Origin of the sequence: Nonomuraea purpurea (assembly GCF_042650645.1) — a bacterium.
Taxonomy (GTDB): domain Bacteria; phylum Actinomycetota; class Actinomycetes; order Streptosporangiales; family Streptosporangiaceae; genus Nonomuraea; species Nonomuraea purpurea.
Genome location: NZ_JBHSBI010000024.1, coordinates 1 through 164,070, shown reverse-complemented (window position 1 = coordinate 164,070; position 164,070 = coordinate 1). Strand labels below are relative to the sequence as shown.

Sequence of the window (164,070 nt, the reverse complement as noted above, 5' to 3'; positions counted from 1 at the left end):
AGCCCGCTGCATTGAAAGGTGCACGGCGGGTTCGGGCCGGGGGCCACTGGAAAAGGACCTGCACCAGCAGACACCTCGCCAGTGGCCTACCGGTACTACGCCACACCGCCAGCGGACGGTTCGGGGGCCGCTTCCTGGTGAGCGTCCAAGGTCATCCAGATCGTATTTGGCTCGGCGTCCTCGACGAGGGCGGCCCGTCCTCCCCCAAGGTCTTCAAGGATTGCCCCCAGAGCGAAGGCGGCCGCGGGCTCCTTCTGGTCTCCAGCCTGGCGGTCGACTGGGGCGTCTGGGGCGATGATCGCGGCAGGACCGTGTGGGCCGCGCTCGACACCGGATCGCGGAAAGCGTCATGCAGATGACCTCCTGCCTGGCGCCTCACCTGCCGCTACCGCAGATGGCGTGCGTGCGACTTGAATGGCTGGTCCCTCGCGACGACGGTCGATGCCGAGTGATCGCCTGGACGTGCGACTGCCGCACCCTCTATTACGAACTCTGCCAGTCCGGCGGCCAGGGCTTCGTTCGGCGTGTCGTCCAGGGAGACGAGAACGTAGTTACCGAGACTCACCGTGTACGGCTCTCAGAAGCTCGCCTACAGTGGGCTGACCTGCTTACCGGGCTGGCGCGGTGAGCCCGCGGGGTGCGCCCAACCGGCGATCCGCCATTCGCGCGGTCAGCTCAAAATCCGGCGAATCACTCGAAAGCATACTGTCTAGGGGGATAGACGACATACTGTCTAGGGGCCTAGACTCGCCCTAAGTGATCAAAGGGGGATCGATGCCGCCAAGTGACGTTGAGCGCATAGCCGCGATAGAAGACCCGTTCCAACTGCTAAGGGTCGCAACCGAACGCCTCAACGCCGCCCAAGACGAAGTCACCGAGCTATCCCGGCTACGGCGGAGAGTGATCCAAGACCTGCACGCCCAAGGGCTCTCATATGCCCAGATCGCCAAGGAAGCCGGCCTGACCCGAGGGCGTATCCACCAGATCCGGCACACCGGTCCGGCTCCCGAAGGCGCGTTCCTCGGAGAGGGCTCGGTGATCGTGGTGACACCACTACGGCTCGACGTCGAGACCGGCCGGTCCGTCGTGGCGCTGGACGACATGCGCTCCGGAAAGAGACTGGAGGACTTGGCCCGCACGTACGGTCTCCAGATCTCCACCGACAACGTCACCGTTGACGGCGAGATAGATCTGAACAGGTCGGGCTTGCTCGTCATCTGTGGTCCGCGGATGTCCCCGGCCATGCGAGAGGCGTACGGTCGCGACCCGGTCATCGGCTGGGACAGGGACGAGAAAGGTTGGCTTCTCCGCGACACGCGGACGGGCAAGGTGTACCGGTCGGGCTCTCAAACTTATCCTCAGCAGGCCCACGACTCCGCCTACCTGGGGCGACTCCCCCGTCCGGACGGCAAGGGTTCGTTCCTCGCCATTGCCGGCATCCACCCCAGTGGTTCGCTTGGCGTGATCCAACTCCTCGCCAACGAGACGGCCACGCTCTGGGGACAGGTGCACGATCATCGATTCTCGACGGTCGTCGCCGTCGAGTATGACCCGGCCACCGGGGAACCGGTCAGCGTCGAGTTGGCCAGCCCTCTCTACCGGCACGAGGAGAGGTGACGATCGTGCGCCTGGCCCTCGCCACGCAAGCAGCCAGCGCCGACCGCGCCAACGAGGACTTCGCCGGTGCCATCCCTGGCGGCGTGGTCGTCCTGGACGGTGCCGGCTACCCTCCCGAACTTGAGACGGGATGCCGTCACAGCGTGGCCTGGTACGCGCGCACGCTCGGCGCTACCTTGCTCAGCACGCTCGGGACCGAGGACGGCTCGTTGAACGACGCGCTGGCCCAGAGCATCAAGGCCGTGGCGTCACTCCACTCGTCGACCTGCGACCTCGCACATCCGGGATCACCCTCGGCAACTGTGGTCGCGCTTCGCCGCACGAACACCGCTCTGGAGTGGCTGGTTCTGTCCGATTCGGTGCTCGTACTGGACATGAGCGACACCCCAGAACCGATCGTGATCACTGACGAACGCCTGGACGACGTCGCGGCGGACCTGCGGACACACATCACCTACCACCCCTCCCCTTCCATGGCGGACGGGAAGGAGCGACACCAGTTCCAAGAAGCCCTGCTCCAGCGCCGGAACAAGCAAGGCGGTTACTGGGTTGCCTCCGCCGACCCGCTGGCAGCCGAGCACGCCCTCACAGGAAGCGTGCCGATCAACTCCGTAAAGGCCGCGGCACTGCTCAGCGACGGAGCATCACGACTCGTCGACCTGTTCCAGCTCGCCACCTGGCGACAACTCATGGACATCCTGGCTACCGGCGACCCGGACGAACTGATCAACCAGATACGTGAGGCCGAACGCACCGACCCAGACGGCTCCCGGTGGCCACGAAGCAAGGCCCACGACGATGCCACCGTGCTCTACTGCCGGCTCTGAGGCTCACTCCACCCACCACCAGCCGTCCCCCAGGTCGCGGGTCGGTCTTCCGAGGTCCCCCGCAGCGGTTTGGATCAGGTAGTCATCGCTGGGCGGACGCCGAAAGTACGCGATGCCCGATCCGTTCTTCGCTCTCCAGTCCACGTAAATCGGCAGATAGAGCCCACGCTCCTGCGCCTGGACGTCTCCGTCGACCGACACGTATCTCACTCGACCAGCGAATCGCCGACGCGCTGAGCGCCCGCGTGGAAGCAGAACAACAGAAGATCGCCAAAAGCCTAATGGCACGAACGCCCCGCACCGAGATCGGTTGCGGGGCGTTTCACGAGGTGGAGCCTAGGAGATTCGAACTCCTGACTTCCTGCTTGCAAAGCAGGCGCTCTGCCAACTGAGCTAAGGCCCCTTCGACGAAGATAGCTTACCGGGCCGACGAAGCTATCTGCGTCGTCCCGAGGTCGTCGCTTAGAACCAGGCTCGGGAAGTCGGCGATCGAGTCGAGGATGTGGGTGGCGCCGCCCTTGAGGAGGCGTTCTCGGCTGTGGACGCCGGTCATTACGCCGGCCACGATCGAGGCGCCGGAGCGTTTGCCGCAGAGCATGTCGCTTTCGGAGTCTCCGATGACGGCCACCTGTCGTACGTCCTCGACTCCGAGCCGGAGTACCGCGTGGAGCACCATGTCGGGCCAGGGGCGGCCGCGGCCGCCGGCGTCCTCTGGGGAGATGGCCAGGTCGATCTTGTCGTGCCAGCCCAGGACGCTCAGGACGCGGCTCAGGGTGACGCGGCTGAAGGCGGTGATCAGGGCGAGTTTGATGCCGGTGCCGCGGAGTTTGTCGAGGACCTCGAGGACTCCGGGCACGGGGACGAGACCTGCGCGCTCCAGGGCGCCCTCGTAAGAGCGCTCGAACGTCAGGTTCGCCGCTTGTGCCTGGGCTTCGTTCCCCGGGAAGAGCCCGCGGAAGACATCGATCTTGGGGCGGCCCCGGGACCGGTGCACGTGAACCATGGCACGCGCGTACGCTCCGGTCCCGGGCACTATGCCCTGGGTCGCGATCGCCTCGGCGAAGGCGCGCTCGACCATGGCGATGTCACCGACTGTCGTGCCTGCCAGGTCCAGGCACACCAGCTTGATGGGGACGACGTCACTCATCGCCTCGCCGTCGGTTAGTTCTCGGTGCCGGTCGCCTCGGTCCAGAGATCGAGCTCTGCGCGGTCGGCCTGCACCTTGCGCCAGATCAGCAACCCCCCGAGGGCGATCAGCGCCAGAACGAGCAGCTTCTTCACGGTGTGACCCCACTTCTTCGACGGTCTCACCTGCCGGGGTGAGACCCAACGGTTGACATGCAGCCTAGCAAGGGATGGCTGCGGTCCCTGTGCTGCGCACGGACCAGATGCGTGGAATGTGCGCAGAACGAGCGAAGGACGAGTGTTCAGCCCCAGCTAGGAGTGCTATACCCGTCCGATCTTGGACAACATCCGAATGAATCCCCCTGATCTCATCTTTTGTGCAGCCTCTCCCGTGAGTGACCTCCAGGTCGACTCAGGGGTGGGCTGCTCTTGGTGCTCCTATTGCTCAACATTCCGATCATGCCAAACATCCCGTCGGTGCGCGCAATGAGGTTTTCTTCCAGGTCGAGGCTGTGCGGACGGCTCCCTCCCCGGTCGTCTTCAAGCAGGCGCGGCTCCCCTGATGGACGGGGTCATGGTGAACGTTGATCACAAGCCGGCCGTATCTGAACGTGGGAAGTGGATCTGAGGAGGCCGTCATGAGCATCGTCGATTCATCCGGCCGGTCGTGAGCACCGCCACGCAGCACCAGCAAGCACAAGGCAACACCCTCGGGGGGCTCCAAGTGTCGCAGAACGGCTACACGCTCAACCCGCTCACCGCCTCGACCCCCACCGGCCGGCCCACCGACTTCAAGTTCACCGTGACGGGCCCGGGCGGCAAGCCGGTCGTCGATTACAAGGTCGAACACGAGAAGAAGCTGCACTTCATCGTGGTCTCGCGGGATCTGACGAGTTTCCAGCATGTACATCCGGAGATGACCCGCGACGGCACCTGGTCGGCCAAGCTGACGCTCCCGAAGGCGGGCCCGTACCGCGCCTTCGCCGACTTCACTCCCAAGGGTGGCGAGAACCTGACGCTCGGCGCGGACCTGCAGGCCGCGGGCGGTGACTATCAGCCGGAGCCGTTACCCCATGTCAGCCGTACGTCCACCATCGGCGAGTACACCGTCAACCTCGCCGGCAACCTGGTGCCCGGGCACACGAGCAAGCTCACGCTGACGGTGAACAAGAGCGGTAAGCCGCTGTCCGATCTGCAGCCATATCTGGGGGATTTTGGTCATCTGGTGGCGTTACGCGCCGACGACCTGACCTACCTGCACGTGCATCCGGAGGCGAGCGAGAAGGCGGGGCCGGAGATCACGTTCCACGCCGAGGTGCCCAGTGGCGGCGACTACCGGCTGTTCTTCGACTTCCGGCACGACGACACGGTCCGGACGGCCGACTTCACCGCCACGGCCGTCCTGTCGCCGTCGGCTACCCACGATCACGGCCATTGAGCCGCGCGCCCGCCCACCGGACGGCCGGCGCCATCGCGACCCCGGCCGCCGCGAACACACCCCCGAGCAGCAGCCACCCGAGCGTGCCCCCGCCGAGCACGAGCGTGGTGAGCAGCACGGGCCGCCTGGTCCTGGGCTACGGCGCGATCACGACGGACGACCTCCCCGAGGGGCTGCGCATGCTGAGATCACGGATGTCGGCGGGTCCAGAAGCGGCGGCTCCGCGCCCCTGACATCTCCGGGTCGTCGGGCGGCGTCGGCTGCTGCACGATCACGACCGTGGTCCTGGCGTGCCGGGCGCAGTACATGCTGGTCGAGGGCAGGAAGATGCGGCTGAGCAGCCCGCGCCGCCCCCGTCCGAGCACCAGCAGGTCGCCCTCGCGGGCCAGGTCCACGAGGTGGTAGCCGGGGTCGCCCACCCTGGCGACCAGCGCTGTCGTGAGATCGTCGGGTACTCCGCCCGCCACGTCCTCGAACACGCCGGTGATCACCTCACCGCAGCGTGCCTCCTCGCTCGTTCTGACGGCGGTCTGCACGGGCAGCGCCTCGGGGAACGGGTGGACGGGCGCTCGGCTGACGTGCACGGCGACCAGGGCCATCCGGTGCAGCCTGGCCGCCCCGATGGCCCAGGCCAGAGCCCAGCGTGAGGCAGGGGATTCGTCGACCCCCACGATCAGCCTCACCCCGCCGGGCAGATCCTGTTCCACGGTGCCTCCTGTTGGAAGTACGACCATAGTGCGCCTCCGGGTCTGTTACCGGGAGGTGGCAGTTTTCGAACTCTGGAGTCGCTCGCGACAGCGGGCGTAGCATGCGGGGGTGGAACGAGGGTGGGTGCGGCCCCGTCCCGCCCTCGACCGGCGGCTCGACGGGGCGCTTACGCACAGGCTCACCTCGCTCGTGGCCATTACCGGCTATGGGAAGTCGACCGTTCTGGCCGGTTGGAGTCAGGCCGTCGGTGCGGTGCTGCACCGGCTCGGGCCCGCTGATCGTGATCTTCCCACGCTGGCGGGTGCGGTGGCGGCGGGGCTGTCCGTGGCGGTCTCCGGGTTGCCCGCCGATCTGGTCACGGCGGCCGGGGCGCCGCTCGGTCCCGACGCCGACGAGCTGACGAGGGCGGCGGCGCTGGCGGGCGCGCTGGCCGAGGCGCTGTCCAGGCGGTTGCGGCGTTCTCTTGCCCTGGTCTTCGACGGCATGGACGCGATCGCGGACGCGCAGGGCTCGGTGCGGTACGTGGAGACGCTGGTCCGCGCCGCGCCCCGGCATCTGCACCTGGTGACCGCCTCGCGGGCGCCGCTGCCGTTCCCGACGGCCCGGCTGCGGCAGGACCACGAGGTGCTCGACTTCGACGCGACCGACCTGGCGCTCACCCCCGACGAGACCTCGGCCTGGGCCCGCGACCGGCTGGGCGAGCGCGGCGCGGCCATCGCCGACTCCCTGCACCGCGCGTGCGGCGGCTGGCCGGCCGCCGTGCAGGCGGCGTTGGACGCGCTGGCCCGCGAGGACCCCGCCACCTGGCCGCGTACGGCGGCCGGGCTGGCCGCGAACTCCGCCACGCTCGAACGCCTCACGCTGGAGGCTTTCAAGGACCTGCCGGCGACCATGCGGGAGCTGCTGCGGGCCGCCACCGTCCTGCCGGTGCTGACCGGCGGCCTGGCCGCCGCGCTCGGGGCTCCGCCCGACACGCTCGACTCGCTGACCAGCCGCGGCCTGTTCCTCGAAGCCGGCCGTGACGGCCATCGTCTGACGCAGACGAGCGCGCACGTGCTGGCCAGGAATGCCCCGCTGGACCGGCACGAGGCCCATGACGTGGCTGCCGTCGCCGCCCGTTGGTATGTCGGGCACGACCAGCCCGAGCTGGCCCTGCGCGCGGCGGTCGCGACCGCCCACCCCGCACTCGCCGCCTCTCTTCTCGACGCGCACGGCCTGCGCCTGGCCGAACGCGGTGACGTGATCGCCGCGCTTGAGCTGCTACCCAAGGCGGCCAGGTTCGCACCCGCGATGCTCAAACTGGCCGGAATTTCCGAGCTCAACCGGGGTCACTGGAACCGTGCCCGCGAGCTGCTGGCCCAGGCCGCCGCGGGTCCGTCGTTCGACGCGTTCGTGGCCAGGCGGCTCGGTTTCATCGACTACATGCGCGGCGATCTCGACGCGGCCATGGCCATGTACGCACGGGGCCACGAGTTCGGCCTGCCGGGCGCCGACGCCGCCATGTGCGCGGCGTCCATGGCGTCGGTGTTGTGGATGCGGGGCGACAGGGCGGGCTGCGCCGACCTGGCTGACAAGGCGCTTGAGCAGGCCGGCGACCTCGGTGACCCGAGCGCGCTCGCGATGGCCTACACGGTGCTGGCCATGCTCGCCGCTCTCGACGGCGACCGCCGCGCCAACGACGCCCATTACCTGCGGGCTCTGGAGTACGCGGAACGGGCGGGCGACATGGTGCAGCTCATCCGCATCCGCGCCAACCGGGCCTCCCGCTACCTGGACGAGGGGGCCTACGCCGAGGCCCTGGCCGAGACGGAGATCGCGGTCCGGCTGTCCGATCTGGTGCCGTTCGCCCCCTACGCCGCCCTGAACGCCGCCAACCGCTCGACCGCCCTGATGGGGCTCGGCCGTCTGGAGGAGGCCGCCGCCGAGGCTGCCGACGCGGCCGCGCGGTGGGAGGCGATGGGCTCGCGGCTGACGGGCGCGGGGCTGAACCGGCTGGCCGCGATCCACGCTCTGCGCGGCGAACGCGGGGCCGCGGAGGCGCTGTACCGGCGGGTGATCGCCGAGGCGGCGCCGTCGGGCGAGGTGCAGTCGTCGTCCATCGCGCTCAACGGCCTCGCCGGCCTGCTCGCCGGCGAGGACCCCGCGGAGGCGACCCGTGTCGCCGCCCAGGCGCTCCAGCACGTCGACGGCATCGCGGGGGTGAGCGCGCGGGTCGTGGCGGCTCGCGTGGCCCTGGCGTCCGGGCGGTTCGACGACGCCAGGGCGCTGCTCGACCAGGCCGAACCCGTCGCGGTGGACCGCAGGAACCACGCCGCCCAGGCCGCGATCGCCGAATTGCGGGCCGAGCTGGACGGCGACGCCGGGCTGGCCGAGGAGGCGGTGCGCAGGTGGACGATGGTCGGCGACCCGATCGGCCGGGCCAGGGCCGAGCTGGTCGGAGCCGCCCTGGCCGACCCCGGGACGGGCGGGGAGCGGGCGGGCCGGGTGCGCGAGCGCATGCACGCCATCGGCTGCCGGGCGCTGGACGACCGGATCGACGCGCTGCTCGCCAGGGCCGCCCCCGCGCCGGGAGCGCACGTGGTGGTCGAGACGATGGGAACGTTCCGGGTGCTGCGCGGATCCGTGCCGGTGCCGCGTACGGCCTGGCAGTCGCGCAAGGCCCGCGACCTGCTGAAGATCCTGGTCAGCAGGAGGGGGAGCGGGATCGCCAGGGAGCGCCTGGTCGAGATCCTCTGGCCGGAGCAGGAGAACCAGGCGGTCGGGCTGCGGCGGCTGAACGTGATGGTGTCCACGCTGCGGGCGGTGCTCGATCCGGGGCACGAGCGGCCCGCCGACGACGTGGTGGTCTCGGACGAGGGGACGCTGCGGCTGGATCTGTCGAACGTCGACGTCGATGTCGAGAAATTTCTGGATCTGGTGGCGGGGGCCGTCCGGCTCGACCAAGCAGGACGGACGGCCGAGGCCCTGGAGCGGTGGGCGGCGGCCGAGAGCGCGTACGGCGGGGAGTTCTGCGAGGAGGACCCCTACGCCGACTGGACCGTGGGGCTGCGCGAGCAGGCCAGACTGGCGTACGTGCAGGCGGCGGCCAGGCTCGCCGCGGCCAGGACGGACGAGCGGCGCTACGACGAGGCCGCGCGTTACTGGCTGCGGCTGCTGGAACGTGACAGCTACGACGAACGCGCCCACCTGGGCCTGGTGCGGGTGCTCGACCTGGCGGGCCGCCGCGGCGACGCGCGCAGGCGCTACCACCTGTACGCCGAGCGCATGCGCGAACTGGAGGTCGAGCCGGCCCCCTATCCCGTGTGACGGGCCACCTGAACCAGACCTGAACCGTCCGGCGAGATGGTGAGCCGATGAGAACGGTGATCGTCCGGCTGGTCGAGCCCGAGCAGTCCGGCGGCCAGCTTCGCGGGCTGCTCGAAGAGGTGGGGGGCGAGCCGGTGCCGTTCAGCGGCGCCGAGGCGGTCGTCGATCTGCTGATGGCCGCGGCCGGGCTGGGGCACGATCCGGCCTGAACCTCCCGCGAACCTCCGTCACCACGATGGCTGGTGAAAGGAGGCACGATGGGCGAGCAGGGGAGCGGTTGGCCGTTCGTCGGGCGAGGGGGACCACTCAGGACCGTGCGCGAGGCGCTGCGGTCGCGGGCCGGCATGATGATCTCCGGGGAAGCGGGGGTGGGCAAGAGCAGGCTGGCGGCGCAGGCGCTGGCCGAGCTGGACGGGTACGCCGTCGTACGGGCGCTGGGCACGGAGACCGCGTCGACGATCCCCTTCGGCGCGTTCGCGCATGTGCTGACGGGGCCGCCCCGGGGTGGCGAGAATCTGCTGCGCTGGGCCGCCCGCCACGTGCGCGGCAGCGCGTCCGGGGGCGAGCTGCTGGTGAGCGTGGACGACGCGCACCGGCTCGACGCGGCCTCGGCGGCGCTGGTGCACTACCTGGCCGGCAGCGGGACGGCTCGGGTGCTGGTGACGGTGCGTTCGGGGAAGACGCAGCCGGCGCCGGTGGCGGCGCTGTGGAAGGACGAGCTGCTGGCCAGGATCGAGCTGCCGCCGCTGGCCGAGGACGAGGTCGGGCAGGTGCTCGCGGGGGTGCTCGGCGGCGAGGTGGCGGCGCGCACTGTCCGGCGGCTGGCGCGGGTGAGCGGCGGGAACGTGCTCTACCTGCGCGAACTCGTGCACGCGGGACGCGGTGACGGGAGCCTGGCCGAGCGGGGCGGGCGGTGGAGCTGGCAGGGCGAGCTGTCCATGACCACCCGGCTGCGTGAGCTGGTCGGCGCCAGGATCGGGCACCTGGACCAGGAGGAGCGCGAGGTGCTGGAGCTGGTGGCGTTCGGGGAGCCGCTCGGGGCCGAGCTGCTGGTGTCGCTGACCTCGGCGCGCGCGGTCGAGCGTGTCGAGGCCCGCGGCCTGGCCGTGGCCGAGAGCGAGGGCCGGCGCGAGCTCCTGAGGCTCGGCCACCCCCTCTACGGCGAGGTCGTACGGGGTGACTGCGGCACGTTGCGGGCACGCCGGATGCGGCGGGTGCTGGCTGAGGCGCTGGAGGCCAGCGGCCTGCGGCGGCGCGAGGACGTGCTGCGCGCGGCCGTGTGGCGGCTGGACAGCGGCGCCGACACCGACCCCGAGACGCTCCTGACGGCCGCGAAGCTGGCCTGGGGCAGGCAGGATCCTCGGCTGGCCGCCCGCCTGGCCGAGGCGGCGATCGACGCGGGGGCGGGCGTGGCGGCGGTCGCGCTGCTCGGCGAGGTGCTCATGGTGCTCGGGGACGCCGGTTCCGCGCTGACGACGCTGCGGCTGGCGGCGCGCGATGCCGTCACCGAGGGTGAGCGTGCGCGGCACGCCTGCAGCCTGGGCGTCAACCTGGCGTGGGCGGGCGCGGACGCGGAGGCGTGCCGGGTGCTCGACGTGGCCTCGGCGACGCTGACCGATCCCGCCTGGCGGCAGGAGACCTACCTCTACAGGTGCGTGGCCGACTGCTTGGCCGGACGGCTGACCGAGGCGCGGCGGGCGCTGGAACGGGCGCGCTCGTGCGGACCGATGACGGTGCGGGGCGCGGCGCACGCGGACTCCATGGAGGCGTGGATCGACGCCTACTCGGGACGTGCCGAACGTGCCCTGCCCGGCTTGGAGAGCTGGAAGGACGAGGCGCCGCACGCGTTCCCCGCGTTCCTGGACGCCAGGTGCGCGGCGCAGGTGTTCTCCGGGCGGCTCGACGCGGCGGCGCGGACCGCCGAGCAGGGCATGGAGCTGCCCTCGACCGAGTTGTCGGGATTCGGGGCGTACCGGGCGATGGTCAGCAGGTTACGCGGCGACGCGGCGGGGGCCGTGCGCTGGTGTGCGGACGACCTGGCGCGGTTGCCGTCCGGCGAGCCGTACCGGGGGCGGGTCCTGGCCGAGCAGGCGCACGCGCTGGCGCTGCTGGGCAGGACGGCGCCGGCCCAGGAGGCGCTGGCCGAGGCCGAGAAGTTGGCGGCTCGGTGGGCGTTCACCCGCCAGCACGTGCTGCAGGCCGCCGTGTGGGTGGCGGCGGCGGGCGGCGACGTGGCCGAGGCGGTGCGCCTGTGCCTGTCGGCGGCGGCGCACGCGGAGGAGCACGAGTTGTTCGGGCCGCTGGCGTTCGCGCTGCATGATCTGGTCCGGCTCGGGGCCCCCGCAGAGCGCCTGGCCGAGCTGGAGGGGCCGCTGGTCGCGCTGCTCGCCCGGCACGCGCGGGCCATCGGCGACCCCGACGAGTTGCGGGCGGTGGCGGGCGAGTTCGAGCGGACGGGCCTGATCCTTTACGCGGCGGAGGCCAACGCCCAGGAGTCGGCCGCCTACCGCAGCGCCGGGCGCGGCACCCTGGCCAGGGGCGCGCAGACCCGAGCGTGGGCGCTGGCCAAACGCTGCCCGGGGGTCTCCACTCCCGCGCTGGTCGAGCTGGCCACGCCCGAGCTCACGCCGCGTCAGCGGGAGATCGTCCAGCTCGCAGCGGCCGGGCTGACGAACCGGCAGATCGCCGACCGGCTGACGCTGTCCACGCGGACGGCGGCCAACCATCTTCAGGCCGCCTACGACAAGCTCGGTGTGAACGACCGCACGCAGGTGCGCCACCTGCTCGCGGCGCTCTAAACGAGTTTCAGCAGGCCGTCGTGAAGGGTCTGCCGCTCGTGCTCGGACAGGATCCGGTACGGCGTGGCGGCCCGCCGGTTGGTGTCCGCCTCGATGCGGGCGTGCAGGGGGCCGTCGCGCAGCACGACGATCTCGGCTGCCGACAGGCCCTGCGCCTGCCAGGCCGCGGCGTGCGCGTCCGCCCGGTGGTAGCGGAGGGCGGCGAGCCTGTTGAACAGCAGCAGGCCCGGTGTGGCCCATTCCGGTTCGTAGGGCGGGGCCATCAGCTCCAGGGCGCCGCCGGGGACGCGGTCGGCCGTGGCCAGCAGTTTGCCGATGGTCTCCGCCAGCCAGGGGACGTCGTTCGTCCAGATGCGGGCCGCTGCGGTGGCGTGCAGGGTGTACAGGGCGTCCACGAACTCCAGGCCCTTGCGCGTCAGCCGCAGTTCGCCGTCGTTCTCCGTCAGGGTGCCCTCGTCGAGGTGGTCCTGGATGCCGGACGGGGCGCCGTAGCGGTAGATCGTGGCCAGGTCGTGGCGGGTCAGGGGGCGTTGGGGGAGGGTGTAACGGAGGTCGATCAGGGGGCCGGGGGTGATGCCTGACGTGTCGGCCAGCTCAATGGTCGCTCTGCGGGCGGCGGCGTGCAGGTTGATGTGGGCCGCGTCGATGATGGGAGCGATCGCCGCCGCATATTCCGGAAATTTCGGCATCGGCCGTCATTATGCCGATGCCGAGTGATTGTCCGCATGGTTTCACGTGAATCATGATCGCTCCAGAATCGTGAGGGGGCGATCAGCCGTAACGGCCGGTGGTCGGGGGGTGGAGGGCGGTGGCGAGGTCGGTGGCCAGGGCCGGGAGGTCGTTCTCTCTCAGGGTGGAGATGGTGACGCGGAGGGCGGGCGGCGAGGCGATGCGGTTGCGGGCCCCCGGCGCCGCGGCCCACCCCCTGGCCAGCAGGCGGGTGACGGCGGCGGCCTCGTCGGCGACGGGGATCCAGACGTTGAGCCCGCTGCGTCCGTAAGCGGGGACGCCGCGTTCGGCCAGCGCCGCCACCAGGCCGTCGCGGCGCCGCGCGTACGCCGAGGCGACGGCTCGGGTGTCGACCGCGTCCGTACGCCACAGGTGAGCCACCGCCCGCTGCAGCAGATGGCTGACCCAGCCCGCGGAGATCCGCTGCCGCCCCCGCAGCCGGTCCATCGTGATCGGGTCGCCGGTGACCACGGCGAGCCGCAGGTCGGGCCCGTACGCCTTGGCCGTCGACCGGACCAGCACCCAGTGCTGGGTGGCCCCCGCCAGCGGGGTCAGCGGCAGGTCGACGAAGCCGTCGCCGTGATCGTCCTCGACGAGCAGCACCTCCGGGTACGCCGCCAGCAGCGCCCGCAACTCCCCCGCCCGTGCGGCCGACACGACGGCGCCGGTCGGGTTCTGGGCACGGGCGGTGATCACCACGGCCCGGACCCCTGACCGCAGGGCCCGGTCGAGGTCTCCGGGCAGCGGCCCGTCGTCGTCCACCCGCATGGGCACCGCGCGCAGGCCGAGCGCGGTGACCAGGTCGAGCAGGGACGTCCAGCCCGGGTCCTCGACGGCGATCGCGTCGCCGGGCCGCAGGCGGGCGAGAAGGACGCGTTCGACCGCGCTGAGGGTGGCCGAGGTCACCGCCAGGGGAGCTTCGGGGACGCCGTCGGCGCGCAGGCGTTCGGCGGCCAGGGCGAGCAGTTCGTCGTCGTCGCCCGTCCCGTACATGGCGGGACGTTCCTCGTGGGCGCGGGCCGCGGCGGCGAGGGCCTCGTGCAGGGGCGGCAGCAGGGCGGGGTCGGGGTTGCCCCTGGACAGGTCGCGTACGCCCGCCGGCACCTCGACGCGGATCTCCTCGCGAACGGTGCTGGCGGGTCGCGGCCTGACCCGGGTGCCCCGGCGTCCCGCGGTCTCCACGATGCCGCGCTCGCGCAGCAGCCGGTACGCGGCCGCCGCCGTCCCCGGGCTGACCCCCGCCTGGGTGGCGGCCTCGCGTACCGGGGGAAGCATCGTGCCTGGTCGCAGCCGTCCTGACGACACGGCGACCTCGATGCCGCCCGCTATCTCACTGGCCGTCCCACCAGCTATCGGATATCTTTCTGACACAAAGTCTATTATGTACTAATACAAAGAGGTTTGCGATGCTCATCCACCCATGGGACGCGGCCCGCGACGAACACGAGTGGCGAAACTGGCTGGTCACGCACGACTTCGGCCAGCTGGCGGCCAACGGCGTGAACGGCGGGCCGCCGATGGTGGTGCCGACGCATTTCGTGTTCGACGGAGATCGGGAGATCATGCTCCACCTGGCCAGGCCCAACCCGATCTGGGCCGCCCTGGAGGCCAACCCGGCCGTGGTGGTCAGCGTGCACGACGACTACGCGTTCATCCCCGGCACTTGGCGCTCCGACTCCCCCGACGAGGGCGTGCCGACCAGTTACTACGCCACGGTCCAGCTCACCTGCCGGGCGGAGATCGTGGACGACAAGGAGGCCAAGGCCGAGATCCTGCGCAGGCAACTGGCCCACCACCAGCCGGAGGGCGGGCACGGCGTGATGGCCGCCGGCGAGGGGCCCTACCACCGGATGTTGCCGGGGATCAGGGGGCTGCGGCTGGAGGTGGCGGAGGTTCGGGCGAAGTTCAAGTACGACGACAAGAAGCCGGCGGAGTTCCAGGAGCAGGTGGCCGCCCGGCTCGCCGAGCGCGGCCTGCCGGGGGACGCGGGCGCCAGGGCACAACAGCTCAGGAGACTGGGGCTCAGGTAAGACTTGCGGGTTCGTCACCGGGCTCATCTACTCGCTGGTCATGGACGATCCGTCCGTGGGCCGGGTGCTGGCGGGAGCCCTCGGGCACGTCCCCGCGGCCTGGCTTCGTCGGGGCGGTGGCCGCGTTCGCCGTCGGGGTGCTGCCCCGGGTGTCGGTGGCGGTCTCCTGAGCGGCGTGGGGCCTGGTGTTCGTGGTCGGAGACCTGCTCGGGCCGCTGATCGGGCTGTGGGGGTGGAGCCGGATCGAGCCCCCTAGCCGTACGAACGGCTCACGAAGCCGTCAGGGCGGACCAGCACCGTCCCGTACGGCCAGCCGTCCACGACGTGCACCGGAACGTCGGCCTCCACGCCGGGATCGGCCGTGAGTACGCACCACTGCGATCCGACGAGATCCAGCGTGGACACCCCGTCGGCCACCCACATGTGCGGCAGGCGGGATCCCGGCGACCCATCGAGGTCGAGGGCGACGTCCTCGGTGGAGGGGAGCTCCGCGCCGCCGTACCGGTAGCCCATGTGCACCACCGGCGCGTTGATCGCCCCCGCCGCCTTGCGCGCCTGCGCCATGTCCTTCCCCCAGTGCAGGGACGGATCGTTGAACCGCAGGCGCGCCTGCTCCATCGTCATGAGGGCCACCGGATGGCGCTCCGCGTGATAAGTCTCCAGCAGCTCGGGCCCGGCCTCACCGCGCAGCACGTGCGCGAGCTTCCACGCCAGATTGTGCGCGTCGGCGATGCCGGCGTTCAGCCCGAAGGCGCCCAGCGGGGGGATGGCGTGCGCCGCGTCGCCCACCAGGAAGACCCGCCCGACGGAGAGGCGATCGGCCACCTGGCCGCGCCCCCGGAACGTCAGCACGCTGCGGATCTCCACCTCGATCGACGGGTCGCCGAGCGCGGTGCGGATGAGCTCCGGAGTCGGCTCTGTGTCGAGGCGGGTGAGGAAGACCCACTCGCGTTCGCCGTCGACGGTCACCAGCAGACCGGTCGCGTCCGGATGCTCGATGTCGCACATCGCGAACGGCTCGCGCGGACGCAGATCAGCGCCGAACAGGACGCTGGTCGTCTCCTGACCGATCACACCGGGACCGGTGAGGCCGAGGCCGAGGATCTGCCGAACCCGGCTGCGCACACCGTCTGCCGCCACCAGATAGCGCGCCCGCACGACACGCCCGTCGGACAGGGTCGCCGTGACGCCGTCGGGATCCTGCTCGAACGAGTCAAGCGCCACGCCGAACTCCACGTCGCCCGCCTTGGTGATCAGCACGCGGTCGAACCGGTTCTGTGCGCAGGTGCCGCGGATCCGGGCCGGCGTGTAGGTGAACTCGGCCGCGCCTCTCGTCTTCCACGCCACGCCTTCGGTGAAGTCGGCCTCGGCGAGCGTGCGCCCCCTGATCTTCCCCGCCCGCAGGTCGACCGCGGCCTCGTTGACCGCTTGCTCCAGGCCGACCTCGCGCAGGATCTCCACCGACCGCAGCCCGATGCCGTTGGCCCTGGGGTGGTGCGACAGCTCCGGCTTCTCCTCGACGACGAGGGGCTTGACGCCGTGGTGGCGCAACAGCACCGCGAGCATCAGTCCGACGGATCCGCCGCCGGCGATCAGAACATCTGTGGATACAGTGTGCCCATTCATGGGAACACTGTATCCACTTCTGTAGACTCCCGTCCATGCCGATTGTCTGGGAGCGCGAGCCGTACCGGCCGAAAAGGCAGGCCCTGAGCGTGGAGCGCATCGTGGACGCGTCCGTCGCCATCGCCGACGCCGAAGGGCTCGACGCGCTGTCGATGCGCCGCGTCGCCGCCGAGCTGTCGACCGGTACGACCTCGCTCTACCGCTACGTGGACAGCCGCGACGACCTGCTCGACCTCATGGCCGACGCGGTGCAGGACGACCACGCGCCGCTGACGGGAGACTGGCGTGCCGACCTCGAGGCGTACGCCCACCACGAGCGCGAGCTGTGGCTGCGGCACACCTGGCTCGCCCCGCTGCTGGCGACCCGGCCATCGCTCGGCCCCAACTGGCTGCGCGGCCTGGAGCACGCCCTCACCGCGGCCGCCCCGCTGACCTCCGACATCGCCGACGCGGGCTCGGCCGTCGGGCTGATCAGGGACTACGTGCGCGGCGCGGTCATGCGCGAGCTCGCCGAGAAGGAGACCCGGCGGCGCACCGGTCAGACCGAGGACGAGTGGCGTGCCGACGTCGCCCCCTACATGCGCAAGGTCATCGAGAGCGGCGCATATCCCCAGGTCTCGCGCATGACCCAGTCCGCCGACCTGAGCCCGGCCGAACAGTTCTCCTACGGGTTGCGCCGCATCCTCACCGGGATCGCGGCCTCCCAGCAGACGGCAAAGTGATCACGGGCGGCTGATTCGGAATCCGTGGCGCCCGTTACAGCCAGTCGTGTTCACGCGCGTACCGGGCCGCTTCGTGCCGGGTTCTGGTCTGGGTCTTCTGCATCGCATTCGACAGGTAGTTGCGGACCGTGCCCTCCGCCAGGTGGAGTTGGGCGGCGATGTCGGCGGCCGAGTAGCCTTCGCTGGTCGCCCGCAGGACGTCGATCTCGCGGTCGGTGAGCGGGCAGTCGTCGACGACGGCGAGGGCGGAGACGTCCGGGTCGATCCAGCGTTTACCCCCGTGCAGGGTCGTGATGACCGAGACGATGTGCGCCGGCTCGGCGGACTTGCTGACGAAGCCCTGGACTCCGAGCTTCAGCGCCTTGCGCAGCACCCCGGGCCTGGCGTGGCGGGTCAGCATGAGGATCACCTGGTCCGGGCGTGTACGGCGGATCTCCGCGACGGCGCCGAGTCCGTCCACGCCGGGCATCTCCAGGTCGATGACGAGCACGTCGGGCCGGTGCCGCAGGGTGGCATGCACGGCCGACTCGCCGTCCTCCGCTTCTGCGAGCACCGTGATATCGCCCTCGAGCGGGAGCAACGACGCCAGGGCCTTGCGGAGGAGGGCCTCGTCGTCGGCGAGCACCACAGTGGTCATCGATCCCCCTTCCACGCTTCGGAACGGCCGTGCGGGAATGCCGCGGCCGTCAGGAAACGCCCGTCCTTCTGCTCCACCGTGAGCTCGCCTCCGTTGTCCGCCACGCGTTCCCTGAGGGTGGCGAGCCCTCGCAGCTCGGGGAGCGGGGTGTCTTGCGCGCCGTCGTTGACGATGGTGATGCCCGACTCCGACAGGGTGATGCGCACCTGCCGGGCCTGCGCGTGCCGCAGGATGTTGGTCGTCGTCTCCCGCAGGACCTGGCCGAGCAGCTCGCCCGCGTGGGCGTCGACGTCGGCCTCGCGGTCGACGCGCACGCGGATGCCCGCGGCCTCGAAGAGATTCTTCGCGTTCTCCAGCTCAGCGGACAGGTTCAGGCGCCGCTGCGCGGAGGCGAGCTGCTTGGTCTGGGTGATGGTGTCGCTGACCAGGGCGTGCACCTCGCGTAGTTCCTGTTCCACCCGTTCGGCGTCGGTGTGCACCAGCTTCTGGGCCAGTGCGATCTTCAGTTTCACCACGTGGAGTGTGTGGCCCTGGATGTCGTGCAGATCGCTGGCGAAACGTATACGTTCCCGGGCGACGGCCAGCTCCGCCTCGCGTTCCCTGGCCTCCTCCAGCTCCGCGACGATGCCGTAGAACCTCTGGTTGGGGAACATGAGGCCGATCAGCGTCGCGGTGACGCCCGTGGGGATGATGACGTATGCGATCACAACGCCGACGACGTCCTGCTGTGTCACCAGCAGCCTCGCCGCGCCGATCGCGGCGACGTAGACGGTCAGCCCCACGGCCGCCCAGCCTCGGTGGCGCCGGAGTTGGGGGATGGCCAGGGAGCCCACGAGCGAAAGGCCGTAGTACGCCGAGTTGCCGTCCATCACCAGCGCTCCGAGGGCCCAGACGGCCGCGGCGACGACCAGGCAGGGAAGCGCGACGCGGGAGATGTCGCGCGCCGCCCACCGCTCGAAGGCCACCAGACTCGCGACCACGCCCAGCCCCAGGACGACGACCTGCCACCAGGTCTGAGCATTGATCGCCACCAGCAGCGCTCCCACGGCGGCGAGCAGCGGGAGGAACATGACGAGATTGAGCCTGCGCAGCCGTCCCCGTGTCCGCTCGGTGCGCGCCGGCCTCACCGGCCGTCACCCGGCCGCCGGGTCGTCACGCCGAGCGTGTCCATGAGTGGCTTCTCCAGGGTCGAACAGCAGAGTCTGCCCAGTATTCTTCCGGTTCCCGTGAAGGCGCCAGTGACACCGCGTCATGCGTTCACCCCAGAAATGTCATGGCGAGGTCATGACGTGGTCACACTGCCCGGCGAGCGCCGCGGCTGCTGAGATCGGCAGCATGTCCTCGACACCGGTCATCGACGTTGAACGTCTGAACCTCACCTACGGCGACTTCCACGCCGTCAGAGACCTGTCCTTCCAGGTGGAGCGCGGGGAGCTCTACGCGCTGCTCGGCACGAACGGGGCGGGGAAGACCTCGACCCTGGAGATCATCGAGGGCCACCGCACGGCCACCTCCGGCACCGTGCGGGTCTTCGGGCAGAGCCCGCGCGACAGGCGCGCCGTGCGTCCTCGGATGGGCATCATGCTGCAGGAGAGCGGGTTCTCCCCCGACCTGACGGTCAAGGAATCGGTCCGGCTGATCGGGAAGCTCAGCCAGCGCATGGACACGGTCGAACGCGTCCTCGGCGTCGTGGATCTGGCGCGCAAGGCCGGCGTCAAGGTGTCCCAGCTCTCCGGCGGCGAGAAACGGCGTCTGGACTTCGCCACCGCCGTGTACGGGATGCCTGAGCTGATCTTCCTGGACGAGCCCACCACCGGCTTGGACATCCAGTCCAGGGACGATCTGTGGGACACCGTGGACAGGCTGCGTGAAGACGGCGCCACCGTCGTTCTCACCACGCACTACCTGGAAGAGGCGCAGCAGCGCGCCGACCGCATCGGGCTCATGCACAAGGGCGCCTTCCACCGGGAGGGCACCGTTTCCGAGCTGACGCGGACGCTGCCGTCCGCCATCCGCTTCTCCCTCGCGGCCTCCGTCCAGGGGGTGCCGCTGCAGGCCACGCGCGAAAGCGATGGAACGTACCTCGTCGAGACCTTCGCCCTGCAGAAAGACCTGCACACCCTGCTGCGGTGGGCGCAGGACCACGCGGTGGAGCTGCGGGACCTCCAAGCCGGGCCGACCCGGCTCGACGACGTCTTCCGCGCCCTCGGCACCGACTAGCCCAGCCAAGAAAGGGACCTTCGCCATGCTCTCGATCGCTCTCAGCGAGCTGATCCAGATCTTCAGGAACCGGCTGGTTCTGGTCACCAGTCTCATCATGCCCGTGGTGGTCAGCGCGTTCTTCATCTACCAGCACGAAGTCTTCGCGGCTCTGGGCAGTCTCGGATACATCGCGGCGGTGATCATGTTCACCGTCGGGGCGTTCGGGCTGTACACCACCACGGTGACCACCCTGGCCTCACGCCGGCAAAACCTCTTCCTCAAGCGGCTGCGCTCCACCGCGGCGACCGACACGAGCATTCTGTCCGGGCTGCTGCTCCCGGTCACCGTCATCTCGCTGGTCCAGGTGGCCGCGATCACGACCGTGCTGGCCGTGGTCACGGGCGAGCCGGACAACATTCCCCTTCTGGTGGCGGCCGTCCTCTCGACGACGATCATGATGCTCAGCCTGGGACTGGCCACGGCGGGAGTGACGAACTCCCCCGAGCACGCCCAGGTGACCACGCTGCCCATCAGCCTCGGCGTCATCGCCGTGGCGTCCTGGGTCGGGATCACCGGCACCGAGGAGCTCACCCTGCTCAAACGGCTGCTTCCCGGCGGCTCGGCCACCGAACTGGCCGTCAACGCCTGGAACGGCGGCGTTCCCGTCACCGACTCCCTGATTCTCCTGGCACCCACCCTGAGCTGGGTCATCGTCGCCGTCGCGCTGGCCGCCCGGATCTTCCGCTGGGAGCCGCGCCGATGACCTGTTTCGACATCGTCTCCTGAGGAGGGACCTCAATGCGGAAACTCGTCATGACCGCTCTCACCGCCGCCATGGTGGTGTCGTCGACCCCGGCGGGGGCGTCAGCGGCGGACACCTTGAGCTGGGGCAAGTGCCCGGAGGGCGTCCCCGGGGCCGGGCTCGAGTGCGCGACGCTCGACGTACCGCTGGACTACCGCAACCCCGACGGGCAGACGATCGAGATCGCGATCTCGCGCCTGGCCAGCACCAACCCCGAAAAGCGGCGCGGTGTGCTGCTGACCAACACCGGCGGGCCGGGCGGGGACGGGCTGGCCTTCCCTGCCGTGCTGCGCGGCATGGGGCTGCCGCAGAGTGTGCTGGACAGCTATGACGTGATCGGGATCGACCCGCGTGGTGTCGGCCGCAGCACCCCGGTGACCTGCGAGCTGAAGCCGGAGCAGAAGACGAGCAACATCCCGGAGTACGCGCTGAACGCGGCCGACGTCGCGGCCCGCGCCAAGATCGTGGCCGACATCGCCAAGCAGTGCGGCTCGTCGAAGACGGCGCCGATGCTGCCGTACATCACCACGGCGAACACCGCGCGCGACATGGACCGGATCCGGGAGGCGCTGGGGGAGTCGAAGGTGTCCTACTTCGGCAGGTCCTACGGCACCTATCTCGGTTCGGTGTACACGACGCTGTTCCCGCACCGCAGTGACCGGTTCATGCTCGACAGCGCGACGGGCCCCGGCGGCTGGGACGCCGCGTTCTCGCGGATGTTCGGCCGGGGCGTCGAGGACCGGTTCCCGGATTTCGCGAAGTTCGTCGCCGCACGTCCTGAATACGGCCTTGGCCGGACACCGGCACAGGTGAAGGAGAAATACTTCGACCTCGCCGCGCGACTGGACGCGACACCGAGGCCGGACGGCTTCAACGGCAAGCTCTTCCGCCACATCACGTTCGCCGAGCTCTACTACGACGCGAGGATGCCGTGGCTGGCCCAGGTCTGGCGCGCGCTCGACACCGGCGAGCCCTTCCCCGATCCGCCGACGACCGATCCCTTCGACCTGGACAACTACCTGTCTAGTCAGCTGCACGTGATCTGCAACGACTCCGACTGGCCGGAATCGATCCGGACCTACCAGCGCAACGTCGCGATCGACCGGGTCCGCCACCCGATGTTCGGCGCGGCCGGGGCCAACATCACGCCGTGCGCGTTCTGGCCGTCCGAGCCGGTCGAGCCGCCCATGAAGATCACCGACCGGGGGCCTTCGAACGTGCTCATCCTGCAGAACCTCCGCGACCCGGCGACACCCCTGGCCGGCGCCAGGAAGCTGCGCGAAGCCTTCGGCGACCGGGCCCGCATGGTGACCGCCGACCAGGGCGGGCACCTGGCGTACCTGTTCCTGGACAACCGGTGCGCCACCGATCTCACGACGAAATTCCTGGTCACCGGGCAGCGCCCACGGCATGACGTCGCCTGCGGAGCCGAACCGGCCTGACCGGCGACCACCCGGGGACCCTTGATGTCCGATCAGCACTAGTGGGGCCGGGCGCCGAATCGGGAGAGTAGGGCGCATGCTTTCCGACGATGACGCGTACGCCGTGCTGAGAAGCCGAGACGGTCGTTTCGACGGTCGTTTCTTCGTCGCCGTCGTGACCACGGGCATCTTCTGCCGCCCGAGCTGCCCGGCCGCCCTGCCCAAGCGCGAGAACGTCCGCTTCTTCCGGTCGTCCGCCGCCGCTATGGGGGCGGGCTTCCGGGCGTGCAAGCGCTGCCGCCCCGACACCGCCCCCGGCTCCCCCGAATGGAACGTCCGCGCGGACGTGACCGGCCGCGCGATGCAACTGATCGCCGACGGCCTGGTGGACCGCGAGGGCGTCACCGGCCTGGCGGCCAAGCTCGGCTACAGCGAGCGTCAACTCCGCCGCCAGCTCATCGCCGACCTGGGCGCGGGCCCCCAGGCGCTGGCCAGGGCCCAACGCGCGGCCAACGCCAGAACCCTCCTGGAAACCACGAGCCTGCCGGCCGGCGAGATCGCGTTCGCAGCCGGATTCTCCACCATCCGCCAGTTCAACGACACCCTCCGCCAGGTGTACAGCACGACGCCCACCTCCCTGCGCGGCTCCCGCCCCGCCGCCCACCGCCCGCCCGGCGTCATCCACCTCCGTCTCACCTACCGCCCGCCCTTGGACCTGCGGCACCTCTTCGAGTACCTGGCCGCACGATCGATCCCCGGCCTGGAGGAGGCGGGACCCGATTTCTACCGCCGTGCCCTGAATCTCCCGCACGGCCTCGGCCTCGCCACCCTCCGTCCTGGCCCCTCGTACGTCTCCTGTGAACTGCGACTGGCAGACCTCAAAGACCTCCCGCCAGCGGTACGCCGCTGCCGCCACCTCCTCGATCTGGACGCCGACCCCCGCGACATCACCGACCACCTCACCCGCGACCCCCTCCTGGCACCCGCGGTCGTCGCCACCCCTGGCCGGCGAGTGCCCGGCCACGTGGACCCGGCAGAAATGGCGATCCGCGCGCTCGTCAACGACGAAACGACCGCGGGCCGAGCCCTCCTCGCCCACCTGATCCACGCCTGCGGCACCCCCGTTCCGCCGGAGCCCGGACCACCACCGTTCCTGGCGGACGGCGTCACGCACGCCTTCCCCCGCATGGACGTCCTGGTGAACGCGGACGCGCCCGCCCCGGCCAACGCCCTGGCCAGGGCGTTGGCCGCCGGAGTCGTCCACCTCGGGCCAGAAGCCGACCGTGATCAGGCCGAACGCGGCCTCCTCGCCCTCCCGGGGATGTCACGGGAAGCCGTGGCGCGGATACGCCTGCGAGCTCTCGGCGACCCTGACGTCTTCCTCCCCACGGATCCCGCCGTAGAGCGGGGCCTCAGCCACCTGGGCCTGACCGCCGAGGACTCCCAACGGTGGCGACCATGGCGCTCCTACGCCATGCAGCACCTCGCCACCTGATGCATCGCCGCGCACCAGCACATCTCCCCCATGCCTCGCCTGCCGGTCCGCTCGTTCGTCTGGCCCGGCGTTCACCAACCCCCTGAGGAACCCTTCGTGTCGTCGTACCTGTCCCTGCTCACCACCAGGAGAGACTTCCGCCTTCTCTGGTCGGGTGCGTCCGTCTCCGTGATGGGCGACAGCATGACGTTCATCGCCCTGGCCCAGCTCGTCATGGCGCAGCCCGACGGCACCGCCAGGCTGGGCGTTCTGGCGGTGTGCTCCACGGCTCCCGTCCTGGTCGGCGGGCTGGTGGCCGGGCCGCTGCTCGACCGCTTCGGCAAGCGGGCCGTTCTGATCGCCGACAGCGTGCTGCGTGGCCTGGCCGTGGCCTCCATCCCGTTCATGGCGGTGGTGGCGACCGTTCCCGAATGGCTGCCCTTCCTTGTCGCGGCCGTCTATGGCCTGTTGAAGATGATCCCGATGGTTGCCGTCCCCGCGGCCATTCCGGACCTCGTCGGTCCGCGCGATCATGATGCGGCCAACGCCCTGGAGTCCGTGAGTTATTCGTTGTCGGGGATCATTGGCTTCGCCCTGGCGGCTCCTCTTTTGGGGATGTTGGGTCCGGTCAACGTGCTGGCTCTGGATGCCGCCACGTACGCGTGTTTCGCCATCACCACAGCTCTGATCCGCAATCCGCTGCTCCCGCACGAGAGGACGCCCCGTCGGCGTGCGCCGCTGCGGTCCTCCGTTCTTCGCGACAAGGCGCTCGTCGGCACGACCTTGGCGTTCATGGCCTTCAACATCGCCGAAGGCGCGTTGACCATGGTCGTCGCCCCCTGGCTGGCCAAAGAGCGGCTCCCGGGCGACGGCGCCGCGCTTTCTCTCCTGATGGCCGCCCTTTCCGTCGGTGAGCTCCTGGGTGGGCTCGCGGCGGGTGCCTGGCGGCCCAGAATCGACAGGCTGGTCGCGATCGCCGCCGTGGAGTCGGTGGCGGCGGCCGGGTTCCTGGCGGTGCTCGGGGCCCCGAACTGGATCCCGGTCGCCGCAGGCTTCCTGCTCATCGGGACGTTCAGCGCTCCCATGACGGTCTGGGCGCAGTCATTGCGCATGGAACGTATCCCTGCGTCCCAGCGGGGTCGCGTCTTCGGTGTCTTCCGTACGATGATGCAGGCCACCCCGCCCATCGGCGCCGCCCTGATCACCCCGATGCTGGTGACCGGCGACCTCACCTCGGCCGTGATCGTGATGACCGCCCTGGCCGCCCTTCCTGCCCTCGCCCTGCTCCTGCTCCGCGAGCGCACGCGTCAACCCACAGCCTGTGGATAACCGATCCGGTCTGTGGATAACGTGATGGCCACCAGACCCTCGAAAACACCTCCACAACGCCGACAGCCCGGTAATATGCGCCGTCCGGCCTCATCGACAACAGCCCGCCGATGACAACCCACAGCCTGTGGATGACGTCACACCTTTGTGGAGCGAGCTCATGGTCCAGGGGCAAGGAACGTCCCCGCTCGCCGCCGAGCGGGTCGTGGACTGACGCGTTCACCCCACCTGGTCCCACGGGATGGCCTCGATGCGCTCGATGTGCTCCTCGCCCCACTCCCCGAGCGGCGCCATCGCGGTGTTGAGTGCATGACCGAACTCGGTGAGCGAGTACTCCACCTTCGGCGGGACCTGGTGATACACCTCACGATGCAGCAGCCCGGTCGTCTCCATCTCCCGCAACTGCAGGATCAGCACCCGCTCGCTGATGCCGGGCACCGCGCGCCGCAACGCCCCGAAGCGCAGGGGACCATCCTGGAGCGCGAAAAGGATCAGTCCCTTCCACTTGCCTCCCATGACGGCGATGGCAGCGTCGAGACCGCAGGTGAACGTCCGCTTCTTCGTCTCCTTCACCGACCCATACTCACATTTATGTCAGTACCCGGCAAAAAAGTAGGTACTTGAGAGAATGTAGGTGTTCCGGCCAGCATGAATCAGGCCCGCGCGCCTCTTTGATCTCTGTGGCTGGAGTATGCATATGACTGCGAAGAACGTGACACCGGTGACCGTCGTCGGGCTGGGCTCGATGGGCACAGCACTGGCCGAGACCTTCATCAAGGCCGGACACCCGATCACTGTCTGGAACAGGACCGCCGCCAAAGCCGCGCCCCTCATCGCCATGGGAGCCAGGCATACGGAGGCTGTTGAGGACGCGGTGGCGGCAAGTCCCCTGGTCATCACCTGCCTGACCACCTTCGAGGACAGCCGGGTGGCGCTGCGGCCGGCCGGCGCGGCGCTGCGTGGGCGGGCCCTGGTCACCCTCAACAGCGGCTCCCCGGCCGGCGCCCGCGAGACGGCTGCCTGGGCCATCGGGCACGGCGCCCGGTTCCTGGCCGGGGCGGTCAAGAACGTGCCCTCGGCCGTGGGAGCGCCGGACACCCTGCTGTACTACAGCGGCGACAAGACGGTCTTCGATGAGTACGAGACGACCCTGAAGGTGCTGGGCGGCGACACCGTCCACCTCGGCGATGAGGCCGACCTGGCCGCCCTGTACGAGATGGCGGTGGGCGCCATGCTGCTGCCGGCGCTCGTCGGCTTCTTCCAGGGCGCCGCCGCGGTCCAGGCGCGCGGGCTGGAGGTGAACACGATGGTGCGCTTCGCCGGCAAGTGGCTGGACATGATCAAGTCGCTGCTGCCGATCTACGCCAAGGAGATCGACGGCGGCGACTACACCGACGCCGCCTCCTCGGTGAACCTCTTCCTGGCGGGGGCGGCCCACGACGAGGATCTGGCCAAGGAGACGAACGTCGAGGCGGCCTGGCTCGCCCCGCTCCACGACCTGGTGAGACGGGCGGCCGAGGCCGGCCACGGCGACCACAGCATCTCGGCCCTCACGGAGGTGCTCAGAAAGCCGGCACGACAGCCATAAGCCGGACGGGTCCGAGCCCGGACGAAGCGTCCATCAAAGCCGCACCGTCGAAACTGACACGCGAGTTGGTGGTGTACGTCGCCGCCACCTTGGCGCGCCTGTCGGCGATCCGGGGGCGGGCGAACGAGTGGATGGTCGAGGCGGCGTACGGGCTCGACCCCGTGCCGCGCGCGGCCTGCCGGGCGACGGCCCCGGGGGCACGTCCGACCTGGTCAAGCGGCTGGGTTACGGCGGCAACTCCCGGATGCGCATCATCGACCCGACCGCGATGTCTTCATGACACGTCAAGAATCCCACAGCGGCGCAGCAGGTTTTCTGCGGCGGCGAAGTCGGCGACCACGTCGGCGGCCGTGCGTCCTCGGCTGACCATGCCGACGGCCTGGCCCGCGTAGACGTAGGCGGTGTCGAAGTCGCCGGCGCGGCGTGCGGCCTCCAGTTCGGCGCGCGCGGTCTCGTCCCCGGCCAGTTCCTGCTCCCGGCCGGTCCACCGGTCGAAGAAGGCGTTGCGCAGGGCCCGTCCGCCGTATTCGACGGGCCACCCGAGCCGCTGTGCCACGTCGAAGACGCGGCCGTACGCCGTGTCGTCCTCGCCGGCGGCCAGGATGCGCTCCTTGGCCGGCTCGGAGACGGTCGTCTCCACGCACCCGAGGAACGCCGTCCCCACCCAGGCGCCCTGCGCTCCCGCGGCGAGCACGGCGGCCAGGCCGCGCGCGGTGGCGATGCCGCCGGCGGCCAGCACGGGGACGCTCACCGCGTCCAGCACGCTCTGCAGCAGGGGCAGGGTGGCCACGTCGTTACGGCCGTGGCCGCCGCCTTCGGCGCCGCGGGCCACGATCACGTCCACTCCGGCCTGTTCGGCGGCGCGGGCCTCGTCCGTGGTGCCCACCTGGGTCGTCACGGTGATCCCGGCCTGGCGCAGCGGCTCGACGTACTCGGCGTACGAACCGAAGCTGATCGACACCAGGTTCGGACGGGCCGCGATGACCGCGTCGAGCTGAGCGGGGTTGTCCGGCACCGCCCAGGCCATCAGCCCGACCCCGTACGGACGTCCACTCGCCGCGGCGACGACAGCCTGCTCCTCGATCCACGAGGCGGACGCCGCCGGCGGCGCCCCGAACATGCCCAGCCCGCCCGCCGCCGAGACCGCCCCCGCCAGCCGCCCATCGCTCACGCCCGCCATCGGCGCGCCCACCAGCGGCAGGTCCAGGTCGAACCGGCTGGTCAGCCAGGTGTTCAGCATCGTTCCGCCTCCCTTTCGTGCCAATTATGTCGCCCGGGGACCCTCACGTTCGCGCAGGGCCGTCCGGCCGCTCGACACGCGCCGCGCCTTGTCGGCGACGTCTCAAGGCTGGGAACGGCATCCCGGGCGCGAGCTCACCGACGACGAATGGCGAGTGCGTTTCTCCGAAATCCCGTCATGGCGCGACAACTGCGTGCCGGAGGAGTCGCATCACTCCGTGTCCGGTTCGAGCGCGTCGCGTACTCGCGTGACCTGCCAAGGAGCGTCTTCGACGGGCCAGCTCGCGCTCAGCCTTTCCAACAGGTCGCGATGCTCGTCGAATATCTCTTCGTCGCACAGCCCCCAGGCGGCGGCGGCCTGGATCTCCACCTCGGGGCACGCCGTGACGCGCACCAGCACGGGGGCCGAGCCGGGAGCCCCGTCGAGCACCCTGATGGCGCCGAGGCGGTCGCCGAGCGGGGCGTCAAGGTCGCAGGCGAGGTTCCCGAGCGCCTCCAGGAGCCGCGGGTCCACTTCCTCCACGTCCTCGAACCACGACGACACGATCTCCAGTGCGCTCTCGCGGATCCATTCGCTCGCGGCCCTCTCCAGGACGTCGGCGAGCAGCGGCGCATCACGCACGCCCGCGACCTGCAGGGCGCTCAACGCGCTCAGGTGGTTGGCCCCGAGACCGATCTCGGGGCTGAGTTCGGCCGGTGAGGGCGGCTGCCGCAGCGTCTGCCTGACGCGGTCGAGGACGAGCGGCGCCTCGGTGTTCCTGGCCTCCTTGCCGAAGCGGCGCTCGATCCCGTCCTGGTGCCACCAGTGGTCGAGGGCGATCCCGACGGCCGCCTGGTCGCCGCTGTCGAGCAGGGTGCGCAGGGCGCGGCCGCACGTCGCGGCCGAGGTGGCGGCCCGCAGTTCCCGGTGGGCGCGGTGCAGGTCGGGGTCGGCGAGCCGGTGCCCGTGCCAGTAGCGGCTGTGCAGCTTGCCGAGCACCATCGCGACGACGTCCTCGCCCCAGGGACGTGCGGGCGGGCGTTCTCCCCAGCTCTCGGCCACCTCCACCAGCAGGTCGCGGTGCCTGTCGAGGCCGTCCGAGCGGACCAGGTAGAAGACCGCGTGGGCCTGGGCCGGCGCGTCGTCGCCGCGTACCAGGCGCAGTAGCACGTCGTCGGCCTCCGTCCCGAGCGTCTCGGACAGGACGCGGATCGCGCGCTCCTTCACGTGGGTGAAGCGGGGAGTGGGGACGAACAGCAGGTCGCTCAGCGCGTCGACGAGCCGCTGGTCCTTCACCTCCGCCTCGTCGAGCACGCCGTAGGCCATCCAGATCGCCTTGTCGCGGACCAGATCCGTGGCCGCCCGCGCGAGAACGTCGACCACCAGGTCCGCGTCCGACGGCGTGGCGTGGGCTACGCTGATCATGTTCAGGGCGCTGGCGTGGTTGGCGCCCACGCCGCACTGCGGGCTCAGTTCGGCGGGCGAGGGCGGCTGCCGCAGCACCTCGCGGGCGCGGGCCAGCACCTCGGGCAGGTGGCGCTCGGCGGACGCGTCGTCGCGCAGGACCCGGCGCAGCCCCTCCCAGTATTCGCAGTGGTCGAACGCGATCCCCACGGCCACCGTGTCGTCGCTGCGCAGCAACGTCAGGAACGCCCGCATGCAGGATTCGTCGTCGGCGGGAAAACGCAGCTCCCAATGGGCGGCGCGGAGCTCCGGATCATTCAGCTCGGCGTCGGTCCAGTAAAGGCTGTGGAAGCCGTCGAGTCGCTCGCGGACAAATGTCGCGTTGCCCCCCACGTTGTCGGGCCAGGAGGCCACGAGCCGTTCGATCCGCTCGCGGTGAACCCTGATCCGGCCCGGCATGGCGAGCCGGAGCACGGCGCTGACCTGCAGGTTCAGCTCGCTCGACGCGCTCGCGCGGACGAGCGCGTCCTCGACCTCGGGGGCGTCGACATGGTCCAGGGCCGACAGGGCGTCGCACCGCTCGTCCACGTCGCGGGTCTCGTCGAAGACCATGGCGATGAGCATCGCGAGCAACCGCGGGTTCGGTTCGGGTTCGTCCATCAGCGCGCAGGCGGCGGCGGACAAACCCGCCTGCAGCACGTCCACGTCCGTGGCGCCGTCGAGGGCGTCGGCGATCAGGTCCGCGTCCTCGTACTCGGCGAGGTTCCTCATCACGTTCAGGGCGCTGGCGTGGGCGTCCGGCTCGGCGGGCCCGCGGAGCAGGTCTCGCGCGACGAAGAGCACCTCGGTGGCGAATGGTTCGAGTGGGTTGCTCCCGCCGAAGCGGGTGAGCGCCTCTTCGTGCTGGTAGTCGTCCAGGGCCGCGCACACGGCGGCGGTGTCCCCGCTGTGCAGCAGGGTGCCGAACGCGCGCAGGTACGCCTCCCGGCTGGTGGGCTTGTTCAGCTCGGCGAGCGCGTCCATGGTCATTTGCGACAGGCTTCCAGAACGCCTGGGACAGTGCCTCCTATTTAATGAAATGTCCGGCTCAGTCCACGTCGACGTCGTCCAGGAACCGCACCAGCCGCGACAACACCCGGATGCAGGCGTCGACGTCGGCCTCGCTCAGGTCGCCGCCGGCCTGGCCGAGCATCGCGCGCTCGCTGTCGATCACGGCGGTGATGACGGCCTGCCCCTCCTCGGTCAGCCGGATCAGCGAGGACCGCTTGTGCGCCGGGTTGGGCACGGACTCCACCAGACCGTGCGCGGCCGCGTCGTTGATCATCCGCTGGACGAACTGGCGGCTCAACGCCTGCGCCCGGCCCATCTGCGGGACGGTCATCGGCCCGTGCTCGCGCAGCAGGACGAGCACGGCCCGCATGCCCACCGACAGCCCCTCGCCGGGCAGGTACAGCTCCACCTTGCGCTGCGCCCGCCGGTAGAGCGGCCCCACCAGGTCGAACACCTCGGCGAGCCTGTCGGTCATCTCACGATCTGCCACCGCACCATGATGACACCTAGGTTGTCATCGTGGTGCAAAAATGACACCTTGGTTGTCATGAAGGACCTGTTCTGGCTCGACACCGGCACCGGCCGGCCCGTCGTCCTGCTGCACGGCGGCTTCCTCGACCACGGCATGTGGGACGACCAGATTCCCGCCCTCGCCACGCGCTACCGCGTCATCGCGCCCGACGCCCGCGGCCACGGCCGGTCCGCCAACGCCGCGCAGCCGTACCGGCTCACCGACGACCTCGCCGCGCTGCTACGTCACCTGGGCACCGGGCCCTCGGTCCTGGTGGGGATCTCCATGGGCGCCAGCATCGCGGTCGACACCGCCCTGGAGCACCCCGAACTGGTCAGTGCCGTGGTCGTCGGCGGCGCCGGGACCGCGGAACCGTACTTCACCGACCCATGGACCACCCGGCACCTGGCCACCTGGCACGCGGCGATGGCCGCCGGCGACCTGGACGGCTCGGTCGAGGGATTCATGGCCTTCGCCGCGGGGCCGCACCGCACCCTCGACGATCTCGACCCTGAGGTCGTGCACCGCCTGGAGCGGATGGCCAGGGCCACCATGTCCAAGCACGCCGCCGGCGAGCCCAACCTGCTCGTCCCGGTACATGACACCTGGGAGCGCATCGCCAAGATCGACGTCCCCGTGCTGGCCGTCCACGGCGCCATCGACTCGCCCGACCACATCGGCATGGCCCAGCGCCTGGCCGACACCGTCTCCGACGGCCGCGCGCTCTCGATCGACGGCACGGCCCACTACCCCAACATGGAACGCCCGGACTCCTACAACCAAATTATCGAAGAATTTCTCCACACATTCTCATAGAGGTGCGCCGATCAGTGGAATTTCAGCGCGAATTAAGCACTGAAAGTCATCCTGACGGCACATCGACACAACGGAGGAATTGATGCTCAAAAAGGTCGTCCCGTTGACCGCGGGGGCGCTGCTCGCGACCGCCGCCTGGCTGCCCGCACCCGCAGCCTCCGCTTCCACCAGTGCAAACGCGGTGATCTACTGGTCGTTCATGAATCGCGGTACCGCCAAATGCATTTCAACCTACGAAAGTGGCGCCATCCGCGCGCTACCGTGCGACACCTCGGCCAATGCGCAGGAGTGGCACTGGGTGAACAGCTCCTGGAATTCGGGTTACCGACTGTTGAAGAACAGGTGGACCGGAAAATGCCTGATCTCGTCCGTGCCGATCTCGTCCGGCACGTGCGAGGACTGGACGAGCAGGCACTGGAAGAACACCTTCATCAGCAACGACGTCTACACGCTCCTGAGCGCGGAGCATCAGGGCTACCTGTGGAGTAACGGCAGTGACGAGCTGTGGCTGCTCGCCTCACAGCTCGACCACACCGAGTGGTTCATGAGGGTCCGGGACACGGCGTAGCCCGGCCACCGCCTCCGGCAGCCCTGCCGGAGGCGGCGAGGTCGCCCTACGCGACGGCGGTTCCCTCAAGCTCGACCATCAGGCCGGGGATCGCCAGCCGTGTCACCCCGAGCATCGTGGTCGACGGTGCCACCCCGGCGGCGCCCAACCGCCCCGCCAGCACGCCGTAGTGCTCGAAGAGCCGATCGACGTCGGTGGTGTAGACGTTGAGCCGGACGAGGTTCGCGAGCGACATGCCGGCCTCGCCGAGCACGGCCTCCAGGTTGTCGAGGCTCAGCGCCAGCTGCTCCGCCATGTCGTCGGCATGCTGGGGCTTGCCCTCGCCGCTCATCGCGGTCTGCCCGGAGATGTACAGGGTCCGGGTGTGCCCGGAGACGATCTCACCCTGGTTGTACCCCATCTCCACCGACCACGGCCACGGGTTGACCGCCGTTCGCTCCACTGCCACATCTGCTCCATTCGATACGTCGACATTGCGTACTTGGTTGCGGGGATGAGCCTCCCAACAAATCACGACATCCTGTGTCGTGTATTTCGCCTAAAGTTCTCCTATGCGCGCCGACCGGTTGGTCTCGCTGGTGCTGCTGCTGCGCCAGCACGGCCGGCTGTCCGCGGCTGCGCTGGCACGGGAGCTGGAGGTGTCCACCCGCACCGTGCTGCGCGACATCGAGGCGCTGTCCGCGGCCGGCGTCCCGGTCTACGCCGAACGTGGCCGGCACGGCGGGTTCGCGTTGTTGCCCGGTTTCCGGACCGAGCTCACCGGGCTGAACCCCGACGAGGCCCTTGCCCTGCTGGTCGCCGGATCGCGGCGCGGCGCGCAGGCGTTCGGCCTCGGCTCGGCGCTCGCTTCGGCGATGCTCAAGGTGGTTGACGCGCTACCGGAAAGCTATCGGGACACCGCGGCCGGCGCGGCCGAGCGATTGCTCATCGACCCGGAGACCGACCTCCTCTCGCGTCGGCTGGTCGCCGAGGAGGTGCCTGACGCCATAGCGGCCGAGGTCCTGCGCGCGGTGTTCGCCGGGCACAAGCTGCAGATCCACTACGCGGCTGTGGACGAGACCCCGAAGTGGCGCACGGTGGACCCGATCGGCCTGGTCACCATACGCGACCGGGGCTATCTGCTGGCCACGAGGTCCGGCGAGGACCGCACCTACCGGCTGTCCCGGGTCCTGGCCGCAAAGGAACTCGCCGAACCCGCGCAGCGACCGGCCCGAGTCGATCTGGACCGGGCCTGGCGGGAACGCAGCACGCGGTTCCGGACCGGCGGCGACCAGGTCACCGTGCGGGTGCGGATGAACCCGGCGCGGCGGGAGGAGCTGCTGAGCACCGCGCTGGCCGTCCTCGCCGAAGAAGCCGGCTCGGACGGCTGGCTGCGGCTGGAGGTCACCTTCCAAGATTCGAGACACGCCGAATGGGCGCTGTGGCAGCTCAGCACGAGCGCGGAAGCCCTGGCCCCGCAGTGGTTGCGCACCTCCCTGCGCAACCGCGCCACCGCGCTCGCCACCCGCTACGGAGCCTCCGACTAGGACGGGCGTTGGGGCCGGCCGGCGGAGAGGCGGCGCAGGGTCTGCTCGGCCGCTCGGGTCATCTCGGACGGCACGCCGAGGACGTCCAGGTAGGCGCCGGTGTCGCGCATCTCCATGGCACGCCGTACGGCATGCGTGCGGGTGCCGGTCAGGAACCGGTTGATGACGGCCTGCCCGTCGCCCGCGAGCTGCTTGGCGATCTCGGCCCTGATCCACTCCTCGTCGCCGGCCGCCTGGCCGGCCGCGACGGCCTCGCAGACGACCGAGGCCAGCCCCTTCATGAACACGCTGCGCAGCAGTTTGCGGCCCATGGCGGCGCCGGGAGGCGCGTCGAGGACCTCCACGGGGCTGCCGAGAGTGCGGACGAGCTGGGCGATCGCCTCCGCGCCCGGCCCGCTGGCCAGGAGCGGCACCAGGTGCCCGTGCAACGGGACCGGGCCCAGGATGGCCACGTCGGCGAAGTCGGCGCGCTCGCCGACGGTCCGGCCGAGCCGCTCCATGACCTCGGGGGAGGCCGAGGTGAAGTCGGCGTAGCAGGCACCAGGTCGCAGGTGGGGCAGGCACTCCTCGGCCACGGCGGGAGCGGCCGCGGCCCCGGTCAGGACGAGCACGCAGGCGGCCTGCCCGACGGCCTCCGGCAGGGTCGCGACCCTCGTGACGCCTTCGGGGGTGGGGGTGTCCCCGGGGTCGTACCCGAGCACTTCATGTCCGGCGGCGGCGAGCGCGGCGGCGTACACGCCGCCCGCCTCACCAAGTCCAATGACGGCACAACGCATGATCGATCTCTTTTTATCCTCGCAGGTGAACAATGACTAAAGGGCGCGCGCCCGGCCGAGTGCGGCGGCGGCCCGGCGCAGCTCGGGCACCCACCCGAGCATCTCGTCCTCGTGATGGCGCTCGGCGGGGCCGGAGAGGCTCACCGAGGCCATGGAGTGGCCGTCAGGGGCGGGCACGGGCGCGCTCACGCCCGAGCTCCCGAGTACGCGTTCGTTGACGGAGAAGTGGAAGCCGCGTTCTCTGATCTGATCCAGCTCGGCCCGCAGGTCCACCTCGCTGACGGGCTTGCCGCCCACGGTGCCGAGGTCGGCGACGCCGGCGATCAGGGCGTCGAGCTCGTCCTCCTGCATGGCCGCCGCCAGCACCTTGCCCGCGCCCAGGTGCAGCGGCAGCCGGCGGCCGATCGGAAGCTGGTAGCGCAGCGGGTCGGCGCCGTCGACGCGGGCGATGACGATGCGCTCCAGGCCCGACCTGATGTGCAGCGTCGCGGTCAGGCCGGTGGTGGCGGCCAGCTCCTGGAGCACGGGGGTGGCCGCGCGGCTGAGGCTGTCGGTGACCAGGAACCCGTGGGCGATGGACAGGGTGGCCGGGCCGAGGTGGTAGGCCTGCTGCTCGGCGACCACGAATCCGCGCCGCTGCAGCACGCCGAGCAGGCGCAGGGTCGTGGCCGGGGACAGCCCGGCCCGCCGCGCGACCTCTGACAGGCGCAGCGGTGTGTCGCTGCGCTCCAGCACCTCGATCACGTCGAACGCGCGCTCGACCGAGCGCATGGACGTCTGAGGCTGCCCGGCGGCCATCGGCTGAACCCTCTCTCGCACGCGGATGAACCTGTCGTCACGCCGATTCAAGGATGGCAGCCCGTTTGCCCTCTTCGTTCGCGAAGACGGCCTCCGCGGCCTGCGCGACCCGCTCGGCCTCGGCGAGCGGGACGACCACCACGCCGTCGGCGTCGCCGAGAATCAGGTCTCCCGGCGCGACGGCGACGCCGCCCACCGCGATGGTGCGGCCGAGGTGACCTGGCCCGTTCTTGTACGGCCCCGCGGGCGTCACCGCGCGGGCGAAGACGGGCATGCCCATCTCGCCGAGCCCTTCCGCGTCCCTGACGGCCCCGTCGATCACGAACCCGGCCACGCCCGCGTTCTTGGCGCGCTGCCCGATCAGCTCGCCGATCAGCGCCCTGGACTCGTCGCCGCCGCCGTTGACCACGATGACGTCACCAGGCCGCACGACGTCCAGCGCCTGATGGATGAGCGCGTTGTCACCCGACCTGGTCCAGATGGTGAAGGCGCGCCCGGCCACGCGGGCGCCCGGCCACACGGCGCGGATGCGGGAGTCGAGGGCGCCGAGGCGGTCCATGGCGTCGCCGATGTTGGCGGTCGGCAGGACGGCCAGCCGCGCCAGCGCGTCCTGGGGAGATTCGCTCATCTTGGGGTGCCTTTCAGCTCTTGGTGTTGCGGACGAGGGGGAGTGCCTGCTTGACGGTGGCTTCCTGTTCCGTCCAGTACGTGGTGTATTCCTGGCCGGACTTGTAGACGGTGTTGAGCCCGAGGTCCTTCATCTTGGCGACGACCGCGGGGTCCTCGATCGCCTTCTTCAGGGCGCTTTCGAGCTTGGCGCTGACCTCGCCGGGCAGCCCGGCGGGCGCCGAGTAGCCGCGGGCGGTCGCCGCCTCGATCTGGTAGCCCTGCTCGGTGAAGGTGGGCGCGTCGGGCAGGAACGGGCTCCGCTCGGCCGACATGACGCCGAGCACCCTGACCTTGCCCTGTGCGACGAGGTCCTTGACGTCGCTGACGTTGCCGACATACCCCTGGACGTGCTTGCCCAGGAAGGCGGCGGTGGCCGACGCCGCGCCCTCGGAGAAGTGCACGGGGGCGAACTCGGCCCCGGTCTTCTGCTGGATGTCGGCCAGCGCGAAGTGCTCGCCGGTCTGCACGCCCGTCGTGGTCACGCTGACGCTCTTCGGCTTGGCCTTGACCGCCTCGATCAGGGACTTCAGATCCTTGTACGGGCTGTCGGGCGCGACCCCGATCAGCATCGGGTCGAGAACCTGCATGCCCAGCGGCAGGAAGCTCTGCCGGGTGTAGGTGGCGCCCCTGCTCGGGTCGAGGGGCGAGACCACGACGGACGGCGAGCCGGTGGCGCCGATGGTGTAGCCGTCGGGCTTGGCCTTGGTGAGCGCGGTGTAGCCGATCTGGCCTCCGGCGCCGGGCCGGTTCTGCACCTCGACGTTCGTGCCCAGCTCCCGTTCCAGGACGGGCGCGACCACGCGGGCCGCCGCGTCGACGGCCGCGCCGGGCGCGAACGAGACGATCAGGGTGACCGGCTTGCCCTTGCGCGGCCAGGCGCCCGCGGCGCCGCCGGACTGCTGGGCGCCGCACGCGGCGAGCGCCGTCGCCACGGCCACGACCGTAGCTGTGATCTTGACTTTCATGGTGACTCCTTCGGGGGGTGACGGCCTCAGGCCTCGGGGTCCTCGGCCAGTACGGCGGGTTTGCGCAGCCGCAGCAGCGGGCTCGCGGCGATGGCGAGCGCGACCACCAGCAGGACGACGCAGATGGGACGGGTCAAAAAGACGGTCAGGTCGCCCTGCGACAGCTCGAGCGACTCGCGTAGGGAACGTTCCATGAGGGGCCCGAGCACGAGGGTGAGCACCAGGGGCGCCAGGGGGATGTCCAGGCGGCGCAGCAGCAGGCCGAGCAGTCCGAAGGCGACCATCACGAACACGTCGAAGACGGAGAAGTTGATCGTGTACGCGCCCACGACCATGAACGTGAGGATCACCGCGGTCAGCACCGGGTACGGGATGCGCAGGATCGACGTCCACAGCGAGACCAGCGGCACGTTGAGCACCAGCAGGATGACGTTGCCGACGAACAGGCTGGCGATGATCCCCCAGGCGACGTCGGCGTGCTCGGCGAACAGGGTCGGGCCCGGCGTCAGCCCCTGCTGCAGGAAGGCGCCCATGAGCACGGCGATCGTCGGGGAGGCCGGGATGCCGAGGGTGAACAGGGGCACGAGCGCGCCGTTCGCGTGCGCGTTGTTGGCCGTCTCCGGCCCCGCGACGCCCTCCACGGCGCCCGACCCCAGTTCGGCGCGGTGCTTGCTGAACTTGCGTTCCGCGCCGTAGGCCAGCAGCGAGGAGACCGAGCCGGTCATCCCGGGGACGAGGCCGAGCAGGAACCCGATGCCGGTGCCCCTGGCGATCGCGGGGGCGCTGCGCCGCAGGTCGGTACGGCCGGGCATGAGCGCGCGCAACCCCGGCGCCGTCGCCTTGGCGGTGCCGCCCTTGGGCGCGACGAGGATCTCCGACAGGCCGAAGAGCCCGATGATGACGGCGACGAAGCTGATGCCGTCGAGCAGCCGGTCGCTGCCGAAGGTGAACCTGGGCGCCCCTGCCACCGGGTCGATGCCGACCATCGAGATCAGCAGGCCGAGCACGCCGGAGATGAGCGCCTTGGTCATCGAACGGCCCGCGAGCGCGACGAGCAGGGAGATGCCGAGCACCATCAGCGAGAAGAACTCCGGCGGCCCGATCCGCAGGCCCAGATCGCCGAGCGGCCTGGCGGCGACGACGAGCCCGATGGTGGCGACCGTGCCGCCGACGAACGAGCCGAGCGCCGCGATGGTCAGCGCCACGCCCGCGCGGCCCTGCTTGGTCATCGCGTAGCCGTCGATCGTGGTGATCGCCGAGGCGGACTCTCCCGGCGTGTTGAGCAGGACGCTGGTAATGGTCCCGCCGTACTGGGTGCCGTAGAAGATGGCGGCCAGCATGATGATGGCGCTGGTCGCGTCCAGGTTGAGGGTGAGCGGGATGAGCAGCGCCACCCCGGCGACGGGCCCGATGCCCGGCAGCACCCCGATCAGGGTGCCGAGCAGGCAGCCGGCGAACGCGTACAGGAGGTTCTGCGGCGACAGGGCCGTGGCGAGCCCGCCGAGCAGTTCGGCCATCACATCCATCACAGACCCCATCCGGCCAGGAACGGAATCCCCGACGGCGGGAGCTGCACCATCAGCCCCTGGTTGAAGCCGTAGTAGACGCCCACGCTGCCGACCAGGGAGATCACGAGCGACAACACCCAGCTCCGCCCGGCGCGCCACTTGAGGTGGAACATCAGGAACACGAACACGCTGATCTGGTAGCCGACCACGTCCATGACGGCCGCGAGCACGACGAGGCTGCCGAGCACGGCCGCGGCGTGGCCTGCGTCGACGCGCTCGGCGGGGGCGGCGTCGTTACCGCTTGCGCGCATCGACTGGACGGCCCAGGCCAGGACGAGCAGACCCAGCGCGATGCCCAGCACGAACGGGAAGAATCCCGGGCCGGGGCCGAACGAGGTCCACAGGCCGAGCCCCAGGGATTCGTAGGCGATGTAGAGCGAGAGCGCGACGAGGGCCGCCTGCGTGCCCGTTCTCAGCCTCGTGTTGGAAGATCGCGTGCCCGGATCGGGATCGTCGTGGGCGGGGGCATGCTCGGCGAACGCCGGTTCGTGGCTCATGGGGGTGATGCCGCCTTCCAATCTTTTCACACAGTGAAAAGCCTTTCCATTTCATGACAAGAGTGATGGGCGACATACGGACATGTCAAGGGTTAAGCGGATGTTTCCGGCTATGGCCAAACAGGTAAAGCGGCTTTGTCGGACGCGTACGGAAGAATGCTCCGATGCGAATGAGCTACGAGGTCGAAGAGTTCCTCGAGCACTCCGATCACTGCGCCGAGCCGGGCGAAGGGCTGCTCGACGAAGACTGGGACGAGCAAGTGGACATCGCGGTCCGCGTCCACCTGCTGGACCGGTGGTTGCGCGAGGACAGCCCCGACGCCCCTTCCGTGTTCGCGGACCTGCGGATCGCCGAGCTCGACCCGGATGCCCTCCTGGAAAGCGGGCTGTTCCAGGTGATCGCCCCCGGGAGCGACCTCGAACGCGAGCCGCGCGAGTACCACGCCCTCACCGCAGCGGAGGCGGCCGCCACCGTGGAACAGGCCGTGCTCGCCGCAGGCGGCCCCCCGTCACCTCGGGTCGCGTTGCTGGCCGACGACCTGCGCACGATCATCGCCGAGCAAGCGGGGGAAGCTGCGCTGGTGACGGCGGTCGACCCGGCCACGGGCGCGGTCGCCGACGGCGAGACCCACGTGGTGTTGGCGTGGGGGGCATTGTCGGCGGTGATCCGCATCAGCGTGCTCCCCCATCACCCGGACGACGCGCTCGACCCGGTCTGCGCGTTCGCGATGTGTCCTGATGGCGTCACGCTCGACCCGGTGGAGCGCAGGCGGTCCGCCGCCAGGCTGCGGGCCGTTTGCGCGGGCACCGTGCTCGCCTTCCACCTGGAGTGCGACGGGCGCGCGGCGTTCAGGGTCGGGTGGCGGCCGCACGACATCGATTCTGGCGATTTCGCCGCTGTACGGGCGTGGTGGGAGACCACCGGATGGCACGAGCAGTACGAGGAGGACTACGTCGATGTCTACTACGACTACGGCGCGGGCGACTGGGGCGGTCACCACTCGCATATGATGCCCCCTGCCACGCAGATGGCCGACGAAGACGACGACCCCTTCAAGGACAGTCTGGTTCTCGGCGACCCCGCCGCGCCGGTGGATTCGATCTGGCTGCTGGGCGGGCAGCTCAACCACCTGAGCCGCGAAGTTTTCGAGGCCGAACTCGAAGCGCTCCGCCAGGCGTGCCGCGCCCAGGCGATGGCCGGCGAGCTGGCCGACCACCTGTTGAACGAACTGCTCACCGTGCCCCTGGGCCTGGTCGCCGGCCAGGAGGATCGGCTGGCCGTGTGGGCCGACGCCGACGACGGCGGCGCCTTCTGGCGGGGCGGCGGCGACACGATCGACCTCTACGGCGAGGCCCGCAGGCTCCTGGTCGTGGGCCCGCGCGAGGCGCTCTACATTGTCTTCAAGGGCGAGATGGGCGCCTGATCAGAGCTTGGCGAGCAGCAGTCTGGCCTGTTCTGCGAAGCCGTTGTCGCCCGACTCGATCGCCCGGTTCAGGTGCTTCCTGGCCAGCTCCAGGTCGCCGTCCGCGTGGCGGATCTCGCCCAGCCGGAACGCCGCCTCGCCCACCAGCTCCGGCTCCCGCGTGCCCGTGGCCAGCGTGAGCTCGTAGTAGCGGACGGCCGAGCCGCGATCGCCGAGCCAGTACGCCAGCTCCCCCAGGTGCGCCGCCGCCAGCGGGGCGTCGTCCTCCTCCCCCGAGTCGATCACCTGCTGGAACCAGCGCAGGGCGTCGATCCAGTCGCGGCGGTCCTTGGCCAGCCAGCCCAGGCCCATCTTCGCGGCCACCGTGGCCGTCGGGTCCGGCTCGCCGAGCGACTGAAGCACCCGCAGGTACATCTCGCGGGCCCGCGACGGCTCCGTGTCGTGGTGGGTGTTGCCGATCAGGACCAGGGCCCGGCGCGCCAGCCGGTGCTCCGACTCCGCGACGCGGCCGAGCACGTCGCGGGCCTCGGTGTGCTCGCCTTCGGCCACCAGCATCCGGCCGAGCGCGAACAGGGCCGTCGGCTCGCCGCTCTCCGCCGCCGTACGCAGCGTCCGCAGCGCGGCCGCGCTGTCGCCCTGGTCGTTCTGCATCATGCCGATCGCGCTGGCCAGCATGACTTGGGCCTGCCCTGGCTCGGCCATCATGCGCTGCGCGACGTCCTCCAGCGCCTGGACGTCTCCCATCTCGCTGAGGAGCGGGATCAGCCCGTCCCAGGCGGCCAGGTGCACTGTGGTGTCGGGGTGGGAGACCAGCCGCTCGTACCGGGAGCGGGCCTCGGACTGCAGGCCCGTGGCGGCGTACAGGCCGGCCAGCTCGATCTCCAGGTGAGGGTCGGGCTCCGACAGGCAGCCGGACGCGCCCTCGACGTAGAGCAGCGCGTTCGCCTGATCGCCCGCCTCGACCAGCTCCCTGGCACGACTGATCGCCAGGTTCACGGCCTCCTCCTTCAAGCCGGCGGACGCGGCCAGCGTGAGCGCGCGCACCGCGAGCTCGTGGGCGCCCTCGGTGAAGGCCCGGTTGGCGACCGCGACCACGTTGTCGGCCGCCATCTCGACCAGTTCGGAGACGGGGTCGTCCCGGTCCACCTCCATGACGGCCACCTTGCCCAGCGCCTGCGCCGCCGCCTCCAGGTCGCCGTCCTCGAACGCCCACTTGCCCAGCAGGTTGCCCGCCTGCGCGCGTGCGCCAGGATCGTCGCACTCCGCCGCCGCCCGGCCCAGCTCCACGCGGGCCTCCAGGCCCTCGCCGCGTTCGCGCAGCGTGCGCGCCAGGTCCATGCGTGCGCGCGGCGTGGGGTATTCGTCCCCTATGCCGATGGCCTGATCGTCCAGACGTACAGCGGCGTCGGGGTCGTCCTCATGGGAAACGTGCACATCACCGAGGACGACCTCGCCGCTGTCGGCTTCCTCACCGTCGTCGACTTCCTCACCACTATCGGCTTCCTCGCGGCCGTCGGCCTCTTCGCCACCGTCGGTCTCCTCGGGGATGGCCTCTGACGGTGATTCCCGCTCCGGTTCCTGTGGCTGCGAATCCTCCATGGCTGGGGTGTCGCCGTGATCGCCCGGGGTTTGGTCGAGGTGTGGTCGGGCGCCGCCGGAAGTACGGTTGCCTGTGCCCTTGAGCAGCGGCAGGAGCCGGGTGGCGGCCACCAGCCGCAGGTGCGGGTCGGCGGAGACGGCCAGCGAGTCCAGCACCGTGCGCGCCTCGGCCCGAGCGCCGTGGCTGGTCAGGACGTCGGCCAGCTCCAGCAGCAACGACGGGTCACCGTTCGGGGGGAAGGCCGCGGCGCCCGTGTAGTACGCGCGGACCGCGTCCAGGTCCCCCTTCTGGGCGACGTCCGAGGCGTGCTCCTTGGCGAACCGTACCGCGTCGTCGTGGGCCCCGCCCGCCGCCGCCAGGTGCAGGGCGCGGACGGCCACCGCGTGGTCGTCCCGCTGGGAGGCCTGGTAGGCGACGGCGGCGAGGTTGTTCAGCGCGGTTGCGTGGAGGTCGCGGTCGTTCTCGTCCGGCGCGGGGTGGTTCAGCCCGGCGGCGGCCGCGGCGCCGAAAGCCTCGGCGGCCTCGGCGAGCCGTTCGTCCTCGGACAGCCAGATGCCCAGTTCCATGCCGGCGAGCAGCGTCCGGCCCGGGTCGTCGCAGGTCAGCACGGCCTCCATCGTGCGGTACGCGGCGTCGGTTTCGCCGAGCTGACGCAGGGTCAGGGCGAGCTCGATCCGGATCCCGGAGGCGGTGTCGGGGTCCGCGCCGTCGAGAGCGGCCCGGTAGCCGTCCACCGCGCCCTTGAGGTCGCCGCGTGCCTTGGCGACGTCGGCGAGCGTCCACACGCCCATCGTGACCGTCTCGGCGTCGCCGCTGTCGACCGCGCGCCCCGCCGCCTTCTCCATGGCCTCGTTGTCGTCCTGGAGCGCCATCACGCCGAGCAGCCGCCGCAGACACCTCAGCGCGTTCGGGTGGTCCACGGCCGCGCCCCTGGTCAGCACCTCGATGGCGGTGTCGGTCTGTCCGGCCAGGTCGTAGGCCAGGCCGAAGTTGTCGCAGACGATGGCCACCTGTTCCGGGGTGCCGAACTCCGCCACCAGTTCGTACAGATCCCGCGCCTCGTCCGCCCCCAGGGCATCCAGTTTCTCCATGGCGGCGCTGAGCACGAGGTCACCCGCCCGCTCCGACGATTCGCGTTCCAGCAGCGGACGGACCGGTTCGCCCTCGTAGAGCGCGACGTGCACCTCCGCGGCCACGGCCGAGCCGTACGCCTCGGTGAACAGCTCCAGCGCGCCCGCCCGGTCGCCCTCGCGCAGGCGCGCGATCCCGCGCTCGTTGAGGCTCGCCGTGCCCAGGCGTTCCTTGGCGGGCAGCCAGATGTCCGGGTCGTCAGAGGCCGCGGCCCGTTCGTACGCCGCCCGCGCCCCCTCCTCGTCCCCGGCGTCGGCCAGGAAGCCGCCCAGCTCGTACGAGATGAGCGCGACGCCCCTTTCGTCGGAGTCGCCGAGGCTGTCGATGCCGCGCCTGGCCAGCTCAACCGCCTGAGCAGGTTCGCCACGACGGCTCATCAGGCGGGCCAGCATGACGTGGGCGGTCACGGGGTCGTCCTGGATCGCCTGCTCGTAGTGTGCGGCGGCGGCGTCCAGGTCTCCCGTCTGTTCGAGGGTGGCGCCGATCAGGAGGTGTACGTGCGGGCCCTCGCCGGTTTCCGCCACCTGGAGGTCGTAGGCCTCGTCCACCTGGCCGGCCGCGACCAGCGCCTGCGTCAGAGAGGCCAGGCTCTCCTCGTGGTGATGGTCGCCGGGGTCGGCGGCGGCCAGCGCCTGGCGGTACGCCGCCGCCGAGCCCGTGAAGTCGCCGAGCTTGAACCGCATCTCGCCCAGGCCCTTGGCGCCCAGCATCGCGTTGCGCACGTTGTCGCCCGCCGCGGCCACGGCCAGCGCCTCGGCGGCCCCGGCGTGGTCGCCCCTGTCGTTGCGCAGCGCGCCCAGGTACAGGGCGGCCTCCTGGACGTATTCGGGATGGCCGTGCTCGATCGCCATCGACAACGCCGCGTCGGCGGACGCGATCTCCCCCGCGCGTTCCCAGGCGTGCGCGGCCTCCAGCGTGAGCCAGGTGGTCATGAAGTGCGCAGTCGGCTCGCGCAGGGCGGACAGCACGGCTGAGGCGGCGGCGTAGTCGTGGGCGAGCAGGCTGCGCGCGAACACGCCGTCCTCGGCCAGCTCCGGATGGTCCGCACCGACCTGGTCGAACGCGGCGCGGGCCGAGGGGAAGTCGTCCATGCGCACCCGGGTGGCGCCCAGCAGCCAGGCGCTGCGAGCCGCGCGGACGTGGTCGTCCCTGGCCATGATCCGTTCGTGAACCTCCGCCAGCCCCGGCAGGTCACGGCGGGCCTCCAGGATGGCGAGCAGGCGCGATTCGGCTTCCAGCACCAGGCCGGGATGCCCGGATTCGGCGACGGCCGTGTAGGCGGCCACCACCTCGTCACCGCCCTCCCCGCCGTCTTCCAGAGACTTGCCGAACGCGTGGGCGACCCAGGGCGCCAGCGCCGGATGACCGTCGGCGAACGCACGACGCAGCAGGCCGACCGCCTCACCGCCGTCCTCGGCGCGGATCATCCAGGAGAGCACGGCCGCGTGCGACAGCGCCATCGACTCACCCGCCGAGGCGGCCTCGTCGAGCATCGCGAGCACCCGCGAACGGGGCACCCCGAGCGAGATGTACACGTGCGCGAGCATGCTCTTGGCCAGCGCGGACACGGCCGGGTTCGGGCCGCGGACGCACTCCTCGAGCGCGGCGATGCCCACCTCCCTGCCCAGCCGCTGATAGGCCGCGCCGGCGTCGAGCACCGGGGCGCCCTCCTCGGTGAACAGGTACAGGGTCGCGGCGGCGGAGAAGCTCTCCGCGTAGTCGTCGCCGTCCGCCAGGAACTCCAGCAGTTCCTGCGCCTGCTCGGCGTCTCCCTCCCCGTACTCCAGCGTCGCCAGCATGGCGCAGGCGCGGGCCGACAGGCGTACGACCTGCGCGTCGATCACCCGGTGCAGCAGGATGCGGGCCTGGTCGAGGTCGTCCGCGCGGATCAGCTCCAGGGCCGCGTCGCAGTCGTCGACGGCCTGCTCCCGTTCCTCGTCGGGCCCCCGGGCGGCGCCGGCCGCGTACGAGATCGTCATCTGCGCCTGGAACGCCACGTCCGGGTCGGCCAGTTCGCTCGCCTGCCGCAACACCGCGATCACGTCGGCCCGGCGCGGGTCCTCGGCCGGCAACCCGTGCAGCAGCGTCCCCAGGCTCGACACCGCGCCGGCGTGGAACTCCGACTCCGCCCCCAGGACCGTCCGCCAGCAGTCGAGGGCGTCCTCCACCTCCCCGGCCTCCGCGTACACCTGGCCCAGGCAGGCCCGCGCCACCAGCGCGTACCGAGGATGCCCCGACTCGACCACCCGCCGCAGCAGGGCCCGAGCCTCCTCCTCGTCGCCGAGTTCATGGGTGAACTTCGACTCCTGGATCAGCGCGTCCAGCCGGATCTCGGGCCGGTGGTCCTCGGCCGCCCGCCGATAGGCGTCCCGCGCCTCCGCCTTCTCGCCCAGGTCGCCGAGGGCCGCGCCCAGCAGCTTCTCGGCCATTCCGCGCTCGGCCGGGTCGCCGACCGCGATCGCGTGCTCCATGACCCGGCGGCACTCCTCGAACTCCGGGCGGCGGGCGTGGATCGTGTACAGGCGGAAGGCGGCCCGGGAGCACAACGCGGGGATCCCTTGGGACAACATCGCGTCCAACCCGGTGAGAACGACCTCGTCCTCGCCGGCGTCGGAGTCGAGCAGTCCGACGACGGCCTCGTACGCCTGCCACGCCTGCCGCTCACGCTCACCGCCGTCGTCCGGCCATCGGGCCTCCTCCAGCCCCGCCGTCAGCTCGGCGACCTCCGGATGACCGCTCCGCCTGACCCGCCCCAGCGTCTCCGCCGCGCCGTCGAGATCGCCCAGCATGCGCAGCACCCGCACGAGCGCGATGTCGGCCATCACCGCCAGATCGGCGTCGGCGCCTCCGGCCGCCAGCCGCAACGGACGCCAGGCCAGTGCCCACCGCTTCTCATCGACCAGGATGAGGCCGAGCGAGATCGCCGACCGCTGCGCGAACACCGGATGCCCAGAGGCGATCACCGAACGGTGTGCCGCCAGCGCGCCCTGAAGATCGCCTTTGTCCTGCAGGACGTGCCCGAGCAGTTGCGAAGCCTCAGGGACGACGGCGTCCTCGCCGGAGATCACGATCTCCCGCAGCACCTCCGCCGCATCGTCCAGCTCTCCCCGCTGCCACATCCCGATCGCCGTTTCGAGCCGCTCCGGCCACGAAGACATGCCGTTACCCCAAGTGATCGCTCGCTGTCCCGCTGCAGGTGGAACGTACACGATCGAGATGTAGCTTTTTCAGGATTTCATCCGATACGCCGGAATTCACTCCACACTTCCGCCCAGAAACCGGCTGGTCAGCGGAGACTGGCGCCGTACACGTGCTCGACCGCCATCGTTATCAGGACCCGGCGATCGGACACCATCACCGACCGGTACTCCTCCCAGTCGGGATGCTCCCCCGCCGCGGCACGGTAATAATCCACCAGCGCCTCGACCTCGGGACCGAGCGGGTCGGTCCCCGGCCCGACAAGACTGACCGTGCCCTCGGCGGTGGCCCACGCCCACCCGTCCGGGCTGGTGACCTCCAGCGCAGCCCGCGGATCGCGACGCAGGTTCGCCGTCTTGGCCAGCCCTTCACGCGTCGAGACGTAGATGACGCCGGCCTCCCGGTCGTAGAAGGGCTGGACAGGGGAGAGTTGCGGACGCCCGTCGGACTTGATCGTGGCAAGGACCCCGAGCCGGCTCTCCGCGAGCAGCGTGTGCGGGTCGAACGAAGTGGCGGCGGTCATGTCCTGTCCCCCGCCGGCCTGCGGAACTGCTCGATCATCGCCGCGTACCCCTCCCCGCCGTGCCCGTCGGCCACGGCCCGATCGGTCATGGCCTTGATGAATCTCGGAAGCTCGGCATTCACGCCGAGGAACTCGCTCTCGTGAATGAGATGCTCCATCGCCGCCAGATGAGTGTCGATGGTGGAATCAAGGGCCGGGAACGCGCCCTCGTCGATCTGCCGCGCGTACCCGGCCAACCAGGCGTTCACCGTCTCGATCCCCTTACTGGCGAGCGGTGCGAACCCCGAGGCGTCCACGCCCGCCGCCCCCAGCATGGCGGCCCCCTGCAGGAAGCCGTTCATGATGTTCCACATCAGGCTCAGCATGGCCACGTCGTACAACGACGACAGACCATGATCCGCGCCAAGGTACGTCGTTCCCGCGCCGAGCACCTTCAATGCCGATTCATGCGACTCGAAAGCCGACTGGGCCCCGCTGTAGAGAATCACAGCATCCGCCCCGACATCCGAGGGAATGGCCAGGATCGCGCCATCCAGGTAGGCGGCGCCCTGCGCCTGCGCCCACTCGGCCATCTCACGGGCCCCCTGCGACGTACCGGAGGTCAGGTTCACCAGAACCCGCCCGCCGAGCCCGTCGCCCACCGGTTCGAGCAGCTCGCGCACGGCGTCGTAGTCCGAAACGCACACGACCACGAGCGAACTGGCCGCCACAGCGTCGCCGGCCGAGTCGGCGAGCTTGGCGCCCTGGCCGATGAGTTGCCCGGCCTTGTCCGCCGTACGGTTCCACACGGTCGTCGGATGCCCGGCGGCGAGGAACGTCCCTGCCAGCGCCTGCCCCATCAGCCCCAAGCCAATCACTGTCACGGAATTCCGCATCATGCTCCCCCTCCAGGTGAGTTGGTGGTCATGGCAGAATTTTCAACGTTCATACCGATATGAAGGTCAAGGGGGAGTGAGCGTGCTGATCGGGGAGCTGAGCCGCAAGACCGGAGTCAACACGCACCAACTGCGTTACTACGAAGCCCAGGGCCTGCTCGAACCCGGCCGCGGCACCAACGGCTACCGCGAGTACGGCGACGACGCCATCCTGACGGTGACCCAGATCAGAAAGCTGCTCCAAGCCGGGCTGTCGACCGAGGACATCGCGTACCTGCTGCCCTGCGCCATCGGCCCCGCCCCCGACTTCGAGTCCTGCCCCGAACTCCTGGACGCCCTTCGGGCACGCCTGGACGGCCTCGACTCCCGCATCGACACCCTCGTCCGCTCCCGAGACGCCCTCCACGACCTCATCGACGCCACCGAGCAACACGTGCCTGAGTCGATCCCGGCGTGATCACCGCAGTGAGCGGCGCAGGCCGGTCATCCGTTCCAGCAGCAGCATGATCGCGATGGAGAACAGGATGAGCAGCACCGACAGGGCGGCGACCTCGGGGCCCGCCTGGGTTTCGACGTGCTCCAGCAGGGCGACAGGCAGCGGCTTGACGTAGTAGCCGCTGAGGAACAGGGAGATGACCGCCTCGTCGAAGGAGACGAGGAACGACATGACAGCCCCTGCCACGACGCCCGGCCGGATCAGCGGGAAGGTCACTCGCCTGAACGTGGCCCAGCCGTTGGCGCCGAGCACCCGGGCGGCGTCCTCGCAGGCGGTGTCGGCCGTCGACAGGCTCACGCTGATCGTCCTGATCGCGTACGGGATGCACAACACCAGGTGGGCGAGGATCAGTCCGGTGTAGCCGTCGGTGAGCCCCAGCGGCGAGAAGAGCAGCAGCAGCGCCAGAGCGAGCACGATGTGCGGGACGAGCAGCGGCGAGACGAAGAAGCCCTGCACGATGCCAGATCCGCGGAAGCGGTGCCGGTGCAGCGCCAGGGCCGCGGCGGTGCTCACCGTGACGGCCAGCAGCGTCGAGCCCGCGGCGACGACCAGGGAGATCCACAACCCCCGGCTGAACTCCGCGGTCTGGAACACCTCGACGTAGGGGGCGAAGCTGAACTCCCTCGGCGGGAACCGCAGGAACGTGGAGGTGTCGAAGGAGACGATGAAGACGACCACGATCGGCGTCCACAGGAAGAGCAGGACGAGTCCGACGACGGTCCTGTTGGCCGCGCGGGAGGCCCAGCCGGTCATTGTCCGCTCGCCTTTCTCTCTGCCCGGCGCTGAAGCGCCTGGTATCCGGCCATGGCCACGCCGAAGATGACGATGAGCACCACCGACAGCGAGGCCGCCAGGGGCCAGTTCAGCCGGTTGGTGGCCTGGTCGTAGATCTCCGTCGCGAGCACGACGACCCGCCCGCCGCCCATCAGGCGCGGAGTGACGTACGCGCTGATGGCGAGCACGAAGACCAGCAGCGCCCCGGTCAGGACGCCCGGAAGGGTCAGCGGCAGGGTCACCCGGGTGAAGACCTGCCGCCGGGAGGCCCCCAGCGAGGCGGCGGCCTGTTCGACGTTGCGGTCCAGGCGCCCGAACCCGCTGGTCATGGCGAGCACCGCGTACGGCAGGAAGATCTGCACCAGCGCGATGACGACTCCGGTGAAGTTGTTCGACAGTTGCAGGGGCCGCTCGGAGACGCCCAGCGTGCGCAGGAACGAGTTCACCAGCCCCTGGTTGCCGAGCACGATGACCCAGCCGTACGTGCGCGCCACCGACGACACCAGCATCGGGGCGATCGCCAGCATGGTCAGCAGGCCCTTGAACCGGGACTCCGTACGCACCAGGAACATCGCCAGCGGGTAGGCCACGACGACGGTGAGAGCCGCCACGACGACGCCGAGCCACACGGTCGTCCCGGCCACCTGCAGGTAGTAGGGGTCGGTGACGATCTCGGCGAACGACTCACCGGTGATCGTCTGCTCGATTCCGCCTCCGTCGACGTACCGGTTGACCGACATGCGGCCGACCCACACCATCGGCAGCACGTACGCGAAGATCAACGCCGCGACTCCGGGCAGCAGCAGCCCGAGCGCCGCCGGTGGGCGGCGCCTCGGCCCGGCAGGGCTCGTCATCGCTCAGCCCTCCAGGACGCGGACATCCGCGGCGTCCCAGGAGACCTCGACCGGCGTGCCGGGGGCCAGGATCGTGGCGCCGGCGCTGGAACGTTCGGCGTCGACCGTCCGCCCACTGACGTCGATGCGGTAGGAGATCAGGTCTCCGGTGTAGCTGGTGGAGACGACCTCGCCGGGGAAGGCCCCGTCCCTCGGCACGCCGTCGCTTTCACGCACCTTCACCAGTTGCGGCCTGAGCATGGCCGACACCTTGCCGGGAGCGACCGTCGTCGGCGCGACGGGGATCCTGCCGAGCCCGTCGGCGTCGAGGACTCCGTCCTGGCCGAGCGTCCCGGTGAACAGGTTCGCGCGGCCGATGAAGGTCGCGGCGAACACCGTGGCCGGCGCCTGGTAGATCTCCTCGGGCGGGCCGAACTGCACGACCGCGCCCTCGTGCATCACCGCGACCTTGTCGGCCATCGACAGCGCCTCGTCCTGGTCGTGGGTGACGAAGACGGAGGTGGTGCCCGAGGCCCGCTGGATCTCGCGGATCTGGGTGCGCAGCGACTCGCGCAGCTTGGCGTCCAGGGCCGACAGGGGCTCGTCGAGCAGCAGCAGGGTGGGGTCGACGACCAGGGCGCGGGCCAGAGCGACCCGCTGCTGCTGCCCGCCGGACAGTTGTGCCACGCGGCGCCGGGCGAACGCGCTGAGCTCCACCCGTTCCAGCACCTCGGCGACGCGGCGGCGGCGTTCGGCGCTGCCGATCCTGCGCAGCCGCAGGCCGAAGGCCACGTTCTCGGCGACGTCCAGGTGGGGGAACAGGGCGAAGGACTGGAAGACCATGCCCATGCCGCGTTTGTGGACGGGCACGCGGGTCACGTCGCGTCCTGCCACCTCGATGCGGCCGGCGGTGGGCTCGATGAGCCCGGCGATCATGCGCAGGGTCGTCGTCTTGCCGCAGCCTGACGGGCCGAGCAGCGCCAGCAGTTCGCCCTTGGCGAGGCTCAGGTCGATGCCGGCCACGGCCGGCCGCCGCGTTCCCGGATAGGTCTTGTTCAGCCCGTGAATGCGCAGGTAGGAGTCGTCAGCCACCGATGACCTCGCGCTGGATCCGTTGCACCCAGTCGGCGTACTTCGGCGAGATCCACGCCCAGTCGATGGGGGCGGCGTCGGCGAGCAGGCCGTCCTTGGCCGCTACCCGCGACTTGAGGTTGTCCGGCAGGGCGACCCGCTTGTCGACGGGCCCGTAGAAGCCCCTCTCGGCCAGGCCCTTCTGCGCCTCGGTGCCGATCGCGAAGTCGATGAAGGCGTTGGCGGCCTCGGTCTTCTTCGAGCTCGCGACGCGGTTGATGGTGCTGATCTGCGCCACGCCGCCGCCCTTGGGGACGGCCACGGCCAGTTGGTCGGGCGTCTGGTCGTGCAGGGACTGGGCGCGGGCGTTCCAGCCGGCCCCGATCGCCGCGCTGCCCGAGCGGATCGCGTCGTAGATGTTCGGCTGGGGTTGGAAGGTCTGGACGTTCGGCGCCATGGCGGCGAGCTTGCCGACCTGGTCGTCGATGCCGTCCTGGTAGTTGCGGCCCATCTCCTTGGACAGGCCCGCGATCAGCGCGATGCCGCGGGTGTCGGCGATCTGCAGGACCAGTTGCCCGGCGTACTGCTTGTCGCCGAGGCCCTGCCAGGTGGTGGGAGGCGTCTTCACCAGTGACGGGTTGTAGACGATCGCGAGGCTGTCGATCGACAGCGCCGGGCCGTAGCCCTCCTGGACGACGGCCTCGTCGACCAGGTTCGCCAGGTTCGGCACCTCCTGTTCGGTGAGCTTGGCGAACAGGCCCTCCTCGTTGGCGGTGCGCTGCACGGAGGAGTCGATGATGACGATGTCGTCCGTGGCCCGCGCCTTGTTGGTGCGCAGGCCGGCCAGCATCTCGGCGGAGTTCGTCGTCGGGCGGTACTTGACCGTGATGTCGGGGTGCGCCTTCTGGAAGGGGTCGATGACCTCCGTCTTGAACTGGTCGGCGAAGGCGCCGGAGAAGCCGGTGACGCTCAGGGTGCGGGCGTCGTCACCGCCGGCGGCCGGTGACTGGCCCGCCGGGCCGGCGGTGGTGGAGCATGCGGTGGCGAAGACGAGGGAGAAGGCCGCGACGGCGGGCAGAGCGAGACGGATGCCGAACATAAGTCATCTGGTCCTATCGGGGGAATACGAGAAATCAGTTCCGCAGTTGGCTCAGCCGGATGCCGAGCGGCAGCGGGGCGCCCGCGTGCACGGTGCCGGAGCGCAGCACCCAGCGCGGCCTGCGCAGCACCTCCAGGCCCTCCTTGATCACGTCGCCGTCCGCGACGAGCACCTCGGCGGCGAGTCCTGGTTCGAGCACGCCCGTCACCCCGGCCAGGCCCGCGACCTCCGCGGCGACGCGGGTCGCCGAGGGCAGCACCTCCAGCACCGAGGCGCCGGTGGCCTCGGCGATGAGTTCGAGCTCCTCGACCACCTCGCCGTTGGTGTCGGTGCCCGTCGCGACCGGCACGCCGGCCTTCCAGGCGAGGGCGACGCCGGCCATGTGGGGGCCGACGATGTCGTCGAGGATCCGCTGGTACAGGTGCATGTCGCCGACGAGGCGGTGCTGGAAGGCGATGGCGATGACGCTGGAGAGGGTCGGGACGAACGCCGTGCCGCGTTCGAGCATCGCGGCGACCACGGTGTCGTCCATGAAGGCGCCGTGCTCGACGGTGTCGGTTCCCGCGACGACCGCGTTCATGATCGCCTCGGTGCTGTACGCGTGGGTCGCGGTGCGCTTGCGGAACTTGTGCGCCTCCGCGATGCCCGCCGCGAGCTCGTCGGGACCGAGTTCGGGGATGCCCGGGTCCTCCTCGGGGTAGGTGCCGAGCCCACCGGACCCCATGAACTTGAGCACGGCCGCGCCCGCGATGATCTGCTTGCGGACCGCGGTGACGACGCCGACGGGGCCGTCGGCCTCCATGGCGCCCCAGTTGCTGGCGTGGCCGCCGGTGATGCAGATCGGGTCGCCGCCCGCGATGAGACGCGGCCCTGGGATGATGCCCTCCGCGACCGCACGCATCGCCTGGATGCCGGTGATCCCCGGCAGGCCGAAGTCCCGGATGGTGGTGACGCCGGAGCGCAGCTGCGCCGCCAGGTTCGCGGCCGTGTGGTAGGCCAGGAAGGGCAGCGGCTGGCGCATCAGCACGTCGCCCCGTCCCCGGTAGCCGACCCCCGTCCCGTCCGGGAAGCGCAGCGTCTTGCGCGCGACGTGGTCGTGGAGATTGTGCAGGCCCGGCAGGACCGTGCAGCCGGTCGCGTCCAGGACGGTGGCTCCGCTCGGGACGGCGCCGGTGTCGGGGCCGACCTCGACGATGCGGTCGCCGTCGGCGACCACCCGCCCGTCCTCGATGACCTCTTGGTCTCGGCCGGTGATGATCGTGGCATGGCGGACGACGACCGGGGCCCGCTTGTCATGCGCGGTCACGGACACCTCCTTCGTGGTTCCTCGTCTCGACGGAGACGGAGGCGGGCTGGACGATCGGGGTGAGCGCGAGCAGGTGGCGCGCGATCAGCTCCGCTTGAATCAGGGTCCGGGCGGATTGTCCGGGTTGGGGGAGGTTGGCGATGTTCCATTCGAGGGGCTGAACCGGAAGGCCGATGGCCAGGCGGCGCGGGCTCGCCGTGCCGTCCGCCGCGATGAGCCGGCAGCCGTCGCCCGAGGGCGTCCCTGCTCCCGTACGGGTGACGTCCAGGCCGCCCGTCGTCACCCGACCGCCGTCGGCGGTTCCCAGGGTGGCGGGCCGGGCCAGGCCCGTGGCCAGCAGGTTCCGTACGAGCGGGTCGGTGGTCCTGGGGACGTCCTCCTCGGGCATGCGGGCGTCCACGAGCGCCCTGACCCGGTACGACGCGGACGGCTCGCGCGCCGTGACGGCGAAGGCGCCCGCCCGCGGGTCGGTCGTCGCCCGCGCGCCCGGCCCCAGGAAGCGGACCAGCCCGGCGTCGACGAGGGCGATCAGCTCGGCGACGCGCCGCGCGGGAGGTCCCGCGGCCAGGAACCCGCCCACGCTGCGGAACCAGCCGTGCAGGTCCGACAGCACGGACCGGCCGTCGACCACGCCCTCGGCGACGAGGTCGCGCACGACGTCCTTGAGCCTGGCGAGCGTCTCGCCGACCGCGGTGGCGGACCCGCGCGGGGTGGCCGTCGCGGAGGCCAGGTCGTCGGCCAGCAGCCCGCGCAGCCTCTCGGTCAGCGAACCGGGCTCCTCCCCGCCGGCGGCGAGGGGGTCGATCATCGCGGCCAGGTCGAAGGGGCGCCTGTCACCCTCGCGTTCCCAGGTGCGGCGCAGTTCCTCCTCGATGACCGGCCACACGTCGCGTTTGACGTCCAGGCCGTCCCGCGCGGCCAGCCAGCCGTCCCGGACCTGCGGCGTGCAGACCTCCAGCGTCACCGGGCCCGGCCGCACGGCCCGCGCGAGGTACGGCATGCCGCGCCCCGAGCCGACGAGCAGCACCGGTTCCCGTCCTGAGGGGACGTAGCGGCCGGCTTCGTGGCGTCCGCCTCGGCCGACCGTCAGCAGCGCCATGACGTCGTAGAAGTTGAGCCCGGTCCCGAGGACGGCGACCTCCTCCCCCGGCCGGATGCCGGCGAGGTCGGATGCCGTCGCCGGTCCCGGCGGGACGTACACCAGATCGTGCTCGGCGGCGAACGCGGTCAGCTCCCGCTCGCGCTCCGACGCGGCGACCGGCAGGTGGCCGAGGGCCAGCACCACGGCATCGACCACCAGTTCCCGCGTGGCGTCGAGAGTGAGCACCTGGGCGCCGTCCTCGCGCTCGGCCAGAGCGGTGGCCTGGGCCGCATGGACGCGCACGGAGTCGGCGGTCAGGCTCTCCAGCACCCAGCGGGTGTAGTGGCCGAACAGCGCGCGGGACCCGAACCCGTCGGGGGTGAGTGCCTTCGCCTCCTCCGCCGCCGTGCTCGGCAGGTCGAGGTGCGGGGCGACCTGCGCGCACCAGTCCAGAAAGGACGGCCCGCGCGGCGGCCCGGTGACGCCGGGGACGCTGTCGTCGGCGAAGAGCGTCGCCTGGCGGGTCCGCGAGTTCATCAGGAGCACGGGGTCCTGGTCGGTCCGCCAGACGCGCCCGCCGGGCATCGGATCGACGAGGTGCAGTTCCAGCGCGGGGGCCCCGAGCTCGCGGTGGACGTCCACCAGCCGCGCGGCGACGGCCAGCCCACGAGGCCCCGCGCCGACCACGGCGACGCGCAGCGTGCCGGCCGTCACCCGGTCCTCCGGCGGGCCGCCGGAGGGCGTAGGGTGACGGGGAGTGGGACGCATGGGGATCCGATCTGAAATATGGGGAAAGAGCCCTTACCAGTTCACCTAGTGTGGTCAGGCGAACCGTTAAAGGGCAAGGTGAACTTTCTTACAGTGTGCATAAGGTGAACTTATGCCTGTCCCCTCAGCGCCCTACGAAGGGATGTCGGCGAGGTCGACCTCGGCCGCCGACTCGCGCAGGGCGGCGACGGTCTGCGCGACGCCGGGCACACCCATCAGCGCGGTCGTCGACACCGCGCTGACCACACGCACCGACATGGGGTGCAGGCGGCGCAGCGCCAGCCCGGGTTCGTGACGCGCGGCGGCCCGCATGAGATCGGGCACGAGCGCCACCCCGAGCCCCGCCGCCGCCAGCCCCTGCAGCGCCACGTAGTCGTCGGTCTCGAAGGCGATGTCCGGCGTGAACCCCGACGCCGCGCACGCCTCCAGCAGGTTCCCCCGGCACCCGGCACATCCGGCGATCCAGCGCGCGTCACGCAGTTCCCGCAGGTCGACCCAGCGTTTGGCGGCGGCGGGATGCCCCTTCGGCATCGCCACGTGCACCGACTCCTCCAGCAACTGGGTGCGGATCTCCCCCGCCTCCAGCACCAGGGACGACGGGCCGTCCGAGCCGGCGGTCACGTACAGGTAGACGATCGCGATGTCGCATTCGCCGCGCCGCAGCATCTCCAGAGCCTTGGGCGGTTCCGTCTCGGCGAGCGTGAAGGACACTCCCGGATGCTCGGCGGTCATCGCGCCCAGCGCCCTCGGCAGCAACATCGCCGCGGCGCTCGGGAAGCAGGCGATCCGCACCCGCCCGGCGCGCAGCCCAGCGATCGCCTCCACCTCGGCCTGCGCCAGCGAGACCGTCGCCAGCACCGACGCGCCGTGCCGAAGCAGCAGCTCACCGGCGTCGGTGAGACGGAAGCCGGTCCGATTCCGCGTCACCAGCGGGGTGCGCAAGGTCCGTTCGAGGCTCTGGATCTGCTGGGTCACGGCCGGCTGTGTGTAGCCCAGCTCACGGGCCGCCCCGGACATCGTCCCGTGCCGGGCGATCGCGCGGAGCAGACGGAAGTGCTTGAGCTCGATCACACCGCGACTATAAGCCCATGTGATAGACAGGTGAATGATTTCGGCCTTGAACTCATAGCCGTCCTGATGCGACGGTATCCCCGCGGAGGTTTGTCCCCCCACGCTCCGTGGTCCACCGCCCCGGCGATCATCATCGGCCCCGGTTTCTCGGCCCACGACGGACAGGAACATTCATGCTCATGGACACCACACGCGCTCGGCGCGCGTGGGTCGAGGACGCCATCCGCCGGGTGGAGGCGGACGCCAACCGCAGTGCCGACACCCATCTCCAGGTCTTCCCCCTCCCGCCCTCCTGGGACATCCAGCTCTACCTCAAGGACGAGTCCGTCCATCCCACCGGCTCGCTCAAGCACCGCCTGGCCCGCTCACTGTTCCTGTTCGGCCTGGCCAACGGCGACATCCACGACAGGACGACGCTCGTGGAAGCCTCCAGCGGGTCCACCGCGGTCTCGGAGGCGTACTTCGCGCGCCTGCTCGGGCTGGAGTTCGTCGCGGTCGTGCCCGAAGGAACCTCCGGCGCCAAGCTGGAGCTGATCCGGCGGTACGGCGGGCGGTGCCACCTGGTGGCCGACGCGGGCGCCGTGTACGCCGAGGCCGAGCGGCTCGGCAGCCAGGATGACTGGTTCTACCTCGACCAGTTCACCAACGCCTCCGTCGTGACCGACTGGCGGGGCAACAACAACATCGCCTGCTCCATCTTCGACCAGATGTCCCTCGAACGGCACCCGGAGCCCACCTGGATCGTCGTCGGCGCGGGAACGGGCGGCACCAGCGCGACGATCGGCCGATACTGCCGCTACAAGCGTCTGGCGACGCAGGTCGCCGTGGTCGACCCAGAAGGGTCGGTGTTCCACCGGGCGTGGGCGACCGGGCGGCGCGACCTCGTGGCCGCCGGCTCACGCATCGAAGGCATCGGCAGGCCCCGCGTCGAGCCGTCGTTCGTGGCCACCGTCATCGACGAGATGCTCCCGATCGGCGACGCGGCCTCGATCGCCGCCATGCGGGTGCTGGCCGACATCACCGGCATCCGGGCGGGAGCCTCCACAGGAACGAACCTTGCCGGGGCCTTCGAGTTGATCGCGCGCATGCGCGCCGCCGGGCAGAGCGGCAGTATCGTCACGTTGATCTGTGACGGTGGCGAACGGTACGGCGACTCCTACTACAGCGACGACTGGGTCGCGCGGCAGGGCCTGGACCTGGAACCCGAACGACGCCGCCTGCTCACCTTCCTCGAAAACAGCCCATCACCCACGGGTTCGCCGAACACGGCGGGCTTGGCGGACACGGCGGGCTTGGCGGACACGGCGGGCTTGCCGGACACGGCGGATTTGCCGGACTTGGCGGCGCTGCGGGAGGACGTCCGTGCGTTCACCGACTCGGTCGACGTCGCGGTGCTGCGGCCCGCGGACGAATCGGCGCTCACCCGCACCGACCGCGCCCGGATCGCGCTGCGGGTCGCTCAGGTCAACCGGCATCGCGGCCTGGCCGACGAGTTCGCCGACCGCCTCGACTCCCTGGCCGGCGCAGGCGCCGCGCAGGTCGTCAGCGATCCTGAGCGCTGGGACGAACTCGGCCCCGCCACCGCCGCGCTGCTCGCGCACGCCGAGCTCATGGCCATGGACCCGGCCGACGCCGGCGCCGCCGAGATCGCGCTCCTTCGGTCGCACGGCTTCACCGCCGCCCAGATCGTCGCGGCAGCGCAGGTCGTCGCGTACACCAGCTACCGGGTACGACTGCTTCTCGGCATGAGCCTGATCGCAGCCGCCCAGCACACACCCCGTCCGCCGATCCCCCCACTCGCCCAGCCGCCGGAACCCCGGCCACTGCCGCAGCCGGCGGAGCGGTTCCCTGTCCTCACCTGGCACCCCTGGGTCGAGGCGGCCGCCCCTCCCGCCAAGGAGGCCGGCGCCGACGCCAAGACCCCGGCCAAGTGGTCGCCGTTCTATCTCACCCTGCTGCACGACCCGGCGGTCCTGGAGGAACGCACCGCGCTGTACAACGCGATCATGACGGGCACCGGCTCACTGGGCCGCGCCGACCGCGAACTCGCAGCCCTCGCCACCTCCCTCGTCACGGGCTGCGAATACTGCGCGTCGGTACACGGCCGCCGTCAGGTCCAGCTCTCGAAGGACCAGGTCACCGCGGTCGCCCTCGCGGAACACGGCGCCGGCAGCGTAACCGACCTGCGGCAACGGGCCATCGTCGACGTCGCGGCCCACGCCGCGGTGACCCCGCCGGCGCTCACCGTCGACGACATCCACCGCCTGCACGCCGCCGGCCTCGACGACGACGCCGTCCGCGACATGATCGCCGTCGCCGCGATGTTCGCCTGGGCCAACCGGCTCATGATGACCCTCGGCTCCGCTGACGCAACCACGGGAAGGAACCGATGACGACGGTACGCACGGAGTCCGGGCTTCTGCACGGCGGCCACGACCACCGGGGAGTGGCGAGCTTCCTCGGCGTCCCCTTCGCCGAGGCTCCGACGGGAGCGCGGCGCTTCGCGGCGCCCGAACCCGTACGGCCATGGCCGGGAGTGCGAACGGCCGACCGGCTCGGCCCCGTGTGCCCCCAGGTCGCCACGTACGGGCCGGTGGGCACCGCGGCCACGTCCGAGCGGGAGCAGGGGGAGAACTTCCTGACCCTCAACGTCCGCACTCCCGACGTGAACGGCAGTGCCCCGGTGCTGGTCTGGGTGCACGGCGGTGGATACGCGGTGGGTTCAGGGGCGGAGCCGGTCCTGCAGTCGGGGGCGTTCGCGCGCAGCGGCATCGTGGAGGTCACCGTCAACTACCGGCTCGGGGCTCTCGGGTTCCTCTGGCTGGGAGAGCACGCCCCCGCGAACCGTGGGCTCCTGGATCAGATCGCGGCCCTCCGCTGGGTTCACGAGAACATCGCCGCCTTCGGCGGAGATCCCTCCAACGTGACACTCGCCGGCAGGTCGGCCGGCGGTTTCTCGGTCGCGACCCTGATGGCCATGCCCTCGGCCAAGGGCCTCTTCCAGCGGGCTCTGGTGCAGAGCGGGGCGAGCCCGGCGGTCATCACCGTCGAAACAGCCGAAACCATCACGTCACTCTTCTGCCGCCAGCTCGGCGTGAAAGCCCACCAGATCCCGCACGTCCCGACCGAGGAGCTGCTCCGCGTCCAGAAGGCCCTCTGCGACGACGCCTACACCCGCCATCGCCCGGAGGTCTACGGCGACGTCGCCGTCCTGGGCCTGCCCTTCCAGCCGGTCATCGACGGCGTGACACTCCCGGAACACCCGGAGCGGGCGGTCGCCGGTGGGTTCGCCGCGGACATCGACCTGATGATCGGTACGACGACGGGCGAGGCCGTAACCCACACCTCCATCCACCCCGAGATGACCGACGCCGAGGCCGCCCGCCTCGTGCATCCCCGGGTCGTTCCGCTCGGCCTCACCGGGCACGACATCGTCGGCGCGTACAGAAAACTCCTGCCCGAGCACACGGGCAAGGGCCTGTTGACCGCGATCACCGGCGATCTCGTCTTCCAGTTGCCGACCTCGCGTTTCGCCGCGGCCCAGTCCGGTCACGCCCGCGTGTTCAAGTACCTCTACGGCGAGCACGAGCCGAACGGCGGCGGCGCGCGTCACGGCGCGGAAGTCGGCTACGTCTGGCGTAACCCGGACGGCCCGGCCCCCGACGTGCCCGAGCGATTCGTCCCCACGGACCCGGAGCTCGCCGACTCCGTCCACGCGACCTGGGCGGCGTTCGTCTCCAGCGGCTCACCGGAGACACCGCACATGCCCCACTGGCCGCTGCACTCGCCCGGCGAACCGACCCTGGTACGCATCGACGGGACCGGCTTTCACCTGGAATCCGACATCTACTGGCAGCGACTGACCGCCTGGGGACAGGGCGACTCCTGACAGCGTGCGCCCCGGCCGCCAGGCTTCACCTGCCCTACTCGACCGGGAAGGGGGGCTGACTCGGGCCCATGCGATAGACCACGAGCTGGGACTTGCCGCTGAACGACAGTCCATCCGCGGTGGGCTCCATGGTGACCGCCAGCCACTGGCCGTCGGCTGACCAGGCCATGGCCTCGACCCAGGTCGTGAGCTGCCGACCCATGATGATCTTCATGTCGGAGGTCCGCCAGACGCAGAGCTCGTGCGGCCGTTTGTCGCCGCGGATGTTCACGTAGGGCAGCTTGCGGGTGAAGCTGCCCACCGCCAAGTAGGCGCCGTCCGGACTGGCGGCGAGCTGGAAAAGACGTTTGGACGCGTCCATGACCTTGTCCGTGATCTGGCCGGTCGCCGGGTCGAGGACGTAGAGGTTCTCCTGGGCCCCGAGGAACAGGCGACTGCCGTCACCCGCGAAGGACTCGCACTGGATCGGGTCCCAGTCGCCGCCCGCGACCGAGGACGGGATGGGCGGACGGCCGGGAGCGCAGATGTCGGATCCACCGTCTTTGTTGCCGTAATTGCCGGTCCAGTAGCCGCCATCACGTGAGCGTACGCGACCGGGCTGGAACGGGGCTTCGACCTCGGCGCGGGCGTCCACGTCGTAGGCCCACTGCGTCCGGTCGTCTTCGTCCGGTTCCGAGCAGTAGTTCTTGAGGGTGATGACAGGTTCGCCGGGCACCCACGCCATCAGGGGCACGATCCAGTCCTCCCCCGTCGAGAGGTGGACGACCTGCGACCAGTCGGTGGTGTCGTACACCCAGACCAGGCCCTTGTCGCTGCACACGCCCAGGTACCGGCCGTCGTCGGAGAACTCCGCCCCGCTGACGTTGTCGTACTCGACCTCGCCCTTCGTCACGTCGAACGGGCTCACCGTGAAGACCGGCTCTGCGAGGTCCGGAATGTACGGCGCGTCCTCGGCGGTCCACACATCCGCGTTGTACGGGAACGCGGTCGTCCCCCATGCCTCGTCCTCGTCGAACGACTCGATCCAGCGCCGGTCGGTGACGTACACGTCGTAGTCGAACTGAACCAGCAGGTCCTCGTCCTTCCAGCCGCCGTCGCGGTCGTAGTAGAAGTCGTGCAGGTCCTTCCACTGCTCCGGGGTGGGCGGATGGTTGCGGGTGGCGAGTCGTTCGACGCGTGAGACGAAGCGCCGGGTGTTGGCGTCGACCCACTCGCCGTCCAGGCGGGTGTTGACGTCGATCAGCTCATATAGGGGTCCTTGCTCCCAAAGGAGAGAGAAGAAGAAACTGGGATCGTCCGGTACGGGGTCGTAGGTCTGGCCGGCGGTGTCGTAGTAGACGGCGAAGATCCGGAACCTGATCCGGAGCTCGTCGGGATGGACGGCCAGGACGCGCACGCCGTAGATATCGGTCGACATCGTCGTTCCTCGGGGAGCTTGATCAACAGAGTGCGTCAGATGATCGCACAGACCGAGGACATTTCCCGGTGATCCACTATTCGCCCAGCAGTCCTCATCGCCCCGACGAAGGTTCTCAGGCGGACGGCTCGAGATCCGGACCCTCGCCCGGGCCGCTGGGCGCGGTGGTCATTGCGGACTTCTTCGCGCGGGCGTCCTTGCGGCGCTTGCGGATCACGATGATCGCGACGACCACGAGGAGCAATCCGCCCAGGATGACGAGCATCAGGTTGTCGGCGTTCTTCAGACCTGCGGCGACTCCGACGCCGACCAGGAGGGGCAGTGCCGTCGAGCAGGCCGCGCCTGCCGCCACCGGGGGCAGGAACGTGCGGTAATTCATGTGCGTCGCGCCGACGACGGCGGGCACGACGCTTTGCACGAGCCCAACCGGTATGAGCCGGCCGACGAACAAGGCCCAGCGGCCGTGCTTTTGGAGCAGGGCGTCGGCCTTGTCCCAGCCCGCCGCTCCGTGCTTCCTGATGAGTTTGCTCTCGCGCAGCGTCGGACCGACGCGGCGGCCGAGCTCGAACCCGATCACGTTGCCCAGGAGGGCGCCGACCGTGACCACGGCCCACAGGATCAAGAACTCGGGCACCGAGTTCACGGTGGCCGAGGCGATCAGCAGGGCCGCCTGACCCGGGATGAAGAACCCGATGCCGATGATGGACTCACCGAGAGCGATGGCTCCCGTGCTGGCGATGAGCGCGGGTTCTGGCAATGACTGCAACCAGTCCAACACATTGAACAACGCCACGAGCGGCCCTCTCTGATGGATTCCCCTTGGACTCAACTGGCAGCATGATGCCATTTTTTCCCAGAGTGCATCAGGGTTCCCCCTGAGATCGCCTCTGATGTCGACCACCGCAACGGGGCGCCGCTGCCCACGAGGCAAGTCGGCCCTGACGGCCGGCGGGGCCGGTCAGGTCAGAGGGGCCACTTGCCCGTTCGCGGTTTCTGCACCACGGGCACGGCCGGGGGCTGGACGCTCGCCGTGGCGGGTGACAGGCCGTCGAGGATGAAGCCGAGGTAGCGGCGCCAGCCCTCCGTCTCGGGGTCCATGCTCCAGAGCACGCTGTGGAGCATGGCCATGATCCTGGGCAGGTCCTCGGGAACGAGGTCGGCCCGCAGGAGGCGGGCCCGCTGGGCCCGCCGCGCGAGCAGGGTCAGCACCTCGAAGAACCTGGTGGACAGGTCGGGCGTGAGGGAACCGGCGTTCCTCGCGGCGGCCAGGGTGCTCATCTCGCTGGCCACTATGGTCATGGCGGTTTCCATCAACGTGGTCAGACCGCGCAGCGGGTCCTCGTCGTCGATCGCGCGCTCGATCGCCGGCGTGAGCTCCTCGGCCACACGCTGGTCGAGGACGGCTCGGACCAGGTCACCCTTGTTGGGGAAGTGGCGATAGAGCGTCCGCGGGCCTACTCCCGCGCGGCGGGCGATCTGCTCAAGCGACACGTCCGGGCCGTCGTCGGCGAAGGCCGCACGCGCCGCACGCAGGATGCGTTCGACGTTGCGAGCGGCGTCGGCCCGCAGGTGCCGCTCGGTGTTGGTGACCATTGCTGGAGCATATCAATCTGGCATCACGCTGCCACTTGTGCTACCTTCGCGTCAGAGCGAGAAATGGCACGGAACTGTCAATTACTGAGGTGAGAGGGAGCCCGATGCAGGTGAGTGTGGCCGCCGGCCGACCGCTCAGGACATTGCGCATCACGGCCCGCACACCGTGGACCGCCGCACTCACCACCGCCGCCTGAACACAAGGGATTTCCATGACCTCCACCGATCTGCCGGTCTTCCCCGGCGAACGCGAAGCCCGCTGCCCGTTCGACCCGCCCACCGAGTACACGCGATGGCGCGAGGAGGAGGGCCTGCGACGGGTCAACTGGAACGGCCACACCGTGTGGGCGGTGAGCCGCTACGAGGACATCAAGACCGCCATGGCCCACCCGGCGATCAGCGCGGACGTCCTCGGCGTGCTGCAGGGCCGCAAAAAGCAGGAGGGTCCCGGCGCGCCGGAGACCTTCCCCCGCATGGACGACCCCGAGCACGCCCGGCTGCGTCGCATGCTCACCAAGGACTTCACGGTCAAGCGGGTCAACCTGATGCGCCCGGACATCGAGGCGATGGCCGGCGAGTTCATCGACGCCATGGTCGCCAAGGGCCGGCCGGGCGACCTCGTCCAGGACTACGCGCTGCCCGTCCCGTCAATGGTGATCTCGCTCCTGCTCGGCGTCCCCTACACCGACCACGAGTTCTTCCAGACGATCACCGGCAAGCTGATGAACATGTACACCCCGCCGGAGGAGAGGGCCAGGGCGTCCAGGGAGTTCTTCGGCTACATGCTGGAACTGGTGGCCCGCAAGGAGAAGGAGCCCGGCGACGACCTGATGAGCCGGGTGATCCGCGAACACGTCCAGACCGGCGAGCTGCGCCGCGAGACGGCGGCGATGAACGGCGTCATCCTGCTCAACGCCGGCCACGAGACCACCGCCAACATGATCGCGCTTGGCACAGTGGCGCTGCTGGAGAACCCGGACCTGGCCGCCGTGCTCCGGGACGCCGACGACCCGAACGTGATCGCCAACGCCGTCGAGGAACTCCTGCGCTACCTCACGATCGTGCACAGTCTCGTCGCCCGCATCGCCACGCAGGACGTCGAGATCGGCGGCACCCTCGTCAAGGCCGGCGAGGGGCTGATCATGAACCTGCCCGCCGGGAACTGGGACCCCGCCTTCACCGCCGACCCCGAGACGCTCGACCTCGGCCGGCCCGCTCGCGGGCACCTCGCCTTCGGTTACGGCGTGCACCAGTGCCTCGGCCAGACCCTCGCCCGCGCCGAACTGCAGATCGCCCTGCCGACCCTGCTGCGCCGACTCCCCGATCTGCGGCTCGCGGTGCCGATCGAGGACGTCAGGTTCAGGAACGACATGAGCATCTACGGCGTCCACTCGCTGCCCGTCACCTGGTGACCAATGCGCAGTGATCTGACGCCCCGGCAGGCCCCGATTCTCCCCCGGCGCGCGAATCCCACGCTCGTGTTCGGCTCTCTGGCGCTGGCCGGGGTGGTGTTCGCGATGCTGCAGTCGCTCGTCGCCCCGGCCCTGCCGGTCATCGGCAGGCAGCTGGACGCCTCGACCGCGGACATCAGCTGGCTCGTGACCGCCTACCTGCTGGCCGCCGCGATCGCCACGCCGATCGCCGGCCGGCTCGGTGACATGTTCGGCCGGCGTCGGGTGCTGCTCGTCGTCCTCGGCGTGCTCTCCACCGGAATCCTGGTCGCCGCGCTCGCCGGCAACCTCGCCGTCCTGGTGACCGGCCGGGTCCTGCAAGGAGCCGGAGGCGCGATCCTGCCGCTGGCGTTCGGCATCGTCCGGGACGAGTTGCCGCGCGAACGGGTCGGCGTCGCCGTCGGCCTGCTGTCCGCGCTGCTCGGCACCGGCGGCGGACTTGGCGCTGTGCTGGCCGGACCGATCGTGGCCGGATTGGGCTGGCACTGGCTGTTCTGGTTCCCGCTGATGGCGATCGCCCTCGCCGCCGTGGGCATCGTGTTCGGCATCCCACCATCTCCGGTCCGCGCATCCGGCCGCATCGACGTGCCCGGCACGCTGCTGCTGTCGGCCGGCCTGGTCTGTCTGCTGCTGGCGCTCAGCAAAGGCGGTGGCTGGGGCTGGGCCAGCGGTCTGACCCTGGGCCTGTTCGGCGGGGCGGCCGTCACGTTCATCGCGTGGGCAGTGGTCGAGCTGCGGGTTCGTGCGCCGCTGGTGGACATGCGCATGCTTGCCGGCCGGGGCGTGTGGACGACCAACATCGCCGGTATCGCTTTCGGGGTGGCCACGTTCGGCTCGTTCCTGCTGGTACCGCTCCTGCTCCAGCTGCCGGCCGCGACCGGCTACGGCCTGGGCAAGTCCGTCAGCGAATCCGGCCTGTTCCTGCTGCCCCCGACCGTGGCGATGGTCGTGTTCGCGCCGCTGTCGGGTGCGCTGGACCGGCACTTCGGGGCCAAACTGCCGTTGGTGCTGGGCACCGTCATGATCACGGCGTCTTATGTGCTGCTCGCCGTCGCCCACAGCGCGGCGTGGCAGGTGCTGACCGCGGTCTCCCTGATGGGAATCGGGCTCGGCCTGGCGTCCGCCGCCATGACCAACGCGATCCTCGCCACCGTGCCACCGTCCCAGACCAGCGCGGCCACGAGCATCAACACCCTTGCCCGCTCCATCGGCGGCAGCATCGGCACCGCCGTCCTCGCCGTAACCCTGTCCGCCGCCGGGCACGTCCCGTCCGAGGCCGGGTTCACCACCAGCTTCTGGATCTGCGCGGGCACGCTCATCGTCGCCGTCGTCGCCGCCCTCCTGCTCCCCACCCGCCAACGCCGTGCCCTCGAATGATGATGCCTGTCGGGCCTCGCGCTGCGCCCGTGAGCGCGAGGCCGACCCTCAGAACCTCGGACATGCGCGGCACCAGCGCCGACCTGCCCGTCATGCCCGAAAGGACAAGCCCACCTCCGATACGCGGCGTACCGAGGGGGTCATGGATTGACGTACTGGTCGGCGTACTCCGCCGAAGGTGCGATGGGGGTGATGACGTCGATGAGGACCCCGTTGGGATCGGCCACGATGAAGTGGCGCTGCCCGAAGTCCTCGCTGCGCAGTTCGAGTTCGGCTGTGAGTCCCGCGTCGATGACGAGCCGTTCCCATTCGGCGTCCACGTCCTCCACTTCGACGTTCAGCAGCAGTCCGCGGACGGGGGTGCGGTACGCCTCGGGCAGCGTCGGGTGGGTGTGGTCGAGCAGCGCGAGCTCGTAGGGCGGTGTTCCGGGGCGCCGCAGGCTGAGGTACCAGTCGGCTTCGAACGTCGTCTCGAACCCCAGCAGCCTGGTGTAGAAGTCGTGGGACTCCTGAAGCCGGGTGGTGCAGATCACCGGATAGAAGCTGGTCAGTTTCACACGAACCTCTTTCGCGTACCATCGGTATGTCAATGTCTATTTAACATACCATCGGTATGTCAAGGGGGGCGCATGAAGACGCACGGCGTCAGAGCACAGCAGCGGGAGCAGACCAGGCAGGCTCTGCTGCGGGAGAGCAGACGCCTGTTCGCCGCCCGGGGGTATGGCGCCGTGAGCCTGTCGGAGATCGTCAGCGAGGCGGGGGTGACCAAGGGCGCGCTCTACCATCTGTTCGAGAGCAAGGCCGAGCTGTTCCGTGCCGTCCTGGAGCAGGTGCAGCAGGAGGTGGCCGAGACGGTGGCGCGGACCGCTGACGTCCACGACGACCTCTGGACCCGTCTCACCGCCGGCTGCCAGGCGTTCCTGACCGCCAGCACGGCCCCGGACATTCAGCGGATCATGCTCATCGACGGCCCTGCCGTGCTCGGCTGGAACGAATGGCGCGCGATGGACGAGGCCGCCTCGGCCCGCCATCTCGCCGACGCGCTCACCGAACTGATCGAAGAAGGAACGATCGCGGCCCAGCCGGTCGCGCCGCTGACCCACCTGCTGTCGGGCGCGATGAACGAAGCAGCACTGTGGCTGGCCCAGTCGGACGACCCCGCGGATCTGCCGGCCACCCAAGCCGCCCTGGTGCAGATACTGCAGGCGCTCCGCAACAGATGAGCATCAAGCACGGCAACTCCTGCTCAGAAGTTGGCCATGATCTGAACACGAGTTTCGCCGCGAACCGACTTGATAGCCTCGGCGGATGACCGCGATTGGACAGATCTCCTTGGGCGTCACGGACGATGTCCGAGCCGGGGAGTTCTGGCACCAGGCGCTCGGATACGTGCGGCGGCCGCCACGCTTCGAAGGCGATGATTGGATCATCCTGGAGCCTCCGCCCGGCGTGGTCGGCGTCGCACTTGCGATGGACGTGAGCGAGAGTCCCGCCGAGGAGTTCCCCCGGATACATCTCGATCTCAACGCAGGGGATCGCGATCTCAACGACGAGGTCGATCGGCTGGTCGCGCTGGGTGCGCAACGTGTCGACTGGCCTCACTATCCGGAAAATACGCGGCCCGAAGTCCCCGCGTTCGTGGTGCTCGCCGATCCTGAGGGCAACCGGTTCTGTGTGGAAGGCCGGCGTCGCGGATAGGGGTGTTCTGATTCGGCTACGACCTCGAAGGCCCGCGATCAGTCACGGGTATCCAGCCCTTTGCGATCAAGCGCTGCTCGGATCTGGCTGAGCCACTCTGTGCCGAGCTGGCGCCCGTTCGGGAGTTGGTCGCCTCGATCCCAGCGCCACGTTGTGATCATCGCCAGTACGAGGATCTGGCAATCGCGCAGCAAGTCTTGATTGACACCCGGATAGTGCGCGCTGACTTCTTCTGGCGCATGGGCGAGGTCGAACTCGACAGGCCCACGACAACACGTCTCAAAGTCTATGAACAGCAGCCCGTTCTTCGTGGTGAGCACGTTGCCCGGGTGCGGCTCGCCGTGCACCAGCTGCTCGGCGCCGCCGCGCTCGCCGATCACTCGTCCCAGACTTCGTAACGTGTCACCGAGCAGCTCCCGGTCCGCGTCGGCGAGCGCAGGCGTGCGGTCGCGGTTCGCCACGAGCTGTTGAGCCCGCTCGACTCGATCCGTGATGTGCGGCGTCGGGACGTCGAGCTTGCGCATGCCGGCATGCAGCCGCTCAAGCGCATCGGCGTAGTCAGCCGGTGAGACCTCTCCAGGTGTCACCGGTTCGTAGTAGGTCCACAGCGTGACCACGAAGCCATCACGCTCATAGACGCCTGGCTCCACTCGAGGCTCAAGAGCAGCCACAGGACACCCGGAGTCGGCGAGCCGCTGAGCAAGCTCGACTTCGAACTGTGCGACCTGATGCGCTTCAGGTGCCACCCGGGCCAGGACGTCACAAGGCAGCAGACGCACAGTGAGCTTGTTCGAGTTATTAAGAACGATCGCGTCGTCGGCTGTCAGGCCAAGTGATGAGGCGATCGACATGGCCGCAGCCACCGCACGCCGGACCTCTGACGCCTGCATCGTCGCCTGGTGTCCTCTCCCTTGAGCACCGCCCTACTCCCCAAGCGGTACAACCTGGGCACCATACCAAGTGGTCGATAGAGCCGCATTGGCGCGACTGAATCGGCGATCTCCCCCTTTGGCCGACAACCATCAAACAACGCAAAGATTTCGGTCACGGCCGCCCAAACGGAGAACCAGTGTTCGACGACCCGTGGGCGCTGGACTCTGGCGGGTTCACCAAACTGGCCCTGCACGGCCAGTGGGTCACCACGCCCGAGGAGTACACCGACCTGCGGTGGTGCCTTGTGGATGAAATCTGGGACGCGGATGTCGTTGGCGCGAAGGCACCCGCCTCATGGCCGGAATCGTTACTCAAGCATTGCCTGCGCGGGCGGAGCGGGGGTGCTCAGGGGTAGTCGCGCCAGAACGGGACGGTGGCTTGAGGCGCCCAGTCTTCGGGATACTCGGGCCGGGGCTCTTCGAACTCCTGGTTGATGTAGTCGAGCAGGTCGGCTCCGTAGTAGATGATGTCGCTGCCCCACATCGACAGCACCGGGTGGCCGAAGGTGCCGTGTCCTGCGGGCAGGAACCTGTGCGCATAGACGGGAACCATTCTTGGCACCCCGGTCAGCTGCGACCGTGCCAGGTCGACGGCCGCTTCGCTGGAATCCGGCCGCTCGCCCCAGGCAGGTTGCCAGTGCCCGCGCTGAACGTCATGGAGCAGGAATTCGATCGGCCAGTTGAGGTGCCGGCGGAGTTCGTCGGGATCGCCGTTGCGCCAGTCTGGCCATGGTCTTTCCCAGGCATAACTGGTGCCTGGTTCCTCTTCCCGCGGTTCGTGGACTGGTAGTCCGGCGGCAAGGAAGGCTCGGTGGTCGTCGGCGAACTCGAACTCGTATTCGTGCTCGATACGAGCGAACTCCGCGTCGGTCAGGCCTTCCTCAATCACACAACAGTTCATATGGACCAGGCGATGCGCGGCTTGTCTTCCGAGCTGAGCCCCTCCTTCGCTAATCATGTTCGAACCGTATCGCGGATGCCCTGTGCCATGGGCCTGCCATCGGCGGCGATCGCTGGGCGCGGCCGGTCGTTCCCTGCATCTCGTCATCGGGGCCCGGGATCAGCACGTCGACCCGGAACTCGGGACGCACCGCGCCCAGCAGCCGCTCCAGCAGTCCTGCGGGTTCGGCTTCGTCCCCACCTGCGGGGGGTTTGCCTTCCGTTCACAGCTTCACCTGCCGCTGGGGCAGCCACTCGGCCACTTCGAGTTCGCGGCGGGCGTCTTGAGGGGTCAGATGCAACGGACCAACGGCACCGTCGAATATCAGAATTGTCCGAATGCCTGCTCTGTCGGTCTGGTTTGGTAGCGAAGGTGGACGACGTCGCGCCTCCGCTGACTGAGATACCAGTCGGCGGCCTCGTCCATGTCGATGGTCGCTCGCACCTTGCCGGTGCTGTTGGCGGGCAGTTCGGCGAGAACCTCTCCGCGTGGCGAGATGATCATGCTGGGGCAGTGCTGGTGGGGATCGGAGACGTTGGCAGCGAGGACGAACCGCTGGTTTTCTGCCGCTCGGCTGATCAGGTGGCTTCGCCAGACTCCGGCCGGCTCGGTGAGGTTGGCGGCGTGGGTGAGGTAGATGAAGACTTGTGCTCCTGCGTCGGCCAGGTACTGCCACTGTTCGGGAAAGCGGATCTCGCGGCAGAGCTGGACACCGACGGTGAGAGGGCCATCGGCCAGGTGGAGTTGGAGCGTGGGAAGCTCGGATCCAGCCTTCAGCAGGCCGCGCTCGTTCATCGCCAGGTTGATCTTCCGATAGGTCCATGTGGTGCCGTGCGGTGAGAAGTAGAGGGCAGCATTCCACCAGGCGCCGCGCTCGAACAGTAGTGAGCCGCAGAACAGGTGCACCGCCTTCTCGCGCACCAACGTGGCGAGATCGTCGATGGCGCGTGCGAGCGCTGTGGGGTCGAGGCGGCTGAGAACCGACAGGTCAGAGCCGTAACCCGACAGGGCGCCCTCGGGGAGGACAATGATCTCGTCCGGCTGAGCGTCGGTCAGGACCGCCGCAATGGTCGACAGATTCTCTGCGATGTCCCAGGTGATGGGGATCTGCACGACCGCTATCGATGCTTTCATGAGTCCTTCCTTCGGCGGCTGCCGTCGGCATAGGTCATCCGGTCGCCAGAGGAGGCTCGTTGCCAGGCGACGGGACTACGTCATGGAGGCAGGTTCCTCGGCTCCGGTCGACGGGATCGTTCCGCTGGCTATCGTCGGTCCGGTCGGGATCGCCCTGTCCTGGTCGCCCCTCAGCGCTGGGCGGAGATCTGGTTCGCGTCACGCCGGTAGGCGTAGTGGATGAGCCCCTTGTGAAACTTGCCCACCTTGTCGTACAGCGCGCGAGCCGGGGCGTCTTCCAGCGTGTTCCAGTAGAGGCCTGGGAAGCCGTGCTCCTTGGCGTCCCGCGCCACCCACTCGATCACTGCCGTCGCGACACCCCGCCGCCGGACTTCCGCGTCCACGAACAAGTCCGCCAGATAGCATCTCCCGGCGTACCAGACACTGGCGTGGAACAGGTAGTGCGCGATGCCGACCATCTTGCCGTCCAGCCGGGCGGCGATCCCGCGTATCTGCTCGTCGTCGAGCAGGCGTCGCCAGGTCCGTTCGTAGTCGTCGTCGCTGCGTTCGACCTCGAAGTATGTGTCTTTACCACGGACCAGCACTTCCCAGCAGGCACGGTCGGATTCCGTCAGGAAGCTGATCTCCACCATGGCGCCCATCCTGCCCCACGGTGGGCGCGTATCAGGGAGCCGGTCAGCGCCGCGTCGAACGTGGCGACTGGCCCGAGCCCGGACAGCCCCGGCGTGCCGAGTCCCGCAAGGTAAGGAAGGTCGCCCGTCCAAAGCACTCACTACGGCTCAGGCAGAAGAGGTGTTCAAAGGCATCGGAGGGCAAGAAAGTGGTGCTGCGAGAGCGGCCAGTTCTCCGTCCTGCGCCACAGCGAGCAGGGCGAGCATGAGGAAACCGCCCGAGGACGCTACGCCACCGCGCGCCTCGTGTAGGCCGCTCCCGTCGGCCCGCATCGGCATCGAAAGCGGACACAGTGAGCCCGTTAGTCCTCTGGGATGCCGGTGCTCGCAGTCGGGCCAAGCGGGCGTCGAGGGTGCAGTGGGCTGCCACGGCGAATATCCCGAATGCTGGGCATGATCCAGTATGGGGCCATGGCAAGGAATCTCCCGCTACGCCTGCCCGCCATCTTCGGCATTGCCGCGATTGCCATCTACCTGGTCGGATTCGCCCGAATGCGATCCGCCGTGCTCACCACAATGCCCACCGTCACCGCGGACGACGCCGCGTTCCTCGACCATTTCACCGACATGGTGACGGCACGCACCGCGTTCGCCTGCGCGTTCTTCACCGTCGCCGCGCTCGCCAGCCTGGTACTGGCCAGAGCCAAGCCCACCGGCGCGGTCCTGCTGACGGCGGGCCTGCTGACACCGTTCTACCTACTCGGCCTCTATCTGGTGTACGACGCCAACCCAGCGCAGATCATGCTGTGGCTCGAAGCCGACGCCTTCACGAGCTGGCACGTCGACGAAGACGCGACCAATCCCGCGTGGAGCCAGCCGGCACTCGCCGCCGTTCTGGGAGCGGCGGCTGTCGCGCAGCTATGGGGTACGTTGCGGCTGGCCCGCGGCGTGGAAGCAGCGCCGTCGCCGACGGCGGCATCGCTGTTCTTCCGGCAACCGGCCTTCTGCGCCGCGTACGTCGCGGTGTGCTGCTTCGACACCTGGCTCACCTCGGTCACGGCGCCGCCTCCGACCCCTGAGGAGAGCTACTTCGCCCACTACACGTCCACGACCCTGATCAAGCTGGCGTGGAACATGACGATCGGCGCCGCGATCGCCCTGACCGTGGCGAGTGGGTTGACCGTGGCTATGGGCGTGGCGGCCCGGCGCGGCAGGGCGCGCGTGCTGGTGCTGGTGGGCATGCTGACTCCGGCGTACGTGCTTGGCCTGGTAGCCCTCGTGGCCGTGGGCCCGCTGGGCCCGATCGGCCCTGAGATGAGCCTGACCTCGAGCATCCGCCCCGTCTGGCACGTCCCCTTGCTGGCCGTGCTCGCGGGTGGCGCGATGGTCTCCTATGTACGCGGCCTGTTCGCGCTCTCCTCTGCACCGCTCCGCGTTTGAGGTGTTTGTGCATGCCTCGCCCCGCGCACGCGGCTTCCACCGCGCGGGCCAATCGGTTCTTTACCTGTGCTCAGCAATTGCGCAGGCTACACCGCCGATCATCATCCCGAGACCCAACTTGATGATCAGATCTGGCCACGGCTTCGTATGGGCCGAAGAGGCCAAGCATCATCAGCAGGGCCAGCCCGAAAAAGACAACACCATTGGCCAGGAACGCCCGACGGAAAAACGCCGCTGACTCGCCGGGACGTAATCGCGCACGGTATGCGGCGTTGCCAAAGGCAACTAACGGCAGAAGAGCGAGGAGCGCTCTGAAGAGATCCACGGGCGCTGATCATAAGCGAGGCTTCTCCATCAGGTATAGACGCATGTGAGTAACGGAGGGATCGGGCGGCGGTGCAGCCGTCCATGAAGATCCACGGTCGTCCGAGCTGATCCAAGGCGATTGTCACTCAGTAACCCGCCTGACAAGATCGCTGTGGCGCGGAGCGCATATTCTCTGTCGGTCGATCGGAGAAGCTCATGCTGGAACGTCTCACACGGCTGCTCAGAATCCACAAGAAGATCAAACTTCTACATCTGAACACCGGTCGCAAGGAGACGTGTACCGTCCTGGCGAGGCGCACCGGCGACGGGCACACATTCGAAGTCGAACTCCGAACAGAGCACGACACCATGATGACCGTCCGCGCCGAAGAAGACTACGAAGAAGCCCTGCAAGCCCTCCGAGTGAGGTTGGAGGAACGCGGCCTTCTCCTTCTCATCAACAGGTATCGGAGAAACGCGTTCGTCTCCACGATGGCGCGCCAGATGAGCGACGGGCTGGCCTGCTATCTCGTCCAGATGGGACGCCCTGCGAGCCCTCGCCGGATAGTGAGCAGCATCGCCCCCGCGCCCGCGCGCGCGGTCGTCACGTTACGAGAGGCCGATGCGTTCGTGGAGCAGTGGATCGATTCATGCAACTGAGCGGAGTCGCGACCCGTCAGGGTTTCTCCTCCCCGCAGTCAAACGGCCATCACACTTGTTTCATAGGATCACGCGCATGGAGTCCCACGAGGACACGCCCGGCATTCTGTATGTGATCGCGTGTGCCGCACCTGCCGCCGCCGATCTCCATCACCTGATCCCCATGGCTCAGGCGGCCGGGTGGCAGGTGCACGTGGTCACCACACCAATGGGCGAACGCTTCGTCAATGTCCCCGAACTGGAGCGCCTGACTGGTGACCTGGTCCGCAGCACGTACCGCATGCCGCAGGACCCCAAGGGCCTCCCTCCCGCAGACGCCGTGATCGTCGCTCCGGCCACGTTCAACACGATCAACAAGTGGGCGAGCGGCATCGCCGACATCTTCGCGGTTGGGCTGCTGTGCGAGGTGATGGGGTTCGGCGTCCCGATCCTCGCCGTGCCGCTGCTTAAGGACGCGCTCGCCCGGCACCTCGCGTTCCAGCGGAGCCTGGACACGCTTCGAGAGATGGGCGTGCGGGTCCTGTTCGATCCCGCCGCCCCGCCGCAGTCCCGCATGCCATCCTGGGAGCGAATCATGCAAGAGCTACACGCCGTTGTCGGGGAGCGACAGACACAGGGGTGATGGCATGGACAGCCACAGGGAGATCGGCCAGCGGATCGCTCGGGCACGCCGTCGCCGTGGACTGTCCCAGGCGGTCTTGTCCGGTCTCATCGGTCGCTCCGAGAGCTGGCTGAGCCAGGCGGAGCGCGTATCAGGCCGAGCCCGGTAAACGGGCACGGCGGTGGGTCTTGGCGCACGGTCGGTTTCCGAGGTATCCAACTCCGCAGTGAAGCAGCCTCCCCGGTTCTGTATGGGGGTGGTCCCGGTTCCAGCCAGGGGCCTATCCGACGGCTGGGCATCAGTCGAGGGTCGAAGTGACCTGTCAGCGCCGACCGTGCAAATAGCTAGATCACGAGGTCAGAAGGCGGGAGAGTCATGGCAAGAGGACGATCTCGTCTTCGCGAGTAAGCACGGGACAGAACCGGACGCCGGAGTGGCCGTGGAGGACATTGCTCGGCTCGTCGGCCACAAGGGCACGGTGGTGACGGAGAAGGTCTACCGCAAACAGCTCCGCCCGGTGCTACTGGAAGGCGCCGAGGCGATGGATCGGATCTTCGCGCAGGCTTAACGCTGTTCACGACTGCGTCTCGGCCTCCGCGTCGGGCTTGCCTTCGGCTCGTGGCACGCCAGCGATCAGGACGAGCGCAGCAATAGCGCCGTAGAGCGGGAGCACGAACCCAGGCCCCTGCGAACCCTCAGGGCAATGAGAGGAGAGGAACGCAACAGTCGATAGTGCGTAGTAAGCGGCTGTCGCGAGCGCTCCGCCCGCTCCTACCCAGACCAAGATTCGACGCCTTCGGGGCGCTGATCGCCATGCGGCCACGGCCAGCGCTATCAAGGCAGGTGGAAGAAGAGCGGCCATCGCACCGAAATGGGTGCCATCCTGCTGTCTCGATGCACGCCTGCGGAGCTATGATCGCCCCGCAGGCGCCTCGCTGTCAGCGTCCCGCCATCTCCTTGGCGTGCTCCTTGTCAGCCCCTCCCTCATCCACGAGCGTGCAGGGCCGCACGGAGCTGCCCGCCTTGGCCAGCCAGGTCCCCAGGCTCCAGCCGACCCCCGGATCGTTGCCGAGCCTGAACTCCAGCACCAGGGTCTCTCCGGGCCTCATGAAGTTCGGGGAGATCCTGAACTTGTCCTTGGAGATGGGGCGGGCGACGTCCCTGGACCGCCAGTGCTCTGGCCGGAAGAACTCCTTACGTTGCTCCGCGGTCATGTTTTTGGGGTTAGGCGAGCCATAGGCATTGTCCGCGCTGGCGAACCGGCCGGACGCGCACCTCTTGTCCCGTGGGTTGTAGGTGACGTCGGCCTTGATGCCCTGGGCGTTCAGCGCGGCCTGCAAGCCTTCGGGATCCTGCAGCTTGTTGATCGTCACGATCATCGTGCCGTCGGGGTTCTTCGCCACCGCGTAAGCGGGGTCGCCGTCCCCGATCACCAGCGGTGCGGCGACAGCGGCCATTGCGACGCCGGCCGCGACCAGCAGCCGTGGACCGGTGAAGATCGCCCGGCCTCCCCCGAAGATGCGCCGGCGCGGGGGTGGGCCGTCCATTCCTTCCAGCAGTCGCCGCCGCGCTCCGGCGAGGTCGTCTGGAGTGCCCGGGGGAACAGTCACCCACATGGTCTTGAGCTCGTCCATCATTCTGCTCCTTGTTCTAGTGTCTGACGAACCCGGGTGCGGGCCCGGTTGAGTCGCGAGCGCACGGTCCCCAAAGGGATGGCCAGTGCGTCCGCGACCTCCTGGTAGCTCAGTTCGGCCCAGGCGACGAGCAGCAGCACATCGCGATCGGCTCGGTTGAGTTTCAGTAACGCCTGTGCCAGCGGCCGGTTGACGGCCAGGGTGCCGACCCCGTCCTCAACCGGTGTGCCGGACACCTCCGCCGGATGCACCCCACTGCGGATGTAGGCGCGGTAGAGGCTCATCTCGGTGCGCCGATGCTTGCCGATCAGGTTGGAGGCGATGCCGTACAGCCATGGGCGAGCGTCGGCGCGGGCCCGGTCGAAATCGCCCCGGCGCTGGAAGGCGGTCAGAAAGGTGTCGGCCACGACGTCCTCGGCCTCGCTGGGGCCCAGTCGCCGGACCACGTAGCGATGGAGGTACGGCGCATGCCGGTCGAACAGAATGGCGAAGGTTTCCGGCTCATTCAGCGACCTCTCGATGAGGGTCGCATCGTCTGCCTTGATGACGTCGTGTATGGGGTCATGCATATCGACCCCTTCTTGGCGTATGCCGGTCACACGTACTCTTACCGCGCCAGCCCGAAATGGTTCACGCCCGTCTTCGGCCCGAACCGATGAAGTGCCTGGGCCACGCCCGCAACGGCGCTGTCGGCAACAACGCCTGCTCGTCCGCCTCCCCGAGGGCAGACCTCGGCCTGCGGAAATCTTCGCCCGGTTCGCCGAGCAGGTGAGGGCGCGGATGGTCGGTACGCGGGTGGCCTCGCGGGGACGCGGAGGGCGGCCTGGACGCACGGGGTGTGCAGGGCGTCGGCGACTACGGTCTGTGACCTGCGCCTATGGTCCGAGAGTGTCCGCTGGCGTTCGTGATCGTCTCTGCTGGTTGTCACGCAGCGCTCCGTCGGAGCGGTGCATCTGGGCGACACAACCGGCTCTTCGCGATTGGGGGTGTAACCGTGAGCGAGGAAGTTGAGTTCCTGAGAGTGGCGTCGCACGGTGACCGAGTTCGTCGCTGGCATACGTCGGACGAGGACGCGGCCACCTGGGTCGGCGGCGCTACGCCCGATCCCTTCGGACCGTGCCGGTGAGGATTGCCTCCAGGCCGGCGTGGAAGCGCTGATCGCGGGAGTCGCCGAGGATGGCGATGGCGTCGGACCCATTGCCGACAGAGGGCTCGCTGCCGGCTGCCAGCAGAGGGTCGCGGAGCAGTTCCTCCCACTCGCCGGTGGCGACGAGGGCGAGATAGGCCTGTTCCTCGAGGACGAAGCCGACAGTGTAGTTCCGCAGGGCGTAGGCGATATCGCCTGGGTCGAAGCCGGCCAGCGTCAGCGCTGAGAGCATGGTGCGGACGGCGGCGCCCAGTGCTGCCGTTGCGGCGAAGGGCGAGTACGAGCCTGCGACGATTCGGCCGCCGTCGCGGAAGGACAGCATCGCGGTGCGCATGCGCTCGAAGCAGAGACACTCAGAAGATCAAAAAGGCCATTCCCGATCTTCGGAAATGGCCTCTGAGCTGGGTGGGGCTACCAGGACTTGAACCTGGGACCTCTTCCTTATCAGGGAAGCGCTCTAACCGTCTGAGCTATAGCCCCGCACGCACCGAACGCTATCGCATCCCCAGGAGGGAAGCGAACCAGTTGTTCGGACGAGGAAAAGCTTACCGCCTTCGGCGGGTTGCTCGCGCCGTCCCCCACACCCACAAGGGACGGCGCGAGCACCACCGCGCTGCCTTACTCAGCCTCGCTGAAGGTCACCTCGACGCCCCCGACCAGGTCGGAGGCGATGTTGTAGATGACGGCCCCCAACGTGGCCAGAGCGGTGATCAGGACGACGTTCACGGCCCCGATCAGTGCGGTGTAGCCGAGGATGCGTACGGGCTCGAACCAGGAGGCGATGTCGATGGGGATGGAACTCTGCCCCTGCTCCCCTTGGCCGAGCTGGTTGACCAGGTCGATGAGCGAAGTGAACACCCCGAGGGCGGAGAGCACTCCGTACAGGACCGCCACGGCGACGAACAGGACCACGAAGCAGACCAGGGAGACCACGAAGCTGAACTTCATGGCCGACCACGGCTCGACGCGGCGCAGGACCAGGTGGGCCTTGCGGGGCAGGCGGCCCCCCGAGGCGTTGGACGACTTCTTCTTGTTGTTGCCGCTGGGCAGTTCGACGGCCGGCGGCGCCTCCGTGGCCAGCGACGACGCGCGCAGGCGTATCGTGTCGTTGCCTTCCGGTTGCTGTGGCACCGGCGGCGGCCCCGGAGGTGGGGGCGCAGGCTGCTTGGCGGCCTGCGGCGGCGGGCCCGGTACCGGCGCAGGAGGCTGCTCCTTGCCGGGGACGGGTCTGGCCTGGGCGGGCGAGGTGTCCTTGCCCTCGTCCACCCCGTTGAAGATCTGGGTTTCCGCAGGCTTCTTCGGTTGCTGCTGTCCGTTACCCGCAGCCGCCTTGGTTCTGGCGGGGCCACCTTGGGCGCTCATGAATTACTCTCCTCCCCCGTCTTCCTCAGTCTCCACCGAAGCCTCCAACGACTCCGCGTTCCGGGCGAGGGCTACCACGCTGTCGCCTTCAGCGAGATTCATCAATCGCACTCCCATGGTCTGGCGGCCGGACTGCTTGATCTCGCCGGCACTCGTCCGGATCACCCCGCCGGCGGACGTGATCGCGAAGACCTCATCCTCGGGGTTGACCATGACGGCTCCGACCAGCTTGCCGCGAGAAGATACGATTTTCGCAGTAAGCACGCCCCTGCCGCCACGTCCTTGAACTGGATACTGCTCCACTGGCGTCCGTTTTGCGTACCCAGCCTTCGTGGCGATAAGCACATCTTGACCATCGGCGATCCGATTCATGGCGAGAAGTTCGTCACCTTCGAGGAACCTCATGCCGATGACACCGCTGGTCGCCCGCCCCATGGGACGCAGCGCTTCGTCCGAGGCGGTGAACCTGATCGACTGCGCACTCTTGGAGACGAGCAGCAGGTCGTCCTCCTCGGAGACCAGCCGGGCCCCGATGACCTCGTCGTCGTCCCGCAGGTTGATGGCGATCAGGCCGCCGGACCTGGGGGAGTCGTACTCGGACAGGCGCGTCTTCTTGACCAGCCCGCTGCGGGTGGCCAGGACGAGATAGGGAGCGACGTGGTAGTCGCGTAGGTCGAGAACTTCCATGACTGTTTCGTCGGGCTGCATGGCAAGAAGGTTCGCCAAATGCATGCCCCGGGCGTCACGACCCGAGTCGGGCAGTTCGTAGGCCTTGACGCGGTACACCCGGCCCTTGTTCGTGAAGAACAGCAGCCAGTGATGCGTCGTGGTGACGAAGAAGTGGTCGACGATGTCGTCCTGGCGCAGCTGAGCACCGCGTACGCCCTTGCCGCCGCGCTTCTGCGCCCGGTAGGAGTCGGTCCTGGTGCGCTTGGCGTAGCCGCCCCGGGTGATCGTGACGACGACCTCGTCCTCGGCGATGAGGTCCTCGATCGACATGTCGCCGTCGTAGGCGACGATCTCGGTCTGCCGGTCGTCGCCGAAGCGGTTGATGATCTCGGTCAGCTCTTCGTTGATGATCTCCCGCTGGCGGGCCTCGCTGGCCAGGATCGCGTTGTACTCGGCGATCTGCGTCATCAGCGAGTCGTACTCGTCCTGGATGGCCTGGCGCTCCAGGGCGGCCAGCTTGCGCAGCTGCATGTCGAGGATGGCCTGAGCCTGTACCTCGTCGATCTCCAGAAGCGCCATGAGGCCCTGCTGGGCGTGCGAGGCGGACTCCGAGGCCCGGATCAAGGCGATGACCTCGTCGAGCCGCTCAAGGGCCTTCAGCAGCCCGCGCAGGATGTGCGCACGCTCCTCGGCCTTGCGCAGCAGGTAGCGCGTCCGGCGGACGATGACCTCGATCTGGTGGGCCACGTAGTACCGGATGAACTGGTCGAGCCGCAGCGTCCGCGGCACGCCGTCGACCAGCGCCAGCATGTTGGCGCCGAAGGTGTCCTGGAGCTGGGTGTGCTTGTACAGGTTGTTGAGCACGACCTTGGCGACCGCGTCGCGCTTGAGCACCATGACCAGGCGCCGACCGACGCGCGATGAGCTCTCGTCGCGTACGTCGGCGATGCCCGTCAGTTTGCCCTCGCGCACCAGCTCCGCGATCTTCAGGGCGAGGTTGTCGGGATTGACCTGGTACGGCAGTTCGGTGACGACGAGCGCCTGCCGCCCCTTCTCCTCCTCGACCTCGACCACGGCCCGCATGGTGATCGAGCCGCGCCCGGTGCGGTAGGCGTCCTCGATGCCGCGCCGGCCCACGATGAGCGCCTTGGTCGGGAAGTCGGGGCCCTTGACCAGCTTGATGGACGCTTCGAGCAGCTCTTCGTCGCTGGCCTCCGGGTTCTCCAGGGCCCACTTGACCGCGGCCCCGACCTCGCGCAGGTTGTGCGGCGGGATGTTGGTGGCCATGCCGACCGCGATGCCGCCCGAGCCGTTGACCAGCAGCTGCGGGAAGCGCGCCGGCAGCACGTCCGGCTCCTGCGACTTGCCGTCGTAGTTGGGGCGGAAGTCGACGGTGTCCTTGTCGATGTCGCGCAGCATCTCCATGGCGATGGGCGCGAGCTTGCACTCGGTGTAGCGCATCGCCGCCGCGGGGTCGTTGCCGGGCGAGCCGAAGTTGCCCTGCCCGTCGACCAGCGGATAACGCAGCGACCACGACTGCGCCAGGCGTACCAGCGCGTCGTAGATCGAGGTGTCGCCATGGGGATGGTAGGTGCCCATCACGTCACCGACGACGCGGGCGCACTTGAAGTAGCCGCGGTCGGGACGGTAGCCGCCGTCGTACATCGCGTAGAGCACGCGCCGGTGCACCGGCTTGAGACCGTCGCGCACGTCCGGCAGCGCCCTGGACACGATGACGGACATCGCGTAGTCCATGTAACTGCGCTGCATCTCGGACTGGATGTCGACAGGCTCGATGCGTTCAGCCGGGGGAGTGGTGTTCACGTCCGTCACAGGTAAATGTCCTTAAACGTCGAGGAAGCGCACGTCGCGGGCGTTGCGGATGATGAAGTCGCGCCTGGCTTCCACGTCCTCGCCCATGAGCACGCTGAACAGGTCGTCGGCCTGCGCCGCGTCGTCGAGCGTGACCAGGCGGAGCAGCCGGGTCTCCGGGTTCATCGTGGTCTCCCAGAGCTGGCCCGCGTTCATCTCGCCCAGGCCCTTGAAGCGCTGGACGTTGTCGCGCGGCCGAGGGTCGGCCTTGCCGCCCGCGATCCCTTCCGCGATGACCGCGTCGCGCTCGGCGTCGGAGTAGGCGTAGGAGGCGTCCTCGCCCTTGCGGTCCCACTTGATCTTGTAGAGCGGCGGGCACGACAGGTAGACGTGACCGGCCTCGATCAGCGGCCTCATGAACCGGAACAGCAACGTCAGCAGCAGCGTGTTGATGTGCTGGCCGTCGACGTCGGCGTCGGCCATGAGGATGACCTTGTGGTAGCGCAGCTTGGCGATGTCGAACTCGTCGTGCACGCCGGTGCCCAGGGCGGTGATCAGTGCCTGGACCTCGTTGTTCTTGAGGACCTTGTCGATCCGCGCCTTCTCGACGTTGAGGATCTTGCCGCGGATGGGCAGGATCGCCTGGAAGCGCGAGTCGCGGCCGCCCTTGGCCGAGCCGCCCGCCGAGTCGCCCTCGACGATGAACAGCTCGCACTTCTCCGGGTCGTTCCACTGGCAGTCGGCCAGCTTGCCCGGCAGGCCGCTGCCCGCTTCGAGCAGCGACTTGCGCCTGGTCAGGTCGCGGGCCTGGCGGGCGGCGAGGCGGGCGCGCGAGGCCTGCAGCGACTTGTTGATGATGTCTTTCGCTTCGCCGGGGTTTCGCTCGAACCAGTCGCGCAGGTGGTCGTTGCAGGCCTTCTGCACGAACGACTTCGCCTCGGTGTTGCCGAGCTTGGTCTTGGTCTGCCCCTCGAACTGCGGGTCGGACAGCTTGACCGAGATGATCGCGGTCAGGCCCTCGCGGACGTCCTCACCGCTCAGGTTGTCGTCTTTGCCCTCTTTGAGGAACTTCTGCTCGCGCGCGTAGCGGTTGACGATCGACGTCAGCGCCGCGCGGAAGCCCTCCTCGTGGGTGCCGCCCTCGGCGGTGTTGATGACGTTGGCGAAGCTGTAGACGGACTCCGAGTAGGAGTTGTTCCACTGCATCGCGACGTCGACCGCGAGCCCGTCGCCCTCCGACTCGAAGGAGATGATCGACGCGTGCGCCGGCTCCTTCTTGGCGTTGAGGTGCTGCACGAAGTCGGACAGGCCGCCCTCGTAACAGTAGGTGACGACAGTCGGCTGGCCGTTGACGTGGTCGGTGCGCTCGTCGGTCAGCGTGATCGTCAGGCCCTTGTTGAGGAAGGCCATCTCCTGGAAGCGCCGCGAGAGCGTCTCGTAGTTCCACGTCGTGGTCTCGAAGACGTCGGCGTCGGGCCAGAACGTGATCGTGGTGCCGGTCTCGTCGGTCTCCTCGCCCTTGGCCAGCGGCGCGACGGGCTTGGACATCTCGTAGCGCTGGCGCCAGTAGTGGCCGTTCTGCTTGATCTCGACGTCCATGGCGGTGGACAGCGCGTTGACGACGGCCGAACCGACACCGTGCAGGCCGCCGGAGACCGCGTAGGCCTGGCTGTCGAACTTGCCGCCCGCGTGCAGGGTGGTCAGCACCACCTCGACGGCCGAGCGCTTCTCCACCGGGTGAATGCCGGTGGGGATGCCGCGCCCGTTGTCGATCACGCGCACGCCGTTGTCGGCCAAGAGCGTGATGTCGATGCGGTCGGCGTAACCGGCCAGGGCCTCGTCCACCGCGTTGTCCACGATCTCCTGGACGAGGTGGTGCAGGCCGCGCTCACCGGTGGAGCCGATATACATACCCGGGCGCTTGCGAACCGCCTCAAGCCCCTCGAGTACGGTGATTGAGCTAGCGTCGTAGGACAACTGCGAAATCCTCCTGCCGCGGACACGCGGCGGGGGAGGCCATCAACTGCGAAAGCTGCCCCAACCGTGCCCGTCACCGTCGTGAGTGCCCCGATGCGCGGTCACCCGGGGGAGTCGGCTTGCTGCCGGGGTGACACGCAAGCGGACGTGTCCGGAATCCGTCTTCAGTCTACCGGGTCTGGAGCCCGAAGGTGGCAATGAACGCGCCTGTGATGCTCCCTCGCTCGTTTTGCCCCCTGGCAAGCATCCCCCCTCCGGAAAGGGGGCTTATCGCGTCTGCGGCTTTCTGATCGCCCTGAGCGCCTAACCGTAGGTGTCACGGGGACGCCGATTTCCGGTCACCCGCAAACCCCCCGAAGGTCGGGGCGCGTTCTGCGGCCCTCTGACCTTGACCTTCGTCACGGTGCCGTCGCCGAGTTCCTCGTTCAGCCTGCGTACGAGGGTGCGCGCGAGCAGCCTGACCTGCGTCGCCCAGGTGGGGGAGTCGGCCAGGATCACCACCTCGCCGTCCTCGAACGACTCCGGTTTGGTGTGGGCGGCCACGTCGGGGCCCACGATGTCGGCCCAGCGCCCGAACACGCCTCCGACGGCCACCGGACGCTCCCAGCCGCGATCGGCCAGCAGGTCGGCGATGGCGCGTCCGAAAAGCTGGGGGTCGCCGCCCTCCCTGCGCGGCCCCCTGGCCTTGCGCCGCGGCTCGCGGCGGGGGAGTTGCCCGCGTTTGGCCGCGTCGGCCTTGGCCTGGGCGAGCTTCTCCCTGGCCATGGCCGCGCCTCTGGCCGTCACGTTCTCGCCGTTGTCACCGGACACGGCTCACGCCCCCTTCCGCGACGTCGAACCTGGCCCCCACCAGCTCCCGCGGCACGTCGTCCGGCACGGCCGCGGTGATCAGCACCTGCTCGGCGGGCGCGACGATCTCGGCCAGCCGCCGCCTGCGCTGGCTGTCGAGCTCGGCGAACACGTCGTCGAGGATCAGCACGGGATCGCCTCCGTCGGCCCGCAGCAGGTCGTAGGCCGCCAACCGCAGCGCCAGCGCGAACGACCAGGACTCGCCGTGGCTGGCGTAGCCCCGGGCGGGCAGGTCGCCGAGGCCGAGAATCAGGTCGTCGCGGTGCGGGCCGACGAGGGTGACGCCGCGTTCGAGCTCTGCCTGGCGGACCTCCACCAGCCGCTCCCGCAGACGCTCTTCAAGGGTTTTCCCCAAGTCTGTGGATAACGTCTGTGTATCGAAAGATCCCCGCTCACCGGCGATTTCGTCGTCCACACCCCCCTCGCCTGTGGCCGGGCCTGTGGACAACGTGCTGCGGTAGGCCAGCGTCGCGGGGGCGCTGGACGGGGCGAGCGCCGCGTACGATCCGGCCACCAGCGGGCGCAGCGCCTCGATGAGTTCCAGCCGCGCCCGCAACAGCTCCGCGCCGTGCCTGGCGAGGTGGGCGTCCCACACCTCCAGCGTGCTCAGCACGTCGCCGGCGCCCGCCGCGGTGAACCCGCTGTCGGCCTCGGCCCGGCGGGCGCTCCTGCTGCCTCTGCGGGCCTGTGCGGCCGTACGCAGCAGCGCGCCGCGCTGCTTGAGCACCCGGTCGTAGTCGGCGCGCACACCGGCGAACCTGGGCGCCCTGGCCACCAGCAGGTCGTCGAGGAAGCGGCGGCGCTCTGACGGGTCGCCCTTGGACAGCGAGAGGTCTTCAGGGGCGAACAGCACCGTGCGCAGCAGGCCGATGGCGTCGCGCGCTCTGGAGACGGCGGAGCGGTTGAGCCTGGCGCGGTTGGCGCGGCCGGGGTTGATCTCCAGCTCGACCAGCGCCCGCCGTTCGTCCCTGTGGACGGCGCAGCGTACGACGGCCCGGGCGGCGCCCTGGCGGACGAGCGGCGCATCGCTCGCCACCCGATGGCTGGAATGCGTCGCGACGTAGCCGAGGGCTTCGACCAGGTTGGTCTTGCCCTGGCCGTTGGGCCCCACAAAGGCCGTGACGCCCGGCTCCAGGCCGAGCTCCACGGACGCGTAGGACCGGAAGTCGGTCAGCGAGAGGTGGGCGACATGCACCTCATGAAGGTTAGTGGGCCACGCGCGCCACTGGGGTCACCGGCATGCGAGCTGTGGAAAACCCGTTACCGATCGCTCTCGCGCGGCGGCGTCACGTCGGCGCCCGGCGAGTCGGCCCCTTTGCCGGTACTGCCCTCCGTCGAGGTGATCGCGTGGCCGCCGAACTGGTTGCGCAGCGCCGCCACGACCTTCATCGCCGGCGAGTCATCCTGGCGGGAGGCGAACCTGGCGTAGAGCGCGGCGGTGATGACCGGCAGCGGCACCGCGTGGTCGACGGCCGCCTGGACGGTCCACCGGCCCTCGCCGGAGTCCTGTGCGTAACCGCGCAGCTGGTCGAGGTGCTCGTCGTCGTCCATCGCCCGGACCATCAGGTCGAGCAGCCAGGAGCGGATCACCGTGCCGGTGCGCCAGCTCTTGAACGAGCCCCTGACGTCCTTGACGACGTCGGAGGCCTCCAGCAGCTCCCAGCCCTCGGCGAACGCCTGCATCATGCCGTACTCGATGCCGTTGTGGACCATCTTCGCGAAGTGGCCGGCGCCGACGTCGCCCGCGTGGACGAAGCCGTCCTCACCCTCGGGCTTGAGCGTCTGGAAGATCGGCATGAGGCGCTCGACGTCGTCGCGGTCGCCGCCGCACATGAGCGCGTAGCCGTTCTCAAGGCCCCACACGCCGCCGCTGACGCCGCAGTCGACGAACCTGATGCCCTTCTGGGCCAGCTCGGCGGCGTGCTTCTGGTCGTCCACATAGTGGGAATTGCCGCCGTCGACGACGGTGTCGCCCTCCGACAGCAGCTGGCCGAGCTCGTCGACGGTGGCCTGGGTGGGTTTGCCCGCGGGGACCATGACCCAGATCGCGCGCGGCGCCTGCAGACGCTCGACCAGGTCCTTGAGACTGGTCACGTCGCTGATCGCCGGATCGCGGTCGTAACCGACGACCTCGTGACCGCCGCGGCGCAGGCGTTCGGCCATGTTGCCGCCCATCCTGCCCAGTCCGACCATGCCGATCTGCATGTTGATCTACCCCCTTGTCAGGCTTCCATCATCCCCGATGACAGGATCAGCCTGACAGGCGGATGGGCATGATCAGATAACGGTAGTCCGTGACGGCTCCGTCCTCCACAGGCTTGCCAGCAGTGAGGATAGCGGGCTTCGTCGATGTGGTCATCTGGAGCCGCGCGATGTCGGAGTCGATGGCCCCCAGACCCTCCAGCAAAAACTGGTGGTTGAAGGCGATGTTCATCTCCTCGCCCTCGTAGTCCACAGGCAGTGCCTCGACGGCCTGCGCCTCGTCGCCGCTGCCGGCCTCGAGCACGACCTCGCCGCTCTTGAACGCCAGCCGTACGGGCGTGTTGCGCTCGGCGACCAGGGCCACGCGCTTGACCGCCTCCACGAACGGGCCTGTGGACAAGTCGGCGCGCGCCGAGAACTCCGTCGGCAGCAGCGAGCGGTACTTCGGGAACTCGGGGTCGAGCAGCCGCGTCGTGGTCCGCCGTCCCGCGCTCGAGAAGCCGATCATGCCCTCGCCCTTGCCGCCCGCGGCGCTGAGCGCGATCTCCACCTCGGCTCCGGTGGCGCCGAGCGCCTTGGCGGTGTCGGCGAGCGTCTTGCCGGGGATCATCGCGATGGAGGAGAAGTCGGGCTGGCCCGGCTGCCACTTGAGCTCGCGCACGGCCAGGCGGTAGCGGTCGGTCGCGGCGAGGGTCACGGTGTCGCCGTCGATCTCCATCCGCACGCCTGTGAGCATCGGCAGCGTGTCGTCCCTGCCGGCGGCGACGGCGACCTGGCCGACCGCCGAGGCGAACACGTCGCTGCCCACCCGGCCGGCGGCCGGGGGCATGGCCGGGAGGGTCGGGTAGTCCTCCACAGGCATGGTCAGCAGGGTGAAGCGGGCGCTGCCGCACGTGACGACCGCCTTGGCGCCGTCGACCACGACGTCCACAGGCTGTGCGGGAAGTGCGCGGGTGATCTCGGCGAGCAGCTTGCCGGAGACCAGAACGACGCCGGGCTCGCCGGTGTGGAGTTCGAGCGTCACCTCGGCGGAGACCTCGTAGTCGAACCCGGAGAGCTTGAGCCGCTGCTCCTCGGTGACCTCCAGGCGCATGCCGGCCAGGACGGGCACCGACGGGCGCGCCGGGAGACTGCGCGCCGTCCATGCCACCGCCTCAGCGAGGACGTCTCGCTCGATTCGGAACATCACGGTGATCAGCCTCCTGGGCTCGTTGTCGATTCAAGGATTCACTCTCCCGCACTCGCGCTCCGGGAGAACCCTCTATGAGTCTTTGAGTTTCTTAGTAAGAGAGATAAGAGGTCATCACACTAGGGGGTGTGGATACTGTGGATAACCAGTGTTTTGGCTGCTCAGAGCCCCTATTTTTGTCCACTGAGGGTGTGGGTGAAGCCTGGGGAGAACTCGCGAACCTGGGGACGGAGATCCGTTGCCCACAGGCCATCCCCAGATCTTGGGGTCTTCGTCCACCGGTTATCCACGAGGTTTCCACAGGTTGTCCACGGGGTAAAAGGCCGGCTTCTGGAGCTCCAGATCGACTGTTCACAGGCTGTCCACATGTTATCCACGCGTCGTCCCCAGATTTCCCCCAGACATCCCCAGCTCTGTCCCCAGCCAATGTGGACGGATTTTTCCCGGCATTGTGGGGCGAACGACGGCCGCGTTTTGACGTTTGCACTGGTCCACATAGTTATCCACAGGCTGTGCATGACTTTCAGGATCCGCGCTGTGTCTGCTTGATCCGCATTGTTAGCTCGTTGACCTGGTTGTACATCGACCTGCGCTCCGCGATGAGCGACCGGATCTTGCGCTCGGCGTGCATGACGGTCGTGTGGTCGCGGCCGCCGAACTGCTGCCCGATCTTCGGCAGCGACAGCTCGGTCAGCTCGCGCGCGAGGTACATCGCGATCTGCCGGGCGTTGACGAGCGCCCGGCTGCGCGAGGTCCCGCACAGGTCGTCGATGCTGATGCCGAAGTAGCTGGCGGTCTCGGCCATGATCGCCGCGATGGTGATCTCGGTGTCGGACTCCGAGGTGATCAGGTCCTTCAGCACCACCTCGGCGAGCTGCAGGTCGACGCCCTGCCTGTTGAGGCTGGCGAACGCGGTGACCCTGATCAGCGCGCCCTCCAGCTCCCGGATGTTGGTGGAGATGCGGCTGGCGATGTACTCGAGCACCTCGGGCGGCGCGGCCAGGCCCTCCTGGATGGCCTTCTTCCTGAGGATGGCGATCCGGGTCTCCAGTTCGGGCGGCTGCACGTCGGTGATCAGGCCCCACTCGAACCGGTTGCGCAGCCGGTCCTCCAGCGTGATCAACTGCTTGGGCGCCCGGTCGCTGGAGATCACGATCTGCTTGTTGGCGTTGTGGAGGGTGTTGAAGGTGTGGAAGAACTCCTCCTGCGTCTGCTCCTTGCCCTCCAGGAACTGGATGTCGTCCACGAGCAGGATGTCGATCGCGCGGTAGCGGCCGCGGAAGCCGTCGGCCTTGTGGTCGCGGATGCTGTTGATGAAGTCGTTGGTGAACTCCTCGGAGCTCACGTATCTCACCCGCGCGCCGTCGTACAGGCTCTGCGCGTAGTGCCCGATCGCGTGGAGCAGGTGCGTCTTTCCCAGCCCCGAGTCGCCATAAATGAAGAGCGGGTTGTACGCCTTCGCGGGGGATTCGGCCACCGCCACGGCCGCCGCATGGGCGAACCGGTTGCTGGCGCCGATGACGAATGTCTCAAACGTGTACTTCTGGTTGAGCCTGGCCGGTTCGCTGGGCTTGTTGCTTTTCGCCTCCCACCGGTTGGGCGCCGACTCGGGGGCTTTCTCCACAGGCGGTGTGTACGACGGCGCCTGTTCAAAACTGAAGCCCTGCTGTGGATATTCGGTGGACAGCTGGGGCTGCTCCGGTTGTGGAGAGTAGAACTGAGGCGGCTCGAAAGCCTGGTTGTGCTGCGGTTGCGCGGGCTGTGCAAAACGCAGCTGACTCTCCACACCCTGGGGATAACTCTGAGTCACAGGCTGTTGATGAGGGTCGGGCGCCGACTGCTCCGGCGCCGTTGTGTCGATCATCACGGCCAGCCGCATGCTCCGGCCGAGCTCCTGCGACAGCGCGTGCGTCACCAGCCCGCGCAGCTTCTGCTCGATGAGGTCCTTGAGGAAGTCGTTGGGGACGCCCAGCACGATCGTGTCGTTGGCCAGCGCGATCGGACGCACCATCGACAGCCAGGTGCGCTGCTGGATCGGCACGTTCTCGTTGAGGAAGTTGCTCAGGGCCCTCCCCCATACCGCGCCGAGGTCGACACTGTTCATGGTGCGGTTCCCCTCCTCCCTGTCGCGGCCCCCCGCGATCGTTTATCCACATGGCGGGACCGCCACGGTGATCAGCGATCCCTTCGTCCACAGCGTGTCGGCCGGGCTTCCCGCCCAGGGCCTCCACAGGAGATCCACAGGTTGTGCACAGTGTTTCGCCAGGTCCAGATGGGCCGACAGGAGCCATGTGCACAGCCCTGTTGAAGATGTTGTCCACAGCCTAGTGGCACTTGAGTGCACATACTGTGGACGGCGCGGGGGCGGTGGAAAACTCGCCTGTGGAAAGGTGGATAACCCGTCCGGTTTGACCTGGACGGCCTGCGCCCCGTAACGTACGACGGTCGGCTTGTCACGCGACGGCTATTTCGCGTGCCCTCGCATCTCTGACAGGCCAGCCATGATGTGTAAGCGCCCGCCGGGCGCACCTTCAAGCCTGGAGCCCACCCGTGAGCAAGCGTACTTTCCAGCCGAACAACCGTCGCCGCGCTAAGACCCACGGCTTCCGGCTGCGGATGCGCACCCGGGCCGGTCGCGCCATCCTCGCCGCTCGCCGCCACAAGGGCCGCGAGAAGCTGTCGGCCTGATCGTCCCGCGCCAGCAAGTCGGCCCGCCGGTGGTTCCCACTGGCGGGCGTTAGGCGTCTACGGTGCTGTCCCGTCAATCCCGCATGCGGCGCGGGGAGGAATTCGAGGCGGCGGTCAGGCGTGGCAAGCGCGCCGGCCGCCCGACCTTGGTGGTGCATTTCTCCGATTCCGGGGAAGAGTCACCTCTGGTTGGTTTCGTGGTGAGCAAGGCCGTTGGCAGTGCCGTGACACGAAATAAGGTCAAGCGGCGGCTTCGACACCTGATGCGCGACCGTCTTCACCGGCTGCCGCGAGGTAGCCTTCTGGTGGTACGCGCCAATCCACCGGCCGCGTCCGCGCGTTACGAGCACCTGGCCGCCGAGCTCGATTCCGCGCTGGATCGTTTGCTCAGGCGGCGCGAGTCCTCGACGGGTGGATGGAAATGACGGAGCAACCGCAGGAGGCGGTGCCGAGCCTCGCAGCTCGGGCACTCATCCTCCCGATCCGGTTCTACCGGGCGTTCATCAGCCCGATGCTCGGTCCACGCTGCCGTTTCTACCCGTCGTGCAGTGCCTACGGGCTCGAAGCGATCATGGTACACGGCGCATTGCGCGGCATATGGCTGACTGTCCGGCGCATCGGGCGGTGCCACCCATTCCATCCCGGAGGTATAGACCCGGTGCCCCCACGCCCGGTCCGGTCTCACGAAATGCAAGGGAGATAGCTCGGTGGAGCTGTCCTGGCTGAGCTGGCTGTATGAAGCCGTCGCCCACGTCATCATCTGGATCCATACCGGATACAGCATGTTCCTCGACCCGGACAGCGGTCTGACGTGGGCGCTGACGATCATCACGCTGACCATATGCATGCGAATCCTGATCTTCCCTCTCTTCCTCAAGCAGATGCGCTCGTCGAAGAAGATGCAGGAGCTCGCCCCCAAGGTGCAGGAACTGCGCAAGCGTTATAAGAACGACAAGCAGCGCATGAACCAGGAGGTCATGGCGCTCTACCAGGGAGCGGGCGCCAACCCCCTCGGCGGCTGCCTTCCCGTCATCGCGCAGTTCCCGATCTTCATCTCCATGTTCACTGTGCTGCAGAACATGGCGAACGGTCATCCCAAGTACGGCATGACCCAGGAACTGGTGGACAGCGCTCGGTCCGCGCACATCTTCGGCGCGCCGCTGCCCGCCAACTTCTGGATGTCGTCGGCCCAGATCGAGAGCTTCGACGCCGGTGTCGTGTCGACCAAGATCGTCCTGGCCATCTTCGTGGCGATCAGCTCGCTCACCACGTTCCTCACCGTCCGGCAGAGCGTCACCCGCTCCATTGCCCAGATGCCGGACAACCCCATGGCGCAGCAGCAGAAGATCCTGATGTACATCTCTCCGCTGTTCGCCTTCTTCAGCCTGAACTTCCCCCTCGGCCTGATCCTCTACTGGGTCACCACCAACGTGTGGACGCTCGGCCAGCAGCACTGGTTCTACAGCCGGCACCCGATGCCTCAGTTCGACGCCAAGGGGAATGTGATCCCGGTGCCGCCCAAGGCGGGTCTGATCGCCAAACTGCGCAAGACCACGCCGGAGGAGCAGGCGCCTCCGCCGCCGCCGGCGGAGCCTAAGATCATTAGGCAGCAGCCAAGCCGCCAGTCCCGCAGCAAGCGCACCGGCAGCAAGAAGTCCTGAACACGAAGGAGAGGCCGGCCATGACCGAGGCCGAGCAGGAGAAGGCTCCTGATCTCAGCGCGCTGGAGCAAGAGGGCGAGATCGCTGCCGACTATGTCGAGGGCCTTCTCGACATCGCCGACATCGACGGCGACATCGACATGGACGTCGAGGGCGACCGCGCCATGGTGTCCGTCGTGGGGCTCAAAGGCACGGAGTTGGTGGGGCCCGGGGGAGAGGTGCTCGAAGCGCTGCAGGAGCTCACGCGCCTGGCCGTGCACCGCCAGACCGGCGAACGCTCCAGGCTGATGCTCGACGTCGGCGGCTACCGCGAGCGCCGTAGGGCGGAGCTGACCAAGCTCGGCACCGAGATCGCCAACCAGGTCAAGGACCGGGGCGAGCCGAAGTCGCTGCAGCCGATGACGCCGTTCGAGCGGAAGATCGTCCACGACGCCGTGGCGGCCGCGGGGCTCCGAAGCGAGTCCGAGGGCGAGGAGCCTCAGCGGTACGTGGTGGTTCTGCCCGCCTGAGTACGTTGATCGGCCGTCTGCCCGCCTTGAGCGTGGCAGGCGGCCGTTTTTGTTTGCCCGGGTGTCGATCGGCCGCGAGAATATAATTCCATTGAATAGGCTTTCGGAAAGAAAACCCGGGTGCTTTGTTCGCGCTGGGTCCCAGCCATATGTCGGGTGCGGTCGTACACGCTTGGGACGAGTGTCCTAGGCTTTCTTCGGCGGCGTGCTCAAAGGCCGATGTCAGGCCCGGCCCGCTAGTCTTCCAGGTGTACGTTTCCCCAGAGTGATCCGTGCCCGGCCACGAGCAAGCACCAAGAAAGGGCCACCGACCAGTGAGCGATGAGCTTCCGGCACCGCCGGACATAGCGCGGGACGTCTTCGCCGGGGAGGCCTGGGATCGTGCCGGCGCCTTCGCCGAGCTGCTGGCGGGTCCCGGCGTGGTCCGCGGCCTGCTGGGACCGAGGGAGGTGCCCCGGATCTGGGATCGCCACCTGCTCAACTGCGCCGTCGTCGCCGAGGTCGTGCCCGCGGACGTGCGGCTGGTGGACATCGGCTCCGGCGCCGGGCTGCCCGGCCTCGTCCTGGCGATCGTCCGGCCGGACATCACCGTCACGCTTCTTGAGCCGTTGCTGCGCCGTACGGTTTTTCTCGAAGAATGCGTCGAGGCGCTCAAGCTCGATAACGTCGAGGTGTTGCGCGGCCGGGCGGAGGAGTTGGCCGGCAAGCGGGAGTTCGACGTCGCCAGTGCTCGCGCGGTGGCGCCGCTCGACCGCCTCCTGAAATGGGCCATGCCGCTGTTGCGTGAGGGCGGCGAGTTGATAGCCATGAAGGGGGAGCGCGCCGCCGGCGAGCTCGCCGAGGCGGAAGAGCAGTTGCGCGCCAGCGGAGCCCGAACGGCTGAGCTCGTGACTGTCGGGCGCGGTAAGGTCGAGCCGCCTGCAACATTGGTTCGGGTGGTAGCGGGTCGCGCGCCGGAGCGAGCGAGGCGGCGACGAAGGAGGTGACGGCTGTGCCAGTCGCGTCATGTGGGCTTGGTTGGCCGGACGGTCGTCGGTCCGAGAGTCCAACCGGGGTTGGCTGGCCTGAATTGGGCGTGTCGCGACAGCAAATTCCCGGCACCGGCACACCACTGGTTGAAAGGATGGCCATTGTGACCCAGACCCCCCTGAACCCAGGTGATTCGCCGTTGGTACGAGAGGCGCTCAGCTCCGTGGTTTCACGTGAAACATCTGCAACCCAGACGGCCGCCGCCCAGGCTGGTGAGGCGCCCAGCGATGGCAACGGTGGCTGGCCGCGTCCGTCGAAGTGCAGAGTGATCGCGGTTGCCAACCAGAAGGGCGGCGTCGGCAAGACCACCACATCGGTCAACATCGCCGCCGCGCTGTCCATGCACGGTGAGCGGGTGCTCGTGGTTGACCTCGACCCGCAGGGCAACGCCTCCACGGCGCTGGCCACCGAGCATCGCGGTGATGTGCCGGATGTGTACCAGGTCCTGGTTGACGACCTGCCGATGGCCGACATCGTCAAGCAGGTCCCCGACATGCCGAACCTGTACTGTGCGCCGGCCACCATCGACCTGGCGGGCGCGGAGATCGAACTCGTCTCGCTGGTGGCACGGGAAGCTCGGCTGCGGCGTGCGCTGGCCGCCTATGACGCGATGGACTTCGACTACATCGTGATCGACTGCCCGCCGTCGCTGGGGCTGCTGACGGTGAACGCGTTGGTGGCCGCGGACGAGGTCATGATCCCGATCCAGTGCGAGTACTACGCCCTGGAGGGCCTCGGCCAGCTCCTGCGGAACGTGGACCTGATCCGGGCCCACCTGAACCCGACACTGCGACTGTCCACCATCGTGCTGACAATGTACGACGGGCGGACACGGCTGGCTTCCCAGGTGGCCGAGGAAGTGCGGGCGCACTTCGGGGACACCGTGCTCAGAACGGTCATTCCGCGCAGCGTGCGGTTGTCGGAGGCGCCCAGTTACGGGCAGTCGGTGATGACGTACGACCCGGGGTCGAGCGGGGCGATGGCCTACATGGACGCCGCCCGCGAGATCGCCCACCGCGCCACCGTGTCCTGACAACCTCGCTGCCCTCTTCGGCCACGAGCTGTTTCCTCGTGGCTGGGTTTCGCGTGCCCGGTTGGCTGCCCCGGTGATGCGGGGCGGTGGCTTGAGGCTGCTCGTCGGCGAGCTGGGCACCTCACACCTCGCGCGTCCGGTTGCGTTGGAACGCGCAGCAGGTGCTTTTCGGCGGGAGGGGAGGGGCAAGGACCACATCTCCCCCTCGTCGCCATGACCCCCGCCCCCACCGCCCCTACCCGGCCCCCACCCCCGCCACCGGCCTCACTACCGACCCTGCCTCCGATATCGGTTCTGCCCCGCCGCTGCCGCTGCCGATGTCGCCCCCCGTCGCCACTGTTGCCGTCCGCCTTGCGGTTGTCGCCGTTGTCGTTGTCGTCGCCCCAGCGGGGGTGGGGTGGTCTCGGGTTCAGTCAGGAGTTGGGCAGATTTGTGACCCTGTCGGCGCAAATCTAACCGGGCGGTGTGTGGCGAGCGGACACCGCGTTGGGTTCACAACGGTAACCTCTCCTGGAGTGACCGGAGTCGACCGGGTGGATGAGGAGACGCAGTGAGTCAGCAGCGGCGGGGATTGGGCAAAGGACTCGGGGCGCTCATCCCGACCGGACCCGTCATTGACGGCGTGGGGACTGTGCCGGCCCCGGCGAATGGCGCGGCGGTGGAGGCGGGCCCGCTGCCGATCGCCGGAGCGTACTTCAAGGAGGTCGCCCTCAGCGCGATCGTCCCCAATCCGCGTCAGCCGCGTGAGGTGTTCGACGAGGAACGCCTTGAAGAACTGGCGGCCTCGATCCGGGAGGTCGGCCTTCTGCAGCCGATCGTGGTGCGGTCTGTTGGCGGTGGCCAGTACGAGTTGATCATGGGGGAGCGGCGCTGGCGCGCGTGCCAGCGGGTCGGACTGGACCCGGTCCCGGCGATCGTCCGCAACACCCAGGACACCGATCTTCTCCGTGACGCCCTGATTGAAAACCTTCAGCGCGAGCAACTGAACCCTCTGGAAGAGGCCGCGGCGTATCAGCAGTTGCTGGATGACTTCCAGGCCACGCACGATCAGCTCGCCAAGAGTGTCGGACGCTCCCGCTCCCACATCACCAACACCCTCCGCCTCCTCAATCTCCCGCCGGAAGTTCAACTGACGGTCGCCGCCGGGGTCATCAGCGCCGGACACGGACGCGCTCTGCTCGGTCTCTCCAGCCCCGAAGAGCAAGTGCAGCTCGCCAAGCGAATCTCAGCGGAGCTCCTTTCGGTCCGAGCCGTGGAAGAGATCGTCGCCATGGGAAGTGCCATGGCGGCCAAGAAGCCCGCTCGCGAACGCCCGGCGGCCAAGCCGGCGGCTCCGGGGCTGACTCATTTGGCAGACCGGCTCTCGGATCACTTCGAGACCAAGGTGAAGGTTGACTTGGGTCGGCGGAAGGGACGCATCGTCGTCGAGTTCGCCACGATCGACGACCTTGAGCGCATCATCGGCACCATGGCACCGGAAGCAGCGCGCGCGATGCGCGAAGCCGAGGATTGAGCTTGAGGGGGAGTGGAGGAAGTCGCGGCTGAGCGTGCGACCGATCACCGCCGTCGTTTCAGGCGCATGGCCGCCGTGCGCTGTTTCACGTGAAACGTTCGGTGCCGGGGATCGGCTTGAAGTCGTTCTGCGGCCCCTCGACCTCAACCAGGTGCAGTGCCCGCACGTTGCCGTCAGCGTCGCCGACAATCTCGGTGGGGGAGGTCGCGTACACGTGCGCTCCCATCTCTTCCCATCTCCCCCGCCTCGAAGTCCGGCTGGGTCGGCTCGATCATCCACACGACCGCTCTTCCTGCCCCCTCCCGTTGGCAGGAAGAGCGGTCGTTCGCCGTCTGAGTCCCGTTTGAGAGAGACGGGAGTGCGACCCATGTTTCACGTGAAACCGGCCGACACTCATCGTTGGGCGTTGGGCGTTGGGCGTTGGGCGTTGGGCGTTGGGCGTTGGGCGTTGGGCGTTGGGCGTTGGGCGTTGGGCGTTGGGCGTTGGGCGTTGGGTGTCGGGGTGTCGCTGGTGCGTTGACGGGCAGAGCTGGTGCGCTGCTGGAGAGAGATGAGGGGGAGGCTGCGCGTCCGGCGTGCGCTCCTTCTGATTGGCGCGCAGGCTGTTTGTTTCACGTGAAACATGCGGGGGCGTAGCACCGATGTCCGCAAGTGCTGGCGGCGTACAGCATGCGTGCGCGTTCCGGTGTACGGATCGAGCGGTCGGAAGGGTGGGCCAGACTCCGGCGCGGGCGGCGGAAGCAAGTCGATGACTCCGAGGCGTGCGGTGTGTTTCACGTGAAACAAGGCAGTGGGACGACGGCTCGTGGAGTGCGGAAGCTATACGGCGGTGGCCTTGTGGATGTCGTTCAGGAAGTCGTCGATGTGTTCCGGTGTGGTGTCGAAGGCGGTCATCCAGCGAACGGTGCCCGCCGTTTCGTCCCAGGGGTGGAACAGGTAGCGGCTGCGAAGGATCTCGATCGCGGCGGGCGGGAGAGTCGCGAAGACGGCGTTGGACTGGACCGGATGAGCCAGGGAGACGCCGGGGATGCCAGCGAGTCCATCGGCCAGGCGGGTGGCCATCTGGTTGGCGTGTGCCGCGTTCTCGCGCCATAGGTCGTCCGTCAGGAGGGCCGAGAGTTGCGCCGAGATGAAGCGCATCTTCGAGGCGAGCTGAAGGGACTGGCGGCGGAGGAACGGCACCGCGTGGGACAGGGAGGGGTCAAGGACCACCACGGCCTCGGCAGCGAGGGCGCCGTTCTTGGTGCCGCCGAAACTGAAGACGTCGACCCCGGCGTCCGTCGTGATGGCCTTCAGATCGCAGTCGAGGTACGCGGCGGCGTTGGCGAGCCGGGCGCCGTCCACGTGAAGACGAAGACCGGACGCGTGCGCCGCCTCGGCCAGGGCGGCGATCTCGTCGGGGGAGTAGCAGGTGCCGAGTTCTGTCGCTTGGGAGATGGACACGACGGTCGGCTGGGATTCGTGGGGGTTGCCGATACCGCCCAAGCGGGCCGTGATGTCGTCTGGGCGGAGCTTGCCATGCTCCGGGGGGATCGTCATCAGCTTCACGCCGAGCAGCCGCTCCGATGCGCCCGCTTCGTGGGTGGCGATGTGGGCGGTGTCGGCGCACAGGATGGCGTCGTAGCGGCCGAGCATGAGCGCCAGTCCGACCATGTTGGCGCCCGCTCCGTTGAGCACCGCGAAACCCTCGGCGCCCGGACCGAACACCTCCTTGATCTTCTCTTCGAACGCCGCGGTCCAACTGTCGTCACCGTAGGCGGGAGCGTCTCCGTTGTTTGCCGCGGCGATGGCTTCGAGGATCGCCGGGTGTACGCCTGCGTGGTTGTCGCTGGCGAAACTCTTCGGGTACATGGAATCGATCAGCACACCGTAAGGCTACGTTTCACTACCCCGCTCACCGATCCCGGGTTCCATCACGAAGGTCTACCGGGGTGGGACACCGGAGCGGGGCGTAGCACCGGATTGAGGGCAGGGTGGCGGGCAGAGGTGGGGTGCTGGATTGAGGGCGCAGTGCTGGATCGGGGGGTGTGGCACGGACTGAGGGCAGGGGTGCCGGCCCAGGGGCGTGACGCTGGATCGAGGGTGGTGTACCGACCCGGGGAGCGTGACACCGGAATGGGGGGTGGGCGCCGGACTGAGGGCGGGGTGCCGATCCGGGGGCGTGGCGCTGGATTGAGAGCGGGGTGCCGGACAGGGGTGCCGGACTGAGAGTGTGGTGCCGGACAGGGGTGGAGCGTCGAAAGGACGGAACTCGCTCTCGGGGCTTGGATGGGCTTTCAGCGGCCTGAGGGTTCGGGGGAGTGCAGTGAGGAAGCGCTGGGGGTGCTCGCGGTAGAGGCGCGACCGCATTCACCGCTCGGTAGTGGCGCATGACTGACAGACGCTGAACCACGACGACGTCGATTGAGGTCCCCGCGCCCAAACACCGGGCGACCGTCAACCGCTGTCCCATTGCCACCCGAACTGCCGGGGGCTGTAGCTTCTCGTCGGGCGTCGGGCGTCGGGCGTCGGGCGTCGGGCGTCGGGCGTCGGGCGTCGGGCGTAGCTGGGTGTTGTCCCGAAGCGGCTGGCGCACGCTGTTGCTTGTCATCGACGTAGCCGCGCGACCGGCCGTTCCGTCTTGACCGGCATCGGTGGCAACTGCCGTCCCGCTTCGGCACCGACTGGGATCCCGAACGGCAGAGGGGCTACGAGGAGCGGGAGCGGGAGGCGGCTGCTTGGAGGAGGGTGCGGCAGAGGTCGCCCAGGTCGCGCCCGGCGGCCTCGGCGGCCATCGGCAGGAGTGACGTCTCCGTCATTCCTGGTGCCACGTTGACCTCAAGGAAGTGCGGCTGGCCTGACGAGTCCACGATCAGGTCCGTACGGGAGATGTCGCGCAACCCGAGAGCCGTGTGAGCCGTAACGGCCGTCTCCGCGCACGCCGCGGCCGCCTGGGGGGAGAGGCGGGCGGGGGCGAAGAACTCTGTGTGGCCGGCGGTGTAGCGGGCGGCGTAGTCGTAGACGCCCTCGTCGGGCACGATTTCGACGGCGGGCAGGGCTTCTGGGCCGTTGCCGAGGTCCACGACTGAGACGGCGACCTCAACCCCTTCGACGTACCGTTCGATGAGCGCGGTGTCGCCGTAGGCGAAGCAGCCGACCATGGCGGCGGGTAGCTCTTCGGCGGTGCGGACGATCGACGCGCCCAGCGCCGAGCCGCCTCTGGCGGGTTTGACGAACAGGGGGAGGCCGAGGTGTTCCACGATGCGTCCGAGCACGACTGTGGCGCCGAGGTCGTGGAACGTCTCCTTCGGCAGGGTGACGGATTCGGGGGTGCGCAGGCCGACGGAGCGTACGACGGCTTTGGCGGTGGGCTTGTCGAAGGCGACCCGGCACGCGTCGGGGTCGGCGCCCACGTAGGGGACGTTGAGGAGTTCGAGCACCGAGCGGATGGCGCCGTCTTCGCCCGCGCCTCCGTGCAACGTCACGAAGACCGCGTCCGGCGGGTCGGCGAGGATCGAGGGCACGAGGGAGGCGTCGGTGTCGCGGGCTTCGACGTCGATGCCGACGGCGCGCAGCACCTCGCTGACGCGGCGACCGGAGCGCAGAGACACCTCCCGCTCGTAGGAGAGGCCTCCGGCCAGCACGAGCACGTGGCCCAGATCGCTCATCTCATCTCCTCCGACTGATCGCACGGTGTCCAACGGTACCGGCGTCGGGGGCGAATGGTGTACGGGAGGTGCCTTCTCCGGCGATCCCAGCCCGAGTCCTGCCGAAACAAAAACAACGGTGACGGCCGACGTCATCGCCGGCCGTCACCGGATGTGCGGCCTCGCTCAGGCGAGGTCGGGCCCAGGTGTGTCGACCCCGTTGTGGTCGCGCGCGGAGGCCGTCCCGAACGTGTCGCGGATCTGCATCTCCTGCTCGATCACTCCGGCCAGCCGCCGCACCCCTTCCCTGATCCGGTCAGGTTCGGGGAAGCAGAAGGACAGGCGCATGTGCCGGGCTCCGCTCCCGTCCGAGAAGAACCCGGTCCCGGGGACGAATGCCACGCGCTCGGCCACTGCCCGCGGCAGGATGGCCTTGGAGTCGAGGCCTTCGGGCAGGGTGGCCCAGACGAAGAAGCCGCCGCCGGGGCGGGTCCAGGTGACCTCGGGTGGCATGAGGGCGTCGAGCGCCTCCAGGAGCGCGTCGCGGCGTTCGCGGTAGAGCTCCCTGAATGTCTTGATCTGCTCCCGCCACGGCTGCGTGGCCAGGTACTGGCCGACGGCGAGCTGGGTGAAGGACGAGTGTGACAGCACGGCCGACTCCATGGCCAGCACGAGTTTGTCGCGGATGGCGTGCGGGGCCAGGGCCCAGCCGACCCGGAAGCCGGGGGCGAGTGTCTTGGAGAACGATCCCAGGTAGACCACGCCGTCGGGGTTGTCGGCACGCAGGGCGCGCATGGGCTCGCCGTCGAAGCCGAGCAGTCCGTACGGATTGTCCTCGATGATGAGGATCCCGGCCCGCTGGCAGATGTCGAGCACCTGCTGGCGGCGGGCGAAGTTCAGGGTGACGCCGGCCGGGTTCTGGAAGGTCGGGATCGTGTAGAGGAACTTGATGGGTGCCCCGGCCGTCTCCAGCGCGTAGATGGTCTGGGCCAGGGACTCGGGCACGATGCCCTGGTCGTCCATGGCGATATGGACGACTTTGGCCTGATAGGCGGCGAACGTACCGAGCGCTCCCACGTACGAGGGCCCCTCGGCGAGCACCACGTCGCCCGGATCGATGAAGATCCGGGTGATCAGGTCGAGCGCCTGCTGCGAACCGACGGTGACGACCACGTCGTCCGCCCCGGCGTGGATCCCCTCCAGCCGCATGACGTCGCAGATCTGCTCGCGCAGGTGCGGGTCACCCTGGCCGGAACCGTACTGCAGCGCGACGGGGCCGCGCTTGGTGACGAGGTCGGAGACGAGCTCGCCGACCATGTCGAGGGGGAGCGCCGTGACGTACGGCATGCCGCCGGCGAGCGAGACCACCTCGGGCCTCGACGCGACGGCGAACAGAGCTCGGATCTCGGAGGCGACCATCCCGGTAGCTCGCGCGGCGTACCGATCGACGTACGCGTCGATGCGCGACCCTTGGGTCGCGGGTGTCTGACCGTGATCCAGCTCTCGCGTCACGGCCCACCTCCTAGGTGTCATATGGGACTGAAATACCAGATTACGCCAGCCGGACATGTCGCACGTGACCGGCTCGACCGTCGTGGTGCCCGCTGGTGGGTTCTCCACTGGGCTACGATGCCACCTGTAGACGCGGTTTTCGCGCGCTTTTCCGGGTCAACGATAGGGGCGGTAGTTGTCGCGCCGGCTGGTCAATATAACCCTGGACAATCTTGACGATCTGCCGAGGCGCTGCCGGCGGTGCGTGTTCTGGGAGCTCGATCCCGTCACCAGCGAACGCGCGCAGCAGTCGGGCGATCCCGGGCTGGAGAAGGAGGCGTGGATCTCCGGAACGCTGCTGGAATGGGGGAGCTGCGGCAAAATCGTCTACGTGGACGGGGTTCCCGCGGGGTTCGTGCTCTACAGCCCGCCCCTCTACAGCCCGCGCTCGGTGGCCTTTCCCACCTCGCCGGTCAGCGCCGACGCGGTGTTGCTGATGACGGCCCACATCATCCCGGAGTTCTCGGGTGGCGGATTGGGACGCATGCTGATCCAAGGGGTGGCCAAGGATCTGACACGACGCGGTGTGAAAGCCATTGAAGCTTTCGGAGACCTCAAGTGGGAAGAGCCCAGTTGCGTAGTTCCAGCGGAATACTTGCTGTCTGTTGGCTTTAAGACTGTTCGTCCGCATTTGCGTTTTCCGCGGCTGCGGCTCGAACTCAAGACCGCCGTCTCGTGGCGTGAGGACGTCGAGGTGGCGCTGGAGCGGCTTCTGGGGTCAATGAGTCCTGAACGCGCGCTACGTCCCGTCTGACGGCCTTCTAGGGCTTCGCACACATGCGTGAGCCCTCCGCGCACGGCGGAGGGCTCACGACCGGTCGAACTAGATGATGCCTTCGAGCTCGCGCAGCAGCATGGCCTTCGGCTTGGCGCCGATGATCTGCCTCACGACCTCTCCGTTCTGGTAGACGTTCAGGGTCGGGATCTGGAGCACGCCGTAGTCGCGCGGAACCTGAGGGTTCTCGTCGATGTTGAGCTTGACGATCTCCAGCTTGTCGCCGTGCTCGTTGGCGATCTCCTGCAGAATGGGCGCGACCTGTCGGCACGGGCCGCACCACTCGGCCCAGAAATCGACCAGCACGGGCTTGTCGCTCTTCAGGACCTCATCCTCGAACGTGGCGTCGGTGACAGCCTTCACGGTGCGCTCTCCTTACTTCTCGTTGTTGACCAGCCAGCGCTCGGAGTCGAGCGAGGCCGCGCATCCGGTGCCGGCCGCGGTGATGGCCTGGCGGTAGATGTGGTCGACGACGTCGCCGGCGGCGAACACGCCGTCGATGTTGGTCGCCGTGGTCGGAGCGGCCACCTTGATGTAGCCGTTCTCGTCGAGGTCGATCTGACCCTTGACCAGCTCGCTGCGGGGATCGTGGCCGATCGCCAGGAACAGGGCGTCGGTGGCCAGCTCGCACTCTTCGCCGGTCTCGACGTTGCGCAGCTTCACGGCCTCGACCCTGGAGTCGCCGAGCACGTCGACGACCTCGGAGTCCCAGACGAAGCGGATCTTGTCGTTCGCGAACGCCCGCTCCTGCATGATCTTGCTGGCCCGCAGCGAGTCGCGGCGGTGGACGACCGTCACCATCCGCCCGAACCGGGTCAGGAACGTGGCCTCCTCCATCGCCGTGTCGCCGCCGCCGACGACCACGATGTCCTTGTTGCGGAAGAAGAAGCCGTCACAGGTCGCGCACCAGGAGACGCCACGGCCGGAGAGCCGCTTCTCGTTCTCCAGGCCGAGCTCGCGGTAACCGGAGCCCATCGCCAGGATGACGGACTTCGCGTAGTAGGTGTCGGTGTGGGTCTTGATGACCTTGGGGTTGGCCTCCAGATCCACCTCGACCACGTCGTCGGCCACCAACTCCGCGCCGAACCGCTCAGCCTGCTTGCGAAGGTTGTCCATGAGGTCGGGCCCCATGATCCCGTCGGGAAAACCGGGGAAGTTCTCCACGTCGGTGGTGTTCATGAGCGCGCCGCCCGCTGTGACGGAGCCCTCGAAGATTAGAGGCTTGAGTTCGGCGCGCGCGGAGTAGACGGCCGCGGTATAGCCTGCTGGGCCGGATCCAATGATGATCACGTTACGAACGTCGCTCAACGCTCCCACGCCTTCCTCGTCTGCTGTTGCCACCGGCGACAACAGATCCTAGGCCGCCGTGATTCCCTTCCCCTAACCACGACGCTCCAGACAAAGCGAAAGAGCCCGCCGAAGCGGGCTCTGACGTGGGCTTTTACCTTACCAGCGGCCCAGTGTGGGCTTACGCAGGTTCTTGCAGTTGAACGGGTCGACGATGTCGATGCGCAGTCTTCCCGCGGCTTTGTCCTTCCAGGAGGCGACGACGAGTGCCTCCTGGCCGTTGTACTGGCCTTGGTCCACCGCGTACGTGTGGAGGTCGGTCCGGCTCGCCACCCGGCTGACGCACTTGTCGACGTCGGCCGCGTCGGACGTCGCGCCGCCGACGATCGGGGCGGGGCCGAAGAAGCCTTCGAGCGGCTGGCGCAGCTCCTGGTCGCTGTAGTTGTGGCCGCTGTCGGTCAGTGCGTACGCCCTGGGCTGGGCAGGCTTGGCCATGAGCGAGCTCTTGTCGGGGGCCGGCAGAGCGACCTGAGGGGACTGAGAGCCGCCGGTTGTGCCGTCACCTCCGGCGAGCAGGCCCGTCGAGGCCACTGTGGCACCCACCACCACGGCCGCCGCCGCGGCCGCGACCGCGGGCATCGCCCATCTGGGCCGGCGCGCGCGCCGGCGTTTGGCGGGAACGATGGTGCCGTCGTCGGAGACCACTCCCAGCCGGACCGGCTCGGGGGCCTGCGCGGCTCCGAAGCGCGCAGGCTCCGGCACCTCGACTGGCCGCTCCCACGGGGAGTCCCGCATGAGCTCATCCCAGTCGGGTGCTTCCGCGAGCCCGACGCCTCCGCTCCGCCGAGTTTCGGCTTCGGCCGCCAGGGCCCTGTCGATTCGCAGTGCGACACCCATCGGCATGGCCGGCGTGGGGGTCGCCGCGAGCACCTCGCGAACCGCCGCCAGGTCTGCCAGTTGCTCCCCGCAGGGATCGCAGACCGCGAGATGCTCGCGGACCTGGCGCGCCGTGTCGACGTCTAGGAGATCCTCGGCCAGCTCGGCCAGGATGTCCAGATCGTAGTGCGTATCACCCGTCACGAAGTTCTGCTCCCTTCGCGGATGAGACGCGATTGAGGTCCGTTCGGTTCCGCAGATGCGAAAGAATTGGGGCAAGTTTCGCGCGCCCCCTCGCGCACCTGCTCTTCACGGTGCCGCTGGGCACCTGAAGCACCTGAGCTGCGTCTTCGACTGAATATCCCATCATGTCGACCAGCACAAGAGCCGCTCGCTGGTCATTGGGCAACAGTTTCAAAGCGGCCGAAACCTCCATCGATACCTCGCGCTCGACGGTCTGGTCGGGCAACGGGGTGTCACGTTCAGCGGCCTCGATGAGTTCGTCGTCGGCCACCGGCCTGACGGACTTGCGGCGCATCCTGTCGAGGCAGGCGTTGACCACGATGCGGTGGAGCCACGTCGTGACGGCCGCTTCGCCGCGAAACGTGGCGGCCTTGCGATATGCGGAGACGAAGGCGTCCTGCACGGCGTCGGCTGCTTCGTCAGGGTCACCCAGCGTGCGCAGGGCGACCGCCCACATGCGGTCGCGGTGCCTCTTGACGATTTCACTGAAGGCGTGAGGATCCCCGTTGATGTGCGCGGTCAGCAGCTCGGCGTCTGTGACCGCCGGCCGCTCCGCTGCTGAGGGTGTCTCGGGTGGGGAGTTCACAAGAGAGTTTCCTGATTATGCCGATCCGGGAGAGTGCACCACTACCTCATAGATGGTGCCACGAAAATCGGATGCAACGCGGGTAAACCAGATCAAAACGTAACGGCCACTTGCTGACTGCTCGGGCGTAAACGTGGTTTTACCTGCGGCGTCCTTCTCTGTCGCCACGGTCTTGAGCGAGGCAAGATCGGCGGAGTCGCCCACCTTGAGCTCGACGGAGGCACCCGGTGTGTCCGCCAGTGTAACCACCACGTCGCTGATCTGCATCGACTTGCCCATGTCGAGCAGCAGGCCGACGCCCTTCTTCAGGCCGCCCAGGTCGGCGCTGTCGTAGGTCTCGGTCTTCCACAGCGTGCTGGGCTTGCCGTCGATGGCCAGCTTCGCCAACTCAGGCTTCTCGACGTTGTCGCCGAGCGGGTCGAAACCCGTGGCGTCCTTCGGCTTGACGGCCTCGGTGGCCGCGGGGGCCGACTCCGAGGTGCGGGGCGAGGTCTTCTTGGCCTCGGGTGCGGTCGGACTGCCCAGGCTGCGGCCGATCGTCCAGGCGCCCACGCCGACGGCGGCGATGACGAGCAGCACCACGAGCGTGATGAGCACCCGGTTGACCGTGCCGCCGCCGCCCCCGTTGTTGGAGATCGGGCGTGGCGCGGGCGGAGGCTGCGGGGGGACGGTGAGCGACTGGCGGTGGGCGATGTCGAGACCCTCGGTGTGGGCGGCCGAGGCCACCGCGGGGGTCGAGGGGTAGGAGATCGGGATCGGCATGGGCCTGGCCACGTCGGCCAGCGCCTCGGCGACATCTGTCGGGCTCGTCAGCGCGATCTGGCCCCTGCGGGACTCGGGCAGGCATGCGCGCACGGTGACCGCGTCGAGATAGCCGGGCACACCGGCGGTGACCTGGCGGGGCGTGCAGAAGTGGCCGTCGATCATCGGGGCCGCGGGCAGGCCGCCCTCTTCCTCGTCGCCCGGCCAGTGACCGGTCAGTCCGGCGTACAGCAGCCGGCCCAGCCCCTCGGCGTCGTCGAGCGCGGGCTGGTCGGTGGTGAGCCCGTACATCGCCTGCTCGACGGCGACGCCGAGCACCTTGACCGTGTTGCCCGTGGTCCACACCAGGTGCTCGGGACGCAGGCACAGGTGGTAGAGCTGGGCCTGGTGGGCGTGTTCGAGCGCCTCGGCGGCCTCGGCGACCAGCCCGGCCGCGCGCTCGGGGTCGAGCGGCCCCGAGGCGAGCAGGTCGGTCAGCGACTCGCCGGTGACCCACTCGCTGACGACGTAGGAGGCCTTCTCGTCCTCCGCCGCGTCGAACACCTGCGTCAACCGCGGATCGGTGAGACGGCTCGCGGCCCTGGCGGCCGTGACGACCTCGTGGACGCGCGGGAAGTCGGGCGCGAAGGTGAGCACGGCCACAGGACGCGCGAGGATCTCGTCGATGGCCTTCCACTGGGTGGCCCCGTCGGACTCGCTGACGCGGTCTTCAAGCCGGAAGCGTTCGGCGAGGCGGGTGCCGGGTTCGACGGCCGACGTGCTCACAGGCTCACTCCGCTAGGCCGATCGGGCGTGCTCATAACTCGACTCACCTGCGTGGGTGTTCCCCACGAAGGCACGCTGTGCCGGGTGGATCCGCCCACGCCCCTCCTGCTTCCATTCGCGCGCGTGTCGGGCTCCATGTTAGTGCCGAGATTCAGCCCGAGTTCTTTGCCAACGGGAAACCTTCCCATTGGAGTGTCACAATACTGACGGCGGTCCGCCGGATGACCAGTAGTTCATGTCTACCGCCCTACCCGCCTGGCGACCATCCCAACGATGGAGTTGACTTCGGGGATGCGCGCCCGGTGGGCCACCCCGAGATAGAGCAGCAGACCGAGGCCGCCGCCGGTGGCCAGCACGATCAGCGAGTTGACGAAGCCGAGCCCGTCGAACGCCCCGGTGACGATCCAGACCACCACCAGCGCCAGCACCGCTGTGGGCATCGCCGCCAGGTACATCCTGGTCAGCGCCATGCCGATGGCCCAGCCGCCCAGGCCGCGCACCCGGCGGCTGGCCAGCACCCAGGCGATGATGGCACCCAGCCCGTACGCGATCGCGTACGCAAGAGCCAGCCCCATCACCACGTAACGGGCCGGAAGCATCACGTAGAACAGCCACATGAGCAGCGCGTTGACCGCCGTCGTGCCCGCGCCGACGAACACCGGCGTCTTGGTGTCGCCGAAGCTGTAGAAGACCCGCAGCAGCAACTGGAACAGCGAGAACGGCACCAGCGCGAGCCCGTAGACCTGCAGCACGTTGCCGATGTAGACCGCGCTGGCCACGCTGTTGGCCCCATGCCCGTAGATGGGCACGGTGATGGCCGGGCCGAGCACCATCAGCAGCAGCGACACCGGCACCATCAGTGCGCAGATGAGCCGCACGCTGGAGCCGAACTCGGTGCGCACGTCGTCGAAGCGCCCTTCGGTGACCGCCCTGCTCATGCGCGGCAGCATGGCCGTGATCACCGAGACGCCGATGACGCCGTACGGGAGCTGGAAAAGCTGGAACGCCAGCGTGTACGGCGTGATGCCGTGCCCCTCGACGATGTCGCCCGCCGCGCTGGACAGGTTGGTCGTCAGCATGAAGCCGAGCTGGGTGACGACCACGTAGCCGATCGTCCAGATGCCCGCCTTGGCCATCTCGCCGAGCCGGGCGTTGCGCACGTCGAAGCGGGGCACGAAGGAGAACCCGACCCGCTTGAGCGCCACGATCAGCACGGCCGCCTGCGCCACGATGCCGGCCGTGGTGCCGAGGCCGAGCAGCGCCAGGTCGCCGTCGGAGACCTGGTCGATGTTGGAGCCCGCGTCGCTGAGGAGCACGTAGGACAGGAACACGCAGATGACGACCAGGTTGTTGACCACGGGCGCCCACATGGGGGCGCCGTAACGGTCGCGCGTGTTGAGGATCGCCCCCGCCACCGCGCCCACGCCGAAGAAGGCGAGCTGCGGCAGGATGAAGCGGGCCAGCAGGACCGCGACCTCGTACTTCTTACTGCCCGGCGCCCAGTCGGTGTAGAGGTCGATGAGCAGTGGCGCGCCGATGACGGCGAGCACCGCGACCGCGATCAGCGTGACCGTGGCCACCGTCAGCAGGCGCTGCTCGTAGGCACGGCCGCCGTCGGGGTCGTGCTGCTGGGCCCGGACGATCATCGGCACCACGACGCTGCTCAGCACGCCGAGCAGCAGCAGGTCGAGGATGCTGTAGGGGATGGCGTAGGCCGCGTTGTAGGAGTCGCCCAGCGCCATCGTGCCGATGGCGTAGGCGAGCACCATGGTCCGCACGAACCCCGTGACCCTGGAGACCATCGTGCCCGCGGCCATGATGGCGCTGGCCCGAAGCATGCGGCTCATGCGTTCCCACTCTCCCGGCCCTTGGCCGCACGTGCGAGCTTGCGCTCCGATCTGCGCCGCAGCACTCGCGTCACCACTGCGGCGAGCATCACGGTGAGCGCCGCGCCCACGATGACCAGGGCGATGCCGGTGTAGCCCGTGGTGCGGATCGTCAGCTGCTGCGGCTTCCCGTACGGCTGGCCGTCGGAGGTCCGCAGTTGCACGGTCACCGTGGCGTCGCCGCTGACGGCGGCGGTCATCGGCACCTGCACGGTGCCGCTCTGCCCCTCGCCGATCCGCATCGGCTCCTCCTGCGGGAAGTGCACCTGCAGCCGGTCTCGGTTGTTCGACTTGACGTCGATGTAGAGCAATATGGCGGCGCCCAGCGAGTTCTTCACGCTGATGGGCACAACGCCGTCGCTGCCGGCCAGCGCACGCGGCCGGTCGGGCCCTGACCCGATGATCTGGATCTTATCGGTCCGCTCGTCGACGGCGTCGGCGACCAGCTTGGTCACCGCGCGGCCCGCCCGCGTGCTGTTGCGCCAGCCGGACGAGGTCAGCCTGAGCACCGCCGCGTCGAAGCTCGACTGCGTCTTGGTCTCCGTGATCTGGGCGGTGAGCTGTGCCTTCGACCAGGCGTCCTTGACCGGCTCCAGGTACTTGCGGCCCAGCTCGTCCTTGCGGTTCTGCTCGGTGTAGGTCAGGCCGGCGCGCGGGACCGACGCCTTGGTCGGCTTGAGCGACTCGAGCGGGGTCAGTTGCAGCCACGGCAGCCCCCTCGCGGTCTTCATCAACGCGGTGACGAGCTTCGGGTTGGGGTCCCAGCGCCGCGAGGGGGCGATGACGAGCGATCTGGGCGAGGTCTGGCCGGCCTCGCCGGCGATCATCGCGGTCTCGGCGACGAAGCGCTGCTTGCTGAGGGTCAGGGAGGTCGGGGCGGCGGGCTCGAACAGGCGGCTCAACTCGGCGTCGGCGACCAGCGCGGTCATGGGCCCGTTCACCGAGTCGATGGTCGCCGCCGCGTCGGGCGTGTGCGTGACGGCCGGCTGCGGCGGCAGGTTGGTGGCGTTGAGCAGGACGGTGTTGACCTTGTCCCTGCTGACCGAGAGCAGGTCGAGGGCGTCGGCGTCGAGCACGCCCGCGGCCGGCCAGTTGATGGTGGTCTTGGCGTTGCGGTTGAGCAGCGCCCTGGTCGTCTGCCCGCCCAGTTGGATGGCCCTGTCGGTCTGCGTGTCCAGGCCCTGGTGGGCCAGGGCCGCCACGTCGGGGTCGGCGTAGGGGACCGCGACCACGGGGGAGGCGGCCAGCGAGGTGCGCATGGACGTCAGCCACTGCCCGGCCGCGGGGTTGGCCGGCTTGTCCTGCGTCTCGTCCTTGGTCTTGACCCGGTAGGGCTTGGTCATCGCGGTGAGGTCGTCGAGCAGCGACGGCTCGAAGAACCACGTGACGGTCTTGGGCGCGACTTGGGCGATGGCGGCCAGGTCGGCCAGCCGTCCCTTGCCGGTGATCGACTGGCTGAGCTTGTCGTCGACGAACAGCGCGTCGTCGGTCGCCCGGTGCGGCTGGTCGATGACGGGCAGCGCGATGGCCAGCCGGTTGCGCGGCAGCTTCGGCACCGTGGGCGGCGCGTAGGTGAGGTAGGTGCGCTGCGCCTGGAAGGGGACGTTGTTGGGCGCCACGTCGACGGCGATCGGGTAGACGCCGAACGTGCGCAGGCCGAGCTGCGCGGGCGTCCGGGTGAACTCCCAGGTTTGCGTGGCGCCAGGGGCCAGCGACGGGATGATCACGGCGGAGTTGGACGAGATCTGGGGGGCTAGCGTCGCCGGGTTCTGGTCGGCCGCGTAGGCCGCCATGGTGACGCGGTCGGTGAACGGCTGCTGGCCGTAGCGCAGCCGGACGTACACGTTGTTCTGCTGCACGCCGGTGTCGTTGCGGACGACGCCCTTGAACGTGATCACATCGGTCGGGCTCCTCGGCACCTCAGGGGTGATGGAGGAGATCGACATGGCGAAGTTCTGCCTGCTCGCGGTGGTCTTCGTCTGCGTGGCAGCCGCGCCCGGCGCGGCCGCCACGGTCATGGGGGCGAGCAGCGCGGCGGACAGCACGATGAGCAGCGTGGTCTTACGGATCACGCGGATGCCCGAACTGGAGGACGACGACGCACGCCCGCAATGCTACGGGCTCAGTGCTGCTGTGCGACCGCCTCACGTGATCCTCTCGGCCGCGCGCCACGTAGATCAACCATCTTGCCCGGCATGAGGGCCAGCAGGTCCAGCGCGCGGACGGACAGTGCGGTGTGCCGTTCCCCGGTGGCCGTGAAGAGCGTCTTCGTGTCGGCGGGCAGCCGGTCGTCGATGAACATCGGCAGCGACTTCGGCAGCAGCAGCGGGCAGACCAGCCCGTCGGCGTAGTCGGTGACCGAGTTGACCACGTGCGCGGGGACTGCTCGCGCCTGGCGCGCGCCGAGCAGGCCCGCGACCGCTTCCGGACGCGGGGGAGCCGCGACGGGGGAGGCGACCGCGATGACGACCTCGTGACCGATCCTGGTGGCGACGTAGAGCACGGTGACCATCACGCACCTGCCCGGCGCGGCGGAGATCGTCTCGGGCAGTTCTCCGGCGCGTGTCATGGGGCGCGGAAGGCGTACGATCTCATGATGGACCTGGTGTGCGAGGAGCCAGCGGTGGAGCGCGAGGGCGTCCTTCATATAGTCCTCCTTGCTTGTTCCATGGCCCCCGACGGTCCTCTTGACCGACGGTAACCCGGACCTGGTGTGGCTCGGGGGATATGTTCCGGATGAAGGACCTAGGTAGTTTTGTCGGACTCAACTCTGACCGAGAGCCAGCAGCGGGCCATGACGGACCTGTTCCGCAAGATCGCCCCGGTAGCCGACGAGCTCGGCCGCCTGTTCGTCGCGCAGGGCCACGAGCTGGCCCTGGTGGGCGGCCCTGTACGTGACATCCTGCTCGGCCGCGTCGGCAACGACCTCGACCTGACGACCGACGCCCGCCCCGAGCGGGTGCTGGAGATCGTCAGGGACTGGGCCGACTCCGTGTGGACGATCGGCATCGACTTCGGCACCGTCGGCGTGCGCAAGGGCAACTGGCTGATCGAGGTCACGACCTACCGCAGCGAGTCCTACGACCCGAAGTCGCGCAAGCCGGAGGTCCTCTACGGCGAGACGCTGGAGGCCGACCTGGAGCGGCGCGACTTCGCGGTCAACGCCATGGCCGTACGGCTGCCGGGGCACGAGTTCGTCGACCCGTACGGCGGCATGAGCGACCTGAAGGCCGGCAGGCTGCGCACACCGGGCACCCCCGAGCGGTCGTTCGACGACGACCCGCTGCGCATGCTGCGTGCAGCCAGGTTCGCCTCGCAGCTCGGCTTCACCGTCGACGAGAAGGCCCTGGCCGCCATGACCGCGATGGCCGACCGCATCGAGATCGTCTCGGCCGAGCGCATCCGCGACGAGCTCGACAAGCTCGTCTGCGGCGCGGGCCCGCGCGAGGGCCTGCGCATCCTCGTCGAGACGGGCCTGGCGGAGCACGTGCTGCCCGAGCTGCCCAAGCTGCGCCTGGAGATCGACGAGCACCACCGGCACAAGGACGTCTACGAGCACTCGCTGACCGTGCTCGACCAGGCCATCGCGCAGGAGGAGGACGGCAAGCCCGACCGGATCCTGCGCTGGGCGGCGCTCATGCACGACGTCGGCAAGCCCAAGACGCGCCGCCACGAGCCGGGTGGGCGGGTGTCCTTCCACCACCACGAGGTCGTCGGCGCCCAGATGACCAAGAAGCGGCTGAGCGAGCTGAGGTTCCCCAAGGACGTGGTCGCCGACGTCTCGCGGCTGGTCGAGCTCCACCTGCGCTTCCACGGCTACGGCACGGGGGAGTGGACCGACAGCGCCGTACGCCGCTACGTCCGCGACGCCGGCCACCTGCTCGACCGCCTGCACAAGCTGACCAGGGCCGACTGCACCACGCGCAACAAGCGCAAGGCCCAGACGTTGTCGCGCACCTACGACCAGCTCGAGGAGCGCATCGCCAAGCTCGCCGACGAGGAGGAGCTGGCCAAGATCCGCCCCGAGCTCGACGGCAACGAGATCCAGCGCGTGCTCGGCATCGGGCCGGGTCCGGTCGTGGGCAGGGCCTACAAGTTCCTGCTCGACATCAGGCTCGACAAGGGCATGATCGGCAAGGAGGCGGCTACCGAGGCGTTGCTGGAGTGGGCGCGGTCGAACGACCTTGGCGGGTGATCACCCGGTACGCCAGGCCCGCCGCAGGGTAGCCGATCACGGCGATCATGACGGCCAGGTAGGACTTGCCGTCGGCGGGCAGGATCACCGCCGACAGGGCCGCGGCGAGCACGTACATGCCGTTGAAGAGCATGTCGTAGATCGAGAACGCGCGGCCCAGGTAGATCTCCTCGACATCGCGCTGGATCGTGGTGTCGGCGCAGATCTTGACGCTCTGCCCCGCCACGCCCAGCACGAACCCGGTCGCCGGCAGCCCCCATTCCTGGAAGGGCAGCGCCAGTACGGCCGTCAGCACCCCGGCCGCCGTCAGCGCGATCGGCACCCAGGTTTCGATCTTGAACCGCTGGGTCGCGTACGGGGTGATGATCACGGCCATGAAGTAGCCGACGCCTGAGGTGGCCACGACCAGGCTGAGCCCGCGCAGCGCGGCCTCGGTGTCGCCGTCGGTGAAGTAGTAGCGGTAGAGGATGATGCCGAGCGCGGTGGCGATGCCGTAGAAGAAGCGGTGGGCGGCCATCGCGCCCATGGTCGACGCGGCGACGCGGTGGCGCGCCAGGTGCTTGGCGCCCTCGACCAGGCCGACCACGACGTGGCGCACGGCCTGGCGGGCCTGCTGGCGCTCCGGGTCGTACCAGGGGCCGAGCAACTGGCGGTCCATGGTGCGGGCGACCAGCGCGCTCAGCGCGAACACCACGGCCGAGGTGGTCAGCAGCAGCGCCACGCCGAGGTCGTCGCCCCCGAGCACCTCGCGCAGCAGGAAGCCCACGCCCGCGCCCACGAACGTGATCACGGTCCCAGAGGTGGGCGTGACCGCGTTGGCCGCCATCAGCCGCTCCTTGGGCACCACGTGCGGCAGCGAGGCGCCGAGCGCGGCCAGGAAGAACCTGTTGACCCCGAGCACGCCGAGCGCCGCCGCGTAGAAGGCGGGGTCGGGCGCGTCGGCCGCGACCAGCCCGGCGGCGACCAGCAGCAGCACGGCGCGTACGACGGGCGCCACCACCAGGATCTGCCGTCGTGACCAGCGGTCGATGAACACGCCGACGAAGGGGCCCAGCACGCTGTACGGCAGCAGCAGCACGGCCAGCCCTGCGGCCACTTCGAGCGCGGTCGTCTGGTTCTCGGGGCTGAAGAAGGCGAATCCGGCCACGCCGAACTGGAAGATCCCGTCGGAGAACTGGGAGACCAGCCGGGTGCCGAACAGCCGTCTGAAGTCCCTGCCCTGCAGGACCACGCGGAGATCGGCGACGAACGACACCTCGTCAGCCTAGCCCCGTAGGATGGCGCAGCGGGGTTACGAGCAGGTGATGCGATCTCGTACGCTTCATAGCGTGACGATTGAGGAACACGTTGTGCTGGTCGGCGACGACGGCCACGCGCTCGGCACCGCGCCCAAAACCTCGGTGCACGGGCGCGAGACGCCACTCCATCTGGCGTTCTCCAGCTATGTCTTCGACCGGGAAGGCCGCGTGCTGCTCACCAGACGGGCCGACCACAAGATCACTTGGCCGGGCGTGTGGACCAACAGTTGTTGCGGCCATCCGCTGCCCGGGGAGGCGGTGGACCGGGCGGTGGTGCGGCGGCTGTCGTACGAGCTCGGGCTCACGGCCGAACGGGCCGACCTGCTGCTGCCGACCTTCTCCTACCGCGCCGTCATGGCCAACGGCATCGTCGAGCACGAGCTGTGTCCCGTCTACCGGGTGGTCGTCGACACTCCCGTCGTGCCGAACCCCGACGAGGTGGCGGAGGTGCGCTGGATGCCGTGGAAGGAGTTCGCCGAGGGGGTGGCCGGCGGGCTGCTGGTGGTCTCGCCCTGGTGCAGGGAGCAGGTGCCGTTGCTGGTCGAGCTGGGCTCCGACCCGATGACCTGGCAACCCGCTCCCGTCACCGCCCTGCCCCCGGCGGCCCGCGTCTAGCAAAGCGACGGCGCCGCACCCAAGGGCGCGGCGCCGTCGCTGCGAAAGGCCGTAGGTCAGGACTCAGCGCTCGACCTCACCCCTGATGAACTTCTCGACGTAGTCGCGAGCGTCGTCGTCGGAGTACTGCTCGGGCGGCGACTTCATGAAGTACGACGAAGCCGACAGAATCGGCCCCCCGATCCCCCGGTCAAGAGCGATCTTGGCCGCCCGGACCGCGTCGATGATGATGCCGGCCGAGTTCGGCGAGTCCCACACCTCGAGCTTGTACTCCAGGTTGAGCGGCGTGTCGCCGAACGACCGCCCCTCCAGCCGGACGTAGGCGAACTTGCGGTCGTCCAGCCACGGCACGTGGTCGGACGGCCCGATGTGCACGTCGGCCTTGCCCATCTCGTGCGGGATCTGGGAGGTCACCGACTGCGTCTTGGAGATCTTCTTGGACTGGAGGCGGGTGCGCTCCAGCATGTTCATGAAGTCCATGTTGCCGCCGAAGTTGAGCTGGTACGTGCGCAGCAGCTCCACCCCGCGGTCCTCGAACAACTTGGCCATCACGCGGTGCGTGATCGTGGCGCCGACCTGCGACTTGATGTCGTCGCCGATGATCGGCACCCCGGCCTTGGTGAACTTCTCCGCCCACACCGGGTCGGAGGCGATGAAGACCGGCAGCGCGTTCACGAACGCCACACCGGCGTCGATCGCGCACTGGGCGTAGAAGCGGTCGGCCTCCTCGGAGCCCACCGGCAGGTAGGAGACCAGGACGTCGACCTGGGTGTCGCGAAGCACCTGGACCACGTCGACGGGCGCCTCGTCGGACTCCTCGATGATCTCCCGGTAGTACTCGCCCAGGCCGTCGAAGGTGTGGCCCCGCTGGACCGTCACCCCCGTCGGGGGCACGTCCGTGATCTTGATGGTGTTGTTCTCGCTGGCGACGATCGCCTCTGACAGGTCGCGGCCGACCTTCTTCGCGTCCACGTCGAACGCCGCGACGAACTCGACGTCGCCGACGTGGTAGTCGCCGAACTTCACGTGCATCAGGCCCGGGACCCGTATGTCCGGGTCGGCGTCCTTGTAATAGAGAACGCCCTGGACCAGCGACGACGCGCAGTTGCCGACACCGACAATGGCCACGCGAACCGAACCCATCGCACTCGCTCCTTACTTATCAGTTGACGTGGTATCTCTTTCGGGCCCCTCTTCCGAGGAGGCCCGACGCTCTGTTGCGATCAGCTCGTTCAGCCAGCGCACCTCTCGCTCCACCGATTCGAGCCCGTGACGCTGCAGTTCCAGGGTGTAGCTGTCGAGGCGCTCCCTGGTGCGCGCCAGCGCCGTGCGCACGGCGTCGAGCCGCTCCTCCAACCGGCTGCGGCGGCCTTCGAGGATGCGCAGGCGCACCTCCGCCTCCGTGTGCCGGAAAAAGGCGAAGTGCACGCCGAAGCTCTCGTCCTCCCAAGCGGAAGGACCGGCCTGGGTCAGCATCTCCTGCAGCCGTTCCTTGCCTTCGGCGGTCAGCTTGTAAACGATCTTCGATCTGCCGCCGACCATCGTGGCGGGAGCGGGTTGCTCCTCCGCGATGAGGCCCTGCGCGAGCAGGGATCGCAAACAGGGGTACAGCGACCCGTAGGAGAACGCACGGAACATCCCCAGCAGGGCGTTGAGCCGTTTGCGCAGCTCATAGCCGTGTAGCGGCGTCTCGTGCAGCGACCCGAGCACAGCCAGTTCCAAGACCCTGCCCTGTCCGCTGGCCACCGGAACCGCCCCCCTCTCGCGTCGATGTATCGAGCCGATACATCTCAAGGATACGTCGAGTCGCTATATGGCTGCAATCAGCGAATCTGCCAAGCCGTTGGGATGGAGGCGCAAAACGCCGTAGTCTGGCGCTCATGTGGTCACAGCGAAGGGTGGTGGATTACGGCCTGGCGAAAAGGGCGGTGATCCGCTCCTTACATGCCGGACGTGCCTCGCGCGGGGACGTCTGTGACGCACAGCCCTACCTCCTTCGCGCCGCGCGCCACTTCGGCGAGACGACCGAACGCCTGTGCCCGGTCTGCGAGCGGGAGAACGTCATCAACGTGACCTACGTCTATGGGGATTCCCTCGGACGTCATGCCGGACAGGCGAAGGTCGCGTCGGAACTCGTCGCTATGGCTCATGATTACGATGAGTTCCGGGTGTACGTTGTCGAGGTCTGCCAAGGTTGCTCTTGGAACCACTTGACGGTTTCGTACGTCCTCGGGAACGGTCCGCCTGATTTGGCCGGGCATGCGTAATGACCAAGGGCGGCGAGAACCTCACGCCCAACCGCCGTTTTGTATCCGACGACGTTGCGAGGACGTGTGAGTAACAGCATGAATGAGGGGCCGGGCCAGTCCCCCCGAGGGGGGAGACGCCGTCGGTCCAACTCATCCCGTTCTGTGCCCCAAAGTTCTCCCCCGCAAACCGGCGAAGCGGGCTGGGGAGCGGCGCAGCAGTCGCGTCGTCCTGAGGCGGCTTACGAGCAGACGGGCGCCATGGCCGCGCACTCGTATGACGATGCGCCGCCCACGCGCGCCGCGCAGCCGTACGACGACTCTCCTCGGACGCGCGCCGCGCAGCCGATGCCGGGGCACGGCGAGCCGCCGCCGCGGCGCTCACGCGCGCGCCAGGATCCGCGCACGGTGAGTAACCAGGAGACGATGGTCAGCGACGCGCCCAGGCGCTCGCGCAGGAAGGGCTCGGGCGAGCCGCCCGAGCCTCCGGGCCCGCCGACCAAGAAGGACGGCGGCCGGGGCGGGTGGCGCAGGTTCATCCCGAACTGGAAGATCGTCGTCGCCGGCGTCGTCGTGTTCGCCGCGGGCATCTTCGGCATGATCATGGTCGCGTACGCCAACACGGAAGTCCCCACTGAGGCCCAGGCCGACGCGACCGCGCAGCAGACCACGATCTACTACAGCGACAAGAAGAGCGTGATCGCCAGGCTCGGCATGAAACGGGAGAGCGTCGAGCTCAACCAGATGGCCGAGAGCGTCCAGGACGCGGCGATCGGCATCGAGAACCCGAGCTTCTACGAGGACTCCGGCATCTCGATTCCCGGTATGGTCCGGTCGCTGTACATGACCGCGACCGGCCAGCAGCTTCAGGGCGCCTCGACGATCACCCAGCAGATGGCCCGCGGCTACTTCGACGGCCTCAGCCAGGACGTATCGATCAAGCGTAAGGTCAGCGAGATCTTCGTCGCCGTCAAGCTCGACGACACCATGAGCAAGGAAGAGATCCTCAAGACCTACCTGAACACGGTCAACTTCGGACGGGCCTACGGCATCCAGGCCGCGGCGAAGGCGTACTTCGGCAAGAAGGCGACCGCCGCGAACCTGACCCCCGAGCAGAGCGCCTACCTCGCCGCGCGGATCCAGCGGCCGAACTGGGAGGCCGACGATCCCGGGCTCAGGTGGCGGTTCAACGAGGTCATCAAGAACATGGCCAAGTACTGGCCCGACAAGTACGGCCAGCTCCCGCAGACCGCGAAGTTCCCCAAGGCGATCAAGTACACCGCGGACGATCTGGGCGGCGACAAGGGCTACATGGTCAAGCTGGTGCTCGATGAGCTGGAGCAGCGCGGCGTGACCGAGGACATGATCAAGCAGAACGGCTACAAGATCGTCACCACCTTCGACAGGAAGCTCATGGCGGCCGCGAAGGAGGCGGTGAAGAGCCAGACGAAGGGTATGGACACCGAGTTCCATGCCGGTCTGGCCGCCGTGGAGCCCAAGACCGGGCGCGTCGTGGCGTTCTACGGTGGCGATGACTACCTCACCGACCCCTGGAACGAGCCCTTCCAGTCGACCAAGCAGGCCGCGTCCGCGTTCAAGCCGTACGTGCTGGCGGCCTGGCTGAATGCCGGATACTCGCTGAAGAGCTTCGTGCCGGGCAACCAGACGGTGCCGGAGAAGCTGCCGGGGCAGCAGCCGGGCGGCATCAAGAACAGTCACAACGTCGGCCCGGCCGTCGACGTGGTCAAGGCGACGGCCGAGTCGGTCAACACCGCGTTCGTGTCCATGGCGTTCAAGCTGCCCGGCCAGCTCGATGACGTGAAGAACCTGGTCGAGGCCGCTGGGTTCAATCAGCAGCGCATGGAGCAGGACATCGAAGAGCATCACTTCCAGTTCGCCATCGGCAGCGCCCTGGTGACCCCGGTCGAGCAGGCCGCGGGCTACGCGATGTTCGCCAACGGCGGCAAGTACATCCGCCACCACGTGGTGGAGACCGTCAAGCTGAACGACGGGACGCTCGCCTACCCTGAGCTGAAGACCCCCAAGCGGGTCATCAGCGAGGGCGCCGCCGCCGACAGCACGGTCGCCATGCAGGCGGTGCTGACCAGCGGCACCGCGCGCGGCAAGGGTCTGGGCAACCGGCCGGCGGCCGGCAAGACCGGGACGAACAACGACGAGAAGGAAGCCTGGTTCGTCGGCTACACGCCGCAGGTCTCCGCCGCCGTCGGGTTCTACCGCGAGGAGTGCCGGACGAAGTCGGGCAAGGTCGTCAAGCCCCGTCACTCCAACTGCCCCGTCTATCCCAGCGACAACCCCGAGAGCAAGGCCAACAAGCGGTACAGCCCGGCCAAGCCCTACACCACGGCCAGGGAAGTGTCCCTCCAGTTCGAGGGCGCCGGCCCGCCCACGCTCGTCTGGCAGAGGTTCATGCAGCTCGCGCACGAGGGCAAGGAGATCGAGCAGTTCCCCGCCAGGGCCGACGAGGGGCAGCCCGAGAACATCGTGCCGAGCCCGGCGCCCAAGCCGACGGAGACCGAGACGCCGGACAACCCGTTCGACAGCGGCGACAACCCGTTCGACGACGAGGGCCAGCCCGATCAGGAATGTCTGATCCCGCCCTGTGGCAACGGCAACAACGGCAACGACAACGGCAACGACAACGGCAACAGCGACGTCACCATCGACGACCCCAACGGCGACCCGGCGGCCCCGCAGACCGCCGACGACGCGGGGGTCGCGGGGCCCGGCTCGGCACCAGAACCCAGATCCAGCCGCGGGCTGCCGTTTGCCAATAAGCCCGAGGGCCAGTGACGAGCACGGAGGCACGCGTCCCGCTGGTGGCGCGTGCCGTCCCGTTCCTGCCCCTGGGGATCATCGCGGCCCTGGGGGCGACCCTCGCGTACGTGGTGCGGCTGCCCTGCCGCACCGGCGGCTGGAACGACCAGGTCTCGACATACACGAACTTCTGTTACACCGACATCTACCCGCTCTACTTCGACAGAGAGCTGGCGACCCAGAACCCCTACTTCGCCCACGTGCCCTTCGACAAGCAGGTCGAGTACCCGGTCGTGCTGGGCGAGGTCATGCAGGTCTTCAGCTGGATCGCCCGCTGGGTGGAGCCCGACAGGGTCGCGCAGGCGGTCAGGTTCTACGACCTGACGGTCGTCCTGCTCGGCGTCAGCCTCGTGGCGGGCGTCCTGCTGATGGCGGCGGTGGCCGGGCCGACCAGGCGGTGGGACGCACTCTGGTACGCGATCTCGCCCGCGGTGGTGCTGGCCGCCTACATCAACTGGGACCTGGTCGCCGGCGCGCTGTCGATGGGCGTGCTGCTGGCCTGGGCGCGGCAGCGGCAGGTGCTGGCCGGGGTGTTGCTCGGGCTGGCGATAGCGACCAAGTTCTACCCGTTGATGTTCGCGGGCGCGCTGTTCCTGCTGACGTGGCGCACCGGGCGATGGCGACCGTTCTTGGTCACCATGGGCTCGGCTGCCGGCGCGTGGATCGTGGTCAACGCCCCCTTCATGATCTTCGCTTGGGAGGGCTGGCGCCGCTTCTACGTCTTCTCCGCCGAACGCGGGGTCGACTGGGGCTCGCCCTGGCTGTTCTTCCAGAACAAGGGCTGGCCGATCGTGGGCGAGGGCGACGTGAGCACGCTCGGCATGTTCTCACTGGCCGCCCTGTGCCTGGGCATCGCCGTGCTCACGCTGGCCGCGCCGCGCCGGCCCAGGCTGGCCCAGATCTGCTTCCTGGCGCTGGCCGCCTTCATGATGACGAACAAGGTGTGGTCGCCGCAGTTCGTGCTCTGGCTGGTGCCGTTCGCCGTGCTGGCCAGGCCCAACTGGAAGCCGCTCGCGCTGTGGCAGCTCGCCGAGGTCTGGTATTTCGCGGCCATCTGGCTCTATCTGCTGTCCCAGCCGCCGCTCAGCAGGAACGATCTGGGCATCGGTGATGACACGTACTTCACCGCCGTATGGGGGCGGATCATTACGATCGGCATCATGATGGCGTTTGTGGTTCGCGACATCCTGCGTCCCGACAATGACGTGGTGCGCCAGGCGGACATCGACGACCCGGCGGGCGGCGTGTTCAACGACGCCCGTGACCGCTTCACGCTGGCATCAGTGCTTCGATGATCACCCGCTCGGCCGGCCGGGACGCGCTGCTGCTCTGGTTCGGATCGCGGGCGGGGATCCTGGTGTCGACGCTGCTCGGCGTGACGCTGGCCGAGTACGCCGACAAATGGCGCAAGTGGGATTCCGGGCTGTTCATCACGATCGCCCAGTACGGCTACGACGGCGAGCCGGGCAAGCCCCCGGACGACGGACTGCCCGCGTTCTTCCCCGGACTGCCGATCCTGCTGCGGGCGGTGCACGTCGTCATCCCCGACTGGTCACTGGCCGGGATGCTGATCTCGCTGGTCGCCGGGGCGGTGGCCATGGTGGCGCTGGCCCGGCTGGCCGAGTTAGAGGGCGCCCAAGGGTGGATGGCCGTGCTGGCGCTGCTGCTCTTCCCGATGGCGGTGTTCCTGACGGCGGGCTACAGCGAGTCGCTCTTCCTGGCCTTCGCGATTTCGGCGTGGCTGGCGGCCAGGCAGGGGAACTGGCCCCAGGCCGCGGCGCTGGCGGCGGGGGCCTCCTGCGTACGCATCACCGGGCTGTTCCTGGCGCTGGCGCTCGTCGTGGAGTTCTTCATGCGCAAGGAGTCGCCGCGGCGGGCGGGGTGGCTGGCGCTGCCGTTCGTTCCGCTGGTGGCGTACTCGATCTACCACTTCCGCAGGTCGGGCGACTGGCTGGCGTGGAAGCACGCGCAGGAGGCCGGATGGGGGCGCGACTTCGCCTGGCCATGGGAGGCGTGGAAGACGACCTGGCAGGCGGCCATGGGCGGTGACGACTTCGCGGTCGCGTTCCGGATGGAGATCGTCGGGGCCGTGGTGGCCGTCGGCGTGCTCGTCTGGCTGATCGTACTGCGCAGGTGGAGCGAGGCCGTCTACACGGGGGCGCAGGCCGCGGCCCTGATGACGTCGGCGTACTACCTGTCGATCCCGCGCTCGCTGGTGCTGTACTTCCCGCTGTGGGTGCTGATCGCCAAGGTGGCGACCCGGAGGACGTGGGTGATCGCGGTCTACGCGTTGATCTCCGGGCCGCTCATGATCCTCAACGCTACCCGGTTCCTCAGCGGGGCCTGGGCGGGCTGATGTCTATACCCGTTTCTTGTTCTCGGTAATCCAGGGAAGTTATCCACAGGCTGTGTGTATTCGCTAGAGGTTCTTCCTCAGGAACGCGATGTCCTCCGCCTGGCCGTCGCCCGGCGTCTCCACCACGATCGGCGCCCCCGCCGCCCGGCAGACCGCCAGGATCAGCTCGGAGTCGATCTTCCCCTTGCCCAGATTGGCGTGGCGGTCGGCGCCCGAGTCGAAGTCGTCGCGCGAGTCGTTGCAGTGGACCAGGTCGATCCGGCCCGTGATGGCCTTGACCCGGTCGACCAGGTCGACCAGCTCCTCGCCGCCCGCGTGGGCGTGGCACGTGTCAAGACAGAACCCCACGTCGAACCCGTCGAGCGCCTCCCAGAGCCGGGCGATGCGCTCCAGCTTGCGGGCCATCGCGTTGTCGCCGCCCGCGGTGTTCTCGATCAGGACGGGGATCGGGCACTCCATGCGCTCGAACACCTTGCGCCAGTTGTCGAACCCCGACTGTGGATCGTCGTTCTTGTTGACGTGGCCGCCGTGCACGATCAACGCCTTGGCGCCCAGCCCCGCGGCCGCCTTGAGATGCTGGTCGAGCAGCTTGCGGCTGGGGATCCTGATGCGGTTGTTGGTGGTGGCGACGTTGATGAGGTAGGGGGCGTGGATGTAGATGTCCACACCCTCGACCGGCTTGGCCGGCAGGACGGGCTTGTCGTAGCCCTGGGGATCGCCGAGGAAGAACTGCACAACCTCGGCCCCCACCGCCTTCGCGTGCGCGGCGGGATCGTCCTGATCGACATGAGCTCCGATTCGCACCATGCCAAGGAGCTTACGCCGGAGGGGGCCTGGGCCGAGATGCCTGTGCGTTTGCCGGGGGGCTGTCAGGGCAGTCGCAAAGCACCCCCTACCTGAGGAGAAAGGTATGAGCCGCTGGCGCTTACGGGCGCTGATCGTCTTGATCTACATCGTCGTGGGGATCTACGTGGGCTGGGTGCACCACTACATCACCCCGGGCCTGCTCAAGGACGTCGCGGAGGCGTTGCTCGCGGTGTTCCTCTGGTTCCTCGTCCTGCTAGGCATCGACCTGCACATCGGGTGAGCCCATATACAGGCACGGCCCCGGGAGCACGCGTGACCGGGGCCGTCGCACGTACGCGGGAAACGCGGGAGATCAGTGGGGGAGGAACCCACCGTGGGCGATGCCGAGAGCGGCCCCCACGAACGACCCGACGATCCCGATGATGTTGAGCGAGCGCTGCGGCGTGGTCACGGAGACGTACTGCGAATAGAGGCCGACGCCGAAGCCCAGAGTCCCGAACCAGGCCGAGATCGGATGCGCGGAGATCCAGAACGTCGAGACGAACGCCACGAGGCCGCACCCGAGCGCGGCGACCGCCAGGGCGTTCTCCATCGGGTGTGAACGGCCGTCGGTGTTGAGTGTGAGCTTGAACCGCTCCTTCTCGGAGGGCTGAAGCACGTGTGGCACTGCCACCACCCCCTTGGGTTTCCTAAAGGCCTTCCCATGTACCTGCGGCTGGTAACCTTGAGCACGCTGCGTTGTGATGGTCGATCCATCGCCCCAGGGCGCCGAAAGGGGCGGCCCGGGTTCAAACGTCAGCGTCCTCCTGTCACGGCAGAGTGTCGTGACCGCAAGAGTCCAGAGGAGGTTGGAGTCCCGCATGCGTCGTTACGAAGTAATGGTCATTCTGGACCCTTCGCTCGATGAGCGCACTGTCGCGCCGTCCCTCGACCAGTTCCTCACCGTGGTCCGCAACGACGGCGGCACCGTGGAGAAGGTCGACGTCTGGGGCCGTCGCCGTCTCGCCTACGACATCGACAAGAAGTCCGAAGGCATCTACGCCGTCATCGACCTGTCCGCGGAGCCCGCGACGGTCAAGGAGCTCGACCGCCAGATGAACCTCAACGAGGGCATTCTGCGCACCAAGGTCCTGCGTCCCGACGTGCACTGACCGAAGGGGAAGCCGCTGAGCCGGCCCCCGGAAACGGCGGGCCGACGAGCGGATTTCCTCTTGGCTTCCGACTTTGTCGGACAGCCCCCGTAGTCTGAGCCGAAACCCAAGCGAAGGCGTGCAGGAAGGCGAGCGCTAGCCATGGCAGCAGGCGACACCGTAATCACCATCGTCGGCAACCTGGTCGACGACCCGGAGCTGCGCTTCACCCCGACGGGGCAAGCGGTGGCTCGATTCCGCATCGCGTCCACTCCGCGGTTCATGGATCGACAGACCAACGAGTGGAAGGACGGCGAGAGCCTCTTCCTGACCTGCAACGTGTGGCGGCAGGCGGCGGAGAACGCCGCCGAGAGCCTCCAGCGCGGCATGCGGGTCATCGTGCAGGGGCGGCTCAAGCAGCGGTCTTACGAGACCAAGGAAGGCGAGAAGCGCACGGTCTACGAGGTCGAGGTCGACGAGGTCGGCCCGTCCCTGCGTAACGCGACCGCCAAGGTCAACCGCACCTCCCGTCAGGGCGGTGGGGGCGGCGGCTTCGGCGGCGGTCCCGCTGACGACCCGTGGGCCTCCGCGACGCCCGCCTCGCCCCAGGGCGGTGGCGGCTTCGGCGGCGGTGGCGGTGGCGGCGGCGGCCAGCAGGGCGGCGGCTTCAGCGGCGGCGGCGACTTCAGCGACGAGCCGCCTTTCTAAACCAGTCCCATCAGTCCGAGTCCATTCCCGCCAGAAAAGCGGGGCTCTGAAAGGAGCACCACGATGGCCAAGCCGGCACTGCGCAAGCCCAAGAAGAAGGTTTGCCTGTTCTGCCACGACAAGATCTCCTACGTCGACTACAAGGACACGGCGCTGCTTCGGAAGTTCATCTCCGACCGCGGCAAGATCCGTGCGCGCCGGGTGACGGGCAACTGCACCCAGCACCAGCGCGACGTGGCGACCGCGATCAAGAACGCCCGTGAGGTGGCTCTGCTGCCCTACACGAGCACCGCGCGCTAAGGAGGCCTGTCGATATGAAGCTCATCCTCACCAACGAGGTCTCCGGCCTCGGCGCTCCCGGCGACGTCGTCGAGGTCAAGGACGGCTACGGCCGTAACTACCTCATCCCGCGCGGCTACGCCATGCGCTGGACCCGCGGCGCCGAGAAGCAGATCGAGACCATCAGGAAGGCTCGCGACGCTCGCGAGATCCGCGACCTCGGCACCGCCAAGGAGGTCGCGGGTCAGATCGGCGCGCTGCGCGTCCGGCTGACCACCCGCGCGGGCGAGTCCGGGCGGCTGTTCGGCTCGATCACGACGGGCGACATCGCCGACGCCGTGAAGGCCGCCGGCGGCCCGATCCTCGACCGCCGGCGCATCGAGATCGTCAACCCGATCAAGAGCACCGGCTCCCACCGCGTCACCGTCAAGCTCCACCCGGAAGTATCCGCGTCGGTTGACGTCGAGGTCCTCGCGGGCTGATTTTTTTCCGGCCCCCCTTCGTTGTTTGGAGGGGGGCTTTTTCTTCCGGCGCGCGCCGTACTTCGGCCAGCTTTTATTACCTTCCGGTACGCGCTGCCCTGGCCCACCACCCGCCGTACTCCGGCTGATGGCCCTCCAGGAAACGGCCTCTGACCCTTCACCGGCTGGGCGCCGTTACGCGAGCCCACCTTGACTGGCTGCCGTGGTGAAGTGGGCACTCCCGAACGCCGCGTGGACGTTATTTCCTATTCGGGCGGCGTAGAATGCTTTAGTTCTTCGGCGCGTTCCCCCCTGGAGGCTGGCCGTGGCCCGTCCCTTGATGTTGTTTGCTGTTGGTGCCATGGCGGCGGTTGTCGGCTGTGCACCGGTTGATGAACCGGTGAGTACGGCCGGGCCGAGTGCGTCCACGGCGTGTTCCAAGGAGCAGCTCAAGCTCGTCAACGCTGGCAAGCTGACCATCGGCACTGACAAACCTGCCTTCGAGCCCTGGTTCAAGGACGGCGATCCGGGCAACGGGCAGGGGTTCGAGAGTGCGGTGGCGTTCGCCGTGGCCGGTGAGCTGGGCTTTGACCGTAGCGAGGTGCAGTGGAGCACGGTGAAGTTCGACTCCGCGTTCGCGCCGGGCGTGAAGCAGTTCGACTTCGACGTCAACCAGGTGTCCATCACTCCGGCTCGGGCCAAGGCGGTTGATTTCAGTAAGGGCTACTACGTGGTCAAGCAGGCCCTTGTCGCCGTCGAGGGGAGCAAGTTCGCCGGGGCCAAGAGCCTGGCGGAGTTGAAGGACGCGAAGATCGGTGTGCAGGTCGGGACGACCTCGTTCAACGCCGTCAAGGAGATCATCCAGCCCACTGCCGATCCCAACGTGTACAACGAGCAGATCGACGCTGTGAACGCCCTGAAGAACGACCAGGTGGATGCGCTGGTCGTGGACCTGCCGACGGCGTTCTACGTGACCGCCGCGCAGGTGGAGAAGTCGAAGATCGTGGGGCAGTTCAGCTCGACGGGGGGCACGCCTGAGGAGTTCGGGCTGGTCATGGAGAAGGGCAGCGCGCTCAAGCCCTGTGTGGACAAGGCTGTGGACGCGCTGAAGGCGAAGGGCGAGCTGGCCAAGATCGAGCAGGAGTGGCTCGGCTCGGCGGCCGGCGCGCCCGAGTTGAAATGAGCGAGTGGGTCAAGTCCGAGCGGCAGGTCGAGCGCGAGCGGTTGCGCCGCTCCCATGCCCGCCGTTCGGGCTCGATCGCGACGGTGTCGACGGTGGTCTTCATCGTTTTGGTCGTGTGGGTGGTCACGAACGCGCCGGGCTGGCCGAGGGTCCAGGCGACGTTCTTCGACTCCGACCAGTTCGTCAAGGCGCTGCCCGATGTGGCGAGCGGGTTCCTGCTGAACGTCAAGATCTTCCTGATCGCCGAGGTGCTCATCCTGATCGTCGGCCTGCTGGTGGCGCTGGCCAGGGGGATCAAGACGCCGGCGTTCTTCCCGATCAGGGCGTTGGCCACGCTCTACACCGACGTGTTCCGTGGTGTGCCGACCATTTTGGTGATCTACCTGGTCGGGTTCGGGCTGCCCGCGCTCAAGTTGCAGGGCATCCCCACCGACCTGGCGACGCTGGGCATCATCGCGCTGACGTTGTCGTACGGCGCGTACGTGGCCGAGGTGTTCCGGGCCGGCATCGACTCCGTCCACCCGAGCCAGGTGGCGGCGGCGCGCTCGCTCGGGCTCAGCCACGGCAGGACCATGCGGTTCGTGGTGCTGCCGCAGGCCACGCGCAGGGTTGTGCCGCCGCTGCTGAACGACTTCGTCTCGCTGCAGAAGGATACGGCGCTGGTGTCCACCATCGGGCCGCTGGAGGCGATCCGGCAGGCGCAGATCCACGTGACCGACACGTTCAACTACACGCCCTACCTCGTGGCCGCGCTGCTGTTCCTCCTGGTCACGATCCCCCTGGCCAGGTTCACCGACCACCTGGCCGCCCGCACGCGCAGGAGGCGCGGCGCATGAGCGGATGGTGCAGACGGACGGTACCGGTGGGGGAGGACGCGACGATGGTCGGTGTCGTGCGGTCGGCCGGGCTCGGGCGCCTGATGGAGGAGGGCGCATGAGCCTGTTGACGATCGACGGGGTGTGGAAGCATTTCCACGGGCACAGCGTGCTGCGCGGCATCGATCTGGAGGTGCGTCCGCACGAGGTGGTGAGCCTGATCGGGGCCTCGGGGTCGGGCAAGTCCACGCTCCTGCGCTGCGTGAACCTGCTGGAGACGGTGGACGACGGCACGATCACGCTCGACGGACAGGAGATCACCGATCCCCGGGTGAAGGTCGACGACGTACGCAAACGACTGGGCATCGTGTTCCAGGCGTTCAACCTCTTCCCGCACATGACCGTGCTGGACAACGTCACCTTGGCGCCCCGGCAGGTGCACAGGCTGGCCAAGGGGGAGGCGGAGGAGCAGGCGCACGAGTTGCTGGCCCGGTTCGGGCTGGCGGACAAGGCGCGGGCCTACCCCGACCGGCTCTCCGGCGGGCAGCAGCAGCGGGTGGCCATCATCAGGGCCCTGGCCATGCGGCCCCGGCTGATGCTGCTCGACGAGGTCACCTCGTCGCTCGACCCGGAGCTGGTGGTGGAGGTGCTGCAGGTCATCAGGGAGCTCAAGGAGTCGGGCATGACGATGATCCTCACGACGCACGAGATGGGGATCTGTCGGGAAATCTCGGACACGGTGTGCTTCCTCGACGGTGGCGTGCTGCTGGAGAAGGGGCCCCCAGAGAAGGTCTTCACCGACCCGGAGAACGCCAGGACCAGGAAGTTCCTGCGCAGCGTGTTCGAATCGAGACGGTTGTAGGGCACCGGTCGACCTCGGGCATCCGGACGTCCATCAGCACGACGTCGGGCACGCGGATCCGATCGGTGCCGGTGGCGCCCGCGGCGGGGCATCCAGGGAACGCGCCCACAATGTCTCACCCCTTGGACGACAGCGAGCACGCCGAGCGACGCGGGTAACAGGGGCTACGCTCCGGTGATCAGCCAGGCGGTTCCGGCGGCTCGGCGGGCGAGGGTGATCAGGCGTGCGATCATCCACACCCCGAGCGCGCACCAGAGGGCCACGACGCCGAACCCGGAGGCGAACAGCGCGGCCGGCAGGTACGCCAGCGTCGTCCACACTCCGGCCCAGGCCAGATAGCGCTGGTCGCCCGCACCGATGAGCACCCCGTCGAGCACGAACACGATCCCGCAGATCGGCTGGAACACCGCCACCGGCCACAGCAGGGCCAGCAGCAGTTCGGTGACGGCCGGATCGGCGTCGAACACCCCGGGCAGCACCGGCCTGGCGGCGATGACGAGCAGGCCGAGCACGCTGCCCGACCACAGGCCCCACTGCGTCATGCGCCTGGTCGCGTCCCTGGTGGTGGTCACGTCGCCGGCGCCGAGCGAGCGTCCCGTGATGGCCTGCCCGGCGATGGCGATGGCGTCGAGGGCGAAGGCGAGCAGCGTCCACACCTGGGTGGCGATGGCGTAGGCGGCCAGCTCGGCCTCGCCCATCCTGGTGGCGATGACGGTCGCCGCGAGCAGCACCACCCGCAGGCAGACCGTGCGGATGAGCAGCGCGAACCCGGCCGCGCCCGCCTCCTTGAGCCCGGCGGCCCCCGGGAGCAGCGACGTGCCCAGCCGCAGCGCGCCCCTGGCGACCACGACGAGGTACACGGCCGCGCCCAGCGTCTGGGCCAGCACCGTCCCCCAGGCCGACCCCGCGATGCCCCAGTCGAGGACCAGCACGAACCAGCCGTTGAGCGCCGCGTTCAGTGCGAACGACCCCACCGCGACGACCAGCGGCGTGAGCGTGTCCTGCAGCCCGCGCAGCACCCCGGTGCCCGCCAGCACGACCAGCATGCCGGGCGTGCCGAGCAGGCTGATGCGCAGGTATGTCACGGCCTGCGCGCTCTGCCCCGCGTTCGCCCCGAACAGCTCCACCACGGCGGGAGCCAGCGGCCAGAACACGGCGATCAGCGCCACGCCGATGCCCAGGGCGAGCCAGATCCCGTCCACGCCGCTGCGCATTGCCCGAGCGTGGTTGCCCGCTCCCGTCTGGCGCGCCACGGACGCCGTGGTGCCGTAGGCGAGGAAGACGCAGAGGTTCACCAATGTGGTCAGAACCGTGCCCGCCACACCCAGCGCGCCCACTGCCGTGGTGCCCAGCCCGTGCCCCACGATGGCGTAGTCGGCGAGCAGGAAGAGCGGCTCGGCCACCAGCGCGCCGAACGCCGGCACGGCCAGCCGGAGAATCTCCCGGTCCCGGGGTGTAATGGGCATTTGTCCATTATGGGCCTTACACGGCGTGTCGGCGAAACTTTCTTTTCTCCACAGCCGGTGGAAATCGTTTCCGCAGGTCAGGGGCATGCTGTGGATATCGCCTGAGAGTTATCCCCAGGCTTCGTCCACAGGCATTTCACATGCTGGGGCCCATCGTGCACAGCTTGACCACAGGGTTGTCCACAGGCCGCGTTGCCGTCGGACCCGGACTCCGCGAAACTGTCAGCCTGGTCGACTACAAGTGGGGGTGGTGCGACCGCCTGGCTGTTCGAGGGGGCGCGGTGAGCATTGACGAGGAGATGGGCGCGGGCCCCGGTTTCGAGCGCACACCGCCGCACAACATCGACGCCGAGCAGTCGGTGCTCGGCGGCATGATCCTGTCCAAGGACGCCATCGCCGACGTCGTGGAGATCCTGCGCTCCGACGACTTCTACCGCCCGGCCCACCAGATGGTCTACGACGTCATCACCGACCTCTACGGCAGGGGCGAACCCGCCGACGCGGTGACGGTCTTCGACGAGCTGCAAAAGCGCGGCGAGATGGCCAGGGTGGGTGGCGCGGCCTACCTCCACACGCTCACGGCCGTCGTCCCCACGGCCGCCAACGCCGGCTACTACGCCAAGATCGTCAGAGAGCAGGCCATCCTGCGCCGCCTCATCGAGGCCGGCACCCGCATCGTCTCCTACGGCTACGGCGGGCAGAACGAAGAGGTCGACGACCTCGTCGACCGCGCCCAGGCCGAGATCTACAAGGTCACCGAGCGCCGCACGTCAGAAGACTACGCGCCGCTGGCCGACATCATGCCCGGCGCCCTCGACGAGCTCGAGGCCATCGGCAGCCGCAGCGGCCAGATGGTCGGCGTCCCCACCGGCTTCCAGGACCTCGACACGCTCACCAACGGCCTCCACCCGGGTCAGATGATCGTCGTGGCCGCCCGTCCCGCCATCGGCAAGGCGCTGGCGCTCGACACGCCGCTGCCCACGCCCGCCGGGTGGACGACGATGGGGCAGGTCCAGGTCGGCGACGAGCTGATCGGGGCCGACGGCAGGCCGACCCGGGTGGTGGCGGCCACCGAGGTGCTGCACGGCCGGCCGTGCTTCGAGGTGGAGTTCGACGACGGCACGGTCGTCGTCGCGGACGCCCAGCACCAGTGGCGCACCGCGGCCCAGGGTGTGTCCGATCGGCGGCGCGTGCTCACCACCGAGAAACTCGCGAAGGGTCACGCGGTGGAGGTGGCGGAGCCGTTCGTGTTCGACGAGCGGGAGTTGCCGGTGCCGCCGTACGCGCTCGGCGCCCGGCTCGGAGACAGCCGTGGCACGGGCGTGCGGCCAGAGGGTCCGGACGACAGGCACATCCCGATGCCCTACCTGCGGGCGTCGGAGCGGCAGAGGCGTGAGCTGCTGCGGGGCCTGCTCGATGCCCAGGCAACCACCACGGCGGGCGGAAACGGGTGTTTGGCGGTGGAGGGCCGCAGGCTGGCCCAGGAGGTCATGGAGCTTGTGCTGAGCCTTGGGCATCAGGCCGTCATGCGGGCCGAGGCAGACTCCTCCACCCATTACATGATCAACTTTACCACCGAAGTTCGCCAGATTGTGGACGTCCGCCCGATTCCTTCGCGTCCGGTGCGCTGTGTCCAGGTCGACAACGACGACCACATGTACCTCGCGAGCAGGTCCTGCGTCCCCACCCACAACAGCACGCTGGGGCTTGACTTCGCCCGTTCCGCGGCGATCAAGCATGGCATGACCACGGTCATCTTCTCGCTGGAGATGTCCCGCAACGAGATCACCATGCGTCTGCTGTCGGCCGAGGCCAGGGTCGCGCTGCACGCCATGCGTTCGGGCCTTATGACCGACGACGACTGGACCCGCCTGGCGCGACGGATGAGCGAGGTGGCCGAGGCGCCGCTGTTCATCGACGACTCGCCCAACATGTCGATGATGGAGATCAGGGCCAAGTGCCGGCGGCTCAAGCAGCGCAACGACCTGCGGTTCGTGGTCATCGACTACCTCCAGCTCATGAGCTCGCCGAAGAAGACCGAGAGCCGCCAGAACGAGGTCTCGGAGATCTCCCGTGCCATCAAGCTCCTGGCCAAGGAGCTGGAGGTGCCCGTCATCGCGATCTCCCAGCTCAACCGAGGTCCCGAGCAGCGTACAGACAAGCGTCCCGCGGTGAGCGACCTGCGTGAGTCGGGCTGCCTGACGGCGGCCACCCGCGTCATGCGGGCCGACACGGGGGCGGAGGTCTCCCTGGGCGAGCTGCTGGAGTCGGGCGCGCGCGACATCCCCGTCTGGTCGCTGGACGAACGCCTCAAACTCGTCCCGCGCACGATGACCCACGTCTTCCCCAGCGGCGTGAAGCAGGTCTATCGCGTACGGCTGCGCTCGGGCCGCGAGGTCGAGGCCACCGCGAACCACCCCTTCCTCACCTACGACGGCTGGCGGGCGCTCGGCGACCTGGCGGCGGGCACGAGGGTCGCCGTGCTACGGCACGTGCCGGCGCCGCTCGGCCTCGCGCCCTGCGACGAGGACGAACTCGTCCGGGCGGCAGGCAGCGGCGACGCGTCCCTGCCGGAGGGCCTGTCCTCGCTGCCCAAGCGGCAGATCGCGCTCTTCCTGCGGCACCTGTGGGCGACGGGCGGCCGCGTCGAATGGGACGGCCGCGCACACCTGTCCTATTGGTCCGCGAGCCGGCGGGTGGTGGACGACCTGGCCAGGCTCCTGCTCCGCTTCAACGTGATGACACGGGTGGAGCGCCGCGACGACACGTACCTGCTCGACGTCACCAGCGCCGAAGACCAGGTGCGCTTCCTCGACGACGTCGGCGTCCACGCCTGCCATGAGGAGGCGGCACGGGAGTGCGCGGCGCGCCTTCGCGAGCTCACCGGCGACACCGGTCCCGACCCGATCCCCTCACGGGTCAGGACGGCGCTCCGCGCCGAGATCCGGCGCGAGGACGCACGCTTGGGCCGGATGGCCGCCGTCCTCGACGACTCCGAGATGGAGCTGCTGGCGACCAACGACGTGTTCTGGGACGAGATCGCCGCCGTCGAGCCCATGGGCGAGCAGCCGGTCTACGACGCGACCGTGCTGGGCACGCACAACTTCGTCGCCAACGGCATCAGCCTGCACAACTCCATCGAGCAGGACGCCGACATGGTCATCCTGCTGCACCGCGAGGACGCCTACGAGCGTGAGTCGCCCAGGGCGGGCGAGGCCGACCTGATCGTGGCCAAGCACCGTAACGGCCCCACCGCCACGGTGACGGTGGCCTTCCAGGGCCACTACAGCCGGTTCGTCGACATGGCCCAACACTGACCCGTTCTGTGGGGTCCGCGTTTCGATGTCGCCATGTTGGGGTCCCACTCCGTGCTTCTCGTCACGGCGAGAAAAATCCGGAGACGGTGTCATCCGAAACCCCGGTGCCGGCCGGTATAGATCCGCGGAGCATCGAGGACGGAGACCAAGGAACATGGACGACGGGTTCGCCGAATACGTGGCGCAGCGCGGTGAGCGGCTACGTCGTACAGCGTATTTGCTGGCCGGCAACTGGGCGACGGCCGAAGATCTGGTGCAGACGGCTCTGACCAAAGCCTGGATGGCCTGGTCGCGGATCGAGGGGAACCCCGACCCGTACGTCTACCGGATCCTCGCCAACACCCACGCCTCCTGGTGGCGCAGGCGCTGGCAGAACGAGCTGCCGCACCGGCAGCTGCCGGACAGGGCCGATCCGTCGGACTTCGCGAGCGACGCCGACGAGCGCGACGTGTTGTGGACGGCGATCAGAGCGCTGTCCAAGCGCCAACGGGCGGTGGTCGTCCTGCACTACTTCGACGAGCTGACCCTGCAGCAATGCGCCGACGCCCTCGGCTGCTCCCTCGGAACAGTGAAGACGCAACTCAGCCGGGCGCTGGCACGACTGCGCGTGAATTCGGAGATCCAGACCACGGGAGCGGGACGATGACCTACAGCGAGCGTGACCTACACACGCTGCTCGCCGAGCGCAGCGAGCAGGGACCGGGCGGGCGGCTCGATCCGGCCGCCTTCGCGCGGCGGGGCAGGCGGATCCGGGCGCGCAGGGCCGGGATCGGCCTCGGGGCGGCGGGGGCCGCACTGGCGGCGGCCCTGTTGATGATTCCGGCGGCGACGACCACGGCCGTGCCCGCACCGGCGCCCGCGGCCAACGGGGGGACGGGGTTGCCGCAGACCGTGCGGGTCGGGGAGCACAATCTTGCCCTCGTCGCCGAGCAGCCGGGCCGGTCGCCTTCGACCGCGCTGACGTACCAGCCCAGAAGTGCCACCGTGGGCATCTGGGTGAAATGCGCTGTGCCTGGCAGCATGTACTTCTTCCGCGCGGAGTCCGGCGGGGCGACGTCGAGCGGGTTCAAGAAGTGTGACAATCCTCCGGTGGTGGAGACCCGGATCACGGGCGCGAAGGAGTGGATGAGCAAGCCGCAGACGGTGGAGTACTGGGTGTTCGCGCCAGACGTTCCCGTCAATGCGGTCGAAGGTCCTGACTGTGACTTCGAGCCCACCTGCGAGGGTAAGTACACGGCCTTCGGGCTGATGGATCGCAAGGTCGCGGACAGGCTGGCCGCCCAGTACCCGGGCGGCTCCTACACGGCCGGCGTCTACGAGCCGCGCAACCCCTGAAGCCTCAGCCGCCGAAACGGCTTCTGGACTGGCTGCCATCAAGCCGCCTCGTCCGCGGAATCGGGAGCGGGAGCCAGCCGCACGCTGCCGGACTGGGCCTTCTCGTCGGGGAAGACCCACTTCCGGAGCGCCCAGAAGCGGAAGACCATGGCGATCAGCGTGCCGATGATCTGCGCGCTCATGAAGTCGGCGATCTCCTGGGTCGCCAGGCTCACATCCGGGGTCTCCAGGTGAAATACGTACCGGGAGATCCACAGCGGCGCGGAGCTGAGCACCAGACCGACGCCACTGACCAGGAAGAACAGCGCCGCCTCGTGACGGCGCTCGCGGCCGCCCCTGGTCCGGAACGACCATTCGCGGTTCAACACGTAGGACACGATCGTCGCCACGAGCACCGCGATGATCTTCGCGGTCACCGGCTTCGGTTCCAAAACGGTGAGCTTCAGCCCATAGAACACCGTGTTGTCCACTAAGAACGCTGTTCCACCGACCACCGCGAACTTCAGCAGTTCATGGTGCTTCAGCGCAAGTGCGTGCAGCGGTTCCGGCAATCTTGCGAGCACTGCTTTCGCTATTCGGAGCACCCCCGATCTTCTCACCGGCCGAACACCCCGGTAACAAGATTTACGGACCCTGCATCACTCGGCCAGCCCGCGGCGTCGAAGCTCTTCGAGCTCGTCGAGGCGTTCTGCGGCGTGCTTGGACCGTGTCGGTGCGACGGCGACAATGTTGTCAAATGGTGTGTACCTGAAGTGGTCAATGGCGATCCGCGCCCCAATGGGCAGGGTCGAAAGATCGACACCTTCGAATGACGATCTCCGCAGCAGGAACTGCGTGGCCGGATCTCTCTTCACCAGCTCGCCGGGCACCCAGTAGAAGCTCGCCTCCGTGAACTTGGCCTCCGAGATGTCCAGCGCCCAGTCGACGTCACGGTAGAAGGCGACGGCGTTGGCGGTGAAGGCGTCGCGCAGCTCGGCGGGCACGATGGAGGGAGGTATCGTCATCATGGAGTTCACCGGGCCACGTAAGGTCACGTGGCGGAACAAGCACGCTTCCAAATGGATCATTCCCGTGGTGGTGGTCCGATCCACCAGCACGTCCTCGAAGCGCACCCCGCGCACGACGCTTCCCCGCAGCGCGCATCGGCTGGCGACGACGTCACGAACCACCAGGCCGTAACCGGGATCGTCGTCCTGGACGATCCGGCAGTAAACGAACTCGCATCGATCCAGCCGGGCAGGCCCGATCGTGCGGCCAGAACCGATGACATTCGTGTCCGTGAAATGCTGCCGCTCGATCTCCAAGCGCTCTGTGTGCACGGCCCCTCGTCTCTGCAGGCAATGGGTTCATATGACGGCGCGGCGACGATCGGCGCCCGGTCGTTCGTGGACCGTACATCAACGGTCCGACAGTCGTCGGAAGGGGATGTGACGGAGCAGACAGCAGCTGCCGGAATGGCTGCTGATCGTCCCGTTGCTCTAGCGGATGAATGAGCGAAGGGAAGAACATCATGACCATCCTCGTCGCCTATGACGGCTCGGCGGACTCGCGCGGCGCGATCGAGTTCGCCGCCAAGCATCTCGCCGCTCAGCCCACGCTCGTCGTCACGGTGTGGGAGCCGCTGCTCGTGCAGCTCAGGAAGTATCCGCTGGCCGCAGGCGCGATCGACCCCGGCACCGAGGACGAGGCCCACGCCCAGGCCGAGCAGCATGCCAGGGAGGGGGCGGAGCTGGCGATGGCGGCCGGGTTGTCCGAGGTGAGCTATCGGGCGGTGGCCGACAACGAGTCGATCTGGAAGACGATCGTGGACGTGGCCGACGAGGTCGACGCTTCGTTGATCGTCACGGGGTCGCGTGGTCTGGCCGGGGTCAGGTCGGTGCTGCTCGGCAGCGTCTCCAACCACGTGCTGCACCACGCCAACCGCCCGACCCTCATCGTCCCCCCGGTGAAGGCCACGTCCCGCTGAGAGCTCGCCCGGGGAGGGCACGTCCGCCCTCCCCGGATGAAGGCCCGCGCAGCCGAAGAAGCCCCGGGGGCTAGCAGGTCGCCGAAGGGGTGAGGCGGCAGGTTTGCGGCGGTGACAGATGCGTGTCGATGCGCCGCGCCCCCGGCCCCTCCTCCCCGAGCCGGTCGTGCGGGTTGGCCACCGGGCAGCGATCCAGCGACAGGCACCCGCACCCGATGCAGTCGGTGAGGTCGTCGCGCAGCCGCTGGAGCTGCTCGATGCGGTCGTCGAGCTCACCCCGCCAGGCGGCCGACAGATGGGCCCAGTCCTCGCGGTTGGGGGTGCGCTCGTCGGGCAGCTCGGCCAGGGCATCCTTGATCGTTTTCAGGGGGATGCCGATGCGCTGCGCCAGCCTGATGAAGGCCACCCTGCGCAGGCTGTCACGGGGGTAGCGGCGCTGGTTCCCGGCCGTCCGCCGGCTGGTGATCAGGCCCTTGGCCTCGTAGAAGTGCAGAGCGGAGACGGCGACGCCGCTGCGTTCTGCGAGCTGGCCGACTGTGAGCTCCTTGGTGTTCCACGCGACGGTCATACCTAGAGATTACTTGAGGGTGCGTTCGAAGAAGGTTTCGAGGACGACGACGGTCTGGGTCCCGGTCACGCCGTCCACCGAGAAGACCCGGCGCAGCACGTCCTGCAACTGTTGTGTGCTGCTCGTGCGGACCTTGAGCAGCACGGACGCGGGGCCCGCGATGACGTGCGCCTCCTCGATCTCGGGGATCGCCGCCAGCCGGTCGGCGCTGTCGCCCATCCACGTGCTGCCGTCGACCAGCACGTACGCCGTCACCGTGCGCCCGAGCGCCTCCTGGTCCACCTCGATCGTGGTGCGCCTGATCACGCCGCGTTCGCGCAGCTTGCGCACCCGCTCGTGCGCGGCCCCGCCGGACAGCCCCACCGCCTGACCGAGCACCGCGTACGACCGCGTCGCGTCCTCCTGGAGCAGACTGATGAGTGTCCTGTCGATATCGTCCACGGCCAAATGTTATCTTGCGATATGCCGGATAGACCGAACGGCGTATGGTGGACGGCATGATGGACACGATCCCCTCTGAGTTCGAGGCCTTGGACGAGCGGTTCACCACGGTCGGCGGAGACGGCCTGGTCGAGCGGCTCTACACGGGCACCCGCTGGGCCGAGGGCCCGGTCTACTTCCCCGCGGGCCGGTTCCTGGTCTGGAGCGACATCCCCAACGAGCGGATGTTGCGCTGGGACGAGATGACCGGCGCGGTGGGCCCGTTCCGCGTGCCCTCCGGCTACGTCAACGGCAACACCCTCGACCGCGAGGGCCGGCTGATCTCCTGCGAGCAGGGCGCCCGCCGCGTCACCCGCACCGAGCACGACGGCTCGATCACGGTGATCGCCGACCGCTGGGAGGGCAAGCGGCTCAACAGCCCCAACGACGTGGTCGTCCGCTCGGACGGCTCCGTCTGGTTCACCGACCCGCCGTACGGGATCATCGGCAACTACGAGGGCGTCGCCGCCGAGCAGGAGATCGACGGCTGCCACGTCTACCGCGTCGACCCGGTGACGGGCGAGGTGCGGATCGTGGCCGACGACTTCGCGCGGCCCAACGGCCTGGCGTTCTCGCTGGACGAGAGCCGCCTGTACGTGGCCGACACGCGGGCGAAGCACCTGAGGGTGTTCGACGTGCGCGGGGACGGCACGCTGAGCGGCGGAAAGGTCTTCGCCGAGGGCACAGACCAGGACAAGTTCGACGGCATGCGGCTCGACGACACCGGCCGCGTCTGGGCCGCGGCGGGCAAGGCCGTGCTCTGCTTCGACCCCGACGGCACGCTGATCGGCCGGCTCAAACTGCCCGAGTCCGTGGCCAACCTGGTCTTCGGCGGGCTCAAGCGCAACCGCATGTTCATCACGGCCTCCTCCTCGCTCTACTCCCTGATGACCAACGTCACCGGCGCGCGCCCGGTCTGGGCCGGGCGCTGACCTCACTCCCACCGGAACAGGCGCACGGCCAGCCCGCCGAAGATCACCAGCCCTGCGGCGACGACGAGCAGGTGGACAGGCTGCGGGGCCTGTCCCGCCCAGGTGTCCCTCAGCGCCTGCGCGAGCGGCCCCGCCACCGAGTAGTCGCTGACCGTCCTGAGCGCGTCCGGCATGAGCTCCCGAGGGATCCAGACCCCGCCGAGGAGCATGAGCGGCATCATGACCACCGACCCGATCCCCGGCGCGGTCTTGGCGTTGGGCGCGACGGCGGCGATCACCAGCCCCATGGCCATCAACGCGGCCGAGCCGAGCAGGAAGACCACGACGAACCACGCCCACTGCCGCGGCACCGCCGTCCCGAATGCCAGCGAGCTCGCCACGATCAGGATCGCCGTGGACACGACACCGCCGGCCAGGTTGATCAGGAGCTGTGCGCCCAGCACCCGCACGGGATGCACCGGTGTGGTGGACATGCGCCGCAGTACCCCCTGCTCGCGGTAGGCGGCGAGCACCCCGGGCACCACGGTGCACGCCGTGATCAGCAGCGAGAGGAGCAGCATGATGCTGGGCAACTGCGTGTCCACGGCCCTTTCGCCTGACTCGCCCAGCTCGGTCATGCCCGGGATGCTGAGCCCCAGCACGACCAGCAGGGCGACCGGCAGACCGATGGTGAACAGCAGCTGCGGCCACTCCCGCAGGTGCAGCTTGGCCTCCAGAACGAGCAGCTTCATGCCAGTTTCCTTCCGGTGAGCGCGAGGAACGCGTCGTCCAGCGTGGCCCGCTCGATCCGCAGGTCTCCTGGAACGATCTGGTGCCGGGCGAGGGCGAGGGTCACGGCGGGGGCGAGGTTGCCCGAGCCGGTGACGACGACCTGGTCGCCGCTCCTTGCGACCTGGCTTACCTCGGGGACGGCGAGCAGCACCTCGTCCGCGACGGGCGCCGACGGCCTGAACCGCACCCGCTGCTCCTCACCCACCTGCGCGATGAGCCCGGAGGGCGTGTCGGTGGCGACGACCCTGCCCGCGTCGATGAGCGCGAGCCTGTCGCAGAGCCGCTCGGCCTCCTCCATGAAGTGCGTGACGAGCACGATCGTCACGCCCGAATCGCGCACCTGCTGGACCAGCTCCCAGGTGTCCCTGCGGGCCTGCGGGTCGAGCCCGGTCGTCAGCTCGTCGAGCACCGCGACACGTGGCCGGCCGACCAGGGCCAGCGCCACGGACAACCGCTGGCGCTGCCCGCCCGAGAGCTTCTTGAACGCGCTGTCGCGCTTGCCGGTCAGTCCGACCCGGTCGAGCAGTTCCGACCAGTTCGCCGGGTCCGGGTAGAAGGAGGCGTAGAGGTCCATGGCCTCCCACACCTTGATCTTCTCCGGCAGCGCCGCGCTCTGCAGTTGCATGCCCAGCACCTGGCGCAGTTCGTCCCGGTCCTGGTTCGGGTCCAGTCCGGCCACGCGTACGGTGCCGCCGTCGCGCGCCCGCAGGCCCGCGATGCATTCGACGGTGGTGGTCTTGCCGGCGCCGTTCGGGCCGAGGATGCCGAAGATCTCGCCTTCTGCCACCTCGAAGGACACATCGTCGACCGCCAGGTGGTTCGGGTACTGCTTGCGCAGGTTCCTGACCTCGATGAGTTTCATGCGTTAAACGCTAGAAACGCGTGGTTTGTAGGGGAATCGCGTTAGCTGCCCGGCAAGGGTGTATCTAGGTGCAGTGACCGCGAGGGTTCCGTTGCCGCAAACTGAAGGCATGCTCAGAAGGCTTGGCCAGGTGTCGGCGCTGCTCGCGCTGCTCGTCGTCGAGGTGCCCGCGCTCGCGCTCGCGGCGCTCGCGCTGCTGCTGTCGTTCGCTCTGGGTCTGGTCTTCCTCTTCCCGCCGCAGGCGCAGCTCGTAAGGTCGCTGGCCGAGCTCAACCGGCGCTTGATGCGCAGGTGGACCGACATCGACATCGAGAGCCCCTACCTGCCCAAACCGCCCCCGCCTGTTCCGCAGGCCGACGGCATGTACCGCTCGAACCGCACTCTCTACAGGACCCCGAGGTTCCCGGCGTGGAACGACCGGTGGAGATGGCTGCTCACCGACCCGGCGACCTGGCGCGACTCGCTCTGGCTGGTGCTCGACCCGGCGGTGAAGGCGGGGCTGCTGCCGCTGTTCGTCCTGCTGCCCGCGCGCGGCCTGCGCCTGTACGCCCTCTGGAGCGAGCTCCTGCTGGGCTCGACCAAGGCCAGCCGCCTGGCCGGCCAGGTGAGCCACCTGCGGCGCACCAGGAACCTGGCCGCCGACTCCCAGGCGGCCGAGATGCGCAGGATCGAGCGTGACCTGCACGACGGCACCCAGGCCAGGCTCGTGGCCATCGGCATGACGCTGGGCGCGGTCGAGCAGCTCGTCGACCAGGACCCCACGGCGGCCAAGGCACTGCTGGCCAAGGCCAGGGACGCCTCCTCCGAGACGCTGACCGAGCTGCGCAGGGTCATCAGGGGCATCCACCCGCCCGTCCTGGCCGAACGCGGGCTGGCCGACGCCGTGCGCGCGCTGGCGATCGACAGCCCGATGCGGGTGGACGTGGAGGTCGACCTGGCGCACCGGCCCGAGGCGCCGGTCGAGGCCGCCGTCTACTTCGCCGTCAGCGAACTGCTCTCCAACGCCGCGCGGCACGGCGACGCCGGCCACGCCACGATCGACATCAGCTCCAATGGCACCAACCTGCGCGTCACGGTCACCGACGACGGCATGGGCGGCGCCGACCCGGCCAAGGGCAGCGGCCTGATCGGCATCGAGCGGCGCCTGGCCGCCTTCGACGGGGTGCTCGCCCTGAACAGCCCTCCCGGCGGCCCCACGACCGTGACGATCGACCTGCCCAGGGTTCTGCCCCAGCACTGGGCGGGCAACCTGCCCACCATGCCGCGGTGGAAGGCGGCCGTACTCGTCCTCCTGTGGAGCACGGCCTGGTGCCCGACGTTCCCGCAGGGGTTCGTGGCGGCGGTGTTCAAGCTCGCCGGACTCGAGGAGAAGGCCTGGTTCCTTGCCCTCTATCTGCCCGAGGTCTGGCAGTGGCCGACGATTTTTGGCATGATCTCGCTCGGCGTGGCCATGTACGTCACGGCCCATCGGATCAACGTGATCCACACCCACGAACGCTGGACGATCCAGACCGCCCTGACCAAACCCTGGTGCTAATGAACAACCGCGTGCTCATCGCCGAGGACCTCTACCTGCTCAGAGACGGGCTCGTCCACCTGCTCCAGGCCCACGGCTTCGAGATCGTGGGGGCCGTGGAGTCCGGGCCTGAGCTGCTGAAGGGACTGATCGAGCTGCGGCCCGACGTCTCGATCGTGGACGTGCGGCTGCCGCCCACGTTCACCGACGAGGGCCTGCAGGCCGCGCTCGCGGCCAGGCGCCAGGTGCCGGGGCTGCCTGTCCTCGTGCTGTCCCAGCACGTCGAGCAGCTTTATGCGCGCGAACTGCTGGCCGACGGCTCGGGCGGGATCGGCTACCTGCTCAAGGACCGCGTCTTCAACGCCGAGCAGTTCGTCGACGCCGTACGCCGGGTCGCGGCGGGCGGCACCGCCATGGACCCGGAGGTCATCGCCAAGCTGCTGGCCAGCAACGCCAGGAACGAACCGCTGGCCGCGCTCACGCCCCGCGAGCGCGAGGTGCTGGAGGCCATGGCCGAGGGACGCTCCAACGCGGCGATCTCCCAGCGGCTCTACCTGAGCGAGAGCGCTGTGGCCAAACACACAGCCGGCATCTTCGCCAAGCTCGGCCTGGCCCCCTCCGACGACGACAACCGCCGCGTGCTCGCGGTTCTCGCCTACCTCAACAGCCGATAGCGATCGGTCCTGACGGCCCAGAGTTGTCGGTCGCACCGGCTATTTTCATAGAGGCATGGCGCGACGAAGGAGTGGTAACAGGTGAAAATCCGGGTTAACCGCGACGTACTTGCAGACGCGGTGGCGTGGGCTGCCCGAGTCCTGCCCAGCCGGCCTGTGGTGCCCGTGCTCTCCGGGCTGCTGCTGGAAGCGGGTGAGGAGCTGAGCCTGTCGGCGTTCGACTACGACGTCTCCGCGCGCGCCACCATCGACGCCGACGTGGCCGAGACGGGCAGCGTGCTGATCCCGGGCAAGCTGCTGGCCGAGATCAGCCGCAGCCTGCCCGCCGAAGACGTCGAGATCGTCACAGAGGGCCAGGAGGCGGTGCTGACCTGCGGGAGCGCCGAGTTCGGGCTGATCACGATGCCGGTCGAAGACTTCCCGACCCTGCCGACGATGCCGCCGAGCGTCGGAGCGATCGGCGGCGGCGTGTTCGCCTCCGCGGTCGCCCAGGTCGCGCCCGCCGCCAGCCGCGACGACACGCTGCCGATGCTCACCGGCATCAGGGTCGACATCGAGGGCGAGTCCGTGGCGATGGCGGCGACCGACCGCTACCGCATCGCCGCCCGCGACTTCGCCTGGCGTCCGATCACCCCCGACGTCGCCGTCTCCGCCATGGTTCCCGCGCGCGTGCTGGTCGAGGTGGCCAAGTCGCTGCGCGGCGGCGAGGTGTCGGTCGCGATGGGCGACGGGGTGGCGGGGTTCGAGAGCGTCGGGCGCAGCACCACCGTGCGGCTGCTCGACGAGCAGTTCATCGACTACCGCGCCAGGCTGGCCTCCGACTGGTCGATCAGGGCCGACGTGGCGGTGGCGCCGTTCGTGAACGCGATCAAGCGGGTGGCCCTGGTGGCCGAGCGCAACACGGCGGTCCGGCTGTCCTTCAGCCAGGGCCAGGTGCTCATTCAGGCCGGCGGCGGCGACATCGGGCGCGGCACCGAGGTGGTGCCGTGCGAGCTGCGGGGCGACGACATCCAGATCGCCTTCCAGTCCCACTTCCTGCTCGACGGGCTGACGGGGATCGAGAGCGAGCTGGCCCGCATCAACATGGAGTCGCCGACCAGGCCCGCCCTCATCCAGGACGTTCCCGGCGACGCCGAGCCCGCCTTCCGCTACCTGGTCATGTCCCTGCGTCAGGGCTGAGGTCGCTCTGGCGGTCGGCGACCAGCGTGAGATCGGGCTCCTCCCGCTTGCGCTCGCTCCTGCGCACCGCACGCCTCCCTTGCGTGGGGGACCGGCCCCCACAGGGCGCTCAGGGGCCTTCAGCGGGGGTCAGGACGACTCGGTCAGGGCGATGAGGATGTGTTCCATGCAGGCGTGCCCGGCCCGCTCGGCCGCCGCCGCGTCTCCCGCCGCGATGGCCCGGGCGATGGCGTCATGCGGGATGTAGCTCTTGTTGAACGACGTCCCGGCGGCGGTGATGCTGGCCCGCAGCGCCGCCGAGAAGTCCTCGTACAGGTCGATCAGCACCAGGTTGTGCGTGGCGTGCGCGACGGCCATGTGGAAGGCCAGGTCGGCCTCGACGAAGAAGTCGGGGTCGTCCAGCTCCCAGGCCCGCTCGCGCTCGGCCAGCGCCGCCTCGATGCGCTTGATGTCGTCGTCGGTACGCCGGGAGGCCGCCAGGCGGGCTGACTCGACCTCGAGCGCACGGCGTACCTCGAGGATCTCGAGCTGCTCGGCCTGCTTGAGCCGCCTGAGCATCGCGCCGGACAGCTCGCTGGTCGCGCGGACGTAAGTGCCGTCCCCCTGACGGCACTCGAGCAGCCCGGCGTGCGTGAGCGCGCGCACGGCCTCACGAACGGTGTTGCGCCCCACTCCGAGCTGCTCGGCGAGCACCGTCTCGGTGGGGATCTTGCCGTTCATCGGCCACGACCCTGAGGTGATCTGCTCCTTGAGCTGATCGATCACCTGGTCGACGAGCGAAGCCCGCTGCGCCGTACGCAGACTCACAGTCCGCCTCCTCCGGGGAAACCAATCATCCTATGAGTCAATGACTGGTCGACCCTAATTATTCCAGACTCAAAACGCCAAATCTGGAGCTCCCGGAGGTTCAGTGGGAAACCGTGGCGTCCGCCGTCACCCCCGCCATCGCGGAGCGGACTCCGGCGGCTTCGAGGGCCTTACGATATGCGGCCGTCTGCTGCGGTCGGGACCCGGCCCTGCCGTAGAGGTCGCCCAGCTCACGCCAGCAGCGGGCGGCCTGCCTGTCAGAGCCGAACACCGGCCGGTCCAGCGCGTCGAGCAGCTCGTGGGCCTGGCGCAGATGCGTGGCGGCCTCCTGCCCGCTCTCCTGGGAGAGAGCGACGGTGGCCAGCACCAGGTGGGCCTCGGCCGGCGTCGTGCCGGAGCGGTCGTGTGACAGCCCCAGAGCGGCGCCGGCCAGCTCGCCCGCGCGCACCGGATCGTCGGCCCGCAGCTTGACCCGCGCGTGCACGATGAGACTCTCGCCGTGCTCGCGGGTGGTCGCGGGGAAGGCGGCGAACGCCTTGGCGGCGGAGGCGATGAGCCGCTCGGCCTCGTCGATGGGCGCCGTGGCCAGCCTGGCCCAGTGCATGGCGACCCCGGCGAGCTCGAGCGCGAGCCTGGTCTGGCGGCCCGCCATGATCGCGTCGTCGGCCAGGCGCACGGCCAGCGCGGAGTCCTCGCCGGCAGCGGCCGCGGCACTCGCGTGCCACAGCGCCTGGATCTCTCCGGAACGGTCCACAACCTCAGGCACGCCGGTCAGGTCCAGCACACGCCGGACGTAGCCGAGCTCGGGGGAGTCGCTCTCGCGCTCGCTGCGGGCCTCGACCAACGCGGCGGCCAGATCGATGGCGATCTCGCCCTGCGTGATCGACAACCGCTGGGCCTGCTCCAGCGCGGCGCCGGCCAGGTCGCGGGCGCGCAGGCGGTCGCCCGCCCGCTGGTAGCAGCGGCTCAGCGCGATGGTGAGCGGGAGGTCGGCCAGCCGCTCGGGGTGGGCCGCGGCCTCTCTGCGCAGGCGCTCGAACGCCTCCACCGCCTGGCCGAGGCGACCCTGGGCCTCAAGAGCGCGCGCTCTGCCGAACCGGGCGTGCGCGGTCAGCATGGCGTTCTCTTCGTCGGCAGCCTTGACGATCTCGCTGAAACGGTCGGCGGCGACGGACGGGTCGCCGTGCTGCAGTTCGAGCTCGGCATGACGCAGACCGAGCTCGGTGTCGATGCGCTGCCGAGGCTCGATCCCGTGAAGGAGGAACTCGGTCGTGCACCCAAGTCGCTCGGCCAGCAGCCGGGCCACAACAGGAGTCGGCGTGCGCTTGCCCGACTCAATGAGCGAGACATAACTGTCAGACAGGTCGGGTCCGGCCAGTTGGGCCTGCGACATCCGCCTGTTCAGCCGCAGTCCTCGGACGCGGTCACCGATGGTTCCCTGACTCGGCATCTCATCTCTCAAGGCGGGGAAGGGTCAACAACACGCAATGATTGCATGAAGTAGCCGAATCGGGTATCCCCGCTGAAGAATTCCCCACAAGGAGATTAATCGTCGCCGTCGTCCTTGCTGGGAAAAAGCATCTGACAGACCTCGAGGTACAAGGTCTCGGGGTACGGAATGTACTCCACCGTCGAGAGAGCCTGGTCCTGACCAGCGGACTCGAGGATGAACTCACCGTAACCGAGTATGCGCCCAAGGAGAGATCTTTGGAAGCTCATGTCGGTGACCTTCCCCAAGGGCATCATCGCGACCTTGCGGGTGATGAGTCCCGTTGTCAGCAACATGCGCTTGGAAGTCACCACAAAGTAATCGACCGACCACTCCGCGACTTTCCATACGAAACGGATCAGAAGCAGGAGCCACAACCACCAGACGACGACGAGGGCGGTACCGCCCGATTCGCTGCCGCCGAAGAACTTGCTGAGCAGCCCCGCGACGATCAGGCCGCCGAAGACCTCGGCGACCGGACGCAGCAGGATGGCGGGATGCCGCCGAACCATGAGGACCTGTTGTTCCTGGGGGAGGAGGTAACGGTTGACCGACGACGGGGCAGAGTCCCCGTGGGTCACAAGTCTCATGCGAGGCTGTTCACAAATTGGGCCAACGAGTCGGCCGCGTTGAACACTGTGTCGAACGCCCCTCTGACCGCGTCGGCGGCGTCAGCTGGTCGCGCGAACAGGTAGTACGCCACAAATGCGATACCACCGTATGTGAGGACTTTTTTGACCTGCACTGTCGCCTCCGTGCCACTTACCCACTCCACCCGACCTATACATTACCCACCCCTGTGCCGGGGTAAAGGTGACTTGGCCGGGTTAGTTCCGATCTTGCTTAGCCACGATCACTGGCCACCAGAGCCAGCACGTGAAGGTGCTTGCGGGCGATGCGCTCGACAAGACTGGGGTGGGCATATCCGGTGACCTCCAGCGCGCCGTAGTGCGCTGCCTCCACGCAGCGCGTTACGGTGGTCGCAGAGTGGATGCCGACGAACTCGTCGCGCAGCACCGCCTCCACGTCCGAGTACGGAGTCGGATCGGCCTCGGTGTGCTCGTTCACGAGAACACCGCCCAGGGCATGTCGCTCATCAGTGCTCCCCCACGCACATGCGGAAGTTGCCTTCCTGTCTCTTCGTACCCACTCAACCACAGTATGTAACGAAGTGACGACTCCGCGTGACGGAAAGCGTTCTTTCGGGGTTCAGACGACGCCGTAGAGGCGGTCGCCGGCGTCGCCGAGGCCGGGGACGATGTAGCCGTTGTCGTTGAGCCGCTCGTCGAGCGCGGCCGTCACCACGCGGATCGGCTTGCCGGAGTTGGCGAACACCTTGTCCATGTAGGCCAGGCCCTCGGGGGCGGCCAGCAGGCAGATGGCCGTGACGTCGACGGCGCCCCTGTCGAACAGGAACCGCACGGCCGCCGCCAGCGTGCCGCCCGTGGCCAGCATCGGGTCGACCACATAGCACTGCCGCCCCGACAGGTCGTCGGGCAGCCGCGTGGCGTACGTCTCGGCCTGCAGCGTGGACTCGTTGCGGATCATGCCGAGGAATCCGACCTCGGCCGTGGGCATCAGCCTGGTCATGCCGTCGAGCATGCCGAGGCCCGCTCGCAGGATGGGCACGACCAGAGGGGAGGGCTTGGCCAGCCGCACCCCCCGCGCCGGGGCGACGGGGGTCTCGACGGTGACGTCGGTGACGCGCACGTCGCGGGTGGCCTCGTACGCCAGCAGCGTCACCAGCTCGTCGGCGAGCCTGCGGAAGGTCGGCGAGTCGGTACGGACATCGCGCAGCGTGGTGAGTTTGTGGGCCACGAGCGGATGGTCGACGACGAGGGTTTCCATGGAGAACAACGCTATCTTCTGGGGGAACTTGGCCGCAGCCCCCCTGCCAGCTGTGGTAGAAGGCTGCACGCGGCTCACCTTACCGGCACCGCGCGATGTTGGTTTTGATCACAATTTGGTCGGAGAAGCACACGGCCAGTGGCCTGTTCTGGAACGATTGGGTCCTGGTGATACCTGTCGTGTCAGAGTTCGGGTGGGGATGGCGATGACAGACGAAGACGCTCTCGACTTCGCCATCGTGGTGTACCGCGAGGATGGCTGCTGGGACGCCGAGCTCCTTCCCGTGACGCTCACGTCCGACCTGCATGGGCTGATCCATGCCCTGCGGCAGCAGCCCAGCGAAAGCGGCACGATCGGCCTGGTCGCCGTCGGGGACGAGTTCTTCGTGGCACTGAGGGTCCTGGGTGATCGGGTCGACGTTTTCCTGTCCGACATCGCGGCCTCCTGGGACTTCCCCCTGGCGCGTCAGGTGCTCGACTACCTCGACGTGCCCGTGCCGGACGAGGAGGAGCTCGACGAGATCCTCCAGGACGAGGAGACCGTGCTGCCCGCGGGAGATCTGTCGATCTTCGCTGATCTCGGGTTGGACGAGATGGAGCTGGGCATCCTCTCCGGCGACATTGATCTGCTGCCCGAAGACGTGCTGTCCAGCATCGCCGCGCGGCTCGGCTTCTCCGAGCCGTTCGAGCGCGCCATTGAGTCGGTCTTCGGCTGAACCCCCTGGAGCACGGACATGGCGTCCAATACCTTCTCTGCGGCTTTTGTCAGGACCTCCGATGGTTGGAGTGGGGCCGAGGTCGATCTGGGTGATGCCGAGATCGTGGACGACCTGGGCGATGCCGTAACGGAGACTTTGAGCCTGTCGGGCGACGAACTGGCCCTGCTGTGTGTCGAGGTCGAGGACGAATGGTTCGCCATCGCCCGTTACCGGGGCGAGGAGGAGCCGCGGGTGTTCCTCTCGGATGCGCACGCCATTCTCTCCAACAGCCTGGGCGAGCTGTTCGCCGAGTTCGCCGGCGTCGCGCCCGACAAGGAGAGCAACGGGCTCGGCGTACGCCCGGCGGGCGACTTCGAGCTGCTCAGCGATCTTGGTGTGAGCTCCGAGGAGCTGCTGGAGCTGAGCATGGAGGAGGGCATGCTGCCGGCCGACATCGTGTCGGTGATCGCCGAGCGGCTGTCGTTCGCCGACGAGCTCGACCGGTTGCGGTGACCGGGCCGAGCCGGTGACCCACGAGGAGGCCATGCGCCTGGCCCTGGCGGAGGCTGTCACGGCCGGCGCCAGGGGCGAGATCCCCGTGGGGGCCGTCGTGCTCGACCCGCTCGGCGAGGTCCTGGCCGCGGCCGGCAACGACCGTGAGTCCTCCGCCGACCCGACCGCCCACGCCGAGGTGCTCGCCCTCAGACGGGCCGCCGCGCTGCGCGGTCAGTGGCGGCTGAGCGGCTGCACACTCGTGGTGACGCTGGAGCCCTGCACGATGTGCGCGGGGGCCGCGGTGCTGGCCAGAGTGGAGCGGATCGTGTACGGCGCCGTGGACGACAAGGGCGGGGCCGTGGGCTCGCTCTGGGACGTCGTACGCGATCGGCGGCTCAACCATCGGCCCGAGGTCGTCATGGGGGTGTTGGCCGAGGAGTGCTCTTCGGTCATAAAGCGGTTCTTCGCCACTCGGCGGATCCGGTAAGCTCATTCGCGGTGGTGTCGCCTAGTGGCCGAGGGCGCACGCCTCGAAAGCGTGTGATGGGGCAACTCATCCGTGGGTTCAAATCCCACCACCACCGCCATTAAAAAGGGCCTCCGACCTGTACCCACAGGTCGGAGGCCCTTTCGTTTGCGTCCGAAGTGCGGATACTCCACCGACGACCTGGAGGCGGAGACCGCGCGCCTGGAGGCCCTCGGCGCCCGGTGCCTGCGGCTGGTGAACGACCATTGGTGCGTCATGGAGGACCCCGCCGGGCTGCCCTTCTGCGTCATCCCCCAGCCCCAGGGCTCCCTGAACGACCACAACGCCCAACGCTGGGACGACTGACACTGCCCTATTCCGCGAAATGATGTTGGAAAGAGAGTCGCCCCAGACGCGCGAGACCCCGGTTTGGTTGACACCGACCCGAGAAAAAAAAGAGGAGCCGCGAAACGATCGCGACTCCGCTTAATTCGTGCGTTTGTCAGTTGGGCAGCTCCAGGACTCTGGCGTGCAGGATGGATCGTTGGTGGAGAGCCGCGCGCAACGCGCGGTGCAGGCCGTCCTCCAGATATAGCTCGCCCTGCCACTGCACCACGTGCGGGAAAAGGTCCCCGTAGAAGGTGGAGTCGGCGGCCAGCAGCGAGTGCAGGTCCAGCATGGCCTTCGTGGTGATCAACGAGTCGAGCCGGACCTGCCGTGGAGGGATCTGCGCCCACTCGCGGTGGGTCAGACCGTGTTCTGGATAAGGGCGTCCGTCGCCGACAAGCTTGAAGATCACCCCACCGATTTTAGGAGAGAATCCGATTCCTTGCGCTATGGGCTCGGCTCAGCGCAGCGCGGACTGTTCGCAGTCGCCGGGGCGGCCGTTTTTGTAGCCGCGCTGGAAGGCGTTGACGCGTTGCGCGGAGCTGCCGTGCGTGAACGATTCAGGATCGATTCTGCCTGTGGTGCGCTGCTGGATTCTGTCGTCGCCGACCGCTGCCGCGGCGTCGAGGGCTTCGGCGATATCCGCCCGGGTGAAGGGTTTTTCGTAGAAGCCGGTCTTGACGGCGTTGCGCGCCCAGACGCCGGCGTAGCAGTCGGCCTGGAGTTCGACGGCCACGGAGCCGCCGTCGCGCAGGGCGCCGAGCACGTTCTGGACGTGGTGGCCGTACTCGTGGGCGATCACATAAGCCTGGGAGAAGGGGCCGCCCTTGGCGCCGAACCTGCTCTGGAGCTGGTCGAAGAAGCTCAGGTCGAGGAAGACGCGCTGCTCTCCCGGGCAGTAGAACGGGCCGACGGCGGAGGAGGCGGTGCCGCAGGCGGTGCGTAACCGGCCGGAGTACAGGACAGTCTTGGCCGTTCGATATTCGGATATTTCCTGCTTCCAGTAGTCCTGGACGCTGTTGACCACGCCGACCACGCGGCACTTCTCCGACTGATCGGCGTCCTCGCCGGTCTGGCACTGCTGGGAGAGGTTGGACGGAGGGCGGCGTTGCGGTGGTTCGCCGCGGGAACCCAGGTTGTTCACCACGAAGACCAGGACGAGGACGACCAGGCTGACGATGCCGCCGCCACCGATGATCACGCCGCCGGGGAAGCCGCCGCCTCCGCCCGAGTATCCACCGCCCCCTCCTGCGTCCTCCACCTGAGAGGGGTCCAGCTCCACGTTGTCTCTGAAGTCCATCCGACGTCCCTTCTGAGGCAGCCGCCCGCCGGACAGCTTCCCCGGAGTACGCCTGGCGATCCCTGAAAAGAGCGTACGTGACCGGGTTGTTCTGCTCCGGGGGACGCGGTGGCTCAGACCGTGCCGGAGAAGGTGTCGCAGCGTTCGGGGACGCCGGTTTCGTACCCGGTGACAAACCACTTCTCGCGCTGCTGCGACGTTCCGTGCGTGAAGGCGTCAGGGGTGATGTGGCCCTGGGTGCGACGCTGGATGCTGTCGTCGCCGACCGCCGCGGCGGCGTTGAGCGCCTCGGCGATGTCGGCCCGGGAGAAGGGCACCCGGTAGAAGCCGGTTTTGACCGCGTTGTGGATCCAGACGCCGGCGTAGCAGTCGGCCTGCAGCTCCAGGCGGACGGACGGGCTCTCGGCCCCCGGGCGGCTGTCGACGTCGATCCTGTTCATGGTGCCGAGGAGGTTCTGGACGTGGTGGCCGTACTCGTGGGCGATCACGTACGCCTGCGCGACCGGCCCGCCCTTGGCGCCGAAGTCCCGCTGCAGGGTGTTGAAGAACGACAGATCGAGGTAGACCTTGCGATCGGCCGGGCAGTAGAACGGCCCGACGGCGGAGTCGGCCGGGCCGCAGCCGCTGTTGACGGCCTGGGAGTAGAGCACGGTCTTGGCCGGTCTGTACGGACCGAGCCCGCGTTCCTGGAACGCCTGCCGCCAATAGGACTGGATGCTGTTCACCGTGCCGACGATGCGGCAGTCCTCCGACTGGTTGGTGTCGGAGCCCTTCCTGCAGCGTTCTGCCAGGTTGCCGCTGGGAGAGAGCGCGGGCGGGGCGTTCGGTGCCTGCCCACCGCCCTGCGGGCCACCCTGCCCGCCGGTGAACGGCGATGGCACGACCCCGAACAGGAACAGCCCGGCCACCGCCAGGAGCAGCAGCAGGCATCCGCCGCCCCGTCCGCCGATGGGCAGCATGCAGCCGCCGCCCCCGCCGCCCCGTCCCGGCTGTGGACCCGAGGCTCGTACGTCCTCGACCTGCGACGGGTCGAGTGGCACATCGTCTTCGAACTGCATGGTTCCCCCTGGAGCCGTCCTCCCCCGTAGCGGTACGAATACGCACAACCACAGTCGGTAGGTCAGATAAGGTGCACGTATGACAGCTGGCTTGATCGGGATCGCGCTGGTGTCCCTGGGCATGGTCCTCACCCCGGGGCCGAACATGGTCTACCTGGTCTCGCGTTCGATCTCCCAAGGCCGCCGGGCGGGCCTGATCTCCCTCACCGGCGTCTTCCTCGGCTTCACCCTGTACCTGACGGCGACCTGCCTCGGGTTGACGGCCGTCTTCGCGTACGTGCCGGCCGCGTACACGGCGCTCAAGCTGGCCGGCGCCGCCTACCTGCTCTGGCTGGCGTGGAACGCCGTCAAACCGGGCGGCGCCTCGGCCTTCCAGCCGCGTGAGCTCGACATCGAGCCGCCGCGCAAACTGTTCGCGATGGGCCTGCTCACCTGCCTGCTGAACCCCAAGATCGCCATTCTGTACCTGTCGCTGCTCCCGCAGTTCATCGACCCGGCCATGGGGCACGTGCTGCTGCAGAGCCTGGCGCTCGGCTCGGTGCAGATCGTCGTCGCCACGACGGTCAACGGCCTGATCGCGATCTCGGCCGGCGCACTGGCCGCGTTCCTGGCCCGCCGTCCGGTCTGGATGCGGGTCCAGCGCTACATCATGGGCACGGTGCTCGGCGCGTTCGCCGTCCTCATGGCGACCGACCGTTCCAAGGCGATGGTGACCTGAGCCTCAGCGGTTGAACCACATCGCGGACGACGGCCTGCACAACTGCGCGACCACGATCCCGGCCAGCACCACGCCCAGCACCCTGCCGACGTTGACGCCGCCCGTGAGCGCCCAGATCCCGGCCCCGATCTGCAGGGTCTCGACGACCAGCCCGCAGACGCGCACCCAGCCGCGGCGGCTGGTCGTCCTGTGCGCCAGGAACCCGGGCAGCACGATCGCGGCCGTCGAGACCAGCAGCGTGAACACCAGCGCGCCGTCGACGACGCTCAGCGGCGCGCCGCCCAGCAGCACGAACAGCAGGAACAGCCCGATCAGCCCCAGGGACGCCTGGATCCACATGCAGATCCGCGCGATGGCCACGGAGGGCGGCATCGCCTCGACGCCGTAAGCCTCGGACATACAAGCCTCGCAATCGGGGAGGCGTTGATGACGCGCTGAGCATAGGTCTGCTCGGCCTGGTTATGCACGCGAAAGCCGCATAAGTGTCACCCATGCGAACCTCAGGACATTGGCCGCCTTCCCCGTGCCCAAGACGTGAACACGACAGCTTATGATCCGGATTCAGCGGCTGTCGCGGGCGAGAGGGATGACGCGGATGGGGTTGGAGGTCGAGAGCCGGTCGTCCGACTCGCCGTACATCGAGCGGGTGTGGCGCAGCAGCAGCTCCGAAGTCGACCGGATGACGTCGATCGCGGCCACCCGTCTGGACCTGGTCTTCTGGGAGCACCGCGGCCACGTCAACGCGGCTGTTCACGGGCCGGAGACGAAGGCGAGCCCGGCCGCCGTCCCAGAAGACGCCACGTTCTTCGGGATCACTTTCTCGCTCGGCACGTCGATGCCGCATCTTCCGATCAATCGGCTCGTCGACGACTTCGTGGACATCCCCGACGCGACGCGCAGATCGTTCTGGCTGAAGGGGTCGGCCTGGCGGCTGCCCGACTACGACAACGCCGAGGCGTTCGTCCGGCGGATGGTGCGCGAAGGCATCGTCGACCGCGATCCGATCGTCGCCGCGGTGCTGCGCGGCGCGGCACCGGAGGTGTCAGAACGCACCATCCAGCGGCGATTCCTGGCGGCGACAGGACTTTCTCGCGGCGCCGTCCGGCAGATCGAGCGTGCCAGGCGGGCCGCCGTTCTGATCCAGGACGACGCGCCGATCCAGGACGTGATCCACCGGCTCGGCTACTTCGACCATCCACACCTGTCGCGGTCGCTGACCCGTTATATCGGGCGGACGGCCACGCAACTGGGCGACAGGAATCCGTCGCAGCCGCTGTCGCTTCTGTACAAGACCTGAACGCCCACTCCCGCCTACTCTTCCAACCGTCTCACCCTGATGACGAAGGAACCGAGCGATGGCGAAGATCATCTCAAGCTTTTTCATCTCCCTGGACGGCGTGGTCGAGTCGCCGGACCAATGGCACTTCCCGTACTGGAACGATGAAATGGGCGCCTTCGTCGAGGCGGGCATGCAGAGCGCGGTGGCCATGCTGATGGGCCGCAAACTGTACGAGGAATGGTCCGCGTACTGGACGAGCACGGACGCCGACCAGGAGATCGCCAAAGCCTTCAACGACGTCCGCAAGTACGTCGTCTCCAGCACCCTGGAGAAGGCGGACTGGAACAACACCACCGTCATCTCCGGCGACGTCGCGGCCAAGCTGCGCGAACTCAAGAATGAGATCGACGGCGACATCCAGATGTCCGGCTCCGCGACGACCGTACGCCGGCTGCTGGCCAACGGGCTGCTCGACGAGCTGAAACTGCTCGTCCACCCGATCGCCGTCGGCCGAGGGCAGCGGCTCTTCGAGGACACCCCGACCCATCCGCTGAAGCTGGTCACATCGGAAACGTTCACGACCGGCGTGCTCAACCTGACCTACGTCCCGGACGCTCGCTGACCGTCTGTCGCACGGTCGTATCGTCAGAGCAGACGCCGGACGTCATCGGGGAGCACCGGCACCTGCCACGTGTGGTGCGCAGGCGGTGACCAGTCGTGCGAGAACGGTCCCTGCCGTGACTCGATCATTCCGACGACTTCCTCGCGAGCCTCGGTGACACGCCGATGCGCCTGGTCGTCGACCAACCCGAGTCTTCGGCCGTGCTGATACTCGTCCTCATCCTTCCACCGGAAACGTGAGCAGTCCGGCTCGACGATCAGGTCCACCAGGAGATCGAAGGTGTCGATGCCCATGCGGGTGCGCTGTTTCGGCAGGTCGAAGTCCACATACCAGGCACGCGGCCGCAGCTCCGCGTCGAAGTACTGCCGTACGGTGAAATAGGCGTCCAGGCCGTACCAACTGCGCACCGTCGTATCGCGCCAGGCCCACCACCCGAGCTCCCAGCTACCCGACGCCAGCTCATTGATCGTCCGCTCCCGGTGAAGCCCACCGTTCAGGAACGAGTCAATCCAGGTGGTCGACACCAACGCGCGCAGACCGGGCCAGTTCGCCACCACGAGGTACTCATCGTCGTCCTGGAGCACCCGATACGGCATCGCCGTCCACACCTTGCCGTTCCACACATGGCGCCGCACCACGGTCGCACCCGGCTCGAAACGTTCGGACTCGATCGTCATACACCTGATCCTGCACTGCCGGGTGGCGCATGCTCGGCAAGGCATGCGGCGGCGCGGCGCTCTTTGGTCGTCCGGGGCGATTGTTCAAGAATTTCGCAGGATGACCTTGCCGACGGTGCGGCGGGCCGCCAGGTCCGCCAGGGCCACGCCGGCCTGCGCGAGTTCGTACTCCCCGCCGTTCAGTGGGCGTAGCCGTCCAGAAGCGGTGAGCTCGATCAGCTCGGACAGCGGGGACGCGGCGGTGCTGCCGGGCAGGCGCAGGTGGGCGCCGAGCCAGTATCCGCCCACCGCGATGTTGCGCTCGGTGAGCAGGCCGGGGTCGAGGGGCTTCGGGTCGGTGCCACCCGAGGTTCCGTAAGTGATCAGGCGGCCGAACGGAGCGAGCGCGTAGGGCGCCGCGTCGAACACCGGCCCGCCCACGGCGTCCAGCACCACGTCAACCGGGGCGCCGCCGTTCGCCTCGATCACCCGTTCCGCGTAGCCGTCCGCGGCGCCGTCGATCGCAGCGTGAGCGCCGAGACCCAGCACCAGATCGCGCTTCTCCGCAGTGGACGCCGAGCCGATCACGCGCCCAGCCCCGAACTCCTTCGCAAGTTGCACCGCCAGATGGCCCACCCCGCCGGCGGCTGCGTTGACCACCACGCTTTCGCCAGGTGCGATCCGCGCGGCCGCACGAAGGAGATGCCACGCGGTCAGGCCCTGCACCAGCAGCGCCAGCGCGGCTCCCGCAGGCAACTCCTCGGGGATCTCCACCGCGTCCTTCACCAGCGCCTTCGTCGCGTAAGCGCGGGCGGCGAAGGCGAGCACCCGGCGACCGTCCACGGTGCGGCCCACAACCTCGCTGCCCGGGACGAACGGAAGCTCGGGCGGCAGGTACGAACCCTGGAGCCGCTCGACGTCGGCGAAATTGAGCCCGGCGGCTTCGACGTCCACCAGGATCTCGCCGGGGCCCGGCACCGGGTCGGGCACCTCGGCCAACGTCAGCACCTCGGGACCGCCACGCCGTTCAGCACGCATCACTTTCATGCGGCAGACGCTAGATGAGATGAATAGGCCCAGCCAGCGGATGCAGTTTCTGGATTGCGCGGAATGTATGAAGACTCTTCATACGTTGCGCTGCCATGAACGATCTGACGGCGGCGGAACTGCGCGTCCTCATCGCCGTGGACGGCGAGGGCACCGTGTCGGCGGCTGGGGCACGGCTGGGGCTGACCCAGTCGGCGGTCTCACACGCCCTGCGTGCCGCCGAGCGGAAGCTGGGAACCGTACTGTTCCACCGAGGGCGCGGCGGCGCCCAGGCCACCGCTGCGGGGGAGGCCGCGGTCGGCCACGCGCGGCACATCCTGCGGCTCATGGAGGTCATGAGGGCCGACACGCACACCGCCGCCCGCGGCGAGGCCACCGGAACCATCCGGCTGGCCGCGTTCCGCAGCGCCGCCTTCCACCTGCTGCCGCGCGTGCTGGTGCGGTTCGGGCAACGTCACCCCAAGGTCACCGTGGACGTGCGCATCGTGCCGGACCTGGGCAGGGGCATCGCCGGCGAGGTGGCCGACGGGCGGGCCGACGTGGGCGTCGTCTCTCTGCCGGTGTACGTGGAGGGGCTGGTCTGCAAGGAGCTGTACGACGAGCCGTACGTACTGGCCTACCCGGCGGGACACCCGGATCCGCGCTCGCTGCCCATGATCGACTGGCACGAGAACTGCTCGGGCGAGACCCGGCGCTGGCTGGCCATGCAGGAGTGGATCCCGCCCGGCGACATCACGGTCGAGGACGACGGAGTGGTCATGTCGATGGTCGGCCACGGGCTCGGCGCGGCGATCGTGCCGCGGCTGTCGACAGTAGACGCCCCACCCAAGGTCGCCACGACCGAACTCGGGGACGGCGCCCCGCTACGCCGGGTGGGCTACGTGACAACCCGCGAACTGACCGGGTCGGCACTGATCCGCGACCTGCTCACCGAACTACGCACCCTCCGGGCACCAGCGGGCACGTGACAGATCTGGGAAGGGCTTGTGCCGATGATCGCGGCACAACCCCTTTGAGTAGGGTCAGCGTCCGGGGCGCCTGGCGACCAGCACCTCGGTGGCCAGTTTCTGTTCCCACTGGCCTGTGGGGTTGTCGGCGAGGAGCGCTCGTCGCAGTGTCTTGACGAAGGCGGGCAGATGGTCGCCGAGCCTGGCGGGCGAGCTGTAGGAGTAGGAGAGCTGGAGCCCGACCAGTCCGTCTACGTTCCAGGTCAGCCGTCGGCTGAACACCCGGGATTCCAGGCTGCTGAAGGGAGAGGCGGCCAGCATGTCGTGGTGGTGCTCGTCGGTGGCGTGGAAGGCGTTGGCGGCGGTGTGGATGTCGAGGCCGAATTCCTCGCATACCTGCCTCTCGACAGGCTGCCAGGGTTGCGCGTCCGGTTGCCACGGCTCTCCCTGCTGCCTCGCCGGGCCGATCAGAGCTACTGCGCCACGGGGCGGCAGCAGCTCGTCCAGCTCCATCAGTACGGACCTGCGGTCCATCCAGTGGAACGACCGGCCCATCACCACGTGCTCGAACGGCGGCAATCCCCGGAGAACGGTTGAGTCGCCGTGCACCCAGGCGATGTTGGTGACGTCCTCGACCAGGCGCCTACCCTCGGCGAGCATTTCCCGCGCCGGGTCCACCGCGAGTACCGCCTTCACCCGCCGGGACAGCGGGATCGCGATCGTTCCTGGGCCACAGCCGAGATCCAGCACCCGGCTGTCCGCGCCGAGTGTTTCCGCCAGGTGCTCGATCGCCGCCTGGCCGTAGCCTGGGCGGAATTTGGCGTAGTACGGCGCAGCGCCGCCGAACAGGTCCTCCACGGATGGGACAATAGACGAGCTCCAGGGCTCGGATCCGAGCAAAGGACCTCTCGTTCGGGGACAGCAGGGACAGCCACCTCTGGGGTGTCCCCGAACGCTCTCTAAGCGGCCTGGCCGAGGTTCGCTTCGGGACGGCCATGCCCGGGATCAGCGGTGCAGCCCGATTGGCGCCGTAACACGAAAAGCAGTGGCCGCGCGGGTTCGGGCGCACATACGTTCGCCCAATGATTGACGCAAATTTCGGGCATCCGCGCCTCGCCGCCATCTACGACCCACTCGATCCGGACCGCAGCGATCTCGACGCGTATCTCGCGATGGCGGAGGAGTTCGGCGCGCGGTCCGTGCTGGACATCGGGTGCGGTACGGGCGTGTTCGCGCTGCTGCTCGCCGAGCGCGGGATTACGGTCACCGGGATCGATCCCGCGCGGGCATCCGTCGACGTCGCGCGTGGCAAGCCGGGCGCGGAGCGGGTGCGCTGGCTCGACGGCGACGCGGGGGACCTGCCGCCCATGCAGATCGACCTGGTGACGATGACCGGGAACGTCGCCCAGGCGATCGCCGATCCGCAGGCATGGCAAACGACGCTGCGCGGCGCGTACGAGGCGCTGCGGCCCGGCGGGCGGCTTGTTTTCGAGACACGCGATCCGGCGCAGCGCGTGTGGGAGGAGTGGGCGGAGTGGACGCGCGAGACCACGTACCGCATGACGGACATCCCGGGCATCGGCCACGTTGAGACCTGGGGCGAGCTGACGGACGTGAGCCTGCCGCTGGTGAGCTTCCGGGGTACGCACGTGTTCGCTGCGGACGGGGACGTACTGATCTCGGAATCGACACTTCGCTTCCGCGAGCGCACGGAGATCGAGCGGGACTTGCACGAGCACGGCTTCGTCGTCGAGGACGTACGCGACGCCCCCGACCGGCCGGGCAAGGAGTTCGTGTTCGTGGCGCGGCGCGATAGCGCGGAGCCCGTCCCTCCGTCCTCATGATCTCGGGGGTTCCCGAGCGAACCGTGATGGCGATCAGTGGCGCGTCGGTATCAGCACGTCACCGACGGCATCCGGAAGACGGTGGCAAAGCAGGTTGACAGCCTGTTCTGGGAGCCCGATGAGGAGGCAAGGAAGCCTCCGACGAGGCCAACTGAGACTCGAATAGCAAAAGGGGCCGACTTGGATGGGGTCGGCCCCTTTGCGTTTACTGCCTCAACCAGGCGCGGAGGATAGGGGATTTGAACCCCTGAAAGGTTGCCCTTTACACGCTTTCCAAGCGTGCGCCCTCGGCCACTAGGCGAATCCTCCGCCGACGAGCTTACCGGACTTCTGGACATGTGCAGACCACGTTTTTCGGAGTGGAGCGAGCACTGCCGGGTCCGGCTAGACTGTGCAGGGACCCCTCGCGCGGCGTCATCCTGTGAACCTCCCCAGGGCCGGAAGGCAGCAAGGATAAGCGGGCTCTGGCGGGTGTGCGGGGGGTCTCTTCGTTGAGAGCCCCCTCGCAGGCGGGATGGTCGTATGAGCCTTGCGCTTTACCGCAGGTACCGACCCGGGACCTTCGCCGAGGTCAAGGGTCAGGAGCACGTCACAGACCCGCTGCGGCAGGCGTTGCGCACGGGCCGTATCAACCACGCCTACCTGTTCAGCGGGCCTCGCGGATGCGGCAAGACCTCCAGCGCCCGGATCCTGGCGCGTTCTCTCAACTGCGAGCAGGGCCCGACGCCCGACCCCTGCGGCGTCTGCGAGTCGTGTGTCGCGCTCGCCCCGACGGGTCCGGGTCACCTCGACGTCATCGAGATCGACGCCGCCTCGCACGGTGGCGTTGACGACGCGCGCGATCTGCGTGAACGGGCCTTCTTCGCCCCCGTCTCGGCGCGTTACAAGATCTACATCATCGACGAGGCGCACATGGTGACCCGCGAGGGTTTCAACGCGCTGCTCAAGCTCGTCGAAGAGCCTCCGCCGCACCTGAAATTCATCTTCGCGACGACCGAGCCGGAAAAGGTCATCGGCACCATCAAGTCGCGTACGCACCACTATCCATTCAGGTTGATGCCGCCCGCGACGCTCCGTGCGTTGCTGGAGGAGATCCTCACCTCCGAGAGCGTGCCTTTCGAGCCGAACGCCCTCCCCCTGGTCGTACGCGCCGGGGCGGGCTCCGCGCGTGACTCGCTGTCCATCCTCGACCAGCTCCTCGCCGGGGCGGAGGAGGACGGCATCACCTACGCCAAGGCCGTCTCCCTGCTCGGTTACACCGACGGCGACCTGCTCGACGAGGTCGTCAACGCCTTCGCCGCCCGCGATGGCGGACAGGTCTTCGGTGCCGTCCACCGGGTCATCGAGGGTGGCCACGACCCCCGCCGCTTCGCCTCCGACCTGCTCGAACGCTTCCGAGACCTGGTCATCCTGGCCAACGTTCCCGAGGCGGCCTCCAGTGGCCTGCTCGACCGTCCCGCCGACGAGCTGGAGCGCCTGGTTCAGCAGGCGTCCTCGATGGGGCCCGCCGAGCTCTCGCGGGCGGCCGAGGTGTTCAACGCCGGTCTCACGGAGATGCGCGGCGCCACCTCGCCGCGGTTGCTGCTTGAGCTGATGTGCGCCCGTGTTCTTCTGCCGGGTGCCGCGCAGGGCGAGGAGGCGCTGCTCGCCCGTCTCGAACGCCTCGAACGCGGCGGCGCCGTCGCCCAGATGGCCGCGCGGGCCGCCTCCGGACCGCCCGCCTCGGTGCCCATCCCGCGACCTGGTGCTTCGAGCGGCGGGGCGCGGGTTCCGTCGGCGGGGGATACGGGCGCCCAGAGTGACGACACCGCGGGCCGGCCTCAGCCGGCCGGAGTCGGTTCTGCTCCGGCGGTGGCCAGGTCGCAGGCGAGTACGGCGGCCGAGGACTGGCCGGAGGCGGCTCGTCCCGGCGCTCCGGCGGCGAGCTCGCCGTCCACAGGCGATTCCGGCAGTCCACCCCCTTCTGGCGGGGCGGCGCACGCGTCTCCTGCGGGTGGTGGGGCCGGCGCCATCCAGACACAGTGGGCCGCCGTGCTGGCCGCGCTCAAGCAGCGCAGCATCGTCGTCTGGGCCAACGTCAGCACGAACGCCCAGGTCGTCGGCGTGGAAGGCAACCTGGTCACGCTCGGCTTCGCCCAGGTCGGCGCGATGAGGAACTTCACGGGCGGTGGCAAGGACGCCGTGGTGGCCACCGCGCTGGCCGACGTGCTCGGCGGCACATGGCGGGTCGAGGCGGTCGTCGGCGGCTCGCCCGCTCCGTCGCAGTCCCGTGGCCCTTCGCGCCCACAGCCGCCGTCGCCGGGCCAGCCCGCCGCTCCGCAGGCATCGACGAGCACTCATGGGGCGCAGGCGTCGACCAGCCCGCAGGGGACACAGGGGGCGAACGCCCCCTCGCAGGGACGTACAGCCTCACACGGCGGGGGCGGGCAGCAGGACCCAGGGCAGCCTCCGGCCGACCCCTCCGGACCACCGACCACGGACGAGTCCTGGCCGGAGGCCCCCGACGATCTCAGCCCCGCTTCGCCGCCCGGCCCCGACCCCACCCACACCGTGCCCGCCTCTGGAGCGCCGGTGGGCGCGGGCCTGGCCGCAGCACGATCGGCGGCCAAGGCGGCCGCCCAGGCGGGCCCCCGCCTCCAACCGGCCCGTGGCGGCGCGGCGACGGCCCGGGGGGGTGCGACGGCATGGCCGGAAGCGATCCCGGGCCGAGGCAAGTCCCCTGAGGACGACGTCGACCCGCTCAACGACGCCGACGCCGACGTGGACGTGGTCTCCGGCATGGCCCTGCTGCAACGCGAACTGGGCGCCCAGGTGATCGGCGAAATCGACCGCACCTAGACGGACCGATAGGGGATCGGCGCGCTCAGGGCCCAGTTGGAACCACTTAGGGGGCCAAGAGGGCGACGTTTCGGTCTTTGCCTGTCACACCTGAGGGGCGTTGAACGGACAGATGGTCGTGACGGCGGCGGGTGGCGGTGTGCCGTGCGAAGCCGTACAAAATGATCATAGAAGCAACCGAGACCGAGCAACGGCGGAACGGGCATCGGTGGAGGGCAGGGCGGCGAGCCGTTCGAGGATTTCGTAGTCGTCGCGGCCGTTGGCCGTCTGGGCGTAGGCCCACAGGTGGTCGAGGGAGCCGTGACGCAGCAGGCAGGCTCTCACCTGCGCCTCCAGTTCGTCGCGTTCGCGGCGGATTTCCGGAGACTCCGACCGGACGAGCAGCGGCCCCGCGTACGCGCGGGCCAGCGCGCCCGCGTCCCCGGCCGCGACATGGCGGCGTAGATCGAGGAAGTCGGCTTCGAGAGGGCAGGCCAGCCGGTACGGTTTGGCCGCGATCGCGTTGCCGAGCTGGGCCCGCAGCCGGTGGATCTCGGCGCGGATCGTCACCGGGTTGCCGTAGTCGCCGTACAGGTGGAACGAGAGCTGTTCGGCCGTCAGCCCGTGCGGGTGCAGGGCGAGCAGGGTGAGGATCTCGGCGTGGCGCAGTGACAGGGGCCGGTCGAGGTCCCCGAGCTTGGCCGAGGGGGTGCCTTCGCCGAGGAACGACAGGGTCAGGGCCTGGGGCGCGGCGGACGGTGCGGGCCGCAGCAGGAAGCCGCCCGAGAAGGATTCCAGCAGGGCCGTGCTGCCGTCGCGGAGCACCATGCGGGTTCCGGGGAGGGTGGGGGCCGGCACCTTGACGCGTTCACCGAGGCGGCCTGAAGGGTCGCCGGAGATGACGCGTCCGGTGGACGACAGCAGGACGCCGGGCCGGCCGCGCAGCGACTCGTAGCGGCGGCGCAGGCGTACGTCGCGTTCGTACATGCGGAGCGCGAGCTGGGTCTCCGCGAGCTTGGCCGTGGCGGCGACCAGGGCGACGGTGGCGGGGTGCAGGTTGCGGGAGGTGCCGCTCACGTCGACGCAGCCGATGACGCGGCCCGAGTCGGGGTCGGTGATCGGGGCGGCGCTGCAGGACCAGATGTGCAGCACGCGCATGAGGTGCTCCTGCGAGTACACGTGCACGGGCCGGCCTGTGGCGAGCGCGGTGCCGATGCCGTTGGTGCCGACGCTGTTTTCGGCCCAGTGGTGTCCGTCGGCCAGGCCGATCTGGTCGGCGCGGCGCAGGACCGTGTGGTTGCCCTCGCGCCACAGCACTCGCCCGTCACCATCCGTGACGATCATGATATGTCCGGTCTGTTCGGCCAGGCCGCAGAGCGTCTTGGCGAGCAGGGGGATCAGCGATTGCAGCGGGTGCGCCTCGCGGGCGTCCGTGATGCTCGAACGGTCGAGGACCAGGGGCGCGCTTTTCCCTTCCGGATCGATCCCCGCTTCCAGGGAGCGGCGCCACGAGGCGGTGATCAGTCGTCGGGGCGACTCCGGCCAGATCTGACCTGTGGCCGCGGCTTCGCGCGCGCTGCGGAGAAGGCGGGTGTACGCGTCGAGGTGGGCGTAACTCATCAGAAGCTCCCGTGGATACCCCAGCGTTCACACCAGGGAGGAAAAGGGAACGGGAAGGCGCTCAAGGTCCTGAGCGTGCCCTGAGGTTCACCGTTCAATGGTGCTCTCCTCCCTTGTCGTGTAGCCGTAACCGTCGGCTCTTTGGAGCAGACGGATGTGCTTGTGGCTGATGCCCTGGCGGGTGCCGGTCTCGGTGGTGACGTTGAAGGAACCTGTGGCGCGGACGGCGACCCGTCCGGTGTGGACTCCGGTGTTCTTGCCTGTGGCGACGGTGGCGCGGACGAGGTCGCCGGTGGCGAACCCGTGGACGTGCTTGATCCGGGGAAGTCGCAGGCGGGGGAACCCGTACCGGTTGGTGCGGGTTCGGCTGTAGCTGCCGCGTCCGGTGGCTTTGACGACCAGGATGCGGGCCGGCCAGCCGGTCACCTGCGCGAGTTCGCCGACGTGCAGCGCGTCCAGGGTGTGGGATTTGGGCGCGTTCGTGCGGGAGCGGTTCCACTGGGTACGCCCGCCCGAACCGGTGGCCACGGGCAGGGTTGTCGCTGTCAGGGCCCGCCACAGCGTCCAGCGGGTGCTGTTGACCGCCGCGGCGTCCCGCAGCGAGGCCTTGGCCTGCCTGAGAACGCGCGCCAGCAGTGCGGGCTTGCCTTGCAGGAACTCTTCGACGGGTGTGGTGTTCTTGGCCTGGTTGCACAGCTCGCATGCCAGCGTCAGGTTGGAGATCCGGTCAGAGCCGCCCCGGGCCTTGGGACGGATGTGCTCGATCTGCAACGGCGTCCCCGCCGCGCCGCAGTACACGCAGGTCCGGCCCCATTTCTCCAGCAGGTATTGGCGGGCCTCGTATCCGGCCAGTGTGCCCTGCTGGTACTCGATGCCTTCCAGCGGCCGGCCCGCCGACAGGGCGTGCGTGTCGAAGGCGACACGCTCGACGTGGACGGCGCGCACGGGCGCCCACCGCCGCAACCGGGCCATCCACGACATGGTGGTGTCCACGCGGTGCCGCAGCGACGGCGCGAGCCAGCCCTCGGGCCTGGCGCGGTTGAGGAATCGAGGAGCGCGGTAGCGCAGGTTCCGCGACCTCCTGCGCCGCCGGTAGGCCGAGCGGGCGGTGAGCTTGTCGCGGATCGCCGCGCCCCGATGGTCGAGTTGAATGCCGTACTTCCCGGCACGACTGCCGCCGCGTTCAGTGAAGACGGCGATACCGGTGTGCCTGGAGCCGGGGTCGAGACCGACCTCAACGCCGGGAACGGTGGACCCGGCTACGGTGCGGTCGATCAGGCGGATGACGAACGGGGTGTGCCGGACCACCACCGCCCGGCCCGCTTTGAGGATCTGCCGGGCCCGGCCGGGCCGGCACGGCTGCAACGGTTTCCCGCCGCGATCGAGCACGAAAACATGCAGGTCTGTAAGGACCTTTCCGCCCTTGTCGGACTGCTCCGAG

The 164,070-nt window shown here is 68.8% G+C and carries 160 protein-coding genes, 4 tRNA genes, 1 other RNA gene and 1 pseudogene; 74 read left to right on the top strand and 92 right to left on the bottom strand.

All coding sequences use genetic code 11. The annotated features are described in order from the left end of the window. Window positions 1-756: 756 nt before the first annotated feature. Together ACFOY2_RS37590 and ACFOY2_RS37585 are read left to right on the top strand one after the other, a co-directional pair. Window positions 757-1,617 carry a sigma factor-like helix-turn-helix DNA-binding protein gene (locus ACFOY2_RS37590; protein WP_379532874.1) on the top strand — a complete coding sequence of 287 codons (861 nt, stop codon included), beginning with the start codon at window positions 757-759 and terminating at the stop codon, window positions 1,615-1,617. After that, window positions 1,614-2,444: an integrase gene (locus ACFOY2_RS37585; protein WP_379532873.1), complete on the top strand. Its 831-nt coding sequence runs from the start codon at window positions 1,614-1,616 to the stop codon at window positions 2,442-2,444. The genes ACFOY2_RS37590 and ACFOY2_RS37585 overlap by 4 nt, the downstream gene beginning before the upstream one ends. Window positions 2,445-2,447: 3 nt before the next feature. Here the strand turns inward: ACFOY2_RS37585 and ACFOY2_RS37580 are convergent, their stop codons facing one another. The 4 genes from ACFOY2_RS37580 to ACFOY2_RS37565 all read right to left on the bottom strand — a co-directional run bounded on the left by ACFOY2_RS37580 (window position 2,448) and on the right by ACFOY2_RS37565 (window position 3,725). Then, the gene (locus ACFOY2_RS37580) at window positions 2,448-2,645 is read right to left on the bottom strand and encodes a hypothetical protein (RefSeq protein WP_379532872.1); all 198 of its coding nucleotides are present in this window, start codon (window positions 2,643-2,645) and stop codon (window positions 2,448-2,450) included. Window positions 2,646-2,774: 129 nt separating this feature from the next. Further along, a tRNA-Ala gene (locus ACFOY2_RS37575) sits at window positions 2,775-2,847 on the bottom strand. 15 nt (window positions 2,848-2,862) lie between these two features. Further along, window positions 2,863-3,591: an HAD family hydrolase gene (locus ACFOY2_RS37570; RefSeq protein ID WP_379532871.1), complete on the bottom strand. Its 729-nt coding sequence runs from the start codon at window positions 3,589-3,591 to the stop codon at window positions 2,863-2,865. A gap of 14 nt (window positions 3,592-3,605) precedes the next feature. Next, window positions 3,606-3,725, bottom strand: coding sequence for a DLW-39 family protein (locus ACFOY2_RS37565; RefSeq protein WP_218154143.1), 120 nt, complete (start codon window positions 3,723-3,725; stop codon window positions 3,606-3,608). A 511-nt stretch (window positions 3,726-4,236) separates the two neighbouring features. Between ACFOY2_RS37565 and ACFOY2_RS37560 the strand changes: the two genes are divergently transcribed. Next, window positions 4,237-5,007: a hypothetical protein gene (locus tag ACFOY2_RS37560; protein WP_379532870.1), complete on the top strand. Its 771-nt coding sequence runs from the start codon at window positions 4,237-4,239 to the stop codon at window positions 5,005-5,007. On the opposite strand, the gene ACFOY2_RS37555 is transcribed toward ACFOY2_RS37560, so the two are convergent. Both ACFOY2_RS37555 and ACFOY2_RS37550 read right to left on the bottom strand, forming a co-directional pair. Next, window positions 4,985-5,125, bottom strand: coding sequence for a hypothetical protein (locus ACFOY2_RS37555; protein WP_379532869.1), 141 nt, complete (start codon window positions 5,123-5,125; stop codon window positions 4,985-4,987). The genes ACFOY2_RS37560 and ACFOY2_RS37555 overlap by 23 nt on opposite strands. A 70-nt stretch (window positions 5,126-5,195) precedes the next feature. Beyond that, the gene (locus tag ACFOY2_RS37550) at window positions 5,196-5,714 is read right to left on the bottom strand and encodes a universal stress protein (RefSeq protein WP_379532868.1); all 519 of its coding nucleotides are present in this window, start codon (window positions 5,712-5,714) and stop codon (window positions 5,196-5,198) included. Between the two features lie 109 nt (window positions 5,715-5,823). Between ACFOY2_RS37550 and ACFOY2_RS37545 the strand changes: the two genes are divergently transcribed. The 3 genes from ACFOY2_RS37545 to ACFOY2_RS37535 are packed head-to-tail and all read left to right on the top strand — an operon-like array spanning window position 5,824 to window position 11,819. Then, window positions 5,824-9,021, top strand: a complete 3,198-nt coding sequence (locus ACFOY2_RS37545) for a BTAD domain-containing putative transcriptional regulator (RefSeq protein WP_379532867.1) — start codon at window positions 5,824-5,826, stop codon at window positions 9,019-9,021. A gap of 47 nt (window positions 9,022-9,068) precedes the next feature. Next, a complete protein-coding gene (locus tag ACFOY2_RS37540; RefSeq protein ID WP_379532866.1) occupies window positions 9,069-9,230 on the top strand; it encodes a hypothetical protein in 162 nt (53 codons plus the stop codon). Between the two features lie 48 nt (window positions 9,231-9,278). Continuing rightward, window positions 9,279-11,819 carry a LuxR C-terminal-related transcriptional regulator gene (locus ACFOY2_RS37535; RefSeq protein WP_379532865.1) on the top strand — a complete coding sequence of 847 codons (2,541 nt, stop codon included), beginning with the start codon at window positions 9,279-9,281 and terminating at the stop codon, window positions 11,817-11,819. Here ACFOY2_RS37535 and ACFOY2_RS37530 read toward each other — a convergent pair. Further along, window positions 11,816-12,508: a hypothetical protein gene (locus ACFOY2_RS37530; protein WP_379532864.1), complete on the bottom strand. Its 693-nt coding sequence runs from the start codon at window positions 12,506-12,508 to the stop codon at window positions 11,816-11,818. The two genes, ACFOY2_RS37535 and ACFOY2_RS37530, sit on opposite strands and share 4 nt — an antisense overlap. An 82-nt stretch (window positions 12,509-12,590) precedes the next feature. After that, on the bottom strand, window positions 12,591-13,919 hold the full coding sequence (locus ACFOY2_RS37525; protein ID WP_379532863.1) for an aminotransferase class I/II-fold pyridoxal phosphate-dependent enzyme: 1,329 nt from the start codon (window positions 13,917-13,919) through the stop codon (window positions 12,591-12,593). Between the two features lie 35 nt (window positions 13,920-13,954). Between ACFOY2_RS37525 and ACFOY2_RS37520 the strand changes: the two genes are divergently transcribed. Then, window positions 13,955-14,578, top strand: a complete 624-nt coding sequence (locus ACFOY2_RS37520; protein WP_379532862.1) for an FMN-binding negative transcriptional regulator — start codon at window positions 13,955-13,957, stop codon at window positions 14,576-14,578. A 252-nt stretch (window positions 14,579-14,830) separates the two neighbouring features. On the opposite strand, the gene ACFOY2_RS37515 is transcribed toward ACFOY2_RS37520, so the two are convergent. Further along, window positions 14,831-16,204: an FAD-dependent monooxygenase gene (locus tag ACFOY2_RS37515; protein ID WP_379532861.1), complete on the bottom strand. Its 1,374-nt coding sequence runs from the start codon at window positions 16,202-16,204 to the stop codon at window positions 14,831-14,833. A gap of 35 nt (window positions 16,205-16,239) precedes the next feature. On the opposite strand from ACFOY2_RS37515, the gene ACFOY2_RS37510 reads away from it, so the two are divergent. Beyond that, complete coding sequence (locus tag ACFOY2_RS37510; RefSeq protein WP_379532860.1) at window positions 16,240-16,926, top strand: TetR/AcrR family transcriptional regulator; 687 nt, start codon at window positions 16,240-16,242, stop codon at window positions 16,924-16,926. 34 nt (window positions 16,927-16,960) lie between these two features. On the opposite strand, the gene ACFOY2_RS37505 is transcribed toward ACFOY2_RS37510, so the two are convergent. Both ACFOY2_RS37505 and ACFOY2_RS37500 read right to left on the bottom strand, forming a co-directional pair. Then, the gene (locus ACFOY2_RS37505; RefSeq protein WP_379532859.1) at window positions 16,961-17,563 is read right to left on the bottom strand and encodes a response regulator transcription factor; all 603 of its coding nucleotides are present in this window, start codon (window positions 17,561-17,563) and stop codon (window positions 16,961-16,963) included. Next, a complete protein-coding gene (locus ACFOY2_RS37500) occupies window positions 17,560-18,633 on the bottom strand; it encodes a sensor histidine kinase (protein ID WP_379532880.1) in 1,074 nt (357 codons plus the stop codon). The genes ACFOY2_RS37505 and ACFOY2_RS37500 overlap by 4 nt, the downstream gene beginning before the upstream one ends. Window positions 18,634-18,898: 265 nt before the next feature. Here ACFOY2_RS37500 and ACFOY2_RS37495 point away from each other — a divergent pair, with 265 nt between their 5' ends. From ACFOY2_RS37495 to ACFOY2_RS37475, 5 genes are all read left to right on the top strand, one after another. After that, window positions 18,899-19,783, top strand: a complete 885-nt coding sequence (locus ACFOY2_RS37495) for an ABC transporter ATP-binding protein (RefSeq protein ID WP_379532858.1) — start codon at window positions 18,899-18,901, stop codon at window positions 19,781-19,783. A 25-nt stretch (window positions 19,784-19,808) separates the two neighbouring features. After that, window positions 19,809-20,528 (top strand): ABC transporter permease, encoded by a 720-nt coding sequence (locus ACFOY2_RS37490; RefSeq protein ID WP_379532857.1) that lies wholly within the window; start codon window positions 19,809-19,811, stop codon window positions 20,526-20,528. Between the two features lie 35 nt (window positions 20,529-20,563). Then, window positions 20,564-22,009 (top strand): alpha/beta hydrolase, encoded by a 1,446-nt coding sequence (locus ACFOY2_RS37485; protein ID WP_379532856.1) that lies wholly within the window; start codon window positions 20,564-20,566, stop codon window positions 22,007-22,009. Window positions 22,010-22,085: 76 nt separating this feature from the next. After that, window positions 22,086-23,483, top strand: a complete 1,398-nt coding sequence (locus ACFOY2_RS37480) for a DNA-3-methyladenine glycosylase 2 family protein (protein WP_379532855.1) — start codon at window positions 22,086-22,088, stop codon at window positions 23,481-23,483. Between the two features lie 96 nt (window positions 23,484-23,579). After that, window positions 23,580-24,791 (top strand): MFS transporter, encoded by a 1,212-nt coding sequence (locus ACFOY2_RS37475; protein WP_379532854.1) that lies wholly within the window; start codon window positions 23,580-23,582, stop codon window positions 24,789-24,791. Between the two features lie 219 nt (window positions 24,792-25,010). On the opposite strand, the gene ACFOY2_RS37470 is transcribed toward ACFOY2_RS37475, so the two are convergent. After that, complete coding sequence (locus ACFOY2_RS37470) at window positions 25,011-25,364, bottom strand: winged helix-turn-helix transcriptional regulator (RefSeq protein ID WP_379532853.1); 354 nt, start codon at window positions 25,362-25,364, stop codon at window positions 25,011-25,013. A 124-nt stretch (window positions 25,365-25,488) separates the two neighbouring features. Here ACFOY2_RS37470 and ACFOY2_RS37465 point away from each other — a divergent pair, with 124 nt between their 5' ends. Beyond that, window positions 25,489-26,379 (top strand): NAD(P)-dependent oxidoreductase, encoded by an 891-nt coding sequence (locus ACFOY2_RS37465; RefSeq protein WP_379532852.1) that lies wholly within the window; start codon window positions 25,489-25,491, stop codon window positions 26,377-26,379. A gap of 274 nt (window positions 26,380-26,653) precedes the next feature. On the opposite strand, the gene ACFOY2_RS37460 is transcribed toward ACFOY2_RS37465, so the two are convergent. The 3 genes from ACFOY2_RS37460 to ACFOY2_RS37450 all read right to left on the bottom strand — a co-directional run bounded on the left by ACFOY2_RS37460 (window position 26,654) and on the right by ACFOY2_RS37450 (window position 30,542). Next, entirely contained in the window at window positions 26,654-27,619 is a 966-nt protein-coding gene (locus tag ACFOY2_RS37460) for an NAD(P)H-dependent flavin oxidoreductase (RefSeq protein ID WP_379532851.1), read from the bottom strand. Between the two features lie 210 nt (window positions 27,620-27,829). Beyond that, window positions 27,830-30,031 (bottom strand): hypothetical protein, encoded by a 2,202-nt coding sequence (locus ACFOY2_RS37455; protein WP_379532850.1) that lies wholly within the window; start codon window positions 30,029-30,031, stop codon window positions 27,830-27,832. 58 nt (window positions 30,032-30,089) lie between these two features. Then, window positions 30,090-30,542, bottom strand: a complete 453-nt coding sequence (locus tag ACFOY2_RS37450) for a MarR family winged helix-turn-helix transcriptional regulator (protein WP_379532849.1) — start codon at window positions 30,540-30,542, stop codon at window positions 30,090-30,092. 57 nt (window positions 30,543-30,599) lie between these two features. On the opposite strand from ACFOY2_RS37450, the gene ACFOY2_RS37445 reads away from it, so the two are divergent. Both ACFOY2_RS37445 and ACFOY2_RS37440 read left to right on the top strand, forming a co-directional pair. After that, window positions 30,600-31,379, top strand: a complete 780-nt coding sequence (locus tag ACFOY2_RS37445; RefSeq protein ID WP_379532848.1) for an alpha/beta fold hydrolase — start codon at window positions 30,600-30,602, stop codon at window positions 31,377-31,379. An 82-nt stretch (window positions 31,380-31,461) separates the two neighbouring features. Further along, window positions 31,462-31,947 carry a hypothetical protein gene (locus tag ACFOY2_RS37440; protein ID WP_379532847.1) on the top strand — a complete coding sequence of 162 codons (486 nt, stop codon included), beginning with the start codon at window positions 31,462-31,464 and terminating at the stop codon, window positions 31,945-31,947. A 46-nt stretch (window positions 31,948-31,993) separates the two neighbouring features. On the opposite strand, the gene ACFOY2_RS37435 is transcribed toward ACFOY2_RS37440, so the two are convergent. Then, window positions 31,994-32,389, bottom strand: a complete 396-nt coding sequence (locus tag ACFOY2_RS37435) for a RidA family protein (RefSeq protein ID WP_379532879.1) — start codon at window positions 32,387-32,389, stop codon at window positions 31,994-31,996. A gap of 109 nt (window positions 32,390-32,498) precedes the next feature. Between ACFOY2_RS37435 and ACFOY2_RS37430 the strand changes: the two genes are divergently transcribed. After that, window positions 32,499-33,473 (top strand): helix-turn-helix transcriptional regulator, encoded by a 975-nt coding sequence (locus ACFOY2_RS37430; protein ID WP_379532846.1) that lies wholly within the window; start codon window positions 32,499-32,501, stop codon window positions 33,471-33,473. Here the strand turns inward: ACFOY2_RS37430 and ACFOY2_RS37425 are convergent. The 6 genes from ACFOY2_RS37425 to ACFOY2_RS37400 are packed head-to-tail and all read right to left on the bottom strand — an operon-like array spanning window position 33,470 to window position 38,746. Next, window positions 33,470-34,249 carry an NAD(P)-dependent oxidoreductase gene (locus tag ACFOY2_RS37425; protein WP_379532845.1) on the bottom strand — a complete coding sequence of 260 codons (780 nt, stop codon included), beginning with the start codon at window positions 34,247-34,249 and terminating at the stop codon, window positions 33,470-33,472. The genes ACFOY2_RS37430 and ACFOY2_RS37425 overlap by 4 nt on opposite strands. Window positions 34,250-34,285: 36 nt before the next feature. Then, complete coding sequence (locus ACFOY2_RS37420; protein ID WP_379532844.1) at window positions 34,286-35,068, bottom strand: IclR family transcriptional regulator; 783 nt, start codon at window positions 35,066-35,068, stop codon at window positions 34,286-34,288. Between the two features lie 16 nt (window positions 35,069-35,084). Beyond that, complete coding sequence (locus ACFOY2_RS37415) at window positions 35,085-35,675, bottom strand: RraA family protein (RefSeq protein WP_379532843.1); 591 nt, start codon at window positions 35,673-35,675, stop codon at window positions 35,085-35,087. Window positions 35,676-35,688: 13 nt separating this feature from the next. Next, window positions 35,689-36,681, bottom strand: a complete 993-nt coding sequence (locus tag ACFOY2_RS37410) for a tripartite tricarboxylate transporter substrate binding protein (protein WP_379532842.1) — start codon at window positions 36,679-36,681, stop codon at window positions 35,689-35,691. 26 nt (window positions 36,682-36,707) lie between these two features. Continuing rightward, on the bottom strand, window positions 36,708-38,207 hold the full coding sequence (locus tag ACFOY2_RS37405; RefSeq protein ID WP_379532841.1) for a tripartite tricarboxylate transporter permease: 1,500 nt from the start codon (window positions 38,205-38,207) through the stop codon (window positions 36,708-36,710). After that, a complete protein-coding gene (locus ACFOY2_RS37400) occupies window positions 38,207-38,746 on the bottom strand; it encodes a tripartite tricarboxylate transporter TctB family protein (protein WP_379532840.1) in 540 nt (179 codons plus the stop codon). The genes ACFOY2_RS37405 and ACFOY2_RS37400 overlap by 1 nt, the downstream gene beginning before the upstream one ends. Window positions 38,747-38,910: 164 nt before the next feature. Here ACFOY2_RS37400 and ACFOY2_RS37395 point away from each other — a divergent pair, with 164 nt between their 5' ends. Continuing rightward, complete coding sequence (locus tag ACFOY2_RS37395) at window positions 38,911-40,170, top strand: hypothetical protein (protein WP_379532839.1); 1,260 nt, start codon at window positions 38,911-38,913, stop codon at window positions 40,168-40,170. Here the strand turns inward: ACFOY2_RS37395 and ACFOY2_RS37390 are convergent, their stop codons facing one another. The 3 genes from ACFOY2_RS37390 to ACFOY2_RS37380 form a co-directional block, all read right to left on the bottom strand. Further along, window positions 40,171-46,059, bottom strand: a complete 5,889-nt coding sequence (locus ACFOY2_RS37390) for a hypothetical protein (protein ID WP_379532838.1) — start codon at window positions 46,057-46,059, stop codon at window positions 40,171-40,173. Window positions 46,060-46,187: 128 nt separating this feature from the next. Further along, window positions 46,188-46,622, bottom strand: a complete 435-nt coding sequence (locus ACFOY2_RS37385; protein ID WP_379532837.1) for a PPOX class F420-dependent oxidoreductase — start codon at window positions 46,620-46,622, stop codon at window positions 46,188-46,190. Then, complete coding sequence (locus ACFOY2_RS37380) at window positions 46,619-47,485, bottom strand: NAD(P)-dependent oxidoreductase (RefSeq protein ID WP_379532836.1); 867 nt, start codon at window positions 47,483-47,485, stop codon at window positions 46,619-46,621. Before ACFOY2_RS37380 ends, ACFOY2_RS37385 begins: the two co-directional genes overlap by 4 nt. Window positions 47,486-47,573: 88 nt before the next feature. Here ACFOY2_RS37380 and ACFOY2_RS37375 point away from each other — a divergent pair, with 88 nt between their 5' ends. After that, window positions 47,574-47,954, top strand: a complete 381-nt coding sequence (locus ACFOY2_RS37375; RefSeq protein ID WP_379532835.1) for a MerR family transcriptional regulator — start codon at window positions 47,574-47,576, stop codon at window positions 47,952-47,954. On the opposite strand, the gene ACFOY2_RS37370 is transcribed toward ACFOY2_RS37375, so the two are convergent. The 7 genes from ACFOY2_RS37370 to ACFOY2_RS37340 all read right to left on the bottom strand — a co-directional run bounded on the left by ACFOY2_RS37370 (window position 47,955) and on the right by ACFOY2_RS37340 (window position 55,996). Continuing rightward, window positions 47,955-48,746, bottom strand: coding sequence for an ABC transporter permease (locus ACFOY2_RS37370; RefSeq protein WP_379532834.1), 792 nt, complete (start codon window positions 48,744-48,746; stop codon window positions 47,955-47,957). Continuing rightward, window positions 48,743-49,621, bottom strand: coding sequence for an ABC transporter permease (locus ACFOY2_RS37365; protein WP_379532833.1), 879 nt, complete (start codon window positions 49,619-49,621; stop codon window positions 48,743-48,745). Before ACFOY2_RS37365 ends, ACFOY2_RS37370 begins: the two co-directional genes overlap by 4 nt. Before the next feature lie 3 nt (window positions 49,622-49,624). After that, complete coding sequence (locus ACFOY2_RS37360; protein WP_379532832.1) at window positions 49,625-50,692, bottom strand: ABC transporter ATP-binding protein; 1,068 nt, start codon at window positions 50,690-50,692, stop codon at window positions 49,625-49,627. Beyond that, window positions 50,685-51,770: an extracellular solute-binding protein gene (locus tag ACFOY2_RS37355; protein ID WP_379532831.1), complete on the bottom strand. Its 1,086-nt coding sequence runs from the start codon at window positions 51,768-51,770 to the stop codon at window positions 50,685-50,687. The genes ACFOY2_RS37360 and ACFOY2_RS37355 overlap by 8 nt, the downstream gene beginning before the upstream one ends. 34 nt (window positions 51,771-51,804) lie before the next feature. Beyond that, window positions 51,805-53,076, bottom strand: coding sequence for an amidohydrolase family protein (locus ACFOY2_RS37350; RefSeq protein ID WP_379532830.1), 1,272 nt, complete (start codon window positions 53,074-53,076; stop codon window positions 51,805-51,807). Further along, entirely contained in the window at window positions 53,063-54,871 is a 1,809-nt protein-coding gene (locus tag ACFOY2_RS37345) for an FAD/NAD(P)-binding protein (RefSeq protein WP_379532829.1), read from the bottom strand. Before ACFOY2_RS37345 ends, ACFOY2_RS37350 begins: the two co-directional genes overlap by 14 nt. Window positions 54,872-55,057: 186 nt before the next feature. Next, window positions 55,058-55,996, bottom strand: a complete 939-nt coding sequence (locus ACFOY2_RS37340) for a LysR family transcriptional regulator (RefSeq protein WP_379532828.1) — start codon at window positions 55,994-55,996, stop codon at window positions 55,058-55,060. 179 nt (window positions 55,997-56,175) lie between these two features. Between ACFOY2_RS37340 and ACFOY2_RS37335 the strand changes: the two are divergent. The 3 genes and pseudogenes from ACFOY2_RS37335 to ACFOY2_RS37325 all read left to right on the top strand — a co-directional run. Further along, window positions 56,176-57,246: pseudogene (locus tag ACFOY2_RS37335) on the top strand (PLP-dependent cysteine synthase family protein); the annotation flags it as partial. Window positions 57,247-57,606: 360 nt separating this feature from the next. Then, complete coding sequence (locus ACFOY2_RS37330; RefSeq protein WP_379532878.1) at window positions 57,607-58,389, top strand: peroxidase-related enzyme; 783 nt, start codon at window positions 57,607-57,609, stop codon at window positions 58,387-58,389. Next, on the top strand, window positions 58,386-59,885 hold the full coding sequence (locus ACFOY2_RS37325; protein WP_379532827.1) for a carboxylesterase/lipase family protein: 1,500 nt from the start codon (window positions 58,386-58,388) through the stop codon (window positions 59,883-59,885). Before ACFOY2_RS37330 ends, ACFOY2_RS37325 begins: the two co-directional genes overlap by 4 nt. A 34-nt stretch (window positions 59,886-59,919) precedes the next feature. Here the strand turns inward: ACFOY2_RS37325 and ACFOY2_RS37320 are convergent, their stop codons facing one another. The 3 genes from ACFOY2_RS37320 to ACFOY2_RS37310 form a co-directional block, all read right to left on the bottom strand. Beyond that, a complete protein-coding gene (locus tag ACFOY2_RS37320; RefSeq protein WP_379532826.1) occupies window positions 59,920-61,302 on the bottom strand; it encodes a WD40 repeat domain-containing protein in 1,383 nt (460 codons plus the stop codon). A 115-nt stretch (window positions 61,303-61,417) separates the two neighbouring features. Further along, window positions 61,418-62,095, bottom strand: a complete 678-nt coding sequence (locus tag ACFOY2_RS37315; protein ID WP_379532825.1) for a DedA family protein — start codon at window positions 62,093-62,095, stop codon at window positions 61,418-61,420. A 170-nt stretch (window positions 62,096-62,265) separates the two neighbouring features. Further along, window positions 62,266-62,895 (bottom strand): TetR/AcrR family transcriptional regulator, encoded by a 630-nt coding sequence (locus ACFOY2_RS37310; protein WP_379532824.1) that lies wholly within the window; start codon window positions 62,893-62,895, stop codon window positions 62,266-62,268. Between the two features lie 212 nt (window positions 62,896-63,107). Between ACFOY2_RS37310 and ACFOY2_RS37305 the strand changes: the two genes are divergently transcribed. Next, window positions 63,108-64,307, top strand: a complete 1,200-nt coding sequence (locus ACFOY2_RS37305; RefSeq protein ID WP_379532823.1) for a cytochrome P450 — start codon at window positions 63,108-63,110, stop codon at window positions 64,305-64,307. Between the two features lie 66 nt (window positions 64,308-64,373). Then, window positions 64,374-65,723, top strand: coding sequence for an MFS transporter (locus tag ACFOY2_RS37300; protein ID WP_379532822.1), 1,350 nt, complete (start codon window positions 64,374-64,376; stop codon window positions 65,721-65,723). Window positions 65,724-65,863: 140 nt separating this feature from the next. Here the strand turns inward: ACFOY2_RS37300 and ACFOY2_RS37295 are convergent, their stop codons facing one another. After that, on the bottom strand, window positions 65,864-66,280 hold the full coding sequence (locus ACFOY2_RS37295; protein ID WP_379532821.1) for a VOC family protein: 417 nt from the start codon (window positions 66,278-66,280) through the stop codon (window positions 65,864-65,866). Window positions 66,281-66,352: 72 nt separating this feature from the next. Here ACFOY2_RS37295 and ACFOY2_RS37290 point away from each other — a divergent pair, with 72 nt between their 5' ends. Both ACFOY2_RS37290 and ACFOY2_RS37285 read left to right on the top strand, forming a co-directional pair. Continuing rightward, the gene (locus ACFOY2_RS37290; protein ID WP_379532820.1) at window positions 66,353-66,946 is read left to right on the top strand and encodes a TetR/AcrR family transcriptional regulator; all 594 of its coding nucleotides are present in this window, start codon (window positions 66,353-66,355) and stop codon (window positions 66,944-66,946) included. An 85-nt stretch (window positions 66,947-67,031) separates the two neighbouring features. Beyond that, window positions 67,032-67,421: a VOC family protein gene (locus ACFOY2_RS37285; RefSeq protein WP_379532819.1), complete on the top strand. Its 390-nt coding sequence runs from the start codon at window positions 67,032-67,034 to the stop codon at window positions 67,419-67,421. Between the two features lie 38 nt (window positions 67,422-67,459). Here the strand turns inward: ACFOY2_RS37285 and ACFOY2_RS37280 are convergent, their stop codons facing one another. After that, window positions 67,460-68,272: a phosphotransferase enzyme family protein gene (locus ACFOY2_RS37280; protein ID WP_379532818.1), complete on the bottom strand. Its 813-nt coding sequence runs from the start codon at window positions 68,270-68,272 to the stop codon at window positions 67,460-67,462. 218 nt (window positions 68,273-68,490) lie between these two features. Between ACFOY2_RS37280 and ACFOY2_RS37275 the strand changes: the two genes are divergently transcribed. Further along, window positions 68,491-68,709, top strand: a complete 219-nt coding sequence (locus ACFOY2_RS37275; RefSeq protein ID WP_379532817.1) for a deazapurine DNA modification protein DpdA family protein — start codon at window positions 68,491-68,493, stop codon at window positions 68,707-68,709. Here the strand turns inward: ACFOY2_RS37275 and ACFOY2_RS37270 are convergent. The 3 genes from ACFOY2_RS37270 to ACFOY2_RS37260 form a co-directional block, all read right to left on the bottom strand. Then, window positions 68,700-69,311 carry a hypothetical protein gene (locus ACFOY2_RS37270; RefSeq protein ID WP_379532816.1) on the bottom strand — a complete coding sequence of 204 codons (612 nt, stop codon included), beginning with the start codon at window positions 69,309-69,311 and terminating at the stop codon, window positions 68,700-68,702. The genes ACFOY2_RS37275 and ACFOY2_RS37270 overlap by 10 nt on opposite strands. A gap of 306 nt (window positions 69,312-69,617) precedes the next feature. After that, entirely contained in the window at window positions 69,618-70,406 is a 789-nt protein-coding gene (locus ACFOY2_RS37265) for a carbon-nitrogen hydrolase family protein (RefSeq protein WP_379532815.1), read from the bottom strand. Between the two features lie 191 nt (window positions 70,407-70,597). Continuing rightward, window positions 70,598-71,059, bottom strand: a complete 462-nt coding sequence (locus ACFOY2_RS37260) for a GNAT family N-acetyltransferase (protein WP_379532814.1) — start codon at window positions 71,057-71,059, stop codon at window positions 70,598-70,600. Between the two features lie 450 nt (window positions 71,060-71,509). Between ACFOY2_RS37260 and ACFOY2_RS37255 the strand changes: the two genes are divergently transcribed. Beyond that, window positions 71,510-72,478 (top strand): hypothetical protein, encoded by a 969-nt coding sequence (locus ACFOY2_RS37255; RefSeq protein ID WP_379532813.1) that lies wholly within the window; start codon window positions 71,510-71,512, stop codon window positions 72,476-72,478. A 70-nt stretch (window positions 72,479-72,548) separates the two neighbouring features. On the opposite strand, the gene ACFOY2_RS37250 is transcribed toward ACFOY2_RS37255, so the two are convergent. Then, window positions 72,549-72,803, bottom strand: a complete 255-nt coding sequence (locus tag ACFOY2_RS37250; protein WP_379532812.1) for a hypothetical protein — start codon at window positions 72,801-72,803, stop codon at window positions 72,549-72,551. Window positions 72,804-73,000: 197 nt separating this feature from the next. Here ACFOY2_RS37250 and ACFOY2_RS37245 point away from each other — a divergent pair, with 197 nt between their 5' ends. From ACFOY2_RS37245 to ACFOY2_RS37235, 3 genes are all read left to right on the top strand, one after another. Continuing rightward, window positions 73,001-73,444, top strand: coding sequence for a hypothetical protein (locus ACFOY2_RS37245; protein WP_379532811.1), 444 nt, complete (start codon window positions 73,001-73,003; stop codon window positions 73,442-73,444). Window positions 73,445-73,520: 76 nt separating this feature from the next. Next, the gene (locus ACFOY2_RS37240) at window positions 73,521-74,066 is read left to right on the top strand and encodes a flavoprotein (protein WP_379532810.1); all 546 of its coding nucleotides are present in this window, start codon (window positions 73,521-73,523) and stop codon (window positions 74,064-74,066) included. A 418-nt stretch (window positions 74,067-74,484) separates the two neighbouring features. After that, entirely contained in the window at window positions 74,485-74,613 is a 129-nt protein-coding gene (locus ACFOY2_RS37235; protein ID WP_379532809.1) for a hypothetical protein, read from the top strand. Window positions 74,614-74,983: 370 nt separating this feature from the next. Here the strand turns inward: ACFOY2_RS37235 and ACFOY2_RS37230 are convergent, their stop codons facing one another. From ACFOY2_RS37230 to dnaA, 12 genes are all read right to left on the bottom strand, one after another. Continuing rightward, a complete protein-coding gene (locus ACFOY2_RS37230; protein WP_379532808.1) occupies window positions 74,984-75,682 on the bottom strand; it encodes a hypothetical protein in 699 nt (232 codons plus the stop codon). Next, window positions 75,679-76,248, bottom strand: a complete 570-nt coding sequence (locus ACFOY2_RS37225; protein WP_379532877.1) for an RNA polymerase sigma factor — start codon at window positions 76,246-76,248, stop codon at window positions 75,679-75,681. Before ACFOY2_RS37225 ends, ACFOY2_RS37230 begins: the two co-directional genes overlap by 4 nt. Window positions 76,249-76,773: 525 nt before the next feature. Further along, window positions 76,774-77,160, bottom strand: coding sequence for a TetR/AcrR family transcriptional regulator C-terminal domain-containing protein (locus ACFOY2_RS37220; protein WP_379532807.1), 387 nt, complete (start codon window positions 77,158-77,160; stop codon window positions 76,774-76,776). 72 nt (window positions 77,161-77,232) lie between these two features. Next, window positions 77,233-77,306, bottom strand: a tRNA-Ile gene (locus ACFOY2_RS37215). Window positions 77,307-77,444: 138 nt separating this feature from the next. Continuing rightward, window positions 77,445-78,188 carry a DUF3566 domain-containing protein gene (locus tag ACFOY2_RS37210; protein WP_379532806.1) on the bottom strand — a complete coding sequence of 248 codons (744 nt, stop codon included), beginning with the start codon at window positions 78,186-78,188 and terminating at the stop codon, window positions 77,445-77,447. A 3-nt stretch (window positions 78,189-78,191) separates the two neighbouring features. Beyond that, a complete protein-coding gene (gyrA, locus tag ACFOY2_RS37205) occupies window positions 78,192-80,690 on the bottom strand; it encodes a DNA gyrase subunit A (RefSeq protein ID WP_379532805.1) in 2,499 nt (832 codons plus the stop codon). Between the two features lie 12 nt (window positions 80,691-80,702). Next, window positions 80,703-82,646, bottom strand: a complete 1,944-nt coding sequence (gyrB, locus tag ACFOY2_RS37200) for a DNA topoisomerase (ATP-hydrolyzing) subunit B (RefSeq protein ID WP_379532804.1) — start codon at window positions 82,644-82,646, stop codon at window positions 80,703-80,705. Between the two features lie 303 nt (window positions 82,647-82,949). Next, entirely contained in the window at window positions 82,950-83,456 is a 507-nt protein-coding gene (locus ACFOY2_RS37195; RefSeq protein ID WP_379532803.1) for a DUF721 domain-containing protein, read from the bottom strand. Beyond that, entirely contained in the window at window positions 83,446-84,690 is a 1,245-nt protein-coding gene (gene recF, locus ACFOY2_RS37190; RefSeq protein ID WP_379532802.1) for a DNA replication/repair protein RecF, read from the bottom strand. Before recF ends, ACFOY2_RS37195 begins: the two co-directional genes overlap by 11 nt. 65 nt (window positions 84,691-84,755) lie before the next feature. Continuing rightward, entirely contained in the window at window positions 84,756-85,700 is a 945-nt protein-coding gene (gene gnd / locus ACFOY2_RS37185; RefSeq protein ID WP_379532801.1) for a phosphogluconate dehydrogenase (NAD(+)-dependent, decarboxylating), read from the bottom strand. A 46-nt stretch (window positions 85,701-85,746) separates the two neighbouring features. Continuing rightward, window positions 85,747-86,886 carry a DNA polymerase III subunit beta gene (gene dnaN, locus ACFOY2_RS37180; RefSeq protein WP_379532800.1) on the bottom strand — a complete coding sequence of 380 codons (1,140 nt, stop codon included), beginning with the start codon at window positions 86,884-86,886 and terminating at the stop codon, window positions 85,747-85,749. Between the two features lie 523 nt (window positions 86,887-87,409). Then, window positions 87,410-88,990, bottom strand: a complete 1,581-nt coding sequence (gene dnaA, locus ACFOY2_RS37175) for a chromosomal replication initiator protein DnaA (RefSeq protein ID WP_379532799.1) — start codon at window positions 88,988-88,990, stop codon at window positions 87,410-87,412. 446 nt (window positions 88,991-89,436) lie between these two features. Here dnaA and rpmH point away from each other — a divergent pair, with 446 nt between their 5' ends. The 8 genes from rpmH (at window position 89,437) to ACFOY2_RS37135 (ending at window position 95,319) form a co-directional block, all read left to right on the top strand. Then, window positions 89,437-89,574: a 50S ribosomal protein L34 gene (gene rpmH / locus ACFOY2_RS37170; RefSeq protein ID WP_195900401.1), complete on the top strand. Its 138-nt coding sequence runs from the start codon at window positions 89,437-89,439 to the stop codon at window positions 89,572-89,574. Window positions 89,575-89,636: 62 nt separating this feature from the next. Next, window positions 89,637-89,999, top strand: a complete 363-nt coding sequence (gene rnpA, locus ACFOY2_RS37165) for a ribonuclease P protein component (protein ID WP_379532798.1) — start codon at window positions 89,637-89,639, stop codon at window positions 89,997-89,999. Further along, the gene (yidD, locus tag ACFOY2_RS37160) at window positions 89,996-90,277 is read left to right on the top strand and encodes a membrane protein insertion efficiency factor YidD (protein ID WP_379532797.1); all 282 of its coding nucleotides are present in this window, start codon (window positions 89,996-89,998) and stop codon (window positions 90,275-90,277) included. Before rnpA ends, yidD begins: the two co-directional genes overlap by 4 nt. A 4-nt stretch (window positions 90,278-90,281) precedes the next feature. After that, window positions 90,282-91,235, top strand: a complete 954-nt coding sequence (gene yidC / locus ACFOY2_RS37155; RefSeq protein WP_379532796.1) for a membrane protein insertase YidC — start codon at window positions 90,282-90,284, stop codon at window positions 91,233-91,235. Window positions 91,236-91,255: 20 nt separating this feature from the next. Continuing rightward, window positions 91,256-91,744 (top strand): Jag family protein, encoded by a 489-nt coding sequence (locus ACFOY2_RS37150; RefSeq protein ID WP_379532795.1) that lies wholly within the window; start codon window positions 91,256-91,258, stop codon window positions 91,742-91,744. A gap of 314 nt (window positions 91,745-92,058) precedes the next feature. Beyond that, on the top strand, window positions 92,059-92,730 hold the full coding sequence (gene rsmG, locus ACFOY2_RS37145; RefSeq protein ID WP_379532794.1) for a 16S rRNA (guanine(527)-N(7))-methyltransferase RsmG: 672 nt from the start codon (window positions 92,059-92,061) through the stop codon (window positions 92,728-92,730). 137 nt (window positions 92,731-92,867) lie between these two features. Beyond that, window positions 92,868-93,806 (top strand): ParA family protein, encoded by a 939-nt coding sequence (locus ACFOY2_RS37140; protein WP_379532793.1) that lies wholly within the window; start codon window positions 92,868-92,870, stop codon window positions 93,804-93,806. 550 nt (window positions 93,807-94,356) lie between these two features. Beyond that, window positions 94,357-95,319: a ParB/RepB/Spo0J family partition protein gene (locus ACFOY2_RS37135; protein WP_379532792.1), complete on the top strand. Its 963-nt coding sequence runs from the start codon at window positions 94,357-94,359 to the stop codon at window positions 95,317-95,319. Between the two features lie 85 nt (window positions 95,320-95,404). Here ACFOY2_RS37135 and ACFOY2_RS37130 read toward each other — a convergent pair whose 3' ends face one another. The 4 genes from ACFOY2_RS37130 to ACFOY2_RS37115 all read right to left on the bottom strand — a co-directional run bounded on the left by ACFOY2_RS37130 (window position 95,405) and on the right by ACFOY2_RS37115 (window position 100,478). Further along, window positions 95,405-95,545, bottom strand: coding sequence for a hypothetical protein (locus tag ACFOY2_RS37130; RefSeq protein ID WP_379532791.1), 141 nt, complete (start codon window positions 95,543-95,545; stop codon window positions 95,405-95,407). A gap of 593 nt (window positions 95,546-96,138) precedes the next feature. Further along, window positions 96,139-97,185, bottom strand: a complete 1,047-nt coding sequence (locus ACFOY2_RS37125; RefSeq protein ID WP_379532790.1) for a threonine aldolase family protein — start codon at window positions 97,183-97,185, stop codon at window positions 96,139-96,141. A gap of 821 nt (window positions 97,186-98,006) precedes the next feature. Beyond that, complete coding sequence (locus ACFOY2_RS37120; protein ID WP_379532789.1) at window positions 98,007-98,966, bottom strand: D-alanine--D-alanine ligase family protein; 960 nt, start codon at window positions 98,964-98,966, stop codon at window positions 98,007-98,009. A gap of 165 nt (window positions 98,967-99,131) precedes the next feature. After that, the gene (locus ACFOY2_RS37115) at window positions 99,132-100,478 is read right to left on the bottom strand and encodes an aminotransferase-like domain-containing protein (RefSeq protein WP_379532788.1); all 1,347 of its coding nucleotides are present in this window, start codon (window positions 100,476-100,478) and stop codon (window positions 99,132-99,134) included. A 154-nt stretch (window positions 100,479-100,632) separates the two neighbouring features. Here ACFOY2_RS37115 and ACFOY2_RS37110 point away from each other — a divergent pair, with 154 nt between their 5' ends. Further along, window positions 100,633-101,250 carry a GNAT family N-acetyltransferase gene (locus ACFOY2_RS37110; protein WP_357820999.1) on the top strand — a complete coding sequence of 206 codons (618 nt, stop codon included), beginning with the start codon at window positions 100,633-100,635 and terminating at the stop codon, window positions 101,248-101,250. Window positions 101,251-101,319: 69 nt separating this feature from the next. Here the strand turns inward: ACFOY2_RS37110 and trxA are convergent, their stop codons facing one another. The 8 genes from trxA to ACFOY2_RS37070 all read right to left on the bottom strand — a co-directional run bounded on the left by trxA (window position 101,320) and on the right by ACFOY2_RS37070 (window position 110,323). Next, window positions 101,320-101,634, bottom strand: a complete 315-nt coding sequence (gene trxA / locus ACFOY2_RS37105; RefSeq protein ID WP_379532787.1) for a thioredoxin — start codon at window positions 101,632-101,634, stop codon at window positions 101,320-101,322. Window positions 101,635-101,646: 12 nt separating this feature from the next. Then, complete coding sequence (gene trxB, locus ACFOY2_RS37100; RefSeq protein ID WP_379532786.1) at window positions 101,647-102,579, bottom strand: thioredoxin-disulfide reductase; 933 nt, start codon at window positions 102,577-102,579, stop codon at window positions 101,647-101,649. Window positions 102,580-102,717: 138 nt separating this feature from the next. Beyond that, window positions 102,718-103,638: an anti-sigma factor family protein gene (locus tag ACFOY2_RS37095; protein WP_379532785.1), complete on the bottom strand. Its 921-nt coding sequence runs from the start codon at window positions 103,636-103,638 to the stop codon at window positions 102,718-102,720. Next, complete coding sequence (gene sigM, locus ACFOY2_RS37090) at window positions 103,628-104,263, bottom strand: RNA polymerase sigma factor SigM (RefSeq protein WP_379532784.1); 636 nt, start codon at window positions 104,261-104,263, stop codon at window positions 103,628-103,630. The genes ACFOY2_RS37095 and sigM overlap by 11 nt, the downstream gene beginning before the upstream one ends. A 15-nt stretch (window positions 104,264-104,278) precedes the next feature. Then, entirely contained in the window at window positions 104,279-105,790 is a 1,512-nt protein-coding gene (locus tag ACFOY2_RS37085; protein ID WP_379532783.1) for a serine/threonine protein kinase, read from the bottom strand. A 239-nt stretch (window positions 105,791-106,029) separates the two neighbouring features. After that, window positions 106,030-107,637 (bottom strand): murein biosynthesis integral membrane protein MurJ, encoded by a 1,608-nt coding sequence (murJ, locus tag ACFOY2_RS37080; RefSeq protein WP_379532782.1) that lies wholly within the window; start codon window positions 107,635-107,637, stop codon window positions 106,030-106,032. Beyond that, a complete protein-coding gene (locus ACFOY2_RS37075; RefSeq protein ID WP_379532781.1) occupies window positions 107,634-109,748 on the bottom strand; it encodes a DUF6049 family protein in 2,115 nt (704 codons plus the stop codon). Before ACFOY2_RS37075 ends, murJ begins: the two co-directional genes overlap by 4 nt. A 50-nt stretch (window positions 109,749-109,798) precedes the next feature. Then, entirely contained in the window at window positions 109,799-110,323 is a 525-nt protein-coding gene (locus tag ACFOY2_RS37070) for an aminoacyl-tRNA deacylase (RefSeq protein WP_379532780.1), read from the bottom strand. Between the two features lie 147 nt (window positions 110,324-110,470). On the opposite strand from ACFOY2_RS37070, the gene ACFOY2_RS37065 reads away from it, so the two are divergent. Beyond that, window positions 110,471-111,871 carry a CCA tRNA nucleotidyltransferase gene (locus tag ACFOY2_RS37065; RefSeq protein ID WP_379532876.1) on the top strand — a complete coding sequence of 467 codons (1,401 nt, stop codon included), beginning with the start codon at window positions 110,471-110,473 and terminating at the stop codon, window positions 111,869-111,871. Here the strand turns inward: ACFOY2_RS37065 and ACFOY2_RS37060 are convergent. Then, window positions 111,822-113,126 carry an MFS transporter gene (locus ACFOY2_RS37060; RefSeq protein ID WP_379532779.1) on the bottom strand — a complete coding sequence of 435 codons (1,305 nt, stop codon included), beginning with the start codon at window positions 113,124-113,126 and terminating at the stop codon, window positions 111,822-111,824. The two genes, ACFOY2_RS37065 and ACFOY2_RS37060, sit on opposite strands and share 50 nt — an antisense overlap. Before the next feature lie 73 nt (window positions 113,127-113,199). Here ACFOY2_RS37060 and idi point away from each other — a divergent pair, with 73 nt between their 5' ends. Next, on the top strand, window positions 113,200-113,784 hold the full coding sequence (gene idi / locus ACFOY2_RS37055; protein ID WP_379532778.1) for an isopentenyl-diphosphate Delta-isomerase: 585 nt from the start codon (window positions 113,200-113,202) through the stop codon (window positions 113,782-113,784). 63 nt (window positions 113,785-113,847) lie between these two features. On the opposite strand, the gene ACFOY2_RS37050 is transcribed toward idi, so the two are convergent. Then, a complete protein-coding gene (locus ACFOY2_RS37050; protein ID WP_379532777.1) occupies window positions 113,848-114,927 on the bottom strand; it encodes an inositol-3-phosphate synthase in 1,080 nt (359 codons plus the stop codon). 12 nt (window positions 114,928-114,939) lie between these two features. Further along, a complete protein-coding gene (locus ACFOY2_RS37045; protein WP_357820964.1) occupies window positions 114,940-115,530 on the bottom strand; it encodes a PadR family transcriptional regulator in 591 nt (196 codons plus the stop codon). Between the two features lie 134 nt (window positions 115,531-115,664). On the opposite strand from ACFOY2_RS37045, the gene ACFOY2_RS37040 reads away from it, so the two are divergent. The 4 genes from ACFOY2_RS37040 (at window position 115,665) to ACFOY2_RS37025 (ending at window position 121,221) form a co-directional block, all read left to right on the top strand. Next, window positions 115,665-116,051, top strand: a complete 387-nt coding sequence (locus ACFOY2_RS37040; protein WP_379532776.1) for a DUF5318 family protein — start codon at window positions 115,665-115,667, stop codon at window positions 116,049-116,051. 240 nt (window positions 116,052-116,291) lie between these two features. After that, window positions 116,292-118,841, top strand: coding sequence for a transglycosylase domain-containing protein (locus ACFOY2_RS37035; protein WP_379532775.1), 2,550 nt, complete (start codon window positions 116,292-116,294; stop codon window positions 118,839-118,841). Next, window positions 118,838-120,160 carry a glycosyltransferase family 87 protein gene (locus ACFOY2_RS37030; protein WP_379532774.1) on the top strand — a complete coding sequence of 441 codons (1,323 nt, stop codon included), beginning with the start codon at window positions 118,838-118,840 and terminating at the stop codon, window positions 120,158-120,160. The genes ACFOY2_RS37035 and ACFOY2_RS37030 overlap by 4 nt, the downstream gene beginning before the upstream one ends. After that, entirely contained in the window at window positions 120,157-121,221 is a 1,065-nt protein-coding gene (locus ACFOY2_RS37025; RefSeq protein WP_379532773.1) for a mannosyltransferase family protein, read from the top strand. The genes ACFOY2_RS37030 and ACFOY2_RS37025 overlap by 4 nt, the downstream gene beginning before the upstream one ends. A 63-nt stretch (window positions 121,222-121,284) precedes the next feature. Here ACFOY2_RS37025 and ACFOY2_RS37020 read toward each other — a convergent pair whose 3' ends face one another. After that, window positions 121,285-122,028, bottom strand: a complete 744-nt coding sequence (locus tag ACFOY2_RS37020; RefSeq protein WP_379532772.1) for a deoxyribonuclease IV — start codon at window positions 122,026-122,028, stop codon at window positions 121,285-121,287. 103 nt (window positions 122,029-122,131) lie between these two features. Between ACFOY2_RS37020 and ACFOY2_RS37015 the strand changes: the two genes are divergently transcribed. Continuing rightward, complete coding sequence (locus ACFOY2_RS37015) at window positions 122,132-122,308, top strand: hypothetical protein (protein WP_379532771.1); 177 nt, start codon at window positions 122,132-122,134, stop codon at window positions 122,306-122,308. A 72-nt stretch (window positions 122,309-122,380) separates the two neighbouring features. Here the strand turns inward: ACFOY2_RS37015 and ACFOY2_RS37010 are convergent, their stop codons facing one another. Next, window positions 122,381-122,695: a hypothetical protein gene (locus ACFOY2_RS37010; protein WP_379532770.1), complete on the bottom strand. Its 315-nt coding sequence runs from the start codon at window positions 122,693-122,695 to the stop codon at window positions 122,381-122,383. A 193-nt stretch (window positions 122,696-122,888) separates the two neighbouring features. Between ACFOY2_RS37010 and rpsF the strand changes: the two genes are divergently transcribed. The 7 genes from rpsF to ACFOY2_RS36975 all read left to right on the top strand — a co-directional run bounded on the left by rpsF (window position 122,889) and on the right by ACFOY2_RS36975 (window position 127,466). Next, window positions 122,889-123,179: a 30S ribosomal protein S6 gene (gene rpsF / locus ACFOY2_RS37005; protein WP_026214314.1), complete on the top strand. Its 291-nt coding sequence runs from the start codon at window positions 122,889-122,891 to the stop codon at window positions 123,177-123,179. Between the two features lie 141 nt (window positions 123,180-123,320). Beyond that, window positions 123,321-123,866 carry a single-stranded DNA-binding protein gene (locus tag ACFOY2_RS37000; protein WP_379532769.1) on the top strand — a complete coding sequence of 182 codons (546 nt, stop codon included), beginning with the start codon at window positions 123,321-123,323 and terminating at the stop codon, window positions 123,864-123,866. A 63-nt stretch (window positions 123,867-123,929) separates the two neighbouring features. Next, window positions 123,930-124,166, top strand: a complete 237-nt coding sequence (gene rpsR, locus ACFOY2_RS36995) for a 30S ribosomal protein S18 (protein WP_020543048.1) — start codon at window positions 123,930-123,932, stop codon at window positions 124,164-124,166. 14 nt (window positions 124,167-124,180) lie between these two features. After that, window positions 124,181-124,627 (top strand): 50S ribosomal protein L9, encoded by a 447-nt coding sequence (gene rplI, locus ACFOY2_RS36990; protein WP_379532768.1) that lies wholly within the window; start codon window positions 124,181-124,183, stop codon window positions 124,625-124,627. A 304-nt stretch (window positions 124,628-124,931) separates the two neighbouring features. Beyond that, window positions 124,932-125,789, top strand: a complete 858-nt coding sequence (locus ACFOY2_RS36985; RefSeq protein ID WP_379532767.1) for an ABC transporter substrate-binding protein — start codon at window positions 124,932-124,934, stop codon at window positions 125,787-125,789. Further along, window positions 125,786-126,625, top strand: coding sequence for an amino acid ABC transporter permease (locus tag ACFOY2_RS36980; protein WP_379532766.1), 840 nt, complete (start codon window positions 125,786-125,788; stop codon window positions 126,623-126,625). The genes ACFOY2_RS36985 and ACFOY2_RS36980 overlap by 4 nt, the downstream gene beginning before the upstream one ends. Before the next feature lie 97 nt (window positions 126,626-126,722). Beyond that, window positions 126,723-127,466, top strand: coding sequence for an amino acid ABC transporter ATP-binding protein (locus ACFOY2_RS36975; protein ID WP_379532765.1), 744 nt, complete (start codon window positions 126,723-126,725; stop codon window positions 127,464-127,466). Window positions 127,467-127,630: 164 nt separating this feature from the next. Here the strand turns inward: ACFOY2_RS36975 and ACFOY2_RS36970 are convergent, their stop codons facing one another. Beyond that, window positions 127,631-128,932, bottom strand: a complete 1,302-nt coding sequence (locus tag ACFOY2_RS36970; RefSeq protein ID WP_379532764.1) for an MATE family efflux transporter — start codon at window positions 128,930-128,932, stop codon at window positions 127,631-127,633. Window positions 128,933-129,231: 299 nt separating this feature from the next. Here ACFOY2_RS36970 and dnaB point away from each other — a divergent pair, with 299 nt between their 5' ends. The 3 genes from dnaB (at window position 129,232) to ACFOY2_RS36955 (ending at window position 133,584) form a co-directional block, all read left to right on the top strand. Next, window positions 129,232-132,249 (top strand): replicative DNA helicase, encoded by a 3,018-nt coding sequence (dnaB, locus tag ACFOY2_RS36965; RefSeq protein ID WP_379532875.1) that lies wholly within the window; start codon window positions 129,232-129,234, stop codon window positions 132,247-132,249. Window positions 132,250-132,403: 154 nt separating this feature from the next. Further along, window positions 132,404-132,895 (top strand): SigE family RNA polymerase sigma factor, encoded by a 492-nt coding sequence (locus ACFOY2_RS36960; protein WP_379532763.1) that lies wholly within the window; start codon window positions 132,404-132,406, stop codon window positions 132,893-132,895. After that, on the top strand, window positions 132,892-133,584 hold the full coding sequence (locus tag ACFOY2_RS36955; protein ID WP_379532762.1) for a hypothetical protein: 693 nt from the start codon (window positions 132,892-132,894) through the stop codon (window positions 133,582-133,584). The genes ACFOY2_RS36960 and ACFOY2_RS36955 overlap by 4 nt, the downstream gene beginning before the upstream one ends. A gap of 38 nt (window positions 133,585-133,622) precedes the next feature. Here ACFOY2_RS36955 and ACFOY2_RS36950 read toward each other — a convergent pair whose 3' ends face one another. Together ACFOY2_RS36950 and ACFOY2_RS36945 are read right to left on the bottom strand one after the other, a co-directional pair. Next, window positions 133,623-134,135 carry a GtrA family protein gene (locus ACFOY2_RS36950; protein ID WP_379532761.1) on the bottom strand — a complete coding sequence of 171 codons (513 nt, stop codon included), beginning with the start codon at window positions 134,133-134,135 and terminating at the stop codon, window positions 133,623-133,625. Window positions 134,136-134,222: 87 nt separating this feature from the next. After that, window positions 134,223-134,888 (bottom strand): hypothetical protein, encoded by a 666-nt coding sequence (locus tag ACFOY2_RS36945; protein WP_379532760.1) that lies wholly within the window; start codon window positions 134,886-134,888, stop codon window positions 134,223-134,225. Window positions 134,889-135,094: 206 nt separating this feature from the next. On the opposite strand from ACFOY2_RS36945, the gene ACFOY2_RS36940 reads away from it, so the two are divergent. Continuing rightward, window positions 135,095-135,550: a universal stress protein gene (locus ACFOY2_RS36940; protein WP_379532759.1), complete on the top strand. Its 456-nt coding sequence runs from the start codon at window positions 135,095-135,097 to the stop codon at window positions 135,548-135,550. A gap of 70 nt (window positions 135,551-135,620) precedes the next feature. Here ACFOY2_RS36940 and soxR read toward each other — a convergent pair whose 3' ends face one another. Together soxR and ACFOY2_RS36930 are read right to left on the bottom strand one after the other, a co-directional pair. Further along, window positions 135,621-136,118 (bottom strand): redox-sensitive transcriptional activator SoxR, encoded by a 498-nt coding sequence (gene soxR / locus ACFOY2_RS36935; protein ID WP_379532758.1) that lies wholly within the window; start codon window positions 136,116-136,118, stop codon window positions 135,621-135,623. A gap of 9 nt (window positions 136,119-136,127) precedes the next feature. Next, window positions 136,128-136,559 carry an Lrp/AsnC family transcriptional regulator gene (locus ACFOY2_RS36930; RefSeq protein WP_379532757.1) on the bottom strand — a complete coding sequence of 144 codons (432 nt, stop codon included), beginning with the start codon at window positions 136,557-136,559 and terminating at the stop codon, window positions 136,128-136,130. Window positions 136,560-136,615: 56 nt separating this feature from the next. Here ACFOY2_RS36930 and ACFOY2_RS36925 point away from each other — a divergent pair, with 56 nt between their 5' ends. Next, window positions 136,616-137,530 carry an SMP-30/gluconolactonase/LRE family protein gene (locus tag ACFOY2_RS36925; protein WP_379532756.1) on the top strand — a complete coding sequence of 305 codons (915 nt, stop codon included), beginning with the start codon at window positions 136,616-136,618 and terminating at the stop codon, window positions 137,528-137,530. A 2-nt stretch (window positions 137,531-137,532) separates the two neighbouring features. Here the strand turns inward: ACFOY2_RS36925 and ACFOY2_RS36920 are convergent, their stop codons facing one another. Beyond that, on the bottom strand, window positions 137,533-138,261 hold the full coding sequence (locus ACFOY2_RS36920) for an ABC transporter permease (protein WP_379532755.1): 729 nt from the start codon (window positions 138,259-138,261) through the stop codon (window positions 137,533-137,535). Further along, a complete protein-coding gene (locus ACFOY2_RS36915) occupies window positions 138,258-139,163 on the bottom strand; it encodes an ABC transporter ATP-binding protein (RefSeq protein WP_379532754.1) in 906 nt (301 codons plus the stop codon). The genes ACFOY2_RS36920 and ACFOY2_RS36915 overlap by 4 nt, the downstream gene beginning before the upstream one ends. A 109-nt stretch (window positions 139,164-139,272) precedes the next feature. Here ACFOY2_RS36915 and ACFOY2_RS36910 point away from each other — a divergent pair, with 109 nt between their 5' ends. From ACFOY2_RS36910 to dnaN (ACFOY2_RS36900), 3 genes are all read left to right on the top strand, one after another. Continuing rightward, window positions 139,273-140,700, top strand: coding sequence for a sensor histidine kinase (locus ACFOY2_RS36910; RefSeq protein WP_379532753.1), 1,428 nt, complete (start codon window positions 139,273-139,275; stop codon window positions 140,698-140,700). After that, window positions 140,700-141,353, top strand: coding sequence for a response regulator (locus ACFOY2_RS36905; RefSeq protein ID WP_379532752.1), 654 nt, complete (start codon window positions 140,700-140,702; stop codon window positions 141,351-141,353). Before ACFOY2_RS36910 ends, ACFOY2_RS36905 begins: the two co-directional genes overlap by 1 nt. Window positions 141,354-141,434: 81 nt before the next feature. After that, on the top strand, window positions 141,435-142,532 hold the full coding sequence (gene dnaN / locus ACFOY2_RS36900) for a DNA polymerase III subunit beta (RefSeq protein ID WP_379532751.1): 1,098 nt from the start codon (window positions 141,435-141,437) through the stop codon (window positions 142,530-142,532). 129 nt (window positions 142,533-142,661) lie between these two features. On the opposite strand, the gene ACFOY2_RS36895 is transcribed toward dnaN (ACFOY2_RS36900), so the two are convergent. From ACFOY2_RS36895 to upp, 5 genes are all read right to left on the bottom strand, one after another. After that, the gene (locus ACFOY2_RS36895) at window positions 142,662-143,339 is read right to left on the bottom strand and encodes a FadR/GntR family transcriptional regulator (protein ID WP_379532750.1); all 678 of its coding nucleotides are present in this window, start codon (window positions 143,337-143,339) and stop codon (window positions 142,662-142,664) included. Window positions 143,340-143,439: 100 nt separating this feature from the next. Continuing rightward, entirely contained in the window at window positions 143,440-144,789 is a 1,350-nt protein-coding gene (locus ACFOY2_RS36890; protein ID WP_379532749.1) for a helix-turn-helix domain-containing protein, read from the bottom strand. Between the two features lie 95 nt (window positions 144,790-144,884). Continuing rightward, a complete protein-coding gene (locus ACFOY2_RS36885) occupies window positions 144,885-145,418 on the bottom strand; it encodes a PH domain-containing protein (protein ID WP_379532748.1) in 534 nt (177 codons plus the stop codon). 253 nt (window positions 145,419-145,671) lie between these two features. Then, window positions 145,672-145,896: a hypothetical protein gene (locus ACFOY2_RS36880; RefSeq protein WP_357820894.1), complete on the bottom strand. Its 225-nt coding sequence runs from the start codon at window positions 145,894-145,896 to the stop codon at window positions 145,672-145,674. A gap of 141 nt (window positions 145,897-146,037) precedes the next feature. Then, on the bottom strand, window positions 146,038-146,676 hold the full coding sequence (gene upp, locus ACFOY2_RS36875; protein ID WP_357820892.1) for a uracil phosphoribosyltransferase: 639 nt from the start codon (window positions 146,674-146,676) through the stop codon (window positions 146,038-146,040). A gap of 199 nt (window positions 146,677-146,875) precedes the next feature. Here upp and ACFOY2_RS36870 point away from each other — a divergent pair, with 199 nt between their 5' ends. The 5 genes from ACFOY2_RS36870 (at window position 146,876) to ACFOY2_RS36850 (ending at window position 148,700) form a co-directional block, all read left to right on the top strand. Further along, window positions 146,876-147,391: a tRNA adenosine deaminase-associated protein gene (locus ACFOY2_RS36870; RefSeq protein ID WP_379532747.1), complete on the top strand. Its 516-nt coding sequence runs from the start codon at window positions 146,876-146,878 to the stop codon at window positions 147,389-147,391. An 18-nt stretch (window positions 147,392-147,409) separates the two neighbouring features. After that, the gene (locus ACFOY2_RS36865) at window positions 147,410-147,886 is read left to right on the top strand and encodes a tRNA adenosine deaminase-associated protein (protein ID WP_379532746.1); all 477 of its coding nucleotides are present in this window, start codon (window positions 147,410-147,412) and stop codon (window positions 147,884-147,886) included. Between the two features lie 13 nt (window positions 147,887-147,899). Beyond that, complete coding sequence (gene tadA, locus ACFOY2_RS36860) at window positions 147,900-148,355, top strand: tRNA adenosine(34) deaminase TadA (protein ID WP_379532745.1); 456 nt, start codon at window positions 147,900-147,902, stop codon at window positions 148,353-148,355. A gap of 10 nt (window positions 148,356-148,365) precedes the next feature. Continuing rightward, window positions 148,366-148,455, top strand: a tRNA-Ser gene (locus ACFOY2_RS36855). Continuing rightward, the gene (locus ACFOY2_RS36850; protein ID WP_379532744.1) at window positions 148,428-148,700 is read left to right on the top strand and encodes a VOC family protein; all 273 of its coding nucleotides are present in this window, start codon (window positions 148,428-148,430) and stop codon (window positions 148,698-148,700) included. The genes ACFOY2_RS36855 and ACFOY2_RS36850 overlap by 28 nt, the downstream gene beginning before the upstream one ends. Before the next feature lie 136 nt (window positions 148,701-148,836). On the opposite strand, the gene ACFOY2_RS36845 is transcribed toward ACFOY2_RS36850, so the two are convergent. The 3 genes from ACFOY2_RS36845 to ypfJ (ACFOY2_RS36835) all read right to left on the bottom strand — a co-directional run bounded on the left by ACFOY2_RS36845 (window position 148,837) and on the right by ypfJ (ACFOY2_RS36835) (window position 151,079). Next, window positions 148,837-149,133: a type II toxin-antitoxin system VapB family antitoxin gene (locus ACFOY2_RS36845; protein WP_195897211.1), complete on the bottom strand. Its 297-nt coding sequence runs from the start codon at window positions 149,131-149,133 to the stop codon at window positions 148,837-148,839. 48 nt (window positions 149,134-149,181) lie between these two features. Next, complete coding sequence (ypfJ, locus tag ACFOY2_RS36840) at window positions 149,182-150,021, bottom strand: KPN_02809 family neutral zinc metallopeptidase (RefSeq protein ID WP_379532743.1); 840 nt, start codon at window positions 150,019-150,021, stop codon at window positions 149,182-149,184. A 113-nt stretch (window positions 150,022-150,134) separates the two neighbouring features. Beyond that, window positions 150,135-151,079, bottom strand: coding sequence for a KPN_02809 family neutral zinc metallopeptidase (ypfJ, locus tag ACFOY2_RS36835; protein ID WP_379532742.1), 945 nt, complete (start codon window positions 151,077-151,079; stop codon window positions 150,135-150,137). 79 nt (window positions 151,080-151,158) lie between these two features. Between ypfJ (ACFOY2_RS36835) and ACFOY2_RS36830 the strand changes: the two genes are divergently transcribed. Further along, window positions 151,159-151,797: a LysE family translocator gene (locus ACFOY2_RS36830; RefSeq protein WP_379532741.1), complete on the top strand. Its 639-nt coding sequence runs from the start codon at window positions 151,159-151,161 to the stop codon at window positions 151,795-151,797. Window positions 151,798-151,800: 3 nt separating this feature from the next. Here ACFOY2_RS36830 and ACFOY2_RS36825 read toward each other — a convergent pair whose 3' ends face one another. Then, the gene (locus tag ACFOY2_RS36825) at window positions 151,801-152,196 is read right to left on the bottom strand and encodes a hypothetical protein (protein WP_379532740.1); all 396 of its coding nucleotides are present in this window, start codon (window positions 152,194-152,196) and stop codon (window positions 151,801-151,803) included. A gap of 196 nt (window positions 152,197-152,392) precedes the next feature. Between ACFOY2_RS36825 and ACFOY2_RS36820 the strand changes: the two genes are divergently transcribed. Together ACFOY2_RS36820 and ACFOY2_RS36815 are read left to right on the top strand one after the other, a co-directional pair. Further along, a complete protein-coding gene (locus ACFOY2_RS36820) occupies window positions 152,393-153,094 on the top strand; it encodes a helix-turn-helix domain-containing protein (RefSeq protein WP_379532739.1) in 702 nt (233 codons plus the stop codon). Window positions 153,095-153,152: 58 nt separating this feature from the next. Continuing rightward, entirely contained in the window at window positions 153,153-153,698 is a 546-nt protein-coding gene (locus ACFOY2_RS36815) for a dihydrofolate reductase family protein (RefSeq protein WP_379532738.1), read from the top strand. 23 nt (window positions 153,699-153,721) lie between these two features. Here ACFOY2_RS36815 and ACFOY2_RS36810 read toward each other — a convergent pair whose 3' ends face one another. After that, window positions 153,722-154,375: a DUF402 domain-containing protein gene (locus tag ACFOY2_RS36810; RefSeq protein WP_379532737.1), complete on the bottom strand. Its 654-nt coding sequence runs from the start codon at window positions 154,373-154,375 to the stop codon at window positions 153,722-153,724. Window positions 154,376-154,459: 84 nt separating this feature from the next. Continuing rightward, entirely contained in the window at window positions 154,460-155,401 is a 942-nt protein-coding gene (locus tag ACFOY2_RS36805; RefSeq protein ID WP_379532736.1) for a quinone oxidoreductase family protein, read from the bottom strand. 95 nt (window positions 155,402-155,496) lie between these two features. On the opposite strand from ACFOY2_RS36805, the gene ACFOY2_RS36800 reads away from it, so the two are divergent. Then, window positions 155,497-156,369, top strand: a complete 873-nt coding sequence (locus tag ACFOY2_RS36800; RefSeq protein WP_379532735.1) for a LysR family transcriptional regulator — start codon at window positions 155,497-155,499, stop codon at window positions 156,367-156,369. A gap of 54 nt (window positions 156,370-156,423) precedes the next feature. Here the strand turns inward: ACFOY2_RS36800 and ACFOY2_RS36795 are convergent, their stop codons facing one another. Next, complete coding sequence (locus ACFOY2_RS36795) at window positions 156,424-157,206, bottom strand: class I SAM-dependent methyltransferase (RefSeq protein WP_379532734.1); 783 nt, start codon at window positions 157,204-157,206, stop codon at window positions 156,424-156,426. A gap of 224 nt (window positions 157,207-157,430) precedes the next feature. Here ACFOY2_RS36795 and ACFOY2_RS36790 point away from each other — a divergent pair, with 224 nt between their 5' ends. Further along, a complete protein-coding gene (locus tag ACFOY2_RS36790) occupies window positions 157,431-158,192 on the top strand; it encodes a class I SAM-dependent methyltransferase (protein ID WP_379532733.1) in 762 nt (253 codons plus the stop codon). A gap of 224 nt (window positions 158,193-158,416) precedes the next feature. Here the strand turns inward: ACFOY2_RS36790 and ACFOY2_RS36785 are convergent. Beyond that, window positions 158,417-158,501 (bottom strand) — tRNA-Ser (locus tag ACFOY2_RS36785). 86 nt (window positions 158,502-158,587) lie between these two features. Here ACFOY2_RS36785 and ffs point away from each other — a divergent pair. Together ffs and ACFOY2_RS36775 are read left to right on the top strand one after the other, a co-directional pair. After that, window positions 158,588-158,683, top strand: an RNA gene (gene ffs / locus ACFOY2_RS36780) — signal recognition particle sRNA small type. Window positions 158,684-158,714: 31 nt separating this feature from the next. Continuing rightward, window positions 158,715-161,030 (top strand): DNA polymerase III subunit gamma and tau, encoded by a 2,316-nt coding sequence (locus ACFOY2_RS36775; protein ID WP_379532732.1) that lies wholly within the window; start codon window positions 158,715-158,717, stop codon window positions 161,028-161,030. A gap of 165 nt (window positions 161,031-161,195) precedes the next feature. Here ACFOY2_RS36775 and ACFOY2_RS36770 read toward each other — a convergent pair whose 3' ends face one another. Further along, a complete protein-coding gene (locus ACFOY2_RS36770; RefSeq protein ID WP_379532731.1) occupies window positions 161,196-162,629 on the bottom strand; it encodes a helix-turn-helix domain-containing protein in 1,434 nt (477 codons plus the stop codon). Window positions 162,630-162,716: 87 nt separating this feature from the next. Continuing rightward, window positions 162,717-164,070 (bottom strand): RNA-guided endonuclease IscB (gene iscB / locus ACFOY2_RS36765; RefSeq protein WP_379532730.1); only part of this gene is annotated, 1,354 nt, incomplete at its 5' end.

Excerpts from the sequence above, each read along its gene's own strand:
- dnaB (WP_379532875.1), top strand. The coding sequence starts at position 129,232 with ATGGGCGCGGGCCCCGGTTTCGAGCGCACACCGCCGCACAACATCGAC.
- ACFOY2_RS37040 (WP_379532776.1), top strand. The coding sequence starts at position 115,665 with ATGTGGTCACAGCGAAGGGTGGTGGATTACGGCCTGGCGAAAAGGGCG.
- ACFOY2_RS37325 (WP_379532827.1), top strand. The coding sequence starts at position 58,386 with ATGACGACGGTACGCACGGAGTCCGGGCTTCTGCACGGCGGCCACGAC.
- ACFOY2_RS37240 (WP_379532810.1), top strand. The coding sequence starts at position 73,521 with ATGGAGTCCCACGAGGACACGCCCGGCATTCTGTATGTGATCGCGTGT.
- ACFOY2_RS37220 (WP_379532807.1), bottom strand. The coding sequence starts at position 77,160 with ATGCGCACCGCGATGCTGTCCTTCCGCGACGGCGGCCGAATCGTCGCA.
- ACFOY2_RS36830 (WP_379532741.1), top strand. The coding sequence starts at position 151,159 with ATGACAGCTGGCTTGATCGGGATCGCGCTGGTGTCCCTGGGCATGGTC.
- ACFOY2_RS36925 (WP_379532756.1), top strand. The coding sequence starts at position 136,616 with ATGATGGACACGATCCCCTCTGAGTTCGAGGCCTTGGACGAGCGGTTC.
- ACFOY2_RS37400 (WP_379532840.1), bottom strand. The coding sequence starts at position 38,746 with ATGAGCCACGAACCGGCGTTCGCCGAGCATGCCCCCGCCCACGACGAT.
- ACFOY2_RS37260 (WP_379532814.1), bottom strand. The coding sequence starts at position 71,059 with ATGGTGGAGATCAGCTTCCTGACGGAATCCGACCGTGCCTGCTGGGAA.
- ACFOY2_RS37440 (WP_379532847.1), top strand. The coding sequence starts at position 31,462 with ATGCTCAAAAAGGTCGTCCCGTTGACCGCGGGGGCGCTGCTCGCGACC.
- ACFOY2_RS37390 (WP_379532838.1), bottom strand. The coding sequence starts at position 46,059 with ATGTCTTCGTGGCCGGAGCGGCTCGAAACGGCGATCGGGATGTGGCAG.
- ACFOY2_RS36915 (WP_379532754.1), bottom strand. The coding sequence starts at position 139,163 with ATGAAACTCATCGAGGTCAGGAACCTGCGCAAGCAGTACCCGAACCAC.
- ACFOY2_RS36975 (WP_379532765.1), top strand. The coding sequence starts at position 126,723 with ATGAGCCTGTTGACGATCGACGGGGTGTGGAAGCATTTCCACGGGCAC.
- ACFOY2_RS37415 (WP_379532843.1), bottom strand. The coding sequence starts at position 35,675 with ATGAGCGAATCTCCCCAGGACGCGCTGGCGCGGCTGGCCGTCCTGCCG.
- ACFOY2_RS36955 (WP_379532762.1), top strand. The coding sequence starts at position 132,892 with ATGACCTACAGCGAGCGTGACCTACACACGCTGCTCGCCGAGCGCAGC.
- ACFOY2_RS36810 (WP_379532737.1), bottom strand. The coding sequence starts at position 154,375 with ATGACGATCGAGTCCGAACGTTTCGAGCCGGGTGCGACCGTGGTGCGG.
- ACFOY2_RS37395 (WP_379532839.1), top strand. The coding sequence starts at position 38,911 with ATGCGAATGAGCTACGAGGTCGAAGAGTTCCTCGAGCACTCCGATCAC.
- ACFOY2_RS37510 (WP_379532860.1), top strand. The coding sequence starts at position 16,240 with ATGCCGATTGTCTGGGAGCGCGAGCCGTACCGGCCGAAAAGGCAGGCC.
- ACFOY2_RS37210 (WP_379532806.1), bottom strand. The coding sequence starts at position 78,188 with ATGAGCGCCCAAGGTGGCCCCGCCAGAACCAAGGCGGCTGCGGGTAAC.
- ACFOY2_RS36970 (WP_379532764.1), bottom strand. The coding sequence starts at position 128,932 with ATGCCCATTACACCCCGGGACCGGGAGATTCTCCGGCTGGCCGTGCCG.
- ACFOY2_RS36980 (WP_379532766.1), top strand. The coding sequence starts at position 125,786 with ATGAGCGAGTGGGTCAAGTCCGAGCGGCAGGTCGAGCGCGAGCGGTTG.
- ACFOY2_RS37520 (WP_379532862.1), top strand. The coding sequence starts at position 13,955 with ATGCTCATCCACCCATGGGACGCGGCCCGCGACGAACACGAGTGGCGA.
- ACFOY2_RS37140 (WP_379532793.1), top strand. The coding sequence starts at position 92,868 with ATGGCCATTGTGACCCAGACCCCCCTGAACCCAGGTGATTCGCCGTTG.
- ypfJ (WP_379532742.1), bottom strand. The coding sequence starts at position 151,079 with ATGCAGTTCGAAGACGATGTGCCACTCGACCCGTCGCAGGTCGAGGAC.
- ACFOY2_RS37255 (WP_379532813.1), top strand. The coding sequence starts at position 71,510 with ATGGCAAGGAATCTCCCGCTACGCCTGCCCGCCATCTTCGGCATTGCC.
- ACFOY2_RS36820 (WP_379532739.1), top strand. The coding sequence starts at position 152,393 with ATGGGGTTGGAGGTCGAGAGCCGGTCGTCCGACTCGCCGTACATCGAG.
- ACFOY2_RS37015 (WP_379532771.1), top strand. The coding sequence starts at position 122,132 with ATGAGCCGCTGGCGCTTACGGGCGCTGATCGTCTTGATCTACATCGTC.
- ACFOY2_RS37535 (WP_379532865.1), top strand. The coding sequence starts at position 9,279 with ATGGGCGAGCAGGGGAGCGGTTGGCCGTTCGTCGGGCGAGGGGGACCA.
- ACFOY2_RS37425 (WP_379532845.1), bottom strand. The coding sequence starts at position 34,249 with ATGCGTTGTGCCGTCATTGGACTTGGTGAGGCGGGCGGCGTGTACGCC.
- ACFOY2_RS37465 (WP_379532852.1), top strand. The coding sequence starts at position 25,489 with ATGACTGCGAAGAACGTGACACCGGTGACCGTCGTCGGGCTGGGCTCG.
- ACFOY2_RS37025 (WP_379532773.1), top strand. The coding sequence starts at position 120,157 with ATGATCACCCGCTCGGCCGGCCGGGACGCGCTGCTGCTCTGGTTCGGA.
- ACFOY2_RS37245 (WP_379532811.1), top strand. The coding sequence starts at position 73,001 with ATGCTGGAACGTCTCACACGGCTGCTCAGAATCCACAAGAAGATCAAA.
- ACFOY2_RS37385 (WP_379532837.1), bottom strand. The coding sequence starts at position 46,622 with ATGACCGCCGCCACTTCGTTCGACCCGCACACGCTGCTCGCGGAGAGC.
- ACFOY2_RS36940 (WP_379532759.1), top strand. The coding sequence starts at position 135,095 with ATGACCATCCTCGTCGCCTATGACGGCTCGGCGGACTCGCGCGGCGCG.
- ACFOY2_RS37065 (WP_379532876.1), top strand. The coding sequence starts at position 110,471 with ATGACGGACCTGTTCCGCAAGATCGCCCCGGTAGCCGACGAGCTCGGC.
- ACFOY2_RS36775 (WP_379532732.1), top strand. The coding sequence starts at position 158,715 with ATGAGCCTTGCGCTTTACCGCAGGTACCGACCCGGGACCTTCGCCGAG.
- ACFOY2_RS37285 (WP_379532819.1), top strand. The coding sequence starts at position 67,032 with ATGACCGCGATTGGACAGATCTCCTTGGGCGTCACGGACGATGTCCGA.
- rpsF (WP_026214314.1), top strand. The coding sequence starts at position 122,889 with ATGCGTCGTTACGAAGTAATGGTCATTCTGGACCCTTCGCTCGATGAG.
- ACFOY2_RS37070 (WP_379532780.1), bottom strand. The coding sequence starts at position 110,323 with ATGAAGGACGCCCTCGCGCTCCACCGCTGGCTCCTCGCACACCAGGTC.
- ACFOY2_RS37355 (WP_379532831.1), bottom strand. The coding sequence starts at position 51,770 with ATGTTCGGCATCCGTCTCGCTCTGCCCGCCGTCGCGGCCTTCTCCCTC.
- ACFOY2_RS36770 (WP_379532731.1), bottom strand. The coding sequence starts at position 162,629 with ATGAGTTACGCCCACCTCGACGCGTACACCCGCCTTCTCCGCAGCGCG.
- ACFOY2_RS37000 (WP_379532769.1), top strand. The coding sequence starts at position 123,321 with ATGGCAGCAGGCGACACCGTAATCACCATCGTCGGCAACCTGGTCGAC.
- ypfJ (WP_379532743.1), bottom strand. The coding sequence starts at position 150,021 with ATGGACTTCAGAGACAACGTGGAGCTGGACCCCTCTCAGGTGGAGGAC.
- upp (WP_357820892.1), bottom strand. The coding sequence starts at position 146,676 with ATGGAAACCCTCGTCGTCGACCATCCGCTCGTGGCCCACAAACTCACC.
- ACFOY2_RS37570 (WP_379532871.1), bottom strand. The coding sequence starts at position 3,591 with ATGAGTGACGTCGTCCCCATCAAGCTGGTGTGCCTGGACCTGGCAGGC.
- rpsR (WP_020543048.1), top strand. The coding sequence starts at position 123,930 with ATGGCCAAGCCGGCACTGCGCAAGCCCAAGAAGAAGGTTTGCCTGTTC.
- ACFOY2_RS37500 (WP_379532880.1), bottom strand. The coding sequence starts at position 18,633 with ATGTTCCTCCCGCTGCTCGCCGCCGTGGGAGCGCTGCTGGTGGCGATC.
- ACFOY2_RS37495 (WP_379532858.1), top strand. The coding sequence starts at position 18,899 with ATGTCCTCGACACCGGTCATCGACGTTGAACGTCTGAACCTCACCTAC.
- ACFOY2_RS36905 (WP_379532752.1), top strand. The coding sequence starts at position 140,700 with ATGAACAACCGCGTGCTCATCGCCGAGGACCTCTACCTGCTCAGAGAC.
- ACFOY2_RS37405 (WP_379532841.1), bottom strand. The coding sequence starts at position 38,207 with ATGGATGTGATGGCCGAACTGCTCGGCGGGCTCGCCACGGCCCTGTCG.
- ACFOY2_RS36885 (WP_379532748.1), bottom strand. The coding sequence starts at position 145,418 with ATGAGACTTGTGACCCACGGGGACTCTGCCCCGTCGTCGGTCAACCGT.
- ACFOY2_RS37020 (WP_379532772.1), bottom strand. The coding sequence starts at position 122,028 with ATGGTGCGAATCGGAGCTCATGTCGATCAGGACGATCCCGCCGCGCAC.
- ACFOY2_RS37330 (WP_379532878.1), top strand. The coding sequence starts at position 57,607 with ATGGCCATGGACCCGGCCGACGCCGGCGCCGCCGAGATCGCGCTCCTT.
- ACFOY2_RS37540 (WP_379532866.1), top strand. The coding sequence starts at position 9,069 with ATGAGAACGGTGATCGTCCGGCTGGTCGAGCCCGAGCAGTCCGGCGGC.
- ACFOY2_RS36920 (WP_379532755.1), bottom strand. The coding sequence starts at position 138,261 with ATGAAGCTGCTCGTTCTGGAGGCCAAGCTGCACCTGCGGGAGTGGCCG.
- ACFOY2_RS36960 (WP_379532763.1), top strand. The coding sequence starts at position 132,404 with ATGGACGACGGGTTCGCCGAATACGTGGCGCAGCGCGGTGAGCGGCTA.
- ACFOY2_RS36825 (WP_379532740.1), bottom strand. The coding sequence starts at position 152,196 with ATGTCCGAGGCTTACGGCGTCGAGGCGATGCCGCCCTCCGTGGCCATC.
- ACFOY2_RS37270 (WP_379532816.1), bottom strand. The coding sequence starts at position 69,311 with ATGATTAGCGAAGGAGGGGCTCAGCTCGGAAGACAAGCCGCGCATCGC.
- ACFOY2_RS37310 (WP_379532824.1), bottom strand. The coding sequence starts at position 62,895 with ATGGTCACCAACACCGAGCGGCACCTGCGGGCCGACGCCGCTCGCAAC.
- ACFOY2_RS37035 (WP_379532775.1), top strand. The coding sequence starts at position 116,292 with ATGGCCGCGCACTCGTATGACGATGCGCCGCCCACGCGCGCCGCGCAG.
- ACFOY2_RS37530 (WP_379532864.1), bottom strand. The coding sequence starts at position 12,508 with ATGCCGAAATTTCCGGAATATGCGGCGGCGATCGCTCCCATCATCGAC.
- ACFOY2_RS36865 (WP_379532746.1), top strand. The coding sequence starts at position 147,410 with ATGGCGTCCAATACCTTCTCTGCGGCTTTTGTCAGGACCTCCGATGGT.
- ACFOY2_RS37455 (WP_379532850.1), bottom strand. The coding sequence starts at position 30,031 with ATGACCATGGACGCGCTCGCCGAGCTGAACAAGCCCACCAGCCGGGAG.
- ACFOY2_RS36870 (WP_379532747.1), top strand. The coding sequence starts at position 146,876 with ATGGCGATGACAGACGAAGACGCTCTCGACTTCGCCATCGTGGTGTAC.
- ACFOY2_RS36910 (WP_379532753.1), top strand. The coding sequence starts at position 139,273 with ATGCTCAGAAGGCTTGGCCAGGTGTCGGCGCTGCTCGCGCTGCTCGTC.
- ACFOY2_RS37370 (WP_379532834.1), bottom strand. The coding sequence starts at position 48,746 with ATGACCGGCTGGGCCTCCCGCGCGGCCAACAGGACCGTCGTCGGACTC.
- ACFOY2_RS37150 (WP_379532795.1), top strand. The coding sequence starts at position 91,256 with ATGACCGAGGCCGAGCAGGAGAAGGCTCCTGATCTCAGCGCGCTGGAG.
- ACFOY2_RS37410 (WP_379532842.1), bottom strand. The coding sequence starts at position 36,681 with ATGAAAGTCAAGATCACAGCTACGGTCGTGGCCGTGGCGACGGCGCTC.
- ACFOY2_RS36790 (WP_379532733.1), top strand. The coding sequence starts at position 157,431 with ATGATTGACGCAAATTTCGGGCATCCGCGCCTCGCCGCCATCTACGAC.
- ACFOY2_RS37050 (WP_379532777.1), bottom strand. The coding sequence starts at position 114,927 with ATGGGTTCGGTTCGCGTGGCCATTGTCGGTGTCGGCAACTGCGCGTCG.
- ACFOY2_RS37280 (WP_379532818.1), bottom strand. The coding sequence starts at position 68,272 with ATGTCGATCGCCTCATCACTTGGCCTGACAGCCGACGACGCGATCGTT.
- ACFOY2_RS37480 (WP_379532855.1), top strand. The coding sequence starts at position 22,086 with ATGCTTTCCGACGATGACGCGTACGCCGTGCTGAGAAGCCGAGACGGT.
- ACFOY2_RS37430 (WP_379532846.1), top strand. The coding sequence starts at position 32,499 with ATGCGCGCCGACCGGTTGGTCTCGCTGGTGCTGCTGCTGCGCCAGCAC.
- ACFOY2_RS36800 (WP_379532735.1), top strand. The coding sequence starts at position 155,497 with ATGAACGATCTGACGGCGGCGGAACTGCGCGTCCTCATCGCCGTGGAC.
- ACFOY2_RS37290 (WP_379532820.1), top strand. The coding sequence starts at position 66,353 with ATGAAGACGCACGGCGTCAGAGCACAGCAGCGGGAGCAGACCAGGCAG.
- ACFOY2_RS37230 (WP_379532808.1), bottom strand. The coding sequence starts at position 75,682 with ATGATGGACGAGCTCAAGACCATGTGGGTGACTGTTCCCCCGGGCACT.
- ACFOY2_RS37515 (WP_379532861.1), bottom strand. The coding sequence starts at position 16,204 with ATGAATGGGCACACTGTATCCACAGATGTTCTGATCGCCGGCGGCGGA.
- ACFOY2_RS37225 (WP_379532877.1), bottom strand. The coding sequence starts at position 76,248 with ATGCATGACCCCATACACGACGTCATCAAGGCAGACGATGCGACCCTC.
- gnd (WP_379532801.1), bottom strand. The coding sequence starts at position 85,700 with ATGCAGATCGGCATGGTCGGACTGGGCAGGATGGGCGGCAACATGGCC.
- ACFOY2_RS37485 (WP_379532856.1), top strand. The coding sequence starts at position 20,564 with ATGCGGAAACTCGTCATGACCGCTCTCACCGCCGCCATGGTGGTGTCG.
- ACFOY2_RS37320 (WP_379532826.1), bottom strand. The coding sequence starts at position 61,302 with ATGTCGACCGATATCTACGGCGTGCGCGTCCTGGCCGTCCATCCCGAC.
- ACFOY2_RS36815 (WP_379532738.1), top strand. The coding sequence starts at position 153,153 with ATGGCGAAGATCATCTCAAGCTTTTTCATCTCCCTGGACGGCGTGGTC.
- ACFOY2_RS37130 (WP_379532791.1), bottom strand. The coding sequence starts at position 95,545 with ATGGGAGCGCACGTGTACGCGACCTCCCCCACCGAGATTGTCGGCGAC.
- ACFOY2_RS37115 (WP_379532788.1), bottom strand. The coding sequence starts at position 100,478 with ATGACACCTAGGAGGTGGGCCGTGACGCGAGAGCTGGATCACGGTCAG.
- ACFOY2_RS36890 (WP_379532749.1), bottom strand. The coding sequence starts at position 144,789 with ATGCCGAGTCAGGGAACCATCGGTGACCGCGTCCGAGGACTGCGGCTG.
- ACFOY2_RS37365 (WP_379532833.1), bottom strand. The coding sequence starts at position 49,621 with ATGACGAGCCCTGCCGGGCCGAGGCGCCGCCCACCGGCGGCGCTCGGG.
- ACFOY2_RS37305 (WP_379532823.1), top strand. The coding sequence starts at position 63,108 with ATGACCTCCACCGATCTGCCGGTCTTCCCCGGCGAACGCGAAGCCCGC.
- murJ (WP_379532782.1), bottom strand. The coding sequence starts at position 107,637 with ATGAGCCGCATGCTTCGGGCCAGCGCCATCATGGCCGCGGGCACGATG.
- ACFOY2_RS37445 (WP_379532848.1), top strand. The coding sequence starts at position 30,600 with ATGAAGGACCTGTTCTGGCTCGACACCGGCACCGGCCGGCCCGTCGTC.
- rplI (WP_379532768.1), top strand. The coding sequence starts at position 124,181 with ATGAAGCTCATCCTCACCAACGAGGTCTCCGGCCTCGGCGCTCCCGGC.
- ACFOY2_RS37505 (WP_379532859.1), bottom strand. The coding sequence starts at position 17,563 with ATGACCACTGTGGTGCTCGCCGACGACGAGGCCCTCCTCCGCAAGGCC.
- ACFOY2_RS37460 (WP_379532851.1), bottom strand. The coding sequence starts at position 27,619 with ATGCTGAACACCTGGCTGACCAGCCGGTTCGACCTGGACCTGCCGCTG.
- ACFOY2_RS37120 (WP_379532789.1), bottom strand. The coding sequence starts at position 98,966 with ATGAGCGATCTGGGCCACGTGCTCGTGCTGGCCGGAGGCCTCTCCTAC.
- yidD (WP_379532797.1), top strand. The coding sequence starts at position 89,996 with ATGACGGAGCAACCGCAGGAGGCGGTGCCGAGCCTCGCAGCTCGGGCA.
- ACFOY2_RS37490 (WP_379532857.1), top strand. The coding sequence starts at position 19,809 with ATGCTCTCGATCGCTCTCAGCGAGCTGATCCAGATCTTCAGGAACCGG.
- ACFOY2_RS36805 (WP_379532736.1), bottom strand. The coding sequence starts at position 155,401 with ATGAAAGTGATGCGTGCTGAACGGCGTGGCGGTCCCGAGGTGCTGACG.
- dnaA (WP_379532799.1), bottom strand. The coding sequence starts at position 88,990 with ATGAACAGTGTCGACCTCGGCGCGGTATGGGGGAGGGCCCTGAGCAAC.
- soxR (WP_379532758.1), bottom strand. The coding sequence starts at position 136,118 with ATGACCGTCGCGTGGAACACCAAGGAGCTCACAGTCGGCCAGCTCGCA.